Here is a 230686-nt window from a genome sequence, read left to right as displayed (position 1 = left end):
CCCCAGGTGGGCCATTAGGCGGGAAGGATGAAAGACGAAAAAGGGACCCCGGCCGAAGCCGGGGTCCCGCAGAGGCGACCAGGTTGTCGCGGGCGGCCTACTGGCCGGGGGCCTTGGGGGCCGCCGGAGCGCCGGGGGCGCCGGGGGCCTTCGGGGCGCCGGGGGCGCCGGGGGCCGCGGGAGCGCCGGGCGCGCCAGGGGCGCCGGGCATCGCGGGGCCGGCAGGCAGGTCGGCGCCGCACTCCTTGCACTTGGTCTCAGCGGCGCCGTTCTTGGCACCGCAGGCGGGGCAGGTCTTGTCGATCTCGACAGCGGCAGGTCTAAAGCACATGGGAGCGTTCCTTTCCTCATTCGGTTGAGCTTCCGGGATGCACTTTACCGCCCCGCGGGCGGCCGCGGCATCCCCCTAAACCACTTAAAATAGCCGGGAAACTCTAGTACCTTTCGGCTGATTTCGGAGTATACCCCCAGGTAGAAGTGGAATTAGCCCACAGCATGAGACAATGGGGCGCCCCCGTGCACACCTCCTGTACAAATCGGGCGAAGTGTCTCGCGAACGCCCCCTCCAAGAGGCTCTCCCCCTGATCGCGCGCGGCGCGCGCGGGGCGCGCTAGTCCACGCCGAGGAGCTCGTAGAGCTCCTTGCGGGTGTTGATGCCCGTCTTCTCGTAGATGTGGCGGACGTGGGCCTTGACGGTGCCCTCGGCGATGTAGAGGTCGCGGGCGATGGCCGCCATGGTGCGCTTCTGCGCCAGCAGCCGCAGGATCTCGTCCTCGCGCGGGCTCAGGCCGCTTGCCGCCGACACCTCGGCGCAGCGCTCGGCCAGCGCCTCCTCGCGCCGCGACGCCTCCTCGAGGCTGCCGTCGTCCAGGGCGACCGTCCAGTGGGAGTCCCAGCGCCGCTCGGAGAGCAGCAGCAGCGTGATGAGCGCCACCAGCACCGCCACGATCACCGCCGAGGCGGTCGACTGCGCGACGGCCGACATCCCCAGGGCGCCGAGCCCCTCGTCCACGGCGACGCCGGCCATGGTGAGCAGCTGCGCGGCGTAGAGCGGCGCCACCAGCACCGGCGCCGGCACGCCGCTCTTGCGCGCCATGGAGCACAGCAGCACCAGCATGAACACGTGCATGAGCGTGTAGCTGGCCGAGATGAGGTAGCTCGACACGGCGTTGCCCAGCACGCTCTGGGCCGGCACCAGCAGAAAGCCGCAGATCATGAACAGCATCGGCGCGCGCGACACCTTGATGAGCGCCACCCGGTCGGCGAAGAACCACGCCGACAGGAACACCGCGCCGGACACAAGCACGGTGACGTAGGTCGACCCGCGGCCGGCGCCGGCAGTCATCTGCATCTGGCGCAGCCCGTAGGCGAAGGAGTACAGCGCCATGAGCGCGTAGAGCTTCCAGGGGTAGGAGAACCGCGGGAACACCCGGTGGGGCCGCTCGGCCTCGGGGATCGACCGGAAGGCGGCGCGCACGCAGGCGCAGGCGACGGCCGGCAGCACCGCCAGCAGCACCGCCAGCTGGAGGGGCGCCATGCCGTTGCCCAGGAAGGCGAGAAAGCCGCCGAGCACGTAGGCGGCCGAGAAGCACAGGACCACCCGCAGGGTCGACAGCGTCGCGCAGGCCTCCACGTTCAGGAGCGAGAACAGCAGAAAGCCGGCGCCCCCGAGCGCCGAGGCCGCGGCGCCGACGGGCGCCAGCCCCTCCCCCGCCGCGCCCAGGGCGAGCGCCGTGGACGCCAGCATGAGGCCGAGGGCGCCCGCGCCCAGGGCCGGGTGCCCGCCCAGCGGCACGAGGCGCCGGCCCAGGGCCATGGCGACCAGGGCCACGGCCACGTAGGCGGCGTCGAACATCATGTGCGACGACATCCCGACCGAGGGGACCGCCACCACCGGGTTGGCGAACAGGAGCGCCACCCAGGCGCGCGCGAACCCGACGCCCAGGAAGGCGAAGGGGATCGAGCGCAGGGCCGGGTCGGGGGTTGCAGGAAGCTTCAAGTCCATAGGGTGATTATAGCCTTCGCGACGGGGGGAAGCGGGGGAAGCGGGTCTGGGCATGACGAAGGCCCCCGGGAGGGAGCGGGGGCCTTCGAGGGGAGGGCTTAGGCGCTACAGCCCGGCGACGTAGCGGCCGGTGACGTAGCCGGTGGTGATGGCGCGGCCCACCGACAGGCCCTCGATGTCCATCGGGTAGTTGCTGTTGCCGAAGAACGGGCCCGAGGCGTTGCCGACGGCGAACAGGCCGGGGATGGGCCTCATGTCGGCGTCGAGGCACTGGAAGTTGCCGTCGCACCACAGGCCGTCCACCAGCGCGTCGATGTTGTTCGCGCCGCGCGGCACCGCGTAGCAGGGCGCCTCGATGGGCACCATGTACTCGTCGCGCTTGCCGAAGTCGGCGTCGCCCTGGCCGGCGGCCACCAGCTCGTTGTAGCGGTTGATGGACTCCACGATGGCCTCGACGGTGTAGTCGTGGGCCCACTTCTGCTCGTCGGCGTAGGCGATCATGTTGGCGGCCAGCTCCTCCAAGGTGTCGCCCTTGATCCACGCCTCCGGGTCGACGTTGCGGTAGGCGTTGTGGATGGAGATGTCGGAGAATCCCTTCCAGGCCTCGTAGTGCTCCTGCCAGTTGGAGGGCACGATGGAGAAGAACTTGGCGGCGGTGGATTCCTTGAAGTCGACCTCGGCCAGGTACTTGTTGGTGAACTCGTTGAGGTAGCCCATGCGGCAGCAGCCCTCGTCCATGAAGCGCTTGCCGTGGCGGTCGAGGAACAGGTACGGCATCTCGAAGCGCACCTTCGGGCCCTCGCCGTGGACCATCTTGGTGTGGGAGGCCGGGCACATCTGGGCGCCGACCCACATGGCGGCCTTGAGGCCCGTGCCGTTGCGGAAGTCGACGGCCTGGTGCAGGCCGCGGGCGTCAGGGGTGTAGAAGTAGAGCATCTCGGTGTCGCCCACGTAGTCGCCCGCCGCGATGATGACGCCCTTGGACGCCCTCAGCAGCACGTGCTTGTCGTCGGACTTGCGCTTGCCGATGGCGCCGACCACCCGGTCGTCCTCCTTGAGCAGCTGCACGCAAGGGGTCTCGAAGTAGATCTCGGCGCCCTCGGCCTGGACGGCGTCGCCGATGGTGAGCGCGCCCTTCTGGTGGCCCTCGTCGTGGAAGTAGGTGTTGGCGTGGAAGTGGACGTCATGGCCGTTGCAGTTGACCACGTAGTCGTAGGGCTTCGACACGCTGCCGCCGGCGGCCGCGGCCTCCTCCCACCAGGCCAGCGCCTCCTGGGAGTTGCGGGCCCACGCCTCCACCTGCTGGGCGTTGGAACGGTAGTCGCTCTTGTAGCTGATGTAGGACACGGCGGCCTTGATGCCGGCCTCGCTCGTCTGGGTGAGGTCGACCGACGCGCCCATGTTGCCGGCGGTCTGGACGATGGGCAGGCTCTGGAGCACGCCCACGGTGGCGCCAGCGGCCAGGGCGGCGTGGATGGCGGCCAGGCCCGACTCGCCGGCGCCCACCACGACGACGTCGTAGTCGTGGGTCTCGGCGAAGTCGGTGACGGGGTCGGGCGTCAGCAGGAACGACGGCACGCCGTCGGCCGAGCCGGTGCCGGCGAGCGCGGCGCCGGGCTTGGGCACGCCGCCCTCGGGGGCGACGACCTTGGGCGAGCAGCCGGCCAGAGCTGACATGCCGAGGGCGCCGACGGCGGACAGGCCGCCGAACTTGAGCAGGTCGCGGCGCGACAGGTTGGAAGCGGGCTTGGACATGGTGGTTCCTCCTTCGGAAGGGCCGCCTGCGGCGGACGCGGCGGCACAGGTGGTTCGGGTGGTTCGAGCGGGCGGCTTCCCGCGGGCGCCGGGCGCGGCGCGGGGCGGGGACGCCGTCGGCGCGGGCTAGGCGGTGGCCGCCAGCTCCTCGGCGTCGTCCATGGTCAGCCAGCCGGCGGGCAGGTCGGCCTCGGCCTCGTCGTGGCACTTGGTGCAGTAGTACACCGAGGCGCGGTGGCCCTTGTGGCACGTGGTGCAGTCGTACTTGTCATGCTGGGGCACGTGCGGGTTGAAGGCCCGATCGGCCGTCTTCTCGGCCAGCTCCTCGCGGGTCATCGCGTGGCAGGCGTCGTTCAGGCACAGCTCGTCCTTGCTAAGGCCGGCCGCGGCGGTGAGCTCGGTCGCGTCACGCTCGAGCAGCACGCCGTCGTAGGCGTCGTTCAAGACCACCTCGTAGTTGCCCGACACCCAGTTCACGCCCTCGGATATCTGCTGGGACAGCACGGGGGTGTGGCAGTCGAGGCATGCGGAATCGGCCTCGACGCGATGGTAGGCCGCCGTCATGGCCGCGGCATCCGCCACCTCGTTGCCCCACTTGTCCGCGCCGGGCTGGCCCGGCTCGGCCTCGTAGGTCTCCAGGTAGGGATCCATGGGCACGTGGCAGATGGCCCCGCAGAAGCTGGGCTGCTCGTGCCAGACCCACAGGCCGGCCCCCGCGACCACCACGATGGCGGCCACGACGCCGATGACCACCGGCGCCTTCCTGGGGCGCTTGGGCGCCGCCTTCTTCTCCTCCGTCGTCATGGGTACCTCTCTTCCCTCTCGCCCCGGCCCGCGGCGCGCCGCGCCCGGGGCCCTCCTCTCTCGCCCGCGGCACCTGGGCGCGCGGGCCAATGCCCCGATTGTGCGCCCCCGACCCTGGAGCACGCATCAGCCAAAGGGAAGAAAAGGGTGTATATCCCTAAACCCCGCCATAAACCCCACGTTTGAACTGGGAAAATGGAGAATCATGGGGCAGGAGCGCCGGGGCGGCGGAGGGCGGAGCGAGGGCTGCGCAGCTTCCGAGCGCAGCACCAGGCGCGTCCTTCCCCCGCACGAGCGGGGGCACCCCCGACACGCCGAGCGCCCCGGGGGCGGAGGGCGGAGCGAGGGCTGCGCAGCTTCCGAGCGCAGCCCTCCGCCCCCGGGGCGCGGCTCGCGCGACCAGCGGAGCGCCTATTCGTTGCTCTTGAGGGACTCCACCATGTCCACGGCGGAGAGCTTGCGGCGCATGACCAACATGACCAGGAAGGTGAACAGCATGGTCAGCGCGAAGGCGATGAGGAAGCTCGGGGCGTGGATGTCGCGGCCGAACATCACCTGGTCCACCTCGGCCGTCACCACGACGAAGCCCTCGAGCGCCACGCCGAGCGCGAGCCCCGCGAGCGCCCCGATGATCGACAGCAGCACGATCTCGCGGTAGATGTAGCGGTCGACCTCGCCGGCCGTGAAGCCGAGCACCTTGAGGGTGGCTATCTCGCGGGCGCGCTCGGTGATGTTGATGTTGGTGAGGTTGTACAGCACGATGAAGGCGAGCGCCGCCGCGGCCACCACCAGCACGACCACCACCAGGTTCACCGACCGCAGCATGGTGCGGTACGAGTCGATGGTCTCGTCGTTGTAGGCGATGGTCTTGGCCGCGCCCGTGGCCCGCGCCGCGTCGGCGAAGGCGGCGCGCTCGGCGTCGGAGGCGCCCACCGTGCCAAAGGTCGACCGGCCCTCGGGCGCCCGCCCGAAGGCGGCCTCGTAGGCGGCGGGCCCCACGAACACGTAGTTGGACACGTAGTTCTCCATGACGCCGGTCACCATGAGCTCGCGCGTGTCCGACGTGGCGTTGCCCAGGTCGTCCTGGCCGGCCAGCGTGAGCACGTCCCCCGGGCCCACCCCCAGCCGCGTCGCCAGCTTCTCGGTCAGGATCACCCCGTCGTCGCCCAGCTCAAGCGGGCCATGGCCCTCGCGCTCGCGCATCACCCACAGCCCCTGGAACGCGGCCGGGTCGACAGGTGCCACCAGCGTCGCCATCACGTCGGAGGCGCCCGGGCCCGACGCCATCATCGCCTCCTCCTCGGCCAGCGCGCTCTCGCCCATGAGGGCGCCCACCGCGTCGATCGCCTCCGCCGGCGCGTCGTCGTCGGCCGTGACCACCACGTTGTAGCGCACGAGCTCGCCGTACTGCTTGTCGATGATGTCGTTGATCGAGTTCTGCAGCCCCAGGCCCACGAGCAGCAGCCCTGTGCACCCCGCGATGCCGATCACGGTCATGACCAGGCGCTTCTTATAGCGGAAGAGGTTGCGGAAGGTCACCTTCCACGAGAAGCTGAGCCGGCGCCACACCGGGCGGACGCGCTCGAGCAGGATGCGCTTGCCCGCCTTGGGGGCCCGCGGCAGCATGAGGGCGGCCGGGGTCTCGCGCAGGGTGGCCGCGGCGGCGGCCCAGGTGGCGACGAGCGTGACGCCCACGCCGAGCCCCGCGGCCAGGAGCGCCAGCGGCAGGTCCACCGGCAGCGGCCCACGCGGCACGAAGTAGATGATGGAGTAGGCCTCCATGATGACGGCGGGCAGCACCTGGGACAGCACGAGGATGCCCACGACCGCGCCGGAGGCCGAGGCCACGCCGGCGTAGAGCAGGTACTTCGACGTGATGCGCGCCTTGGAGTAGCCGAGCGCCTTGTAGGTGCCGATGAGCACGCGCTCCTCCTCCACCATGCGCGTCATGGTGGTGAGCGCCACCAGGGCCGCCACCAGGAAGAAGATGAAGGGGAACACCGACGCGATGGAGTCGATGCGCTCGGCGTCGGCGGCGAAGCTGGCCACGCCGTAGTTCTTCGTGCGGTCCATGACGAGCCACTCGGCCGCGGGGATGGCGTCGATGTCGTCCTGGGCGTCGGCCAGCTTCCGCTCGGCGTCGGCGAACTGCTCGTCGGCCTCAGCGCGGGCGGCCTCCCAGTCGACCAGGCCCTGCTCGTAGTCGGCGCGGCCGGACTCCAGCTCGGCGCGGCCGCTCGCCAGCTCGGCGGCCGCCGCGTCCAGGCGCGCCTGGGCGGCGTCCAGCTGGGCGCGGGCCTCGCGCTCGCCGGCCTGGGCCTCGGCCCGGCCGGAGGCCAGCCGGGCCTCGCCGTCGCGGAAGGCCGCCACGGCGGCGCGCGCCTGGTCGAGCTGGGCGCGGCCGGACTCCAGCTCGGCGCGGGCCGGCTCGATCTGCTCGGCGCGGGCCCGGTCGAGCTGGGCCAGCGCCTCCTCGGCCTGGGCGAGGCCCGCCCGGGCCTGGTCGAGCCCGGCAGCCACCGGGGCGCGCTGGGCCTCCAGCTGGGCGATGGCGCCGGGCAGGGCGGCCTCGGCCTGCTCGAGCGCGGCGATCTGGGCGCGCAGCGGGGCCGCGGCCTCCTCGTCGGGCGCCGCCGCGAGGGCCGCGCGCAGGGCCGCCAGCTGGCCGGGGATGGCCTGCTGGCGCTCGCGGGCCTCGGCGAGGGCCGCGTCGATGCGCGCCAGGGCGTCCTCGGCCTGGGCGATGGCCGCCTGGGCCCGGTCGCGCCCGGCCGCGGCCTCGTCGTAGCCGGCCTGCCACCGCGCCTCGGCCGCGGCCAGCTCGTCGGCGCCCGCCTGCCACCGCTCCTCGAGCGCCGGCAGGTCGGCCTCGGCCTGCTCCACCGATGCGCGGCTGCCCTCCAGCTCGGCGGCGGACGCGTCCAGCGCCGTCCGGGCGTCGGCCAGGCGCGCCTCGGCCGCCTGCCGCTGGCGCGCGAGCTCGGCCGCGCCGGCGTCGTAGTCGGCCTGGCCCTGGGCCAGCTTCCGCTCGCCGTCGGCCAGCTCGGCGGACGCGTCGTCCAGGCGGGCCCGGGCGTCGGCCAGCTCGCGCTCGGCATCGGCCCGCTCGGCCTCGTAGTCGGCGCGCGCCTCAGCCAGCTCCTCGGTCGCCTCGGCCACGAGCTCGGCGCGGCGCGCCTCCTCGCGCTCGGGCGCCAGGGCCTCGATCCGCGCCATCACCGCGTCCACCTTGGCCTGGTAGGCGTCGGAGCCGGCCTCCTCCCCCGCCGCGCCCGCCACCGTGAGGAAGGCCTCGGTGACGGGGTAGTCCGCGGCGAAGGCGTCGCGCGGGACGTACATGAACTGCTGCACGGTGCCCGAGCCCAGCGTGGTGGGGCCCATGGCCGTCGACGACACGTAGTAGGGCGTGCGCGCGTAGCCGACGATCACGTAGTCGCGCGTGGCGAGCACGTCGTCCACGTCGTCCCCCGTGCCCTCGGTGACGGTGACCGCGTCGCCTACGGCCGTGGGCGCGTTCATCACGCGGTCGACGGACAGCAGGCACTCGCCCGGCGCCTCGGGCCAGCGGCCCTCCACCAGCACGAGCCGGTTCAGGTACGACCCGTCGTCGGACGCCACCGTGGCGCCCCCGTCGCGCACCGCGCCCCCGCGCGCCGCCTCGGGCAGCGAGTGCATGCGCACGGCGTACTGCTCGCCGCCGATGGTGGCCATGACGTCGGTCTCCCAGGCGCCCATGACCGCCTCCACGCCGTCCACAGCGCGCAGGGCGTCCAAATCGGCGTCGGTCAGGCCGAGCGTGGACACGACGCGCACGTCCATGAGGGCGGTGCCGTCGTAGTAGCGGTCGGCCGCCAGGTCCATGTCGGGGCAGGTCATGCGCAGGCCGGCGTAGAAGCCCGTGCCCAGGGCGACGATGGCCGCGATGGCCAGGAAGCGCCCGAGCGAGTGGCGCACCGAGCGCAGGGTGTCTTTCGTGAAGGCGCGGGCCACCGCGGGCTACTCCCCCGCCGCCATGTGGCGCGTGGGCGCGCCGGCGCCCGTCCGGGGCGCCGTCAGGCCGGCTTCCGCAGCCCCGCGCATCCCCGCCTGGCGCGCGGCGGCGCCCCGCGCGGCGCGGCGCGCTACCATTCCAGCACCTCGGCCGACAGCGGCCGGTCGTTCACCTCGACGCCGGCCACGCGCCCCTCGCGGATGTGGATGACGCGGTCGGCGATGGCGGTGAACGCCGAGTTGTGGGTGACCACGGCCACGGTCTTGCCCGTGTCGCGGCAGGTGTCCTGCAGAAGCCCCAGGATGGCCTTGCCCGTCTCGTAGTCGAGCGCGCCGGTGGGCTCGTCGCACAGCAGCAGCTTCGGGTTCTTCGCGAGCGCGCGGGCGATGGCGACGCGCTGCTGCTCGCCGCCCGAGAGCTGCCCGGGGAAGTTGTCGAGGCGGTGCCCCAACCCCACCTGGCGCAGCACGTCGGCCGCGGGCAGCGGGTGGGTGCAGATCTGGCTCGCCAGCTCGACGTTCTCGAGCGCGGTCAGGTTCTGGACGAGGTTGTAGAACTGGAAGACGAAGCCGATGTCGTGGCGGCGGTACAGCGTGAGCTCCTTGGGCGAGGCGTGGGAGATGTCGCGGCCGTCCAGCACGATGGCCCCGGACGTGGGCGAGTCCATGCCGCCGAGCATGTTGAGCAGCGTCGTCTTGCCGGCGCCCGACGGGCCCACGATGACCACGAGCTCGCCGCGCTCGATGGAGAAGTCCATGCCGTCGACGGCGGCCACCTCCACCTCGCCCATCTGGTACACCTTCCGCACCCCGCGAAACTCCACGAACGCCACGCTCCACCCCGCTTCCACGCATCCAGGTAAACACTCTAACTATACCCGAACCAGCCCTTCGAAGGGAGCCCCGCCCCCACCCGTCACCCGCTCGACGCCCCAACCTGCGGGGCACCAGAAGACGTGCGCAGGCGGCCCCATCCGGAGATTCCGTGGTTTCCCTGTTGAACGTAAACGACCGTTTACGTTGTTTTCCCTGATGGGCAGCATCATGTCTTCAATGGGAAGAAGCGGTTTCCTTTTTATTAATTCATTTCCTATTTGTTGTATTTATCGTTAATCGAGTTTATGATAAGGAGAGCCCATGACGAAGCGTCGAGACGTGGTGAGGTTCTTCGAAGAACGCGGCTTCTGGTCGAAGGGCGGCACGAAGCACGAGAAGTTCACCAACGGCCAGGTCACCATCCTCATCAAGCGCCATCGTGAGATAGAGGACGAGGTGTTCGAGAGGCTGAAGAGGGACGCAGGGCTGAAATAGCGGGAAAGGACGGCTGCCATGCAGTACACCTATGAGTTCGAGCTGTGGTGCGGCGAGGCAAGCTGGTGCATCGCGCCGTTCAACCTTCCCGGCGCCACCCAGGGAGACGACGTGGAAGACGCCTGCGAATCTGCCGCCGACCTGCTGCGCGAGACGGTGCGCGACTACCTGATGCGCGGCCAGCAGCCCCCCGCCGCACGCTTCGGAAACGAGCCGGAGCACGGGGGCGTCCGCGTCATCGTGTCCGTCGACGCATCCCTCGCCGACGTGGAGCGGGTCACCGCCTCCCAGGCCGCCGATATCCTGGGCGTGAGCCGGCCCCGCATCACCGCCATGCTGTCATCGGGCCTGCTTGACGGCTGGAAGGAGGGGCGCAACACCTACGTCACCCTTGCGAGCGTGAAGGCCCGGCTCGCCCATCCCCAGCCCGCTGGCCGCCCCCGGGGCACGACGCAGGCCTAGGATCCACCAGCAGCCCTATCCGGAGATTCCGTGGTTTCCCTGCCGAACGTAAACGGCCGTTTACGTTGTTTTCCCTGATGAGGGGCATCATCGGAAGCTAGCTGACCGCTCACGGGGAGGGAGACGGCATGGGGACGCTAGCTGGCATCACGCGAATCGCGGCGGGCATTCTGGGGGCCATCGCGCGACTCGCGAGCACGGCGGACGACACGCGCGCGGGCTGGGACGCGCCTGCGGGCTGGGACGCGCCCACAGGCTGGGACGCGCCTGCCGACGAGGACGACCTGCGCCGCCTGGGGCTCTCGCGCGGCGAGTACCTGCGAGCGGCGGCCGAGGGCGCGCCGTCCCGCGCCGCCGGCGAGCCGCCCGTCTTCGAGGGACGCCTCCTCGAGCTTATCGACGGAAACGTCCCCGCGTTCTCACCTGAGGAGCTGGCCCTGCCGCCGGGATCCGAGCGCTACGCCGAGCTCGACGCGCTCGGACGCTGCGGCCCGGCGATCGCGCTCGTCGGGCGGGAGACGATGCCCGCGCCCGGCACCGCCCGCGGCGACCTGGGCGCTGTGCGGCCGAGCGGCTGGGACGACGCGCGCTACGGCTTCGTCGAGGGCGGCCGCCTCTTCCAGCGCTGCCACCTGATCGGCCATCGCCTCACGGCCGAGGACGCCAACCCGCGCAACCTCTTCACGGGCACCGGCTACCTCAACCACGCGATGCGCGTGTTCGAGGGCCTCGCGGCCGACCACTGCGAGGCCGCGCCGGGCAACCGCGTGCTCTACCGCGCGACGCCGGTGTTCCAGGCCGACGAGCTCGTGGCACGCGCCGTGCGCCTGGAGGCGCTGTCGGCGGGAGACGGCGGCGCGGGCGTGCGCTTCAGCGTGCTGCTCCACAACGTCCAGCCCGGCGTGCGCATCGACTACGCCACCGGCGCCAGCCGCGAGGACGCCGCGGTGCAGGACGCCACGATGCGCCGCTGCGTGGCGAACGAGGCCTCCCGCGTGTTCCACCGCGCCTCGTGCCCGGCCGCCGCCCGCATCGCCAAGGGAGCCCGCCGCCGCTACGAGGGCCCTCGCCAGGCCCTGGAATCCGAGGGTTACGAGCCCTGCAAGCGCTGCCGCCCCTAGGGAGGCGCCTTGCCTATTATTAAACATAGGTTTATAATTATCTGAGAGGAGCATCATGGTAAAGCGAAGAGATGTGGTGCGCTTCTTCAAGAACGAGGGCTTCGTCGTCATGCGCGGCACCAACCATGACAAGCTTGTCCACCCCGACGGGAGGTGGACGACCCTCGGGCGGCACGCGGAGATAGACAACCTGCTGTTCGAGATCATGAAGAGACAGGCAGGGCTCAAGTAGGCCGCACGGCCCCGGAAGGAGGCGGCTATGCTGCACGTATACGAGTTCGAGGTGTTCGAGGGCGAGGACGGCTGGCTCATCGCCGCGCCCTTCGACATGGAGGGCGGCACGCAGGGGGCCAGCATGAGGGAGGTCGCCGAGATGGCCGCCGACTGGCTGCAATCCGAGATGGAGCATCGCGCCCTGCACGACCTGCCGTTCCCCGAGCCCACCTTCCACAACGAGCTGCGCCACGGAGGCGAGCGCCTCATCGTGGCCGTCAACGCCGGCAAGGACACCATCCCCCGCATGACTGCCGCCGCGGCGGCGCGGGAGCTGGGGCTGACGCGCGGCCGCGTGTCCCAGATGGTCAAGGCCGGCCAGCTCGAGACCTTCCGGGACGAGGGACGCATCTGGGTGACGCGCGGCAGCGTCGAGGCGCGCAAGGCCGAGGCGCCGCGGGCGGGACGGCCGCGGAAGACGGCCCAGGCGTAGCCGCCGGGCGCCCACGCCTCGCGCCCGGCGCCCCCGCCCGGCAGCACCCGCGCGCCCGCACTCGCACCGCGCGCCTCGCACGCTTCACCCGCACACGAAAAAAGGGGCGGCCCCTCGCGGGAGCCGCCCCTTCTCGCGTCGTGCGAACCTATCGCTACGCGCTGAAGATCTCGATGGTGTCGCCGTCCTTCAGCGTGACCATGGCCTTCTTCCAGGTGCGGGTCTTGCCGGCCTGGTAGCGCATGCGCTTGGGCTTCGGCTTCACGTTCAGGGTGTTCACCTTGACCACCTTCACGTTGAAGATGGCCTCGACGGCCTGGGCGATCTCGACCTTGTTGGAGTCCTTGGCCACCTCGAAGGTGTACACGTTGTTCTCCATGGCGTCATAGCTGTGCTCCGTGATGACGGGGCGGATGATGACCTCGCGGGGATCCTTGTTCATTTATGCAAGCACCTCCTCGATATGCTTGAGGGCCTGCTCGGTGATGACGAGGGCCTTGTTGTCGATCAGCTCGTAGGTGTTGATGTCGCTGACGGGGACGATGTTCACCTTCTGCAGGTTGCGGAAGGACAGGAACGTCTCGACGTCCTCGTTGCCGATCACCAGCGTGATGCGCTTGTCCTCGAGGCCGAACGCCTTCAGGAACGCCACGGCGTCCTTGGTGCGGGGCTGCTCGAAGGGGAACTCCTTGACGATGACGAGCTCGCCGTCGGCCAGCTTGGCGGACAGCGCCGAGCGCATCGCCAGCTTGACCTCCTTCTTGTTGACCTTCTGGTCGTAGGAGCGGGGATGCGGGCCGAACACGGTGCCGCCGCCGACCCACTGGGGCGCGCGGATCGTGCCCTGGCGGGCGCGGCCGGTGCCCTTCTGGCGCCACGGCTTCTTGCCGCCGCCGCGGACCTCGCCGCGGGTGCGGGTGTCATGCGTGCCCTGGCGCCAGGAGGCGCGCTGCGCCTTGACGACGAGGTGCATGACGTGGATGTTCGGCTCGATGCCGAACACGGAGGGAGCGAGCTCGGCGGTGCCGACGCCCTCGCCCTTCACGTCTTTGATCTCAATGGATGCCATAGTAGTTGGTCTCCTTGTAACGTAACCGGACTTAAGCCATGCGCACGCGGACCATGGCGTTCTTGCCGCCGGGCACCGCGCCCTTCACGAGGATCAGGTTCTGGTCCTCATCGATGCGGACGACCTCGAGGTTGCGCACGGTCACCGTGTCGCAGCCCATGTGGCCGGGAAGGCGCAGGCCCTTGAACACGCGGGAGGGCGTGGCGCACTGGCCCACCGAGCCGGGGGCGCGGTGGAAGTGGGCGCCGTGGCCGCCCGGGCCGCCGGCGAAGCCGTAGCGCTTCATGACGCCCGCGAAGCCCTTGCCCTTGGACGTGCCGGTCACGTCGACCTTCTTCACGTCGGCGAAGGCGGCGACGGTCTGGGTGTCGCCGGCCTTGTACTCGCCGGCGTTGTCCACGCGCACCTCGCGCAGGTAGCGCTTGGGCTCGATGCCCTGCTTCTCGAAGTGGCCCGCCATGGGCTTGTTCACGCGGCGCGGCTTGACGTAGCCGAAGGCCAGCTGCACGGCCTCGTAGCCGTCGGTGTCGACGGTCTTCACCTGGCAGACCGTGTTGGGCTCCGCCTGGATGACGGTCACGGGGATGACCGTGTCGTCCTCGGCGAAGATCTGGGTCATGCCGATCTTCTTGCCGTAGATAGCGTTAATCATCTCTTCTCACACCCCCTACAGCTTGATCTCGATGTCGACGCCGGCGGGGAGGTCGAGGCGCATCAGGGAGTCCACCGTGTTGGGGGTGGGCTCGAGGATGTCGATCAGGCGCTTGTGGGTGCGCATCTCGAACTGCTCGCGGGAGTCCTTGTCCACGTGGGGCGAGCGGATGACGCAGTACAGGTTGCGCTCCGTCGGCAGCGGGATGGGACCGGAAACCTTGGCACCCGTCTTCTGGGCGGTATCGACGATGAGCTTCGTGGACTGGTCCACGATCTCATGATCGTACCCCTTCAGGCGAATGCGAATCTTTTGATTAGCCACTTAGCTTACCTCCAATGAAAGCTTCGATGGGGCGACCTAGGCGTTGCCGCCGGCCTTGCTGATAATCTCCTCTGCGACGCTCTTGGGCACCGGCTCGTAGGAGTCGAACTGCATGGTGTACACCGCGCGGCCCTGGGTGCCGGAGCGCAGGTCGGTGGCGTAGCCGAACATCTGGGACAGCGGGACCTTCGCCTCGATGACGACGGCGTTGCCGCGCTGCTCCTGGCCCTGGATGAGGCCGCGGCGGCTCGGGATGTCGCCCATGACGAAGCCGGTGTACTCCTCGGGGGTCTCCACCTCGACGGCCATGACGGGCTCGAGGATGACCGGGTTGGACTTCTTGAGCGCGTCCTTGATGGCCATGGAGCCGGCCACCTTGAAGGCCGCCTCGGAGGAGTCGACGTCGTGGTAGGAGCCGTCGATCAGTTCGACGCGCACGTCCTCGACCGGGTAGCCGGCCAGCACGCCGGAGTTCAGCGCCTCCTGGATGCCCTTGTCGATGGAGGGGATGTACTCCTTCGGCACGACGCCGCCGACGATCTTGTTCTCGAACTCGTAGCCCTTGCCCGGCTCCTGCGGGTACATGTTGATGACCGCATGGCCGTACTGGCCGCGACCGCCGGTCTGGCGGACGAACTTGCCCTCGGCGTTCATGACCTCGTGGCCCGGACGCTCGCGGTAGGCGACCTGCGGCTTGCCCACGTTCGCCTCGACCTTGAACTCGCGCAGCAGGCGGTCGACGATGATCTCGAGGTGCAGCTCGCCCATGCCGGCGATGATGGTCTGGCCGGTCTCGTGGTTGGTGGACACGCGGAAGGTCGGGTCCTCCTCGGCGAGCTTGGCGAGCGCCACGCCCATCTTGTCCTGCTCGGCCTTGGTCTTGGGCTCGACGGCGATGTCGATGACCGGGTCGGCGAACTCCATGGACTCCAGGATGATGGGGGCGTCCTCGGCGCACAGGGAGTCGCCGGTGGAGGTGTCCTTCAGGCCCACGACGGCGACGATGTCGCCCGCCTGGCAGGAGTCGATGTCGACGCGCTGGTTGGAGTGCATCTGCAGGAGGCGGCCGATGCGCTCCTTCTTGCCCTTGACGGCGTTGACCACGTAGCTGCCGGAGTCGAGCGAGCCGGAGTAGACGCGCAGGTAGGTCAGCTTGCCGACGTAGGGGTCGGTCATGATCTTGAAGGCGAGCGCCGCGAACGGGGCCTTCGGGTCGGCCGGGCGCTCCTCCTCCTCGCCGGTGTCGGGGTTGGTGCCCTTGATGGCGGGGATGTCGACGGGCGACGGCATGTAGTCGACCACGGCGTCGAGCAGCTCCTGCACGCCCTTGTTCTTGTAGGCGGAGCCCACGAACACGGGGTTGATCTTGCAGTCGATGACGCCCTTGCGGATGGCGGCCTTCAGCTCGTCGACCGTCACCTCCTCCTCCATGAGCACCTTCTCCATGAGGTTGTCGTCGCAGTCGGCGGCGGCCTCCAGGAGCTCCTGGTGGTACAGCTCGGCGTCCTCGGCGAACTCGGCCGGGATGGCATCCATGGGCTCGGGGTAGGTCATGCCCTTGTCGTCGGCCTTGAAGTCCCACGCGGTCATGGTCACCAGGTCGATGACGCCCCAGAAGTTGTCCTCGGCGCCCATCGGCAGCTGCGCGGCGACGGCGTTGGCGCCGAGGCGGTCGCGCATGGTCTGGATGGCGTGGAGGAAGTCGGCACCCACGCGGTCATACTTGTTGATGAACGCGATGCGGGGCACGCCGTAGCGCTCGGCCTGGCGCCACACGGTCTCGGACTGCGGCTGGACGCCGGCGACGGCGTCGAACACGGCCACGGTGCCGTCGAGCACGCGCAGCGAGCGCTCCACCTCGGCCGTGAAGTCCACGTGGCCGGGCGTGTCGATGATCTGGAAGCGGTACTCCTTGCCGTTCTCCTTGCCGCCGGGGTACTTCCAGAAGCAAGTGGTGGCAGCGGCGGTGATGGTCACGCCGCGCTCCTGCTCCTGGACCATCCAGTCCATGGTGGCAGCGCCGTCGTGCACCTCGCCGATCTTGTGGGTCTTGCCCGTGTAGTAGAGGATGCGCTCGGTCGTCGTCGTCTTGCCCGCGTCGATGTGGGCCATGATGCCGATGTTGCGCGTATCCTTCAGGTCAATCTTTGCCATATCGTCTTCCACCTGTTCCTAGAAGCGGTAGTGGGAGAAGGCGCGGTTGGCCTCGGCCATCTTGTACATGTCCTCGCGCTTCTTAACGGCGGCGCCGGTGTTCTCGGACGCGTCCATGATCTCGGCGGCCAGGCGCTGCTTCATGGTGTGCTCCTTGCGCTTGCGGGAGAAGTCCACGATCCAGCGGATGGCCAGCGTGGTGGCGCGGCGGGAGTTGACCTCCATGGGCACCTGGTAGGTGGCGCCGCCGACGCGCTTGGGCTTGCACTCGAGCGTGGGGCGGACGTTGTCCATGGCCTTCTTGAAGACGGACAGCGGGTCCTGGCCGGTCTTCTCCTCGACGATGTCGAAGGCGCCGTAGACGATGCCCTCGGCGATGGACTTCTTGCCGTCAAGCAGGACCTTGTTGATGAGCTGCGTGACGAGGCGGTTGTTGTACTTGGCGTCCGGCTGCGTTTCGCGGCGGACGGCTGCTGCACGACGCGGCATGTAGTTCTCCTTCTTGCTCCTGCGCGCTTCCGGGGTCTTTCACTCCCCATTAGGCCCGGGGCCGCCGGCCCTTCCGGCGTGTCCCCTGCGCGGGCCCGCGCGACTTAACGGTTATTTCGGGCGCTTGGCGCCGTAGCGGCTGCGGGCCTGCTTGCGGTTGTCCACCGGCGCGCAGTCGAGCGCGGCGCGGATGACCTTGTAGCGGACGCCGGGGAGGTCCTTGACGCGGCCGCCGCGGATGAGCACCATCGAGTGCTCCTGCAGGTTGTGGCCGATGCCGGGGATGTAGGCCGTGACCTCCATGCCGTTGACCAGGCGCACGCGGCAGACCTTGCGAAGCGCGGAGTTCGGCTTCTTGGGGGTGGTGGTGTACACGCGGGTGCACACGCCACGCTTCTGCGGGTTGCCCTTGAGAGCCGGCGTCTTCTTCTTGTCAGCCGTCTTCTTGCGGCCCTTGCGGACCAGCTGGTTGATTGTAGGCAAGACTCTTCCTTTCTTCTTCCCACTTCCGAGCTTACGTTTTCAGGTACGCTCAGCTGTTGCGCACGCGAAAAAGAGCGCCTCCGAGAGGCGCGAACGAGAATATTATGCCTCCTCCCGCAGCTTGTCAAACGCCACGGTGCCGGGCGTATCCATAGTGAGGCGATGACGTTTCCCCAGGTCAGCAGAAGGCGGGGAAACGAGGGTGGGGAAATCGGGAGGCGACCGCGAAAAACTTGCGCCCCGCCGCGCGGCGGGGCGCGTGCGCGCTGGGGGGGGCGCGTCGGGCGCGCGTACTGGGAAGCCGGCTGCGCGCGGGCGGGACGCCGCGCGCCGGGCGGCGGCCTATCCCGCGTACTCGGCGATGAGGGCCTCGACGAGGCGGGCGGCGCCCTCGAGGTCGCGCACGGCGATGAGCTCGTCGGTCGAGTGGAAGTTCGCCATGCCGATGCCGAGCGTCACCGCCTGGCACCCCTTGGCGCCGAGCACGTTGGCGTCGGCGCCCCCGCCGGTGCGCGCCAGGCGCGGGGCGAGGCCCGCCGCGCGGGCGGCCGCGGCGGCGCGGGCCACCACGGGCGCGTCGTCGTCGAACAGGACGGCCGGGTAGTCGAGCGCCCACGTCACCTCGACGGCGCCGCCGAGCGCCGCGGCGGCCCGCTCGCAGGCGGCGGTCATGGCGTCGCGCTGGGCGAGGGCGCGCCCGGCGTCGAGCGAGCGGCACTCCCCCTCCAAACGGCAGGAGGCGGGCACGACGTTGACGGCCGTGCCGCCGGCGATGACGCCCACGTTGGCCGTGGTGCGCTCGTCCAGCCGGCCGAGCCCCATGGCCGATACCGCGGCCGCGGCCATGGCGATGGCCGACGCGCCGGCCTCCGGCTCGACGCCGGCGTGGGCCGCGCGGCCGCTGAACTCGGCTGCCATCGTCCAGTGGCAGGGCGCGCCCGTGATGATGGTGCCGGGGCGCCCGTCGGCGTCCAGGACGTAGCAGGGCAGCGGCGTGCCGGGGGCGGGGCGCCCACCGGGGGCGCCGTCGAAGCCCGAGGCCAGGCCGGCGGGCCACGCGAGCGCGCCCTCGGCCAGGGCCGACGCGCCGAGCAGGCTCTGCTCCTCGCAGGTGGTCAGGAGCACGGTGAGGTCGGGGCGCGGGGCGCCGGCCTCCATCGCCGAGCGCACGCCCTCCAGGATGGCGGCGATGCCGGCCTTGTCGTCGGCGGACAGGATGGTGGCGCCGGCCGAGCGCAGCACCTCGAGCGCGGGCCCGTCGGGCTCGTAGGCAGGCCCCATCTCAGCGGCGGCCACCTCCTCGCGCACGACCTCGATGCCGGCGCAGGGCATCACCGTGTCCAGGTGCGCCGCCAGGGCGAGCCGCCCCGGCGCGGTGCCCGGCAGCCGCGCGATGAGGTTGCCCGTATCCGACCCGGTCGCCTCCGCCGACCCGTCGACCTCCACGGCAAAACCCAGGTCGGCCAGCAGGCGCGCGCAGAGGGCGGCCATCGGCGCCTCGTGAAACGAGGGGCTCTCGACGGCGACGAGGTCGAGAAAGGAGGACAGGAGGCGATCGGCGTTCATGGGGGGGCCTTTCGGTCGGGAGCGACGGGCGGCTGGCGGCCGGGCCGCCACGCCCGATGATAGCCCTCGGCGCGGCACGCGGGAAGGCGGCGCGGGCCCGGCCGGCCCCTAGCGGACGGGAGCGGGCTTGATGACGACCTCCTCGTCGCGGCGGATGCCGGCGGGGGTGCGGGTGAGGGCCTCGTGCTCCTCGACGATCACGCCGGCGGCGCGCTGGGCGTCAAGACGGCGGTTGCGGAAGTAGACGGCCCAGTTCACGGCCACGCAGGCGACGTTGATGAAGTAGACGGCGAGCACCCAGGTGAAGCTGCCGGAGGCGAACTTGGCGGCGATGCCGGCGAAGTAGCCCAGCGTGATGAGCCCGATGAACTGCCAGCTCGTGCCGGCGGCCGTGCGGGCGCGATAGTTCTTGTAGGCGTTCATCGGCCAGGACAGGCCGAAGCAGACGAGCATGATGGCTTCCAGTATCTCAGCCATGGGGACGGGATCGCTTCCTTCGCGTAGGTCGGGGTCGGGCGCGTTTTCGCACGGCCCCGATTCTAGGCCCGCATCGCCGCCCGTTGCCCAAACGATACGTTATCTTCAAAGATGCGGGATGCCGCGGGAAGGAGCTCGCCCGCCGAGGGCCATCCCGCCCACGCGCGGCGGGCCCTCCCGACGCGCACGCGCCCGGCGACCCTAGGAGCCGAGGATCCTGGCGGCCACCTGCTTCTTGCGGGAGAGGATGCCGGGCATCCAGACGCCGCCCTCCTCGGGGCACTCGATGTTGAAGACGCGGTTGACGATGCGGCGGTTGCCCTCGACGATGAACTGGCTGCCCTCGGCCAGGATGTCGGTCACCATCAGCAGCACGAACTCGTAGCCGTGCAGGGCCTTGAGCTCGGCCATGTGCTGGCGGATCTCGGCCTCGCGCGCCATGACGGCCGGCAGGTCCACCGTCTCGTGCTGGGCGATGAGCACCGTGTGGTCGCCGAACTGGAACTCCTTGGAGTCGGCCTCGACCAGCTTCTCCACCGGCATGTTGTCCTCGCCGCCGCGGGTGCGGAACACCTTCAGGCCGAACTCGGTGGGGTCGACCCCCAGTATCCCGGCGAGGTAGTCCACCTGCTCGCGGTCGACGTCGGTGGCGGTGGGCGACTTCAGGATGACGGTGTCGGTCATGATGGCCGACAGCAGCACGGCCGCGATGTCGGCGGGCACCTCCACCCCGTACTTGCGGAACTCCATGGTGACGATGGTGGCGGTGGAACCCACGGGCAGGTTGAGGAACTTGATGGGGTTGGCGGTCATCACGTCGGCGATGCGGTGGTGGTCGAGGATCTCCACCACGTCGGCCTCCTCGATGCCGTTGGCCGCCTGGCGCGTCTCGTTGTGGTCGACCAGGATGACCTTGCGCTTGGGCCGCGCGGCGATGTCGGAGCGCGTGACGATACCCACGGCGAACCCGTCGTCGTCGACCACGACGCCCTCGCGCAGCTCGCTGGCCATGAGGTCGTCGGCGGCCTCCTTCAGCAGGGCCTCGCGGTCGAGCACGAGCACGTTGGTGTAGGTGAGGTCGTCCACGCGCTGCCCGAGCGACTCGATGAGCGACGAGGCGACGGCCATGGGGTTGGCGTTCTCGCCGTCCAGCGCGTCGGTGGCCGAGATGTAGCGCTCGGCGATGGCGCGGGTGGAGATGAGGCCGCGGAAGGTGCCGTCGTCGTTGGTGACCACGAGCGAGCGCACGTTGAGCTGGCGCAGGCGGCGGCCCGCCTCAAGCATGCTGGCATCGTGGCTGATGGACTCGGGGTCGGGGGTCATCACGTCGCAGACGCGGGCGTGGACGTGGGGCAGCTTGCGCGGCGCGGGGATGCCGTTCTGGTCGAGGATCCACCGGCTCTCCGGCGGCAGGGGGCCCAGGCAGGCGGGGATGTACTCCAGCTTGGAGGCGGTTCCGTCCCGCTTGGCGAGCTCGTTCTTCAGGTACGCGTACCCCACTGCGGCGCAGATGGAGTCGTTGTCGGGGTTGCGGTGCCCCACGACGATGACGGGCGACGCCATGGCCTTCCTCTCCTTGTCGGCAACAATTCCGGGGCAGTATACCCCGGGGCCCGCGGGGCGCGGCCGCGATGTGGTAGCTTCGTCGTCAAACCCCCATGTTTCGGGGGACGGGCGGCGCGGCCGGGCGGTTCGGGCGCGCCCGCGGCGGGCCTTGGGGCCGCGTCGCGATCGAGGCGAGGAGCGACCATGAGGAACTACGGGCTGCGCGACATCATCGGGCCGGTCATGGTGGGGCCCTCGAGCTCGCACACGGCGGGCGCGCTGGCCATCGCGGCCATGGCGCGGCGGCTCTGCGCGGCGCCCCCCGCGGCGGCGTCCTTCACGCTGTACGGGTCGTTCGCCCACACGGGGCGCGGCCATGGCACCGACCGGGCCCTCGTGGCCGGGATGCTGGGGCTTTCCGCCGACGACCTGGCCATCCGCGACTCCTTCGCCCTGGCCGAGGAGGCCGGCCTGGCCGTCGAGATGACCTTCGACACCGACGCCGAGCCCGAGCACCCCAACACCGTCGACATCGCCGTGACCGACGCCGAGGGCGCCCGCCTCACCCTGCGCGGCGTGTCGGTGGGCGGCGGGGCGGCCGTCATCACGCGCATCAACGGCGTGGAGGTCAACGTCACCGGCGAGCACACGAGCGTGGTGGTGCACCAGCGCGACGTGCGCGGGGTGCTCGCCCACATATCCTCGTGCCTGGCGCGCTGCGGCGTGAACATCGCCACGGCCAGCCTCTACCGCACGGCCAAGCACGACGACGCCTACACGGTCATGGAGACCGATGACGCCGTGGACGAGGTGGCGCGCGAGGTCATCCTGGAGCACCCGGCCATCTACGACGTGCGCGTCATCGCGCCGAGCTTCGCCGACTCCGACGGCGACCCGGTGTGCGTGCCGCTGGACGCCGAGGCGGCCTTCGAGCGCTGGAACTACGCCGACGGGGCGGGGCTTCTGGAGACGTGCGCCGCCGAGGGGCTGACCATCGCCGAGGTGTTCTACCGCCGCGAGCAGGCCCTGCGCACCATGCAGGGGGTGACCGCCGAGGTGGGGCCCTACCTGCGCCGCGTGCTCGAGGTCATGCGCGCGGCCGCGACCGGCCCGGTGGAGCGCCCCGTGGCGTCCACCGGCGGCCTCATCGGCGGCGAGGCGCGCAAGATGGCGCTCGCCTGCGGGGACGGCGCGCCGGTGCTCGACCCGCTGGCGGCGCGCGCGGCCGTCTACGCCCTGGCGGTGCTCGAGACCAACGCCGCCATGGGCCGCATCGTCGCGACGCCCACGGCCGGGTCAGCCGGGGTGCTGCCGGCGGTGCTGCTCGCCCTGCAGGACCTGCGCGGCCTGTCGGACGAGACGCTCATGGAGGGGCTCATGACGGCGGCGGCCGTGGGCTACGTCATCGCGCGCAACGCGAGCGTGTCGGGCGCCGAGGGCGGCTGCCAGGCCGAGGTGGGCTCGGCGGCGGCCATGGCGGCGGCCGCGGCGGTGGCCATGGCCGACGGCACGCCCGACCAGGCGCTCGCCGCGGCCGCCAACGTGATGATGTCGATGCTCGGGCTCGTCTGCGACCCGGTGGGGGGACTGGTGGAGGTGCCGTGCCAGAAGCGCAACGCCACGGCGGCGTCCATCGCGCTGGTGAGCGCCCAGATAGCGCTGTCCGGCGTGCAGAATCTCATCAGCTTCGACGAGGCCGTGGCCGTCATGGACGAGGTGGGCCGCGGCCTGCCCTTCGAGCTGCGCGAGAGCGCCCTCGGCGGCATCGCCGCCGCCCCGAGCGCCTGCGCCTGGTGCAACGCCTGCTGCTAGCGCGGGCGCCCCGGCGGGCGCGTCAGCGGGCGCGCCCGCCTAGCCGCCGATCTTCACGATGGGCGCGTAGTCCTTCAGCAGCTTCTTCGTCTGGCCAGTCTTGGCGAACTTGACGTGGAGGGTGTCGCCGTCCACCTTGGTCACCTTGCCGCGGCCGAAGGTCTTGTGGTCCACCACGTCGCCGGCCGCGAAGGTCACCTTCGCGGCGTCCTTCTTGCCGATGTCGCGCGCGCCCGCCCCGGCGCCGGAGCGCCCGGCCCGGCCGCGGTCGCCCCGCCCGGCCGACCCCGACGCGCTCGAGCGGCCGAAGACGCGGCCCTCCCCCGCCTCGGTGCCCGACCCGGCGATGCCCCGGCGGCTCCCGCGCTTCTCCCACCCGGTGCCGGAGAACCCGGCCGACCCGAGACCCGAGGTGCGGCGCAGCTCGGCGGGGATCTCCTGGATGAAGCGGGACGTGGGGTTCGACGAGGTCTGGCCGAAGATCTGGCGCTGCTGGGCGCAGGTGAGGTAGAGGCGCTTGCGGGCGCGGGTGATGGCCACGTAGGCCAACCGCCGCTCCTCCTCGATGCTGGCCGCATCGCCGATGGAGTTCATGTGCGGGAACAGCGACTCCTCCATGCCGCCGACGAACACGCAGTCGAACTCGAGGCCCTTGGCGGAGTGCACCGTCATGAGCGTGACGGCGTGGCCGTCGTCGGTCACCGTGTCCAGGTCGGTGCGCAGGCGCACCCACTCGATGAAGTCGGCCATGGAGTCGCCGCGCAGCACGCGCGCCGGGGCCTCGCCGGCCTCGCCGTCGGCCGTGGGCGCCTCGTAGAGCGCGTCGTCGTCGGCGTGGGTCTGCGAGAACTCCTCGACCACGCCCATGAACTCGCGGATGTTCTCCACGCGCCCGCGCGCCTCGTCGGTGTTCTCGGCTTCGAGCGCCTCGATGAGCCCCGCCTGGTCGACGATCATCTCGATCACGCGGCGCAGCTCGCCCTCGTAGGTGCGCGCCGTCTTGATGAGCGCGGTGAACTCCCCCACCGCCCGCTGGGTGGCCGGGCGCACGTCGGGGTCGACCACGGCCAGCTCGGCGGCGTCCATGAAGGGCAGCCCCAGCTCGCGGGCGAACTGCTCGATGCGCTCGATGGTGGTCTTGCCGATGCCGCGGCGCGGCACGTTGATGACGCGCTTGGCGGCGATGTCATCGGCCGGGTTCACCACCAGCGTGAGGTAGGCCATGACGTCGCGGATCTCGGCGCGGTCGAAGAAGCGCGTGCCGCCCACGATGCGGTAGGGCACGCCGGCGCGCAGCAGCATGTCCTCGAGCATGCGGGACTGGGCGTTGGTGCGGTAGAAGACGGCCATGTCGTCGTAGGACAGGCCCTCGGCGCGCCGCCGCTCGATCTCGCCGGCGATCCAGCGCCCCTCGTCGCGCTCGTCGGCGGCCAGGTACACCTCGATCTTGTCGCCGTCCTCCGACGCGGTGAACAGCCGCTTCGCCTTGCGGTGCTGGTTGTTGGCGATGACGGCGTTGGCCGCGGCCAGGATGTTGCCCACGCTGCGGTAGTTCTGCTCGAGCTTGACGGTGGCCGCCGCGGGGTAGTCGGCCTCGAACTCCAGGATGTTGCGGATGTCGGCGCCGCGCCACGAGTAGATGGACTGGTCGTCGTCGCCCACCACCATGAGGTTCTGGTGCCCCGCGGCCAGAAGGCGCGTGATCTCGTACTGCGCGTGGTTGGTGTCCTGGTACTCGTCGACCATGATGTAGCGGAAGCGCCGCTGGTAGGCCTCGAGCACGTCGGGGTGGTTCTTCAGCAGCAGGAAGGCGTAGACGAGCAGGTCGTCGAAGTCGAAGGCGTTGGCGGCCTTGAGGCGCTCCTGGAGCCGCGCGTACACCCGCGCGGCCACCTTCCCCACCGGGTCGACGGCCTGGCGCTCGAAGTCGCCCGGCACGATGAGCTCGTTCTTCGCCTGGGAGATGCGGCCCATGAGCGCGTTGACGGGGAAGCGCTTGGGGTCGATGTCGAGCTCGGCCATGATCTCCTTGTAGAGGCGCTTCTGGTCGTCGGTGTCGTAGATGGTGAAGCTGCGGGTGAAGCCGAGGCGCTCGGCGTCGTCGCGCAGGATGCGCACGCACATGGAGTGGAAGGTGGACACCCACATGCCGCGGCTGCGCGGGCCCACCAGGCCCATCAGGCGCTCGCGCATCTCGGCGGCCGCCTTGTTGGTGAACGTGATGGCCAGGATCTCCCAGGGCGCCACGCCGAGGTCGTCGATGAGGTGCGCGATGCGGTAGGTGAGCACGCGCGTCTTGCCGGAGCCGGCGCCGGCGAGCACCAGCAGCGGGCCCTCGGTGGTGAGGACGGCCTCGCGCTGCGGGCCGTTCAGGGTGTCGATGTCGATGGGCATGGGGTTCCTTCTGGGTTGGGGGATGCGCGTGAGGGCGGCCGGGAGGGGGCTTCGGTCGCCTCCTCGCTGCGCGGGGCTGTGGTGGGATACCACAGCCCCGCTTGCTGCGGGGGTGCTCCCTCAACTCCCTCCCGGCCGCCCTCACGCGCATCGCGATCAGAATCGGCCCTCCATTCTAGCGCCATCCTCGCGCGGGCGGGGGAAATCTCGGGGAATCCCACAGGGCGCAGGCGGGCGCGCAGCCGCCGGCACGCTCGGGATCGCGCGCCTTCGAAACGGCGGCCGGCTCTGCAAATTCGCTCGGTTCTGCACCCTCAGCAGGCCGGCTTGCGCGCCGATCCTCCGATGTGCCAACGCGCGACCTGGGCAAACGCCGGCGCTCGTCTCCCGGCACGGACTTCACGCCGCCTAGCTGGGGTGCAGAACCGAGCGAATTTGCGGGATCGCGCCCTTTTTCCGAGGTCGGCCCCTCCTTCTCTCGCATGGCGGTAGGCTATTATTCGATAGACACCACTAATCAGGATGGAGGGCGCGGATGGACTCGATGGAGCGCGGGCTGGCCGAGGCGCGGGCCTACCTGGCAGGCAACGCGGCGCTGCGGCAGGCCGTCGGCGCGGCGCCCGGCGCGGTGCTCGAGCCGCGCCCGCTCGGCATGGGCGAGCACAACCTCAACTACGCGTTCGCCGACCCGGCCGACGGGCGGCGCTTCGTGCTGCGCGTCAACGTGACGCGCCAGCCCTTCCACGACAACCAGGTGCGCTACGAGTTCGACGCGCTCACCGCGCTCGCGCCGAGCGGGCGGGTGCCGGCGCCGCTCTACCTGGACGACGGGCCGGACGCGCCGGGGCACGGCGCGCTCGTCATCGGCTTCTGCGAGGGCGACGAGCTCGACTTCGACCGCCTGCGCCCGGGCGACCTGCGCTGCGCGGCCCAGCTGATGGCCGACGTCCACGCCGTGCCCGTGGGGCCCAACTGCCCGCTCCACCGGCCGACCGACCCGCTGCGCGAGCTCTTCGGGGAGTGCCTGGCCCGCTTCGACCTGTACCGGGCCTCCCCCGCCGAGGACCCGCGCATCACCCGCTGGGTCAACGCGCTCACGGCCGCGGCGGCGGCCGTCGCCGACACCCCCGCCGCGCCGGGCGACTGCGCCCACATCGTCAACACCGAGCCGCTGCCGTCGCACTTCCTCATCCCCGCCGCCGCAGCCGCCGAGGCGGCGCGGGCGGGGGCCGATGACGAGGGGGTGGGTAGAGGCGCCGACGTTCCGACGGCGAGCGCTGCGGCAGCCCCGGCGACGCGGGGCGGCGGCGGGGTCAGCCTCGCCGTCGGCGTGGCGCACCCTGCCGGCGGCGCGGGCGCGCGGGGGCGGCTCTGCGCCGCGCCGGGCTCCTTCGTCGACTGGGAGCGGCCGGTCATCGGCGACGTGGCCCAGGACGTGGCCTTCTTCACGGCGCCCACCACCACCTTCTGGGACAGCGACTACCTCATGGGCCCCGACGTCGCCGCGGCCTTCGTCGAGGACTACTGGCGCGCCGTGGACGGCCGCTTCTCGCGGGGCGCCTTCGACGCGCGCTATCGCGCCTTCCGCATGATGGCCGCGCTGCGCGCCGTGGCCTGGTGCTGCCGGGCGCTCGCCCAGTTCGGCGCCGACCCGCGGCTGCACCGCACCGACCGCGCCGTGGCCAAGGTGCCGGCCTACCTGTCCGACGAGTTCCTGGAGATGCTCGCCCGCGACTGCTTCGGCCTGTAGGCCGGGCGCGCGCCCGCCTCGCGCTGGCGAGCCGACGACCGGGGTCGGCGGCGGAGATGCGCCGGTGTGATAAGTCCCGCCTTCTGGCGCTATCTGCCCGAAAAGGCGACTTATCACATCGCGCCGCCGAAAAATGCGACTTATCACACCTGTTTGGGCCGCCGATGGCCAACAGCACGTCGCGCGGCTCAACTTGACCAGGGGAAATGCTGAGAAGCTCCCTTGATCGCCCGGCGAACGAGCCCGAAGACGTGTGATAAGTCGCATTTTCTGGCACGTTCGCGGCGCGGGCGGGGTGGGCGAACGGGCGGCGGGCGTGGCGGCAGCACAGGCGCGCGTCCGCATCCCGCGCAGGCGACGCGGGCGGCGCGGTCGCGACGAAGATGGCGGGTGCGCCGGCGACGCGCGCCGGCATCCCGCACGGGCGCGCCGGCGGCGTGGACGCGCGGGCGAGCAGCAGGCGATCAGAGGGCGAGGGCGGGCTCCCAGTCGGGAACGGCGGCCTCGCGGGCGGAGACGTGGACCGAGGCGGCGTCGGCGGCGGGGCGCGTGAGACGGCGGCGCAGCTCGTCGCGCCGCGCGGGGCCGATGCCCAGCTCGTCGGCGATGAACGCCTCCATGCCGCCGAAGCGCGCGACGACGGCCTCGTGGAAGGCGCGCAGGTTCTCGGGGCGGGCGCGGTGCGCGGTGGTGAGCTGGCGGCCGCGGGCCGCGTCGCCGCCGGCCAGGCGCGTGAAGCGGGCCAGGTTCTCGGCCTCGCGCCGGTCGCGCGCCACGTTGGTGAGCAGGTAGTCCTCGAGCACGGCATCCGGCTCGGCGCCCAGCACGGCCAGGACGAGCAGGGCCGTGATGCCGGCGCGGTCCTTGCCGCCGCTGCAGTGGAAGTAGACGGGCAGCCCGCGCTCGGCGCGCTCGAGCGCCTCCGCCACCACGGCGCGCATCTGCCGCGTGGTGAGCGGGTTGGCGAGCGAGCGGTAGAAGCGGTCGGGGTCGCAGGGCACGTCGCGACCGACGACCTGGCCGGCCTGGGCACCCTCGGTGTACTCGATGCCCACCTTCTCCCTGTCGTAGAAGGGGATGTGCAGGTTGGGCACGGCGGCCGGCCCGCGGTCGGGCGCGGCGTCGCGCTCCCAGCCGCAGCGCAGGTCGATGACGCAGCTCACGCCCAGGCGGCCGAAGAGGACGGCCTCGTCGGCCGCGGTGAGGCCCGCGAGCGACGCGCCGCGGAAGAGCAGGCCGCGCTCGACCTCGCGGCCGCCCCGGACGGGCAGCCCGCCCAGGTCGCGCACGTTGTCGACCCCCTCCAGCTCGATGACGCGATCCACCGGGCCCTCCCCCTCTCGCCGGCCGCGAGGACGCGACCTCATCCGCTATTAGACGCTGTCGATTATACGCTCCCGACGCATCGATGGCGACCGGCCGCCGCGCCGCCGGTCGCGCCGCGGTGACGGACGGGCGGCGGCCGCGTGACAGGAGGCGCGCCGGGCCCCGCCGCGCGGCGTGCCGGAGCACAATAGGGCAAACCATCCGTCGAGAGGAGACGCCATGACGAGGAAAAAGGCCGCCCGGCCGGTGCCCCGCGTCGACGAGGAGGCGCTGCGCGCGTCGGCGCGCGCCCACGGACGCGACGTGCTGGCCAACGACCAGCCGGTGGTGCTGGAGTCGTCGGCCGCCGACCCGGAGCTGCCCGCGATGCAGGAGTTCGAGGTGGACGCGGACGGCCCCAAGGGCTCGACGCGGCGGCACCCCGGGCTCATCTGGGGCGTCATCGCCGTCGTGGCCGTCGCGCTCCTGTGCGCAGCCTTCGCCGCCGCCGGCGACTGGTTCACCCCCGGCCAGGCCGAGCGCGACGCCCAGACCGAGTTCGAGGAGCAGACCGTCCCCGAGGACCTCGGCGCCAACGAGGATCCCGCCGCCGAGCAGGCCGCGTAAGCCGAGGCCCCGCCGGCAGGTGCGGGCGGGGCCTCAGGTGGGCTTCTCGCGGCTTGCGCGGCTCTGCGCGCGGGCGCGGCTTGCGTGGCGGGCGCCAGACGCGGGCGCGCGGGCGCGGCTCGCGCAGTTGGCGCTAGACGATCTTCTTGCCGAACACCGCCGCCACGTCGCGCAGCTCGCCGACGAGCTGCTCGAACTGGGCGGGGGTGAGCTGCTGGGGGCCATCGGACAGGGCCGCCGGCGGATTGGGATGCACCTCGATCATGAGCGAGTCGGCGCCGGCCGCCACGGCCGCGTAGGCCAGGCTCGGCACCAGGTCGCGCTGGCCGGCCGGGTGCGACACGTCGATGCACACCGGGTACAGCGACTGCTTGTGGATGACGGGCACCGCCGCGATGTCGAGCGTGAAGCGCGTCGCCGTCTCGAAGGTGCGGATGCCGCGCTCGCATAGCACCACGTTGTCGTTGCCGCAGTCGGTGATGTAGTCGGTGGCAGCCAGCCACTCGGCGATGGTGCCGGCGAAGCCGCGCTTGTACAGCACCATCTGGTGCGTGTCGGCCGTCACCTGGCCGATCTTCTTCAGTAGGCTGAAGTTCTGGAAGTTGCGGGCGCCCACCTGCAGGCCGTCCACGTAGTCGGCCACCAGCTGGCAGTGGGCCGAGTCCATGACCTCGGTGAGCGTCTTCAGACCGTACTTCTGGCCGGCGTCGCGCATGATGCGCAGCGCCTCCTCGCCGAGGCCCTGGAAGGAGTGCGGGTTGGTGCGCGGCTTGAACGCGCCGCCGCGGATCCAGGAGAGGCCGAGGCCCTTGATGCAGGCGGCCACCTCGTCGAACTGCTCGGGGGACTCCACCGAGCAGGGCCCGGCGTAGATGGTGATCTCGTCCGTGCGCTGGCCGAGATCGGGGATGGGGGCAATCTTCACTTCGCTCATACGGACGGCGTCTCCTTCATGACCTTGAGGATGGTGGCGTAGATCTCGCGCAGGTTCTCGTTGTAGAGGGGACCCTCGTTATAGCCGTCCACCTTGGCGAATATCTCCTCCTCGCGGCGCGCGTCGTAGAGGCCCAGGTGCGCACCGGGCTTCAGACCGCGGATGACCAGCGAATGGCCCGCGCGCTTGTTGAGGAGCGCGACGAGCTCGCGATCGATGGCGTCGATCTGCTCACGATGCTTCTGGATCTCGGCAAGATTGCTGTTCTCTTCAGACATCGCTTTTCCTTTCCTGCTTGGTGCTTTAACGAGCCTGGCCGCGCGGCGCGCCGTGGGCGGGAGCGGGCCCTCGTGTGCCAGCCATGATAGCAAAGGAGCCCGCGCACGCGGGCTCCCGGGGAAAAGCGAGGAAAGATTTAGCCGAGCGGAAACACGGCGGCGGCGCGCGGGGCGTCGCGGGCTGGCGGCGGGCGCGCGGGACGGGGGCGCCTCGCAGAGCGCCGCGCAGGGCGGCCTGCCGGCGCGGCGCCCGGCGGGACGGGACGCGAAGCGTCGGCGCCCCCCCCGCACGCGGACGGCGCGTCGCGGGCTAGCGGCGGGCGCGCAGCTCGCGCTGCTCGCGGCGGGCCGCCAGCTCGATGAGCAGATCGCCCGCGCCGTTGAGCACCATGAGGCCGCCCAGCACGTAGATGAACATGAGCGTGGTCTCGAAGGGGTTGGCGATGATGACGACGCCGCCGATCGCCACGGCGACGCTCACCACCAGGCCGACCACCCAGGTGTAGCCGCCGAGCGGCCGCAGCTCCCAGGACCGCACCGCGCTCACGACGCCGCAGAGCGCCAGCACGATGCCCAGCAGCAGCGAGAAGATGCTGGCGATGGCCTCGGGGAACAGAAACACGATGAGCGCCAGCACCAGCATGAACACGCCGCTGGTGAGCACGGCCGGGCTGTGGTGCGCCGGGGACGCCGCGCGCTGGTAGCTGACGAGCGACGCGATGCCCGAGATGGCGAAGAACGCCCCGAACAGGTAGATGACGGTGGTGATGGTGACCCCCGGCCACAGAAGGACGAACAGCCCCAGCACGATGAACACGACCGCCTGGACGAGCATGTTGGAGCGGATGACGTTGAGAAGCGACTCCATGGCCCCTCCCTTCCTCTCACGCGCCCGGGCCGCGGGCGGGCCCTCCCGGGCGGCCTCACAGGTGGCTCCGGCCCGCCTCCCGCCAGGATACGGGCGGCGCGGGCCGCGCGACGCGGCGGGGCGGCCGTTGGCACGGGGCCGTCACGGCGCCGCAAGCCACGCGTTTCCCCCACGCATACCCCTTTGCGCAGAATTGGCGCGCAAAATGGCCCGAAACGACGGTTTGACGACAAATAGGAGCCGGATTCGGAGGGAAACCGAGGGAATCCGAGGCTCGGCGGTCAGCTTGGCGAAGCGCGACCTGGGGTTTTGGCGGGGCGGCGGCTCGGCTTGGCGCGCGGAGCGTCGTCAAACCGTCGTTTTCGGCCATTTTGCGCGAAAAACCTGCACGCAGGAGGATGGGATGCGGAAAAGGGAGAGAGAGGGGGCACGCGGAGGGGGGGGGGTGCGGAGAAGGGAGAGAGGGGGGCACGCGGAGGGGGGGCTGCGGGGAAGGGAACGCACGCGAATGCCCCGCGCGAAAACGCGACGAGGCCCCCGGTCGGGGGCCTCGCCAGCGAGGGAGGGATGCGCGCGGGCCACAGCCGCGCCGCGCGGACGCGCTAGCCGCGGGGCGTCTTGCGGCCCTGGCGCCACAGGCCCCAGGCCGCCCGCGCGTTGATGAACACGTGGACGAGCAGCAGGGCGAGCAGCACCTTCGCCGACACGGCGTGCAGCGGGTTCCAGAAGTAGTAGCCCTCGGCGTAGAGCCCGAGCGCCGGCAGCACGGCCCCCGACACCATGAGCCCCGACACCATCACGACGGCGAGCGCCACGGCCAGGAGGCACGCGAGCACCGTCCTCCCGGCGCGGGCCGCCCGGGCCGGGCCGGGCGATCCGGCGCGGCGGGCCGAGGAGGCCACCTGGCCCAGGTGCTGGGCGAGGTGAACGGCCAGCACGAGGAACACGGCCAGGCCCAGCCACTCGTGGGGCGCCACGCCCGTGAGCGAGGGCAGGGACACGACGACGTAGGCGATGAGCGCGACGGCGTCGATGACGAGCTTGCGGGACATGGCGTCACCTCACCTTCCGGACGACGAGCACGAGCGCGATGACGACGGCCACGGGCATGAGGATCCACAGGTTGAGGCTCGCGTCGCTCGCCTGGTGGTAGCGGGAGGTGAGCGTGTCCCAGGCGTGGCACTCGACGCTGGCGCAGCCCGCCTCGGGGCAGGTCATCTCGTGGACGCCGTCGGGCTCGGGCACGTCGTCGAAGCCGTGGCACGAGCCGCTGGCGCAGCCGGTGGCCGGGCAGGGCGACGACTCCTCGATGGGCACGGGCAGCGGCGCCTGGCCGGGCCGCGCGAGCGCGCCGGCACCCACCACGAGCGCCCCGAGCGCGAGCATCACGGCCAGTGTGATGGCGAGCTTCTTCACCATGGGCTGAGACCTCCTCCTCAGGGGACGAACGGGAAGCGGCGGCGCGCCGGCGGAGGGATTGCCGGCGCGCCGCGCGGGAGGGAGGACGAGCCTACTCGTCCTCGCCGGGAGCCGGCTTGAGCGGCAGCATCTTGATGCCGAGCAGGAAGATGAGCGCCACGAGCCCCAGCACGCCGAGGGTCACGCCGAACTCGATGGGCGCGGGCCAGTAGACCATGCCCTGGTAGGCCTGCTCGAGGTTGCCCTGCCAGTTGGTGATGGTCGACGGCGTCATGATGGCGGGCCACTCGATGTTGGGCACCTGGAAGCCGCCGACGAGCAGCTGCACGCGCTTGCAGAGGATGGCCAGGATGGCGGCCACGCCGGCGAGCGCCATCAGCGGGTTGGTGCGCAGACTCGGCACGAAGCAGATGACGGCGGCCAGCACCGACAGGACGATCTCGCCCCAGAAGAAGGGCGCGAGCGGGCCGGACGTGAGCATCTCGACGATGGCCACGCCACCCGCAGCCGGGAAGGCCTCGGTGAGCAGGTCGCAGCCGAAGAAGTACAGGTCAACCAAGAGGAAGGCGCCCAGGAGCTTGGCGAGCTTCACCAGGTAGGCCTGGTCGAGCTTGAGGTAGCCGGTCGCGCGCAGCGCCAGGGCCACCACCATGACTAGGCCGGTGCCGCACACGAGCGCCGAGGACACGAACCACGGGCCGAGCAGCGCCGTGTGCCACATCTCGTGGGACTGCTGCAGGCCGAAGATCCAGGCGGTCACGGTGTGGACGAGCACGGCCACCACGAGCGCGATGACGGAGATCACGCGCAGGGCCGTGGCGGACACCTTGCCCCTCTCATGCTGGAGCATGGCCCAGAGGTAGACGCAGGACAGGATCAGGTAGGTGCCCAGCACGATGATGTCCCACATGAGGGGCGAGCCCAGGTTGGAGTACGCGAACAGCTCCCACAGGCGCACCGGCTGGCCGAGGTCGACCACGACGAAGGCGATGGCGCCCACGGTGCAGGCGATCGACGTCATGACGGCGATCTTGGAGATGCCGCCGAAGCCCTTGATCCCGAAGGCCTTGGGCACCGACGAGATGATGAGGCCGCCGGCGGAGAGCCCGACGAAGAACATGAACATCGTGATGTAGAGGCCCCAGCTGTCCAGGTTGCGCATGGCGGTCTGAACCATGCCGCCGGAGAGCTGCACCACCCACAGGATGATGCCGAGCACCGCCAGCACGGCGCACGCGCCGATGGCGATGGTGAGGCCCTTGCCGCCGCCCTTGGCAGCGGGGGCCTTCGCGGCCACGGCCGCAGTGTTATCAGTCATAGCATTCTCCTTCGAAGGAGGCGCGCCGCCTCACGCGGCGCGCGGCGGGACGGTTACACCAGGTAGTACACGGAGGGGCGGGTGCCCTGCTCGGGGAGCAGCTGCATGTACTCGCGCTCGCGGATGAGCTGGCTCACCTCGCTCGAGGGGTCGTCGAAGTCGCCCCAGAAGCGGATGCGCGCCGGGCACGGCTCGATGCAGGCCGGCTTCTCGCCCTGGGCCAGGCGGTGCCAGCACATCGTGCACTTCTCCACCACCTGCTTCTGATGCTGCGGGATGTCGAGCGAGCCCATGGGCTGGCCGATGGCGTACTGGGGCTCCTCCCAGTTGAAGGAGCGAACACCCGTGTAGGGGCAGGCGCTCATGCACATGCGGCAGCCGATGCACTTGTCGTAGTCCTGGCGCACGACGCCGGTCTCCGGATCCTGGTAGGTGGCGCCCACGGGGCACACCTTCACGCAGGCCGGGTTCTCGCAGTGCTGGCATCCCATGGGGATGTTGCGGATGGTGAGGTTGGGGTAGGTGCCCGCCGGGGTGTCCATGTTGGGACCGCCGTCGGTGAGGATGCGGTTCCACCAGATGGAGTCGGGCAGGTTGTTCTCGACCTTGCAGGCCACCGCGCACGAGTGGCACGAGATGCAGGACTTGCTGTCGATGACGAATCCGTAGTGCGTCATTATCTATCCTTTCCGTCCCACGGGCGAATCTCGCAGAGCACGTCCATGAAGTTGTTGTTGACGATCCACACGTCGAACTCCGTGGAGCTCAGGTTGGACCAGCCGCCGCCCTTGTGCTGGCTGAGCTGCCAGCCCTTGGGGTACACGAGCGTGCCGGGGCGGATGGCCTCGGAGTAGATGGCCTTGGCCACGGCGGTGCCGCGGTCGTTGTAGGCCTCGATGTAGCTCTGGTCGGCGATGCCGCGGGCCTTGGCGTCGGCCGGGTTGATCTTCACGATGGGCTCGGGGTCGATCTCGCGCAGCAGCGGGGTCGAGAACCACTGGGAGTGCACGCGGTAGCGCGGGCGCTCGCTCATGAGCACGAGCGGGTACTTCTCGTAGAGCGGGTTCTCCGGCCAGGCCTCCAGCGGCGGCTCGAAGTGGGGCAGCCGCTCGGCCGCCACCTGCTCGGCCGTCGGGGTCTTCGTGGTGGGCGTGCGCGGCACCGGCGTCTCGCGGTAGAACTCGAAGCGGCCGGTGGGCGTGGCGAACGCGCCGTTCTCGTAGGCGATGTAGGGCTTCTTCTCGGCGTCGCCGGGGATGAAGCGCACCTGCTTCTTGTCGCGCAGGTTGTCCATGCTGGCGCCCACGGCCGTGGCGATGGGGCCGCTGAACAGGCTGTCGAGCACCTCGGAGGTGGACTGGGTGAAGAACTCGCCCAGGCCGAGCTTCCCGGCCAGCTCGCGGATGATGTCCGGGTCGGCCTTGGACTCGTAGAGCGGCTCGATGGCCTTCTCGTTGTAGTTGTAGGACGAGCACTGGCCGGCGTTGGCCACCTCCTCCAGCTCGAACCACTGGGCCACGGGCAGCACCATGTCGGAGTACATGGCCGTGTCGGTGAGCGCGGAGTCGGCCGTCACCACGTAGTCCATGGCGGGGATGATGACGTCGGTCCAGGCGTGGGTGTCGGTGTGGGTGTTGAGCGGGTTGGCCGAGTACATCCACAGCATCTTGATGTCGGCGTCCTTGCCCTGGAACTTCTTCTGCTCCACGACGTTCTTGAGGTCGACGCTGGCGATGTTGAAGCCGGTGGACGGGCCCTTAGGGGCCGTGTACTGGGCGGCGGCTATGTTGGTGATGAGGCCGATGCCCCAGAACGCGCCGTAGGAGGCGCCGGGCTTGCCGAGGTTGCCGAGCAGCGCGCACAGGGTGAGGCCGGCCACGGTGGTCTGGCCGCCGTTGTTGTAGGCCTGCGGGCCGTAGCCCTCGTAGTGGTAGACCGGGCCGTCGATGACGATGTCGGCGAGCTCCTCGATGTCGGCGACGGGGATCTCGGTGAGCTCGGAGACCTCCTCGACGGTGTGCTCCATGATGTTGTCGACCAGCAGGTCAAAGGCCGTGCGGCACTCGACGCCCTCGAAGTCGCAGGTGCCCTCGATGGCGGGCGCGGCGGCCTCGGTCTCGGGGACGATGGCGCCGTCGACGAGCACCATCACCGGGTCGAGCATGATCTCCTGGCCGGTGGTGGCGTCCACCTGGCCCGTGGCCGTGGGGGCCACGCCGGTGTCGGAGCGGCGCAGGAACTTGCCGGTATCGGAGCGCACCAGGTAGGGCGCGACGGTGTGCTGCTGGAGGTAGGCCACGTCATGGGCGCCGCGCTCGATGACCAGGCGCATGAGCGCCAGCTTGAGCAGCGTGTCGGTGGCGGGGCGGATGGGGATCCACTTGTCGGCCTGACTGGCGATCTGGGTGAAGATGGGGTCGATGACCACCAGCTTGACGCCGGCCTGCTTCGCCTCCTTGATGAGGTGCCAGTTCTGGATCTGGGCGTCGGTGATGTTGGCGCCCCACACGACGATGGTCTTGGCGTTGACCGCGTCGGTGGGCTCGTTGCCGTTCCACATCATCATGCCCATGAGGGGGCTCACGTAGTTGCCGGCCACCGCGGCCATGCCGTAGTAGCTGCCCATGTCCAGGCACGGGCCGATGTTGCTGGCGTTGAGCAGGGCGATCAGGCGGCTGTAGGCGCTCGTGATGCCGGCGGCCTGGTTGCCCGAGGCCGTCAGGAACGCGACGGCCGACTCGCCGTACTTGCCCTGGATCTCCTTGATCTTGCCCGCGATCTCGTCGAGGGCCTCGTCCCAGGTGACGCGCTCCCACTGCCCGGCCCCGCGCTCGGTGCCCTCGGCACGGCGCATGGGGTACTGCAGGCGCTGGGGATCGTAGATGCGCTGGACGTGGGACAGTCCGCGCTGGCAGATGCGGTCGTAGCAGCTCTCGTTGTACGGCGCGCGGGTGGTCTTCATCACCTTGCCGTCGTGCACGTGCACGTTCAGGTGGCAGAAGCCGAAGCAGTTGGGGCGGCAGACGCCCCGGTAGACCTGCTCCTCGGCGCTGCCGGCAGTCACCGGCGCGGCGCCCTCCGCGAGCGCGACCGTCGGCGCCGCGGCGCCGACCGCCACGGTGGCGGCTCCGGCGACGGCGGTCGTCTTGAGGAAGCTCCGACGCGTGAGCCCGCCGAGCGGGCTAGCAGTTCCCGACATTTACTCCTCCTTTGAGGGACGTGTCGGGATATCCCCCTTGGGCAGCTGGCGGGTTTCCCAGCGCGGCGCCAAGTCCCCCTCGGCGCGCGACGGGCCCTCCCCCACCGGGCCCAAGCCAAAACTCACAGGATATCCCCCTCCTTGCGCGAGCCCCGCCGGCCCGTCCGCGCCCCGCGCGGCCCCGGCCGGTGCGAGGATCGCACCCTGTTAAGAATCGGCCAAATTCTCTACGCGCCACTATACCTTGCTGTCATATGACAATCAAGATAGTCATATGACAATTTTTACTAGAGAAAGGAGGCGCCGGGCCGCGCGGGAGGGGGCGCGGCCCGGCGGGCTGAGGGGCCGGGGCGGCGTCGGACACGTGCGACGCCGCCCGGGCCGGGGCGGAAGGGGCTAGTCCTCGCCGGGGGCCGGCTTGAGCGGCAGCATCTTGATGCCGAGCAGGAAGATGCCGACGGCGAGCGCGATGACGCCGAGGGCCACGCCGAACTCCAGCGGGGTCGGCCAGTACACGAGGCCCGCGTAGGCCTGCTCGAGGTTGCCCTGCCAGTTGGTGATGGTCGACGGCGTCATGATGGCGGGCCACTCGATGTTGGGCACCTGGAAGCCGCCCACCAAGAGCTGCACGCGCTTGCAGAGGATGGCCAGGATGGCGGCCACGCCGGCGAGCGCCATCAGCGGGTTGGTGCGCAGGCTCGGCACGAAGCAGATGACGGCCGCGGCCACCGACAGGACGATCTCGCCCCAGAAGAAGGGCGCGAGCGGGCCGGACGTGAGCATCTCGACGATGGCCACGCCGCCCGCGGCCGGGAAGGCCTCGGTCAGGAGGTCGCAGCCGAAGAAGTACAGGTCGACCATGAGGAAGGCGCCCAGGAGCTTAGCGAGCTTGACCAGGTTGGCGCGCTCGACGGACAGGTAGCCCGCCTTGGAGAGCGCGATGGCGATGACGAGCACGAGCCCGGTGCCGCACACGAGCGCCGAGGACACGAACCACGGGCCGAGCAACGCCGTGTGCCACATCTCGTGGGACTGCTGGAGCCCGAAGATCCAGGCGGTGACGGAGTGCACGAGCACGGCGCAGACGAGCGCCACCACGCTGATGACGCGAAGCGCCGTGTGCGAGACCTTGCCCCGCTCGTTCCGCACCTGGGCCCAGAGGTAGACGCAGGACAGGATGAGGTAGGTCATGAGCACGATGATGTCCCACATCAGCGGCGAGCCCAGGTTGGAGTAGGCGAAGAGCTCCCACATGCGCACCGGCTGGCCGAGGTCGACCACGACGAAGGCGATGGCGGCCACGGTCGCCGCGATGGAGCTCATGACGGCCACCTTCGAGATCCCGCCGAAGCCGCGGATCCCGAAGGCCTTGGGGACGGAGCTGATGATGAGGCCGCCGGCGGAGAGCCCGACGAAGAACATGAACAGGGTGATGTAGAGGCCCCAGGAGTCCAGGTTCCTCATGGCGGTCTGGATCATGCCACCCGAGAGCTGCACCACCCACAGCACGATGCCGAGCACCGCCAGCACGGCACACGCGCCGATGGCGACGTTCAGTCCCCGGCTTCCGCCCTTGGCGGCAGGCGGCTTGGCGGCCACGGCCGCAGCGTTGTCAGTCATAGCGTTCTCCTCCTTCGGAGAAGGCGCGCCGCCTCGCGCGGCGCGCGACGGGACGGTTACACCAGGTAGTAGACGGACGGGCTGGTGCCCTGCTCGGGGAGCAGGTGCTGGTACTCGCGGCCCTTGATGGCCTGGCTCACCTCGGATTCCGGGTCGTCCAGGTCGCCCCAGAAGCGGGCGCGCGCCGGGCACAGGTCCATGCACGCCGGCGTCTCGCCGCGGGCGATGCGCTGGTAGCAGAACGTACACTTCTCCACCACGTGCTTCTGGTGCGGGGCGATGTCCGCGTCGCCGAGGGCGAAGTCCATCGCGTAGCCGGGCTCCTCCCAGTTGAAGGAGCGCACGCCGGTGTAGGGGCACGCCGACATGCACATGCGGCAGCCGATGCACTTGTCGTAGTCCTGGCGCACGATCCCCGTCGCCTCGTCGCGATAGGTGGCGCCGACCGGGCACACCTTGACGCAGGCCGGGTTCTCGCAGTGCTGGCAGCCCAGGGTGTAGTAGCTCATGGAGACGGCGGGGTTCTCGCCCGCGGGCGCGTCGGGGGCGTCCCCTCCCCTCGTCAGGACGCGGGTCCAGAAGACGCCCTCAGGGACGTCGTTGGCCACCTTGCACGCCACCGTGCACGCATTGCAGCCCATGCAGCGCCTGACGTCGATCGCCATGCCGTAGCGCGTCATCGCTACTCACCCCCTTCCCACTTCTCGACTTCGCAGAGGAAGTCGTAGAAGCAGCTGTTCGAGCAGAAGTCGTTCATGTAGCGGTTCGTCAGGTCCTGGGCGTGGCCCTCCACGTACTGCGAGGCGTTCCACCCGTGCGGGATGGAGACGACGCCCTGCTTGATGCCCTCGGTCACCTTCGCCTTGAGCACCACTGACCCGCGGTCGTTGAACGCGCGGACGTAGTCGCCCTGGGCGATGCCGCGCTCGGCGGCGTCCCGGGCGTTCATGCGCAGCAGCGGCTCGGGCTCGATCTCGCGCATGACCGGCGTGGTGGCCAGCTGGGAGTGGACGTGGTAGCGCTCGTGCTGCCCCAGGCCGAAGAGCGGGTACTTCTCGCGCAAGGGGTTCTCCCAGTAGGACTCGTTGGCGCGGGTGTAGTAGGGGTAGCGCTCGTATTCCGCCACCTCCTGGCCGAAGTTGTTGCGCACGAAGGGGCGCTCCAGGTAGTACTCGAGGCGCTGCGTCTTCGTGAGGGCGAACTTGTCGATGAACACCTCGTCGTCGTTGATGGTGTAGTTGCGCACGAGCCTATTGTCCTTGAAGGCGTCGTAGCCGGCGTCGTGGGCGAGGTTGGCCGGGGTGTCCATGATCTCGCGGAGGTACTCCTCGTCGGTCTTCGTGTAGAGGTCGTCCATGCCCAGGCGGCGGGACAGGTCGCGGAGGATCTCCAGGTCGGTGCGGCACTCGTAGAGCGGGTCGACGATCTTGCGCTGGAAGGGCGGGTAGGGCGTGAAGCTCATGGTCATGAAGTCCTCGGACTCGAACACGTGCGGGATGGGCAGCACGAGGTCCGAGTAGCAGGCGGTGTCGGTCATGGTGATGTCGGCCGTCACCACGAAGTCGACCTTCTTCACCGCCTCGATGAGCTCGAGGCGCCCCGACTCGTTGCACAGGGGATTGCCGTTGTTGACCCACAGCACCCGGATGGGCAGGTCCTTGCCGGCCCACTTCCCCGTCTCCATGATGTCGGGCAGGTACATGCCGCAGATGTCGAGGCTCTTCTCCGTGCCCGCCACGAAGGGCAGCGGGTTGGTGGGGAAGGAGCCGAAGCCCAGGGCGGCGTGGCCGAGCGGCGTGCCGCCGGGGACGCCCGCGTTGCCGGTGAGGGCCGCGATGAACATGAGGTTCTTGTAGTTGTGGTGCGAGTTGGCGTGGTGGCCGAGGCCCTGGTTGGTGTGGATGTAGACGGGGCCCTCGGTGGCGTAGGTGCGCGCCAGCCACTCGATGTCGTCGGGCAAGAGGTCGCAGATGTCGGCGGCCTTGTCGACGGTGAACTCGCCGATCTTGCCGCGCACGAGCTGGTAGACCGTCTGCACCGGCTGGCCCATCGCGTCGTAGTCGCCCATGAGCGCCGGATCGGCCGCGGTGGCGGCGTCGGCGAAGGCGCCCGCGGCGGCGTCCCACACCTGGAGCGGGTCGATGACCGTGGGCTGCCCGGTGAGCGGGTTGACCGGGCCCTCCTGGGGCGTGATGCCCAGGTCGCTCGCCCGCAGGTAGGTGCCGTCGCCCTTGACGAGCAGGGGCGACACCGTGCGGGCCTTCATGAACTCCTCGTTCACGAGGTCGTTGTCGATGATGTAGTTGGCCATGGCCAGCATGAGGGCGCCGTCGGTGCCGGGGCGGATGGCGAAGTAGCGGTCGGAGTGCATGGCCGCGGACGTGAACTGCGGGTCGATGGTGATGAGCTTGGCGCCCTTCTCGCGGGCGCGGCAGACGAACTGCCAGTCGGCCGGGTAGGCGTCGGTGGGGTTGGAGCCCCAGACCAGGATGGTGTTGGCGTTGGGCGTGTCGGCGATGTCGTTGCCCATGAACAGGGTGAGCGCGTAGGCGAAGAACATCTGCGCCCAGTCGGCGCCCGGCCCCAAGATGGTGGCGCCGGTGCGGGAGAGGAAGCGGCCGTAGGCCACCGACCCCGCGCCGCTGCCGTTGAGGACGCCGCAGCTGGCGTAGGAGTTCCACAGGGCCACCGACGGCCAGCCGTACTCGTCGACCGCGGCCCGCATCTTGGCAGCGACCTCGTCGAGCGCCTCGTCCCAGCTGACGCGCTCCCACTGGCCGGCGCCGCGCTCGGTGCCCTCGACGCGGCGCATCGGGTACTTCACGCGGTCGGGGTCGTAGAGGCGCTGGGGCTGGGCGTAGCCCTTGACGCAGATGCGCCGGTAGTTCGCGTCGTCGCGCTCCTCCATGCGGGCGGCGGCCACGCGGACCACCTTGCCCTCGCGCACGACCACCTGCTGGGGGCAGCGGCTCCCGCAGTTGCCCTTGCAGGCGCTCAGGTAGCATTCCTCGCCCGCCGTGGCGGCGGGCGCGTCGGCGGCGGCCAGCTCCAGGCCGCTTCCGACGGAGAGCGCGGCTGCGCCGGCTAGGCTAAGAGCTGCCCCCCCCCGGCGGTCTTGAGAAAGGCGCGGCGGGTGAGCCCGCCGTGCGAGCTGGTGGTTCCTGACATCTCTCCTCCTCGGTCAAAGGTGCGTCAGGATATCCCCTCGCTTAGACTCGGATGGCGCGCGCCGCCGCAGGCGGCTCCCGCCTCGGATCCCCAGAACTCCCCCGATCTCCAAATCTACCGGATATCCCCTTTGCGGGAGCGCCCCGATCGGGCCCTCCCCTCGATAGAATTGGCCAAATTCCATTGGCTTCACTATAGCGATCTGTCATAGGACAATCAAGATAGTCATATGACAATTTACGGGAGCGTTCCCGCGGGGCGCGGGGTTGCCGGGCGCGCGGGCGCGCACGGCGGGCGCCCTACCTCCCCAGGGTCTCCCTCAGGGTGTCGGGCAGCACGTCGCCGAAGCCCTCGCTGAAGGAGCTGGGGACGACGATGGTGCCGCCGGTCTCGCGGACCGACTCGTAGAGCAGGTGCATGGCGCGCAGGCGCAGGGCGGCGTCGTTGGCGGCGTAGAAGTCGCCCATCTCCTCCATGAGCTCGGCGATGTCCTGCTCGGCCTCCATGAGGATGATGCGGGCCTTCTTGCGCTGCTCGGCCTGGGCCTCGAGCGACATCACCTCCTGCAGCTCGGGCGGCACGAGGATGTCGCGCACCTCCACCGACAGGATGGTCACGCCCCAGGCGGCCACCTTCTCCTCCAGCACGCGCTTGAGCTCGCGGTCGAGCTGCTCGCGGCGGATGGCCACCTCGGCGGCGCCGGCGCGGCCGATGGCGTCGCGCAGGGCCGTCTGGGCCGCCAGCTCGACGGCGCGCGTGAAGTCGCCCACCTCGGTGCAGGCGGCGCGCGCGTCCCACACGTGCCAGAAGAGCACGGCGTTCACGTCGAGGGGCACGAGGTCGGCGGTGAGCGTCTCCTCGGCGCCGAAGCTGGTCACGCGCGTGCGGGTGTCGACGCGCATGGTGTTCGACTCGATGACCGGCCATGTCCAGAACAGGCCCGGGCCCGACACGCGGTTGAACTTGCCGAGGCGCAGCACCACCACGCGCTCCCACTGCTGGGCGATGTGGCAGGCCGACACGGCCAGCGCCGCCAGCAGCACGGCGAGCGCCACCGTCGCCGGGCCGACGCCGCCCGTCGCGGCCGTGCCCGCCGCCAGCACCGCGGCGAAGGCCAGGGCGAACAGCACGACCGAGAACAGGAGCACGCCGCCGTTGGAGGCGCGCTCGCCGATGACCTCGGTCACCGGGTCGGGCGCCACGCGCAGGCGGCCGCGCCCGCCGCGGGCCTGCGCGGCCGCGGGCGTCGCACCGCCGTCCGCCATCGCCACCTGGGCCTGGGCGGCCCGCCTTCTCCCGAACGCCATCTGCCTCACGCTCCCTGGGCGCCCGCGTCGTCGCGGGTGCGGTCGAAGTCGAGGATGCGGCCGCCGGGCGTCGTGCCCGCGACCTGGGCCTCGTCGTACTTGATTCGCTTGATACGCCGCGACATGGCCTGGTCGATCTCGTCGAGTCCCATGCCCATCTCGCGGCAGGCGACGATGCAGTCGTCCAGCACCCCGCGCACGCGCCCCGCCTGGTCCTCGCCCAGGTCGGCCGCCACATCGCGCACGAACACGCCGCGGCCGCGCGTGGATTCCAGGTAGCCGTCGGACACCAGGCTCAGGTAGGCCTTGTTGACGGTGTTGTAGTTGATGGATATCTCCGAGGCCAGGCCGCGCACGGTGGGCAGCTTCTCGCCCGGCTTGAAGTACCCCGAGTTGATGAGGTACGCGATGCGCTGGCGCAGCTGCACCCACAGGGGCACGTCGCTGGACTCGTCTATCTCGAAGGGGAACATGGGCACGACCTCTCTCTTCAGGCGGTTGGCATCTTACAGGACGGCGCCGATCAGCGGGTGCAAGCCGGCGCCCACGACGAGGACGCGCAGCAGCAGGCCGCCGACGAGCACGCAGGCCGCGGCGGCCATGGCCGTCAGGGCGCGGGCGGATGGGGAAAGCGGGGGCGCCGACGCCGGGGTGCGGGGCACGGCCGCGGGGGCACGGGGCGCGGCGGCGCGGGCGGCCCGCCGGGCGAGGCGGCGGCCGTCGCCGTAGAGGACCAGGTCAAGGGCCAGGGGCGCCGCGAGCCCCGCGAGGCCGAAGCCGCCCCAGAACAGCCAGGCGTCGGGGCCGGCCGTCAGGGTGAGCACCGAGGCGCGGGCCGCGGCGGCCGTGGGCGTGGCGGCGGCGCCGGCGGCATCGGGCAGCACGCCCGCGCCCGCGAGCAGGCCGGCGGCCAGGTCGGCGGCCGGCGCGCCCGATGACGCCCACGCCGACAGCAGGGCCCCCGCGGCGGCGACGGCCTCCAGCGCGATGAGCGCCGCGTCGGCCAGCGCGAGCCGGGCGAGCACCGCGCCGAAGTCGGTCGCCGCGCCCGACACCCACGCCGCGGCCATCACGAGCGCGATGCCGCAGGAGGCCGCCGACAGCGTGAACAGCACCGGCAGCCAGGGGGTGCACCACAGCGGCACCGAGGGCATCGACGCCAGCAGGAGCCCCGTGTAGGCGGCCGTGGCGAGGGCCGCTGCCGCCGTGAGCGCCTCGAGGGCCGCCAGCGCGCCCGCGCGGGCGGCCACGGCGCCGCGCCACACGGCGGCGAGCGCCACGCCCAGCAGCGTGCAGGCGACGAGCGCCCACGCGCCGAACGAGATGTAGGAGGGCGTGGCCGACACCATCAGCAAGAGCAGCCGGTCGGGCCGCCCCAGGTCGGCCGCCAGGCACACGATGCCCAGCACCAGGCACCCGACCGACAGGGTGAGCGCCGGGGCGAGCAGCCGCGTCCAGCGTCGGCCCGCGCCCGTCCGGAAGCGCGCCGCCAGCGCCGGGGCGAGCGCCTCGCGATCGGCCAGCAGCCCCAGCAGGGCGCACGTGAGGCACCCGCCGGCGCCCGCGCCGCCGAGGAACAGGTAGCCCACCACCAGCTCGCCGAACACGCTCCCCTCCCCTCTCGCTCGCGCCGCCACCGTTTCTCGGATTATCATAAGACAATTTCGCGCGTTCGGGTAGGGCGGCCTCGCGATGCGCGCCGTTGTGCGGCGGCGCGGTGCGCGGCGAGGCGTGCCCGGCGAGAGCGCCGGGATGCGACGGGGCCGCGCACCGACGAGGCGGGGAGCGCGGTGAGAGCGCCGGGATGCGGCAGGGGTGCGCGCCGGCGGGGTAGAGCCGCGGGCGCGCGGAGACCAGCAGGAGGCGGAGACGCAGGGGCTCGCGGGGGACGCAGCAGGAGGCGGAGACGCAGGGGCTCGCGGGGGACGCAGCAGGAGGCGGGGACGCGGGCGCCCGCGGGGGGCGCATCGGGAAGAGGGGTCGCAGCTGCCAGGAGGCAGGAGCGCGGGCGTTTGGATCGGGCGCTCGGCGAGGCGCCGCCGCGATGACCGTGGACACTTTTAGCCCGCCTGATGGCAAGATAGCGAGGTTTGGCATAGTCACGGGCGCCGAATCGCGGGTTTTTCGCCCGAACAGCCGCCGGCGCAAAGACTAACCCTCGCCGAGAACAATGTTCACCAGGCCTTTCGCGAATGGCCCTACGGAGGGCCTCACGCCGAAACCCGACACAGTATGCCAAACCTCGCTATCTTGCCATCGTGGTCGGCAAAGGTGTCCGACAGCACCGTCGCGCGGCGGCGCGACGCCAGCCGGCGCATCCCGAATACGCGAGAATTACGATTTGGTGCATAGAAGGCCCCACGGGAGACGACAGGCCGGGCGCGCATGGTCGCATGCGCGGGCGCCTCGCCAGGTCGCGCATCCAAGTCGAAGGCGCCCAGCCGGCCAAGGCGGCCCAGCCCTGCACCAAATCGCACTTTCGGCGCATCCGCGGCGCGATAGGCGGCTGCCGATCCCGCCCCCACCTCCGTGCGGGGCCCGCCGCAACCATGCGCCGCCTGTCGCAGCCGCGCCCTCCCCCACACTCCCCGTTCGCGGCGCCCGCGAACTTCTCGCCCCGCGCCATAGACCGTCGGCGCGGATGCGGCATACCGCCTTGCCGACGCACGGCGCACATATCTCGCCGCGCCGCGGCACGTGCCGCACCGCAGGCTGTCGGCGCAGGCGCGACATGCCGCCGTGCCCGCCAGGACGCCCCGCCGGTCGAACGCCGCGCGCGGCGCCCACGCGCCGCCCCACCCGGCACGCACCGCACCGCCGCTCCCGCGTGCTGCGCCCGACGCCGTTGCGCGGCGGCGCGGCGCATGCTATAGTACGCGGCCGTAGACATAGCCTGCCGCCGGGTAGGCCCCAAGCACTCATTTGATGCGCATCGTTAGGCCTTTGAAGATGCTCATCAGGTGGGTGCTTTTTTGTTGCGCCGCGAAGGCGGAACCGCGCGAGGGCGCGCCAACGCAGCGGGGACGGCGGCCGGCACGCCCGCGCCGTGTCGCCATGCCGGCGCCCGACCGAAGGAGGAGCCATGAAGAGATTCGTGACCGAGGAGTCGTTCTGGGAGCTGTTCCCCGACGCGCGCATCGGCGTCGTCGTCGCGCATGGGATGCGCCCGACCGCCGCGGTGCCCGAGGAGGACGCCCGCGCCCTCGCCCGCCGCCTGGCCGAGGCCAACGCCGCGGCCGATGCGCACCTCACGTCCAACACCATCTCGCAGAACGAGGCGGTAGCCGTCTGGCGCGACGCCTACCAGCGGTTCAAGACGAAGAAGGGGGTGCGCTGCTCGGTGGAGAACCTGCTCAAGCGCGTGCTGAAGGGCAATCCCGTCGGCTCCATCACGCCGTCGGTGGACGCCTACAACGCCGTGTCGCTCGCCTATGCGCTGCCCGTCGGCGGCGAAGACATCGACGCGATGGCCGGCGACATCCGCCTGGGCGTCACCGAGGGCGGCGACGCCTTCCGCCCGCTCGGCGAGGACGAGGACGCCCCCACGCTCGCCGGCGAGCTGTGCTACCGCGACGACGCGGGCGCCATCTGCCGCTGCTGGAACTGGCGCGACGGCGAGCGCACGGCGCTGACCGACGAGACGGCCAAGGCGTTCCTCATCATCGAGTCGGTCGACCCGACGCGCGCCGCCGACCTGGAGGCCGCCGTCGACGAGCTGGCCAGCCTGGTCGAGGGGCACCTGGGCGCCACCATCTTCGCGCGGGAGATCATCACCCGCGACAACCGCGAGATGGTCATCGATGCCTAGCGCCGCAGGCCCGCGGCGCCCGCAAGGCGGGGCGCCTGGCCAGGCAACGGCGGTTTCGCGCACATTTTTTCAACTTTGTCGCTCGATTCAGCCGCTTTTCGCCATCAGATACAGGGCCCATCGCGTCCGCCGAACGCCGGCATCGGCGAAACCCCAGGTGGCGGTATTCCGATTCGCTGCCAACGTGCCCGCCGGCAGCGACAAAGTTGAAAAAATGTGCGCCGCGGGCCCGTTTGCTGGCCAGCGCGCCGTCGAAGGGGGCTGCTGATGGACTGGGCGGTGCTCATCGCGTCGGGGGTGATGGAGTCGGTGTGGGCCGTCGCGCTCGGCAAGTCCGACGGGCTCACGCAGCCGGGGCCGACCGTCGTGTTCCTGGCGGCCATGGCGCTGTCGATGGCGGGGCTCGCCTTCGCCACGAAGACGCTGCCCATGGGCACGGCCTACGCGGTGTGGGTGGGCATCGGCGCGGCGCTGACGGTCGTCTACGGCATGGCGACGGGCAGCGAGCCGGCCACCTTCGCGCGCATCGCGCTCATCGCCGGGCTCGTCGGCTGCGTCATCGGCCTGAAGCTGGTCGGCGGCGAGGGCTAGCGCGCGGCCCGCAGGCGCCGGGCGGACGCGGAGCGCCTGCCGGCGCCGGGCGGCGGGCGGCGGGGCATCCGCGGGTGCCGCGCGCCCGGCCCGCCGATCAGCCGACCTGCAGGGCCAGGAGCGTCCGGGCCAGCGCGAGCAGGAGCGCGTAGTAGCCGCCGGGCGCCGCCTCGGCCACCTGGGCGCGAAGCGCGTCGATCCAGGCGAGCGGGTGCTCGGCGGCGAAGGCGGCCGCCTGGACGTCCAGGCGCGCGGCCTCGTCGGCGCGCCCGTCGGCGGCGGCCTCGGCGGCGCGGCGGCAGAGCTCGCTCAGGTAGAGCAGCTCGATGCCCAGGTGATCCTCGTACTGGCGATTCTCGTTGGAGAGCTCGAGCCCCGCCTCGCGCAGCAGCCGCCGCATCTCGAAGGTGGGGTCGCCGAAGCCCACCGTGACGCCCTCGCCGCGGCCCATGGTCTCCCACGGAGGGGCGGCCGGCTTGGGCGGCCCGATGAACAGGCGGGTGTACTCGACGGAGACGTCGCGGACACGATCGCCGTCCGGGCGGCCGGCGTCCTCGGCCGCCCAGCGTGCCAGCGCATCGGCCGCCGCGGCCACGGCATCCGAGCCGAAGTCGGGGAACGCCGCCCAGAAGGCGGGGTCGAGCCCGACGGCGGGCGTCTGCGACAGCGGCTTAAGCAGCGAGTTGCCCAGAAACGCGTAGGCGTCGGCGAGGGTTCCGTGGTCGGCGGGCTGAAGAGCGCTCATGGCGGTGCCTTTCTCGGAGGTGCGGGAACGCGGGCCCGGGCCGCGGCGGCAGCGGGCCCGCGCAAGGTCGCAAGCAGGGAGGGAGCGTCGCCGCGACCGGGGAGGGATCCGGCCGCGGCGACGTCGCGCGGAGACGCGGCCCTAGGCCGTCTGCGCCTCCAGGTCGAGCTCGGCCGCAGCGGGCGCGGACGCCCGCTCCTCGGCGCCGGCCGGCGCCAGCAGCTTGGAGCCCAGGGCCATGAAGGCCAGCGCGCCCAGGGACGGCACCCCCAGCACGATGAGCACCTCCACCGCGGTGGGCGCGTAGGAGCCCGCCATCATCCAGGCGCCGCTCAGCACGCCCGGCGCGCCGACGATGTTGGGGATGACGAAGGCGGTCAGCAGAAGCCACAGGCGCTTGCACAGCACGCCGGCCACCACCAGCACGCTCGCGCCCACCACGAGCCCCGTGCGCTCGCGATTCTTGGCGAACACGAGGATGAGGAACGGCACGGCCAGGCCGCCGACGACCTCGGCCCAGAAGAAGGGGGCCGTGGGGCCGGACACCATGACGGCCAGCGTCTCGGCGCCCGCGGCGCCGGGGTAGCCCATGGTGAGCGCCTCGCAGAAGATGAGGAAGCCGTCGATGGCGATGCAGGTGGCCAGCAGCCCCGCGAGCGACGCGATGAGCCGCTTGGGCGTCTCGAACACGCCGGCCGCGTTGAGCGCCACCAGCACGATGAGCAGCAGGGCCAGGCCCGAGTCCATGGCGCTCGCCACGAAGATGGGCGCCATGATGGCCGAGAACCAGCCCTCCTTGGCGATCTGCAGGCCGAAGATCCACGCGGTCACCGAGTGCACGAGTACGGCGGTAGGCAGCGCGAAGCGGGAGAGCACCGCCACCGCGTGCTCGGCGCCCCGGTGCATGAAGCGCAGGTACAGCACGTTGATGACCAGGTACAGCGTGATGACGCAGATGTCCCACACGAGCGGGCTCGCCAGGTTGGGGCTGGCGAAGAGGTGCCAGATGCGCTGGATGCCGCCCAGGTCGATGAGGACGAAGGCGCCGGCGCAGCAGATGCACACCGTGGACAGGATGATGGCCGGCATCGCCACCTGCTTGTACTTCTCGATGTGGAACACGCTCGCCGACGAGGCCACGATGAGGCCGCCGGCCGAGAGCCCCACGAAGAACATGAACAGGGCGATGTAGAGGCCCCAGGAGTTGGCGTTGGACATGCCGGTGACGGCCAGGCCGCCCATGAGCTGGTAGATCCACGCCCCCACGCCGGCGACCGACAGCACGGCCAGCACGCCGGTGAGGAGCTTGTTCTTGGTAAGCAGTCGCATGATCGCACGCTCCTAATCGAAGTAGTGGACTTGGGGCTTAGTGCCCTTGTCCTCGAGCAGCACGTAGGCGTGCTTCTCGCGGATGAGCTGGGAGATGGCGCTCTTCGGGTCGTCGAGGTCGCCGAAGGTGCGCGCCTTGGTGGGGCAGCACTTGACGCACATGGGCTCGTCGCCGCGGTCGGTGCGCTCCTTGCACAGCGTGCACTTCTCCGCCACGCCCTTCACGCGGACGGGCACGTCCTTGTCCCCGTAGTTGAAGTCGGGGTCGTGCACCGGGTCCTCCCAGTTGAAGGAGCGCGCGTTGTAGGGGCACGCCGCCATGCACATGCGGCACCCGATGCAGTTGTCGTAGTTGATCTCCACGCGGCCCATCTCGTCCTTGTAGGTGGCGCCGGTCGGGCACACCTTCAGGCAGGCCGGGTTCTCGCAGTGCTGGCACGCGATGGGCAGGTAGGTGCGCGACAGGTCGGGGTAGGTGCCGTGGGCGCCGTCCATGATGTCGCATCCCTCGGTGACCACGCGGTTCCACTGCATGCCCATGGGCACGCTGTTCTGCATCTTGCAGGCATTGGCGCACGTCTGGCAGCCGATGCAGCGATCAAGGCTGATCGCGAGGCCGAGCTTAGTCATCGCCTCTCACCTACGCTTTCTCGATCTCGACGAGGGTGTCGTTATAGGGAATCTGCGGGCCGTAGGTCATCTCATAGCACCGCTCCTGGCGATGGGAGTTGGTGACGTTCTGCAGGAATCCCTCGGGGTAGTAGTGGTTGTACGTGGTCTCCGCCATGAACAGGGTGCCCGGCTGGATGGCGTTGTTCACCAGGGCCGTGCAGACGAACGTGCCGCGGTCGTTGGTAATGCGCACCGCGTCCCCGGTGGCTATGCCGCGCGCCTCGGCGTCGACGGGGCTGATGTTGACCTGCGGGCCGAAGTACTCCTGGAACCACGCCGACGCGCTGTAGTAGGCGTGGATGCGGAAGCAGCTCTTGCCCTGCATGAACACGAGCGGGTACTGCTGACGCTTGGCGTTGTCCTCGTAGGCCTCGTTGGGCGTCTCATAGGTGGGGAATGCCTGGCCGAACTTGATCTGCTTCTCGTAGTAGGGCTCCATGCGGCCGGTGTCGGTGGCGAACTTGAGGGTGCTGCGCACCGGCTCGTCGGAGTCGAGGTAGCGAAGCACGCCCTGGTTGGCCTGGAACTTCTCGATGGTGAATCCCTCGATGTTGCCCTTGGCCTTGGAGAGGCGGTGGCGCGCGTATTCCTCGTGGCTCTTCGGCAGGTACTGGTCGTAGCCCCACTGCGCCGCGATGAGTCGCTCGATCTCCAGGTCGGTCTTCGACTCGAACAGCGGGTCGATGCACTTCTGGCCCAACGACAGGTAGCCCTTGGCGTCGCGCAGGTCGGTGACCTCCTCGTCGCACTCGAACTTGGAGCAGGCCGGCAGCACGATGTCGGCATAATCCACCGCCGAGGAGTGGTAGATGTCGCAGATGGCGAAGAAGTCGAGGCCCTTCACCCACTCGAGCATGCTGTTGGCGTCGGCCGCCTCGAGCGTGAAGGCATCGCCGAACGTGAGGGCCACGTGGACGTTGTTGTCGTTGTAGGGCATGTCGTACATGGGCATCTGCGACTTGCTCGCCTTGAACTCCTCGGGCAGCTTCCACGACTGCAGGGCCGAAGTGGCGTGGAAGGCGCCGCCTCCGCCGTACCATCCCGTGCCGCAGCCCTTCTTGCCGGTGTTGCCCGTGAGCGCCGTCACCAGGACGAGCGCGTGGCCCAGGACGTCGGCGTTGGTGTACTTGTCCGGGCCGCCCAGGCCGAAGCAGAGGAAGGCGGGGCCGCGGTTGGCGTAATCATCGGCCAAGCCGCGGATGACGGCGGGATCGACGCTCGAGACCTCGCCCGCCCATTCCAGGGTATAGGGCTCGTAGGCCTCCCTGAGCGCGCTGAACTCGGTGACGAGCGTGCGGCCGTCGACCTCCCAGGTGCCCTCGAGGGCGGGGTCGACCCCCTCCTCGTCGAAGAGGCGCGCGGTGCCCGTCGCGACGTCCCAGACGTAGGGAGCCTTCTTCCGGGACACCTTCCCCGTCTTCTCGTCGGTGACATCGCGCATGACGCCGTAGACCTCGCCGGTCGCCCGGTCGATGAGGAAGGGATAGCCGGTGTGGGCCTTCATGAACTCCTCGTCATACCAGCCCTCGTCCATGATGGCGCGCACCATGCCGATGACGAGCGCCGCGTCGGTGCCGGGCTTCACCGACACCCACTGGTGCGACTTGGAGGCCGTGGGGCTGAAGCGCGTGTCGACGGTGATGATCTTGGCGCCCGCGTCCTTCGCGTCGAAGAACGCCTTGGTCCAGGCGATGCTGCTCTCCAGGGGGTTGAACCCGAGGAAGATGATGGTCGAGGCCAGGGGCCACTCCGCCAGGGCGTTGTTAGTGGCGCGGAAGGCGCCGACGCCACAGCCGGCGTCCAGGCCGTTCGCCTGGCCGCGGTCGAGGCCCCAGTTGCCGCCCGTCTCGGCATGCAGGAGCGCCGCCAGGTAGCCGGAGCCGTGGGCCGAGCTCGCCTCCGTCGACTTGCGGAAGAAGAACGAGTTGTCGCCGTACTTGGCCTGGGACTCCTTGATGGCGTCGGCGACGGCCTTGATGGCCTCGTCCCAGGTGATGGCCTCGAACTTGCCCTCGCCGCGCTCGCCGACGCGCCGCAGCGGCGTCTGGATGCGGTCGGCGGCGTACACGTGCTGGATCTCGTTGATGCCGCGCAGGCAGATGCGCTGGTCCTCCTCGCGCAGGGCATCGTTCGGCTCGATGAGGGCCAGGCGGCCGTCTCGCACCGTGCACTTGAGGCAGCAGGCGCTCAGGCAGTGGAACTGATGGCACAGGTACGCCACGCGCTCCTCGCCCTCGGCGTGGGCCTTGGCGGGGGCGAGCCAGTCCTGCGCGGTGGTCATGCCGGCCGCGCCGGCCAGGCCGAGCGCGCCGGCTGCGGCGCCGGCGCCCTTCAGGAAGCTGCGTCGAGAGAGCGCTCCCCGTGAAACCGTGGTTTCTCCCATATCTCCTCCCAGGTGATTCTGATGGGCCGCGGCGGTGCGTCGGCCGGCGCTGCAGCGAGCCGGCTGCCGGCGAGGGCGCCCGCGGCGCCTCGCCCACCCCGCCGCCCCCTCTCATGGCTAGGTGATCAGAACTGGCCTGTTCTCATGGGCCACAGTATGCAAAAGTGTCGCAATACAGTCAAGGTGTATTGCGACACTTTTTGAAAAAGTTGGGACACTTCGCGGGAAGGCCCCCTCCACGGGCGCTGCCGCACCCCGGCCGCCGGGCGCGACGCGACGCGGCGCGGCGCGAGGACGCGGGCGATGCCACCGCCGCGCCGCGCGCGGGCGCCCCCTAGCGCGCCGGGGGCTTCTCCTCCAGCCCCGCCGGCTTCTCCGAGAAGCCCTCCGTGTAGGCCGACGGCACCACGAGCGAGCTGTTCTCGTCGCGCATGCCCTCGTGCACGAGGTGCATGCGGCGCAGGTCGTAGGCGATCTCGTCGTTGCGGTAGACCTCGGCGGCCTCGGAGAGCAGCTCGGCCACCATCTTCTCGGACTCCATGAGCGTGAGCCGCGCGCTGCGGCGCCGCTCGGCCTGGGCCTCCTGGGACATGACGTCCTGGAGCGCCCGGGGCAGGATGATGTTGCGCACCTCCACCCCCAGCACGGTGATGCCCCAGTCGCCCACGCGCGCCTCGATGGCGTCCTTGATCTCCTGGTCGAGCTGGTCGCGGCGCATGATGACCTCGCTGGCGTCCGCGCGCCCGATGGCGTCGCGCAGGGCCGTCTGGGCCGTCAGCGCCACCGCGAAGCAGCAGTCCTCCACCTCGGTGCACGCCTTCTCCGGATCCCAGATCACCCAGAACAGCACCGCGTCCACGTCGAGCGGCACCACGTCGGCCGTGAGCGTCTCCTCGGCGCCGAACGGCGTGACCTGGGTGCGCTGGTCGACGCGCAGCGTGCAGTACTCCAGAAGCGGGATGGTGAAGAAGATGCCGGGCCCCGCCAGGCGCTGGAAGCGGCCGCCGCGCAGCACCACGAAGCGCTCCCAGTCGAGGGCCACGTGGATGGACGACAGGCCGAGCAGGCCCACGACGGCGGCCGCGACGAGCGCCAGAAGCGACACGCCGCCCGCCGCCTGCCACGCCGCCGCCAGGACGACGGCGAAGAGCGCCAGGCCGAAGGCCGCCTGGAGCGCCACCGCCCCCAGGCGCGACGAGCGCCGGTCGCGGCCGGATCGGTAGGCGTCGGCGGCGGCGCCGAACTCGACGTCGGTCCGGCCGTTGCCGGACGCGCCCTCGTAGAGCGGGTAGCGCTCCCCCTCGTCGCGGCGGTCGCGGCCGCCGCGCGCGCTATGGCCGAGCATCGCGGTCATCTCCCTCCCCCGCCGCCCTGAGCCGGGCGATGGCCTGGCCCACGAAGCGCGGGATGTCCTCCAGGTCCATGCCGCGCTCCAGGCAGCTTCTGACGTAGTCCTCCGTTATGACGTCGATGTCCGACAGCACTGCCTCGGACACGCCCCCGCGCACGTAGGCCCCGCTGCCGTGGCGGGTGACGATGTAGCCCTCGCGCTCAAGGGCCATGAACGCCTTGCTCACCGTGTTGAGGCTCACGTGGTTCTCGGCGGCGAACTTGCGCACCGAGGGCAGCTGCTCGTCGGGCTCGTAGTAGCCCGAGGATATGAGGAACACGAACCGGTCGCGCAGCTGCACCCACAAAGGCAGGCTGCTCGCCTTGTCCACCTCGAACCTTGGAACCGCCTTGCCCGTCACCGCGTCCGCGACCCTCCCTCGCCTCGTGAGTCCTCCTATGCGCCCATTATCCCACGGACGGGCGCAATGTCATGCGACACTTCGGCGCGCCTAGGCAAAACCCAGGGCGAGGAGGGGCGCCTCCAGGACGGGCGAGCCGGCGTGGATGACGGCCACGCGCAGGCAGGCCGCGCCGATGAGCGTGGCCGCCGCGGCGAGCGGATAGGCCCAGCCCGGCAGGGCGCCCCGCAGCTGCGCCAGGTCGAGGGCGAGCGGCACCGCCATCCCGATCACCGCGAAGCCGCCGACGAACAGGCCGGCCTCGTCGCCGGCGAGGAGCGGAGCGGCGGCGCCCAGGCCGATGGGGCCTGCGCCCGCTGACGCCAGGTAGGCCGCTGCCGCGACGGCCTCCGCCGCGATGAGGGCGACATCGGCGCGGACGGTCAGCCGGCCGGCGAGGGCGCGCACGGCGGGCAGGCGCGGGCTGCCGGCGAGGGCCAGCGCGAGCATCGCCACCGCCAGGCCCGAGGCCAGGGCGGACGCCACGAACAGCACGGGCAGCCACGGGGTCGTGAGCAGGGGCGCCTCGTCGGACGCGCCGAGCAGCAGGCCCGCGTAGACCATGACGCACGCCGCCGCGACGACGGCCGCCACCTGGGCGGCGACGCGGGCCCGGCGCGGGCCGGGCGCCCCCGCGCGACGCGGGGCGCGCAGCTCGAGCGCGATGAGCGCCACCAGGGCCGCCGCCAGCGCGGCCAGGGCGTAGGAGCCCAGGGTCATCATCGTGGGATGGGGGCGCAAAAACAGCTTGAGCGCCAGGTCGGGGCGCCCCAGATCGAACACGAGGCAGAGCATGCCGAAGACGAGGAGCGCGAGCGCGGCGCCGTAGGAGGCGAGGGCCACGCGGGTAAGCTCGGCGCGCACGCGCGGGCTGCCGGGGCCGGCCGCGCGCCGGCCGGCGACCAGGCCGTAGAGCGCCGTCAGGAAGGCGGCGCCGGAGCCCGCGCCCGCGCAGAACAGGTATGCCGCCACCAGGTCGCTCATCGCCGGTCCTCTCCCCTCCCGCCTTATCGCCCTCTCACCGATTCGGCAGCATTATAGGCGCTTGCGCGACCCCGGGGCGACGACGATGACGGCGGCCACCCGAGGCGCTTGCGCGGAGCCGCCCTGGTTTCCGCCAAAAACGCCGCCTGTGAACCCTTCAGGGGAGTTTCCGAGGCGTCCTCGCGGGAGACGCCCAGCCGATGCAGCAGAAACGCTAGGTCACAGTAGCGAACCAGCCGCATTGCCCCTGGCATCGACGCAGGGCGGCGCGCACAACCCCGATTTTTGGCAGAAACAGGCCCACGGGCCGACGCAGCCCGGCGGCCTTCCGCCGCCAGTCCCCTTCCGCGCCGCGCGCCTACAGGATGCTGGCGAGCTTGCAGCCGAAGTAGGCCAGCACCACGACGCCCACGATGATGCGGTAGACGCCGAAGGCGGTGAAGTCGTTCTTCTTGATGTAGCCCATGAGGAACTTGATGGACAGGATCGACACGACGAAGGCGGTCACGATGCCCGTCACCAGCACGGCGATCTCGGTGGTCGTCATGACGAGGCCGCCCATGACGAACTTGAGCGCCTTGAGCAGGCCCCAGCCGAACATCACGGGGATGGCCAGGAAGAACGTGAACTCGGCCGCCGCCGTGCGCGAGCAGCCGCAGAGCATGCCGCCGATGATGGTGGAGCCGGACCGCGACGTGCCGGGGATGATGGCCAGCATCTGGAAGCAGCCGATCTTAAGCGCCGTCTTCCAGTCGATCTCGTCGACGGTGCGCACCTTGAACAGGGCCTGCTCGGCGTCGTCGCCGTCGTCGCCAGGGCCGACGTAGACGTCCACCACGCCGTCGCCCGCGCGCTCGGCCACGGGGCGCTCGTAGTAGTCGCGCGGGACGCGCGCGTGCTTGCCGCGCGGGCGCTCGAAGACCGGCTGCTGGGCGGCGCGGCTGCCCGCGGCGCGCCGGCGCTCGCCGGCGGCGGCCAGGTAGGCGGCCTCGCGGCGCCGGTTGTGGCGCTCGATCACGATGAACACGACGCCGTAGACGATGAGCGCGACGGCCACCGTCCAGGCGTTGTAGAAGTGCTCGCTGAAGAAGTCGTCCAGCGTCAGCCCGATGGCCGCCGCCGGGATGCACCCGACGACCACCATGCCCCACAGCCGCCACGTGCCCCGCTTCTCGGCCGCGGTCTTGCGCGGCGAGAACGGGTTGAGCTTGTGGAAGTACAGCACGAGCACGGCGCAGATGGCGCCGATCTGGATGACCACCAGGAACAGCTCGAGGAAGTCGGGGCTGACGGCCAGGCTCACGAACTCGTCGACCAGGATCATGTGGCCGGTCGAGGAGATGGGCAGCCACTCGGTGATGCCCTCCACAATGCCGATGAGCAGTGCTTTCAGAATCTCGATGATCATATCCACGGTGGACCTCGCACGGGTCGGGGGCAGCTCCGGAGACGCGAACGCGGCCTCACGCCGCGTCAACATCCGTCGCATGGTATCACGGGCCGCCGGAGGGGGCGTATACTTCCGGAAAGGAAACACATTTGCGAAGGCGGGGTGCCGCGGCGGGCGCCGGCGGGCGCCGGCACCCGGGCGTAGCGGGCTCCCAGCGCGAGGCGTGCGACGAGCGCGCGTCCCGGGCGCGCAGGCGACAGGCGCCCCGGGCGGCGGATGCCGGGAGGCGCGCGGACGCGGGCGGTGGGCGCAACCGGCGCGGCCCCGGGCACCGGGCGCTGGGCGCGCGAAACGCGGAACGGAGGCGAGGGGCCATGGCGGACCTCTACGACATGCACTGCCACCTGGGGTTCGCCCCCGACGTCGCCGTGCTCGCCCGCGAGGGGGCAGCCGCAGGGATCGGCGCGCTGGCGTGCACCGTGGCGCCGGGCGAGTTCCCGGCCCTGCGCGAGGCGCTGGCCCCCTACCCCGCCCTGCACGCCGCGCTGGGCCTGCACCCCTGGCAGCTCGCCGACGGCGCGGCCGGCGAGGACGAACTCGCGCTGTTCTGCGAGCTGGCCGGCCAGACGCCCCTCATCGGCGAGGTCGGCCTCGACTTCGGCGGCACCCGGGCCGCGACGCGCGACGCCCAGGTGGCGGCGCTGCGCCGCATGCTGGCCGCCTGCGAGCGGTTCGACGCCAACCTCTACTCCGTCCACGCCGTGCGCGCGGCCGGCGTCGCGCTCGACGTGCTGGAGGAGGCGGGCGCCTTCGCGCCGCACACAGGCAACGACGTCGTCTTCCACTGGTTCTCGGGCACCTCCGCCGAGCTCACGCGCGCCCGCGACCTGGGATGCTGCTTCTCGGTGGGGCCGCGGATGCTGGCCACGCGCCGGGGGCGCGCCTACGCCCGCGACCTGCCGGTAGACCGCCTGCTGCTGGAGACCGACGAGCCCGCCCGCGACGGCGAGGCGCTCGACGGCGCCGCCTGGCGCGCGCGCCTGGAGGAGGCCCTGGACGCCCTGGCCGCGGCCCGCGGCGTCGAGGCCGCCGCCCTCGCCCCCGCGCTGGCCGCCACGAGCGAGCGCCTGCTCGCCCGCTGACAGCCAGATCGCCCTTTCATATCCATTTCGGCGAGTTTCCCGAGGCTTGCGGGCGCTTCTGCGCTCAACGGCGCCGCGTCATTCCGCGTTTCCCCAGGTCGCCATTGTGGCATCGGCGGCAGGGACCGCCTGAGGGGCCGTTTTGCCTCGGGAAACTCGCCGAAATGGATATGAAACGCGGTTTTGCCGACAGATCGCGGCCCTTCCCGCGGCGAAGTCCTACAATAGGCGCCACGCAGGCGCGCGAGCGCCGGGGGCTCCACCGCACGCCACGTGCCGCGCCCGCGCAGCCGTCACGCGGCTCGCGCGCCACGCCCGCGCCGCGCCCGCGCCGCCGCACGGCCCGCGCGCCCAGCCGCACCCGACCGAGAGGACCGCCATGTCACCCGCCATGCGCCGCCGCAAGCAGGAGCTTCCGCCCGAGGACGCCGTCCGCATCATAGAGGAGGGCGAGTGGGGCGTGCTCGGCACCGCCGGCACCGACGGCTTCCCCTACGCCGTGCCGCTCAGCTACGCCTGGATCGACGGCCGCATCGTCTTCCACAGCGCGCCGGCCGGCCACAAGCTGGACGCCCTGCGCGCCGACGCGCGGGTGTCCTTCGCCGTCGTGGGCTCCAACGAGGTGCGGCCCGAGGAGTACACCAACGTGTTCACGTCGGCCATCGCCTTCGGTACCGCGCGCATCGTCGAGGACGAGGCCGAGAAGCGCGCGCTGTGCCGCGCCTTCGCGCTCAGGTACTGCGCCGGTCTCGAGGCCGGCGTGGACGAGGAGATCGACAAGCTCATCGGCCGCACGGCCATCGTCGTCATCGACGTGGAGCGGCTCACGGGCAAGCGGGCCATCGAGCTGGTGCCCGGGAAGGAGGCCTAGCATGGAGGTGCTCACCCCCATCAAGGCGCGCTACGCCGAGACGGACATGATGGGCGTCGTCTACCACGCCAACTACCTGCTGTACTTCGAGGACGCGCGCACCGACTTCCTCGAGAAGGCGGGGTTCCCCTACGCGGACATCGAGGCGGCCGGCTACATGTGCCCCGTCTACTCCGTCGACCTCCAGTACGGCGAGCCGCTGCGCTACGGCGAGGACGCCTTCGTGGCGACGCGCGTGGTGGAGTCGCGGCCGACCAAGACCACCTACCTGCAGCGCGTCTTCCGCGCCGGCGACAACCCGGCCACGGCCAAGCCCCTGGTCAGCGGCCATGTGACCGCATGCATGGTGGAACGTGGGAGCTTCCGCCCCGTCAGCATCAAGCGCGCGCTGCCCGACCTGTACGCCTTCTACGACGGCATCGTCGAGCCGGAGTAGGCGCGGTGGCGGCTCCTCATCGCGACGCGCCCGCGGCGGCGGAACGCCGGACGCCGGCCGAAGCTCGCGGCGCGGGTGCCGACGCAGCCGCCGCGCCCGCGCCCGTCCTCACCCGCCCCGCGTCGCTCGACGACCCGCGCCTGGCGCCGTTCTCGTCGATGACCGACGCCGAGCTGCGCGACCCGCGCCAGCTGGTGGGGCTCGCCCGGGCGCTCGACCCGTCGGCCGACCCCGAGCGCCTGGCAAACGGCCTGTTCGTCGCCGAGTCGGCCAACGTCATCGAGCGCGCCCTGGATGAGGGCGCGGCGCCCCTCGCCCTCATCACCGAGGAGCGCTGGCGCGACGCGGCCGCCCCGCTCGCCGCGCGCATGGCCGCCGCCGACCCCGCGGCGCCCGCCTTCGTCCTGACGGCCGCCGAGCGCCGCGTCGTCACCGGCTACCGCGAGACCCGCGGGCCCCTGGCCGCCTTCCTGCGCCCCGCGCCGGCCGACCCGGTCGCGCTCGTCGCGGGCGCGCGCCGCGTGGCCGTGCTCGAGGACGTGACCAACGCCACCAACCTGGGTGCGCTGTTCCGCAGCGCCGCGGCGCTCGGCATCGACGCGCTGCTGCTCACCGCGCGCTGCCACGACCCGCTCTACCGGCGGGCGTCGCGCGTATCCATGGGGACGGTGTTCCAGGTGCCCTGGGCGCGCGTAGGCGAGGGCTGGCCGGAGCTCCTGCGCGCGGCCGGGTTCGCCACCTGCGCACTCGCGCTCACCGACGACGCGCTGCCCGTCGACGACGCGCGCCTGGCTGCCTGCGAGCGGCTCGCGCTCGTGCTCGGCACCGAGGGCGACGGCCTGGCGCCGGCCACCATCGCGGCCTGCGACTGGGTGGCGCGCATCCCCATGGCCCACGGCGTCGACTCGCTCAACGTGGCCGCCGCGAGCGCCGTCGCCTTCTGGGAGACCCGCGTACGCGCCTGACCTCTGGCCGGCAATCGGTGCCTCAGCGCACATTTTTTCAACTTTGTCGCTAAATCAGCGCTGAATCTGACGCGTATGCCCCCTCTGGGGCCACTCGGGCCCCAAAAGGAGGGCAGAACGCCCTCCCAAGGCCCCCTCGATGCCGAAAGATAGCGACAAAGTTGAAAAAATGTGCGCAATCAAGCCGAATGCTGGCCACGGCGCCCGACGCGCTAGCCGATGCCGCCGAAGAAGATGCCGAGCACGATGACGGCGGCCGTCACGCCCACGAACACGTAGCGCGTCAGCACGTCGAACCACGGCCCGATGGGGCCGTGCCCCAGCTCGGCCTGGCGCCGCGCGAACCCGCGCGGGCACACCCAGAAGAACATGACCGCGGCCAGAAACGCGCCCACCGGGATGACGTAGATGGAGATCACGTCCATCCACAGCGACACCGCGTCCCCGCTCTCGAGCGGCAGCCCCACGGCCACGGCGATGACGGCCACCACGGCCACGGCCGCCCAGCGCGGCAGGCGGAACTGGTCCTGCAGCGCCTCGACCGGCGACTCGAACAGGTTCATCAGGCTCGTCACCGCGGCGAACACCACCGCCAGGAAGAACACGATCATGAAGAGATTGCCGAGCGGCATCTCCTGGAACACGCCGGGCAGCGTGATGAACAGCAGCGGCGGGCCGCTCGACACGTCCAGCCCGAAGGCGAACAGCGCCGGCACCACGGTGAACGCCGCCACCAGCGCCGCCAGCGTGTCGAAGATGGCCACGTCGCGGGCCGAGCGCACCACGTCAACGTCCTGCTTGAGGTAGCTGCCGTACACGAGCGTGCCGCCGCCGGCCAGAGACAGGCTGAAGAACGCCTGGCCGAGCGCGTAGACCCAGGTGGTCGGGTTGGCGAGCGCCTCCCAGCGCGGCACCAGCAGGTACTCGTAGCCGTCGAGCGCCCCCGGCATCATCAGCACGCGGACGCCCACGATGACGAACAGCACGAAGAACGCCGGCATGAGCACCTTGTTGATGCGCTCGATGCCGCGCGAGATGCCCAGGATCATGATGGCGAAGGTGAGCGCCAGGCCCAGCAGGTGGAACACGACGTTGCCCATGTCCGACGCCACGGCGCCGAAGAACGCCCCCACCTGCTCGGTCGCGATGAGCTGCCCGTCGAGCGAGGCCACCAGGTAGTTGAACGCCCAGCCGAGCACCACCGCGTAGCCCACGGCCAGGGCCAGCTGCCCGATGGTGGGCACCAGCCCGATGACGCGGCCGATCACGCGCCCGTGGGCGATGCCGCGCAGCTCCATGGCCTTGCCGAAGGCGCCGAGCGGGCCGGCGCCCATGGCGCGCCCGAAGGCCATCTCGCCGATGACGCCGGTGAACCCGAGCAGGGCCACGAACAGCAGGTACGGGATGAGGAAGGCCGCGCCGCCCAGGTCGGCCACGCGGTAGGGGAACAGCCAGATGTTGGCCATGCCCACGGCGCTGCCCACGCAGGCCAGGATGAACCCGGTGCGCGACGCCCAGGCGTCCCGCCCCCTCGCGCCGGCGGCCGCGGCCGCGCCGTCGGCGGCCAGCGCCTCGTCTTCAACGATATTGTCGCGGTTTTCCCTCACGGTCTTCCCTTCCCTCGCGCGGAGCCTATCATGATACCCCTCAAGCACGCACATCCCCCGAGAAAGGACGCCCATGGGACGAGTCAACGATCGGAAGGTGGCCGTCATCGGATGCGGCTTCGTGGGAGCCGCCTCGGCCTTCGCCCTGCTGGAGTCGGGGCTGTTCTCGGAGATGGTGCTCATCGACGTGGACGCCGAGCGCGCCGAGGGCGAGGCCCTCGACATCAGCCACGGCATGGCCTTCGCCAGCCCCATGAGCATCTACGCCGGCACCTACGACGACATCGCCGACGCCGGCGTGATCGTGGTGACGGCGGGCGTCGGGCAGAAGCCGGGCGAGACGCGCATCGATCTGGTGCACCGCAACGTCGAGGTGTTCCGCGGCATCATGGGCGAGATCCGCGCGCGGGACTGCGGCGGCATCCTGCTGGTGGTGTCCAACCCCGTCGACGTGCTCACCTACGCGGCCATCCGCCTGTCGGGGATGCCCGAGAGCCGCGTCATCGGCTCGGGCACCGTGCTCGACACCGCGCGCCTCAAGCAGATCATCGGCGAGCGGCTCGAGGTCGACCCGCGCAACGTGCACGCCCGCATCCTCGGCGAGCACGGCGACAGCGAGATCATCGCCTGGTCGAGCGCGCACGTGGCCGGCATCCCGCTCGAGGACTTCTACAACATGCGCGCTGACGGGTCCTACGACGACTTCCGCCGCGAGATGACCGACCTGGTGCGCAACGCGGCCTACGAGATCATCCGCCGGAAGAAGGCCACCTACTACGGCATCGCGCTGACGGTCAAGCGCATCTGCGAGGCCATCGTGCGCGACGAGAAGTCGGTGCTGTCGGTGTCCAACGTGCTCCACGGCGAGTTCGGCATCGAGGACGTGGCGCTGTCCACCCCGTGCATCGTCGGGCGCGGCGGCATCGAGGGCCGGCTGCCCCCGTCGCTCAACTACGCCGAGCAGCAGAGCCTGAAGGCGTCGGCCGCCCTCCTGCGCGAGGTGATCGACGGCATCGACTTCGGCGACGCCGCGCCCGCGCCCGCCGAGTAGCGCCCGCGGCGGGGCGAAACGCGCTACGCGAGAGCGGCGTTGAGGGCCATCATGAGCGCATATAGCCCGAATCCGACGCTCGTCAAGACGAGGGCCGTGCGGCCGGCACGCGGCATCGGCCGGCGCAGGATGCGCGCGAGCTGGCCCCTGCCCGCCAGCGGATAGAGCAGCGCCGTGAAGATGAGCTGGATGGAGATGACGCCGATCCAGCGCACCGACGGCGCGTAGGCTCCCAGGCTGTCGCCCGGCTTCGGGTCAACCCCTATCGAGATGCCGGAGAGCAGAAGCCTGACCCATAGGAAGCCGGCGATGGCGATGCGGGCGAAGCCCAGCACGCGCCGGCCAGGCGTCTCAAACGCGGCGGGCGGGGGCGCAGACGCCGCCGCAGGCGAAACGGGCCCGCCTGGCACAGGCACGACCGCGGCAGGCACCCCCGGCATGGCGGGGGCCTCCGGCGGCGCGAGCTCGGGCGCGGCGTGCGCGATCGCCACGGCCGGGGCAGCGACCGCCGTCGGCGTGACCCGCGCGTCCTCGGCCTCGCCGCCGCTCGCGCGCCCTTCCGCCGCGTCCACTTGCGCGCAGGCCGCCTCGAAGGCCGCGCGCAGATCGCGCGCCGACTGATAGCGGGCGGCGGGGTCGAAGGCCGTCGCGCGGGACAGCACCGCCCGCAGGGGCACCGGAACGGCCGGCGCGGCGAAGCCCTCCCCCACCAGGCGCGGCGAGGGCACCTCCTCGGTGAGCAGGTAGTACAGCAGCATCCCCAGGGCGTAGACGTCGCTGCGCACGTCGGTCTGGCCGTAGCCGAACTGCTCGGGCGGGGCGTAGGCGCGCGTCCCGAAGCTGGCGGTGTCGGCCTCGGCGCCCTCGCGCCAGGCCCGCGCGATGCCGAAGTCGATGAGCGTGAGGCACCCCCTCGACAAGATGACGTTGCCGGGCTTGAGGTCGCGGTGGATGATCGGCGGGTCGAAGCCCTCGTGCAGCTCGGCGACGGCGTCGCACAGCTGCGGGAACACCTCGCGCGCCAGGTCGAGCGAGGGATCGCGGCGATAGACCACCTCGTGCAGCGTCTCGCCCCGCACGAACTCCATGATGACCACCAGCTCGTCGTCGCGCTCGTAGCAGTCCTCGATGCGCGGCAGGTGCCGGAAGCGCGCCCCGGCCCGCTGGGCCGCCAGCAGCTCGGCGTAGGCGGCCCCCATGCAGGCCTCGCGCTTGATGCGCTTGCGCACGAAGGGGCCCAGCTCGGCGTCGTTGGCGCCCGCGAAGTAGACGACCTCCGTCGTCTCGTGGGGAGCCTCCTTCAGCACGCGCGCGACGCGGTAGCACTCATCGCGCTTGAGGGCGTCCAGGTATGAGGTGATGTCGTCTTCCATGAAGGTGATGGTAGCAAACCGCGGGCAGCCAGGTAAGCGGGACGCGGCACCGGCGGCGCAGCGGGACGCCTCGAGCCGGCGTCAGCCGATGGTGTCCTCCCGGAAGCGGTAGAGCTCCTCGTCGGCGCGCTGGAGCGAGTAGCCGTGGGTGAGCGCGAAGATGATGATGGCGTCGCGGCGGCTCTTGCAGTACAGCTCGTTGGCGCCCCCGGCCTTGAGCAGGCGATTCGCCTCGGTGAGGCTAAGGTTCAGCGCGAAGGCGAGCGCCAGCAGCTTGTCGCGCGAGGCGCCGCGGGCGCCGGTGAATATCTGGTAGCCGAACGTCTCGTTGAGCCCGGCCGCACGCACCACATCGGCACGCTTGAGCCCCTTCTCGGCAAGCAGCTGCTGGAGGTAGCCGGCCAGGTCGCGCTCGCCCACCCGATGCTCGCGGATGAACCGCTCCGGGCTCGGCGCCGCCAGCAGCTCGGCCAGCAAGTCCTCGGTCAGCGGCTCCTCCACCCGTCTCTTCCTCCTTCGCGCCATCGGACGGCTTCCATTGTAGCGGCTCGCATCGCGTCCGGCCGCCCTAGTAGGCCGACGCCTCCACGATCTCGAAGGTGGCGCCGCGCATGGCCTCAAGCTTGTCCGACGTAACGAGGGTGAACAGCTCGAAATCCTGGCTTTGGCCGGGGCGCAGGTCACTGGCCAGCGCATAGCCGTCGTCGAGGCGGCTGCCGTCAGGCGCGATGGCCTCGATGTGAACGTTGAAGGTGGCCGTCTCATCGGACTTGTTCGTCAGCCTGACGGGCAGGGCGGCGTCGATCATTCCGTACTTGCCCTCCTCCGCGGTGAAGGCCCCTATCTGCACGTCCACCTCGTCGGCGAGCACCTTGTCGGTGGCATCGCCCGTCATGCGGTCGAGGCTCGCATCCGCCTCCGCCCGCGCCTGGTCGAGCGCCGCGTCAGCTTCCGCCGCGGCCTTGTCGATGGCCGCGGAGTACATCGCCTGGGTGCCGAGCACCACCGCGCCGGCCACGACGGCCACCACGATGCCGGCGATGGCGAGCCCTCGCCCCGAGCGCTTGCCGCGACCGATGCCGACCAGGCCCACGATGCCGAAGATGACGGCGAGGATGACCAGGATGAACGACAGGTTGTTGATGAACGGCAGGAACGACGTGGCCGCGGCGATGATGGCCAGCACCAGCGAGGTGATGGCCATGCCGGATTTGGGCAGCGTCGGTGCGGGCGCTGGCTGCGCCGGGACGCTAGCAGGCGAAACAGGCTGGTCGGTATGACGATTGGTCATTGCGAATCCCCTTCTCTCCTTGGCGCCGCCCGCGGGCGGCGTTGGTTGCAGGAATGCAGGGTATTCGTTCCGCGGGGACGATTTCATTAGCTGGCAGCTAAGATCGGGCGTCTTTTTCAGGGCCGGATGCCCATGGGCGACGAGGGGCGGAAGCGGCGCCCGGGCGGGGTGGCGGGAGGACGAGCGCGGCGGGGACAGCGCGAGCAGGCGCGGGGCGGACAGCCGCAGCAGACGGACGCGGCACTCCGGCGGCGCCTGGCGGGCGTGGCGGCGCGGCGGGCCTGGGCGGCTGCGGTGCGGGGTGCGCGGCGATGTGATAAGTCGCCGACTTTGGCAGAATCTGCCCGAAACGGCGACTTATCACATCTGGCTGCCAGAAAATGCGACTTATCACACCGATTCCGCCGCCAGATAGGGGAATGGGCGCTCACCGCGAAACCTGACCTGGGGAAATGCGGAAGCTTGCGCGTCGAAGGAGCGCTTTCGCGTGTGATAAGTCGCATTTTCTGGCAGCGAGGCAGGGCAGGCGCGGAGGGGACGGCATACGTTGGCGCAGGCGGACGAGCGCGACAGGAGCGGCGCGGGGCGGACAGCCGCGGCAGCCGCGGCGGCGCGTAGCGAGCTCGACGCGGCACGCTTGGCGCCCGCAAGGCGAGCGCGCCGGCCAGCTAGCGGGCTGGCGGCCTCGGCGGCCCGCCGGCGTGTCCCTAGCGAGCGCGACGGGAACGGGACGTGCCGGCGCTGGCGGCCTCGGCGGCACGGCCGTCCCGGCGGCGCGGCCCTAGCGGGCGTGGCGGGCTTGGGTGGCTATGGCACGGGCCACCTGGCGGCGCTGGACGGCGTGCTTGAGCAGCTCGAGGGCGCCGATGACGGCGCCGCCCAGCAGGAAGCCGGCCACGCTGAAGGTGTCGGCGGTGAGCGGCGGCTGGGGCACGTCCAGCGTGACCGGCCCGAGCGCGATGGCCACGAGCGAGCCCACCATGAACCCGAGCAGGCAATAGACCGTCTGCGAGCGGAAGTCGGCCAGCGCCCGCTTCACCAGCTTCACCACGGTGAGCAGGCCCACGACGGCGCCCACGGCGAACAGCGCGATGGCCGGCAGCACCGCGAGATCGCCGCCGATCAGCGCCTTTATCGCGTCCATCACCGGCAGGTACAGCCCGAAGATGAGCAGGAACGTCGACCCGGACACGCCCGGCAGGATCATGGCCGACACGGCGATCATGGCCGCGAAGACCAGGTAAGCCGCCCCGCCCAGGTCGAGCGCGGCCAGGTCGATCCCGCCCGCGTCGGCGCCGAGCGCCCCCTCGGCGACGGCGGAGGCCGCGTCGAGCCCCGCGCCGTGGGCGAGCGCGCCCGGGTCGATGACGCCCGCGCCCGCCGCCAGCGCGCCGACGGCCGACACCTCGGAGGCGTCGCCGCCGATGGCCGCGGCGTTGGCCAGGGTGACGCCCACCACCACGGCGATGCCCGCGAGCGTCCACACCAGGTTGCCGTAGCGGCCGCGCACATAGGCGTGCTCGTCGCGCACGATCAGCGGCACCGAGAACACGATGAAGCCCATGAACACCGAGCTCACCAGGTAGATCTCGCTCTCGAAGAGGCCGGTGAGCACCACGACGGCCAGCCCGAAGCCCACCACCCAGCCCGCGCCGAGCCGCGCGAGGAAGCCCAGGGCGCGGCGGCGCTCGGCGGCCGTGCCGGACACGAGCCGGTCGAGCGACCAGAGCAGCTGGTCGTAGATGCCGACGATGAAGGCGATGGTGCCGCCCGAGACGCCGGGGACGCTGTCGGCCAGCGCCATGAGGAAACCGCCGAAGGTGCCCACGGGCGCTCCTTCCAAGCCGGGGATAACGGTCGCGCCAGGGTAGCACGCGCCGCGACGGCCTCCCCCGCCGCCCCCGCGCGCCCACAGGATGCGCACGCCGCGACCACAGGCGCCCCACACCGCGCCCCGCCGCGCCCCGGCGGACACTTCTCGCGGACGGCATGGCAATCGAAGGAGGTTTGGCATAGGTTTCTGCCACGGCAATGCGCGTCTCGGCAGGCCAGGCGACACGCGACAACGCGTTTTCCCAGGTCACGGAAACCGCGTCCCACGCAAGCGCGGCCCTGAGCGGGCCGAGAGTATGCCAAACCTCCCTCGATTGCCATCAGGGGGCGAAAAAGCGTCCGCGCCGCGCCCCGGGCAGGCGCCCGGACGCACGAGGGCCCCGGGCGGCTGGCGCCTCGGGGCCCTCGGGGTCGCGCTGGGCGTGGCGACGCGGCTACAGCATGGTCGCGCGCAGCTCGGCATCGTCGGTGGCGCTCAGGTACGCGGGCGGGATGTCGAAGACGGTCTTGGCGCCCACCATGCCCTCGCCGGCCATGCGCCACGCGGCGCGGGCGCAGGCCACCAGCACGCTGCCGGTGAACTCGGGGTTGGAGTCGAGCTTGAGCGAGTACTCGATCACGTGGGTGTTCCGCCCCTCGGCGCCGGTGGAGCCGGTGCGGATGACCGAGCCGCCGTGCGGGATGCCGGCGTGGTCGCGGTCGAGCTCGGCCTGGCTGATGAAGGTGACCGTGGTGTCGTAGTCGGCGAAGTAGTTGGGCATCTCGACGATGGCCTTCTCGATGGCGGCGAGGTCGGCGCCCTCCTCGGCCACGACGAAGCACTCGCGCGTGTGCTTCTGGCGGGTGGTGAGCTGGGGGTTCTCGCCGGCGCGCACGGCCTCCATCGCGGCGGGGACGGGCACCGTGTACTGGCGCGCGTCCACGACGCCGGGCACGCGGCGGATGGCGTCGGAGTGGCCCTGGGACACGCCGCGGCCCCAGAAGGTGTAGTCGGCGCCGTTGGGCAGCACGGCGTTGGCGTAGAGGCGCGCGACCGAGAACATGCCGGGATCCCAGCCGGCCGAGATGACGGCGACGTGGCCCGTCTCGCGCGCGGCGGCGTCCACGGCGGCGAAGTGGGCGGGGATGTTGGCGTGGGTGTCGAAGGAGTCGACGACGTTGAACAGGCGCGCGCAGGCCGGCGTCTGCTCGGGCAGGTCGGTGGCCGAGCCGCCGCCGAGCACCAGCACGTCGATGCCACCCTGATGGGCGGCCAAATCGTCGGCCGGGTAGACGGCCACGCCGTCGGTGAGCGGGGTGACCGTGGACGGGTCGCGGCGGGTGAAGACGGCCACGAGCTCGGTATCGGCGTTGTCGCGGCAGGCCAGCTCGACCCCGCGGCCGAGGTTTCCGTAGCCCAGGATGCCGATGCGGATTGCAGACATGGTTCCTCCTTGGAGACAGGCGTAAGCGTTGGTGGGGCCATTATGGCGCACGCCATGTTACAAGGGTGTGAAGGGAAGGGGGTCTTCGCGAAACAACCTGGGAACGGGCGGAGGGGGCGGCAACGGGTCGGCCGAGGGGCGCGGAAAGGGCGGCGGCGGGTCCCTGGGGAGGGGGCCCGCCGCCTGAAGAAAGAAAGCATCGCATACGGCAAACTAGGGATAAGCCGCGATGCATCTCGCAAGGGTTGGGAAGCCCGACGCCGACAGCCTCGGACGAGGGGGCCACCGGCCCCGGGGGCGTTGCCTGCCTCCCGCGCCCTCGCCGCGGCGGGGCCGCAGGGCCGCGCCGCCATCGGACGCCAGGAGGGTTAATCGCGGCGCCGACCCCCGTATCTTAGCGCTTCCGGGCACGCCCGCGCCTAGGGCGATCCGGCGGATTCGCGGTGAGCGGCGTCATGCCGGGGGTATCATTCCCGCGGTGCGCGCCCGCCGCGCCGTGGCGCGCGCGGCCCCGCGCGCCCGGGGCCGGCGCGGGCGCCTCCTCCCACGTCGGCGCGACGGCGCCCGCGTCGGCGGCGGCCCGCTTCCGGCGGCCGCCCGCGTCCTCGCCGCCCGACCGGACGCGCCCCGGCGCCGCGCCCGCGCCCGGCGCGCCCGGGGCGCCGTCGGCCAGCGAGCGCGCGAAGGACACCTCGCGCGGCACCCGCAGCGTGAACACGGTCACGCCGTCGCGGCTGGCGGCCGTGATGTCGCCGCCGTGGGCCCCCACGATCTCCTTGGCGATGGCCAGGCCCAGGCCCGCCCCGCCGCTGCCGCTCGTGCGCGAGCCGTCCTCGCGGTAGAACTTCTCGAAGATGGCCTCAAGGTGGGCCTCGGATATCTCGCGGCCGCGGTTGCGCACGGCGATGGACACCCACGGCCCGTCGCAGGCGGCGGCCAGGTCGATGGACGTGCCGTCCTCGGCGTAGGCCACGGCGTTGCGCATGACGTTGCCGAGCGCGCGGGCCAGCTTGTCGGGATCGACGAAGAACCGCACGTCGGCCGGGGCGCCCACCCGCAGCCCGATGCCGCGCGCCGCCGTCTCGGGGAAGAACGACTCAGCCACCTGCTGGCAGAACAGCCGCACGTCCACGTTCTCGCGCTCGATGGGGATGGCCTGCAGGTTGTAGCGCGTGATCTCGAAGAACTCGCCGATGAGCCCCTCGAGCCGCTCCGCCTTCGCGTAGGCCGTCTCGGCGTACTTGCGCTGGGTGTCGGGCGGCAGGGCCGCGCCGTCGCGCAGGAGGTCGAGGTAGCCGAGCACCGAGGTGAGCGGCGTGCGGATGTCGTGGGCCAGGTAGGCCACCAGCTCGTTCTTGCGGCGCTCGGCGGCCTTGGCGGCCCGCTCGTCGGCCAGCGACTGGGATCGGATGACGGCCAGCTCGTTCTGGGCGATGGACAGCCCCGGCGGCAGCTCGATGGGCGCGTCGCGGTCGGCGAGCAGGCGCGCGACGCCCTCGGACAGGTCGTCGAAGTAGCGCAGCGACCGGTTGAGCGCCATCACCACGATGACGATCCAGCCGGTGACCAGCACGGCGGCGGCCAGCGGCAGCTTGAGCGACTTCACGAAGGCGTAGGTGCCCACCTCGCGGATCTGCCAGTAGCCGTCGGGGCTGAACGACGCCTGCCACACGGGGTCGGCCGCCGCGACGCCCAGCCGGAGGGCCTGGTCCTCGGGCGTGAGCCCCTTCCACTCCTCGTAGGCGTCGTCCTGCGACTGGCGGAACGCACGCGCGACGATCGCGTCCAGCTCCTGCTGGGACAGTCCGCGCCAGGACGCGGCGCGCAGGATGCCATCGACGTCCGCATCGTTGATGGCGGCGGGCGTGAAGAGCACGAGGCCGCCGACCTGGACGGAGCGCAGAAGGACGGCCATGGCCGCCACCTGGGCGGCGCTCGCATCGTCGGCTCGCTTGACGGCGCCGCTCGCCACGAGGGCGTCGAGGGCCGTCTGGTAGGCGTCGAGCATCGGGTCGGCCGCCGCACCATCGACGGCGACGGCCCCCGACGCCGAGGCGTTCGCGCCGGCGCCCTGGGCCGCGGTCTCCCCGTCCTCTGTCCCGTCCTCTGTCCCGTCGTCGACCAGGTAGTCGGGCTCGAAGACGTCCAGGCCCACCTTCTCGGCCCAGCTCAGGGCCTTGGGCGCGCTGCCCGGGGTGGCCGGCAACCCCTCGTCGACCATCATCTGCGTCAGGTCGTCCAGGTAGAGCGAACCGCTCAGCCCCTCGTCCGCCATGAGCTCGTCGAAGCGCGCAGACGAGTCGAGCAGACGCCACCGGGAGGTGCTGTCGGCCACGAAGTCGGCCAGGGGAGGCATGACGAACGCCTCCAGCAGCACGCAGGCCAGGGCGAAGGCGGCGGTGAAGGCGGCCAGGTCGCGCCCGAGGCGCCCGAGCAGGCTGCGGCGCAGGACGCGCGCCTGCTCGCTCCTAAGCGCCATGGCCCCCGGGCGCGCCGGCGCCCAGGCCGTCGCGCAGCTTGTAGCCGACGCCCCAGGCCGTCTCGATGAACTGGGCCGACGAGTCGATGGCCGCCATCTTCTGGCGCAGGTGGCGGATGTGCACCATCACGGTGTTGGCCGCCGCATCGTCGTAGCGCTCGCCCCAGGCGCCCTCGAACAGGTCGCGCGCGGACACGGGAGACCCGGCCGACGCGGCCAGGATCGACAGGATGGCGAACTCCTTCGGCGTGAGCTGGAGCGGCTCGCCCAGCAGCGTCGCCTTGTGGGCGCGCAGGTCCACCTCCACGGCACCGGCGTGCAGCACGTCGGAGGAGGGCGCCGCCGCGTCCGCCCGCGCCCGGCGCAGGCGCGCCTTCACGCGGGCCACCAGCTCGCGGGGCTTGAAGGGCTTGGTGACGTAGTCGTCGGCGCCCAGGGTGAAGCCCACCACCTGGTCGGCCTCCTCGTCCTTGGCCGACAGGAACACGATGGGGATGTCGGAGGCGGCGCGCACGCGCGTGCACAGCTCGAAGCCGTCCATCCCCGGCATCATGATGTCGAAGATGCCCAGGTCGAAGCGCTCGCGCCCGAGCAGCTGGAGGGCCTCGGCGGCGCCGTAGCAGGCCCGCACCTCCATGCCCTCGGCCGTGAGGAGGCTGGCCACCAGATCGGCGATGGCCCGCTCGTCGTCTACCACCAGTATGCGCGCTGCTCTCTCCATGGATCCTATTGTAGGCCAAGCGCGCCGCGGCGGCGGGCGCGCGGGGCGGCGGCGCGGCGGGTTAAGGAAAAAATAAGATGGGTTAAGGAAGTCCTCAGCATTCGCTATGGGAAGGTTAAGCGCGCACCCTCGTAAGGTGGGGATGAGAAACGAGGAGACCACCGAGGAGGAACCCGCCATGGACGAGACGCCCGTCCCCCACGCCCTGAGCCGCGACCAGTGGAGCCGCCCCCGCCGGACGGCGGACGGCAGCCGCCGGCGCAGCGCGGCGCGGGCCGGCGGGACGGTGGGCGACGCGGGCGGCGGGCTGGTCGAGCGGCTGCGCATGGTGCCCGTGGTGGGCGCGCTCGCCCTGGCCGGGCTGCTGCTGGCCGGCGCGATGGGGCTCGCGACGCTGGCCGGCGAGGGGCCGGCGGCCCGCGGCGCCGGGGCGGGCACCTTCCTCGGCCAGGCCGCGGCCGCGGGAACCGGCGCGGCGGCCGACGCGACCGAGCCGCCGACGAGCACGCCCCGCGACCAGTGGGGCAAAGGCGCCGTCCCCCACCTCTACCAGATCGACCCCGCCTGGGCCGACGCGCCCTACGCCGGCGACACCGTCGGCACGAGCGGCTGCGGGCCCACGAGCCTGGCCATGGTCTACGTCGCCCTCACCGGCAAGACCGACCGCGACCCGGCCGCCATGGCGGCCTTCAGCGAGCAGAACGGCTACGTCGAGGGCGGCCTGACCGCCTGGCGCCTCATGAGCGACGGCGCCCGCCAGCTGGGCCTCAGGTCGCGCGAGGTGAGCGCGTCGGCCGCGGCCGTGCGCGCCGAGCTGGCCGCCGGCCGGCCCGTCATCTGCAGCGTGGGGCCCGGCGACTTCACCACCGAGGGCCACTTCATCGTGCTCACCGCCGTGGACGAGAACGGCGGCATCGTCGTCCACGACCCCAACAGCGAGCCCCGCAGCCGCCAATCCTGGGACGCCGACCACATCATCAGCCAGTGCCGCAACCTCTGGTCCTTCGAGCGCGCCTGACGCGGACGCGGGGGGCGCCCACTCGGGGCAACTCGGTACCGCGCGGACGGCCGCCACGGCACGCACGCACCCGGCGTGCGCACGCCCATCCCCGCGTTCGCGCGCCCTTTCGTGCGCGCCCTCCCTCCCCCGCTCTTGACGAAATGGCGGCGTGCAGGGCGTCGCGGCCCTCGGACGGGGCGGTCTCTGGTACGCTCGGGGGGTCATCCCGAGCGAACCGGAGGCTGCCATGGGAATCCTCGCCGCGTACGTCGTGCCGCATCCGCCCCTCATCGTGCCCGCCGTGGGCCGGGGCGAGGAGCGGCGCATCCAGTCCACCATCGACGCCTACCGCGAGGTGGCGCGCCGGGCCGCGGCGCTCACGCCCGACACCGTCGTGCTCGTCTCGCCCCACGCGCCGCTCTTCCGCGACGGGTTCTTCGTCTCGGACGCCGCGGAGGAGGCCGGCTCGATGGATCGCTTCGGCGCGCCGCACGAGGCGCTGGCCACCACGGGCGACGTCGCCTTCGCCCGCGACCTGGCGCGGCGGCTGGCCGAGCGCGGCATCCCCGTCGCCGACGGCCGCGCGGGACGCGGGGAGCTCGACCACGGGTCCTTCGTGCCGCTGCACTTCCTGGCCGCCGAGCTCGACCTGGACGACGTGCGCGTGGTGCGCCTGGGGCTGTCGGGCCTGCCGGCGGCCGACCACCGCCAGGTGGGCCGCGCCATCGCCGCCACCGCCGCCGACCTGGGCCGCCGCGTCGTGCTGGTGGCCAGCGGCGACTGGTCGCACCACCTGGCCGAGGACGGGCCCTACGGCTTTCGCCCCGAGGGGCCGGCCTTCGACGCCGAGCTGCGCGCCATCCTTGCCGCCGGCGACCTGACGCGCCTGTTCTCCCTGGACGAGGCCCTGTGCGAGGCAGCCGGCGAGTGCGGCCTGAGGTCGTTCCAGATCATGGCCGGCGCGCTGGAGGGCCTGCCCTTCACAGGCGAGCTGCTCAGCTACGAGGGGCCCTTCGGCGTCGGCTACGGCGTGGCCGCCTTCGCCGTGGAGGACGCGGACGAGCCGGGGGAGGCGACCGCGGGGGCAGCGGCCGGCCCCACGCCGGTGGACGGCGCCGACCCCCTCGTGGCCCTCGCGCGCCAGGCGGTCGAGGCGTTCACGCGCACGGGCGAGATCATCCGCCGCCCCGCCGACCTGCCGCCCGAGCTGGGCGAGAGGCGCGCCGGCGCCTTCGTGAGCCTGCACGAGCGCGGGCAGCTGCGCGGCTGCATCGGCACCATCGAGCCGGTGCGCCGCTGCCTGGCCGACGAGGTCATCCGCAACGCCGTGTCAGCCTGCTCCCGCGACCCGCGGTTCCCGCCCGTCGAGCCCGACGAGCTGGACTTCCTGGAGTACTCGGTGGACGTGCTCGGCGAGCCGGAGCCCGTCTTCTCGCTCGAGCAGCTCGACCCGGCGCGCTACGGCGTCATCGTGAGCCACCGCGGGCGGCGCGGCCTGCTGCTCCCCGACCTGGAGGGGGTCGACACGGTGGCCGACCAGCTGTCCATCGCCAAGGCGAAGGCGGGCATCCGGCCCGATGAGGATGCGGAGGTGGAGCGCTTCGAGGTGGTGCGCCACACCGCCGGCGGGAAGGCGCGCCGTGGCTGAGCGGGCGGCCGCGCCCGAATGCGGCGGTCCCGACGGCCCGGCGGCCGCGCCCGCGCCCGGCGGGACGCCCGCGGCGGGCGGCGGCGGGGCGCAGGTCACCTGCCCCGTGTGCCCGCGGGCCTGCTCGCTCGCCGAGGGGCAGCGGGGAGCCTGCCGGGCGCGCGTGGCCCGCGGCGGCGCCGTCGTCGACGAGAACTACGGCCGCGTGACCGCGCTCGCCCTCGACCCCATCGAGAAGAAGCCGCTCGCCCGGTTCCGGCCCGGCACGCGCATTCTCTCCGTCGGCTCCTACGGGTGCAACCTGCGCTGCCCGTTCTGCCAGAACGCCTCCATCGCCTGCGCGGGCCCCGACGACGTCGAGTGGCGCGCCTACGCGCCCGAGGAGCTGGTGGCGATGGCCGACGAGCTGCGCAGCCGCGGCAACACCGGACTGGCCTTCACCTACAACGAGCCGCTCGTGGGCTACGAGTTCGTGCGCGACTGCGCGGCGCTGGCCCATGAGCGGGGGCTCGCCAGCGTGCTCGTGTCCAACGGCATGGTGAGCCCCGGCCCGCTCGCCGAGCTGGCGGGGCTCATCGACGCCGCCAACATCGACCTCAAGGGCTTCACACGGGAATTCTACGACCAGGTGGGCGGCGATCTGGCCGCCGTCAAGCGAACCATCGCCACGCTGGCGGCCGACCCCGGCTGCCACCTGGAGGTGACCACGCTCATCGTCCCGGGGATGAACGACGACGCCGCCCAGGTGGACGCCATGGCCGCGTGGCTGGCCTCGCTCGACCCGGACATCCCCTACCACGTGACGCGCTTCTTCCCCTGCCACCGCATGGCCGACGCCGCCCCCACGTCCGTGGCCGACGTGCGCGCCCTCGCCGCCGTGGCGCGCCGCCACCTGCGCCACGTGGTGGTGGGCAACTGCTAGGGAGGCACCTCGTTCGCACGCACTCCCCCCACCTCGCTTACGCGTCGTCGACGTGCGCGCTGGGAGAGCCGTCCGCGCGGTACCTGGGGACTCCCGGTAGGAGGAATCCCCCTAGGTGAGCAGGAGGAAGACGAGCACCGCCAGCAGGACGATGATGATCGGGACGGTCACCTTGAAGAACAGGGGGATGCCTGCGAGGAAGCCGCCGCCCGAGCCGGTGCCGGCGTAGTCGCCGCGGCCGCTGACGACGCCGCCGGAGAAGCCGACCCCCGAGGTCGGCCGGTGGGCGCCCATGTTCGAGCGCACGCGCCCGGGGATGGTGCCCATGGCGCCGGCGTCGGGCACCGCGTCGAACCCCTGGCCGGCGCGGGAGTGCCAGCGCGTCTGGGTCATGGAGGCGTCGATGGCCGCGCGCGGGCGGTCGCGGTCGTCGTGGGACAGCGAGGATATCTGGTGGCTCTCGTTGAAGGTGCGCGAGTCGATGGAGCCGCGCCCGTCGATGACCTCGCGGTCGCCGGCGGCGCGGCGCGCCTCGTCCAGGGCGTCGCGGCTGGCCCGGGCGCGCTCGTAGGAAGCGCGGCTGCGGCGCATGCTGTCGTAGCTCTCCTGGGATGAGAGGGGCTCGGCGATGCGCTGGCGCGGGCGGCGCTGCGGGGTTCTCTGGGCGGCGGGGCGGCCGCGACCCTCGCCGCGGGGCGCGCGGCTGCGGGAATCACGACCTCGGCGTTCGTCGGAATAGCTTCCCATGGGCGATAACCTCGTGTTCGTTTTGCGTGGGTTCGTTATCAGCGCCATTATGGCGCAAAACGCCCCGCCCGTGGGTCAACTTAAGGAAAAGGACAAGTTTACGTCACGCCAGGGCGCCCCCGGCCGCGCCGACCGCCGCCGGCGTGGGCTCGCGCGCCCTCCGCGCCGCCTCCCGCGCGCGAACGCGCCGCCCGCCTTCCGCAGCCTGCGTGCGCCCTCCCCTATCCGCGCGCGGCCGCCTTCTCGGCGATGGCGTCGGTCGAGCGCTGGATCTTCGCGTCGATGCGCGCCTTCTCGTCGCCCTCGGCCGGCGTAGGCTGGTAGTTGTTGCGCGAGCTCGACGACGACACCGAGCACGCGATGAACTCCACGTCGTCGTCTTTTGCCACCTCGTCGCCCGTGACGGTGAACGTCTGCTGGAAGATCATGCAGTCCTTGTCGGCGGGGTTGGAGTTGCCGCCGAAGCAGAAGTTGCCGAGCGAGTAGACGATGTAGCGGCCCTCGTAGACCTCCCAGCCCTGGATGACGTGGGGATGCGAGCCCACCACCAGGTCGGCGCCGGCGTCGATGGCCGCGCGGCCGAGCATCATCTGCGTGTCGTTGGGCACCGTCTCGCGCTCGATCCCCCAGTGGATGTAGACGAGCACGAGCTGAGCCCCGTTGTCGCGCGCCTCCTGGATGCGCGCCACCATGTCGTCTCTCATCCCCTCGTGCTCGGCCAGCTCGTAGGCGCCCACCAGGCCCACCTTCACGCCCTTGACGTCGACGTAGCCGATGCGCTCGTAGCCGAACGACGGCACGCCCTCGGCGTCGAGCGCGGCGATGGTGTCCTGGTAGCTCTGCTCGCCGTAGTCGCGCGAGTGGTTGTTGGCGAGCGAGGCGGCCTCGACGCTGGACGAGGAGAGGATCTTGGCGAACTCGGCCGGACCCTTGAAGGCGAAGGTCTTGTCGGCGCGGGCGCTGGACGTGGTGAGGGTGCCCTCCATGTTGACGATGGTGAGGTCGTCGGCGGAGAAGATGGGCTGGACGTTCTTGAGGAAGTACTCGGGGCCGTCGACGGCCTCGTACAGCGCGTTGAGGCTGGTGGCGTAGTCGAAGGCCTCGTCGGTGCCGAGGGTGCAGTCACCGGCGAAGGTGACGGTGACCTGGGTGGGCTCGGGCGCGGGCTGGGGCTGGTCGGAGGCGTCCAGCGCGCCCGGCCCGGCCCCGGCGCCGGCGTCGGGCGAGCCGCCCGCGCGGCCGGCCAGCTGGAAGCCGATGGCGATCAGCAGCACGACGATGATGCCGATGGTGACGGCGCGCACGCCGAGGGAGGGCCCCGCGGGCGCCGCCCCGTATCCGTATCCGCCTCGCGCCATGCGCCCTCCCCTCCCGCGGGCCCCTCGCCCGCCGAGCCTCCTCGCGTCGCGACCATTATGCCCCATCGCGGCCGCGGGCGCAGCCGGCGCGCGGGGCAGGCGGCGGACGACCTGCGAAGGGCGGGCGCGGCGGGGCGGGACAGGGAATGCGCGCGGGGAACGCGGAGCGCTCGGCGGGGTGGGCGTGGGGCATGCAGCCGGCGCGCGGGGCAGGCGGCGCGTTCGTGACGGGGCGCTGACGTTGGTGACGGGCGCGCAAGAGGGGGATGACGCGCGCGCCACGGTCGGGCGGGCGCGCAGGCCGACCGGAGAGGCGCGCCTAGAATGGGGTCACCCGATGAGAGAGGCCGGGTTCCGCATGAGGCGCGCGCCGGGGAGGCGCCGCCGCAGCGGAAAGGTTGGACGCCATGAGAAGCGGTGTCGAGAAGATCACCCCCGCGAGGACGCGCCGTCCCCGCCTATCCCCCCGCACCTCCGCCCGGGCCGCGCGCCCGACCCGCCGCGCCGCGCGTCCGGCGACCCGCACCGCGCGCCCGACCCGTCGCGCCGCCGACGTGACGGCCGAGGACGCCGTCGCCGAGCCCCGCGTGGAGACGCGTCACCCGTGGTTCGCGTTCCTCGTGGCGGCCGGCGTGGCCCTCGGGCTGCTCGTGCCCTGCGCGGCCTGGGCCGACGAGGCGGACGGCAGCGGCGACGGCGATGCGGCGGCCCTCGCGGCCGAGCTGGTCGAGGCGGTGACGGGCGGCGGCGCGTCCGACCCGGCCGGGCTGATCGAGGCGCCGGCCGCCCAGGTGGCCGACGAGGCGCTGGCCGAGGGCCTCGCCGCAGGCGAGGAGGCCGTGGACGCCGTGGCGCCCGTGGCGGCGCTCGACGACAACGGGCTGCGGGCCGAGGCCGTCCAGCGCGAGGCCGAGGCCGCGGCCGCCGCGGCGGCGCAGGCGCGGCCGGCCACCGCGGGCGGCACGGCGGCGACGGGCGGCGCGGGCCAGGCGGCGCGCACCGTCAACGTGGCGGGCACCGTCGTGGGCTACGCCGACGCCTACCGGGCCTCCACGGCGCCGGCCTCGGGCGCGGGGCTGTGGATGGGGTCGGACAGCACCACCGACGGCAGCTGGGCCTACTTCATCGGGCACAACCCCGGGCCGTTCCACTGCGTGATGGGGCTGGGGCAGGGCGCCGCGGTCACCGTCTGCGATGGCAGCGGCAACGCGCGCACCTACCACGTGGTGGATGTGTTCACCGTGCCGGACACCACCTACTGGGAGGAGATCCAGGGCCGCGTGACCTCCCACGGCGAGTCGGTCATCCTCCAGACCTGCGTCGGCGACAACGCCAGCTACCGCATCGTGGTGGCCGCGTAGGAGCGCCCGCCTTCCCCGCCTTCCCCTAGAAGAAGGTGGCATTGAGCCAGGGGCCGTACTCGCCGGTCCACATGGCGCCGAGCTCGTCGAAGACGCGAGGCCAGTCGATCTCCTCGCCGAGCAGCACCTCCAGGTAGTGGCGGCCGGCGATGGGCGGCTCGGGCATCCCCAGCAGCGCCTGGGCGATGGTGTAGGTGCAGGTGGGGCACATGGTGATGAGGGTGCCGGCGCCGGTCTTGGCGCCCTCGGCGATGACGCGCTCGACGCGGCGCTGGGTCACGTCCGGGTCGTAGGCGGCCACCGCGCCGCCGGCCCCGCAGCACAGCGTCCCCTTCATCCGGTGGTCGATCTCCCGCCGCTCGGCGCCGGGGACGTAGCGCTCGAGCAGGCCGCGGATGGCGTGGCCGTGGCGCCCCTCGGCCCGGTCGTGGCACGAGTCGAACACGGCGAACGACCCCAGCGGCGCCGGCGAGAACCCGGCCGGGCGCCCCTCGGCCTCCAGGGCGGCGGCGCGCTCGAGCATGAGCTCGGGCAGCGGCACGATGTCCACCACGCCCTCCAGCAGCTCGGCGAACTCCTCGCCGCAGCCGGGGCACACCGTCACCATGCGCGTGATGCCCGCGGCCAGCATCTGGTCGAGCACGCGCTGGCGCAGGGCGGCCGCGCGGTCGAAGAGCCCCGCGCTCATGAGCGGGCTGCCGCAGCAGTCGTCCGACAGCGCCCACGACACGCCGGCGGCCGTCAGCCACTCCCCCGCCCTGCGCACCACCTCAGGCGCGTAGCTCACCAGCGAGCAGCCGGGGAAGAACAGCGTGTCGACCAGCCCCGGGCCGTGCTCGGCGGCCTGGGCCAGCGACGTGAACTCGGGGTAGCCGATGCCGTAGATGGCCCGGTAGGCGCTGAAGATGTGCCACTCCTCGTCCACCATCACCAGCTTCTCCTGGGGCAGGAGGCCGGCCTCGCTGAACAGCGCGCGCCACGCGCGCATGCGCTCGGGGGCCAGCACGTGGTGGCGGCACGACGCGGTGCAGTAGCCGCAGAAGCAGCAGCGGCGCAGGGCGTGGTAGAGCTCGGGGCGCTCCTGCACGAGGGCGATGACGGCGGCGGGGCGCTCCTCGGCCGGCAGCGCCATGAGCGCGGCGTAGGCCTCCTCGACGGCGCCCACGTCCAGGCCCGGCTCGCGCAGGACCTCGCAGCGCAGGGTGCAGCGGCGGCAGTGCGAGCAGGTCAGCTGCCTGTTGGCCCAGGCGGCCAGGATGTCCAGCTTGGGGGATCCGAGCCCGGCCAGGGCGTCTTGCTCGGCGGGGGCGATCTTCTGCGCTCTCAGCATGGCGTGTCCTCTCTCCTCACCTGCGCAGTCTAACGCAAGCCGGCCGCGGCGTCAGGCCGCGGCCGGCAGGTCCAGCACAGGTTTTCGGCCACGCCGCCGCAGCGAACCGCTGCGGCGCGCGGGCGCGGAGGACGTTGGGGCGGGCGCCGCCGGACGCAGGCCGGGGCGCGAACGCGTGCGTCGGGCGCACGGGCCGCGGGCGTCGGGCGCGGCGGGCGCACGGGCCGCGGTCGTCGGGCGCGCGGGCCGCGGGCGTCGGGCGCGGCAGACGCCCTACAGCGGGTCGTAGGCGTTGGGCGTGGCCAGGCCCTCGTCCATCTCGAAGAGCTCCTGCACCAGCTCGCGGTAGGCCGCGAAGTGGCTGCGGTCGCGCTCGGTGAACAGGTCGCCGTAGAGGCGCAGCGCGTCGGCGAGGGCCACGTAGTCGCCGAGCGTCGCGTCGCCGGCGGCCACCACATCGCGCGCCCGCGCGAGCTCGTCGGGCAGCCCCTCGCCCGCCGCGCGCTCGTCGAGCACGGGCATGATCTTATCCTCGTATCTCTCCATCTTCTCGATGACGCGGCGATGGTCGGCGTTATCGTGCAGGTCAACGTTGGTATCCACGGCTACCTCCCTGGTCGATTGGCAGGCGGCCCCACGCGGGGCCCTCGCCCATGGTATCGCCGCCGCCGGCGCACCCGGGCCCGCCGGCCCAAGCGCTGCCGTGCCGTTGCCCGCCCGTCGCCCGGTCGCGGGGGCCGCTAGCGCAGGGCCGCGCGGATGGCGGCCAGCAGGTCGTCGTAGTCGTCGTAGGCGGGGATGTCGGGGTTCTCGGCCTTGATCTCGTCGGTGCTGCGGAACAGGAAGCCGGCCTTCGAGTCGCGGATCATGCCCAGGTCGTTGTGGGAGTCGCCGGCGGCCACCGTCTGGAAGCCGCAGTCGTGCAGCGCGCGCACCGTGGTGAGCTTGGTCTGCGGGCAGCGCATCCTGAAGCCGGTGATGGCGCCGTCGTCGGCCACCTCCAGCTCGTTGCAGAAGATGGTCGGCCAGCCGAGCTTCTCCATGAGGGGCTGCGCGAACTGGGTGAACGTGTCGGAGATGATGATGACCTGGCCCTCGGCGCGCAGGGCGTCCAGGAAGTCCTTGGCGCCGGGCATCGGGTCGATGGTGGCGATGGTCTGCTGGATCTCCTTGAGGCCCAGGCCGTGGTCGCGCAGGATGCCGAGGCGGTAGTCCATCAGCTTGTCGTAGTCGGGCTCGTCGCGGGTGGTGCGCGTGAGCTCGGGGATGCCCGAGGCCTCGGCGAACGCGATCCAGATCTCCGGGACCAGCACGCCTTCCAAATCCAAGCAGGTGATGTACATGGGGTTCCTTCCGTCGGCCGAGGTGGCGGGGCCGGGCGTCCGCCGGCGCGGCGGCCCGCGGGCGGCCGGCGCGCGGCGGGCGCGGGCCCTCCGATGGGGCCATTCTAGCGCGCAGGCGCCGCGGGGCCGCCCGATCGCCGGCGGACGGCCGCGGGGCCGGGCGCGCCGGGCGGCGGGGGCGGGCGGTGGAGTGCGTCGGACAGGGCGCCAGGGCGCGCAACGGAGCCCGCGGCGGGGCCGGATGCACGGGCGATGGAGTTTTCTAGCCAAAAAGGCGAGTTTCCCGAGGCTCGAGGGCCCCATTCGGGCCAAAAAGGGCCCCGGAAGCCCTGCCCGAGAAGGTTGCCGACGCGTTTCCCCAGGTCACGATTTTCGCGGCGCGGACGCAGCCTCGGGAAACGCGCCTTTTTGGCTAGAATTCCCGTTTTTCCGTGCTAGGCGGGCGGCAGGGGCAGGGCGCCGGGCAGGTCGACGGCGACGTCGGCGGCGGCCAGCAGGTAGTTGTCCTGGGCGGCGAAGCCCTCGTCGGCGCAGGGGATGACCGCCACGTGGGCGAAGGCGGCCTCGAGCGCGCGACCGGCGGCAAGGAGGGCGGCGGCGCCCTCGGGCGCGTCGGGGACGACGACGTTGGCCAGGTAGACGCCGCCGGGCGCCAGGGCGGCGCGCACGAGGGCGAGGGCGTCCGGGGCGAGCAGCCCCTCGTCGGGGTCGGCCCCGCAAAAGACGTCGGCCATGATGACGTCATAGGGCCCGGCGGCGGGCACGGCGGGGGCCGGGTCGGCGGCGCCGTCGGCCGGCATCGCGACGGGGCCCGGATCGGCGGGCGCGGCGGAACCCGGATCGGCGGCGCCGGCGGAGTCGGCGGGCGCGACCGGCATCGCGGCGGGGCCCGGATCGACCGCGGCGGCCGCGCGCAGGCAGTCCCGGGCGTCGGCGACGATGACGCGCAGGCCGGGGTGGACGCGCTCGGCGTCGGCCAGGAAGAAGCGCTCGCGGGCCAGCGCGACGACGGCGGGGTCGACCTCCGCCACATCGAGCGCCAGCCCCGGGTGGAGCGCCAGCAGGTGGCGCGGGCCGGCGAAGGCGCCCCCGCCCAGCATGAGGGCGCGACGCGCGGGCACGCCGGCGGCGAAGGCCGCGTCGAAGGCGCGCAGGTAGGCGAAGGGGGCCTCGGGGCGGCCGTCCGCGTAGGCGGCCGACTGGAAGGCGCCGCCCACCTCCAGCACGCGGATGGCCTCGCCGTCGGGGCCGGCCGTCTCGTAGACGCGGGCCGGGCCGAACATCGTCGGCACCACCCTCGCGCGGTCGTGCGCGCGACACCACGGCCACCTCATCGCGCGCCTCTCGCCCCAGGCGCGGCCACCGCGTGACCGCCCGGCGCTCCCGCCGACGGCACGGCGCCGCGCCCGGCACAACCGCCTGTCGCTCCCGCCGCCCGCATGTCGGCGTCCCCGGCGCAGCCGTCCACCGTGGGTTGCGGCTGCGCGGCGGCCGGGCGATCGGGCGCGCCCTCCCCCGCGGCGGCCAGGTCGCGGCGCTGGTAGAGGCCCGCGTCGCGAAAGCCCAGGCCGCGGTAGTAGGCGCGCGTGCCCACGGCGCTGATGACGAGGACGGCGCGGCAGCCGGCCTCCGCGGCCAGGACGCAGGCCTCCTCGACGAGGCGCCGGCCGAGCCCGCGGTGCTGCACGCCCGCCGCCACCCGCGCGATGGGCGACGTGCGCCCGTAGACGTGCAGCTCGCGGATCATGGCCTCGCCCGGGCCGACGGGCACGCCCGGGTGCGCCGCGAGCGCCTCGGGCCGGGGCAGCGACAGCCGCAGGAAGCCGGCGATGCGGCCCTCCGGCGTCACCCACTGGAGGAAGCGCTCGTCGCTCGCGGCCGTCGCGTACGCGATGACTTCCAGGCGCAGGGCGGCCTCGTCCACCTCGTCGCCGGCTATCTCGCGGCTGCGGATCTCGCGTACGAGGGGCGCGTCCGCCGCGGCTCGCCCGCGCGCCGCCGCGGCGCCCGCCTGCGCGCCGGCGGGTCGGCCGCAGACGCCCCCGCCTCCCGCGCCCGCCTGCGCGCCGGCGGGGCGATCGGAGGCGCCCCCGCCTTCCGCGGCGGCATCGCCCGGCCGCCCCGCGGCCTCCTCGGCGATGCGGCGCTCGACCAGCTGGCGCAGGTTCGTCTTGCGGTTGCCGGCCACGATGTCGTGCGACGAGATGTCGCGGATCATGCGCGAGACGCGCGTCCACGGCGGCGTGGCGCGCAGGTCGGCGGCGAGGAGCCGCACCAGCACGTCCTCGTCGTAGGGCGCCCACTCCCCCGCCGCGTGCAGGGCCGCGAGCGGCGTGCCGGCCGTGAGCACGCAGGGGTAGAGCTTGACCTCGTCGGGCAGGAAGCGCGGGTCGGAGACGAGGCGGCGGTAGTCGCCGGCGTCGGCCGCGGGCGTGGCGCCGGGCAGGTTGGCCATGAAGTGGGCGTGCACCTTGAAGCCGAACAGGCGCAGCAGGGCGAAGGCGCGGGCGACGGCATCGACCGTCGAGGCGTCGCCGCGGCCGCTGGCGGCCAGGACGGCCGGGTCGAGCGACTGGACGCCCACCTGCGCCTTCGTGCAGCCGAGGCGGCGCAGGTCGGCCAGCGCCGGCGCGTCCACCAGCTCGGGGCGCGTCTCGACGACGAGGCCGACGCAGCGGCACGCGGCCTGCTCGTTGGCGCGCTGGGCGGCCTCCACGTCATCCCACGTGGCCGCCTGGAACGCGGCGGCGCGCGCCCACCGCGCGGCGAGCTCGCCCGCGGACGGCGCGCCCGCGCCCGCATCCGCTCGCGGCGCGTCCACCGCGGAGCAGGCGCCGGCCGTCGCCCCACCCGGCGCGCCGTCCGCATCGCCCGGCGCGCCCGCGCCCGCCCCGTAGAGCGCGCGGACGGCCTGGTTGTAGGACAGGCGCCCCTCGGCGACGGCACGCTGGGCGCCGGCCGCGGCTGCGGCGCAGGCGTCGCGCTCGGCGGGGATCCCCAGCTCCTCGTAGCGGGCGCGCCGCTCGGCGGCCCGCGCGTCAGCGGCCGGCCCCACGCCGTCGTCGAGCGCGCGGAAGAGCTCGGCCGCGAACCAGAGGCGGTAGCCCTCGGGGTAGTCCGACCACGTGCCGCCCAGCACGATGAGCTCCACCTTGTCCGTGGGGTGCCCCATCTGCGCCAGCGTGCGCAGCCGCGCATGGACCTGCAGGTAGGGGTCGAAGAAGGCGCGCTCGGCCCGCTGGCAGGCGGGCTCGTCGGCCAGATAGCTCTTGGGCATGCGCACGTCGTTGGGGCAGTAGAGGCACCTGCCGGCGCAGGGCCACGGCTTGGTGATGACCGTCACGGTGGCCACGCCCGACGCCGTGCGCCGCGGCTTCATCCGCAGAAGCGCGAGCAGGCGCTCCTCGAGCGCCGCATCCACGTCCCAGGCGCGCCAGCGGTCGGGCTCCTCGTCGCGCACCCGCAGGTAGAACGGCAGCAGCGCCTTCTTCACGTAGCGCCGCCCGGGGCCGCCCGCGCGCCGGTTGTGCTCGTCGAGCAGCCGCGCCAGCCCGCGCCCGTCGAGCGCCGGGGCCTCCCCCGCCGCCTCGGCCCGCAGCCGCGCCAGTATGTCGGCGATCACCTCTTCCATGGCACGGGATTGTACCGGAAGACGCCCTCCGCCGGGCCGCGGGGCACCGGGGCCGCGCGCCCGCCGCGTCACACGCGCGCCCGCGCCGCGCGCCGGCCGCCCGCGCGCCTCCCGCGGCCGCCCGCACACCCGCTCCGCGCGCCGCGCGCCGGCCGCCCGCGCCCCCGATCGCCCGCGCGCCGCCGCGGCCCCGCGCTAGGCGATGCGCTCGCCGGCCTGGTCGCCGGGCGTGAGCGAGTAGACCTCCTCGACGTGCAGCCAGCACACGCCCTTCGAGTAGAAGTCGTAGCCCATCGAGCTCAGGATGGCGTGCACCTGCGCGGCGATGGCCTCGTAGCGCTCGCCCTCGTCCTCGTAGGTGACGGTGCCCTTCACCTGGTAGCCGTGCTCGTCGTCCCACACCGACACGGCCATGCGCGGGTTCTCGCGCAGGTTGGCCAGGGTCTTGCGCAGGTACTGGTCGGATACCATCACCGTCTCGTCGTCGTAGGCCTGCTTCATCGACGAGCACACCACGTTGGGCACGCCGTCGGCCGAGCAGGTGGCGACGGCGGCCGCGTAGGCGTTGTTGATGAGGTCCATGCAGTCCTGGGGCATCTTCGCCATGGCTTTCCTCCTCCCGCGCCGCGCGCGGCGGCGCCTCATGGGGAAGGGGCCGCGCCGACGCCGGCGCGGCCCCGCATCCCGCCCATTCTACCGCGGCCGCTAGGCCACCGCGTAGATGCGGACGTCGGGGTCGGCGGCCCAGGTGGGAGCGAGCGCCGGCGCCACCTTCTGGGTGAACAGCTCGCTTTGGAGGTAGGCGGCGGCGTGCTCAACGCTGTCGAAGCCGTGGATGACCTGCACGTCCTCGTCGCGGACGAGCAGCTCCTTGGTGAGCGCGCCCTCGATGTCGTCGAGGAACGGCTGGCGGTAGGCGGCGTACACCTCGGCCGCCGCCGGGCGGTTCTCCGGGTCGATGGTCATAATCGCCTCCAGGTAGGCCTTGACTTCCATGGTGGTTCCCTTCTCTCGCGGCGCCGCGGCGCCTCGTTGGCTGACGCCGCCCACTCTAGGCGCGCTGCGCGGGGAAATCGAGATAGCGGGCAAAACATGAGTCACTCATTTTCCCCCTAGTAACTGGCATTCGGCGGGGCGCGGCCCCATACTGCCAGCAGAGGACGAGACGAGGAGGAGCGATGCCGCACAAGCGCAAGCTGGAGAAGGACATCCGCTGCCCGCTGGAATACGGGCTGGACGTGTTCGGCGGGAGATGGAAGTCGCGCATCATCTGCGTGCTGGCGGCCAAGGGGACGCTGCGCTACAGCGAGCTGCGCGACCAGCTGGCCAACATATCCGACGCCGTGCTGTCGAGCGAGGTGAAGGACCTCATCGGCAGCGGCACGCTGGCGCGGCGCAGCTACGACGAGGTGCCGCCGCGCGTGGAGTACTCGCTGACCGAGAAGGGGGCGTCGGCGGTGCCGCTGCTCCAGGGCATCTGCCAGTGGGCGGGGCTGTTCACCCGCGAGGTGTCCGAGGACGCGCCGGCCCACTGCCGCCACTGCGACTTCCACCGGCGATAGGACGCGCGGGGCGCGGGGCGCCGGAGGCGCGGCGCGAGCGCGCGGGGCGCCGGGGGCGCGGGCGTGCGGAACACCGGGGGCAGGGCGCGCAAGGCGGTTTTCGGCGAGATTCACCCGTATCATGTGACACGGGGCGACGCGAGGACGGGCATAATGGCGCCCGGCGCGTCGCCTGGCGGCCGCCCTCCGACGGAAGGGGCCCCGCTGCCCGAGGACGAACGGGCCGCGGGGCGCTCTGCGCCCGTGCATGGAGGACGCAGGCGCAGACGGCCTGCGGCGCGCCCCCTCCCGCCGGGGGCAGGTGTCTCCTTTCGCCTGCCCCTCCCTCTTCCTCCTTTCCTCCGCCTTTCCGTCCCTCCCTCCTCCCGCCCCGAAAGGAACCCGCCATGGCCGCCGTCCCGCTGCCCGACGACCTGCGCTCCGCCGTCTCCTTCGCCGGCGAGGCCCTGGGGGTGCTCTTCAGCGAGAGCCCCCTCACGGGCGGCGCCGTGGCGACGCTCGCGGCGCTGGAGGCGTTCGGGGCCGAGGGCTCCCGCCCGTGGCCCCTGGCCGACCCCGCGCGGGCGCGCGAGGCGCTCGCCCTGATGGCGGCGGAGACCGGCGGGGTCGGCGGGGACGACGGCACCGGCCTGGACGGGGCGGCGCGCGAGTACCGCCGCCTGCTCACGGGTGCCGGCCCGCGGGCCGTGCCGCCCTGGGGCTCGGCCTACGCCGGGAACGGGGACGGCGGGGGCGCCCTGGCGCTGCGCCGGTGGATGGGTGAGCGCGGCCTGCGGTCCCGCGGCGCCTACGGCGAGTCCGAGGACCACATCGGGGCGATGCTGCTGCTCATGGCGTGGATCGCCCGCCACCGCCCCGGGATGCTGCCCGACTACCTGGGCCTGCACCTGCTCCCTTGGGCGCCGCGCTTCCTGGACGAGCTGGCCGCCGAGGCGCGCCACCCCCTCTACGTGGGGCTCGCCCGCCTCACCGCCGCCACCCTCGAGGGCCTGCGCCGCCGGCTGGCGCCGACGCTGCCGCCGCGGCTTTCCGAGTAGGCGTGCGGGGGCGCGGACGGGCGCGTGGGGCGCGCAGACGGCAGATGGCGCGGAAGACGGGGCGGCGGGTCCCCGCGTCCCGCAGCGCGGGGGCGGGCGGGGGCGCGCCGCGTGACGTGGGCCGGCGGCGAGCACGCGGGCCGACGCGGTACAATGACGCCATGGATGACGTCACCGCCCGCATGCTCTGCGACCTGAACACGCGCTTCTACCGCGCGCAGGCCGCGTCGTTCTCGGCCACGCGCCAGGTGCCGTGGGAGGGCTGGCGCCGCTGCCTCGCCGTGGCGTTGGAGGCGCTGGCCGCCGCGCCGGACGGCGGGTGCGCGACGGGCGGCGCGCGCAGCGGGGGCGCGACGGGCGCGGGCGCCCCGGACGGCACGCGCGGCAGGCGCGCCTGCGAGCCGTCAGCGCCGGCGGCGCGGGGCGGCGGGCGCGGGGCGGATGCGGGCGGCGCGCGCAGCGGGCGCACCCGCACGCCGGCGGCGCTCTCGGTGCTGGACGTGGCCTGCGGCAACCTGCGCTTCGAGCGCTTCCTCGGCGAGGCGCTGCCCGGCGCCGCGCTGCGCGTGGACGCCGTCGACAACTGCGCGCCCCTCGCCGCCGAAGCGGCCGCGCCGGACGGCGTGCGCTTCCGCAACCAGGACGTGGCGTCCGCACTGCTGGCCGGCGGCGACGTCCTGGCGGCCCTCGCGTCCGCGCCCTGCGACCTGGCCGTCAGCTTCGGGTTCCTCCACCACATCCCCGGGTTCGAGGCACGTGCCGGCCTGCTCGCGGCCCTGCTCGGCGCCGTGCGCCCCGGCGGCGTGGCGGCCGTGTCGCTGTGGCGCTTCCTCGACGACGGGCGCCTGGCGCGCAAGGCCGCGGCCGACCACGCCCGCGCGCTGGCCGAGCTGGGGATCGACGCCGCCGCGCTCGACGCGGGCGACCGCATCCTCGGCTGGCAGGGCGCGCCGAGCGCCTGGCGCTACTGCCACCACTTCGACGAGGCCGAGGTCGATGCCCTGGCGGCGGCCGCGCTGGCCGCGCGCCCCGGCTCCCGCGAGCTGGCGCGCCTCGACGCCGACGGCGCCTCAGGCCGCCTCAACCGCTACCTCATCCTCCAGGCCCCGGCCTAGCGCCCCCGCGACGCCCCTTGGCCAGCGATCCCCTCCCCCGCGCACATTTTTTCAACTTTGTCGCTAGAAAAGACGCGCCTCCGCCCCTTTACGCCGCAAAAAGGGAGCCCTCGGAAGCGAAAACGGGCGTTTCCCCTGGAAAAATCGCAGTTCCGCGCCCGGCAGTAGCGACAAAGTTGAAAAAATGTGCGCTGCCGCGGCATTCCCTGGCCACGGCAGCACCCCCCGCCCAGAATGCGCGCCTTTCGCGCTCCCCGCGCCGGCCGGGCGGCGGGCGGCCGCGGCGCACCCTACGGTTCGGATGAGGCCGCCCGCTCGCCGGGCGCGCGGGCGGCGCGCACCGCTATACTGGGCCCGACCGCGCGGAAGAACCCGAGACGAAAGGCGCGCCCATGAGAAACGAGGACATCGTCCGCAGCCGAGACGGCCTGGTGGGCCTCCTCGACATCCGCATCGCCGAGGCCACGCCCGAGCGCTGCGAGGCCGTCATGCCCATCACCGACGCCATCCGGCAGCCCTTCGGCTTCGTGCACGGCGGCGCCACCCTCGCCCTGCTCGAGACGGCAGCCAGCCGCGCCGCCGAGCTGCGCGCCGACCTGGATGCCGAGCGCCCCTTCGGCACGCGCATGGACGTGCGCCACCTCAAGCCCGGGCGCGCGGGCAGCGTCCGCGGCGTGGCCGAGCTCGACCGCGTCGAGGGCGTCAAGCAGATCTGGCGCGTCACCGCCTACGACGACGCGGGCGACGTCATGTCCACGGGCACCTTCGAGACGCGCATCGTCACCCTGGAGTACCTGGCCCAGAAGGACGCGGCCCGCGCCGCCCAGGCGGCCGCCGCGCGCGCGGACGCGTAGGCCGCCCGAGCCCGTCGCACCTCGCGCCCCGGCGCCACGCCCCACCGCCCGCGCCCCGCGCCGGCATCCCGCCGCCGCGCGCCGCGCTCCCCCACCCCACCCGAAAGGAACGCCGATGAAGGTCCTCACGCTCAACGCCGGCAGCTCGTCGCTCAAGTACCAGCTCATCGACCTGGCCGACGGCACCGTGCTCATCCGCGGCCTGTGCGAGCGCGTAGGCGGCCCCGACGCCGTCCACAAGTTCGACCGCGGCCTGGGCGAGCTCAAGCGCGCCGAGCCCATGCGCGACCACCACGACGCCCTGCAGCTCGTGCTCGCCGTGCTCACCGAGGCCGAGCGCGGCCCCATCCGCGACCTGGCCGACATCGACGCCATCGGCCACCGCATCGTGTCGGGCGGCGAGTTCTTCAGCGAGTCCACCCTCATCGACGACGACGTGCTCGACAAGATCGCCGTCTGCTCGGAGCTCGCGCCGCTGCACAACCCACCGGCGCTCCACGTCATCCGCGCCTGCCGCGAGCTCATGCCCGGCATCCCGGAGGTAGCCGTCTTCGACACCGCCTTCTTCCAGACACTGCCGCCGCGCGCCTACGTCTACCCCCTGCCCTACGAGTACTACACCGACTACCAGATCCGCAAGTACGGCGCCCACGGCACGTCGCACCGCTACGTCGCGCGCCACGCCGCCAAGATGATCGGCGCCGACGTGTACGACCTGCGGCTCATCACGTGCCACCTGGGCAACGGCGCCTCCATCGCGGCCGTCGACCACGGCGTAGCCGTTGACACCACCATGGGCCTCACGCCACTCGACGGGCTCATGATGGGCACGCGCTGCGGCACCATCGACCCGGCCGTGGTCACCCACATCCAGACGCGGCTCGGCTACACGCCCGAGCAGATGAACGAGATCATGAACAAGCGCAGCGGCCTTCTGGGCGTGTCCGGCGTGTCGAGCGACCTGCGCGCGGTGGAGGAGGCGGCGCTGGCGGGCAACGAGCGCGCGGTGCTGGCGCTCGAGCTGTACGCGTACTTCATCAAGCGCTACATCGGGCAGTACTTCGCCGTGCTCGGCGGCGCCGACGCCATCGTGTTCACGGCCGGCGTGGGCGAGAACTCCGAGTACATGCGCGAGAAGTGCCTGGCCGGGCTGGAGCCGCTGGGGATCGTGCTCGACGCGCGCAGAAACCGCCTGCGCACCGGCGAGCGCATCATATCCGAGGACCGCTCGCGCGTGAAGATCATGGTGATCCCCACCAACGAGGAGCTGATGATCGCCCGCGACGTCGAGAAGATCGTCGACGAGCTGCGCCTGGCCGAGGTCCTCGCCGCCGGCGCCGACGACGAGGTGGAGCAGACGCTGGTGTAGCGCGGCTGCAATCGAGAAGGGGGCCTCCCATGCGGGAGGCCCCCTTCTCGTCTCGCGGCGCCAGCCGCCCCCCCGCGGCGCTAGTCGCGGGTCAGCTTGCGGTGGAGGCGGTGCGGCTTGGCGGCCTCCTTGCCGAGGCGCGCCTCGCGGTCGGCCTGGTAGCTCTCGAAGTTGCCCTCGAAGAAGTGCCAGCGGCCGGGGTTGTCGTCGTCGCCCTCCCACGCCAGGATGTGCGTGGCGATGCGGTCGAGGAACATACGGTCGTGGCTCACGACCACCGAGCAGCCGGGGAAGTCGAGCAGCGCCGCCTCCAGACTGGACAGCGTCTCGACGTCCAGGTCGTTGGTGGGCTCGTCGAGCAGCAGGAGGTTGCCGCCCTCCTTCAGCGTGAGCGCCAGGTTCAGGCGGTTGCGCTCGCCGCCCGACAGCACGCCCGCGGGCTTCTGCTGGTCGGCGCCCTTGAAGCCGAAGGCCGCCACGTAGGCGCGGGAGGGGATCTCCTGCTCGCCCACCATCATGTAGTCGGTGCCGCCGGAGACGACCTCCCACAGGCGCGTGTCCGGGTCGATGCCGGCGCGGTTCTGGTCGACGTAGGATATCTTCACCGTCTCGCCCAGCTCGAGCGTGCCGCCGTCGAGCGGCTCCAGGCCGACGATGGCCTTGAACAGGGTGGTCTTGCCCACGCCGTTGGGGCCGATCACGCCCACGATGCCGTTGCGCGGCAGCTCGAAGGACAGATCGTCGATGAGCACGCGGCCATCGAACTCTTTATGCAGGTGCTCGGCCACGAGCACCTTGGCGCCCAGGCGCGGCCCGACGGGGATGGTGATGTCGGCGAAGTCGAGCTTCTTCGCGGCGCTGGCCTCGGCCACCATCTGCTCGTAGCGCTCGAGGCGCGCCTTCGACTTGGCCTGGCGCGCCTTCGGGCTGGAGCGCACCCACTCGAGCTCCTTCTCCATGCGCTTGGCCAGCTTCGCCTGGGCCTGGCCCTGGGCGGCGATGCGCGCGGCCTTCGTCTCCAGGTAGGTGGAGTAGTTGCCCTTGTAGGGGAACAGCTGCCCGCGGTCGACCTCGCAGATCCACTCGGCCACGTTGTCGAGGAAGTAGCGGTCGTGGGTGACGGCCAGCACCGCGCCCGGGTAGCCCTTCAGGAACTGCTCGAGCCACAGCACCGACTCGGCGTCGAGGTGGTTGGTGGGCTCGTCGAGCAACAGCAGGTCGGGCGCCTCCAGAAGCAGGCGGCACAGCGCCACCCGGCGCCGCTCGCCGCCGGAGAGGATGGACACCGGCGCGTCGGGGTCGGGGCACTGCAGCGCGTCCATGGCCTGGGAGAGCTGCGAGTCGATGTCCCAGCCGTTGGCGGCGTCGATCTCGTCCTGCAGCCTGCCCATCTCGTCCATGAGCTTGTCGAAGTCGGCGTCGGGCTCGGCCATCTCGTTGCCGATCTCGTTGAAGCGCGCGACCTTGGCGAGCACGTCGCCGAACGCCTGGCGGATGTTCTCGATGACCGTGGCGTCCTCGTCGAGCGCCGGCTCCTGCATGAGGATGCCCACCGAGTAGCCGGGCGTCAGCCGCGCGTCGCCGTTGGACACCTCCTCGAGGCCGGCCATGACCTTGAGCAGCGTCGACTTGCCCATGCCGTTGGGGCCCACGACGCCGATCTTCGCGCCGGGGTAGAACGACAGCGTCACGTCATCGAGGATGACCTTGTCGCCCACGGCCTTGCGCGCCTTGTGCATTTGGTAGATGAACTCTGCCACGGTGCTTGCTCTCGCTTTCCTGATGGGGGTACGAACCTGCGTATTGTCGCATGGGCGCGGGGAGTTTGCCAGCCGCCGGCCGCGCCGCGCACGGGAAGAGCAGGAAAACGCGCTACGGGCGGGCCGGGCGGGCGCCGAGGGCGGCGAGGAGGCGGGCACGGGCCGCGCGGCCGACGGCGTCGGGCAGGGCGGCGGGCGCGCCAGGCGGGCGAAGCGCCCTGCTGGACGCGGAAAGGCGGTTTCATATCCATTTCGTCGAGTTTCCCGAGGCTTGACGGGGGCGCGGCGGGCGCGTCGGCGACGTTTGCCCAGGTCGCGAAAAACGGCGGACGCCCCGACGGGCGATTTCGGGCGATTCGGGGCCGCCGAGCCTCGGGAAACTCGCGAAAATGGATATGAAACCGGAAATGGCGTGCTACGGGCGGGCCGGACGGGCGCCGAGGGCGGCGAGGAGGCGGGCACGGGCCGCGCGGCCGGCGGCGTCGGGCTTGAAGACGGCGGTGGCCTGGAGCACCTGGTGGAAGACCTGGGCGACCTCGTCGCGCAGGACGGGGGCGAGGAGGTCGGCGGCGGGCGCGTCCGACGCAGCGGCCTCGGCAGGCGCGGAGGCTGCGACGCCGGTCGACGCAGAGGCGCCCGGAGCGACGGCCTCGGCGCGCAGGTCGGCGCGGCGGCGGGCGAGGACGTCGGCGGCCCAGGGGGCGTGGGGTGCGGCAAGCGGGTCGGCGGCGAGGCGCGCCCGCAGGGCGTCCGGCGCCTCCCCCGCCGCCGCGGCGTCCCAGAGCGCGCGCTGGACGACGGGCAGCTCGCGCGCCAGGCGGCCCGGCAGGATGGCACGCCCCATGACCTCGATGAGGCCGATGTTCTCCTTCTTTATATGGAAGAGCGACTCGTCGGGGTGGAACAGGCCGAAGGGGCGCCCGGGCGTCGCGCGGTTGTTGCGCAGCACCAGGTCGAGGACGTAGATCGGCGCGTCGACGGCGTCGGCGGCGGCATCGGCGGCTCCGGAGGCGCCGGGCTCCGCGGGAAAGCCGGCGCCGGCCCAGCCCGCGCTCGGGGCGAGGCGGCGCAGGATGGGGCTCACGGCGTTGTGGGGCGCGTCGGTGCGGGCGAGGATGCCGGCGGCCTCGTCGTCGAAGCGCTCCCAGGCGGCCATCACCCGGGCCGCGGCAGCCAGCAGCGGCGCGCGATCGGACGCGGCCAGGCGCAGCACGCTCGCCGGCCAGCGGACGACGCCGGCCCGGACGCCCGGCAGGCCGTCGAGCGCGAGCTCCTGCTCAACCGGCGCCTTCATCAGGGGAAACACATGACGGCCGCCCTGGTAGTGGTCGTGGCAGAGGATGGAGCCGCCCACCACGGGCAGCCCCGCGTTCGACCCGACGAAGTAGAACGGGAAGCGGTCGGCGAAGTCGAGCAGGCGCGCGACGGCCGCCGCGTCCACCCGCATGGTACGGTGCTCGGCCGCCAGCACGATGCAGTGCTCGGGGAAGTAGGCGTAGGGCGAGAACTGGAGGCCCCAGGGCTCGCCGCCCAGCTCGACCGGCACGATGCGCAGCCCCGGCTTGGCGGGGTGCGCAGAACTGCCCGGCCAGCCCTCGTTCTCCCAGCACAGGTCGCAGCGCGGCTCGCGCGCGGCGGGCGCGGGGCCGGGGGCGGCCGCGCGCTCGGCCTCGTAGGCGGCGGCGATGGCGCGGGGATCCTTCTCGGGCTTGGCGCGGTTGATCGTCAGCTCGAGCATGCCGCAGGGCGCCGCCGACTCCCAGCAGACGTTGCGGGCGACGGCCTCCTCCCGGATATAGCCGCAGGCGCGCTCGGCCTCGTAGAGCCAGCGGACGGCCGCCTCGGCGCCCTCTGCGGCCTCGAGGGCCGCGAACCGGGCGCGCACCCGCGCCGGCGGCGGGATGGCGGCGTCGTCCGCGACGCGCCCGCCCGCGGACGCCGGCGCGCCCGCGGCGGACTCGGCGGGCCCGGCCGCGCTCGCGGGCACCACGCGCGACGCCGACGCGTCCGGCGCGTCCGCGGCTCGCCCGGCGGGGCCCCGCCCCCTCGCGGCCCGCTCCATCAGAGCTCGCGCGCCCAGACGCCGGGGGCGCCGGCCTCCACCACCGAGCAGGCCGCGTAGCCGAGCATCTCGTCGATGGCGGCCGTGAAGCCGTCCAGCTCGCCTGTGGGCACGAAGGCCAGCACGCTGCCGCCGAAGCCGCCGCCGTGGATGCGCCACGCGCCGCGCTCGCCGAGCAGGTGCGAGCACAGCCCCAGGATGGCCATGGCCGGCTGGTGGGCGCGGCCGCCCTCGCCGTGGCTCGAGACGCTCTGCAGGAACTGGGCCGACGACGCGCCGGACACGCGCGCCGCGGCGAGGAACGCGCGGAAGTCGCCCAGGTCCAGGGCGAGGCGCTGGTCGGCCACGCGCGCCACCTCGTCGTAGTAGTGCAGCGCGCGCAGGGCCCGCAGGTCCCCCAGCTCGTGGCGCACCTGGCGCAGGCTGGCGAAGAAGCGCTCGGGCGGCACGTCGCCCAGGCGCGCGGCGCCCAGCAGGTTGGCCACGGCGCGCATGTCGGCGGGGATGGCGCAGAACTCGTCGGTGTGGAACGAGTGGTCGTGGCGGCTGTCCACCAGCACGAGCGCGTAGCCGTGGGCGGCCGCGTCGAAGGGGACGGGGCTCACCTGGGGCCGCTCGCCGGCGAAGTCGAGCAGCAGCACGCCGCCGCAGGCGCTCGCCAGCTGATCCTGGGCGCCGCTTCCCTTGCCGAAGTAGGCGCCCTCGGCGCGGCAGCCGGCCAGGGCGAGGGCCACCGGGTCGGCCGGCACCGCGGAGGCGCCGCCTGCGCCCAGGAGGGCCTCGATGGCGGCGCCGACCATCATCTCGAAGGCGGCCGAGGAGGAGAGCCCGGCGCCGGCGGGCACGTTGGCGGCCGTGGCCAGGTCGAAGCCGCGCACGTGGCCGCCGGCGGCGGCGAAGGCGGCGGCCATGCCACGCACGAGGGCGGCCGAGGTGCCGCGCTCCGCGGGGCGCGGGGCGTCCCAGGAGGGGTCGGACAGGTCAATGGCGGCCTCGCCGAAGCCCTCCATGGACACGCGGATGACGTCGAGGCCGTTGCGCGCGCCGAGGCCCCACAGGCGCTCGTCGATGGCGGCGGATATGACCTGGCCGCCCTGGTGGTCGACGTGGTTGCCGGCCAGCTCCAGGCGCCCCGGGGCCGAGGCCAGCACCCGCGGGCCGTGGGAGGCGCGCCGGGCGAAGGCGGCGTCGCGCGGGACGGCGTCGGGGCGCGCCGAGCCGAGCGCGCCGCCGAAGGCCGCCGCGAAGCGCTCCTCCAGGCGCGCCTGCATCGCCGCCACCACGACGTCCGACGCCTCGGCGCGCGCGTTGGCGGCCGGCTCCCACTCCCAGGGCTCGCTCATCATGGCCTCTGCTCCCTTCCCCGCGGCACCCGCACCTCGGGCTCGCGCAGCGAATCGATCGTCTCGCGGATCCAGTCCGCCCGCTCCCGCGCCCACGACCGCGTCGCCTCGGCGCGGGCCGTCCACGCATCCCCCGCGCGGGAGCGCGCCGCCGCGGCACGAGGAGCCCACGTACCCGCGACGCGAGAGCCCGCCGCCGCCAGGCTTGCCGCGAGGCGCGGCGCGGACGCCGGGGCATCCGGGTCGTCCGCGGGCGCGGGGGCGGGCGCGTCGCCCTCGGCAGCGTCCCCCACCGCGGCGGGCGCATCCGGTGCGGGCGCCTCGCGGCGAGCATGGGCCGGCGCTGCGTGGGCGCGCTCGCCATCGGCGGGCACATCCGCGAGCGCGGGCGTGCCCACGGCATCCCCGGGTTCAGCGTCCCCCACCGCGGCGGGCGCGGACGCTCCCGCCCCGTCGCCGCCCGCGTCCGCCGCCGCGCGGGCGCGCGCCTCCCGGTCGGCCAGCGCCAGCTTGTTCACGCGCCTATCATAGGTGAGGATGCCGTTGGCCTCCTCCTCCACGTCCGACAGCTGCGTGTACACCCAGCCGGCCAGCCCCCGCGCCTCCAGCGCGTCGGCCGCGGCCAGCACATCGCGCACGCCAGCGGCCCACGCCGTGGCGCCGTCGAAGGTATCATAGCCGTAGATTCCCTGGTAGGCCACATGATCTTGCACCCCGAGGGCAAGGCCGCCGAACTCCGATATCACGAAGGCGCGGCCCCCGCGAGCCGCCGCGGCGCCCACTAGGCGCGCCGGGTCGTCCGGGTACACCGCCAGCGGGCGGAAGTAGTCGTGCACGCTCAGGAAGTCGCCGCAGTGCTGGTCGTACCAGCCGCTCACGGCGTCCACCGGGCGCGTCGGGTCGAGCGCGCGCACCTCGGCCGTCGCCACGGCGGCGTCGAACTGCCCCCAGCCCTCGTTGAACAGCACCCAGGTCACCACGCAGGGGTGGTCGGCCAGGTAGGCCACCGTCTCGCGGCACGCCGCGCGCCACTGGTCGCGGTAGGCCTCGTCCCCCGCCGAGAGCCGCTGGCGGTGGCGCGGCGTGTCGTCGGCGTAGGATCCCCATGACCGGCGCAGCAGCGTCGGCTTGTAGCTGGTCTCCCACGCATTGAGCGGCCCGCCGCCGCTCACCATGTCCTGCCACACGAGCATGCCCAGGCGGTCGCAGTGGTAGTACCAGCGGTCGGCCTCCACCTTCAGGTGCTTGCGCAGCAGGTTGAACCCGGCGTCGCGCATGGCTTGCACGTCGAAGGCCAGCGCCTCGTCCGACGGGGCCGTCATCAGGCCGTCGGGCCAGTAGCCCTGGTCGAGCACGCCGCGCAGGAACAGCGGCTCGCCGTTGAGCAGGAAGCGGAAGGCCCCCTGGTCGTCGCGGGCCACCTCCACGGTGCGGAAGGCGGCGTAGCTGTGCACCACGTCATGGCCGTAGCGCAGGGTCACGCCGTAGAGGTACGGGTCACCCGGGCTCCAGAGCCGCAGGTCGGGAATGGGAAGTTGCACCTCGGGGGCAATGCCCTCGGCTTCCACGCGCACCGTCTCGCGCGCGACGAGCGTCCCGTCCGCCGCGGCCACGTCCACGTGGAGGAGCCGGCCCGCGCCGTGGATGCCCACCGTGAGGTTCAGCATCCCGGCCACCGCGTCGGGCCGCAGCGCGAGCGCCTGCACCCGGCAGGCGGGCACCACCTCCAGCCATACCGGCTGCCAGATGCCGCTCTGGGCGGTGTACCAGATGCCGCCGTGGTCGATGCGCTGCTTGCCGCGCGGCTGCGTGCCCGCCTCGCTCGGATCCCACACGCACAGCTCCACCTCGTTCTCCTCGATGATGCCGTGGGCAGGCAGGTGGTCGGGCCGCTCGTGCAGGAGGTCGGTCACGTCGAAGGAGAACGGCAGGTAGCCGCCCTCGTGGCACCCGGCCAGCTCGCCGTTCACGTAGCAGGCGCAGGCGTAGTCGACGGCCTCGAAGTGCAGCACGCAGCGCGCGCCCTCGTCCAGGGCGGGCGTGGCGAAGGCGCGGCGGTACCACAGCAGATCGTCCGGACGCACCGTGCGGCCCACGCCCGACAGCGGGGCCTCGGGCGAGAACGGCACGAGGATGCGCCCGTCGTAGCGTGCCGGCGGGCGCACCTTCGCCCACGACCGCGCCGCGTCCAACGTGGGCACGATGGCGTACTGCCACCAGCCGTTGAGCAGGCGGAAGTCCTCGCGCGCGAACTGGGGATGGGGATGCTCGGCGCGCACACGGGCGGGGTCGAGCGCCTCGCCCCACGGGGTGGTGAGGGGCGCGGGCTCTCCCACGTCGTGCTTGCGCGGGGCGCTAGCCAGGATGCGTTTGATGTCCATGCGGCGTCGCCTCGACTCTCGTCGCGAATTGTCAGCCGGCCGGTCGGCCGATCGCGAAAAATGATACCGCCCCGCCCCGAGCCGGCCGCAAACGTAACCGTTCCGTGTCCCAGCCCGACCCGATGGCGCCAAGCCGTCACCAGGCGGTCTATGATCGCCAGAAGGGCTTGGCCGCGCGCAACCTGCCGCGTGTCGCCCGCCCCGCGAGCCGCTGCGCGCCGCCGCGCCCGCGCGCACGCCACGCCATCGGGAAGGAGCATGCATGGGAAAGCGCATCGCCGTCATCACGGGGGCCTCGTCGGGCATGGGGCGCGAGTTCGCCCGCCAGATCGACCTGCTCCAGCAGTCCGACGAGCTGTGGCTCATCGCCCGCAACGCCGACGCCCTGGCCGCGGTGGCGGCCTCGCTCACCACGCCGGCGCGCTGCCTGCCCGCCGACCTGACCGACGCCGACGACCGCCGGCGCGTCGCCGCCACGATAGACGCCGAGGCGCCGCTCATCACCTACCTGGTGAACGCGGCCGGCTTCGGCAAGTTCGGCGACTGGCGCGCCATCGACGAGGCCGACGCCGAGGCCATGATCGAGCTCAACTGCCGCGCCCTCGTGGCCATGACCCGCGCCTGCCTGCCGCACATGGCCCGCGGCTCGCGCGTCATCCAGCTGTGCTCGGCCAGCGCCTTCACGCCGCTGCCGCACCTCAACGTCTACGCGTCCACCAAAGCCTTCGTCCTCAGCTACACGCGCGCCCTGCGCTGGGAGCTCCACGGCACCGGCATCACCGCCACCGCCGTGTGCCCCACCTGGGTGAGAACCGGGTTCGAGAAGGTGGCGCGCGACTCGGGCGCCGGCCAGGACGTGCGGCACCTGCTAGGCGCCCAGCAGGCCTCCACGGTCGTCTCCCGCGCGCTGGCCGCCAACCGCGCCCACCTGGCCGTGGCCACGTGCAGCCCCCAGGCCCTCGGCCTGCGCGTGCTGGGCAAGGTGCTCCCCCACTGCGTGACGATGGCCGGCTGGGAGGCGGTGCGCCGCCTCTAGCGCCCGGCCGCCGGGCGGGAGCCGCGCGCGTCGGACATCGCGCCGTCGCACGCGCCCGCGCGCGTTCCGCGCCTCGCGGCCCCACGGCCGCGCGCCCGCCTTCCCCGCCTTCCCGCGTCAGGCCAGCTCCAGGCCCACCTCCATGAGTGCGCTCGTGCCGCCCTCGCCCGGCTCCATCAGGTTGACCGACCGCGCGAGCGTGACCTCCGTCCCCGCGAGCGCCCCCGCCCAGGCCAGCGGGAACAGGAGCGCCTCGTCGTCGGCGTCCTCCAGAAAGTCGCGGCAGCCCGCGGCCGCAAGCGCCGCGCGCGCCGGCGCCCGATCGGCGCCGAACACCTTGCCCGCCTTCAGCATGAAGTCGCCCCCGTCCAGCGAGAAGCAGGGGTGCAGCCCGGCGGCGCGCTCGTTGCGCTGGCGCATCTCGCTGCGGTGCTTGTTCTCCAGCGAGCAGTAGTGCATCCCGAAGGAGAACCCCTGGTCGATCCCGTACTCCATCAGCTCGAGCGCCAGCTCCTCGCTGCCGGCGATGGGCAGGCCGCCCGAGTAGCCGTAGTCGTACATCACCGCAAACGGCGGGTTGCGCACCACCAGCCCGCGGCGCGCGAACTCATCCCAGCCGTGGAAGGGGAAGCAGAACTCCAGCAGGTTGATCCCGCGGATGCCGATGGCGTCGAAGCGGGCCAGGAGCTCGCGCATGCGCGCGCCCGTGCCCGGGACGACGGGCATCTCCACCATCACGTCGGGGATGCGGCGGCGCGCCACCGCCATGGCGGCCAGCACCCGCTCCTGCAAAGGCTCGGGGTCGAAGTCCTTCACCGAGAAGCGGATCTCGCGCAGCCCGACGGCGGCCAGGCGGCGCGCGGCGTCCTCGTCGAGCAGGTCGCCCGAGGTGTAGAGACGCTTGTGGGCGGCGGGGAACAGCTCGCCGGCGCGCTCGAGGAAGCGCACCGCGTCGTCGAGCGCCAGCAGCGGCTCGCCCCCGGTGAGGCCCACGGCCACGATCCCCGGCCGCTCCCGCGCCGCCGTCGCGAGGCCCTCCTCCCACGGGCAGCCCTCGCGGACGAAGCGCTCGTAGTCGGGCTGGTTGTGGTTGAAGCAGAAGTAGCAGTCGCGATGGCAGCGGAAGGTGGTCGAGAACGTCTCGCTGCCCTCGGGCCCCGTGCACGCGACGCACGCCGGCGACAGCCACCCGACGCTCAGGCTGGCGCCGGCGTTGCGCGACGCCACGCCGCGGGCGGCCAGCCGCGCCCGGGCCTCGGCGATGCGCGCCTCCAATGACCCTGGCGCCTCGTCGGCCCCGGCCGCGCCGGGCGCCGCGAAGCGCACCCCCTTCGCCTCGAGCGCCGCGATGTAGCGGTCGCGCACGTCGTCATAGCCGCGCAGCGCGCGGGCCAGTGCCTCGTCCATATGAATCACTCCCCAGTGACCCCGCGCCCTGTCGTCCCGCGCGGGCCTTCGATTAACCCTGGGGGCATTATAGGCGAACCGCCCGCGAAGGGCCGCGTCCTCCTCCGCCGCCCGGGCGGCCGGGGCACGCGCCGGCCGGGACACCGGCGCAAGCCGGACGCCGCGCGACAGACCGACTGCGGGGCGCCCCGCCAACGCCCGTCCCGCCGGGGCGCTGCTCGAACGCCGCGGCAGGACGCGCCGTGCTATGCTGGGGCGACCATCACCCCCGAGGCAGGAGGCACGCCATGCTTTCCAATCCCGTCATCGAGAACATCCTGGCGCGGCGGTCGACGCGGTCGTTCACGGACGAGCCGGTCGGGCGCGAGCAGCTGGAGGCAATCGTCACCTGCGGGCAGTGGGCGCCGTCGGGCATGAACCGCCAGGAGCTCACCTTCACCGTGCTGTCCGCGGGCGATGAGGTGGCGCGCCTGGCCGCCGTCCTCGAGCCCCTGCTCGGTCGCGGCGCCTACGATATGTACGCCGCGCAGGCCGCCGTGCTGGTGGCCGTGCCGCGCGACTACCCCTACGCGCGGCAGGACGACTCGTGCGCGCTCGAGAACATGTTCCTGGCCGCCACGAGCCTGGGCCTGGGCAGCTGCTGGATCAACCAGCTGGAGGGCCTGTGCGACCACCCCGCCGTCCGCGCGCTCCTCGACGGGTACGGCATCCCCGCCGACTACGAGGTCCACGGCATCTGCGCCCTCGGCCACATCGCGAGGGAGACCCCCGCCAAGGAGCGGAAGTCGCGGGTCATCTGGGTGTAGGGTTACCCCAGCGCCAGGGCGGACGCAGCCAGCAGCACAGCCAGGAAGGCGAAGCCCAGCGCGGTGAACCACCCCAGGAAGACGCGGGTGCGGGGCAGGGCCGCCGGGCCGCTGCGGGCGAACAGGGCGCGCACCGACCGGTAGTGGCTGAAGGTGATGAGGCCCGCGAGCGACGCGACGAGTGTCCCCGCGCCGCCGACGTTGACGCCCACGAGCAGCGGCGCCCAGTCGCTGGTGAAGTGCGACAGCAGCACGGCCGCCGGCACGTTGCTGATGACCTGGCTCGCCCCCGCGCTCACCCACAGGCCGCAGCCGGCCATGAGCGGCGCGAGCGCGTCCACCACCGCGGGGATGCGCGCCATGTTGCCCGCGAAGACGAAGAAGCACGTGAAGGTGAGCAGCAGCCCGTAGTCGACCTGGGCGAGCGCCCGGCGGTCGAGCACGGCCAGCACGGCGACGACCGCCGCCACGGCCGCCGGCCACGGCACCAGGCGCAGCACGGAGGCGACCATCAGCGCCAAAAGCCCCAGGCAGACGAGTGCGCGGGCGCGCCGCGAGGGCAGGATCGCCGGCACCGCCTGGCCGCCGGGAGCGGGCGGCGCGGGCCGGGCATCCGCGGTGCGCGCGTCGCCGACGGCCTTCCGAGAGGAGGGTTCGGGCGGCGCGGCGGCGCAGGCGGGTACAGCAGCGCCTTCCGCAGGCCGGGCGGCGCCTGCGGCAGCGGCAGCGCCTTCCGCTTCCGAGACCGTCCCCTCCGCTTCCGCAGCCGTGGCATCGCCTTCCGCGACCGCCCCCTCCGCTTCCGCGACCTCACCCTCCGCAACCGTTCCCTCCTTCCGCGTGGCGGGCACCAGCAGGGCGCAGCAGGCCGCTATCAGCGCGACCGACACGGCGAAGGGCAGCGCCATCGTCGCCAGGAAGTCGCCCAACGGGATGGCGAAGCGCTCGTAGAGGTAGAGGTTCTGCGGGTTGCCGAAGGGCAGGATCATGCCGCCGAGGTTGGCCGCCAGGTTCTGCAGCACGAACGTCACGGGCAGGGCGCGCGCCCAGCCGGCCTCGAGCAGGGTGGCCGCGGCCAGAGGCAGCATCATGAGCAGCGCCATGTCGTTGGTGGCCACCATCGACAGCAGGAGCGTCGCCCCCACCAGCGCGGCGACGGCGCCCCGGCACGTGGCGAAGCGGTCGACCACCTCGCGGGCGGCACGCTCGAAGACGCCCAGGTGGCGCAGGGCGGCCACCACGGCCAGGATGCCGAAGAGGCACCCGAGGGTGCGCAGGTCGAGGTAGCCCAGGTAGGCGCCGTCGGGCGGCACAGCCGCCATGGTGGCGAGGGCCGCCGCGGCCGCCACCAGCAGTACGGCGTGGCGCGCCGCCAGGTAGCGCAGCCGCCGCAGCACGCCCCGCGCGCCCTGCGCGCGCCGCCCGCCCGCCGCAGCGCGCGGCGCGCCCTTCGCGTCCTCCACGCCTTCCCTTCCCTCCGTCGTCTCCCGCGCCGCCGCTAGCGGGCGATCAGCATGTCCGCAGCCACCCCGTCGGCCACGGCGTCGCCGGCGAGGGCGCGCAGGCAGGCCACGCCGAAGTCGAGCGCCGTGCCCGGCCCCGTGGCAGTGACGAGGTTGCCGTCGACGCACACATCGACGCCCTCCTGGTAGGCGCCGGCCGGGAACCCGTCCTGGCAGCCGGGGTAGCACACGGCCCTGCGACACTCGAGCAGGCCCAGGTCGGCCAGGATGGTCGGTCCCGCGCAGATGGAGGCGACCAGGCGGCTATCGGCCATGCGGGCGCGCAGCTCGTCGACCAGCGCGGCACACGCCGCCAGGTTCTCGACGCCCAGCGACCCGCCAGGCACCACCAGAAGGTCGAAGCCGCCCAGGTCTACGTCGCCCTCGAGCGCGTCGGCCCGCACCCCGACGCCCTGGGCGGCCCGCACCTCGAGCTGGCCCATCACCGAGACGAGCGTCACCTCCACGCCGCCGCGCCGCAGCACGTCGGCCGGCCCGACGGCCTCCACGGGCTCGAAGCCCTCGCCCAGCATGATCGCCGCTGTCTTCATCGCTCTTCCTTTCGTCGCCTTGGCACGATCGGCCCCCATGATACCGCGCCGCCTTGCGCCCGCCGGCTGCCATGGCGTCGCCGGCACCGATCCGTACCTTGGAATTCCGGGGCGCTACTGCAAATTCGCTCGGTTCTGCACCCTCGGATGCGGCGCGTACGCCGCATCCGAGGCTCCTCGTCGCGAGCGACCTGGGCTTTCGTCGGCAAGAGTGCGCGAGCCGGCCCGGGATCCCGCAAAGAGGGGTGCAAAACCGCTCGAATTTGCAACCGAACGCTTGATATCCGAGGATGCTCGCGTCGAACACGGCACCCGCGTTCGACGCGGCGCCCTTTTTCGCCAGAAATCAGACTTGTGAACCCGCGCCGCGGCCTCAGGCGCGCCCGCCAGAAGTTAGCCGTGACTTTTTGCAGGGGCAACGCGACGCGGAACATGACGGCGGCGGGCCATCCGCGAAAAACGGGTTCACAAGTCCGATTTTTGGCGGAAATCCCCCGCCGCGCCGCTAGAGCTGGTCGGTGTCCAGCACGATGGTGAAGGGGCCGCGGTTGACCAGGGCCACGTCCATCATAGCGCCGAAGACGCCCGTGCCCACCTGCGCCACGTCTGCGCGCACGAGGCCGGTGAAGTACTCGTAGAGCCGCTCGGCGATGTCGGGCGGCGCGGCCTCGGTGAACGACGGCCGGTTGCCCTTGCGGCAGTTGGCGTACAGCGTGAACTGGCTCACCACCAGCACGCCGCCGCCGATGTCGGCCAGGCTGAGGTTGGTCTTGCCGTCGGCGTCGTCGAACACGCGCAGGCGCGACACCTTGCGCCAGAGGCGGTCGGCCTCGGCCTCGGTGTCGCCGTGCCCGACGCCCAGCAGGATGAGGAACCCGGGCCCGATCTCGCCGGTGACGCGCCCGTCGACGGTCACGCGCGCCTCGCTGACGCACTGGATGACGGCCCTCATCGCGCGTCCTTCGCGGGGCGGTGCGCGGCGACGAAGGCCTTGAGCTCGGCCTTGCGCTCGGGGCTGAGGCGCGCCTTGGGGATGCCGAGGACGGCGCCCTCGAGCGCCTGGAGCTGGTGGAGGCACACGCCGGGATCGACGGCCTGCATGCGCAGCCACGCCTCCTTGGCGCCGATCGCCACCAGCTGATCAGGCGCGTCGATGCCGACGGCGCGCAGCTGATCGGTGGCATGGGGACCGATGTTGGGAAGGTCGGTGAGAGCTGCCATGGGGGGATCCTTTTGCGAGGGGCCGGGATGGCGCCCATTGTCCCCCACCGGCGCCGCGAAGGCAAATGGGGCGCGCTCCTGCGCCCGCGCCCCCCCTATTTCGGCGCGGACGGGAAGGGCGAGGCGCGCGGCCCCGGCAGCGCCCGATACCCCCGACTCGAAAAACCCGAAACTCCCCCTTGACCCTCACGTAACGTGAGGGTCTATGCTTGTCCCCGGCAAGAGGAAAGGAGCCCCATGGCACAGACGACCCCGCGCGGCACCGCCGCCCCCGCATCCCGCGCCGCCGCCCGCCCCGCGGCCCCCGGCGACGCGCCCGCCTCCGCCGCCCCGGCGGGCGGCTACACGGCCGGGGCGCTGGCGGATCTGGCCGGCGTGACGGTACGCGCCCTGCACCACTACGAGGCCGAGGGCCTGCTGGCGCCGGCGCGGGACGCGAGCGGGTACCGCCGCTACGGCCCCGACCAGGTGGAGCGGCTGCAGCACATCCTGCTGTTCCGCGCCTGCGGGCTGGCGCTCGGCGACATCCGCCGCAGCCTGGACGACCCGGGCTTCGACCGCGCCGCGGCGCTCCGCGCCCGCCTTGCCACCCTGCGCGCGCAGCAAGAGCAACTGAACACCCTGATGGGCACGGTGGAGAAGACCATCGCCGCCCTGGAAGGAGAAACCATCATGACCGATCACGAGCGATTCGAGGGCCTGAAGCGCCAGGCCGTCGAGGACAACGAGAAGGCCTACGGCGCCGAGGCCCGCGAGCGCTGGGGCGACGCGGCCGTCGACGCCGCCAACGAGAGGACGCTCGCCCTGGACGAGGACGCCTGGAACGACCGCGAGGCCCTGGGCGAGGCGGTGCTCGACCAGCTGCGCGCCGCCTTCGCCGACGGCGCCGGCGACCCGGCCGGCCCCGAGGCCCGCGCCCTGGCCGAGATGCACGGCCGCTGGCTCGCCCTCCACTGGGGCGAGGGCGCCTACACGCGGGAGGCCCATGCGGCGCTCGCCGACGGCTACGTGGCCGACGCGCGCTTCACCCGCTACTACGACGACGCCGCGGGCCCCGGCGCCACCGCCTTCCTGCGCGACGCCATCGCCGCCTGGTGCGCCGCCTAGCCCCGCCCGCCTTGCCGGCCCCAAATCCTGACCGCGACCCTCAGCGCATCGCCCCGCGCGCATGATGGCCCCGTCACGCCATCATGCGGAAGGAGATGCCATGAAGCTGCAGGATTCCCAGTCGTGGAAGAACATCGAGACCGCCCTCAACGCCGAGGCCCTGGCCTACGTCGAGTACGTGTTCTACGGCCAGCAGGCCAAGAAGGACGGCTACGTCCAGATATCCAACCTCTTCCAGGAGACCGCCGACAACGAGCTGCACCACGCGAAGCTCCTGTTCAAGAAGCTGCACGACGGCGGCACCCCGCCCACGCCCGAGTGCCTCAAGCTGGCGCACGACTCCGAGCACTACGAGTGGGACGTCCAGTACAAGGAGTTCGCGAAGGTGGCGCGCGACGAGGGCTTCGCCGAGCTCGGCGACTTCTTCGACGGCCTGGCCGCCATCGAGAAGAGCCACCAGGAGCGCTTCGACGTGCTGGCCGAGCGCATCGCCAACGACGAGGTGTTCAAGCGCGAGCAGGTGCAGGTGTGGTACTGCACCGTCTGCGGCCACCTGCACATCGGCACCGAGGCTCCCGAGGAGTGCCCCGTCTGCGCCCACCCGCAGGCCTACTTCCAGATCCGCGCCACCAACTACTAGGCGCCGGGCGGGCCGCCCCACGCAAAGCCATGCCGCCGGGGGCGGGGCCACGTCGCCCCGCCCCCTCTTTGCGCCCCCATCCCCACGTCCCCGCACCGCCCGCGTTTCCGCGCTTGTCCCACTCGCCCCACCCCGCGCTGGGCGCGGGCTCGCGTTCGCGTGTCTCGCGCACCCCGTGTGCGCTTGGGGCGATAGCCGGCGCGCGGGAACGCGCATGGCGGCGCGGGCCGGGCCCGGGCGGCGGTGGTGTAAGATAGGCGGCTGTACGCTTATCACCGACGGACGGGGCGAAGATGGAAAAGGGAAGAGTTCGGGCGCTGCTGCCCATCGGCGTGTTCCTGGTGCTGTACCTGGGGCTTGGCATTCTGTTCGAGTACGGCATGGGCATCCCCATGGGGTTCTACAACATCCCCATCGTGGTGATCTTCCTCATCGCGCTTCTGGTGGCGTGCTTCCAGAACCGCGCGCTGCCCTTCGACGACAAGCTCGCCATCATGGGCCGCGGCATCGGTGACAAGACCATCGTCACCATGATCCTCATCTTCATGGCCGCCGGCGTGTTCGTCGGCACGGTCGGCCGCGACTCGGCCGAGTCGGTCGCCTACCTCATGCTCTCCATCATCCCGGCCGAGTACTCGGTGGCGGTGCTGTTCGTGGTGAGCTGCTTCGTGTCACTGTCCATGGGCACGTCGGTGGGCACCATCACGCTCATCACCCCCATCGCCGTGGCCGTGTCGGCCGCGTCGGGCTTCAGCCTGCCTCTGTGCGTGGCGTCGGTCATGGGCGGCGCGATGTTCGGCGACAACCTGTCGTTCATATCCGACACCACCATCGCCGCCTGCCAGGGCCAGGGCTGCCAGATGAAGGACAAGTTCCGCGAGAACTTCAAGATAGCCCTGCCGGCCGCCCTCGTGACGCTCGTCATCATCCTGGCGCTGTCGCTCAACACCGACCTGGCCGGCACCGTGACCCACGACTACGAGCTGGTCGAGCTCATCCCCTACCTCATCGTGCTGGTGGGCGGCATCATCGGCATCAACGTGTTCATCGTGCTTCTGCTGGGCATCGTGTCGGGCTCGATCATCGTGGTGGCCACCGGCGTCACGGCGCCCACCGACCTTTTGGGCAACATGGGCACCGGCGCCGCGGGCATGTTCGAGACCACCATGGTGGCCGTGCTGGTGAGCGCCATCTGCGCGCTCATCCGCGAGTACGGCGGCTTCACCGCGCTGCTCAACGGCATCAAGCGCCTGTTCAAGGGGCGTAAGGGCGGCCAGCTGGGCATGGGGCTGCTCGTGGGCGCCATGGATATCGCCACGGCCAACAACACCGTGGCCATCGTCATGGCCAACCCCATCGCCCGCGACATGGCCGAGACCTACGGCATCTCGCGGCGCAAGACGGCGTCGATCCTCGACACGTTCTCCTGCGTCTTCCAGGGCGTCATCCCCTACGGCGCCCAGATGCTCGTGGCCATCAGCGCCTGCACCGAGCTCGGCTTCGCGGTGACGGCGTTCCAGATCATCCCGTTCCTGTTCTACCCGTTCCTGCTGCTGGTCAGCTCGCTCGTGTTCATCTTCCTGATCCCCGAGCGCCGCGGAGGGGACGGGGAAGAGGGGAAGCCGGCCGCCGGCGACCCCGCGACGGCCGCGTAGCGGCGGGACCTTACCACTCCTCAAGCGGGAAGCAGCGGCGCAGGGCGATGGATTCGGGCGTGACCTCGAAGTCGGCCTGCCACAGCTCCACGCCGGCGGCGCGGCAGGCGTCGACGGTGGCCAGCACCTCGTCGTAGGTGGTGCCGTGGTAGAAGCGGAAGCCGTCGTTGCGGTAGTACAGGCAGTAGAGGATGACGGCGCGCTCGTGGTCGGAGAGCGACGCGGCCAGCTCGCGCAGGTGGCGCAGCGAGCGCTCGGTGGACGAGAAGGGCGCCTCGGGCAGGCGCGGCACGTAGTCGGGCACGGCGGTCTGGATCTGCACGAGCGGCGTCTTGACCTCCAGGTACAGGCGGTCGTCCACGAGGAAGTCGAGGCGCGACGACCCGAGCGGCACCTCGCGGCGCACCTCGCGCGGGCGCCCGGCGATGGGCTCGAGGGCGCCGGCGCGCAGGAAGTGCTCGACGTAGCGGTTGGACGCGTTCTGGTTGATGCCGATCCAGCGCTTGGCGGGCGCGGCGGGCTCGTCGAGGGAGAACGCCTCCACGGTGAGCGGCAGCTTGCGCTTGGGGTTGTGGCTGTCGGAGACGAGGCACGGGCGCCCCGCCAGGTCGAGCCCGCCGATGCGCGACACCGCCGGGCAGTGGCACCGCACGACGCGGGCGCCGGGCGCGGCGGCGCCGGGCGCGCCAGGCGCAAGGTCGCCGGGCGGCGGCGAGCCGGGGGTGCCCGCTGCGTCCTCCCCCGTCAGCGCCGCGTTCCGCGCGTCCTCCGCGCCCTCCCCCGTCAGCGCCGCGTTCCGCGCGTCCTCCGCGCCCTCCTCCGCCAGCGCCACGTCCATGATGAAGCGGTTGGGGCGCGCGAGGATGACCCCCTCGCGCAGGGGCTCGGGAAACATCAGCGGCGCGGCGGCCGGATCATGGGAATCACGGGCATCCATGGGCCCATGGTACGCCTGCGCCAGCCGGAAGAGGAAACGGGCGCGTTACGGGCCGCCGCAAGTTGAAAACAAAGACGGAGCGCCAGGGGCCTCAGGCCGGGGAGCGCCCTAGGGTAGGAGGACGGCTCGGCACCGGCCCGCGCCGCCAGCCGCCCGTCCGGGGGCGCTCCCCGCATCCGGCGCCGCGGCGCCACAACCGCAAACGTAAGGAGATCTGCCATGGTAGAGGAATTGGACAAGCTCGCATTCCAGCAGAAGGTCATCGACGGCGGCGGCAGAACGCTCGTGGAGTTCTTCGCCACCTGGTGCCCGCACTGCCAGGCCGAGGCGCCCGTCGTCGACGAGGTAGCCGCCGAGCTCGAGGGCGTCGTCCCGGTGTACCGCGTCGACATCGACCGGTCGCCCGAGGTGGCCGACCGCTTCGCCCCCGACGGCGTGCCCACCTTCGCGCTGTTCGACGGCGGCCAGCTGGTCGAGCGCAAGGTCGGAGAGCAGCCCAAGGAAGAGCTGCTGCGGATGGCCTCCTAACCGGCACGAAGGATCGGGGCGCCTGCGGAGCTGGGCCCGCGAGCGCCGGAACCGAGCCATCCGACCCCCTCGCGCAGAATCCGCGCGCAAAATGGCCAGAAACGACGGTTTGACGACAGCCGACGGCCCGATTCGCGGAAAATACCGGCTATGGCACCGCACACTGGAGAGACCCGAGAAGCGCGACCTGGGGTTTTAGCACCGCATGGCCCGCCAGGGCGCGCTCGCGCGTCGTCAAACCGTCGTTTCTGGCCATTTTGCCGACGCGCGCGACCGCTTCCCTATAATTGAAGCCCACCCGCCCGCGCCTGCCCGAGGAGCCGCCATGACCGCCATCGCCGAAGAGCCCGCCTACGAGCTGCCCGAGGACGCCCCCGCGCCCGACGCCGGAGCCGGCGCCCATGCGCCCGACGACCCCTTCGCGCCCGGGTCGCTCGGCTGGCTGCTGCCCTGGGCCGAGACGGGCGAGGGCGACGTGCTCGACCCCTCCGAGGCGCTCGAGGTGTTCCTCGGCTGGGTGGAGTCGCGCGGCATGGAGCTGTGGCCCCACCAGGAGGACGCCCTCATGGACCTGGCCGTCGGCGACTCGGTGATCCTGGGCACGCCCACCGGCTCGGGCAAGTCGATGGTGGCGCTCGGCCTGTGCTTCATGGCCGTCGCCACGGGCCGCACCGCCTACTACACCGCGCCCATCAAGGCGCTCGTCAACGAGAAGTTCTTCGCCATGGTCGACATCCTCGGCCGCGAGAACGTCGGCATGATCACCGGCGACACCACCATCAACACCGACGCGCCCGTCATCTGCTGCACGGCGGAGATCCTGGCGAACCAGGCCCTGCGCGAGGGCGAGGCGTCGAAGGTGGGCTGCGTCGCCATGGACGAGTTCCACTTCTACGCCGACCCCGACCGCGGCTGGGCGTGGCAGGTGCCGCTTCTCACGCTCCCCCGCGCGCAGTTCCTGCTGATGAGCGCCACGCTCGGCGACGTCAGCTCCATCGCCGCCGACCTCGAGGAGCGCACGGGCCGCCCCGTCGACGTCATCGCCGACGCGCCGCGCCCGGTGCCGCTCGCCTACGAGTACTCTCTCGAGCCGCTCGAGGCCACGGTCGAGCTGGCCCTGCGCAAGGGCGAGGCGCCGCTGTACCTGGTGCACTTCTCGCAGGACGCCGCGCTGGCGTCGGCCCAGTCGCTTGCCAGCTACGGCGTGGCCACCAGAGAGCAGCGCGAGGCCGTGAAGCAGGCGATGAGGGGCACGCGCTTCACCACCGCCTTCGGCAAGATCCTCCAGCGGCTGCTCTCCGCCGGCGTGGGCGTGCACCACGCGGGGATGCTGCCGCGCTACCGCCTGCTGGTGGAGAAGCTGGCCCAGCAGGGGCTCTTGCCCGTCATCTGCGGCACTGACACGCTCGGCGTGGGCATCAACGTGCCCATCCACACCGTGGTGCTCACCCAGCTGACCAAGTTCGACGGCCACCACATGCGCCGGCTGCGCGCCCGCGAGTTCCATCAGATAGCCGGCCGCGCCGGGCGATCCGGCTTCGATACCGAGGGCCTGGTCATCGCGCTGGCCCCCGAGCACGAGATCGAGAACCACCGCGCCCAGGTCAAGGCCGCGGGCGACCCCAAGAAGCTGCGCAAGATCAAGAAGAAGCAGCCGCCCGAGGGCTTCGTGAGCTGGGACGAGAAGACGTTCACCCACCTGGTGGAGAAGGCGCCGGAGAAGCTGACCCCGCGCATGCGCATCACGCATTCCATGGTGCTGGCCGTCGTCGCGCGCGGCGGGGACGCGCGGGCGGCCGTGCGCCAGCTCATCGCCGACTCGGCCCAGGAGCCGCAGGAGAAGGCGGCGCTCGCGGCCCGCGCCGACGAGATATTCGCCACGCTCATCGAGGCGGGCGTGGTGGAGCGGCGCGCGGGCGCGGGGCCGGATGGCGCCGACGAGTACCTGCTCACCGTCGACCTTCCCGAAGACTTCACGCTCGACCAGCCGCTGTCCCCCTTCCTGCTGGCGTCCCTCGACCTGCTCGACCGGGACGACCCCGCCTACGCGCTGGACGTGATATCGATCGTCGAGGCCACGCTGGAGAACCCGCGCCAGGTGCTGCGCGCCCAGGAGCGCAAGGCGAAGGACGCCGCCATGGCCGAGATGAAGGCCGACGGCGTGGAATACGAGGAGCGCCTGGAGCGGCTAGCCGACGTCACCTACCCCCGCCCGCTCGAGGACCTGCTTGACCATGCCTTCGGGCTGTACTGCCAGGCGGTGCCATGGGCACGCGACTACGAGCTCGAGCCCAAGAGCGTGCTGCGCGACATGGTGGAGACGGTGAGCGACTTCAAGACCTACGTGGGCCGCTACGGCATCGCGAAGTCGGAGGGGACGCTTCTGCGCTACCTCTCCGACGCCTACCGGGTGCTCGACCGCACCATTCCGCCCGCCGCCCGCGACGAGCGGCTCCAGGACGTGGTGGCGTGGCTCGGGTTCCTGGTGCGCACGACCGACTCGAGCCTGGTGGACGAGTGGGCGGCCGCGGGCGAGCTGCCCGACGCGGCGCCTCCGGCGGCGGACGGCGCCGTGGTGTCCGACCGCCGCGGCCTGCGCGTGCTCGTGCGCAACGCGCTGTTCGCCCGCGTGCGCCTGGCCTCCCAGGGCCGCGCCGCCGAGCTCGGCCGGCTGGACGGGGAATGGGGCTTCGGCGAGCGCCGCTGGCAGGACGCGCTCGACGCCTACTTCGAGGCGCACGAGAGCATCGGCATCGACGCCGACGCGCGCTCGGCCGCCTACCTGGAGATCGACGAGGCGCCCGAGCGCGCCGAGCACGCCTGGCGGGTGCGCCAGGTCTTCGCCGACGAGGCCGGCGACCACGACTTCCAGATCACCGCGACGGTCGACCTCGACGCCACCCAGGAATCCGGCGAGGCCGTCTTCCGCGACTACCGGGCCGGCTTCATCGAGGACCTGCTGCCCTAGCGCCCCGCCCGCGGCCACGCGGGCACGGGCACGCGGCGGACGCGCTACTCCCCCACGAGCCACTCCCCCACCTCCTGGACGCGGATGCCCGTGGGGGTGCCCCTCCCACCCTAGGCCGGGTCGCCCAGGTCCACGTCGTGGTGCAGGACGCGGGTGGTGACCAGGTAGTAGATCACGCCGAGGACGATCCAGATGATGCCCACGATGTGTGCGACGTTGCTCAGCGACGCCAGCACGGCCAGGGTCACCGCCATGCCCAGGACCGGGCACACGAGCAGCCGCCACGGGTTGGAGTGGTCCTTCTGCCTCACCCAGTAGTACCAGATGACGGTGAAGTTGAGGATGAGGTAGGTGGACAGCGCGCCGAAGTTGCTCACCTTGGCCACCTCGTCCATCCCCAGGTACAGCAGGGCCGGCAGGATGGCCAGCGACAGGCACGACACGAACAGGGTGGCCACCACGGGCACGCCCGTCTTCTCGTCCATCTTCCCCAGCACGCGCGGCAGCGACCCGCCGCGGCCCATGACGTAGATGACGCGCACGATGGACACCTCGAACACCATGCCGGTGAACACGCCCTGGGCCAGCGCCACGGCCACGGCGCACACGATGCCGAGCCAGGGCCCGGCCACCATCTGGGCCACCAGGTAGAAGCCGTTGTCCTCGTTGCCGGCGAACACCTTGCCCGACGGGTCGACCCAGGTGGCCACGAGACAGGTCAACACGAACATGGCGCCCAGCAGAAGGATCATGATCATCATGGCGCGCGACGGGCCGGTCTTGCCGTCCTTGGCCTCCTGGGTGAGCGTGGCCACGCAGCCGAAGCCCACGTAGGAGAACGCGGCTAGCGACACGGCGCCCATGGTGTCGCCGAAGTTGAACGCGGAGGGGTTGAAGAAGGCGGTGGCCGAGAATCCCGAGGTGGCGGGATGTCCGATGATGTAGGCGATGCCGAGCACCAGGAACAGCCCCAGCACCAGAAGCTCGCCCACCAGCGCCACGCGGTTGACGGCGATGGTCGTCTTCATGCCGCGCAGGGCCACGAAGGCGGTAAAGGCCATGAACATCAGGCACCAGCCCCACACGGGCACCGCCGGCACGTACTGGTTGAGGGCCAGGCCCGCCATGATGTAGCACAGCGTCGGCCCCACCAGGTACTGCAGCAGCATGAGCCAGCCGGCCACGAAGCCCACCAGCTTGCCGATGCCCTTGGTGGCGTAGGTGTAGATGGACCCCGACGACGGGAAGCGGTTGATCATCACGCCGAAGGACAGCACGGTGAACAGCATAGCGCCCAGCGCGATGAGGTAGGTGAGCGCCGGCATGCCGTGGGAGGCGTTGAAGACGCTCGCGTAGATGCTGAACGGCGCGATGGGCACCATGGAGATGAGGCCGTAGATGACCAGGTCGAAGACGGAGAGCGTGCGCTTGAAGCCGCCGTTGGCGGCGCCGGTGGGCGGCGCGGCGGCCAGGTTGTCGTCGACGGGCGCCGCGGCCTCCATGGCGCCGGGGGACGCGACGGGCGCAGGCGTCGCGGAGGCCGCCGGGACAGACGGCGCGGGGGCGCTGGCGGCTGAGGGTGCGGCGGGGTGCTTCTTCATGGTTCCTCCCAACGGGTGCTCGCGTAGGCGTGGGCGTGCGTGTCGCCCACGGCTCCACGATGCCACGCCGACGCCCCCGCGCCGACCCGGGCGCCCAACCGTAACGCCCCGAGGAAAAAGCAGTTCCCGCCCCGTTACCGACCGCCGCCCCCGCTACCCCAGGTACGCGCCCGTCTGGCGGCTCCACAGGCCCGCGTACTCGCCGTTGCGCTCCACCAGCTCGGCGTGGGGGCCGTCCTCCACGATGCGCCCGTGGTCGAGCACGACGATGCGGTCGAGGCTCGCCACGGTGGACAGCCGGTGCGCCACCACGATGGAGGTGCGCCCTGCCATGAGGCGCCCGAGCGCCTCCTGCACGGCGGCCTCGCTCTCGGAGTCAAGCGCGCTCGTCGCCTCGTCGAGCACCAGGATGGGCGCGTCGGCCAGCATCGCCCGGGCGATGGCGATGCGCTGGCGCTGGCCGCCCGAGAGCTTCACGCCGCGCTCGCCGGTGACGGTGGCGAAGCCCTGGGGCAGCGCCTCGATGAACTCGAGCGCGTTGGCCTGCCGCGCCGCCTCGCGGATCTCGCCCTCGGTGGCGTCGGGCCGCCCGTAGGCGATGTTCTCGGCGATGGTGCGGTGGAACAGCAGCGCCTCCTGCGGCACGTAGGCGATCTGGCGGCGCAGCGACTGCTGGGTGATGTCGGCCACGTTCTGCCCGTCCACCAGTATCTCGCCCTCCTGGATGTCGGCCAGGCGCAGCAGGAGCTTGGTGAGCGTGGTCTTGCCCGCGCCGCTCATCCCCACCAGGCCCACGCGCTGGCCCGCGGGGATGCGCAGGTTGAAGTCGTCGAACACCTGGGTGCGGGCCCCGCCGTCGGAATACCAGAAGCTCAGGCCCTTGAACTCGATGTCGCCGCACTCCACCACGAGCGGGCGGGCGCCCGGCGCGTCGGCCACCAGCCGCGGCTCGTCGAGCACGGCCGTCATGCCGCTCGCCTCGCCGAAGGCCTGGTTGAAGCGCTGGAGCCCCTGGTTGATGAAGTTGAACTGGTTCGTCACCGTGTAGGTGTAGGTGAACATGATGACCACGGTGCCCGGCGTTATCCCGAACCATGCGTTGCCGCCGGCGATGAACACGGTGACCACGCTCATGATGACCAGCGTGATGGCCGCCGTGATGATGCCGCGGGCCAGCGAGGCGCGCATGCGCTGGGAGTCGCGGGCGACCACCTCGCGGTTGGCGCGGTCGAACAGCCCCCGCTCGTAGTCCTCGCGCCCGTAGGTCTTCACCGCCAGGATGTTGGTCACCGCGTCGGACAGCTCGCCGGAGAGCTGGTTCTGCGCGCCGGCCGCCTTCTCGTTGAGGTGCAGGATGCGCTTGTACATCACGTACGAGATGACGCCGTACACGGCCAAGAGCGCCATGAGCACCGCCGTGTAGAGCGGCACCACGGGCGCCAGCAGCGCGCAGGTGAACACGACCGAGCAGATGACCGGCAGAAACGGGAACGTGAGGTTGTTGATCATCTGCGTGTAGCCGTTGATGAACTTGGTCGTCTGGCTGACGAGCGTGCCGCCGAAGCGATTGGAGTGGAACGTCATCGACTGGTTCGACAGCGCGTCGAAGGCCATGGTGGCAAGGTCGTAGTTGACGGCTATCTGGAGCTTCCAGAACGCGTAGTCCTGGAGCTTGGAGCACGCCAGGCCCCCGGCGTTGATGGCGATGAGGGCCGCGATGGAGGGCCCGAAGGCGGCCAGCACCTCGTCGGCGGCCACGGGCTCGGCGCTCACGCGGTCGACGATGAGGCTCATCACGTAGGGATTGCCGTAGGACAGAAGCCCACAGAAGCCCACCGTCGTGGCGATGAGCAGCACGAACAGCCCCAGGTGGCGGCGGGTCGCCTGCCAGTAGTAGTGGATGGTGCGCCGCGTGAGCGACGGGCGGCGGCCGGCCGCGCCGGCCCCGGCGGCCCCGGATGCCACGGCGCTCACGCCCCCGCCTCGGCCAGGAGCGGCGTGAGCGCGCCCTCGGCCAGGATGGTCAGCCGGCGCGTGGCGCGCGACACCGTGGTGTAGAGGCGGCGGCGCCCCAGGTCGTCGGCGGGGAAGGCGCGCTCGGACGCATCCGGCACGATGACGGCGTCGAACTCGAGCCCCTTGGCGTAGCGCAGCGGCACCATCACCACGCCCGCGTCCGGCAGCCCCTCGCGGCCGTCCACGACGGGCGGCGCGTCGTCGCCCAGGACGCGCGCCAGGCGCTTGGCCTCGCTCTTCCACGGCACCACCACGGCGGTGAGCCCGCCGGCGTCCCGCGCGTCGGCGATGACGCGGGCGAGCGCGGCGATATGGGCGTCCCCGTCGGCACACACCTCCACCACCGGCGCCACGTCGTCGCGCAGCACCGAGGACACCTCGCCGCGCACCTCGGGCGGCAGCAGCCCCGCGAACAGCGCGGTGATGGCCGGAGACGACCGGTAGCTCGTCATGAGGCGGCACTCGTCCACGCTGCCGCAGGCGCGCTCGAACACGGCGCGCACCTCGTCCAGGCCGGCCGTCCCCTCGGTGATGGCCTGGTTCGGGTCGCCGAGCAGAAGGAAGCGGGCGCGGCGGAAGTAGCGTGCCATCACCGCCAGCTGGCCGGCGGAGTAGTCCTGCACCTCGTCCACGAAGACGTAGCGCGCGCCCGGCTCGGAAAGGCCGGTCACCGCCATCTTGAGGTAGGCCCACGGGACGGAGGCCAGCCCGGCCTCGCCCAAAAGGCGCAGGGCCAGGTGGTCGACGTCGAGCCACTCGTCGCGCTCGACCACGTCGAAGGCGCCGGCGTGGCGGTCGCGCAGGTAGCGCAAGGCCAGCGCGCGCTCCTCGGCCTCGTCGACGGGATCGACCGTCTCGCCGAACAGCCGCAGCTGCTCCTCGATGGGCAGCGCCGCCACCTCCGCCTGCACGCCGTCGGTCGCGGCCATCTGGGCGAGCCGCGCCTCCAGGCGACGGCCCAGCTCCTCGCGCATGAGGCTCACGCGGTGCGGGCCGGCAGGCGCGGTGCGGAACTTCTGGCACGCCTTCCACGCCGCGTCGGCGCCCAGGAGCACGACGCCCCCGCACGCCACGGGCAGAAAGTCGCGCGGCTCGAACTCCATCCCCGCCACGGCCGCGTCGATGCGCGCCAGGTCGTCCAGCGTGGCCGCGCCGTCGCCCACGCCGCGTCCCTCAGGCAGCAGCGGCGCCAGGAACTCGTCCCAGGTGAGGGTGTGGGGATTGCGCTCGCCCAGGTCGGGCAGGACGCCGGATATGTAGCTGCGGAACAACGGGTTGGGCGTCAGCAGGTAGACGTCCTCGGGCCGCAGGGTGTCGCGGTTGCGGTAGAAGAGGTAGGCGATGCGCTGGAGCAGCACCGAGGTCTTGCCCGAGCCGGCGATGCCGGTCACCAGCAGCGCCGGCACGTCCTCGTGGCGGATGACGACGTTCTGCTCCTTCTGGATGGTGGCCGTGATGGCCTGCATCTGGGCCGAGCGCTGGCGCGCGAGCGACGCCAGCAGAAGCGAGTCCTGGATGGCCACGTCGCTGTCGAAGTAGCCGTTGAGCCGGTCGGCCTCGATGTCGAACTGGCGGCGCAGCAGAAGGTCGACCTTGATCGTGCGCCCGTCGGCCTCGTACGAGGTGGGGCCCAGGTCCTGGTTGTAGTACACCTCGGCCACCGGGCTGCGCCAGTCCACCACCATGCGGCGGTAGCTCTCGTCCGAGATGCCGGCGGTGCCCAGGTACAGGTCCTTGGGCGCGTCGCCCGCGCGGAACCGCAGCGACACCTTGGCGAAGTAGGGCTGGCGCAGAAGCGTCTCGACGGCGGCCAGGCGCTCGGCCTGCACGCCGTGGGACAGGTTGTAGCCGTCGATGATGCGGTTCAGGGCCATGAAGTCGGCGTGGGTCTCCATGGCGTCGTCCCAGGTGGCGTAGTTGGTCGCCAGCTCCTCGGCCATCGACTCCTTGTCGGCCGCGGCATCAGCCGCGAGCTCGGCCATGGCCCGGGCCGCCGCGCGGCCCAGCTCCAGCAGCTTGGCGTAGGTGGCGGAGAGGTGCTCCTGCTCGGCGGCGAACACGGGGTCGGCCGCACGCTCGGCTGCCTCGGCCGCACGCTCGGCCGCCTGGGCGTCGCGGGCCGCGGCGTCAGCGGCGGCCACGGCGTCGGCCGGCGCGCGCCCCTCGCTGGCGTCGGCCATCCCTACACCAGCTCGCCGTTGCAGTGGTCCACCATGTGCTGGACGAGCTGGGCCTGCCAGCCCTCCATCTTCTTCTTGCGGGACATGAGCTCGCCGTTGAGCAACACGTCGTAGGACACGCGGATCCACTTGTAGCGGGTGACGCCCGCGGCCTCCTCGCGCGACAGGCACGCCTCCACGGCCGGGAACGGCTTGAGCGCCTGGGTGATCTGCGGGTTGTACATCACCACCGGGCGGTCCTTGTCGTTGAGGTAGGCGATGATGGCCTTGGTCACGCCGATCTGGTTGGCGGCCAGCGCCGCCGCCTCCTCGTTGGCCAGAAGCGTGTCGACCAGGTCCTGGGCCACCTCGGCGTCAGCCGCGGTGGCCGGCTCGCAGGGCTGCGAGAGCACGGCCTCGTCGGTGATGATGTCCTTGATCATGGGAATGCCTCCGCTCGCTATCGAAAAACGCACCGAAGCATTCTACCGCAAGCGCCTCCCCCAGGCGAACCCGCGCGCCGCCCTCCCCTACGCGAACCCGAACAGGGCGCAGAGCGCGGGGAGGAGCGTCGCAGTCAGGGCGGTCAGCACCACGGTGGGGATCCAGCCGACGCGGGCCATGTCGGCCATGGAGTAGTAGCCGGTGGAGTACGTGAGGATGGGCACGCAGTCGAGCGGCAGGACGTAGGCCAGCGATGCCTGCCAGGCCACCACCATGAGCATGCAGTACAGGCTGATGCCGAAGTCGCCGGCCAGCACGCCGAAGGGGTAGGCCAGGATGCCGGCCACCGCCGGGCCCACGGGCACCACGTTGTGCGTGACGGCGCCCACGGCCGACAGCGCCAGCAGCACGAGGAAGGGCGTCTTCCACCCGTCGGGCATGACGGCCATGATGGCGCCCACCATCCAGTCGCCGGCGCCCGTGGCCACCACGAAGTGGGCCACCGACAGGATGCACATGATCATCACGAGCACGCCCCAGTTCATGCGCGACACGAGCTCCTTGAACTCAAGCGTCGACCCGCCCGGCAGCGACAGCAGCACCACGGCCACGATGGCGATCATGGCGGTGTTGAGCGCCGGCACCCAGGAACTCGCGATCCAGGCCACCATGGCCGCGGCGATGATGCCCATGGTGGCCTTCTCCGGCCCCGCCAGGGGGCCGAGCGCCGCCGCCTCGGCGCGCGTGGCGTCGATGGAGGGCTGCCCGATGGCCTCGGGCCTGAACACGCCCACGATGACCGCCCAGGCCACCAGCAGCATGGCCAGGCAGAACGGCACGCCCAGCATCGACCACTCGATGAAGGTCATCTGCACGCCGAACAGCTCGGCGAACAGCCCCACGGTCACCACGTTGCAGCCGTTGCCCGTCATCACCGCCAGGCCGCCGGCGTAGGACGCCCAGGGGATGGCGATCATCATCGCCTTGCCCAGGGCCGAGCGCCCCCGCTCGGCGCCGCTGCGCTCCAGCAGGCGCTTGCCCACGGATATGAACACGCCGCAGGCCGCCACGTCGGACATGAAGAACGACAGGAACGCCGTGGCCGCCATGAAGCCCAGCAGCATCTTCGGCGAGCTCGTCCCCGACCAGGCCAGCACCCGCGCCGCGATGCGCGTGGGCACCGTGGTGGCGTCGAGCGCCACGGTGAAGGCGAACGTCCCCATCAGGAAGAACACCGTCGAGCCCATGGCGTTGGCGTAGGCCGCCTCGAACGAGCACACGCCCGTCACGGGCATCAGCACCAAGATGAGCAGAGCCGTCGCCGGCAGCGGCATCGACTCGGTCACCCACAGGAGGATGCCCGCCGCCAGGATGGCCAGCACCATGCGGCCCTCGAAGGCCAGCCCCGCCGTGGCGGGCGCCCACGCCGCCGCGGCCACGATGGCGGCGGCCAGCGCCATGAACAGGATGCTGCGCGGGCGCAGGCGCGCGGCGCCCGCCGCCACAGGTTGCAGGATTCTCTCGACCACGATCGCTCCCCTAGAATCGATCAGGCCCCGCAGGGCCGCGTGGACGCGCGGCGGGGCGCTCGTGGCGGGCACCCCGCCCGCCGCGAGCCCCCGGCGGGGCCGCCCCGCCGCGCACGGACTATCCTAGGCCGCCCCCACCAGCGGGCAGACGATGAGCAGGAAAGCGCTGAAGAACACCATCGTCGCCACGGTGATGGGCAGGCCGCCCTTCCACATCTCGTTGAACTTGTAGTACCCGCCGGCGTAGGACACCAGCAGCACCGAGTCGAGCGGCACGAGGAAGCACAGCGCGCACCACAGGGCGATCATGAGGATGGTGGCGGTGTAGTTGCCGGTCACCGCCCCCACCAGGCCCAGCACCGGCGCGGTCACGAGCGCCGCCAGGCCAGGCCCCGACGGGAAGAAGTTGTGGACGATGGCCAGCACCACGCTGATCACCATGAACAGCATGAAGAAGCTCATGCCGTTGGTCACGCCCAGAAGCAGGTTGACCATCCACGCCACCGAGCCGGCGGCCGACATGGCGGCCACGATGCCGTTGATGGAGGCCATCATCAGCAGGATGTCCCAGGGGCTGTCGGAGCGGTACTGGCGCATGGTGATCATGGACGTGCCGGGCAGGAACAGCAGGCCCAGCGCCACCAGGGCCACCAGCGTCGTGTTGAGCACGGGCACCCACGAGCTCGCGATCCAGCAGACGAGCGCCAGCAGCAGCACGCCGATGTTGAACTTCTCCTTGAAGTCCATGGGCGGCAGGGCCGACACCTCGCCGAGGAACCGCTCGACGGTCTCCTTGCTCAGCGGCTCGGGCTTGTAGATCTTCACCAGGATGATCCAGCTGGCGATGAGGCTCAGCACCACCGGCACCACCATGAAGGCGAACCAGCCGGCGAACGAGATGGTCACGCCGCAGGCGCTCTCGGCCAGGCCGAGCACCACCACGTTGATGGGCGTGCCGGAGGGCAGCAGGCACCCGCCGAACATGACGGCGAACGGGATGGCCAAGGCCAGGCAGCGGCCGAGGTTGGACTTGCCGGGCTCGGCGCCGGCGGCGCGCAGGAGCGTCTCGGCGAAGCCCATCATGATGGCGGTCAGCGCGATGTTGGACATGACCACTGAGATGACGCAGCAGATGATCATGAAGCCCAGGATCACCTTGTTGACGTCGCCCTTCACCAGGGCCACCATCTTGGCGATGAGGCGCTGGGGGAACGTGGACTGGGCGAGGAACGTCGTGAAGCCGAAGATGCCGACGAACATCCAGAGCGCGCCGGTGAACGTGGCGGCCCAGATGGCGTTGTACGACGCGATGCCGAGCGCCCCGCACGCCGCCACCATCACGAGCGACGTGATGGGCAGCGGCAGCGCCTCGGTGGCCCACATCACCACGGCGGCGACGAGCACCATGATGGCCGACTGCCCCTCGCGCGACAGATCCGGCGCCCACAGCGGGCCCACCTGCCCGATGAGGATCAGCACGATGGCCACGGCGATCCATATCCACTTGAACAGGACCTTGTTGTCCTTGGCTTGCTCAGCCATAGGGTATCCCCTTCCTTCGTTGCGTGCGGCAGGCCCCGCGTTCGCGGCCGCGCGGGCGCGCGGGCGCGGGGCCTTCCTCCTGACGGGGCCCGTCCCGGCGCCGTGGCGCGGGCGCGGGCCCTCCCCTCCTCGCGGCTAGGCGACGGCCTTGAGGAAGATGTCGCCGAGCACCACGTCGGCGTCGGTGGTGTCGGCGGCCAGGGCCACGTCCTCGTAGCCCGCCACCGACGCGCGCACCGTGTGGGGCGCGCTCGCCAGCTCCTTGAAGCGGAACTCGCCGAAGTCGTCGGTCTCGACGGCGGCCACCTCGTTGCCCGCGGCGTCCATCAGGCGCACCGTGGCGCCGATGACCACCTCGTTGGCCACGCGGTCGACCAGCACGCCGTACACCCAGCGGCGCGGGATGTGGCGGTAGTACACGTGCGGGTGGTTGTCGGCCAGCACGGGCATCGGCTCGGCGTCGTCGGGGATGTCGGCCTCGTCCACGTAGGTGAGCGCGCCGGTGGCGCACACGTCCACACAGCGGGGCGCCTCCCAGCCGTCGTCCATCAGGTGCGCGCAGCCGGTGCACTTCTGGGGGATCTCCAGCTCCTCGTTCCAGAAGATCACATGGGCCGGGCACGCGTCGACGATCTGGCGCTGGCCCTTGGACTTGAGCGGGTCGATGATGACCAGGCCGTCCTCGCGGCGGTACACCGCGCCGTCCTCCGCGGCCTCCATGCAGCTGGCGTGCTCGCAGTGGGCGCACAGCACAGGCGTGTACTGCACCTTCACCTCGGGGGTCTTGCCGCGGGTCTCCTGGTCCACCCGGCACCAGAACTGGCCGGTCAGGGGCTGCTCGGCCGCGATGGGCAGCCAGCTGTTGCCGCAGTGCTCGTCCTTGCAGGCCATCTGGCAGCCGTAGCAGCCGTTGCAGAGGCTCGCGTCGAAAAGGATTGCCTTCATGGTTAGTCCTCCTGCAGGTAGTCGTAGACGTTGGTGCCCGTCTCAACGGTGTAGTGCTCGGCCTGGAAGGCCTCGGGGTAGCGCTCCATGAGCGCGTCGATGTCGCACTTGCGCACGCCCACGAGGAACCCGCCGGTCACCTCGCCGGCCGCGTTCTTCGACGACGTGGCCGAGGGGGCGATGAGGTTGTTCGCGCCGCCGCGGTCGATGCCGCCCACGCCCGGGACGATGGGGTCGGTCTCGGCGCCGTGATCCTGCAGCACCGCGCCGGGGACGATGCGCTCGGTGACGTAGGCGCCGCCGAGCACCGTGCCGCGCTCGTTGAACACCTCGACGATGTCGCCGTCGACGATGCCCAGCCGCTCGGCGTCCACCGGGTTGAGCCACACCGGCTCGTAGGCGTAGCCGTCCTTGCCGATGACCTTGCAGGTCTCGATCTCGCGGGTCCACGGGCAGTCGTCGAAGTTGGCGTGGATGCGCCAGCGCGGGTGGTTGGACACGAGCAGGAACGGGTAGTCCTTGGCGCGCTCGCAGCTGCGGCGCTCGTGGTGCGTCTCGGACTCCTCGATCCACTTGGCCACGGGCTGGCGCTCCGGGTCGTCGGGGAAGAAGTTCGCCAGGCCGGTGGAGTAGAACTCGATCTTGCCCGTGGGGGTCTCCATGGGGTTGGCATCCGGGTCCTCGTAGAACTCGATCATGCCGGCGGGCTCTTCGTCCCAGCCCTCGCGGGTGGGCAGCATCTGGTAGCCGCGCTCGCGGATCATCTCGATGTCCTGCTCGTCCTCGGGCAGGCCGCAGCCCTGGTAGCCGACCTCCTGCCACTCCTCGACGGTCATGTCGCCGGACAGGTGGCTCGCGCAGTCCTCGTAGATGCCGCCGTACTTCTCCAGCTTCTTGGCCACCTCGAGCACGGCCTCGTAGTCGGACAGCGACTCATGCTGGCGGTCGCACGCATGGCGCTCCCAGATGATGGAGTTGAACTGGCCGGAGTAGGTGTCCACGCCGAAGTCGTCCAGCTCGAGGGTGGTGGAGATGGGCAGGATCATGTCGGCGAACAGGGTGTCGTTCTCCATCCAGGGGTGCTCCACCAGGAAGAACTCCAGGTTGGGGTTGGTCAGCGCGTCCTGGAACTCGTTGCCGCCGTTCCAGCAGGTGGACCAGCAGGGGCTGTCCGACCAGATCATCTTGATGCCGTGGTCGCCGTCCTGGGGGAACTGGAACTTCTTGAACTGGTCGGTGCGGTGATGGCGGCTCGTGGTGTGGCCGTACCACTCCACCTTCTCGCCCTCCTTCACGGTGATGCACTGGGGCACGAGCGTCTTGGGGATGAACGACGCCGGCAGCTCGCCGAGCACCGAGCCGTGGTAGCAGGCGCGCACCTCGGGCAGGAAGTGCCCCGGGGGCAGCGGGTTGAACGAGTCCATGCCGATGAGGGCCCACTCGATGAACTTCACCTGGTTGCGGCCCGGCTTGCCCACGGCCTGCATGGCCAGCAGGTACACCTCCAGGCGCGCCGGCTCGTGCGAGTAGCAGCTGCGGATGTAGGAGCCGCCGTTGCAGTGGCCGATGGACACGTTGTGCTTGGCCCAGTAGCGCGCGAGCGCCTTGATGCGGTAGGCCGGCACGCCGCACTTCTCCTCGGCCCACTCCGGGGTCTTGGGCACGCCGTCCTCATGGCCGAGCACGTAGTACTCGAACCAGTCGAAGCCGTCGGTGTGGGTGGCCACGTAGTCCTTGTCGTAGGTGCCCTCGGTCATCCACATATACGCGATGGCCAGCTGCATGGCGGCGTCGGTATTGGGCAGGATGGGGATCCACAGGTCCGAGTGCACGGCGTTGGCGTAGTTCACGTCGGGCGCGATGTGGATCTGCTTGACGCCGATCTCGGTGAACCAGAAGCACAGGCGGCTCGCCTGCTGGCCCGACCAGCCCCACGGCGTGGTCTCGGGGTCGCAGCCCCAGAACAGCACGGCGTCGGAGTTCTCGGAGATGTCCTTGAACAGGTTGTGCTGGTGGGTGTTCTGGCCCAGGGGCTCGTTGCCCCAGGCGTGCTTGGCGCCCCAGTACCAGCCCTCCCAGCTGTCAGGCTGGCGCGCCTGCATGGTGAGGCCGCCGGTCATGTCGAGCAGGTTGGCCATGGTGCCGTGGGGGCCGTGGATCGAGCCCGTCTCGCCGTGGCCGTCGCCCTGGCAGAAGATGGAGTTGCGGCCGTAGGTCTCGTCGATGCGGACGATCTCGCGGGCGATGATGTCGGTGGCCTCGTCCCAGCTGATGCGCTCGAACTTCGACTTGCCGCGGTTCTGCGGGTTGCGCTCGCCGTCCGGGCCCCAGTCCACGCGCTTGAGCGGGAAGGGGATGCGGTTGGGCGAGTAGGTGCGCGTCTTGTAGATGAAGGTGAAGGGCGAGTTCAGGGTCTTCATGCCCGGCTCGAACGTGTGGCCGCGCGCCTCGATGGTCCAGTAGTTCAGGTCTTCCTTGGTGTAGTGCTCGTCGAAGTGCACCGGGCGCATGCGCACCACGCGGCCGTCCATGGAATCGACAGCGGTCAGGTTGGCCCCGTTGCCGAAAGAGCACAGCGACATGTTCTTGTACACCGTCTTGTCGGATGTTTTCATGCTCCTCCTACTTTCGCTTGCCTCTCATCGCCCGGCCGCGCCGCGCCTTCGCGCCGGCGGCCCGGGCCGCGGATCCGACCCGGGACGCCCGCCTCGCGCGCAGCGGCCGCCCCGGCTCTCTGCCTCGATTATGGGAACCGCGGCGGCCGGCGAAAACAAACGCCCCGTTGCGCTGCCCCCCGTTTTCGTTGGGGCCGAGCGCGGCGATGCGGGAGGAGACGCGGGGCGGGCCGCCGGATCAGGGCGATCGCGTGAGGGGCCGCCGAATCAGGGCGGGGGCACGCAGGAAGGGGCGCGGGCAGGAAAAGGGGCGAAAACGCGCCCGGGCGCCCCAACGATTCGTGGGGGCGGCGCCAGGGGACGTTGCGGCGGGCGGGGTGCGGGCGGCCCGGCGGCCTTTCCGCGCGACGGGCCCGCGAGTACAATGGGGCTGCGCCGGATGCGGCGCCGAGGGGACGCGAGGCGCGAAGGGGGCTGCCCGTGAACATCGAGTACCTGCACTACTTCCTGGACGTGGCCAAGACCAAGTCCATCGCCCAGGCCGCCAAGCTCAACTTCATCTCGTCCCAGGGCATGAGCCGCGCCATGGGCGAGCTCGAGAAGGAGCTGGGCTGCCAGCTGTTCATCCGCTACTCCAACAAGCTCGCGCTCTCCCCCGCCGGCGAGGAGCTCACCGACGCGGCGGCGCGCGTCGTCGACGACTACAACGCGCTGCTCGACCTGGCCGCGGCCAAGGCGCAGCCCGACCACGCGCCCTGCGGGTCGCTCCTGCTCGACTGCCAGAACGTGGCCACGCTGGCGTTCTTCCCCCAGAAGGCCAAGGACTACCTGCTGGGCGCCCGCGAGATCATCTTCCGCGAGTCGCAGAACTCGCAGATCCGCCAGAGCCTGCTGGCCTCCTGCGCCGAGCGCGACGGCGACGCGCTGCCGGCCGTCGGGCTGTTCTGCTTCTTCAACCAGGAGAGGCATTCCGAGGACGAGGGCCTGGCCGCCCTCGAGGAGCACGGCTTTCGCTACCGGCCCTACCTGCGCACCTTCGACAAGGCGATGGTGTGCGCCGCCTCGCCGCTCGCGCAGAAGGACGTGCTGACGGACGCCGACATCGCCACGCGCCCCATCGTGGCCACCAACAGCCACCTCTACACCGTGCTCTCCAAGCGCTTCGGACGCGACGCCATCGCACTGTCGAGCGCCAACTTCGCCCTGCGCCGCCAGATGGTGGAGGCCGACTCGGCCGTGTCGTTCCTGCCGGCCATCGCCGAGCTGACCACGCCCGAGGACGGCGGCTACGTGCTGCGCCCCATGGAGCGCCCCTACGAGGTGGAGATCGGCTTCGCCGGCCGCGAGCGCGACCTGGAGGCGCCGGCCTTCCGCGCGCTGATCGACATCCTCGACGGCTTCTACGGCGCCCACCAGGACGCGGGCCTCTACACGCTCTGCGGGTAGCGCGCCGCGCCCAGACGCAGGAGGGGCGCCCCGCCGGGTCATCGGCGGGGCGCCCCCGAGGAGAGAGGACGGGCCTTCCGGGGAGCCTATGGGCGCGGCGCGCCCGGGGCCTTGGGAGCGCCGGGGGCCTTCGGGGCGCCCGGGGCCTTAGGAGCACCGGGGGCGCCGGGGGCCTTGGGGGCCGCGCCGGGGGCGCCGGCCGCGAAGCCGCACTCCTCGCAGGTGGTCGCGGTGATGGGGTTCTCGTGGCCGCACATGGGGCAGGCGATCTTGTCGGCGCTCACGGCTGCTGGTCTGAAGCACATGGGGGATCCTCCTCACGGGTCGGGATTCGATGGCCCCAGCTTAGGGCGCCGCGGCGGCGCGCGACAGCAGCGCGCCGTTGGAGCCTGCGCAACGAAAACTTGATGCTGCGACGTATTACCTGTTCAGCGGCTTGTTTTGGGCTTCTTCGGGGCGCCCGCGCAGGCGGCTCCGCGTTTCGTTGGGGCGGCGCCCGCTTTCGTTGGCGCCGCGCCGTCCCACCCGGGGCGCGCGGCGGCTACCATACGGGCCACAAGGCAAACCCCAGAAAGAAGGAGGGCATCATGCTCGGACCGCTCGGCGGAGACCGCCTCTGGAACCCCAAGGAGCTCGACAAGTGCAAGGCCGCTGCCCAGGAGCTGGCCGACGCCCAGGACAAGGGCGCCGACGAGGGCGGCATCATCTACGGCTACATGTACACCATGAACAACAGCAACTACGGCTACAAGGGCGACGACCTGGAGTTCAAGACCGCCGAGGAGATAGCCGCCTTCGACGCCAACGGCCAGGTAAAGCAGACCTACGTGGCCTACAAGCAGGCCTAAGCCCCACCCGCGAACCCCACGCGTAGGGGGAACGGCGTCGCATTCTTCCGGCGCGCCTCACCCCTACTCTCGGAAGCGCGCCGGGTGCATGCGTGCCGGGCGGGTCGTCGCGCGCACATGGGGGATCCGCGGTGGGCGGAAACGCCGGCCGAAACACACGGGGGCGCCCATCGGGCGCCCCCCTGCTGCTATTCCTCGGCGGCCTTGCGGCGGGCCCTTATGAGGATGACGGCCACCACGGCGGCCAGGACGGCGGCCGCGGCGAGGAACGGGGCGGCGGGCCAGGGGCGGGCGCCCTGCTCCCCCGCGTTGGCGCCAGCGACGTCGGACGGAAGCGCCGCCAGGGGCACCGGCGCGTCATCCAGGCTCTCCTCGCGCGGGGCGACCAGCGGGGTCTCGTTCTCGTCGATCACCTCGGTGCCCGCATCGGTGACGAGCGGCGCGGGCGTGGCCGGCGCCGCGCCCTGCGCGCCCGCGCCCGCGGCCGGGGCCGTCGGGGCGGCCGGCGTCGCGGCGGGATCCGCGGCCGGCGCCGCCTCGCCTTCCCGCTCCTGGCCGTCAGCCGTCGCAGCCTGCTCCTCGGCGACCGGGCCGGCATCCCCCGGATCGGCCGCGTCCCCCGCGCCGAAGGCGGGGGAGCCGAGCAGCGCCTGGGCCAGGGCCAGGGCGGCCACGACGGCCACCGCCTTCCTGGCCGGCGACCAGGCAGCCGCCTGCGCGCTCATGCTCGCTTCGTTGTGCTTGCCCATGGGCTTCACCATCCCCTGCTTCTTACTGCCTTCGCGGGGCGGCGGACGGACTGGATGGCCCCCTTGCCACGGAGCCCGCACTGCCCCCGCAGAGGCCGTCCGTGCCTCGCAGATGCTTCGGTGCTATCACGGAAGTAACGGCTTGGTTACGCTTTCCCGCAAATAGTTTGTAGCTGCCTCCAACTTATGATCCCCATCTCCGCCTTTGAGGTAACGACCTCGCGTCGACCCAGGTGGGGGGCGAACACGCCCGCACGAGCCCTGCCGGCGGCGCGGGGAGGGGCAGACGCGACGGCCGGCCGCATCCGCAGGCGCAATCGCATCGGGCGCAGCCGGGCCCGTCCCCGTCCCCTCCCGCCGAAATGGCAACCGCGCGCCGGCGCCCGGGGCCGCGCGCCGGCGCTTCGCCTATCATGGACCGATCATCCCCCGGCCCCGCGCCTACGCAGCCCGCGCCGGGACCGCCTCGGAAAGGAGCGCCCATGACCGCCGACTCCGCCCTCGACCTCGACGCCCTGCGCAGCCGCGTCGCCCGCGCCGTCGACGACGTGCGGGCCTCAGCCCCGCTCGCGCCCGCCATCACCAACGCCATCACCATGGACTTCGTGGCCAATGCCCAGCTGGCCGTCGGCGGGTCGGCCGCCATGGTGTACCTGCCCGAGGAGGCCGTCGCGCTCGCCCAGGCCGGCGGCGCGTTCTACGTGAACATGGGGGCGCTTCTGCCCACGCACCGCGAGAGCATCCCCGCCGCCGCCCGCGCCTGCCGCGACCTGGGGCGCCCCTGGGTGCTCGACCCGGTGGGCATCGGCATCGGCGGCCTGCGCGGCGCCGTGCTCGACGAGCTGGCGGCCTGCGGCCCCGCCATCGTCCGCGCCAACGCGTCGGAGGTCATCGCGCTCGCCCAGGCCTGGGGCGCGGCCGACGCCGTCGCCGGCACGGGACGGGTGCGCGGCGTGGACAGCGCCGACGCCGTCGATGACGCGGCCCGGGCCGCCGCGGCGCTCGCCCGCCGCACGGACGGCGCCGTCGCCGTGTCGGGCGAGGACGACCTGGTGACCGACGGCCGCGTGGCCGTGCGCGTGGCCGGGGGCAGCCCGCTCATGGCCCGCGTGACCGGCTTCGGCTGCTCGCTCGGCGGGGTGGCCGCCGTCTACGCCGCCGTGGCCGACCCGCTCACCGCCGCCGTGGCCGCCTCGGCCCACTACGCCGCGGCCGGCACCGCCGCCGAGGCGCGTGCCGCGGGGCCCGCCAGCTTCAAGGTCGCCTTCATCGACGCCCTGTTCAACCTGACGGCGGCCGAGATCGCCGCCAACCCCCTGACCATCGAGGAGGTCCGCTCATGAACACCCTGGTAGCCGTGGCCATCGCCCCCTTCGGCGTGGGCGACGAGCTGGCCGAGCACGTGGCCGAGGTCGTCCGCGTCATCCGCGCATCGGGCCTGCCCTGCCGCACCAATTCCATGTTCACCGAGATCGAGGGCGACTGGGATGAGGTGATGGACGTGGTCAAGCGCGCCACCTTCGTCCTGGCCGAGCAGGGCATCCGCACCGAGGTCATCCTCAAGGCCGACCTGCGCCCCGGTCACACGGGCACCATGGAATCCAAGGTGCGCAAGGTGGACGACATCCTGGGCTAGCGCCCAACGCCGGGGAAACGGCCCGCACCCGGCCCCCCTACAGTTGCGCCCCGCGCCGTCGCCGCGCCCGCGCCCGCGCCTACCCTTAAGGCTCGAAGGCCCAGCGGGAAGAGGCGAAGGCGAGGCGATGACGGCATGAAGACCGGCGAGAAGAGGGGCGGACGCCCCACGAGAAGGCCCCACGACGCGCGCTACGCCCAGAGGCGGCGGATCGGGGCGCTGCTCGGCGCCTGCGCGATGGCCCTCGCCCTGGCCGTGATGACCGCCCCGGACGCCCCCTCGTTCGCCGGGGCGGCCGAAGGTGGCGCCCCCGCCGCGTCCGCGCCTGCCGCAGGCGCCCGCGCATCGGCCACCGCATCCGCCTCCGAGACCCCCGCGCCCGGCCCGGCCGCCGCCCCCGCAGCCGCCGAGGACGCCGCCGACCGTCCCCCGGCGCTCGCCGTGCCCGAGGCCGTCCCCACCCCCGCCGCTCCCACGCCCGCCCCGCAGGCCCGCCCCGCCGCGACTGGCGACGCCGCCACGCCCGCCTCTGGCGCCGAGGAGCCCGACCCCGCCGCGCCCGAGGCCCCGGACGGTGCCGCCCCCGAGCCGGAGCCGGCGCCCGAGAGCTTCGTCACCATCCTCTACCGCACCTCCCCCGGCACGGCCGGCAACGTCCGCCCCGGCGAGGAGCTGGTGCGCGCCTCCGACGGCGCGGGGCTCGGCGGCAGCGTCGCCACGCCGCTCAAGGGCTACGTGTGCATCGGCTGGTACAACGGCGCTAACCAGGTGAGCGCCGACGCGGTGCTCACCCGCGACGAGGCCCTGGCGGGTGCCGACCGCAACGCCGACGGCACCCTGGCCGCCACCACCTTCATCGCCCGCTTCGCCCGCCCCTCCGCGTCCCTGCGGCTGACCGAGGAGCTGGTCTCCGCGCCCGCCAACGGCCGCTGCTTCACCGAGGGCGAGGCCGTCACCTTCCGCGCCACCGTCACCAACACGGGCAACGTGGACCTGGCGACCGTCACCTTCGCGGGCGACATCGCCTCGTTCGCCCCCGTGGGCCCGCTGGCCCCCGGCCAGACGCGGTCGTCCGAGTGGACCCACGTCGTCACGGCCGATGACGTGCAAAGAGACGCCCTGATGAGCACCGTGACCGCCCACGGGGAGGCGCCCGCCTACGGCCTGGCCGCCGACGCCGGCCCCGAGAGCGCCACCGCCCAGACCGGCGAGCTGCCCGCCGGCGACACTTACGTGCTCTACGGCGCCTACCCTGCCGAGGGCGGGCAGGTGAGCCGCAGCATCCTCATCGTCGAGTCGCGCACCGGCGCGGGCCTCGAGGCCGTCACGGCCGAGCCGGCCGCCGGCTACGTGTTCGAGGGCTGGTACGAGGACGACGAGCGCGTCTCCACCGAGGCCGAGCTCGGCGCCGAGACGGCGCTCGGGTTCCTGAACCACGGCCGCTCGTCCTTCTCCCCCACGCTGTTCCTGGCCCACTTCGTCAAGGAGGAGCCGAAGCCCGACGTGCCCGACACCCCCGGCGGCGGCGAGCCCGTCGACCCGGATGACCCGGACGACCCGAGCCAGCCGGACAACCCCGACGAGCCCGGCAACCCGGACGAGCCGGCCAACCCGGACGACCCCGGCCAGCCCGACGTGCCCGGCGGCGCCCCCGACGAGCCCGCCACGCCCGGCGCCCCCGACGCAGGCGCGCCCGACGCGGGCGGCGCCTCCGGCAACACGGCGCCCGCCGCGCCCGGCGCCCCCGATAACGCGAAGGCCGCCGGCACCCGCGCCCCCGACATCCCGCAGACCGGCGACAACGCCCCCGCCCTGGCCGCCCTCCTCCTCATAACCGCCGCCGCCAGCGCCGTCCTCCTCCGCAAGGCCCGCACCCACCTCGCCTAGCGCGCCGCGGCCTCGAAAACCTCATATTTAACCGAGCACCCCGCAGGCCCTCAAAACTTCGGATAGAACATCGCATACCTCGGGATAGGAGATACTTTCAGCATAGGCATATCGCCTGGCGTAGTTCTCCCAGGTTACTCGAAGGGCTTCACTGCGGCGTATTTCATCGATTGTCCCTTCCGCCCTGTCCAATGCCCCCGTGCTTCCCCTCCTTTCGCAAGTCGCCACCAGCGCCGGGCGAAGCCCTCGAGCATCGCAACCCCTCAGCTTCCACAGTTCATAGACGTCATAGAAGTCTCGCGGGCGAGTCGAAGCGATGCCCCTTGCCAGAATCGTCTCCAACTTCTCGGCAAGAACAGTCTCCATTGGATAGGCCATGATGCGAACGAACCCCTCGTCGAAAATGAGGGGGAAGTCATAGGACATAGCCGAGGGGGTTATTCTGTCTCCCGTTGTCACATCAACCGCCAGGGGAACATCCAGGGGCTCATATCGTGCTTGAAGCGAAACCCTAACGCCGGGATATTCATCCCCTTCCCTGATTCTCGCCACCTTGACAATCTCAAACGTCAAATCGTCATCCACTTCTGTCGAGCATATATCCTCAAACACGCGGGAAATGGTCTCCTCGGAGAGGCAGAAGCCCGTTGCGGTAGTGTCGAGATCCTTCGTCGTCCGCCTGTCGAGGCCGATGAGAGACCCGACTAGCACACCGCCTTTCACAATCAGGCAGTCTCCCCATGGAGAATGGGCCACCCTCACTATGAGCCTTTCGAGCATATAATCCTGAAGCATCGCCTGCGGAGAGACGCCCATCTCCCGAGCCTTTCGCTTGATGAGAGCCTTAAGCTGCATCGCGTTCTTTGTTCTCATAGCAAAACCTCCACATGCATCCGCACCCTTTTTTCCACGCCGAGCATTCGGGCATACTCAAGAAGCTTGGGAATGTTCCTTCCTTTTCGAAACAGGTAGCTCTTCATAGCAGGATTAAGTATCTGCACGTCAGGGAAAGCGCAGCCCCTGAACAGATCACACAGGGAACGCTCCACATCGTAGGCAATCACCTCGTTGCCATAGGGCGTCTTGAGACGCGTCTTCCCCAAATCGAGAAGCTCTCCGGCGACGGTTCTCGGAATCAGGTCTTCTGCAGACACTCCCGAGGTGTTATATCCTTGGGGAAACGTCATGGTCAGCCTCTCCGGCATGCGATCGGAGAGGTCGAGCAGATAGAGCGCCGTCTCGTGAGAGAACACGCCTCGGGAGAAGCGGTGCTGAGCGATGACGTACTCATCTTCCCATGTCTCAGGAAGGCAGTAGATACCGCGGCCAATCCGAAGGATCAGACCTTCGCTAACCGCCCTTGCGAGTTCGCGACGCTGAATCCCAGCCGCCGTCACATCGGCCGTCGTCACAAACCCCTTGTTTGATTCCGCTATATCTAGAATATCCTGCACGTTTCTCTTTTCTCTCGCATGAACTTATATGCTATAAATATTAATTTTTTTAGCATAGAAGTTCAAATTACGTCCTGTTGATCCTCCAAAACGTAATCCCGCATTTACGTTTTGCCTTCGAAAGCAGGAAACGGCGCCCCGCGGGGCACCGTTTCGTTTTTCCCATAGCATAGCTTCAGAAAGCAAGCGGGGCGCCGATCCAAGGGAAATTACATCCCCATACCAGCACCCTCGCCACAGATAATAATAGTTTCGTCACGCAGGCAAGTCAAAGCCCCCCCCTGCAGTAAGGCGTCGGCCCGGCACTACAACGCGCGCTGGCTCCCCACCTCCATCATGTTCCAGGACGGCGAGATCAGGGACTACTGCGTCGGCGAGGACTACGCCGACCAGCTCATGGCCCGCTTCCCCGGCTTCTTCTAGGCGCGCTAGCCGGCGAAACCGGGCGGTGGCGCGTCGGTGGCGGGGCGCTTACAGGTCGGGGTGCCGGGCGGTCGCGCGAGGAGGCGCGCCTATGCTGGTCGGAGGAGCACCGACGAGCGGAGGGAGGCCCCCATGGGCGCCAGCACGCAGAAAGACCCGAAAGCCGGCGGGAAGGCCGCGCCCGCGCGTCCCGTCACGCCTGCCGGCGCCGGCGGCGCGCCCCCGCTGACGCGCCGCCAGGCCAACGCCATGACGGCGGTCATCATCGCCACCATGTTCTGCAACGGCTTCATGATCACGCTCATGTCGGTGGCGCTGCCCGGCGTGGCGCGCGAGTTCCACGTCACCGTCGCCCAGGCCAACTGGGTCATCCTCGTCTTCACCATCGTGGGCGCCACGCTCATCGCCATGGGCGCGCGGCTGCTGCACCGTTGGGGCATCCGCGTCATCATGGGCCTGGCCACGGGCCTCATGGCAGCCGGCGGCCTGGTCGGCCTGCTCGCCCAGGACTACGGGATGGTCATGGCCGCCCGCGTGCTGCAGGCGAGCGCCGCGGGGCTGCTCTTCCCCACCGCCAGCACCTGCCTCATCAAGATCGCCCCGCCCGGCCGCCGCGCGTTCAACCTGTCGCTGTTCACGGCCTGCGGCGGCGTCGGCTTCGCCATCAGCCCCTTCGTGTCGGGCCTGCTGCTGACGCGCTTCGGCGTGAACGCCGTGTTCGCGCCCACCGTCGTCGCCGGCGCCGCGTGCTGCGTCGCCAGCCTCCTCGTCATGCGCCCCATCGGCGAGCGCCGCCCCGACGCCGCCTCGGTCGACCTGCCCAGCATCCCGCTCATTTTCGCGGGGATGGGCGCGCTCATGTTCGGCATATCCGAGATCAACCACCAGCTGCCCGTGGCCCTGGCGCTCATCGCCGCCGGCGTGGCCGTCACCGGGCTGTTCGCCTGGCGCCAGCGCCGGCTGGCCGTGCCGCTGCTCAGCCTGCGCCCGCTGGCCGACCGCGCCTTCGTCATCGGCATCATGCTGCTGATGTTCGGCTCGCTCGCTGAGCACGCCGTGCGCCTCACCCTGCCGCTGTACCTGGAGGGCGCCGCCGGCTTCACCGCGTCCGACGCCGGCCTGTTCATGCTGCTGCCGCAGCTGGCCTACTCCGCGGTGGCCCTGCTCGGCGGGAAGCTGACCGACAAGCACGGCATCTGGCCCGTCGTGCCCATCGGGTTCGCCGTCATCACCGCCGGGTTCGCCGTGGTGCTGGGCGCGTCCGGCCCGCTGCTGCTCGTGCCGCTCATGATCGCCGTCGTCTTCATCCTGGGCGGCGTGGGGGTGGAGAACTCATCCAACCGCGCCGCCGCGCTCGAGTCGCTCGACGCCGAGCACCTGGCCGCCGGCGCCTCCATCGCGTCGGTGTCCATCCAGCTGGCCTCATCGCTGTCCTCGGCGCTCCTGGTGGGCACGATGTCCAACGAGGTGGCGGCGAACGTGCACGCGGGCATGGCCGAGGCGGCCGCCTACGCGGGCGCCTTCGGGCACACCGTCGTCATCATGATCGTGATCGAGGCCGTCATGCTGGCCGTGTCGCTCGCCTACGCCTGGCGCCGCCGCGACGCCAGCCGCCCGCACCCGGCCCCCGCGAAGGCCTAGGCGCCCGCGCCCGCGGCACGGCAGGCACCCTTCCACCCGCCACGCCCCGACCACGCCGGGCGCCTGCCGGGACGCGCTACAGGTGCTCCCCCAGGAGCGCCAGCAGCTCGGCGGTCTTGAAGGGCTTGGTCACGTGCGCGGTCATGCCGGCCTCGCGGCTGCGGCGCCGCCCCTCCTCGAAGGCGTCGGCGGTGAGCGCGATGATGGGGATGCGCTCCAGGTCGGCGCGACCCGAGGCGCGGATGGCGCGGGCCGCCTCGTCGCCGGTCATGCGGGGCATCCGCATGTCCATGATAATGCCGTCGAGCCAGCCCGGCGCGGACGCCCGGGCCGCCGCGACGGCCGCCTCGCCGTCTGCGGCCTCCTCCACGGCGAAGCCGGCGCCGCCGAGCACCTCCTTCATGATCTCGCGCGAGAGCTCGTCGTCGTCCACCACCAGCAACCGGCGCCCCGCGAACCGCGCGCCCGCGCCGCCGCCCCCCGGCGCGCCGTCCACGTCCTCGCCGACACCCGGCTCCGCTCCCGCGACCCCGGCCGCGACGTCCTCGCCGGCCCCCGGCGCGGCGTACGCCCCGGCATCGCCCGCCTCGGCGCCGCCCGCGCCCTCCGCCAGGCGCAGCGGCAGCGTCACGGTGAACTCGCTCCCCTTCCCCACCTCGCTCTTCACCTCGATGGTGCCGCCCAGGAGCTCCACCAGGTTCTTCGTGATGGGCATGCCCAGGCCCGTCCCCTCGGTGGGGTTGACCTCGCCCAGGCCGTTGCGCTCGAAGGGCACGAACAGCAGGTCGAGGAACTCCGGCACCATGCCGCAGCCCGTGTCGGACACGGTCACCTCGAAGCGGCCGTAGCCCGCCGGCACGTGCGCGCCGTAGCCCGACTGCCCGTCGGCGAACTCGGCGAATCGCACGTCCACGCGCCCGCCGGGCCCCGTGAACTTGAACGCGTTGCCGATGAGGTTGACCAGGATCTGCCCCAGGTGCTGCCGGTCGGCGAGCACGTGGGGGTGGCGCAGCCCCGCGGCGTCCACCGAGAAGCCCAGGCTCTTGCGCTGCGCCTCGCCCGAGAACAGAAGCTCCATGTCAGAGGCCAGGTCGGCCAAATCGAGGGGCTCCTCGTCCACCTCCACCACGCCGCTCTCGATGCGGCTCACGTCCAGCACGTCGTTGATGAGCCGGAGCAGGTGGTCGCTCGAGCGCTGGATCTTCTCGAGGCACTCGGCCATGCGGTCGGGGTCGTCGCGATGCTCCAGCGCGATGCCCGCGAAGCCGACGATGGCGTTCATGGGCGTGCGGAAGTCATGGGACATGTTGGTGAGGAACGTGGACTTGGCGGCGCTGGCGTGCTGGGCCAGCTCGAGCGCCTTCTGGAGCGCCCGCTTCTGGCGCAGCTGCTCCTCCATCTCGGAGTGGATGTTGCGCACGGCGATCACGGCCGTGCGCTCGCAGCCGGCCAGCCGGATGATGCGCGCCTCGATGTACTGCTCCTCGCCGTCGATCAGGCGCTGGTAGGTCACGGCCATCTCGTCCTGGGCCGACGCGAAGAAGGCGTCCAGGGCCGGGCGGCTGATGGCGGCGTCGACGCGGTCGCGGTCGTCGGGGGCCACCACGTCGCGCAGGTAGGCCTCGCGCGCGGGGAGGCTGGCGTCGTCGACGATGGCGCGCACGAAGCCGGCGCCGGACAGGTCGTCGGGCTGGCCGTAGACCTCGACCGCCTCGCTGGCCAGGTCGACGACGTAGAGCGCGAAGTTCTCGCGGGTGAGGCTCTCGATGACGTCCATGCGCCGCAGGCTGCGCTCCTCGGCCTCGTGGGCGCGCGTCGTGTCCTCCACCTGGCCGAACACGAAGCGGTCGGACTGCGCGATGCGCCCGGTGCTCAGGCGCAGCCAGCGGCCGTCGGCCGAGCGCCCCTCGTAGAAGACGCCGTGGCCGCCGGCGCGCATCGTCGCCACCTGCTCGTCCACCGCCGCGGCCGCGTCGGGGCCGAACAGCTCGTCGGCGAAGGCGGCGGCCGGCAGGTAGCCCTTCGAGAACCCGTAGCGCTCCTGGGTGGCGGCCGTCAGCATGAGGTTGAGGGTGCGCAGGTCGAGGAAGAACAGCCCCACGGTCAAGTCGTCGGCCCAGTAGGGCTCCTGGTCGACCCAGTCGGTGACATCCTGGATGAAGAAGGTGCACCGCCCCTCGCCCAAAGGCGTCACCGTCACGTGGAGGAAGCGCTCGAGCATGACCGAGACGGTCTCGAACTCGCAGGGCACCCCGTCGAAGGCGGCGTCGGCGAAGTGCTCGAGCCAGCCCATGTCGTCGTGGCCCCACTCCTCGTAGGCGTGGATGCCCACCAGGTCCTCCACCTGCGATCCGGTGAAGGCCGCCATGGCCGCGTTGAGGTAGACGTAGGCGAAGTCGTAGGGCTCCCCCGCCTCGTCGGTCAGCACCTGGGCGACGCCGACGGCCTGGGGGCTCTCGTCGAAAATGGCCTTGCAGGCGGCCAGCAGCTTCTCCATCAAACCATCCTTTCGCAGATGGAAGAATGATATCGCGAAGCGCCCCGCCCCACCAGCACCTTTCCCGAGAACCCACGCCCCGGCCGGGCGCGTCCGGGCGCGCCGGCAGCCGCCCCGGGCGCCCCCCGCTGCCCGACCGCGCGCGGGAGGGGCGCCCCGTCGGCGCCCCCGCCCTCGCGGCGGCGCGGCTAGTCGACGACGATCAGCTCGTAGTCCTTGGTGCCGTAGCCCAGGCGCGCGGCGTCGTCGATGGTCTTGGTGCCATGCTTGGAGTTGATGCGCTCCAGCAAATGGTCGCGGCCCGGGTCGTCGGAGGCCAGCACCGCGTCGATGCACGCCTGGTCGATGGCCACTGGGTCGAGCGACGCGAAGATGCCGATGTCGGCCATGCACGGATCCTCGGCCACCGCGCAGCAGTCGCAGTCCACCGACAGGTTGCAGGCGATGCTGACGAAGGCCAGGTTGCTGCCGAAGTGGTTGACGACGGTCTCGGCCGACTCGGCCATGGCCTCCAGGAAGTCGTCCTGCTCGGCGTGCTTGTCCCAGAACTCGGCCTGGTCGAGCGACGCGCCGCCCGTGTGGATGGCCACCTTGCCCTGGTTGGACGCGCAGCCGATGGACAGCTGCTTGAGCGCCCCGCCGAAGCCGCCCATCGGGTGGCCCTTGAAGTGCGACAGCACCAGCATGCTCGCGTAGTTCGCCAGGTTCTTCCCCACGCGGTTCTCCTTGAGCACGCGGCCGTTCTCGATGGGGAGGACGAGGTCGGGGCCCTCGGCGTCCATGATGTCCACGGCAAAGCAGTCGGTCCAGCCGTGGGCCGCCATCAGCCTCTCGTGCTTTTCGGTGGTATCGCGCGCGCCCTCGTAGGCGGTGTTGCACTCGACGATGGTGCCGTCGACAGCCTCCACCATGGGGCGCATGAACTCCGGATGCAGGTAGTTCTGGTTGCCCTCCTCGCCGGAGTGGACCTTGACGGCCACCTTCCCCGGCAGCTCGACGCCGAGCATCCCGTAGAGCCGGACGACGTTGTCCGGCGTGATGTCCCTCGTGAAGTAGACCTTGGCCTTGCCCATGGAGGCTCCTCTCGCCAACGATGACACATGGGCTCACTCTATATCTTCGAGCTAGCTACAAGTCAAGGGGAATTTCAAGGCGGGAGAGCCGCGCGCGAGGAAGGGGCGGAAGGGGGCGCGCGAGCTCGCCCTACACCCCCAAGCCAGCGGTCATGTGGACCATGTAGAACGCGAAGCGCATAACGAAGACGCCTGCCAGCACGCACACCGGCGACGCGACGAGGGCCCAGCGGGGCGCCCGCCGCGCAGGGGACGCGGCCCACGCGCCCAGGGCCACGCCCGCGCAGGCCAGCAGCGCGAACAGCCCCACCATGGGGCCGAAGGCCGGCGCCAGGTCGCGCGCCGCGGCGAGCGCGTTCTCCATCCCGGCCAGCTCGGCGCCCCATGCCGCGTAGACGGCGCTGTAGGCGAGCGAGATGGCGCCGAGGAACACGACGCCCAGGCACGACACCGCCGCGGCGGCGACGCGGCGCAGCGTCACGTTGCCGCCCGACTCCGAGAAGGACGTCAGCCAGAACACGCCGGCCGCGCCGAGGAAGGCCACGCCGCACACCACCTCGTTGGACAGCGGGCTGCGGCCGAGGCCGGCGACGATATAGAGCGCGTTGGCCGGGTTCCCCAGGTGGGTGGCGGACGCCACCAGGCCCACCATGGCCACCACCACCGGCATGCCGAGGGAGGCGTCGAGGCGCCGGCGCGCGTCGCGCCCGAGCCCGTCGCCGCGGACGACGAGGGGCAGCGCCATGATGACGTAGGCGACGATGCCCGCCGGGGCCAGAGTGGTGAACAGCACGAGCGTTATCTCGCCGAACGCGCTCGCGAACCCGTTGATCGGATGCATGGCGTGCCCCCCGGCGCCTACCGGTAGAAGCGCGGCGTCTCCACCGCCAGCCCGCGCGCGGACGCGACGCCCGCAAGCGAGGCGCGCGTGAGCGCCGCGAGCCCCTCGAAGAAGGGGCTCGCGGCCGCCGCCTCCATCTCCTCCAGGAAATGGGGCGCCCAGGTCAGCAGGTGCGCGGCCGCGTAGTCGTCCAGCAGGTCGGCGCGGTTGCGCGCGACCCACGCCAGCAGAAGCAGCATGAGGCCGATGTGGTCCTCGGGCTCGGTGCCGTCGCCGGGGCGCGAGATGCCGTTCTCGCGCATCCACTGGCGCAGCGCCAGGGTCGCCTCGCCGAACACGACGCACTCGCGGTCGGTGTAGACCGATCCCCACGGCGGCGCGGCCTTCGGCCCGGGGCCGACGAAGAGGCGCCGGTACTCCCACACCACGTCGTCGCCCACCCCCTCGGCGATCCCGCCCGTCATCAGCGCGAGCGCCTCGCGCGCGACGTCGTCGTCGACCAGGGGCCACTCCTGCGCGGCCTCGCCCACGTCGAGCGCCGCCAGCATCTCGTAGGTGGGCGCGATGGCCGCGTCCGTCGGGTCGTAGAGGAACAGCGGCCCGAGCACCTCCCCGATGAACGCGACGGCCTCGAGCTCGTCCTCGCGCGTGTCGACCATGTCTCTCCTCCTCCGTATCCGTGTTGCGTCCATGATAGCGAAAAGCCCCGGGGCCCGGGCCCGTCACCGCGCCCCTGCGCGACCGGGATCACCGGCGCGTGGGACGGGGCGGCGGGCCCCGGGCATCCGGGGCCCTTCGCAAGCGCCGCCCGGCAGTCCCGTCAGCGGGGCCGCCGGGCGGCGGGCGCTTAGAGCAGCATGCTCAGGCCGACCGACACCTGCATGGCGTAGAAGGCCAGGCGCATGAGCAGGATGCCCGCGACGGCCAGCACCGCCGCGCCGACGCCCATGCCGACCACCGCGCTCGCGCCGCCGCCGCGCACGGCGAACACGTCGCACACGCCGGAGGCCACCAGGCACACCACGCCGGCCACGATGACCATCAGGGCGCTCGACACCATGTCGGCGCCGCTGTAGAGCGCGTTCTCCAGGCCGTTGGCCGCCATGGCCTGGGCCGCCAGGCCGCCGATGCCGCACACGAGGCCCACGACGAGCACCGCCAGCACGGCCGTCTTGAGCGAGCCGGCCTTCAGCTCATCGGCGCAGCCGGCCAGGGCCAGCACCAGCACGCCCAGGGCGGCGCCGCCCACCAGCGCGTAGCCGAGAATCTGGACGGGTCCTGCCAGCGTGTTCCACGAGGCGATGGTGTCGATCATGTACGCCATGCCCGTGAACAGGGCGAACACCAGGGCCAGGACGGCCAGCACCACCGCGAGGCCCTTGCGGACGCCCTCGGGCATCTTGCCGGTGAGGGCCCAGGCCCAGTACACGACCATGACCACGCAGAACACCACGCCCGCGGCGATCTCGTTGGACAGCGGGGACGACCCCAGCCCGGCGAACACGCCGAAGGCGTTGGCGGGGCTGGCCAGGTGGAAGAATGCGGCGATGAAGCCGACGATCACGAACGCCACGGGGATGGCGGTGAGCCGGTCGATGCGCCCCAGGGCCTCGGCGTCGAGCTTGGCCGTGAGGAACGCGGCGGCCAGGATGACGAAGGCGCCGGCGCCCATCGGGGCCAACGTGCTGAACAGGGCAAGGGGCATCTCGGCGAAGGCGGCCTCCATGCTACATCACCTCCAGGGGGTTCACGACCTTCGCGGAGGCGTCGCCGGCCGGCTTCGCGTCCTTGGAAGGCTTGACGTACAGGTTGGGGGACGTGTAGGACTTAGCCGGCAGCGGGGCGATGTCGGCCTGCTCGCCGAGCTTGCTCATCGCGTCCACCGGGCCGAAGTCGAGGGCGCGCGCCGGGCACGCCTCCACGCAGACGGGCTTCTCGCCCGCCGCCACGCGCTCCTTGCAGCCGTCGCACTTGACGGAGTGGCCCTTCTCGCGATCCACCTTGGGGGCGTTGTAGGGGCACGCCATGTGGCAGTAGCCGCAGCCGATGCACTTGTCGGCGTCGACCGACACCAGGCCCGTGTCGGCGTCCTGGTGCATGGCGCCGGTCGGGCACACCTTCACGCAGGCCGGGTTCTCGCAGTGGTTGCACGCCAGGGACAGCGGATAGCTCACGCAGGTGCTGGCGAAGGTGCCGTCGTCGGCCTTCTTCGTCTCGCCGAGCGTGACCTCGTACACCTTGCGGTACGCGACGCCGAGCCCGAGGTCCTTGTAGTCCTTGCAGGCCATCTCGCAGGTCTTGCAGCCCGTGCAGCGAGTGCCGTCGAAATGAAATGCGTAGTGAGTCATCTATCTCTCCTCCTCTCGCCGCTAGGCCTTCTTGACTTCGCAGATGTTGGTGTGCTGCGGGTTGCCCTTGGAAAGGGGCGAGGGCCGCTGCGTGGTGAGCGTGTTGATGGAACCGCCCTTGTCGACGCCGTCCTTGCCGGCATGGACGTCGCCGTCCCACCAGGCGCCCTGGGACACGGCGACCGTGCCGGGCACGACGCGCGGGGTCACCTTGGCGTACAGCTCGATGGTGCCGCGGTCGTTGGTGACGTGGACGGTGTCGCCGTGCTTGATGCCGCGCGGCTCGGCGTCGGCCGGGTTGATCCAGGCCTCCATGGGGTTGACCTCCTTGAGCTCCGGGATGAAGCCCCACGAGGAGTGGATGCGCCCGCGGTAGTGGAAGCCGGAGAGCACGAGCGGATGCTCCTCGGTCGTGGTCTCGACGCCCTCCCACTCAGGGATGTAGACGGGCAGCGGCGGCAGGGTGTCCATGCCCTTGAGGGTGTCGCCGTCCTGAAGCTCCCAGCCCTCGGTGTCCTTCAGCAGCTTCTCGGAGAAGATCTCGATCTTGCCCGACGGGGTGGTCAGCGCGTTGGCGGCGGGATCCTCGCGGAACTTCTGCATCGAGACGATGTGGGGGTACTCGCGCGTGTACACGCCCATCTCCTGCATCTCCTCGTAGGGAGGCAGCTTGGCGTCCTTCTCGCGGGACTTGTCGTAGAGCTCGCGGATCCACTCCTGCTCGGTCTTGCCCTCGGTGAACTGGTCCTTCACGCCGAACTTGTCCGCCAGCATCGCGGCCATCTCGTAGGCCGACTTGCGCTCGAACTTCGGAGAGGTCGCCGGCGTGCCGGTGATGATGTAGCCCCAGTCAGAGCCCGTGGCGATCTGGGAGTCGTTCTCGAAGCGGAACAGGTCGGGCAACACGACGTCGGAGTAGTTCATGGAGTCGCACATCACCGTGTCGATGCCCAGGATGAACTCGCACTTGCTCTCGTCGGCCAGGATCTCGTGGGCCTTGTTGATGTCGCTGTGCTGGTTGGTCAGGCAGTTGCCCGCGTAGTTGATCATGTACTTGATGCCCGTCTTGAGCGCGTCGGCGTTCTTGACGCCGGCGTTCTTGGCGGTCATCTCCGGGCCGTGGTCGATGGCGTCGGTGAACAGGAAGCACGGGATGGACGCCTTCACCGGGTTGGTGCCGGCCGGCAGCGAGGAGAGCGACGGGCTGTTGCGCGCCTCGCGCGTGCCGTTGCTCGTGCCGGGCAGGCCCACCTGGCCGATGAGGCAGGGCAGCGCCATGATGGCCCAGGCGGTCCACTCGCCGTTGGAGCGGCGCTGCGGGCCCCAGCCCTGCACCACGTAGACCGGCTTGGTCGTGGCGATCTCGTCGGCCAGCGCGCGGATGCGCTCGGCCGGGATGCCCGTGATGGGGGCGGCCCACTCGGGCGTCTTCTCCACCTTGTCGTAGCCGGTGCCCATGATGTAGTCCTTGTAGGACATGTTCTTGCCCTGGTAGGCCTCGGGCATGGTCTCCTCGTCGTAGCCGACGCAGTAGGTGTGCAGGAACTCCTCGTCGGTCTGGCCGTTCTTGATGAGCTCGTGGCCCAGCGCCGCCACCAGCGCCGCGTCGGTGCCGGGGTTGATGGGCAGCCACTCCTCGGAATGGCCGAAGTTGGAGTCGTTGAAGCGCGGCTCGATCATATAGATCTTGGCGCCCGTGCGCTCGCGCATGTGGACCCAGTCGTAGTGGGTGGTCAGGCCGCCCTGGCGCGTCTCGGTCGGGCTCGAGCCGAAGCACAGGATCAGCTTGGCGTCCTCGCCGGAGGACAGCGAGCTGCCGCCGTTGTTCTTGGAGCCGTACATGTAGGGCGTGATGCAGGAGATCTGCGCTGTGGAATAGCTGTTGTAGAAGTTCAGGTAGCCGCCCACCAGGTTCAGGAAGCGGTTGAACGGGCGCGAGGTGGTCGCCGACACGCCGGTGGCGTAGGGCACGTAGACCGCCTCGTTGCCGTGCTTCTCGATGACCTCCTTGAGCTTGGACGCAGCCAGGTCGATGGCCTCGTCCCAGCTGATGCGCTCGTACTTGCCCTCGCCGCGCTTGGTTCCCTCGACGCGCTTCATGGGGTAGCTGATGCGGTCGGGGCTGTTGGCCCAGCGGCGGTAGGTGCGGCCGCGCAGGCAGGCGCGAGCCTGGGGCGTGTCGAACGTCGCGTCAGGGCTCGTGTGGGTGTCGACCCAGGCGATCTCGTCGTCCTTCACGTGCATCTTGAGCGCGCAGCGCCCGGGGCAGTTGATCGCGCAGTGGCCCCAGGTGACCTTCTCCTCGGGCGCGGCGACCGCGTCGGCGACGCCGGATCCGAAGAGGGAGTCCGCCGCCACGGCGCCTCCCCCGGCCACGGCGAGCGCGCCGAGCGCCCCACCCGTCTTGAGGAATGTGCGACGACTCACATTCGTATCGATCATGCAGATCCTCCTTCTCTCTGACACCGGGCGGCGAAACCGCTCCCACCTCCGACGCGCGCCCCGCCTGCATGCGCGGCCCGCGTCCCCTCGAGGTGGCGGCCCTCCCCGCCGCCCAATGAGCCGCCGACCCCCTTAGCCGACGGCTGTCGTGGGCAAGACTATAGGTCGCGGCTCGGGGGGACTTGTCACATAAATTATGTGATTTTTCATGAAGCACCAGGTCAGACCCATAATGACCCTTCTCACCCACCCGATTGGCCCACCAGCCCCGACGCCTTTTCGCGCTGCGTTGTCTATACTTCCCCCATGCAGCGCGAGCGCAGACAGAGCATCTTCACCCTCCTGAGGCCCGACTTGGAGTCGATCGGCTACGCCCTCTTCCTCGCCATCAACGCGGCGGGCGTGTGGGGCGGCGTGTTCCCCTTCCTGCCGCTGGCGTTCCAGACCCCGAAGATCCTCTTCTGGTTCTTCCTGTCGCAGTCGCTGGCCTTCTCGGCGAGCTTCGCCCTGAGCTGCGTCGGCGCCTACTTCCTCCCCGGCCCCACGCGGCGCTTCTCGGTCAAGCTGGCGAGCGCCCCCTACTTCCTGGGCTGGTGCTGTCTGATAGCCGCCATCTACCTGGACGGCGCCGCGCTGGCGCTCGTGGTGGCGGGCGGCGTGCTGCTCGGGCTGGGGTCGGCCGGCTTCTACATGCTCTGGCAGCGCCTGTTCGCCAGCCAGGACGCCGACGGCGGCAGCCGGGGGCTCCTGGTGGGGACGGCCTGGGGCGCGGTGCTCTACTACGCGCTGCATCTGATCCCCCAGGCGGTGACGGCCTACCTGATCCCCGCGGCGTTCCTGCCCCTCTTCGGGCTCGTCGTCACCCTGCGCAGCCGCACCATCAACCTCGACCAGCCGATGTTCGAGGATGTCCCCCAAGACCATCCCGCCGTCTACGCCCACGCGGTGCGGGGATACTGGCGCAGCGCGCTGTGCGTGGGGGCCCTCGGGTTCTGCGCGGGCATCATGCGCTCCGTCGCCGTGGCGGAGCCCTCCATCGGCATCTACGTGAACAACCTGTCGATGGCCGGGATGCTGGTGGCGGCGCTCGTGACCATCTGGCTGTGACGGCTCAAGGGCATCCGGCTGTCCATCACCGACGCCTACCGGGTGGTGTTCCCCTTCCTCATCACGTCGTTTCTGGGGCTGCCGCTGCTCTCCGACGAGTACGCGCGCTGGCTCGCGGCCATCCTCTACGCGGTGTACAGCGCCGCCATCATGCTCATGATGATGCAGTGCGCCCAGGTCTCGCGCGACCGCGGCGTCAACCCCGTGTTCATCTACGGGTTCTTCGGGGCGGTCGTGTTCGCCCTGCACAGCGTCGGGTTCCTCGGCGGCACGTTTGCCGAGGACATCCGCGTCATGGGGCTGTCGCCCCTGGCCATCGTGGCGATGGTCGCCGTGTGGGCCCTCGGGCTCATGCACTTCGTCGGCTCGGGCGGCTTCACGTCCACCCTCGCCGCCCGCGGCCGCGACGAGGCCATCGAGCTGGCCTCCCTGCGCACGATCGCCCCCGGGAGGAGGGCCGGCGGGAGCGCCGCGGGCGCGGGTGCGGACGGCGGGAAGAAGGCGGAGGCCGGGGGCGGCGGGGACGCGCCGGCGGGAGCCGGGGGCGGTGCAGGTGGCAAGAGCGGCGTGGGCAGCGGGAGCGCGGACGGCACGCTCGGCATGGGCGCCGAGGGCGCGGACGGCACGCTCGGCGCGGGCGGCGCGGGCGCGCCGGCGGGAGCCGGCGAGACGGGGCCGGCCGCCGGAGGCGGTGCGAGGGGCGCGGGCGGCGTGAGCGCGGCGGGGCCCCTGCTGCCGGCCGAGGCGACGGAGGCCGCAGACCTCCTCGCCGCGCAGGCGCAGCGCGCCCGCGAGCGCTACCGCCTCTCGGCGCGCGAGGCCGAGGTCATGGAGCTCATCGCCCGCGGCCACTCCGTCGCGCGCATCGCCGAGATGCTCGTGGTGTCCGAGAACACCATCCGCACCCACTCCAAGCGCATCTACACCAAGCTCGACATCCACAAGAAGCAGGAGCTCCTCGATCTCCTGGAGACCCTCTAGCCCCTGCGCTCACTCCCCTTCCGTAGTAGAATCGCCCCAGGAGAGAGGAGCCCCATGCCCGCCAAGATGCTCGCAAGCTTCACCGCCCGGGACGGATCGGGCCTCTGGGAGGTCACGACCGCCGGTATCCGCGTCGGCGGGGTGCTGTGGCGCTTCACCGACGAGTCGTTCGTGATCTGCGCGGTCACGCAGGGCCGCGTCGAGGAGGGCACGCGCGTCGTCGAGGACGCCGACGACGGCCTGGGCGCCTGGGCCGGCCTGGCCGTGCTGCAGGAGACCGGCAGCCTGCGTGACGCCGCGCTGGCCGCCTGGGCCCTCGGCGGCCCCGACACCCGCGTGGAGGCCACCCGCGCCGAGCTCCCCGGCACCGCCCAGCTGACCATCGGCAACCTCCGCGGCGTCCGCGACCTGCACCACGACCTCCGCTACCGCGAGGATTCCCTCCACGTGCAGGAAGCCAAGCTGCGCCGCTTCGCCGCCACCGCCAAGCAAGCCATAAACGCCCACAAGCGCCGCTGGGAATAGCAAGAAGCACAGCGCCGCCCGCGCCCGCGCGCGGGGGCAACGGCGCGGACAACGGGGACGGGGCAACGGGGACGTAGCCTGTTGTCCTTAGACTCCCCTCCAGCTAACCCACACCCCCCTCAGATGGACAAAAACCCGCGATCTCGCATCTGGATGGACAAAAAAGCGAAATATCACCGTCCCTAGGAGGAAAAAAGCGAGCAGAGTTTTTGCCCACAACGCCATGACCAGGGGAAACGCGCCAAAGGGGCGGGAACGAACTAACAGATTCGCGCACAAGTTCCGCGATATCGCCGATTTTTGTCCAGCGAACCTACCGAGGACAGCGCCCAACACCCCCCCCATCGTCCCGCCGAGAGCATCCTCTACGAGACGGCGCCCCACTCCGCCGACGCCCACAGAGCCAACCCGCAGCCCAACGGACTAGCTTCAATCCGCCCCACCCTCACAAGCAGCGCCGCCCATACGCTTCGCGCCCGACCCAGCCACACACCTGTTTCAATCCACACCGCTCTTGCGAGCGACGACATCAACGCTGGAGTTGAGTATCTGGCCGAAGTCGCCATTTCAATCCACGCCGCTCTTGCGAGCGACGACGTCCATCCAGTATGCCACCATCACCGCCAAGCTGTTTCAATCCACGCCGCTCTTGCGAGCGACGACAGGAGCGGGGCACCATCTCACCGTCCACGAGCTCGTTTCAATCCACGCCGCTCTTGCGAGCGGTGACGTCCCTGCTGCTCATGCCGGAGACGCCCGCGAAGTTCCAATCCACACCGCTCTTGCGAGCGGTGACACATTTTCCATGTTTTTGCTAAAGTAGCTACAGCGTTTCAATCCACACCGCTCTTGCGAGCGGTGACGAAGAACCTGCCGGTCTTTACGAGCTGAGATTGAGTTTCAATCCACACCGCTCTTGCGAGCGGCGACTAGAAGCAAGATTGTCAACCGCGTTATGCGACCAGTTTCAATCCGCACCGCTCTTGCGAGCGGTGACGACCGCCATGACGCCGTCCCAAAGTCCCGTCCAGTTTCAATCCGCACCGCTCTTGCGAGCGGTGACCGCAATATATTGTACGCCACTGAGATGTGTGCGCCACGGCTCGATATCAAAGCCACCTGCCGCAACGACGAAAGCCCCGTATGCGCCCCAAAACCCATAAAAGGCGGTGCGAACCTGCCGGCGTTTCCTTGTCGGCCCCCGCTTCGCACCGCCTGCCCCCTCCGGGCGGCGCATTCGACTGACTACCCGCCCCAAACACACCCACACAGTAAGAAACGCCGCCAAATCACACCGCTCGAATGCTCGCATCGCTAAGCCAAAGGCTCGCAGGCACGCCCACTGGATACTTTAAAACGAGACTCTGGGATGGAGGTCGCCAAGTACCGGGGCGCCTTCTTGGGTTCCGCTGCCACAAGGAGCCAGCGCTCCTCGGCCGCAGCCTCTCTGCGACATGCCTAGACAGCGAGGCCCTGAGCGGGGCAACAGGGGCATCGCCTGTTGTCCCTCAACCTCCTCTAACCAAATCTCAGCCCCTCACTCCCTTAGATGGACAAAAACCCGCGATCTCGCATCTGGATGGACAAAAAAGCGAGATATCACCGTCCCTCGGAGGAAAAAAGCTAAAAGGGTTTTTACCCGCAAGGCCTTGAACAGGGAAAACGCGTCAAAGAAGTAAGAGTGAGTCGGAAGATCCACGCATAAGTTCCGCGATATCGGCGTTTTTTGTCCAACAGATTTGGTGAGAGAGACACCCAGCATTCCCATCGTCCCGCCGAGAGCGCCCTCTACGCGACGATGCTCGCTCTCCGTCGACGCCCACGGAGGCAATCTGTAAGCCGACGAGCCAACTTCATCCGCCCCGCCCTCATGAGCAGCGCCGTCCATACGCTTCGCGCCTGACTCAGACACGCACCTGCTTCAATCCACACCACCCTTGCGAGCGGCGACCTGCGCCTGGGAACGCCCGCCACGCCTGCTGGGACGCGTTTCAATCCACACCGCCCATGCGCGCCTAGCGCCCCACACAACCTCAGCCCAGCAGCTTCTTCAGCTTGAGCACGTCGTTCATCGTCTCGCCCAGGCCGCGGGCGGCCAAAGCCTCTCGCATCTCCGCGCGCAGGCGCGCGAGGCAGGCCGCCCGCGCCTCGACGACGCCCTCGTTGGCGATGAGGTCGACGTCCGCGACGAGCCCCTCCACCGAGTCGAACCCGGTGAGCCACAGCCAGAACGCGTCACCGGCCAGGTAGCGGTACTCGAAGCCGTCGATGTCGCGGTTCGGCAGGTCGCGCGGGTCGGCGCGGTAGACGCGCACCTCGTCGACGGGCCGGGGGTTGCGCAGCACGCAGAAGGCGGGGCGCACCGGCTGGCCGCTCGCCCGACGGAAGCGCTCCTGCGCCGCGCACTTGTCCTTCAGCTCGCGCAGCTCCTGCGGAAACGACGACGAGTTCACCGTGTTGGCCTGCGACTTCAGCTCGCACACCCACAGCGCGCCGTCGCGCACGGTCATCATGTCGCCCGTGTCCAGCGTGTCCGACGATATGGCTGCGATGACCGCCTGCCATGTGTTGCCGATGACCGTCTCCTCGCTCGAGCTCTCGCAGGCGCGGAACGCCTCGGCTACGAACTCGTCGGCCGACGCCACGCCGCGCGCCGCGAACATGATCACGTCCTTGGCCAGCAGCTTGCGCAGGTTGACCTTGGACGCGTCGCCGTACCAGGCGATCCGCTTCTGCGCGAACTCTCCCAGCAGCTCGTAAGCCACGTCCCGCTGCCGCTGGATGGACTCCTCCGCAACAGCCGCGTCCAACCGATCCTCGAACCCGCTCGCCATCTCCCCGCCTCTCGTCGCCTTCCCTCAACCCCCAGGATACCGGAAAACGAAGCTGCGGCCCTGCCACGCCTATTCTCGATAGCGCAGATCTCCCAAAGCCCCGCGAATCCCCGTCAGGTTACAAGCATGAAATAGCGCCCCCTGCAGATCGCTTTCCATGACGGGCATGCCCGTGTTTACGACATGACTGACATGTATCGTCGCAAATCCGCCGCCCCTCTCAACCGGCCGCCCGAACGCCTCGCTGTTCGGCATGCCGCATCGCTCGCATCCTGTAGCCTGACCAGCCTGGGGATTCCATCCGATCATGACAGCCCTCCCTTCACTCGGCGAGACCTTCTTTCTCTTGCAGACACACCATAGCAAGAAGAATCCCCCATCCCTGTCCCGCACGTAGTACACCGAGCCGCCTTTCTCGCTTCCTCGCGAAAAACTCCCCCGCCTTGCCCTCCTCGCCATCCCCTACCCGCTATCATGGGTCTGCGAAATTTTCCGAACAGAAAGCGACGCCATGCAGCAGCCGAACATCCCCGCCGCCAATACCGCTGAGACCCGCGACGACCTCCTCTCCGCCGACGATGCCGCGCGCATCCTCGGCGTCACCAAGCAGACCGTCTCTCGCCTCATTCGCACCGGCCAGCTGCCGGCCGAGAAGGTGGGCAGCCGCTGGGTCATCTTCGCCGGCAAGCTGGACGACTACCTGGTCGAGAACAACCTCGTGCCCGAGCCACCCGACCATCCGCGCCGCGCAGGCGTCGGCATCCCGACGCCCGCCGGCGGCTCCCCCGCCATCAACGCGCTCAGCTTCTTCTCGGGCGCCCTCGGGCTTGACCTGGGGATGGAGCGCGCCGGCATCTACCCGGCACTCTACTGCGAGAACGACCGCAAGTGCCGCATGACCATCCAGGCCATGCGCCCCGACGCCGCCCTCATCGGCGACATCAACCGCTACGACGCCGCCCAGGTGCTGGAGATGGCCGGCCTTGAGCCCGGCACCGTCGACGTCATGTTCGGCGGCCCGCCGTGCCAGGCGTTCAGCACCGCCGGCGCCCAGCGCGCCTTCGACGACGAGCGCGGCAACGTCTTCCTCAAGTACCTGGCCCTCGCCGCCGACATCCAGCCGGCCTACCTCGTCATCGAGAACGTGCGCGGCCTGCTCTCGACGCCGTTTCCCCTGGTAGAGGGCGGCCAGCCCCAGCGCGGCGGCGCCTTCCGCCTCATCCTGCGCCACCTGGAGGAAGCCGGCTACGAGGCCAGCTTCAACCTCTACAACGCCGCCAACTTCGGCGCCCCGCAGATCCGCGAGCGCGTCGTGCTCATCGCGAAGCGCGGCGGCGGGCGCGTGCCCTACCTCGAGCCCACCCACGCCCCGGCCGGCGAGTGCGGCCTGCCGCCGTGGCGCACCTTCCGCGAGGCCGTCGAGGGCCTCGACCCCGCCACCCTGCGCCACACCGACTTCCCCGAGAAGCGCCTGCGTTACTTCCGTATGCTCAAGGGAGGCGAGTACTGGAAGAACCTGCCCGACGACATGCAGCGCGAGGCGATGGGCAAGGCCTACGCGCTCTCCGGCGGCAAGACCGGCTTCTACCGGCGCATCAGCTTCGACCGGCCGTGCCCCACGCTCGTCACGTCGCCGACCATGCCCGCGACCGACCTGTGCCATCCCACGGAGGACCGCCCGCTGGCCGTCGAGGAGTACCGGCGCGTCCAGGGCTTCCCCGACGACTGGCGCATCTGCGGCGACGTCATGGACGCCTACCGCCAGATCGGCAACGCCGTCCCCGTTGCCCTCGGCGAGGCCATCGGACGCGCCATCCGCGCCGACATGGCTGGTAGGGTGGCCGATCCCCGGTTCGAGGGATTCCCCTACTCAAGGTACAAGCGCACGAGCGATCAGACGTGGGGGTAGGGAATCCGCCGCAGCGACCAGCCTTGAGCCGGGGGTGAACCTGCTGCTCAAGTTTCAGCCCACGTTGCCCCGTGAGGGACAGCGACCCAGCCTCGCCGATGCCGATGACGGAGGGGCCGTTGTTTCAACCCACGCTGTCCCGCGAGGGGCAGCGACACGTACTACTTCGGCGTGACGGTGGTTGGAGTTGTTTCAACCCACGCCGCCCCGCGAGGGGCAGCGACAAGCACTCGGGATCGTCCTCCAAGAGGAAGTCCGGTTTCAACCCACGCCGCCCCGCGAGGGGCAGCGACGGCCATTCATCGGCCATGATGGCGATATCGCCCAGTTTCAACCCACGCCGCCCCGCGAGGGGCAGCGACAATGCTGGGCCATGCACCTTCGCCTTCCTCATAGAAGTTTCAACCCACGCCGCCCCGCGAGGGGCAGCGACATCGCCAAGGCGGTGCTCGATGCTTAGCTACACGGTTTCAACCCACGCCGCCCCGCGAGGGGCAGCGACCGCAATATCTTGCGATTTCCTCCTCCAAGCATACCATCGCATGACGCTAAATCACCCAAGCATCGCGCCAGACGCCCCAAGGCGCAGAAAAAGCGGCGCGATCACAGTGCGAACCTCCCCGCGGATCCATGCTTGCCCCCAACTCGCACCAACGCGCAATCCACGCGAAAAGCCCACCCACCAGCACTCAGGCAAAGAACCTTCGCAAATACCCCCGCAGCACCGGATTCGCGACGTAGACATGCGTCCCCATAACCCCACGGGTCATCAGCACGTAGTAGATGTTCTTGATGAAGCGCGTGAGCTCCTCATCGGTAGCCGTTGCATAGCCATTGCGGTCGTAGTAGCCGGCCCTGTTCGCCCGCAGACGACCCGACTCCTCATCCAGAACAAGGTCGTCGCCGATGATCACATACGCATAGCTCAGGTCATACCCCTGGATGGAGTGGATGCAGCCCACCTCATGGGCGATCGCCGGATTATCCGCCCCCTTCCCGACCCAGTTCTCGGAAGTGCAGTTCCAGCGAAGGCCGACTCCCTCTATCTCGATGTCGAAAGGCGCCGCCGAAACCCTCGACCCCTTCTTCGGCTTGGTCAGCCAGGGCCACGCATACCCCGCGATCATGCGACTCAGGTCATGGGCAGCGTACGTGCGTTCAAAGGACTCGACGAAATCCCGAAAGTCCTCGTGCAGCACGAATTCATACCCCTCAAACGGCCGAGGAAGAGGGTCTCCCCCATTGAGGATCCCGAAGACATAGTCAAGGTAATCGTCGCCACCCCTCACCCGCATCTGCGTCTCCAGCCTGATGGGATTGCCGACGGCCTCGCCGAGGGCACTTTCCACATCCTCCCTCGTAACGCAGGAGGGCCCGACGAACTGGCGCGGGTCATAGAAGAAGATCGGGAACCTCGCCTGCTCCAGCACCCACTGCATCTGGCTGGCGCCCTTGGGAAGGCCGAGTTTCTCGTTCACCTTGTCGAAGTGCCGGTATTGGGAGCCCAGGTTCACGCGGCGCTTGAGCTTGTGCGCCTCGTCGACAAGCAGGATGTCGAAGCCGCGCTCCCCGTTCGCCCGATAGCCGAACTCCGGCTTCACCAAGTCAGCCGGGCCGATGATGTCCGCCGGGCTCAGGCCGCGTACGCCGGCAAGCGCCTTGCGGAGCGTCTCGCGCAGAGAGGTGACCGGCTCCAGTATCCTAATGTTCATGCCGGCGAACCGGGGATCATCCCGAAGCGTCTTGAGCAGGTAGATGGCCAGGATGGTCTTCCCCGTACCCGGGACGCCCTCAACCACCAGGGGCGCAGCATCCCCGATGCCTCTGCCTATAACCGCCAGAATCTTATCGAGCGCGACCCTCTGGTCAACCGTCAGCCCCTTGTAGGGCGAGTACTTGAACACCTCTGACTCTTCTATCTCGTCAATGGTGTGGTCGACGAGCTCGAGGCTTCTCAGCTCATCCCAAAGGCTCTCGAACATGGCCGAGTACTGCTCCTTGGAAAAGTAGTTCGTATCGGTCATCCCGTCGTTCTTGTTGGTGAGCTGATAGCGCCCATCGGCATGCATGAGCCCGATGAGGCGATGCTCGTAATCCGTGACGACCGAGGAGTTGAACTCCTCGTTGAAGATGATGTTCGCCATCGTGAAGTCGCGTTTCTCAACGCTTGCCCCGTGCTGGGTCATTCTGGTAGCCACGCTGGTGGTCTGTCCCACATAGGCGGAATCCTCGTTGGCCAGGATGTACACCATGGGCCAGTTGAGAACCTTGTCTTCCTCGAGATCGAGAACCTCAAGGTTGATCTGCTCGCCATAGCGGAAGGGGCACCGATCGACAATGAACGACGCGCCCGCCGGCTCCTCAGCCCGCACCTCTGTGGTTATCTCGATCAAAGCCGTCCTCTTTTTGTCATCTGGCGTTTTCCGAACGCAACTCACCCCTCGCAAAGAGCCCTAGCGAGGAATCTTTTTTTATTATGCTCCGCAACATCATTCGTGGCAATCAAAGCTAGCGCTCACGCCTCTCGGCAACGCGCGCTTTAAGACCGTTTCATTTCTTGGCAAGACAGGCTTCTACCGGCGCATCGGCTTCGACCGGCCGTGCCCCATGCTCGTCACGTCGCCGACCATGCCCGCGACCGACCTGTGCCATCCCACGGAGGACCGCCCGCCGGCCGTCGAGGAGTACCGGCGCGTCCAGGGCTTCCCCGACGACTGGCGCATCTGCGGCGACGTCATGGACGCCTACCGCCAGATCGGCAACGCCGTCCCCGTGGCCCTCGGCGAGGCCATCGGCCGCGCCATCCGAGCCGACATGGCCGGCAGGGCGGCCGATCTGAGGTTCGAGGACTTCCCCTACTCAAGGTACAAGCGCACAAGCGACCAGACGTGGGGGTAGGGAATCCCTCAATCAAAGGAAGCCTCGCTGCACCTGCGCTCTTACGACAATTTCTACAATTCCTAAGCGAGCTCTCACAGCTCGTTAGTGCTTCGGTCGCTTGCTCTATCAGCTCCCACCTCACCGTCGTCGGACAACTGCTCCGCCAAAGCATCAATGACATCTTCTATCGACTCGTTATTTCTCGGCGGCTCTTCAATACGAATCGTGTCGATAAAGCTGATCCCCTTGCGTTTGATTGCGCGCCACGCGCCAGACAGATACTCTTTGGGTATCTGATCGATCGGCAACGCCTCATAAACAAACAACCAATTGCGCTGAAAGTCTCCTTCGGTTTTCGCCAATTCCTTTGCATAGCTAATAAGCTTGTTGCGCAAAGCTTTGTTCTGCCGTCTTCTTGAATACACCAACGCACAGGTACACAGAACGCAATCTCGTGTCTCCTCTAAAACAGAGGCCGCCTCCGCACTCTCCAAAAGAGCAAGCGCAAAACCATATCGCATTGCATAATAGATTGCATAAGATGCCGAAAGGTAATCCCTCTCCTCAATGGACTTATCTAGCAGTAAATTCGAAAAAATTTCAATGCGTTTGCTTGGTATCTTTGCCGCCATGATAACTCGCTCTTCAACGAAAGGGAGGAGATACGGCTGAGTGTAAGCGAGGTGGAGGGCAATATCGCCGTAGTATTTTCGGGCCCAGTGGTTCATGCGACTTTTTGATAGCATCCCAAAAGCATAAGCCAGCGCAGACCCACTTCCAGACTCTTTTGCAGCCACTATGGCGGTGTCTAGAAACCTCTCCACATCACCCTTATCAAGGAGGGGTTTGTGCGGAAAAGCATTTTTCAGTATTCTCACCCAATCATCGAGAGAAGCACTCGGCTGATCCCAAACCCTCGTTTTTTTCTGATTTACGGAGAGCCCATACAGATCGAGCTCAGTCTCAAGATCCAGGATGAACGACCTCGCTCGCTCCTTACTGTCTACGTAACAGCGATAGTCGTCGATATGTCGCAAAAATCGATATCCCTTTTCGAATAATGCTGCGTCAATACGCGTTAAGATTAATTCGGCAAGAAGATTTGAGGTATGAGGGCCAATGAGCAAACCATGAGTCTCGCCATTTGTTGTGTTCATCGTGCGCTGGTCTAGCTCATGCGACCATCTACACTCTGTACCATTCGTATTTCTCTTTGCCTTTTCCTTTCCTAAAATAGCCCAATCTAGAGCATGCGTATAAATACTGGGGAAGCACCTCGATATATCACAATCGACGGCCATCCGATTTCCTATCAACAAGGCAGGCAACGGGTTTTCTTCAATTTGCCAACAACGATAATTCATACTAAAAAGCGAGTCCGAGTCTTTGCGCTTTCGAATGTGAATGCGGCTAATTCGATAGGGATGGCCTTGTGTGTTGTTACGAAAGATTTCTTTGATTTCTTTCCAGTGTTCGACCAAATGACGCACTAGACTCTCATAAGCAAAGGGAGACGGGATGCCAAAAACGCGTTTTGTTCCGATATTTCTAATGTAAGAAAAAACAACCCAATCGCTCTTCTCGTGACCAACTCTGCACTCTTTACTATTAACGCAGTCCGCCGCGAAGGATTTACTAGTAAACATCGGCGGCAGTTTATCGGCGAACAAACCGTACCCAAGAAGTCCCGTATAAAGATCATCACTAGAGATTTCATCCATAAAATCACAGTAATTTCTAGGAAAAGGAGTCAACAGATAATCTTGCGGCACCTCTCGTACTATCGTTCTAAACACAATACACACTCCAAAGAAACATTCATGAATACGCTTCGAGTATTTGTCATCGTATCATAGGGTCGCTCGGTAGATGCGAAGCACCCCAGAGCACCTGGAAGCGACCGCGGCCCCCTGCCTCCGAAAGTGGCTGAGCGAAAGCAGGATAAATTATTAATCATTGTGTCATCTTCTGTTGCTTCGTCTCGTAGTCATTGCGCGGCTGCGCCATGCCGAAAACGAGGGTGCCGAGCGGCTTGGTAAGTTCTGCGATAAACATTGTTCTTTCCTTTCAATAGCGAACCTACGGGCGGGAAACGCCTTCGGTGCGTTTCCTTGTAAGGAAGTCTATGGGGATTCGGAACAATGAAGAGATCTATCGGATTTCTCCGACATGACATGAAGAAATAGCCCCGAACTGGGGAAATGCGGTTTAGTTTCTTTTCAGGAAAGCAGAAAAGGTCTTTGCTATTTTTCGGCTGGAGCGGAGGACTTTCGGAGGACGATTACGCAAAATCTACCTGCGGGGCTATGGAGCGATTGCCAATATCCGCAGGTAGATGGCTATAAACGACTTTAGGCGTATACCGGATTACCCCAGCACGTTATTCCCACTCGATTGTAGTTTTTGCCGTCAGGCGTACAATACGTATCAAATCATGTTATATCGTCCAACCTGTATCATGACGTCCACCTAGTTAAGCAAATCAACAGTATCGTTTTGTACTCACCTTAAATCCCCGTTTTACACACCTCGGAAAGGGAATAAATACGGCGTTACAATAAAGCACCTGTGAACAGGTGTTTTCTCCTATTTCGAAAATGCTGAGTACAAAAATGCCGAGATCCCGATCGTTTACTCCGCAAATTTATTACCAGGAATAACTCAGGAATAAATTCAGCATAGGGGTGTAAAGGCCTGAACAGGCAGAACGTGAAACGCTGAGTACAAAGTGAGTTCCAAGTGAGTACAGGGTCTTTATGAGCCGGTTCGCAGAGCAAAATCGCCCCAAACCGCTTGGCAGCATGCATCGACCGCCCATTTGCCGCCCAGATCCAGCATGCGGCGAAGAAGGGGCCCGCCAACTTACCTCTGCTCAACCGATAAAGGCACGACCTCGTTGATGGGGACATGCTTGTGAAGCGTGCCGTCATCGGCTCTCACATCGCAGCTGGGGCAAATACCGAAACAAACGCCGCCGCCCCTAGGATCGACGACGAATACGGTGCCGGAGACGAGGTTTCCGTCGAATTCGAATCGAACCCTGTCGCCCGCTTCTGGCAGGACCCTGGGTGACTCCATGGTAATTCTCCTATCTCAAGCACTCGTTTGCGAAGACGCGCGCTCCGGGTGGAGCTGCGGCGGTAATGTCACGAGGGGCTCGGTTCACCCGGTGAGCTAGCTCTTGGGAAACTCCAGTCCCTTCAGCGTCTTCAGGAACACTTTGCTGAGCCTTCGCCTGCTCTCGAAGAAGATGAGCTCGGACTTGCTCATGCCCGCGCCATTTTCAGATTTCTCCCGCATGAGCTCCAGCGTGCAGACCATGTCCGCCGCCTGGCTAAGCCTGTATTCGTAGGGAGCTATCTTGCGGACATCCACATTCGTCAGATAGGCGCAAAGCACGGTGTTGATGAGGTCCGTGACGAGCGCCTGCCCGTTGTCGTAGTACACGATGACCGACTCGAAGCCCTGGAAGAAAGCGAGGTTGTCCCTCAGGAAAGAGCCCAGCTCGTTTGCGAGCCGCCCCCTCAGCGCGAACCGATCGGCGCATTCCCTCTTCCTGACAGAAAACGTCTTGTAGCTGATAGGGCAGAGCCTCACGAACGAGAACATCTTGAAGAAGACCTTGCGGCGCTTTTCGAGGTCGATGTCCTTCCATTCGTCCTCTTTGCGGACTATGGGACCGGAGTGGACTGCTTCTTCAGGATGCGCATCCAGAAGATCGAGCTCGTAGCAAAGCTTTTGTTCCTGCTGTTCGATGCTCGATGCTTGGTCATGGAGTATCATCGTGATCAGATAGAACTCGGAGTTCGACCCCACGTCTCCAGATTCGTCGATGAATATCCCAAGGTCAGACAAGGTATTGCTCCTAGATATAGAAATGGCGGGGAATATCCCCGCCGCAGGGTGGACCAAGATCTATTCGACCAGTCCGTTGCTGAACATTATAAGGCCTGCGAGCTCCTGCGACAACAGGCAATTCCGCCCTACACGAAATCGCGACCTCTCGTGGCTATACGCAGGCGTAGACCATGTCCCAGGTGATGATCTTTCGAATCGCCCCGCATGCTCGGCGATAATCTCCGGCACCAACAGCAGCCTCATATGCAATCTTCACGGTAAGCTCGTCTATACCGACAGCCTCGGCGATCCAGAGGAGCGAGGCAGCGTTCATCAGGCTGTTGTAGCATCGTCTCGCGCTGGAGTTCGGAGTCTGCCTGCTGTACGAGCCGCCTCCCTTGGTCTCGTTCGCACGGAACCATTCGACCATGTGCTCGCGCTCGGTCCTTCCCGTCTTGGTGGACGAGTCGTGAACCTCGCTTATGTACCTGTCTGAATATGGGTAGTGATCCTCTTTGGTTCTGAGAATGTCCGAGAATCTCCTGCATCTGATGTCGGCCAAGCTGTTTCCCTCGTTTATGGTTCCTTCACATGTAATTATAACGGCAGGCACGGAGAGCCACTTTTGCACACCCTATGGCCTATCGCCTCTTTCCGAAGATCGCATCTATGATGCCGTTGACGATCGAAGACCCGAGCCATAGAGGAACAATCAGTATCGAGGCGATGAACAGGCCATAGAGTAGCGGGTGGAGGACGGTCTCTCCAACCAATCCGGCTATCGCCAGACCGATGACAAGTATCGCTATTATCCAACCCATAAAATGACCTCCCTGCATCACTGCGACAAATTGTCACAGCGGCTCTGAGCAGGCGACACTTCTCGAAAACTAGAACAGGCAGCCATCGATGACCTCTTTGCCGCGAAGCTGCTCTATCCACTCCGAGGGAATGCTATCGAGGCCGTACATCGCCCCCGCAAGGGCTCCGGCGACGCAGGCGGTGGTGTCCGAGTCGTCCCCGAGGTTCACTGCTTCCAGAACGCATTCCCCATAGCTGTCGGTATTGCAGGCGCACCAGAGCGCCGCACCCAAAGTGTCTAGGACATAGCCGGTCGACCGGATGTCGTCGCGAGACGCGCCCTGTATGCCCTTAAGGAACGAGAAGCGCCCGTCGCTGGGGATATTCTTCTCGATCGCCTCCTCAATCCATTCGTCCTCAAGAAGATCCCTCAGGACGTGCACGAAGAAGACGCATGCCTCCATGGACACGGGGTGGGCGTGCGTAATGGATGAGACCGCCCGTATCTCGTCGTCGGTGGCGTCCGTGAGGGCCAGAGGCGCGATGCGCATGAGCGACCCGTTGCCGTTCGACCTCTCGCCGTCGCAGCCGAAGCCCTGCCGAAGCGCCGTGGCGGTGGCGTTCCCCACGTCGAAGGCGCGGCCGTCGGTTGTGTACGCGCCCTCGTAGAGCCACGCCCGGAAGCGCTCCCGCATGTCCTCGACGTCGATGCCGCCGCGCTCCCTGATGCTGTCGCAGGTGGCGAGCAGAAGCGACGTGTCGTCCGAGAACGTTCCGGCGGGCATCCCGTGCGCCCCTCCGCCGACCATGCCGTCGCACTCGAAGGTGCCGCGCGCCATGAACTCGTAGGGAACCCCGAGCGCGTCGCCGATGGCGGCCCCGTAGACGACGCCCTTCAGGCTCTTGGATGGACGGTGCTCCGCGCTCGGCAGCTCGACGGTGCCCACGAAGAGCGGGAGTCCGTCGGGAGAGGTGACCGCTACGGCGAAGGGCCTGTCGAGGACGATCTCGCGAGGCTCGGGCGCATCCTCGGGAAGCGCCCCGGCGCACACGCACATGATTACGTACGACGCGCCCTCCAGCCCCTCCTCGTCGATCTTTAGCATGGTGTTCTGGATGACGTCATCGACCATGAGGTCGTCGGGGCTGATGGGGCTGAAGTCGGCCCCGGGCTCGAACAGACGGGTCACGCCTGCCTCCATGAGAAAACGCTTGAGGTTCACGCCGTTGGATGTCAGCTCGAAGCGGGGCAGGTACAGCTTGCACTCACGATAGGGCTCGGTGCTCTTTCCGGCGATATTCGAGGAGATGTTCCTCCAGGCGGATCCGCTCGCAACGTAGTCTCTCAGGGAGCAGCCCGTCGGTGGCAGCGTCATGTACATTCTGCAACCCGATGTAAGATCCTTCGATAAAGTGACCGCCCCCTCGGAGTCGAGGACGTCGTAGTTGTCCCATCCCAGCATGAAGTCTGCCATCACGGCATCCCCAAAATCCGGTTGGAACATACGTGGCGTGTCTTCTTCGAACCCGTCGCTCCAAGAATCCCTCAGGTGCATCGCCCCCATGAGGGCAGCGAGCGTATCCGGGCTCATGTCGGGAGCCTCGGAGTAAAGCCCGCCCGTGCAGCCGGAGAGCCATTCGCTCATTCGGGTCTTGGCGTCCTCGCTGTCCATCGCGACGCGCTCGACGTCACATGCGATGGGAAATCCCTTTTCCGCCAACCCCGGGTCGTTGGCTTCAAGGCTCTCGTCCAGCCATATCGATGCCCCGGTCGAGTAATGGAAGTTCTTGCACCCGTACTCCGGCTCCCCGATTTCTGAAACGGAGGAGAGCTCGGATCGCATCGGATCCTCGCCGCCGAGGGCATCGACGATCTGCGCCCGCGTGTCTCCGTCAGTGACCGCTGCGGCCAGCGACAACGTTTGGAAGAGGCAGGAAGGCGAAACGACCGCGTTGCCGGGTATGTCTGCAATCGTTTTGAAGAGTCTCCCGGCGAGCCTGTTCAGGCCGCCGCTGCTTTCGTTCCTTTCGACTTCGGCGTTATGCATGACTATCCTCCTAATCGTTCCACCAGTCAGGGCCATCGGCGGTGACGACTGCGAGAGGCCGCCACCTTATCTGGTCGCATACGGCCAAGAACCCGGAATCGACTCTCTCGGGATGGGCGCGCTCCTCGTCCGTGAACGGAACGCCGTCATCATCGAAGAAGGCCCATCCCCGATTCGTCTCCTCGATACGCCCGTGCCAGATCGGATCCGGATCCTTGAAGTTCGCGAATCTGAAGACGAGCAGACCGCTGAACTCAAGCTGGACTTCCGGCCATTCTCCACCTCTGCTCTTGCAGTCCCATCTGAAGGTCACAGTCAGGGAATCCACGTCGATCTTGAACCTCCCCAGATTCAAGTCTCCGCCTTCTGCGCGCGCAAGGGGATCGTAGGAGAAGCCAGCGACGTACCAGTCGTGGAACTGCTCTACCCTCTCCAGCAAAGCATCGACATCCTTCTTGGTCTCTATATCGATCCATTCCATCTCGTTCTCCATCCTTGCGAGTGCCGGGGATTGGACGCACCGCTTTCGGCTAATCTCGTTTCCCATAATTCTATCGGCACGTGCAATGGGTTGCTGTTCCATAATGGGACATAGGGTGAATGAGCCGAGAAGGCGAAGCACAGCCCAGGTTGCGATTCCCGCAACCTGGGCTGAGTAAATCAGACTATGTCGATATAGGCCACGGGCTCGACATGTAGTGAAAGCTCCTCGTTCTCGCCGGAGGCTCTGAACTCGATATCGTCCCAGGTCTCCCCGACGCGGCAGAACTCGTGGGGAATCTCCTGTTTGGCGAGCTCGGCCAGCGCTTCGACGACATTGGTGACATCGACGAGCATGCCGTCGTACCACTTGATGTTGTCCCAGCCGAATACCACGCATCCGTCTTCCTCGCCGAAGAACTCGGGCTCGCGCTCGGTCCCCATCAGAGGGTAGCTGTCGAGGCCCTCGCTCAGGGAGTCGACCTTCTCGCACATGAGGTCGTAGCCCTCGCGGGTGGTGGCGATCCTCACTTCGCTTCTGTATCCCATTTCCATGCACCTCTCTCTCGCCATAGGGTTTGACTGTGGAGAGCCGCCAGCCGCAACGGGCTGGCGGCGAATTCGGGGCTATTCGCGCGGGGCGATGCGGCAGGTGTCAGCGTCGATGTAGTTGTTGCCGTTCCAGGAGTAGTCGCCCTCGTGATCGTAGCGGTTGACGAAGGGGATGCCCTTGAAGCCCCTGGGCGCATCGTCGGCGCCGAATCCAACGACCTCGAAGAGCTCGGGGGTGGACTCGTACCCGCTCATCCAAACCTTGTCGCCCAGGCGGACATCGGACACTGGCACCTCTTCGGCATCTAGGAAGGCACCGAGCCTCAGGTTCTCGGGCATCGCCTCGTCGAAGGCGTGCAGCATCTCGTCGAAGTCGTATCCGCTCTGCTCGGCGGAAGGGTCGATGTGCCTGAGGCCGACCGCGTTCCAATCCTTGTCGTACTCCGTCGTGTAGCGATCGACTATCTTCCAGCCGTCGATGACGTATACGCCGTTGTCGCCCTGGTCGCCGAGGCTGCGGTACCTGTCTATGCCCACCGAGAGCGATCCGCCAAAGAAGTTCCCGACCACCTGGGCCATCCGCGCCCATCCGTAGCAGTCCTGGCTCGGGGGGCGGTAGCCCTGGAGCTCGCAGTACTTGAGCAGGGGCTCGACGGAGTCGCGGCCGCCGTTCCAGTGGAGGTAGAGCGCCAGGTTCTTGTCCGGCGTGGTGATGACTGCTCGATTTCCCATTTTGAAGACCTCCTTGTCTTTCGGCGGTCGCCCTGTGCCACCGCCTCGTGATCCGGGGCCGTGCGCGGGTTCCGCCTGCGAAGCAAGGAAGAAAGCGGGCTTCTTCGCAAAGGGCGCATGCCCGCAACCTGCACAAGCGGCAGTCCGAGACCGCAAGTGCGGCTTGTGCGGGTTTTGCGCAGGAAGGGCGCGCCTTGCGGCGTACATGGCGGGTTCCGTGCGATAGTGCCTGGATTAGAGGCGGGGCAGGGCGCGCTAAGCGTGACGGAGGTCATGGGAACGAGCGGCTCAGCGCATCGGATGGAAGCGGCGCGCTCACCGCGACAAATTGTCACAGTGCCTCCAACCTGGCGTTTTGCTCAAGAAATGCGAGTTTTAGGCGGACATGTCGCCCTTGACTACCTCTTCCACGAACCAGCGCGGATCCTCGTAGAACAGGTAGGTAACGTTGTTGCCGATCCGGACGGTGTAGCAGATGCCGTCTCCGCCGACCTTGCGCGACGAGGCGCGGCGCACGTCCTTGACCTCATCGATTGGATAGGTCCTGCCGTCGTACCACTGGATGGATAGCGGCCGCACGCGACCGTCCTCGTCCATGCGCGCCGTGACGCTGACGTACCGCTTGGCCCTTCCCGAGATGCCTTCGACCATGATGCCCGCCTACCTGAGGAACCCTACGGGGTGGACGGTGTTGTCGCGCTTGATGTCGAGGCCGGACATGACCTCGTCGGTGAGCTCGACCGCGCGCTTGACGCAGGTGTTGCCGAAGCGCCCCCTCAGCGCGTCGATCGCGAGATCCAGCCTTTCAAGGCGCTCCGTCTCCTCGGCGTCTCCGAAGAGCTCACACTGCACGGGCACGTCCATAGGGACGAGGTTGGTCACGCGCACGTGCACGGCCCTGAGGGCATGCTCCTTGTCGAGCGGCTGGTTCGAGCGCAGAAGCCCCATGGCGACGTTCGCGACGTCCCTTGTGAGGCAGGTCGGAGTCCTCAGCGTCCTCTGCCTCGAATAGCCGGAAAGATCGCGTGCGAACCGCGCCCCCACCGACACCGTCCGGCAGCGCATTCGGGACTCTCGCAGCCTCTGCGCCACGGATTCGGAGAGGAGCCAGACGAGCGCCTTCACGTCGGAATCGCATTCGAGGTCGTGCGGGGCGGTGAGTCCGTTGCCGATTCCCTTCACGACGTAGTCCACATCGGCCTTCGAGGGATCCATGACCTTCACGGGGCTCGCGTCCTCGCCCCTTGCGAACGCGCGCAGCATGATGCCGATCTTGCCGAAGCGCCTCTTCAGGAAGTAGTCCCCGGCATGGGCGAGATCCCCTATGGTCTCGTATCCGGCTGAGCGGAGCTTGCGCATGGTGGCCGGGCCGACGTAGATCATCTCGGATGCGGCCATGGGCCATGCGACGTCGCGGAAGTTGCCCCGCGTTATGGAGACGATGCCGTCGCCCGGATCGGTGTCGCTCCCGAGCTTGGCGAAGACCTTGTTCCACGAGACACCGATGGACACGGTGAGCCCGAGCTCGGACTTCACGCGCTCGGAGATCTCCCTCGCCACGAGCATGGCATCGCCTCCGAGCAGCTGAAGCGATCCGGTGACGTCGATCCACGACTCGTCGAGGCCGAATGGCTCGACGAGATCTGTGTAGCCGTAGTAGATCATGCGCGCCAGTCGCGAGTAGCGCTTGTAGGCTGCATAATCGGGCGGCACAACGATGAGCTCGGGGCACTTCTGCTTGGCCTGCCAGATCGCCTCGGCCGTCTTCACGCCGCAGGCCTTAGCCTCCCGGGACTTCGCGAGGATGATCCCGCTCCTGCGCTCAGGGTCGCCCGCCACCGCCACGGCCTTGCCCCTCAGCCCCGGGTCGAGGTGCTGGGCGACGCTCGCGTAGAAGGCGTTCATGTCGATATGCATGATGACCCTGTCGCCCATGGCACCACCTCGCTATCAAAAGGGAACATGTGTTCGATTATCGTGAATCCCTATGATGCACCCGATCGCTTATTCAGTCAATCGAACAGATTGTGGATTTTTCGGAACGGCGAAGCTATAAAGCTCCTGGATCACATGCGAAAGTTTCACTGTGACAATTTGTCACAGTTGCCCTGAACAGGGCATATATCATGAAAACCGAGTTTGTGACAACATGGGCGGATCAGATTATCTAAGACGCTAGACCTAACCGGTGTCCCAAAACGGAACAACGCTGTCGATGCAGGTATGAGAGTATTAGGGAGAGGTTAGGAGCGACGATGGCGAAACATGCGCAAAGCATATTCAAATTCAGCTGCGGTGGCTTCTTCGGCGGCTGCTGGGAGCTTGAGATACTCAAGTCAAGCGACGGATATCTTGCAACATACTCGCGCTCCTTCTACCCTGAGCCCGAATGCAGGGATTTTCATGTGACCGATGCCCAGATGGAGAAGTTGGAGCGCCAGCTGGATGCCTCCGGCGTGGAGGATTGGTACTGCCATTACTTCAGCCCGGTCCTGGACGGAACGCAATGGGATGTCTGCGCTCGTGGAGAAAGCTACGGCGGATCGAACGCGTTTCCCAAGGGATTCGATGCTCTGACGGCGTTCCTGGCAGAGGAATTCGGTTGTAAGGAGCTCATGGTCGAGGGTGGATACGAATCCTCTTTCCCCGACGAAATGCACGGAATCGACCACGTTGCGGCTTACGCCGATGTGTTGGTGAACGTCGATGAGCTCCGCCGTAAGCACCGATCGGGGCTCTTGGACGAGGACGAGGTCAAGGATGGAGAAGAGGAGGCAGAAGTTGCCGCAAGCGAACTTCTGCACGACCTCTATGTACTCGCAGAGGAGAATCCCCGATACAAGGACTACGGGAAGATCCTCGAAAGCCATGGAATTCCCCTCGATGTCCGGAGGATAGCCGAGCAGGACATGGATGGCGCGGACGATCTGCTCATCATAGCCTCCATGATCGCCATCTCAAGATCGGACAGGTTCTGCGGATATAGCGACAACTTCGGCAAATGCGCCAAGAACGGTACTTTCGCGCGCTGGCTTTCCCGACTTTGACAGGACTCTGCGCTTCTCAGCGGCAGCTTCTGATGCGCGCCATAGCGGCGTTGATGCGATATCGCTGGGCGAAAGCTTGTGCTTGATCGAGATCTGACTTCCTTCCAGAAACTATCTGCTCGCATGGGGGCTCCGAGACGAAATATCCGGCGTTGATCTCGATGACAGAATCGTCCGAGGCCTCAATGATCTCGCATTTCGTAGGTCCATCGTTGGAATAGCGAACCGCAAGTGCGGATGATAGCGGAAGCGTAAGGTCATCGATGTGGTACTTTCCGTCCTTCTGAAGCGTAGAGTTGAAATGCGGGGGCAGGGAGGAGGTGATGAAGCGGGCTTCCCCTTGCGGTCTGATGAAGCAGCAGCGAAGCCTTTCAAGATCGTTCTTGGCGAAATACGTGGGGCTCCCCTTGCATCGCCAAAGCGCGAGCACCATCTGGTTCGCGCCCTTTGCCAGAACCTCGATCTCCTCAGCCATTCCCGCTTGGGCCAGAACTTCGCAGCCCCATCTCACTTCGGGATCGTTGTACATCGCATCGTAATCCGGCTCGTAGTCTGCAAGCATTGCAGGGTGCCTCGCGATAAGGTGTCCGACCAGCCACAAGAGCGCCCTTCGCTCCTTTTCGTGGATGCGCCCGGCATCTATCTGGACATCTATCTTGCGTAGGAGAGCCGATTGCTCTCCCTCTATCTGGGAAAGCTTCTTCTCGATCTTCCCGGGGAGGAGGTGACGCCCATGCCAGCTCCTCTGGCATCTCGCTTCCATCTCATAATGGTAGTTGCGCTCGCACACGTCTTCCGATCTGCTCTTATAGGTCTTACCCGCCCTGCGGTTGTAAACCCAGAGACTGTCGCCATCATCCGAAAAACGCCTCAGGTAGTACTGGGGCACATAGTGCTGCTTTTTCGGGGTGTTTTCCTCTGCCAACCTGCTCATCTCGCTTTCGCAAACGCCACCCAACCGCCCGGATGATGACATCGAATTGTTACAGCATATCAACATCGCATACTAAATCATCGCAATCAAGATGGGTGTCCCATTTCGGAACAACTACCCCTTGCCACAGGGTCTATTATGAACACACGAAATGCTTCAAACGGGCGATAGCCCGAAGCGGGTTCCAAGCATCCGGCGCAACAGCGCCGACAAGACCGGGAAGGAGGACTGGCATGGGAACCGAGAGATACACGATCATGGCCAGTTCGCCGTCGGACGCGAGGAAGCCAGACATGTCACCAAGAACCTCGCACTGATTCAAGGTGCCGCAATAAGCCCCGACAAACGTCGGGGCTTTTTTCCGAAAGAACAGACAGATGGGCCACCTCGAACAAGGCAGCTGTGTGGGTTTAGCGAATTTGTGACTATGCGGGACTGTGCGGGACTGTGCGCAAAAATCACGAAGCACCAGCCCGGAAAACCTGCAATCATCGCCGCCATCAAGAAGAGTCGAGAGCATTCGACAGAAGTTGAAGAAACGAGCAAGAAGAAGGCGGAATGCAAATGCCGAAAGATATCAGGGAAATGAAGCGCGAAGAGCCGGTGTCCAACCAGACCAACGACATGAAGTCTCCACGGCTCCTGAGCGTGGGAGAAGTCGCCGAGAGCCTCGGCGTCTCGACAGCGAAAGTCTACCAGCTGATCCGAAAGGGCGAGCTTGAGGCCGTGAACCTCGGGCGCCTCTACAGAGTGACGCCGTCGGCGATCGAGCGGATGCTCGATCGCCTATCGGGCTCAGGCCGGCAAGGGTCTTGAGAGCCTCGGGCTGTCTGTTCGAACGAAGAACAGGAGAGTATATGCCCGAGATCTTTGACGATTCATCGAAGCAGCCGGTGCCCGTGCAGGACATCTACAACGCCTACAAGGTAGCCCGGCTCTTAGGCATAAGCAAGAACAAGGTATGGGAGCTCTCGAAGAGGGGCAACGACCCCCTGCCGCTCAGGCGCATGGAAGGCCAGAAGAAGGGTTCGATCGCGTTCAGGGTAGAGCTACTCGACTGGGCCATGCGCAACTTCTCGAAAATCGGCGTCGGGTAGGCGGCAGCAATGCATGCGAAGAGAGAACCCGCGCGCCCGCGCGACGGCGACGCCTTTTTGATCCTGCACCCCTTCATGTGGAAGGAGCTCGGGCTCAAGGGCACGTCGCTGCTCGTGTTCGCGCGCATCTACGGATTCTGCAAGGACGGCGGGACATTCTACGAGAGCCGCAAGAGGACCTCAGCCTACCTCGGCGTGTCCGAGCGCTCTGTCATCAGGGCAGTGTCCGAGCTGGAGCAGAGAGGGCTCATCACCGAGACCGGAGGCGAATGGGCAAGGGACGGGATGACCACGAGGAGCTACGTGCTCGGCCGTCGCGCGATGAGGACGTCCTGCGTACCTGGCAAGTTGTCACCCCCTGACAAATCGTCCGCTTCCAAGCATGGAGGAGATGACGGGATGTCGCCTAAGGGGGTGCCAGATTGGCACCTTAAAAGCAAAGAAGAATACAAAGAAGAAGGATAGGAAAGGAGCTGCGGGATGGCAGACGAGGAGAGCCGCATCATCACCTTGGCATCGGCCAAGGAGCGCGGCCTGGAATACGAGGAGCCCGCAGAGCGCAGATGCGAATGGTGCGGGGACGTCCTCGACCCCATCGGACTCATCGGCTTCAACGGCAAGGTCATCTGGATCGGGGCCAAGGAGTGCGAGTGCGACGGAGCCTGCGAGGAGCGGGCGCGCGCCGAGGAGGCCGAGAGGAAGCGAAGGGCCAAAGCCGAGGCCGAGGCGCTCAGGCGGTGCGGCGTGAAGCCCCGCTTCGCCCATGCCAAGGTCGACAGGCGCGAGATCGCCGAGTACCTGAACGCCTTCGATATGAAATCAGGCGTGGGGCTCTACATCACGGGCCCCTCCCGCGCGGGCAAGTCCCATTGCGCCACCGCGCTCGCCAAGGCGTTCTTCGCGAGCGGGTACAGCGTGCTCATGACGTCGTCCTTCTCCATGCTCGACGAGATCAAGGCGAGCTACGACGCCCCCTCCAAGCAGGGAGTCGAGCGCTATGCGGGATACGACGTGCTCATCATCGACGACTTCGGCAAGGAGAACGCGAACTCCTGGGTCATGGGCACGCTCTTCCAGATCATCAACGACCGCTACGAGAACATGAAGCCGACCGTGGTCACATCTCAATATGCGCCCGACGCCCTCAAGTCGCGCATGGGGCGCAGCGGGGAGCGCGAGAGCGCCGAGGCGATAGTCGAGAGGCTCAAGGAGACGTGCCGACTGGTCGTGCTCCCGCCGAGGAAAAATGTGGGTTTGATGGATAAGTGACTGTCCGTGACCATGCGGGACTGTGAGAAAAATCCCCGTCCCATCAGGGAATCGACCACGCTATAACCGTTGCAGGGCGGCGAGGAGAAGCGGGTCAGCCGAAACACTCTCACAAACGCAACCGGGCGAGGACGACTTACAGCGCCTCGCCGCCGAACCACCGAACCGAGGGGAGCCGATGCGAGTCGGCTCCCGAGGAGGAGACGGAAATGTACAACATGGTGCCGGTCACGGCGGAGGAACAGGAAAGCCTGGAGGCGATCTGCCAGAAGAACGGCTGGCTCAAGCGCAGCGGATACGACTGGCAGGACGACCCCTATCTGGAGGAGTACCCCTACGAGTTCGACCGCTGCTTCTCGCTGGAGGACCTCTCCGACTTCTTCAAGGCCGGGAACTGGGCCATCAGGCAGGGAGTCGTCTACGGCGACCTCGCGTTCATCCAACAGGTGGACGGGGGCGACGAGTGGTGGACGCTCAAGCAGGACGGAGAGACATGGGTCCCCTTCGAGTCCATCGGCTTCAAGAGGATCGCGGGAGACATCTCGGAATTAACCCGCCACGTCGCGGGAATGCGCCTCGCCACCATAGATGAATGCAAGCACCTGGACTACCTTCCGCCTAAATCAGACATGCAATGGGTAGGCAACGCCTTCCCCTATCTCGACGACGGCTGGGTGGCGGCAAGGAACTGCGACTTCAGGATCCACGTGGCGCTCAACCGCATGGGCAAGCTCCTCACCGTCAACGCCCCGTCAGAGGAATACATGGCCGACCAGGCGCAGGAGGGCATGTCCCTTCTCGACGCGATCAAGTCCCAGGTCGAGAGGGCCGTTCAGTACAAGGCCGAGAGGATGACGGAGAGCCTCGCCGACCGCACGCAGGCGGCGCTGCGCGCATCCGAGAACCAGCAGCGCGCCGACCGCGCAAGCGAGTCGCGCGAGACGGCCAGATAGATTAGAAGGAGGAGGACGACATGGCAAGCGATTTCGGAGACGAGAGCGGAGAGAAGCTCTTCGACTGGATGCTCAGGATGGGCCAGGACGCGAGCCAGGACGCTATCCTGGCGAGCGCCGAGAGGCTCAAGAGCGCCATCAGGAACCTGAGGGGCCAGATCGAGGAGCCCGCAGTTGAAGCGGAGCGCGAGGACGTGCGCGAGTACGCACGGCTCAACCTCTCGGAGTTCGAGGAGCTCCCCGACTACGCGACCCTGAAGGAGGTCATCGACGAGCGGCTCGCCGAAGCCGCGATCGAGCACGACTTCGTAGAGGTCGAGGGGCACGACCACCTTGTCTTCAAGGTGGCGGACGCCCCCGAGGTCGACGAGGCGTTCGGAAACCTTGAGCACGACGTCGATGCAGCGGCGGAGCGCGCCTGCGAGACGCGCGGGCGCGAGCTCACCGAGGAGCGCGACCAGGAGCCGCTGGAGAAGAAGGCCGAGGCAGCGAAGGCCGCATCCAGGGCGGCGCACGAGGCCAAGGAGGCGACGAGGCAGATCGAGAAGGTCGAGGTGAAGACCCGATGAAGTCGGAGCTCATCCTCATCGCGGCGCTATCGGGCGCGGCCCTCCTTTTCGGCAACGTCGCCACGGCCGCCGTCATGGCCGCAGGAAGCTCCGGGGCCGACCTCGTCTCCACGGCGATGGGCCTCGCGGCGCAAGGTGCGATCCCGTCAATGGACCCGCTGCCGCTCGCTATCGGGTGCGCCTGCGCGTGCGCCGTCTGGCTCGCATGGGTCAGATGGTGGGAGCGCAGGGGGCGCTACCGCAAGGGCGAGGAACACGGGAGCGCACGCTGGGCGACGGCGAAGGAGATCGAGGCGTACTCGGATCGGAAGGACGCCGACAACAACATCATCCTCACCAAGCAGGCGAGCATCCGCCTGATCGACACCGCCCACGACCAGAAGACCGAGACGAACGACAACGTGCTCGTCATCGGCGGACCCGGCACGGGCAAGACGCGCTACTTCGTGAAGCCGAACCTCATGCAGGGAAACGCCAACTACTTCATCACCGACCCCAAGGGCACGCTCATCCACGACATGGGCCACGTCCTCGAAGGGCTCGGATACGAGATCAAGACGTTCGACACCATAGACTTCGCAAGCTCCATGCACTTCAACCCCATCGCATACATCGACGGCGAGGCGGCGACGCTGCGCTTCGTGGAGTGCCTCATCAAGAACACCACCGGCGACAAGGACCATGCAGGGGACCCGTTCTGGGAGAACGCCGAGAAGCTCCTCTACACGGCCCTCGTCTCCTACCTCCTCTTGCACTGCCCTGAGGAGGACAGGAACGTGCCGGGGCTCCTGTCGCTGCTCTCGCTCGCGGACGCCCGCGAGGACGACGAGGACTACCTGAGCCCGCTCGACATGCTCTTCAACGAGCTTGAGACCGGAGAGAGGCTCGTGAGGAAGCCCTCGGCCAAGAAGTACGACCGCGCGTCCCGCGCGTTCGACAACGGCGCCGGAGGCTTCGAATGGGTGAAGGTGGCCGCGCCCGTGCGCCCCGAGGACGACTTCTCGCTCTCAAGCTACAAGCAGTTCAAGGTGGCGGCGGGAAAGACGCTCAAGTCCATCATGGTCTCCTGCAACGTGCGGATGAAGCCGTTCGACATCGCCGAGATGAGGGAGCTTCTGCGCTACGACGAGATGGAGCTCGACCGCATGGGCGACGCGCACAGGAAGGTGGCGCTCTTCTGCTCGATGTCGGACACCGACTCGACCTTCGACTTCGTGTTCGCGCTGCTCATGCAGCAGGCGCTCGACTCGCTCTGCGAGACGGCGCTCTCGCGCTTCTCGGGACGCCTGCCCAGATGCGTCCACTTCATGTTCGACGAGTTCGCCAACATCGGCACCATCCCGGACTTCGAGCGCATGATCACGGTCACGCGAAGCCGCAACATCGCGGTCTCGATGATCCTGCAGTCCCTCTCCCAGCTTGAGGAGTCATACGGGGAGAACAACGCCAAGACCATCATGAACGCCTGCGACACGCTGCTGTTCCTCGGGGGCAAGTCGACAGACACCAACCAGAAGATCGCCGACATGATCGGCAAGCAGACCGTCGCCAACATCACCGTGAACGACTCGCGGGGCGCGAACCCCACCTACACGCACAACTACGGCCTCATAGAGCGAGAGCTCATGCAGGCCTCCGAGGTGGCGAGGCTCCCGCGCGACGAGGCGCTCGTGCTCATAAACGGCGCGCAGGCGTTCAAGGACAAGAAGTACCCGCTTGAGACGCACCCGAGGCACGGGGCGCTCAAGGCCGCAGAGGATGCGGGGGCGTTCGACTTCAGGGCGTACCGGGCGAGAAGGGAGGGGGCGCTTATGGAAGCGTGAGTAATGGCTGCGACAGGTGCCTAGACCCAAGGGCCGGGGCAGAACCTCCAAGTACCGCGACCGGCCGTCGCAGCCGAGATGCAAGGGAGCACGCACGTGCCCCTCGATCCGAAATTCTACCATCAGCCCGCCGCCTGGAACCTCCAAGTACCGCAGGCGCGGGCGAATCGAGATGCAAAGGAACACCCACATGCTCGCAAACATCATCAGCCTCGTATCGGGCTGCGTGACCTTCCTCGGCGGCTTTCTGGTCGTCTGGGGCGCGGTCTCGCTCGGCCTCGCCATACGAGAGCAGCAGGGAGGCTCGCAAATTGCCTCCGCCATATCCACCATCGCTGGCGGCGCGATCATCATCGCCGCAGCGGTCTACTTCGGGATGCTCGACACGTCCTGGCTGCCCGCCTAAGGGAGGTGCCAGGCCATGTCGCTTCAGATCCCCATTCAGAAGGACATCGGCGAGTACGAGGAGAAGATCGTCGGGAAGCTCTCGTTCCGCACGCTCGCGTGCGTGGCGGGCGGCTTCGGGTCGGCGATCCTCGTGGCAGCGATATGCCACTTCTGGGTCGGCATAGAGGTCGCCGACGCGGCGTTTCCCGTCATGTGCGCCTCCATTCCCTTCTGGCTCGCCGGGTTCTGGCGGCCGTTCGGGATGCGCGCCGAGAAGTTCGCGCCCCTTCTGATCAACCACCACCTGAAAGACCAGAGGCTCCTCTACGAAAGCCCGCAGGACAAGTCGCTCCCGCGCATCGAGGCGGGAAGGCCCTCGCGCAGGGCGAAGAGGATAGCCAGACGAAAAGGAGCAGAGGCCAATGAGCCAACGAGAGAATGCGAAAAGTGCAAGGAAAGAGAGAACGAGCGACAAGGAGAAGCTCAAGGCTGAGAAGAGGCTCGCGAAGGCGCGCATCAGATCCGAACGCGCAGCGAGGGCCAAGGCCAGGCGCGAGAGGTCGGGCTCGGCGAGCTTCATAAAGCAGCTGATGGGCTCTGCCAGCAAGTCGGATAGATCCAAGAAGGCCCACGAGGAGAAGCTCAAGCGACAGAAGAAGGCGCGCGCCCAGGCGGGCGAGATCACCTCCTACATCGGCTACGACGCCATCTACAAGGACGGCATAGCCCAGGTAGAGGAAGGCCTCTTCTCGCAGACGATCGAGTTCTCGGACATCTCCTACCAGTCGGCGCGCCGCGAGAGCCAGCAGAACATCTTCACGGTGCTCTCCTCGCTCTACAACTACTTCGGGGCGGACTCCTGCGTCCAGCTCACGATCGCCAACGTCCCCATCCCCGACGAGGAGATCGGCAAGAAGCGATTCTTCAAGGCGTCCGATCCCGACACGGAGAAGTACGCCAAGGAGTACAACCAGATCTTGAACGACAAGATGCGCGAGGGGGTCTCGAACCTCACGCGCCACCGCTACCTCACCTACATGGTGGGCGCGGACGACGTCTGGGAGGCGGTGCCGAAGCTATCGCGCATCAAGGGCGACGTCATCGACACGCTCTCGCGCATCCGCTGCGAGGCGCACGCCCTGAACGGCACGGAGCGCATCGAGGCGATCCAGTCGCAGCTGCGCCCGAAATCCCCCTTCACCTTCACCTGGGACAAGGTGAGCCCCGTGTCGAGCACGAGGACGAAGGACCTCATAGCGCCAGCGCTCATCGACTTCAAGCCGCACGGCAGGGCCGACATCTTCCGGGTGGACGACACCTACGGCTGCGTGGTCTCCATCCGCACGTTCGGCTCGATGCTCGAAGACGACTACCTCGCCAAGATCATCGACCTTCCCATGCCGTTGTCGGTGAACCTGCATGTCCAGCCCATCGCGCAGTCCGACGCGCTCGCGCTCGTGAAGCGCCAGCTCGACTGGATGGACAAGGAGATCATCGACGAGCAGATGAGCGCGATGAAGAAGGGCTACGACTACACGATCCTTCCGCCGGAGCTCAGGTACTCGAAGGAAGAGGCCGAGGAGCTCCTGGACTTCCTTCGCAACAAGAACGAGCGCCTCTTCACCTACACCGGCCTCATCTACACCTACGCAGACACCGTGGATGCGCTTGAGCGGCAAGTTGACCAGATCGTGTCTATCGGGCAGGGCAACTCGCTCGGGATAGAGCCGCTCTACTATCGGCAGCGCCAGGCCCTGAACTCGGTGCTCCCCCTAGGCATGAACCACATCAACGTCACCCGCTACCTCACCACGGGCCAGATAGCCATGCAGATGCCCTTCGCATCGCTTGAGCTCAACCAGGAGGGCGGGGGCTACTACGGGCAGTCCAAGCAGTCCGGAAACCTCGTCATCTGCAACCGCAAGAAGCTCGCCTCCCCCATGGGGTTCGTCTGCGGCAAGCCCGGCTCCGGGAAGTCCTTCTCCGTGAAGCGCGAGATCACCAACACCGTGCTCGCCTACCCGGAGGACGAGATCATCATCTTCGACCCCGCCGGAGAGTACGGAAACCTCATCGAGGCGCTCGGCGGCGTGAACGTCCGGCTCGCCCCCGACGCCGACACCGCGCTCAACCCCTTCGACCTCTCAGACGTGGAAGGTCGCGCGGACGCCGCCCAGCTCGCGTTCAAGATCGACGCGTTCCTCGCGCTCTCAAGCGCGATGATGGCGGAGTCCTCAGAAGGCCTTCCCGAAGCCGACAAGTCGATCATCACGAGATGCGTGGAGGCGGCATATTCAAGATGCGCCGACGGGCGGGGCATGCCGACGCTGTCTGACTTCCACGAGATACTGAGCGGCCAGCCCGAGGCCGAGGCGCGAGACATTGCCCTTCGCTACGAGCGCTACGTCACAGGCGCGCTCTCCTTCTTCAACCGCCAGTCCAACGTGAGCTTCGACAACCGAACCACAAACATCGACCTGCACGACCTGTCCACCAACATGCGCGTGTTCGGCATGCTCACCGCGCTTGAGGCGGTGCGCAACAGGATGTACGCGAACTTCGAGCGGGGCATAACCACCTGGCTCTACATCGACGAGGTCCAGTCGCTCTTCGGGCACCCCACCATCATCGACTACTTCGCGAAGTTCTGGGCGGAGGGACGCAAGTTCAACCTCATCTGCACCGGCATCTCGCAGAACACCTCCCACATGCTCACCCACGAGCGCGCCCGCACCATGGTGCTGAACTCGGACTTCATGCTGCTGCACAAGCAGGCGAGCCAAGACCTCGCCGCATGGGCCGACATGCTCTCCCTCTCGGCAGCGGAAAAGGAGTACATCGACGAGTCAATCAAGGCCGGAGAGGGGCTGCTCGTCGCAGGAGGCGCGCGCGTGCCCATCCGGGACGACTTCCCTAAAGGCGCGCTCTACGACCTATGGAACACCAAGCCCGAGGAGATCGCGCAGCTAAAGCGCGCGCACCTCTTCGAGAACAACGCGAAGAGGGGCAGAGGGTAGATGGATCCGAGAGAACTCGACAAGGACCACTGCTCCATCGCCGACATCGTCACTGCGGATAAGGTCGACGCCGTGAGCTCGGGAATAGTGAAAGACGGCGAGAGCCAGAGCCTCTCCGCGCTCGCGGGCAGGGAGGACGCCCTCGGCATGCGAAGCCCCAAGATGGGCTCAAAGGGAAACACCCGCAAGGCAAGGTCGTCCGCCACCGCAGGCGCAGGCTCGAAGGCAGGCGAAGAGCAAGCTGCGGCACAGGAGCCTCCAGAGGAGGCGGCGCACGCGGCGGACGAGACCAACGGACGGCTCAAGGTGCGACAGGTCCTGGAGCGACAGGCGGTATCCGAGCTCGACGACACCGACGAGTTCGAGGGCGCGCAGGGCGCATACGACGCCGGAAAGGGTGCAAAGCGCGGCATCGCAGAGGTGCGGGAGCGCAAGGCAAAGGGAGCTGCGCGCGCATATAGGAGCGGCAAGGGCGCAGGGGCCGCGAAGGGCAAGAGCGCCGGTGCCGCAGGAGCGGGCAAGGCATCCCCGACTGCGACGGCCCCGGAGCGCGCTCGCGCGGCGCAAACGGTAACCCAGGCAGCAGGAGGTGCCGCAAAGACGGCGGCATCCGCATCGGGCAACACAGCCATCGCCGGTGCCGTCGGCGGAAGCGGGCTCGCGACCGCCGGAGGCGTGCTCGCCGGGATCATCGCCTTCGTGCTCGTCGCTCTCCTCGTCGGACAGATCGTGTCGGCGCTTTTCGGGTTCTGGGACGCCGAGGACAAGAAGCGCTCCATGGAGGGGCTTCCGCCCTACATCACCTACGAGATGGTCGAGGAGGCCATCCGCTGCCAGGAGGAATACGGGCACCCCGCCGGGTGCACGATCGCGCAGATCATCTGCGAGTCGGGTCAGGGAGAGACCATGAGCCAGCTCGCGACGCGCGACCACAACCTCTTCGGGATGAAATGGGCGTCGTCTTTCGCCTCAGCACCGGAAGTGGCGGGCAAGGCCGGGTGGACAACGCATGAGGAGTACACGCCCGGGCAGGTATCCACGATCACCGCCTACTTCACGGTCTTCAAAGGGGACGTCGAGTGCATACGCTTCAGGAGCCGGGTGTTCCTCCAGGCCGCCCACTACAAGAACAACGCCCTCATAAGGCAGGCCATCGCCGAGCACTCCTCCGACAAGATGGCTGAGGGACTCAAGGACGCGGGATGGGCGACGTCGTCGTCCTACGTCGAGTCGCTCAAGGCGGCGCTCGACGCGTACAACCTGCGCAGGTTCGACTCGATGACGGTCGAGGACCTTGAGAGCGGCGCGCTCTCGGCCGACGCCATCATCGCCGCCGCCTACAGCCAGCTCGGCGTGCCCTACGTGTGGGGCGGCACAACGCCGGGCGTGGGCCTCGACTGCTCGGGGCTCACGCAGTACTGCTACCGGCAGGCGGGCATCATGATCCCGCGAAACTCCGAGGACCAGGCGGCGTTCGGCCGCAAGGTCCCGGTGTCTCAGGCAACGCCAGGCGACATCCTGTGGAGGCCTGGGCACGTGGGCATCTACATCGGGGACGACCGCTACATCCACGAGCCGCATTCGGGCGCGGTCTGCACGATTACAAGCGGCGCGTCGTATTTCACGAGCGCCATAAAGATCAGATAGGAAGGAAGAGGAAATGTCGAAGAAGAGCAAGCTCATGCTCGCAGCCGCCGTCATCGCCGTGCTGCTTTTGGTCGGGTCGGGCGTGGCGCGCTGCTCGCTCGCCCGCGAGGACGTCGAGGGCACGAATTCTGCCATCGAGGCCGTCGAGAAGGAAGAATCATCTGCGTCCCACCAAGGCGCTCCGGCAGAAGAGCACGCGGATATGACGACAGGCCTGGAGGCGCTCGTCGGCACCTCCTGGACGGGCATAGAAGACCCGACCTACACGCTCTCCATCGTCAAGGGCGCGTTCGTCGAGGCGAAGGACGGCCAGACGAGCGTCACCTACTGGACGCTCGATACGGAGGAGGCGACCGACACGACCGTAACGGCGACCGTGCTCGCCTCGAAGTCGCTGACCGAGGCCGCGAGTCCCTCTCTCGTAACCGTGGCCATCGAAGGCGCTGACACCGTTTTGAGAACTGACGCGCTCGCATGCTCGTACAAGAAGGTGCTCCTCGGCGAGAGGACGCTCTCGTTCACGGGCGTGACCTCCAAGCTGGAGGAGGCCATGGGGGTAGAGGCCGCCAAGATCGAGGCGGCCGTGTCCGCGCGGGCTGCGGCGGTATCGCCCAACGCCAGCCGTGCCATCTGGGACGCCGAGGCGTGGATAGACTACGCGAACGGGGCTGCGACCACGACCTTCACGCTCGACGACGGCGCATCGACCATGATCTCGGTCACGCGCGCATCCGACGGCACCATCGAGGCGCTCTGATCCGCATGCAGAGGATAGGAAACCTCGTCTCAAGCAGGCGGTTCATACTGGCCTTCGCGGCCACCCTCGCGCTGCTCTCGGCGCTCCTCATCCCGACGCACTTCGCATGGGGCTCGATCGCGGACGACATCAACGCATGGCTCTGCGGGGTGCTGCGCGACTGGTGCAACTGGATCTTCGCGGCGCAGACCGACGTCATGCGATCGCTCGGCGCGAACGGCGTGCTCTCGGCCCCCTTCGAGACGATGCTCACGAGCGCTGGCGACGTCTCCATGTACGACATCGCGCGCGGCGTCTGGCAGGTCGCGGTGCTGCCGATAGGATGCGGGGTGCTCGGGCTCGTGTTCACCTTGAAGCTCATAGAGATCTCGCAGCGCATGGACGGCAACCAATCCTTCCCGGGCGTGAAGGAGGTCGTGTTCCTCCTCGTGTTCTTCGCGGTGTTCCTGTTCCTGATCCAGCACTCCTTCGACCTCATGGCGGCGATCTACGAGGTGATAGGTCTCGCGATCGACCGCGTGGAGGGCCTCTTCGGGACGGGCGGCGCCCTCGACATGACGGCGGTGTCCATCGTGACCGGCGACGACGACCTATCGGCGCTCTTGGCTCTCCTGATAGTCGCGGTCATCAGCTGGCTCGTCGTCCTCATCGCCTACATCGTTGCGCTCGTCGTCTGCTGGGCGCGAGCGATACAGCTCTACATCATGGCGGCCTTCTCGCCGATACCGCTGGCGTTCCTGGGCTTCGACCAGACGCGCCAGATCGGGCTCGGGTACCTGAAGAGCTTCGGGGCGGTCTGCATAGCAGGCCTCATCATCCTGATCCTGCTCATCAGCTTCCCCGTGATCCTGGGCGGCATCGTCGCCGTGAACCCGGGGACGGGAACGCCCATCGACGCCATCGCTAACGGGCTCACCTACGCGCTCCAGTACCTGGCCATGTGCATCCTGCTCGTGCTCTCGCTCGTGAAGAGCGGTGCCTGGGCGCGCGACATCGTGAGCGGCTTCTGATGGAGGAGACGACCTGAGAGGAGGTGGTGCCTATGGAATCGGGCGGAAAACGGTAAGGCAGTAGGGCGCGGTGAACCTCCAAGCAACGCCGCACCCAGAGATCGACAAGAGATGCAAAGGAGCACTCACATGGAAGACAACAAGAAGAACGTCTACATCACGGTCCACAAGAACTTCGTGAGGGAGAACATCGAGTACCCCGACCGCAAGACCGGCGAGACCAAGACGTTCAACTCGGTGACGCTGCCGAAGGGCACCATCATCGACGGAGTGGACGTCAGCTACTACCAGTTCACGCCCCTGTTCGTGAACCCCTCACGCTTCAAGGGCGAGAACTTCCGCGACATCCCGCTTCTGGCGGACAAGGAGGTCTGGCTCAAGAAGGACGCGCTCGACGCCGACGGGAACCCCGTCCTCGACGAGGACGGGAAGCAGGTCAAGGACATCGTCAAGGTCATGCCAGCGCAGCTCAAGGAGGCGATCAACAAGGGCCGCGAGGCCTACCTCGCCTCGCTCGACGACAAGGCGAAGGACGCCCGCGAGGCATCGGCCAACCAGGACCGCGAAGCTCGCCACGCCGAGCCCGTCGCGCGCTAAGGAGGTGGAAGATGAAAGAGTTCACAGAAGCAGCGATCGCCTCGAAGGTAGTGCGCTGCATGCTCGCCGCGCTCATCGCCCTGACATCGGCGCTCGGGGCGCTCGGCGTGCAGGGCGAAAGCGCCTATGCCGCCGAGAGCGCGAACCTGACGACTGGCGGCAAGATCCCATACGGCGGCTACTCCACCACCTGGATGGAGGCCGACGGCGAGATGGCCTATTGCGCCGACCCCCAATCGGCGACGCCCTCGCCGGGCAACTATGCCAAGAGCCCCATCAGCGCCCCCTCCGGGCGCAGCGCCGAGGTGGTGGCGGACCTCTGGTTCGCCTACGGCAGCCCCGGGTTCGATGCGAGCCTCTGGCCGGACAAGTGGTACGACGGCACCGAGATGACCTCTGCCCGCTACGCGGCCTGCGCCCACATCCTCGTGTCCGACACGTACACCTCCGACGGCTCGTACGCGCTCTACGGCTGCAACGCCGACTTCAAGAGCTGGGCTAGGAAGAACGTCATCGGGTTCGGCACCGACGGAAGCATGATCAACTCGAACGCATCGGGACGCCTCATCGCCGCGAGGACGGCAGAGGTTCCCTCGAACTTCGAGGCGTTCCAGCTCTACACCGGTGCTGGCACCCAGATCATCCTCTCGTTCAAGTACACCCCCTACGGCAACATCGACCTTGTGAAGGTCACGGCCAACGAGGAGATGTGCGAGGGCAACCCGCTCTACTCCGTTGAGGGCGCGGTCTACACCGTGTACCGCAACTCGGGCCTCACGGACATTGCGGGCTCCATCACGACCGACAAGGACGGATGGGGCATCCTGGAGGAGCTTGAGCCGGGCGACTATTGGGTGAAGGAGACCAAGCAGGCACCGGGGCATGCGATCGATCCGACCGTGTACCCGGTGAAGGTGGCCTCGGACGAGACGACTCGCGTGAACGGTCAGACCGTCTCCGACATCCCGCAGTCAGACCCCGTCGGCATGCTCGTCGGCAAGGTCGACGTCGATACGGGAGAGAGCCGCCCGCAGGGCGACGCCACGCTCGCGGGAGCCCTCTTCACCGTCCGCTACTACGCGGGCGACTACGCCGATGCCGATGCGGCAGAGGCATCCGGCGCACCCGCGCGCACCTGGGTGTTCGAGACCGACGGGGACGGCTTCGCCTACCTCGCCGACGAGTACAAGCACTCGGGAGACGCGCTCTACTACCAGACCAACGGAGACGCCTCCATCCCGCTCGGCACCGTTCTCATCCAGGAGACGAGAGCCCCGCAGGGCTACAACCTCGATGACGGGCACGGCGGGGAACCCAAGGTGTTCTGCGTGCGCATAACCCCCGACGGCGCTCAGGGGGAGTCCGTCTACACCTACAACTCTCCCAAGGTGCCCGACACCATAAAGCGCGGCGACTTCCGCCTCGTGAAGGAAGTGCCAGTAGAGATCTACGACTCTCCTAACGGCGACATGCCGCAGGAGGTCAAGCGCGTACTCGTGCCCGGGGTGAAGTTCGAGCTCTACAACGACTCCGAGGAGGCCGTTCTCTCGCCCGAGACCGGCAAGCTCGTCGAGCCCGGCAACCGCGTGTGCACCATCACGGTGGATGAGAACGGACTCGCCACTACCAAGGATGACAACGCCGACGTGAACGGCTGGTCCAAGCCCTCCGACTGGACGGGAGCGCTCGCATACGGAACCTACCGTGTCCACGAGGTGATCCCGCAAGACGTGGCGGATGCCTTCAAGGCGAAGTGGGGAAAGACGCTCCTTCCCGTGGAGGACTGGAAGACCACGATCCGCGAGGAGGGCCAGTACGACCCGCCGCAGCTCGTGAGCGACCGCATCCCGCAGACCCCCCTCAAGGTCGTGAAGGTCGACGCCGAGACTGGCAAGCAGGTTCCGCTTCCCGTGAGCTTCCAGCTTGAGGACGCGAGCGGCAACCTCGTCACCTACACCTCCCATTACCCCGTGGCCGAGACCATCGACACCTGGACGGCCAACGAGCGCGGCGAGCTGACGTTGCCGATGCTGCTCGAAGAGGGCGATTACACGCTCAGAGAGGTCCAGGCACCCCACGGCTACGTGAAGGAGCTTGAGGGCAAGGCGTTCCATGTCGGCGAGGCCTACAACGGCTGGGAGAACCCGCTCGTCATCGAGTTTGCGAACGCTCCCCAGAAGGCGACCATCACGGTCGCCAAGACCGACTCCTGGACGGGAGGGGCCGTGGACGAGTCCGTCTACATCGTGAAGGCGGCGGAGACCATCCAGACGCCCGAAGGCACCATCCGCGCGCACGAGGGCGAGATCGCGGCCACCCTCACGACCGGCGATGACGGAAAGGCGACCACGCCCGAGCTCTACCTCGGCACCTACACGATCTACGAGGCCAAAGCCAAGGACGGCTACGCGCTCGACATCGTCGAGAAGACCGTGGCTCTCGAATATGCGGGCCAGGAGGTGGCCGTCTACGACCACGAGGAGGCCGTGACCGACACGCCCACCGACCCCGAGATCAAGAAGGTCGACGCGCTCGATCCCGACAAGCCCGTAGCGGGAGCCGTGTTCCATGTCTGGAACGACGAGGGAAACTTCGACGAGGAGACGACTACCGATGAGAACGGGGCCATATCGCTCGCCTACGCGAAGCACGGAAGCTACCACATCCAGGAGGTTGCGGCGCCCGAAGGCTACGTGATCGCCGACCTTGACGAGGAGGGAAACCCGACCGTCACCGACTTCGCGGTGAACGACCAGGGCATGATCGAGTGGGACGAGAGCGGTGCCATGGCGCAGACGCACGAGTTCACGCTTGAGAACATGCCCAAGACCATGAAGACGACCGCCACGGATTCCGAGAGCGGAACCCACGAGGGGCAAGCCCGCGAAGAGCTCACCATCGTGGACACCATCGCATACACGGGCCTCTTCCCCGGAAACGAGTACACCGTGAGCGGAACCCTCATGGACAAGGCAACGGGAGAGCCCGCGCTCGACGATGAGGGCAATAAGATCACGGCGTCCACCACGTTCACGGCAGAGGAATCCTGCGGCACTGTAGACGTAATCTTCACCTTCGCGGGCATGGGCCTCGCAGGCAAGTCGCTCGTCGCGTTCGAGACGATGGAGTTCGAGGGGTACGAGTACATGGTCCATGCCGACATCGACGACGTGGAGCAGACGGTCGCCATAGTGGACATCGCCACCCAGGCGCGCGACGCCGAGACCGGCACCAACGTCGGCACCATCGGCGAGCACGTGAAGCTCATCGACACGGTTGCCTACACCGGGCTCGCGCCTGGCAGCACCTACAAGCTCTTCACCATGCTCATGGACAAGGCGACCGGAAACCCGCTCACGGGCGATGACGGCCTCCCTGTCGTGGGAACGACCGAGTTCGTGCCCGAGACCCCGGACGGCACCATCGACGTCGAGGTCGAGATCGACACGCGCGAGCTCGCAGGCCACGACATCGTGTTCTTCGAGAAGCTCGCGGACGCACAGGAGAACATCGTCGCCACCCACGAGGACATCGACGACGACGGCCAGACCGTGAGCTTCCCCGAGCCGGAGCCCGTGCCTGAGCCCGAGAATCCTGGAAAGGGATACCCGAAGACCGGAGCGTTCGCGGAGGTCGATCCCGTCACGGCCAGCGTCGCGGTGATCCTGCTCTGCGGCATCGCCGGTGCGACCTATGCCTACGTCCGTCGCTCCCGCAAGCAGACCGACGCCATCGAAAAGATAGAAGAGGAAGCGCTGACGGCAGCCGACGAGGATTAAACCGACCCTTCGCGCAAGCGACAGGAATCTTAGACGGGAGCTAAGACAGGCAGGGTGGGGCGCTCGATGGGCGTCCCACCCTTTTTCGAAACAAGGAGCAAAAGATGAAGAGAATCAGAAAGGCGGCAAGGGTCACGAGCGTGATCGTAGCTGCCATCCTCACGGCACTCGCCGTCACCGTCTTCTGCGCGCCGGAAGAGGACCGCGTAGCGCTGATCGATGCGTTGGAAAGCGTGAGCGACCGGGAGGAACCCGGAAGGCAGATCGATTGGGACAGCCTCCCTGCAGAGATCATCGCATGGGTGGAAGTGCCCGGCACGGGAATAGACGAGCCGATCGTGCAGGCCACGCCCGATTCCCCGAACGCATACCTCCACAGAGACGTGTTCGACCAAGGGGCGTACGGGACGCCCTACATAGACTGTGATTGCACGATAGATTCCAGATTCGTCGTGGTCTACGGCCACCATATGTCCGACGGAACTACGTTCGCAGAGTTCGCCGACTTCGTCGACGAGGGGTTCGCCCCGGAACACAGTCGCATCATCGTCTACAAGCGAAGCGGCGAGACGCTTGAGCTTGAGGTCTGCGCGGTAGACATCGTGAACGCCAGCAATGAGAGATTAGTGATCGATCAGGAGGAGGGCTTTGAGGAGATTGTCGGAACGCCGGATTTGCAGCTAACAGATACATACGACGCAAGCCAGCTCTTCGCTTTTACCACCTGCTCCTATCAAACATGGAATTCTCGGACGATCGTCTACGCGCAAATAGCCAATTAACGATGCTGAAACCCGAAAACCGTATGTACCATTATCGCCCAGCTCAACATCAAAACCACTGATACCATTGAAATGCCAATACATTAAGGAGGGCTTATGAAAAGCAAAATTGTGGCTTGCGGTCTAATGGCTGCTTTGGCGTGTTTTGCGCTTACTGGGTGCGACAACACGCCTCCAGAAATAGTTGGGCTTGACGAGGAAAACGTAGAGGTGATGTGCGGGACAGAGTTCAACCTCAACGACTACATTAGAGACAACATCGAAGGCGTCACCGACGAAACGGATGACGGGACTAAGGAATATGGTCTTGACGAACTAGATTACAGCATCACCTGCGATGGCGATATCTACGATAGCGAGACCGGCGCAATCGATACTGGGGAATTCGGCGATTACAATGTGACCTTGTCGGTTAAAGACGAAGCCGACAACGAGGCAAGCAAGTCGTTCACGTTGACGCTCAATCCAATAGAGGTTCAAAAAGGATTCTATGTATACAAGCAAGAGTTCAGCGACAACTTCGATTTGATGGGCTATGCGAGCTTTGAAAACAAATCGAGAGTCCCCATCGATATCGATGAGGTTGAATTCCAGTACTTCGACAAAGACGGCGTGACGATCACAGGAACGGATATGGTCGACTTGGCACCCAAGTACTTAGCAGGGTCGCAAACCGGATACGCCATGGATACGTTTTCGGGCACAAATGCGACTCTGACAGCCGAGGACGAAGTTCAGGAAATCCAAGTCAACATCGATTACAGCAGAGCTGCGTCTGAGGACGAAACCACTTTGGAGGTTGGCGAGATTACTCGTATCGACAACTATCAATACGACACTACCCATTTCGCTGCAGAAGCCGTTTTGACAAATCCGCATAACAGGGATGCCGAATACTACACATTCCTCGTAGGCATGTATGATGCTGAAGATAAACTGATCGCTGTCACGAACAGCTTCGATACCACCCCCATCAACGCTGGCGGGAAGGCCAGAGTGACAGCCGGATGGCTTCCAGATTCACGACTCAAGCCAGATGCTACTGTCCGAATGCAAGGAGCGGCCTGCGTTACAAAGTTCGCAGACTAAGGCACGAAAGTCGGTATAACGATCTAAGAGCCGGGAGATTTCCTCTCGGCTCTTTTGCGTTAGTGAGAGTCGATATAGCCTACCTTGCCGAATCCGATAACGCCTCGTTTCGGAAAGCTAATTCGGTAAGTATCGACAGACGTCGGATCGAGGCGCAAGACATCTGGAGAAAACTTATCGATAGAGGCTGAATCTGGCATGAACCTCTCATACTCGAAAACCTCGATGCCTAAAGACTCAAGTGTGGATTCCGGTAGTTCGTAATCTTGGTCGACGATTCCAAAAAAGGTAATACCCTTTTCGACAGCGAACGACATGAGCAAGCTTTGCCCAGCGTTGTATGTAATGCCCCCCACTGCGGAGCCGACGAAGCTGCCCAGCAAGTATCCGATCATCGGGACCATCGGAAGAGCAGCTTGGCCAACAGCGCCTCCCGCCAACGCGACGGCAGAGACGAAAGTATCCCTGACGACGGCATCGGCGAACTCGCGATTGCCCATCTCTCCTTTGGCCACCTTCACGCCGTTTCTGATTGCGTTCACAGCGACCACGGTGGCGCTGGCGACGATGGAGGGATTAAGGTCTTTTGCGGATTCGCCAAGAAGGCCCGAATGCATCGCCTCTACGATCGCGGAGCTGATGCTTCCTGTTACAAAAGCCGCACCGCTATTCGTCGCCAAATCCGTTCCTGAATCTTGAAGCCGATCCAGGTCTACCTCGCCAGTTGCGACCAATTCCTCCACACAGGAGACAAGGAGCGGCCCCGCCTTCAGAACCGCCGCTATCATCGCGGCAGACATGCCCGCCTTAATAGAAGACGCCAGAATGTGCCTTGCCTTTATCATCTGGTCCATGGAGATACCATAGTCTTCGAGATTGAGATTGCCTTCTTTGGCTTCCCGTGCAATTTGTTTTGATTCCTCGCGAGCGAATGATTTCGAGGCGACGCCCCTCCGATCCTCAACGACCTCGGTGAGGTTCTCCTTGGTCTCCACATATCGCCGTGCATTCGACTTTCTCGTTACGGATTCCTTCGCAGCTTTCCTATCCAGAAAAAGCTCAGCATCCGCTGTCTGGTCTTTCGGTATGACGCGCCCCATGCCCTTGTATATCGGGCTGTTGGGGTCTACGTCACCCTGGGCGATGACATGTGCGGCACCTGCTTTCGTGGATGGATTATTAGAGGCCTCCCGATAGGTCACCGACTGAGCTCTTGCGCTCTTCGCCCCGTCGGCATAGAACTTGACTTGGAATTCCTCTCCCGTGTTCAGCACGATATCCGGAGAAGCGAAAGAGGTGACCCTCGGGACAGTCGCACGGTTTTCGGACTCGGACAAAATCGCATCGATGTTGAATGTATGCGCGAGCAGATATTCGGCAATATCGCCGCTAAGAAAATCCACCGATTTGTTGGTGCCTAGCACCTCTATCGCCTCGGCTAGGGCAGCGATCTCCTCCTCGGCCAACACGATGCGCTCTGCGGAGCCGTTAGCCGCAATCTGAGCACCAGCGTTCTGCGCAAAGTATTCAAATCCCTCGACGAATCCCGCATCCATCTTACTCGCCCAAGAACTCCGTCAGCCCATCCATATACAATATCAGGGTCAAAAGCGAGTACTGCTGATCCTTCGCTTCGGCGGCCTGAAGCATATCGCCCGCTTTCGCCAGAGCCTGACCGGCCATGTTCACCGCAGCTTGTCCATGGATTGCGGCAGCGGACGCAACCCCGAGAACAGGCGAAAGGAAGGCCAAGGGGACAGGAAGCAGGGCGATGGCGTCATCTGGCTTCGCTTGCTGGTTTTGCTGCTCGGCTTCAGACGGGCTGAAGTGAAGATCGAGCTCCTTCTTGAAGGTCTTGCCGTATTTCTCGCAGAGCTCCTTGAATTCGCCGTAGTTGTCCTTGTTGAGGCTCCCGTCATCTACGAGCATATATGCCTGCGAGCCCAGCCAACCGTAGCTCATTCCGACGGCATAGAACTTGACGTTCATATTACTACGGGCTTCTCTGGCGCTCTCGTTGTCGCCGATGAAGAGAATATGGTTAGTTGATTTCAGGCAATTGAAATTGTCCCTGTAGTGCTTTTCGTCCCAAACGACGGCATCGACCGAGCCGTCCTTCGTTCCAATCTGCTTGTCATCAGAATCGTCGAATGCGCTTATCAGTTGCTGCAGGTAGGTTGCATATTTCCTGTCAGACTCATTGCTGACGATAATCAAAGTCTTCTTCATCTAATCCTCCAGTTTTATCATAGAGACAATTGTATTCCAGATATCAGCGGAAGACCGATGCAGCTCGGTATAATGCATGGCAACCATATCAGTCACTATGCTATCGGATCTTACATCGTGACGCTGTCCCATAAAGGGACATGGCCTACAAGAGAACGCTGGGCAAGTGGCAGGACATGAGCGAAGAAGACACAAGAAAAGCTCAGATAGAGCAAGAGGCCATCGAATTCAGCGAGAGATTGGCTATCGAGAACCCTGGTATGTACGAGATTGACGAGATGAAAGAACTGATAGAGCGCCATGACAAGGCAAAAGAGACTACGGACAAAGCGATCAGGGAAGACTTCGCATCAATGCCACTAGCTCTGCAGGAGAAAATGAGAGAGATGCTCAAAGCCTCGGATATCTCTAACGAAGTGTGGCGGGATATTTTCGGTGAGGACTTCTGATCTACCGTCCCGAAGATTAGCTAGCAGTTAATGAAATCGAACTGGTTGTTGGCTATTCTTTGGATCAAGGGAGCCGGATGTGCGACTGGCCAGACTACCGGCTCCCGGCTCTATGCTAGATCCCCGGGTAGGAAATTTCCCATTCTTCCGGGCATTTAGACACAATACTTTCGATATCGCCTTTCAGCACGTTCGCAAGCATCTGGCACATACAGTAATCGTTGGATTCGGTGCCCACGTGCGAGAGCGCTTCGGCCACCCCAGAGATGCTTGACAGCGAGTTCCGAAGCTGATCCTGGAAACATAGCAATTCCGCATCGGTCATAAATGTACCTTTCCTTTGCGTAAATAATGCAGCTTTACATTTGAGCAATGTTAGCCCTTGGGGTCTATTCCCAGTGCCCTCCTACGACCTTTGTTTCCCAATGTCCTTCTTCCGGATGGCTCACAGTTTCGTATCCGGTGATCTCGCGGCGCATCTCGCTATGGTGCCCCGACCCCTCGCCAGCCTTCATATGGGCCTTCGCATGAGCTGAGACGTTGCCCGTGACGTCCTGGCCGCAAATGTTGCAGATCGAGACCTCGACTGTGGAATAGACGGGGACGCTCTCGGTCCATGCGGCCTTGTCCACGACCCAAATCTGCTCGGTGTCCTCGACCCACTTCCTCTGCGATGCGCTCTGTGCAGGGGCGGAGCCATCTGGCTTGCTCCTGCTCTTAGATTCGGTGCGCGAAGAGTCGGAGACTGGTTGCTCCGATGCCGCAACAGCCAGATCGGCAGAGTCATCATCTTCATTCGAGGTCGTCTCATCTTCTGAAGCCTCGATGGCCTCTGCTTGTTGTGCGAAAGAGCCCTCTTCAGCCTCACTGCCCTCGACAACCTCCGGAGCTTCGATGCCCTCGATGGCTCCGTCTGTAGCGTCTGCGACGGCGCGGTTTGCACCGATTTCCCCTGCGCTTACGTCTCCCGAGCAGGACACGAGCGCGATGCACAGAGCCAGCATCACAGCCAGGATGGCGCAGGCTGCCGCTAGCTTTCCCTTGTCGCTTCTGGTCAACTCGCTGAACTTCATCTATCTCACCTTCCTACATGAAGCGGAACACCGCTTTGATAAGCCAACGCACGAAACTACCAACCAGCTTCATCCATATCGCCCCATTCCTCAGCCAACTCGTCCTCTTGCTTCTCCCGCACCGAGCTCTCCGCTTCGACCGAGGAGATGACGGCGTCCACCACATCTGCCGGGATTCCCGGCACTTTCGGGCTCGGCTCGCTCGTCATCCTCTTGAGATACCCGTAGAGCTCTGCGATCCTTGCGTGCAGCCCCTTCGACGAGCTCCCGATGCACTCGTAGGCCGCCTCGTCGAACGCTTGCAGATCCACGAGCTCTCCGAACACGCGCTTCATGATCGCCTCGCCGTCCACCACGACGAGCTCCACGTGCCCGAGCTCATCGGCATCGGCAAGGAGGAACTCCCATCCGCGCCTGCGCCTGGCTGCTGGCACCTGGTCGTCGTCACTTTCCATCTTCTCCGCCTGGTAGCTGTGGGCGGCCATCCAGAGGCCGCCATCTCCTAAGGTGTCGAAGCGCACCTCGAAGTTGGTGAGCATGTTCGACTTGCCTAGAGGCGTTGCCGAGGTGAACGTCGCCGTGTCGAAGACGTCGAGCCTCTGGTCGTCGTATGTGACCTTCACTATCATCTGTCGCTCCTCTCTCGGTTGCGCCTCTGTTCGGCCTCCTGCGTCCTTGGCGCGTGCTGGTGCTGGTTTCCGCGCCGTCTCGTCGATGCCGGGGCGGATTCGCTTCTGCTCCTGTGCGTCATGAGGTTGTTCTCGGCTACGTAGATGCGCGCCTCGGCCAGACGCCTGAAGCCCTCGCTGCCCAGCTGATCCCTGCGGGCGAGGGTGGCCGCCCTCGCATCGAAGTCCTCCAGGTATCGGATATCGAACTTAGCGCACGTCTCAAGGACGGCAGAGAGGCTTGAGAGGTCCTGAAGGTCGTTCAGCTCCACGGCGCTCACCGCGCGGCGGCGTATCTCGCCCTCGGTCCTGCGCTCGGGGTGGTAGGCCGACTGCCTCTCGAACCGACTCCTCAGCATCTGTTTGCCGAAAGTGAAGCCGAGCCTCTCGCCGGACACCTTCTTCGTCGACTCGTCGGCGAAAGAGAAGATCCAGTCGTCGCGCCGTGCCTTCGACGAGTTGTCGGCCACGTCGATGCCGAGGCGGCGCAAGGCTTCCATGAAGTCGGCCTCGCTACGGGAGGTGTTCTTCGCGAGCGCCACGCGCGCCCTGATGTCGCCCACCCAGGAGTAGTTGCCGGACCGCATGATCTCCTTCTCTGCGCGCCCGAAGTAGATGCCCTGGCGCGTACGGGACGTTTTGGGCTCTGCGCTCTTCTGCGACCTCTCGGGCATCACGTTCGAGAATCCCGTGAGCCCCCGGTCGCGCGCCATGTCCTGGAGCGCCCGGTTCAGATCCTCGGGATGCTCGGTCTGCATGCGGTAGCCGGTCTTCAGGTTCACGTTGTTCACGACAACGTGCGCGTGGGGGATGCGCCCCTCGTTGTCCTCGTGGTAGACGATCGCTACCTCGTGATCCGGGAAGTACACACCTACCCATGCCTGCGAGAGCTCGCGCAGGGACGCGAGGTCGATGCGGTCCTCCGGGTCGGGCGAGATGACGAAGTGCTTGAAGGTGCGCGCCTTGAGCCCGCGCCACTCGGAGTTGGTGCCGTAGGCCTCCCTCGTGGCGTCCATCTCCGCGTCCCAGTCGACGAAGATCGCGCTCTGGCCGCGGTCTTCGCACACCCACTCTCCGTCGAGCGGGAGGTTCAGGACGTCGCGGCCGATGGCGCGGTTCTTCTTCTCCAGGTAGCGCCTGATGCCCGCCACCGAACCGTGTCCCGATATCGGCTTCAGGATCGGCATCGCTCACGCCTCCATGATGGTCGCGCACTGGATGCGCGCCAGCTCGTAGACGATCCGCTCTGCGTTCTCGTTCACCGCCGCGAGCTCCGTCTCGATGGTCTCGGCCTTGGGCGCGATGAGCTCGGTTGTGGCCTTGCCGTGGACGATGTAGTAGTTGATCGAGTTCATGGCATGCACGGCCTGGTTGTAGTGGTAGCCCCAGCGCGTGAGCTCCCGCGACATCTGGCGCATCGTCTTCCTGTCGATGACGACGCCGTCGGGGATCTCTCCCTTGGCTGCCTCGGCGAGCATGGGGATGCGGATAAGGTAGCGCAGGTACTTCGACTGCGTGAGCTCCGACTCACGGCAGCGCTCTACGAGCTTCTGGTAGTCGTCCTCTGCGAGGCGGAAGCTCAAGGTCCTGGTCTTGTTCATGGGGTTCATAGGAATACCTCCTAGTTGTTGTTCCGAAAGTTCGTATCAGGGGCGCGGGGGATCCCCCGCCAAGCGGAGGCGATGGTCGAAAGGCCGATTCTCTCCGCTTGCCCGACCCCCGGGAGCTGGCGGAGCGGAGCCCTCACGAGGCTCAAGCGACATGGCCGCTCCATCGCCTCCCGGGGCAAGTGCTATGGCGTCATCGAAGATGTAATACGCCATAGGCTACTTGCTGGATTCGGCGTCTAAGCGCCGATAAGTCCCAGGGTGGTCACTTAGTGCACATCTTCGAGATTCGGGCGCTTATCCGCCGTATCTCGGCGACGGCCTCGCAATCGGCCTTCGAGGGCTTTCCCTCCATCGAGGACATGTACGAGCGGAGGTCGTCGAGGATGCGGACGAGCCTCTTGTCGCACGGGCTCTCAAGTTCGAGCTTGCGCTTGAGGTACTCGGTCGTCTCCTTCTTGGAGAGGCCTGCTGGGCGGCTCACGTAAAGTCGCGTCTGCTTCTCCCTCGGAAGGCCTTTGAGGATATCGACGCTCGAAGCGGAGAGCCGCCCCTCGTTGGCCTCGATTGCCCAGTTCCTGGAGAGGTCGCTCTGGATGGTCTTGGCAAGCTTCTCGTCGCGCAGGATCGTCCTTCCGGAGACGGCCTTGCCGGTCTGCTTCTCGATCATCTCGGCCTTGATGTCCTCGGTGCGCCTCCCCTTAAGCGACGGGTCCTCGGCGCGGAGCCGCTCCGCCTCGATGCCGAGGGCCTCCGTAGCGAATGCCCTCTCTGTCACCGTGAGCGAGCGCACGAAGTAGTTCGCCGTGTGGAGCAGCGTTATCGCCTGGGCGTCCGTGATCCCCTCGACGATCCGGCAGGGAATGCGTGAGAACGCGTCGTCGTCTTTTGCGAGGAGGCGGAACGCCTCAAGGCGGCGGTGCCCCGAGATCATCTGGTAGCCGCCGTCGGCAAGCCTCCTCACGAGCGGGAGGTCGGTGAGGCCGTCGCGCTTGATGGAGCTCGCGAGCTGTTTTATGGCGGAGGCGTCCATCGAGTAGGCGACGTTCGCGGGATGCGCGGAGATTTCTCCGACATCGATCTCAAGGACGGGGAAGCGCTCGCGCGTCTTGGACCTCTCGTCGAGGAGCCCCGAGATCGAGAACGCCTTTGCGACGTCGCTAGCCGAGCTCATTGAGAACCTCCTCAGCCAGAGCCGCGTAGTCGCGCGCAGGTCTGCTGCCGGGCTCGAATGACGCCACTGGCGTCCACTGCCAGCTTCCCTCGCATACCTTGGCCGAGGCATGGATCACGCTTTGAAACTGCGTATCGGGGAAGAAGCGGTCGAGCACCTCTGCTCCCGTCCTCTCGGCCTTGGTCATGCGCCCGGGGACGCAGGTGCGCAGGATCCGGTACTTGGGGCAGGGCATGCGGAGCGCCTCGGCGATGGATTTGGTGGCCTCTACCGTGAGCGCCGTGCCCCGCATGACAGTTGAGTCGAGCTTCACCGGGATGACGACGATGCCACCGTCCGCAGCTGCGAGATAGGCGTTGAATGCCAGGCGCTTGAGCACAGGCGAGCAGTCGATGATGGCGATGTCGTAGGTGTCGGCCGCATCGTCGAGCGCGAACTTGAGCCTCTGCTCGCGGAGCAAAAGCTCGTTCTGGTCGACGAGCTCGATGGTGGAGGGGATCACGGATAGGTTCTCCGTTTCGGTCTCGAAGGCGAGGTCGGCCACGGAAGCCTGTCCGTACAGCAGCTCAATGGAGCTTCTGCCCTCCGCCTTCGCCCTGTCGTAGAGTCCGTAGTAGTCGGTCGCGGAGGCCTGGGGGTCGAGGTCGATCAGGAGCACCCGTCTGCCCGCATCGGCGTAGATGCTTGCGAGGTTCACGGCGCTCGTCGTCTTGCCCACACCTCCCTTGTAGTTGGAGATGGCTATGGTGCGCATGCTTGTCCTTTCTCCCTTGCATCTCGCGCCCGCAGGTTGGAGGTTGGGCGCTTCAGGTGGATTTGTATTACATTCGGTATTGTACCCTAAAACAGTTCATTTGTGAACTGTTTTAGGGTACTTTGCGGTCGCTACCACCAGGCGTGGTAGAAGAGCTCGTCATCTTCGCCGGTCTCCTTAAGCACGCGCTCCAGCATGCTGACCGTCTCGTCTATGCACTGCGTGTAGTAGTCGTCTTCGTAGCCGAATGCCCCGAAGAAGAAACCTTCTTGCACCGGGAGGAGCTCGGGTGCCAGGAAGCGGTCGTCTTCGACGAGCCTGCAGTCGTCCATGAGGCAGACCAGATCCTGCCTGCAGACCGGATAGTACTCGCAGTTCTCGATGAATCCGTCGGAAGTGTTGCGCTCGAACCAGCCGTGGATGTGGTTCGCCTTGCGCCAGTAGGCCAGAAGCTCGTGTTCGGCGTTTTCGCCCTTTGCCCTGCGGGTGAGGTACATGTCGAGTCCCATTTTCGTGCGTCCTTTCAATCGTTGCCGGATGCCCCCTGGCTCCCGCCCGGGCCTTGCGGCCCGGACGGGGCGGGGTTCCTCGTCCGGAGGAACGGAGGTCGTTTATTCCTCCGAGAGGCTGTGGCTCATCGCGTTGATGTGGTGGCGGATCATCGCCCTAGCCTCGCCGACTACCGTGATGGCGACGACGTCGAAGCGGACCGCGCAGTCGCAGATGTCCGGGTTCTCGGCGAGGTAGCTCATCGACATGCGCTCGAAGTCCTCGCGCTCCATGGTCGCCTCGTCGAAGCCGAATCCATCGACCCTTCCGTCGCGCCCCTTCACCTGGACGAATGCGATGGAGTCCTCGTCCTGGGCGATGATGTCGAACTTCCCGTCGCCGTCCGGGCACTCCCAGTTCGCATCGAGGATTTCGTAGCCCCGGCGCTTGAGGAACATCTCCGCCGCGTCCTGAACGTGCTTGCTGAATTCCTTCATTCGAATCGACCTCCAATTCGTCTTCGGCTCGGCCCCTTTGGCCTGCCTTGTGAGGCGCATGGCGCATAGCGTCGCGGCCGTGCAAGGGAGGAAGCGAAACGGCGTATCGAGGAAGCATCTTCGCCGTGCTGGTTTTCCCATTTGTTTTCTGGGACATGCGAAGCGAAGACCTCCCTGAAAAGAAATCGGAAAAGCATCGCGGCCCTTGCGCGGCAACGAGCGGCGCTGTGCGAGGGTGCGACGTTCAAGGAAGGCGAAGGGGCATGCGCGAGATTCGGAGAGCACGTGGGTGGAGGAATTCGTACGTTCGCGTGGGCAGATGCTCCGCCCGGGAGGAGAAGTTATGCGAAAAAGGGACACCCAAAGCGGTGATTCGGCTTCATCGCTTAGAATGAGTAATCAACGTATGTAATACAGATGGGGCGCGAGAGAAGGGCAGGGATCATGGCGAACAACAGCAAGTCGAAGCTGAAGCTGCTGTACCTGAAGCGCATCCTCGAAGAGGAGACCGACGAGAGCCACGGGCTGTCCATGACGCAGCTCATCGACCGGCTGCACGCCTACGAGATACCGGCGGAGCGCAAGGGCGTCTACCGCGACCTTGAGACGCTCAAGGAATTCGGCCTCGACATCCGCACCTACCAGAGGAACCCCGTCCAGTACGCCGTCGTCAGGCGGGACTTCACGCTGTCCGAGCTTATGCTCCTGGTAGACGCCGTGGAATCGTGCAAGTTCCTCACCCGCAGGCAGTCAAACGCTCTCACTACGAACCTGAAGCTCCTCGCGAGCGATTACGAACGGGCTCTTCTGGATCGACGGATACACGTGCCTGGGCGCATAACGTCCAAGAAGGACGGAGTGTTCGAGTGCATCGATATCCTTCACGATGCGATGCGACAGCACAAGAAGGTCTCCTTCATGTACTACAAGTTCAACCTCAAGGGAGAGCGCAAGGCAACCCATGACGGCAAACCGCACGAGGTGACGCCCGTGGGCATCACCTACTGGGACGGCTACTACTACCTGACCGCGTGGAACGACGACCATGAGTGCATGACCGAGTTCAGGATCGACCGCATGGAGAAGCTGCGGGTGTCCCAAAACGCGGCAACCCGCAACGAGGAGATAACGCATCATACATTCGACGGCGACGGACACGAGAGCTTCGGCCGCTTCGGCGGCGAGCCAGTCACAGCGACGCTCCTCGTCGACGGGGACAAGGTGGAGATCATCATGGACCGTTTCGGCGACGCCGCCGAGATGTACGAGCACGACGACGAGACCGCGAAGGCCATCGTGAAGATCCGCAAGTCCGAGCCGTTCTTCGGCTGGATTGCGGGACTCGGAGGCACTGTGAGGATACACGGGCCGAAGAGCTTGAGGGATGAATACGCAGATTATTTGGATAGATTGGCCGCCGAGGCAAGAAAGTAGAATGAGGCGAAATGACCCAGCAGCGATTACAGCTAACTTGGTATAACAAGGACAAAGCACTCATACCGACCGAAACAGGCAAGTATGGCTATCGGTGGGTTGAACCTTCGGATCCCAGGTATTGCGAGACGCACACGCTCGTAATGGATGAATACATTCAGGGCGAACAATCGCCTAAATCAGATGAATACCAGTATTCCGAATATGCCGATCTTGAACCCCAAACTGACAATCTGCTCGTCCATGGCGAATCTGGCGACGTTCTTGAGGCGCTGACGCGTGTGCCCGAGCTTGCCGAAAAATACGTGGGCAATGTGAAGCTGGTCTATATCGACCCGCCTTTCAATACGGCCCAGACTTTCGATTCCTATGAGGATAACCTGGAGCACTCCATCTGGCTTACGATGATGAGGGACAGGCTGCTCCATTTGAAGCGCCTCCTGTCAGACGACGGATCGATCTGGGTGCATCTCGACGACAAAGAAGACCACAGGATGCGCGTGCTTCTGGACGAGATTTTCGGAGCTGGGAATTTCGTGACCGAGGTCATCTGGCAAAAGGCGGATTCGCCTAGAAATGATGCTAAATACTTTTCGTCAGACCATGACATCATCGTGGTCTATGCAAAGTCAGAGGCGTTCAAAGTGAACGGTCTGCCAAGAACGGTCGCAGACAATGCGCGTTTCTCCAATCCCGACAATGATCCAAAAGGCCCATGGTGGGACGGAGATCCAACCGCAAACGATGCGCGATTCCATCAAGGAATGGTATACGCAATCCAACAGCCGATAACTGGTGAGTTGATATACCCTGCTCGCGCAAGGCATTGGGCTTTTGATCAAAGCAAGATTTTAGAAATCGTGAATGGTTGGGCACCATACAAACTAGAGATACTTGACGATACTGATGCGAGAGCTGAATTATGTGGCATCTCTCCCGAAGAAGTTAGACGTGATGTCCCAGCTCTCGTACTTGCCGTACCTCTAAATGAAGCAAAGGAGCAAGCTGAAGAAATATACGAGGGAGGGAATTGGCCAGTCTTTATCCTGCGTTCAGGAGGTGAAGGACGATTCGGGAAGAAGTCATATATTCCTAATCGCCTGAACGTCCCACGCACGTTGTGGCCGAATGCCGAGGTAGGGCACAACAGAACGTCCAAGTCGGAGATCAAGGCCTTGTTCCCTGGCAAGACCCCTTTCTCAACGCCCAAGCCCGAGGCGCTCCTGAAGAGGATAATCCACATCGGCTCCAAGCCAGGCGACATCGTGCTCGACTGCTTTGCGGGATCTGGCACAACTGCGGCCGTCGCCCAGAAGATGGGAAGGCGCTGGGTCACCTGCGAGCTTCTCGATTCGACGTTCCGAGACTTCACTTTGCCACGATTGGAGAAAGTCGTGTACGGAACCGACGAGGGCGGCGTAAGCCGCTCTGAAGGCGAGCGCTTTGACGACAGTCCCGAAGGACTACCTGACAAGATGACTCCGGAGGATGCCAACCAGTTCACATCTTGGCTGAACAAGCTGATATCGAATGATGATGCACTGAAAACAAGCAGCGATGTCAAGAAGTTGAAGCAGCTCGCAAAGACGAAGAAGTCAAAGATGCTCGTCAATTGGCGCGGCGGAGGCGGTTTCCAGGTCGCCCATCTCTCGAAGGAATGCTTTGACTATGACGACTCTCTTGGCAGAGTGATGCTTACGGAAGCCGCAACGGGCGATACGCTGGTGAAATCGATTGCCGCAAATCTAGGGTTCAGGACGATCCCCGATAGCTGCACGAGCCCATTCGACGCCCATCGCGGCGATACGTACCTTAAAGTCGTGGAAGGCATTATCGATGCCGACACGGTTGACTCGATCGTCGGAAAGCTTGGAGAAGGAGAAAAGATCGTCATAGCCGGAACCATGGTCATGGATGGAGCACGCGAGCATCTGAGAAAGATCAGCAAGGGGTCGCGGGTGATTGCCGTACCGGACGACGTCTTCCGCTATACGAAGGGAGGCGCAAGATAATGGCAAAACGACTCAACATCAACTTCGATTCAGATCTTATCGAGTCCATCAGCTCGGAGTTCGACTTGCGCACTCCGAACAAGGAAGCACTTCGCAAGCTCATATTCACACTCGATGGCGATTACGATCCAGAGGTCATCCAAGTCATGAACCTTGCCACCGGCGTCGGAAAGACCTATCTTATGGCCGCATTCATGGAGTACCTTCGCAGGCAGGGCGTGGGCAATGTCGTGATCGTCACCCCCGGTAAGACTGTTCAGGCGAAGACGGTCAAGAACTTCACCCCCGGAAGCGGCCGCTACATCGAGGGCGCACAGATCCCTCCGGATGTGGTCACGCCGCAAGACTACTCGCCTTGGATCGCGAGGCAGAACGGAGCAGCACAGCTCTCGTTTGGAAGAGAGACTCCACTGCTCGCATTCATCTTCAACATCCAGCAGCTCATCGCCCCTAAGAAGGAGGAAGGCGGGACAAGCGACGGAAGCCAGGACGCCATGAGGCGGAAGCCGCGCCGCTTCGACGAAAACGCTGGCGTGCTTTTCGACTACCTGAAGAGCCAGGACGATCTCGTGCTCATCGCGGACGAGTCCCATCTCTATTCGACCAGCGCGGCGGCATTCCATTCGGCGATCCGCGAGCTCGAACCTGCTGCGACCATCGGGCTGACCGCCTCCATCCTCGAAGGCGACCACGTCATCTACAAGTACCCTCTCTACCGCGCCATCGCAGACGAGTACGTGAAAACGCCCGTCCTCGCTTTCCGAAAAGGCGGGTACGGCGAAGACGAGGCATCCGAGGAGCAGCAGCTGAGGGACGCGCTCCAGCTTCGGGACATCAAGCAGTCGGCATACGATGCCTATATAGCGCAGAACGAGCTGCCCGAGTTGAACGCCGTGCTTTTCGTGGTCTGCTCGGACGTGTCCCATGCGACCGAGATAACAAATCTGTTGCGGGGACCTGAGTTCTTCGGACGCGAGCTTGCCGTTCTGCAGGTGGACTCCGAGCATGACGACGACCTCACGCAAAGGATGCTCGAAGATCTGGACGATCCCAACTCGCCCGTCAAGGCGGTCGTCAGCGTGAATAAGCTTAAGGAAGGGTGGGATGTCAAGAATATCGCCGTGATCGTGACGCTGAGAGCCATGGCCTCAGAGGTCTTGACACAGCAGACCATGGGGCGCGGGCTCCGCCTGCCTTTCGGGAAATACACCGGCATCAGGCAGGTCGATCAGCTGGACATCATCTCGCACCAATCCTTCAAGGAGCTTCTCGAACAGGAAAACGTGCTCAGGCAGTTCGGTCTCGAAGAAGCGGTTAGCTCAAATGATCGGTCTCGCTTCGAGTATGAGATTGCGCATATCGGCCAAGGCGACGAAACCACAGGTGCTGCCTTCGGATCAGATTCTGCGACTGAAGGCTATCAGGAGGCTTCTAATGCACCAGCTCCTTACACGCGAACCTCATTTGGTGACGATACAAATACCGACGCTGCGTCAAACAAGCCGACCGTCCTAGTCCAGTCGGTCAACGATCCTAGCCTCACAGATGAGCCTGATCTGACTTACATCACGATTGATCCCAATCCGGCATTCCTTGGAACCTCATACGACTTCCCGGTGACGATCATAGAGGCGAAGCAGCCCGAGATAGACCTCTCCGGTATCTCCGATGACACACTCGCTGCCGCTGCACGAAGGGTCACCTCAACCGGTGATGTGCTCTACCGCAAGGAGATAGTTGCCGTACTGGGCAAGTCCCTACGCGCAGTGGACACCGAAAGCGCCGAGGTAGACTCCGTTCATGTGAGCGACGAGGACGCACGGGACGCCCTTGTCAAGCTGGTGCTGAACATGTCGATGGTTCCGAAAACCGAGGGGACGGCGCGATATATCGCGCAATACCTTATCCCGAGGTTCATGAGCGCATCGAACTTAGACACATGGACAGTCAAATCGTTGTCTTCTGCCCAAGAGCAGCTGAGGCAGACCATCAAGGATTTCATAGTCGAGACACTGAGATCAACGCAGGAAGTGCCCGTCATCAAAGCCAAGGCTATCGAATGCACCGGCTACTCTCTCCCGATTGGCGAGAAGGTCTACGACCAGATCGATACCCGGGATGAATTCGTGAGAGGTCGCGTCTATTCCGGCTGGTTCAAATCACTCTATGCGGAGGAATCGTTTGATTCGTACACTGGCGAGTACATGCTCGCACGCTTGCTCAACACATCCCCTCGCATAGTCTGGTGGAACAGGCTGCATCCTTTCATGGGTGCTTACATCTACTACACGCCCAAAGACCGCTACTTCCCAGATTTCGTCGCCTTAGACGATGAGGGAACGTATTGGATCATCGAGGGCAAAGACGCGCGAGGCCGAGATGATGAGAAGGTGCAGGCGAAGCGGAAGGCAGCAGAACAGCTCGTGAGGAAGCTCGCCATCGACGATGTGTTCTCCAACAGTCACTGGGGATACCTGATCGCCTATGAGGACGATATCGCAAAGTCCGATTCCTGGAACGATTTGCTGGCACTCGCTCAGCCTGTCACGAATAAGATTTAGGAACACAGCATGGGAAACTCTATATACACACCTGTAACGCTCGAAGTGGGCAATATCTTAAAAGATGTGAGAAGCGGAAAGATCGGCCTGCCTGACCTCCAGCGTCCGTTCGTCTGGAAGAACGACAAGGTTAGAGATCTGCTCGATTCGATGCTTCGTGGATACCCTATCGGATACATCATGCTTTGGGAGTCACCAGTAGAAGAGGCCGGTAAAACGGAGGCCATTGGAGCCAATGAGAAGTCTTACAGCTCCCCGAAGGAGCTCGTCATCGATGGGCAGCAGAGGCTGACCGCACTTCTCGCCTCCTTCTACGGAATACCAGTCAAGGACAAGAGCTTTAGCGAGCGCATCATCAGGGTGGCCTACGATCCCATCGAAAGGCAGTTCAAGAACGCCGACGCATCGACAGACAGGGATCCCAGGTACATATCGGCCGTATCAGAGGTCTTTGAGGCGAACCGTCTGAACAAGTTGAGCAAGTTCAGGAGAGAGTTCATCAAGGACTTGAACGATTCGAGCCTGAAGAAGGGCTTAGCTGAGCTGACAGACGAGGAGGAAGACAGGATCGAGAACGGGCTCAATGCGCTGCTTGGGCTTGAGCGGTACTACCTGCCAACACTGAACATCACAGCCAACGCCGATGAGGAGATGGTCTCTGACATCTTCGTCAGGGTTAACTCCCAGGGACAGGCGTTGAAACAGGACGACTTCATCATGACGCTGCTTTCAGTGTACGAGCCCGAGATGCGAGAGAGGATAGAACTCTTCTGCGAGGAGAGCCATATACCTGCGCAGAACACATCATACAATCCATTGATAAAGGTGTCGCCCACGCACTTGATCAGAACAACCGTCGGCGTCGGCTTCAAGAGGGGTCGCCTGCGCTACGCCTACCAGATACTCAGAGGCCGCGATCTGAAGACCAAAGAGACGAGCGCTCAAACGCGCGAGGAGAACTTCGAAAAGTTCGGAAAAGCCCTTGATCACGTACTTGACCTCAACAACTGGCACGCCTTCATCAACACGCTCAGCGAAGCTGGCTACATAAACGCGGATCAGATCTCCTCGTCAAATGCGCTCTTCTTCAATTACGCTTTCTACATTATCGGCAAGTACGAGTTCAAGATGGAACCCTTAAGGATCAAGAGACTTGTCCGCAGATGGTATTTCGCTTCTGCTCTCACTGCCTATTACGTGGGCTCTTTCGAATCCGATTTCGAGCAGCAGCTGAACGATATCTCAAAGCTGAGCAACTCGGACGAGTTCGAGGCCTATTTCGATAGAAGCATCGAGGCGCTCCTTACCGACGATTACTTCAGAATCACACTACCAGCCGATCTCGATGCGAACGAGGCAACAGGTCCCACTTGGTACGGCTTCGTAGCTTCTCAGATTGTTCTTGGCGCTAAGGCCCTGTTTAGCACCGTGCCATTATCTCAGTTGGTGGGTCCTTATTCTTCCGGAACGAAGAAGGCCGTGGACAAGCACCATCTATTCCCGGACAACTACCTAAAAGAGGTTGGGCACATAGCAGACCGAAGCAATCGAGCAAACTTCACCTATGTCGACTACCAGAACAACATCTACATCTCCGATGATCCGCCATCAGAATATGTGAGCAAATACAGGAAGGATCTAGGGGAAGACGCGTACTTGAAGGCATGTGAAGAACATGCGCTACCCGTTGACTTCGAGACGATGGATTACGAAACATTCTTGCAGAAGAGACGTGGTTTGATGTCACAACTTGTAAAGGAAGCTTACGAGAAACTCTAAAACGACAGTCTGCTCATGGCCTGTAGAAGATCATGGGTAATTGTGGTGAAACCAATGAAATCGCTGTAAGAATCATCTGGCAGCCAACAGAGGCAAGCATCTATGTCGATGCTTGCCTCTACTTTTTCAGGAATAGAGCTTCTTGAGGTCGTGGCATCAACAGTGCCTTTTTTGCATTTCAGTGCATTCATTTCTCGCCAGAGTAAGATATCGTCACTTTCGAACCTGAAGATCATCACTGCAGGATCATGCCAATCCCTGAGATCGCAATCCCAGAGCCTGAGCACGTCTGCAAGATAGTCATCCTGAAACGCTAGGAAGGCAGCGCGCACATCATCGGGAAAGGTTATCGAGTTTTCTCCAGTCATCATCACCTAGCAATCTCTCGTTTTCGGTAAGCATACAGTGCCTGCAGAAGTATGGGTGTCCTCAAATGGGACACCCGACGATTTCATCCGACTTTCTTAGTTCCCTTGGCTTCGTTAAGCGCGTTGGCCATCACTCCTTGAGAGTTGGGGAGCAGGTGAGCATAACGGAACGTGATGTCCGTTGTCTCGTGTCCCATGCGCTCGGCTATCGCAACAACGCTGAAGCCCATATGGATGAGCATGGAAACGTGACTATGTCTCAGATCGTGCACCCTGATGCGCTTCACACCTGAGATCCTGCAGCCGCGATCCATCTCATTGCAGAGGAACGATTTCGTCATCCCCTCGAATATCCTCTCGTCTGGCCCTATCTTCAGGATCAATTCGATGTACTCCCGGATCTCTTCGCATAAGAACTCGGATAATGCGATTTTCCTGTATGACTTCTTCGTCTTCGGTGGGCCTACAATCGCTCCACCGTCCTTTCTTGCGAGGCTTTTGTCTATGGTGAGGATGCGGTTTTCAAAATCGAAGTCGGTGGGCGTGAGAGCTAGAAGCTCGCCTTCGCGTATGCCCGTCCAGAACAGGAGATCGAAAGCATAGTAGCTTTTAGCCTTGTCGCAGATCGCGTCCTGGAACCGATTGAACTCTTCCTTGCTCCATATCTGCATCTCGCCCGATCTCGTTTTGCCTGTCTTGGAGATCTTCTTCATCGGGTTCGGCTTGAGTCCGTAGTTCCGTTCGGCATGGTTAAACAGAGATGCCAGATCGCTGTTGAGTTTCCTGACATAGGTCGGTGACAAGGGATTGCCGTTCTTGAGTCTCTGCTCGTCTAGCCATCCCTGCCAATGCAGGATATCAATGGGCTTTATGTCTCCCATCAGCTTCTCCCCGAAGTAGGGCTTGATCCATTTCCCGATGGACAGCCTTTTGGTATCGTAGGTCGTCCAGCGAATGCGCGGCTTCATGTCTGCCAGGTAAACGTCCACGAAGGCCGAGAATGGGAAGCTGCACGGGTTCTCGGCGCGCGCCCTGAACTCGTTCTCATAACGGAGCGCATCGTCCTCCGTCTCGAAGCTGCGCTTGTACTTTTGTTTGAGCGAGCCATCGGGCAGGCGGTAATAGAATGATGCGCACCATTTTCCATTATCCAACTTGTATGCGGGCATTGGCTAACACCTCCCCATATTCTTGAGAATCTCGTCCTCGTCCTCGATCTCAGATCTGGTCTCGTCTCCTCGCAGCCCGAGCATGACATCTGCTAGGAGGTCACATGTCTCCAGCAGATGCTCGCTGGGGCTGTCGCCCTTTCGGAGCCGGTTGAGCTGCTTGCAGACCTCGCGCATCTCGTCACGTAGCGCTTTCAGCGCCCTGGGCGAGGGCACAACGGTGATCTCCATGTCGCATAGCTTGGACATTATGTAGTCTTGCTTGGTCAACCCGCTCATTGCGACCATTAGGTTTAGCCGTTCGTTCATCTCCTTGGTGACTCTGAACGCGATGGTCATGGGGCGCGCCCGGTCCTCGTTTTTGCAAGTCATATCAATCCTCCCTATACGATTGCAAGGCATCGGCCATCTTCTCCTGTGAGCCAGGGAACATGTGGCCATAGCGGAACGTGATTTCTGCAGACTCGTGTCCCGTCCTGTCGCCGATCGCCACGGCCGAGAACCCCATCTCTATCAGAAGGGAAACGTGACTGTGCCGAAGATCGTGAACCCTGATGACGGGAACGCCCGTCATGGCGCTTCCCTTAGCAATGGCAGCCTTCAGCTTCGCCGAGCTGAGGTCAGCGAATATGCGCTCGTCGTGAGCCGTCGGGGACACGTTGTAGACGAAGTCCCGAAGCTCGTCGCGCAAAAACTCCGGAAGGGCTATCTGGCGAATCGACTTCTCCGTCTTAGGATCGGTGATGAGGTCTTTTCGCTTGAGGCGCCTGTAGGAATGCCTGACATGCAGTGTCGATCCCACGAAGTCGATGTCGGCGGGAGTGAGCGCGAGGAGCTCTCCTGTTCGCACACCCGTCCAATAGAGGACCTCGAAGGCGGTGTAGAGCAGCTTGTCGTCGATTTGCGACTCGGAGAACCTCAGGTACTGCTCCTTGGACCAGATGTTTATGCCGCGAGCGTTCTTGGAGCCGATGCGCGGCGCTTTCTTGACCGGGTTGGGTCGGAGCCCGTAGTACCGCTCGGCGTGGTTCATGATCGAGGCGAATGCGCTGTTGACCGTTCGCACATACGTCTCCGAGTAGGGCTCGCCGTTTTCCTTCCTGAAGGCGAGGATCTCGTTCTGCCAGTCGATGACGTCGAGCACGGTTATGTCCCTCATGCGCTTGGTGCCGAACTTTGGGATGATCTTGTCGTTGATGATGTACTCACGGGTAGCCCAGGTATACTCTCGGATGGTCGGTTTCACATCTTCGGCGTAGACGTCTACGAAGTCGGAAAGCCTCATATCCATGGAGCCACGCGCCCTGTTCGTGTAGTCAAGCTCGAACGCCTCGGCATCGGCCTTCGTCTCAAACCCGCGCTTGCATTTGTGCTTGCGCTTCCCGTAGATATCCTTGTACCAGAACTGGCTCGTCCAGCTCCCGTTCTCCTCTCTCACCGCTGTCATCGGATACCGTCCTTCCAGCCGAAATAGCGCTGCTCGAAGTAGTCCTTGCTCACCTTTCCCGTGACCGTCATGTAGCCTTTCTCGGCAAGCTCACGGTTCAGTTCCTTGATGACCGAGTAGGCGGAGGTTCGTGAGATTCCCAGCCTCTCCGCCACCTCATCGGCTCTGATCATCTCTGGCTTGTTATCTACCATGTATGCTCCTTTCGGACAGTTCACTATTGAACTGTTTCATTCAGGGCATACTAACAGTTCAGTTTCGTACGGTCAATACGTTGCGTTCATTTGTGAACTGTTTTAGAATTCGTAGGACAACGCGCTAAGGAGCCTTATGAACACTGGAGAACTGATTCGCTTCTACAGGAAGCGCAAACATATGACACAGGCCGGATTGGGCGAGGCCGCAGGCTTCTCCGAACCAGCCATCAGAAACTACGAGCTGGGCAACAGGACTCCCGACAGAGGCCAGCTGGAGAAGATATCGAAGGCTCTAGGAGTAACGCCCGACTCCCTTGTCAGACACGAGATAACAAGCGCAAAGGACGCGCTTGGAGTCTTGTTCCAGCTGGAAGACGAGTTCGGACTAGTTCCCCAGGAGGATGGATCGCTCATGATCGATCCCAAGGCCGACAATGCACAGAAGCTCGATGCAGCCATCAAGGCTTGGGTGAATGCGCGCGGTGAGCTCACGCGTGGCGACATGACGGAGGAGGACTACAGAGCCTGGCGCGCAGGCCTCCAGGTCTGATATAAGCATCAACTTGCATCGTTCACGGGCGCTCAAAGAGCGCCTTTTTCTTTTCCTCTTGCACATGCCTTTCGCAAAATATGCCATCTACCTCGTAGTATCGGCAATCGAATTTACTCCCGCATACATTTGCCCCATTTTTCTCGTAGTTGCTGAGGCGATTTGAACACTCACCGATACTGTAAATCGTAGGAAGATCTGGTCTTGAAATGTGCCCGAAAAGCCCTGATTCGTAGTATCGGACGCATTTTTTACACCCCTATCTTTCCTGGGGAAACGTCCATTTTGAAGCTCGATTTCGGGGGTGAGTACAAAACGATACTGTTCTCCACAATTGCCCACTTTTCTCATTACCAGCAACAGTTTCGAGTGGCTTGATTCAGGCTATTTCTTTCCACTTCTTAGGAAGACTTAACAAAGCTTTCGAACTCCCTTGGCGGCGATACTCCAGAAGTCGCTAATAAACAGTATCGGAGCAGGGAAAAGTAAGACCCGCCAAGGCATTGACGGGTCGTTTTCATTCAAAGCGAAAGCGAGAGGATAATCGAGTGGCTTGCAAAATCCTTATGGAGAATTACACAGTTTTACAAAGAATTAGAAAGTAATAATGAAGCGAAATAGTGCCTCTTAACTGGTAAAACTCACTCCCATTCCACCGTAGCAGGCGGCTTGCTCGTCACGTCGTAGACCACGCGGTTCACCCCCGGGACCTCGGCCACCACGCGGCTGCTCACGCGGGCTATCAGCTCGTAGGGCAGCCTCGCCCAGTCGGCGGTCATGGCGTCCTGGCTCTCCACGGCGCGCAGGATGATCGGGCGGGCGTAGGTGCGCTCGTCGCCCATCACGCCGACGCTCCTGATGTCGGGGAGCACCGCGAAGTACTGCCACACGCTGCGCTCGCTGTCGCGCACGCCGGTCTCCTGGAACAGGCGCTCGTTGTAGGCGTCCAGCTCCTCGCGGACGATGGCGTCGGCGCTCTTCAGCACCTCCAGCTTCTCGGCGTCCACGTCGCCGATGATGCGGATGGCCAGGCCGGGACCGGGGAACGGCTGGCGGTGCACGATGTGGTCCGGCAGCCCGAGCGCGGTGCCCAGCGCCCGCACCTCGTCCTTGAAGAAGTGGTCGAGCGGCTCGATGAGCTCGAAGGACACCCCCTCGGGGAACGGGATCAGGTTGTGGTGGCTCTTGATGGTGGACGCCTTTCCGCCCGTCTTGCGCGCGCCGCTCTCGATGATGTCGGGGTAGATGGTGCCCTGGGCCAGGTACTTCACGCCGTCGAGCTGCTGCGCCACGGCGAAGAACTCCTTCCAGAACTGCGTGCCGATGATGCGGCGCTTCTCCTCCGGGTCGCTCACGCCGGCGAGCAGCTCCAGGTAGCGCTCGCGCGCGTCCACGCGGATGAAGTCCACGTCGAACTGCTCGGTGAAGACGGCCTCCACCTCCTCGGGCTCGCCCTTGCGCAGCAGCCCGTGATCCACGAACACGCACACCAGCTGCCGTCCGATGGCTCGCGCGCCCAGAGCCGCCACCACCGACGAGTCCACGCCGCCGGAAAGCCCCAGGATGACGCGATCCTCCCCCACCTTCTCGCGGATGGCCGCCACCGAGTCCTCGATGATCGAGTCCATGGTCCAGTCGGGCACAAGCCCGCAGATGCCGAAGAGGAAGTTCGCCAGCAGCTCGTTGCCGAACGCGGTGTGGCGCACCTCGGGATGGAACTGCGTCGCGTACAGGCGCCGCTCGGCGCACTCCATCGACGCCACGGGGCACACGTCGGTGCTTGACGTCACCGTGAAGCCCTCGGGCACGCGGCTCACCGCGTCACGATGGCTCATCCACACCGTCTGCTCACCGGGTGTGTCCGCGAACAGCGCGCTCTCGCCGCAGCGGGTGAGCGGCGCCGGGCCGTACTCCCCCTTCTCGGTGTGCCCCACCTCGCCGCCAAGCGTCACGGCCATGATCTGCTGGCCGTAGCAGAACCCGAGCACGGGGATGCCCAGCTCCAGGATCTCCGGGTCGATGGAGGGCGCGTCATCGGCGTAGACGCTCGCCGGGCCGCCGGAGAAGATGATGGCCGCCGGGGCCATCGCCCGCACCTCGTCAGCGGTGATGTCGCAGGGGACGATCTCGGAGTACACGTGCAAATCGCGTACGCGCCGCGCGATGAGCTGCCCGTACTGGGCGCCGAAGTCGACGACGATGACACGCTGATCGGGAAGGGCGGACTGGCTCACGATGGCTCCTCAGATGCGAAGGGCGCGCCGGGCGCGCGCCGGTTGCAGAAACGCCGCCCATCATACACGGCGCAGGTTACGCCCGTGTTACCGCATGCCGCGGAATCCACGGCACATCCGCAGCGCGCCGCCATCCTGGCTCGCCTGCTATTCCAGGTAGAGACCCCTCAGCTCGGCTACCGCGTCCGGCCCGACGCCCAACCCGTCGCGCAGGTAGCCCTCCACGCCGCCGAACTCCTTGCGCACGGCGTCGAAGGCGGCGTCGTAGTACTCCATCTGCGCGTAGAACAGCGCGTCCACGTCGGCATCCGCCCCCTCCAGCACATGATGGCGCGCTAGGGCGTCGAGCATCTTCTCCGCCCACGTGCGCACGAACAGGTTGGTGGCCAGGTAGTCCGCCTGAATGGCCTCCGGCGGCACTCCCAGCGCGTATTCCACCAGGATGGCGCCCAGCCCCGCGCGATCCTTGCCCTCCGTGCAGTGCCAGAGCGTCGCGCCAGCCCGCGCTCCCAGGAGCACCTGGAAGAAGCTGCCGTAGGCGCGCATTCCGGCCTCCCCCAGCAGGCACTCCGGATACAGCTGGCGAATCATCTCGAAGGGGTTCCCGTCGAACTTCCGCAGCGCCCGGGCGTCCTCGGCCAGGTCGCCCTCATGGGTGATGCCCAGCGCCGCCTCCTCGAACACGGGCAGGTCGTAGAACACGACGCCCGCGAGCTTGTCCTTGGGATCAGGCTCCTTCTGGCGCTCCATGTCCGTGCGGAAGTCGACGACCCGCTCCATCCCGTGCATCAACTCCAGTTGCCGCAGGTCGGTTTCGGTGGCGTGACGGAGCGCGCCCGACCGGATGAGCCGACGCCGCGCGATGCGCCGCCCGTCAGCCGCAGGAAGCCCGCCCAGGTCGCGGGTGTTGGGCAACCCCTGGAGCGCCACATGCCCGAAGTCGGGGAAGCCGGGAACAGGCTGCGGAAGCTCCGCGCCGCCCGTCAGGTCATTGTTAGCCATGGGAATCTTCTTTCGCTCGACCACGTTTCCCCCGATCATAGCGGGCTGCGCGCCGGCCTTCCACCTCCTTCGCCAATCGTTTCCCGGCGGTCGCCAACAATAACTCCGGGAAATCCCGAGAACCCGTTGACAAACCTCGCCGGATTCCTATACTTATGAACAGTTGCTCATATGTTTAAGTGAATGAGGGAACATATGATACAGTATCGATACGAGACCATGGATCTCCCGCCAGAGACGGCAGAGGCTCCAGAGACGGCAGAGGCTCCAGAGACGGAAGAGGCTCCAGAGCCGGCGAAAACCCCGGGGACGACGGAAGCCCCAGAGATAGCGGAGGCCCTGGAGGCAACGGAGGTCCCGGAGATGGCCGCTACCCCAGAGTGCATGCCGGATGAGGAGCTGCTCTACGACCTCGCAGACCTGTTCAAGGCCTTCGCGGATACCACGCGCATCCGCATCCTCTACGCGCTGATGGGCCAGGACCGCTGCGTCGCCGACATCGCCGACATCATCGGCGTGTCCCAAAGCGCCGTCTCCCACCAGCTGCGCACGCTCAAGCAGGCGCGCCTGGTGAAGTTCCAGCGCGACGGCAAGAACATCATCTACTCGCTCTCCGACGACCACGTCTACACCATGCTCGCCCAGGGCATGACCCACATCTGCGAGTAGCGCGCCCGCACCCCCGTACGACAAGCACCGCCCGCACGACCCGAGCGACCAGCACGACCCGCAAAGCCCTCGCAACCCAAGCGACCAGCACGAACCAGGCGACCCATGCGACCAGCACCCCCCCGAGCGACGAACAAAATGTTTCACGTGAAACATTAGTTCGTGGAAAGCGCGGCCATCGCTCGCCAAGTGACCAGCAAGATGCCCGACCGAATGTTTCACGTGAAACATTCGTACCCTCCCTGAGGGATCGAGAGAAAGGAGCCCCGATGCGCAAGGCCCTCAAGCTTCAGAACCTCGACTGCGCGAACTGCGCCGCGAAGATGGAAGGCGACATCAGCGCCCTCGAGGGCGTCAACAAGGCCTCCATCAGCTTCATGACCCAGAAGCTGATGATCGACGTCGACGGAGACGCCCAGGCCCTCGACACCGTCCTCGACAAGGCCCAGGCCATCTGCGCCAAGTACGAGCCCGACTGTGTCATCCTCCGCTAGTCGCCGCACGCCCGCGCGCCACGGAGGGGGCGCATCGCAGTTGCCGCTCCCGCACGCCACGGGACTCATCGCGGAGCGCTGCACGGTGCCGCCCGCGTAGCGCGCTGCACGGTGCCGCCCGCGTAGCGCGCTGCACACGGCGCACGGCGCAACGAGTTCGTCGTCTCTACACGGCGCGAGACGCAGTCAGCGTAAAAGCTGGCTCCAGCTCTAAGAATTTAAGAGCCTCACCCACCCTGCCCGCTTCCTCACAGAATGGCCCTCATCATGACCACCCTCACCGATAAGCAGATCCGCTGGCGCAACCGCATCATCGTGGCCCTCGTGCTCTTCGTCATCGCCTTCGCCATCGAGAAGGCGGGCCTCCTCGAGGCCTGGTTCGACACGCCGAGCGACCTCTACGCCGAGCTCGTGCTGTTCCTCGTCCCCTACCTCGTGGCCGGCTACGACGTGCTGCTCAAGGCAGCGCGCAACATCGGGCGCGGGCAGGTCTTCGACGAGAACTTCCTCATGTCCGTGGCCACCATCGGCGCGTTCGCCCTGGTGCTGTTCCCCGATACCGAGCCCCACATGGCCGAAGGCGCCGCCGTCATGCTGTTCTACCAGGTGGGCGAGCTGTTCCAGAGCTACGCCGTGGGCAAGTCGCGCAAGTCCATCTCGGACATGATGGACATCGCGCCCGAGTTCGCCAACATCATGCGCGACGGGCAGCTCGTGCAGGTCGACCCCTACGAGGTGTCCCCCGGCGATGAGATCGTCGTCAAGCCGGGCGAGCGCATCCCCCTGGACGGCGTCGTCGTCGACGGCCGGTCCCAGGTGGACACGGCCGCCCTCACCGGCGAGTCGATCCCGCGCGGCGCCAACCCGGGCGACGAGGTCATCTCCGGCTGCGTCAACCTCACCGGCGCCCTCACCGTGCGCGTCACCAAGCCCTTCGAGGACTCCACGGTCAGCCGCATCCTGGAGCTGGTGGAGAACGCGGCCGACAAGAAGGCGCGCACCGAGAGCTTCATCACCCGCTTCGCCCGCTACTACACCCCCGCCGTGGTCGGCGTGGCCGCGGCCCTCGCCATCCTGCCGCCGCTCCTGTTCGGTCAGGAGTGGGCCGACTGGATCCTGCGCGGCCTCACCTTCCTGGTGGTGTCGTGCCCCTGCGCGCTGGTCATCTCGGTGCCCCTATCGTTCTTCGGCGGCATCGGCGGCGCCTCGCGCATCGGTATCCTCGTCAAGGGCAGCAACTACCTGGAGGCCCTCGCCCACGCCGAGACCGTCGTCTTCGACAAGACCGGCACGCTCACCAACGGCACCTTCACCGTCACGGCCATCCACGCGGAAGGCGACACCACCGAGGACGAGCTGCTCGCCCTGGCCGCCCACGCCGAGTCGCTCTCGAACCACCCCATCGCCGCCTCCGTGCGCCAGGCCTACGCCGGCCCCCTCGACCCCGCCCGCATCCAGCAGGCGGAAGAGGTCAGCGGCCAGGGCATCCGCGCCGTCGTCGACGAGCGCGAGGTGCTGGTGGGCAACGGGCGCCTCATGGACGCCGCCGGCGCAGCCTGGCACGACTACGAGCTGGTGGGCACCATCCTCCACGTGGCCGTCGACGGCGTCTACGCGGGCCACATCGTCATCGCCGACCAGGTGAAGGACGACGCCGCGGCCGCCATCGCCGCGCTGCGCAAAGCCGGCGCGCGCAAGACGGTCATGCTCACCGGCGACCGCGCCGACGTGGCCGAGGCCGTCGCCGCCAGCCTCGGCATCGACGAGGTGCGCGCCGAGCTTCTGCCCCAGGACAAGGTGGCCCAGGTGGAGGCCCTGCTCGAAGCCCAGGCCCAGGCCAACCCCAAGGGCAGGCTCGCCTTCGTCGGCGACGGCATCAACGACGCCCCCGTCCTCACCCGCGCCGACATCGGCATCGCCATGGGCGCCATGGGCTCGGACGCCGCCATCGAGGCCGCGGACGTGGTGCTCATGGACGACCGCCCCTCGCAGATAGCCCGCGCCATCTCGGTGGCCCGCAAGACCATGGCCATCGTCTGGGAGAACATCGTCTTCGCCCTGGGCGTCAAGCTGGCCGTGCTGGCGCTCGCCGCCGTCGGCATCGCCAACATGTGGATGGCCGTCTTCGCCGACGTGGGCGTGGCCGTCATCGCCATCCTCAACGCCATGCGCGCCATGAACGTCCGCAAGTAGCGCCCTCCTGGGTGGCGACGCGGATAGCGACGCGGGTAGCCGCCCGCTCCTACCCCGCCCCTCCGCGTCGCCACCCGACCGCCCCGCCGTCGCCCGCGCCACTCGCCTGCCCCGCCCGCCGCCCCTCCGCCCACGCGTCGGCCGCCGCTCGCGCGTTCCGCCCCCGCCCGCACGCCACCCCTCCGCCCCCGCACCACCCACCGCACCACCCCGCACGCCACCCACATGCCGTCCGCACGCCACCCTCCCTGAAACCCCTCGGCACAGGATCGGCAACCGGACGACAACAGGTTCTCCCGGCAATCCCCCGCCTTCCGCCCCGGGCCTATCCTGAATGGTGAGCGCACGTGCCCGCAGGCTCTCGCATCGCCTGCCGTCAGCACCAACGCGCCCATCACAACCAGTAACCGACGGCGTATTTGGAGGTTTCCCATGAAGGACGCTATGAAGGAGCTGCAGGACAGCATCCACGTGCTCGACAACTTCGATCCCCGGGCCTACGAGCAGGCGGAGCCGCCCCTGGTATCCATCTACCTCCCCATCCACCGCGACCAGCGTGAGGAGCCGCGCCGCGACGAGTGGGACGGCATCGAGCTCAAGGACCTCAAGGAGGAGGCCGAGCGCACCCTGCGCGAGAAGCTTCCCAACGAGAAGGACTGGGCCGGCATCGCCGAGCGCCTCGACTACCTCTTGGCCCACCCCGACCTGCCCCTTTGGGAGAACGCGCCCGAGGGCGTCGCGCTGCTCATCAGCAACACCGACGTCTACGCCTTCAACCTGGACTTTGCCGTCGACCCCTGCGTGGTGGTGGGCCCCGCCTACTACACCAAGCCGCTCCTGCGCAACTTCCAGTACGGCACGCGCTACTACCTGCTGGCCCTCGGCACCGACCGCTTCGGCTGGATCAAGGGCGACCAGCACAGCGTCAAGCGCATGGCGCTCCCGCCCGAGGTGAAGGACTACTTCTCCGAGCTCTTCGCCAACTCCGACGACACGGTGGCCGACGAGCGCAAGCACGAGGAAGGCGCCCTCGACTTCATCACCCTCGAGGGCCATCTGTCCCCCTACCATGACTTCCAGTCGCGCAAGAACGTGGCGAAGGAGGAGGCCGAGAAGTTCTTCCGCTACGTGAACAAGGCCGTCGACGACCACCTCGTGCGCGATGACGCCACGTCCATCATCCTGGTGACGCTGCCCGAGCACGTGGCCGCCTTCCGCAAGGTATCCACCCTGCGCCACCTCATGCCCACCGCCATCGAGAAGGATCCCGCCAGCCTCACCGGCGAGCAGCTGCGCGACGACGCCCTGGCCATCATGGAGGCCGACCGCGACGCCAAGGTGCAGAAGGCGCTCGACGAATTCGCCTACGACCTGTCCAAGGGCAAGGCGACGGATGACTACAACGAGCTGGCGATGGCCCTGGTTGAGCGCAAGGTGGCCGCCCTCTTCGTCCAGGAAGGGAAGGACATCCCCGGCACCTTCGACCCCAAGACCGGAGAGATCTTCTTCGACACCGACACCAACCCCACCGACGACAAGATCCTCGACCCGGCCAGCCCCGACCTGGTAGACGCCTTCGCCCAGGCCGCCCTGGCCCAGGACGCCCACATCTACGTCCTCCCGGCCGACAAGATGCCCGGAAACAAGGGCATAGCCGCCCTCTACCGCTACTAGCCGCCTAAGAGGAAAGCAGAGGAGGGGCAGTCCAAGGACTGCCCCTCCTCGCATCCGGCCCCTTTTCATCGAGCCACGCTGAGGTCACACACCCGGCACCGAGCCCCCGCGGCGAGCCACCGGAACCGCGAAACGCATCCCGGCAGCACGAAAGTCGCGAACCACCGAGCAGCCGCCCCACTCCCCCACACGCTGAGCCGCGCCGGGGAGCGTGCCCAACACCAAGCCCCCGCGGCGCACCACCAGAACCGCGCTACCGCCCCAGCAGCGAGCAGATCACCCGCCCGGCAAGCATCTGCCCCATGATGGGCGGAATGTACGACATCGTCCCCAGCTCCGCGCGCTCGCTGCGCGGCGTGCCCTCAGGCACCTCAACCGGCAGCGGCGGCTCGTCGGAGTAGAGCACCTCCAGCCGCTCGATACCCGCCGCGCGCGCCCGCTTGCGCACCGCACGGCTGAGCGCGTCCCCATGGGTCTCGTAGAGGTCGGCGAACCGCAGCCGCGTGGGATCGGCCTTGTTGGCCCCGCCCATGGAGGCCACCAGCGGCACGCCCTCCCGCTGCGCGTAGAGCGCGAGGGCCAGCTTGGAGGCCACGGTGTCGATGGCGTCCACCACGTAGCCAGGCCGGCGCGGCAGCCCCGCGAACAGCGCCTCCACGCCCTCGGGCAGCACGAACTCGTCACGCGTCTCCACGCGCACGTCGGGGTTGATGGCCCGTGCCATGGCCGCCATCACCTCCACCTTGCGCCGCCCCACGGTTTCCGTGAAGGCGATGGCCTGGCGGTTGATGTTGGAGGCCTGCACCGCATCGCCGTCGACGAAGACAAGCGACCCCACGCCGCCGCGTACCAGCGCCTCGGCGCAGTTCGACCCCACGCCGCCGACGCCCACCACCATCACGCAGGCCGCATCCAGCCGAGCCAGGCCCTCATCGCCCAGCACCCGCCGCAACCGGCTCTTAGCATCCTCCACAGCATCATCCCCCAATCAACAACGTACAGGCCGCCGGGCAGGGAGCGGTCGCAGCGAGGTTAAGCCAAAGCCCCGGCGAGACCCTGGCTCGCCGGGGCGACGCGTCGAGCGAAGGCCGCTCCCTGCCCGGCGGCCGTCCCGCAGGTTGAACGGCGAGCACCCGCGCGAGCCCAGCAGCCGCCCCCTCACATCTGGAGCCGCGTCGCCGGGGCCGTGCCGAGCGGAGCGAGGTCAAGCCGAAGGCTCCGTGAGACCTTGGCTCACGGAGCCGACGCGTCGAGCGCAGCCCGGCGCGGCCTCGGCGCCCCCCCCTCAGCCCAGCGCGGCCCCGGCGCCCCCCCAGGTCGAGCGCAAGCCCCGCCCCCAAACAAAAAGGAGCGCGCACCCGAAGGCACGCGCTCCCCGAACGTCCAAGTAAGGCGAAGTTACTTGAGGGTGACGGCGGCACCGGCCTCCTCGAGCTTGGCCTTGACCTCCTCGGCCTTCTCCTTGTTGGCGCCCTCGACGACAGCCTTGGGGGCACCCTCGACGACCTCCTTGGCCTCCTTCAGGCCCAGGCCGGTGATCTCGCGGACAACCTTGATGACGGCGATCTTGTTGTCGCCGAAGCCCTCGAGCACGACGTCGAAGTCGGACTTCTCCTCGGCAGCGGCGCCGCCCTCAGCCGGGGCAGCGGCAGCCACGGCCACGGGGGCAGCGGCGGACACGCCGAAGGTCTCCTCGATGTCCTTCACGAGCTCGGAAGCCTCGAGCAGGGACATCTCCTTCAGAGCCTCAATGATCTCCTCACGGGTAACAGCCATGTTAGTTTCCTTTCAAAGGCGGCCGGAACACGCGTTCCGACCAGTTTGTCTTCTTGTCATGCGGCGCATCTCACGCCGCGCGGGCTGCTAGGCAGCCTTCTGGTCGGCCACGGCCTTGACCACCTGGGCCAGGCCACGCGGCACGCCGTTGACGGTCGTGGCAAGGCCACGGGCCACGCCGGAGATGGCACCGGCGATCTGGGCGATGAGCTCCTCGCGGGACGGCAGAGAGGCGATGGCCTCCACCTCGGCGGCGGTGACCGCCTTACCCTCCATGAGACCACCCTTGATCTCCAGGTTCTGGTTGTCCTTGGCGAAGTTCTTCACGGCCTTCGCGGCGGCGGCAACGTCGTCGCCGGCGAAGACGAACGCGCTGGGGCCTTCCAGCAGGTCATCCAGGGTGGGCAGCTCGGACTGCTCCAGGGCGATGCGCATGAGGGTGTTCTTGTACACCTTCATGTTGGCGCCCGCCTCGCGGATGCTGTGGCGCAGGTTCTGGATCTCCTTCACGGTCAGGCCGCGGTAGTCGACCACCCACACCGCGCTCACGCCATCGAGGTCGGCCTTGATGGCCTCGAGCATCTCCTTGTTCTGTGCGTTGGGCATATTCTTCGTACACCTCCTTCTTCTCAAGATCGCGTTCCGCCCTCACGGGGGTGGGATCGCTGCCTCAAGAAAGAAAGCGACCCCTGCCGCTCAGAGCACGCAGGGGTCGCACAGCAACGCATCGTTGACGACCACCTCGGCGGGCCGCGTTTCCGCGATTAAACCCTTGCGGGTACCTGCTGTCTTAAGCAGCGGAACTATTCTTCTAGGACGCCGTCGCCGAAGCGACAGCTTTTCCAGTATAGCGGCCCCGCTGCCCTTGTCAACGGAAAAGCCGCGATGATCACGATCCCAGCAGCGCCATCGTCCGCTCCAGGCAGTCGAGGGCCACGTCGATCTCCTCGAAGGTGTTGTAGAAGGCCGGCGACATCCGCACCACCCGGTCCACCGCGTAGGCCTCGGTCAGCAGCGGCTGCGCGCACTGCCGACCCGCGCGCACGGCCACGCCCCTCTTGTCCATGAGCACCGCCACGTCAAGCGGATGGGCGTTCTCCACGGTGAAGGAGATCACGCCCTCACGCCGTCGCGGCGCTCCCAGCACGCGGACGCGGCCCAGCGCGCGCAAGCCCTCCTCCAGCCTCATCAGCAGGCGGCGCTCCCGCTCCGCCACGGCCTCCCGGCCGACGCCTTCCAGAAAGTCGATGGCCGCCGCAAGCGCCAGGGCCCCCACGTAGTTCGGCGTGCCCGCCTCGTGGCGCAGGGGCGCACGCTCGAACAGCGAGCGCTCCCCCGACACCTCCTCCACCATCTCGCCGCCGAAGGCCGTCGGAGGCAGCTCGTCGAGAAGCCCTCGACGGCCGTAGAGAACGCCGATCCCCGTAGGACCCAGCATCTTGTGGCCCGAGAAGCAGAGGAAGTCACAGCCCATCGCCTGCACGTCAACCGTCCCGTGGCGCATACCCTGGGCGGCATCGACGAGCACGAGCCAGCCCCGCTCATGAGCGAGCTGCGTCAGGCGCGCCACGGGGCTCACCGTGCCCAAGACGTTCGAGACAAGCGCCAGGGCCACAATGCCGCGCGGCCGAGACTCCAAGAGGGAGACGAGGGCCACCTCGTCGAGGTCGCCCCCCTCCGTCAGCGGCGCCACGGCGAACGATCCCCCGGCACGCAGGGCCTGCTGCTGCCAGGGAACGAAGTTCGAATGATGCTCCAAGGCCGACGCGACGGCCGAGAATCCGGCCCCGTGCCAGGCTGCCAGGCCCGCCGCCACCAGGTTCACGGACTCCGTCGTCCCCCGCGTGAACACCACCTCCTCGGCCGACTCCGCGTTGATGAAGCGCCTAACGGTCGCGCGCGCCTGCTCAAGGGACGCGGTCGAGCGGGCGCTCAGCGTATGGGTCGAGCGATGCACGTTGGCGTTGTCCCGCCGGTAGTGCTCGGCAATCGCCCCCACCACGCATTCGGGCACCTGGGTGGTGGCCGCGTTGTCCAGGTAGACGAGCGGACGGCCGCTCACCTCCTGATCCAGGATGGGAAAGCACCGCCGCACGTCCCCCCAGTCAACCGGGCGCTCCTGGGCACCCTCGCTTCCTCCGGTCATTGCCCCTCCTATCCTCTCCCGCCTCGAACCATGAGGTCGTATTCGATCAGGAACGCCTGGCGAAAGGCACATGAGTCGAGATCGAGCTCGTAGCGCCGCTGGAGCGCGTCAATGCGATATAGCAGCGAGTTTCTATGCAGGTACAGGGCCTTCGCGGCCTGGGTAGCGCGCCGCTCGTAGGAGAGGTACGTCACGATAACCTCCAGGTTGCCGCTCCCCTCCGCCTCGTCGTCCCGGGCGATGCGAGCCACCGGCCCGCGCATACGACAGAATAGGTCGAGGTCGCGATTCTCCTCCCGTCCGAACAGCAGGAAGTCGAGGTAGCATGCGTCGAACGGCAGGACGAGCGGCACCGCGCCCTCGGCAGGCATCCGCGGAGGAACGGCGCTCCGCGACAGGGCGAAGCAGGCCTGCTGGTAGGCGAAGCGCAGGTCGAAAGCCGAATCGACGATGTCAGAGCAGCCGCAGGCGCCGCGGTGAAGGTTGAGGAACAGCGATGTCCGGGACAGCAGGTCGGCCCGCGCCTCCCCGGGCGAGGCACCTCCGTCCCCCGTCGGCACCCCCTGGTGCACGAGCACCAGGGTGGATCCATACTCGATGATCTTCTCGTCGGGAAACTCCCCCTCAAGCCGGCTCATGAAGTAGTGACGCTCGCTTGCCGCCGCCCGACCCGAGGAGTCTCCCGGGGAGAACACCAGCACGGTGAAGGAGGCCTCGCGTCTGATGCCCGCCACGGCCAGCTCCTCGCCGATAGCCGTCGACTCAGTCAGCTTCCCGGACAGAAGCCCCGCCAGCGTACGCGTGTAGACCGGGCCGCCGCCTCGCCGCTCCCGCCAATCCCTCCGCACCAACGTCTCCAGATGCGCGATGAAGATGTCGAAGGTGTCCATGAGGGCCGCCGTGCGCGCCCGGCGGTTGAAGCGCATGATGACATGCACGAAGTAGGTACCCTGCATGCGGAAGATGTACGAGGCGCTTTCCGTCTGGGCCGTCAGCGACTCCTCGTAGACGGTAAGGCCGCCCTGCCGCTCCCAGATATCGAAGAGGCGGTGCTCCCGAAACACCTCGATGGTCTCGGCGTCATGATAGCCCTTCTCCACCAAACGCCGCGACACCTCATCGTCGGGCATGATGCCGCGCGTCCAGCCCAGAAGCCGGAACGACAGGTCGGTGAGGGAGATGAAGTTTCCCAGGATGTCCTCGCTGCAGTCGATGAGGTGCTGGTAGCTTCCGTTTTGCAGCATCGAGGACTTCATCCGATCCTGCCAAAGCTGAATGCGCCCGCACGCCTCCTGCATGAAGAGGGCAAGGGCCCCCGGGTCATCGACGCGCACCACGAAGCAGCGATCAGGAGGGAGGCCCGAAGCGTCACCCTTCTCCCCCTCGGCGACGAGAACGCAGGCGAAGGCGCCGGGATGGCTCCGGAGAAACCGGAGCGCCTGCTCCTCGCCCCCGACGAAGAGAGCGCACGGCTCACGCGCCCCTCCCGGGAAGCCCGCCGTCGCCTGTCCTTGATCCCCGTCATCCCGGCATCCATCCTCGTCACCCGCCCCCTGCTGCGGCAGCGGGGAGCACCCCAGGCCGACAAGGAGCGAATCAAACATCACGCGGTTTCTCGGCCTCGCGAGCACCGTGCACGGCTCGTAGTCATGAATCAACATGGTAAGGGTGAACATCGGCGATTCCTTCTTCAGATCCTCCAAAATACTATCGTTTTATTGGTCATTTTACCGGATATCTTCATTGCATGACGCCCGTATAATCGCCCCACCGACCCACCTTCAAGCAGAGGAGGCGCCGTGGAGTTCGCAGAGAGACTCAGGGACAACCTTCGCCGTGCCGACGATCTGGTTCCCCCCATGCGCGAGCAGGCCGACAGCCTGGAGGCGTTCACGAACCTCCTCATCCGCTACATTCGGCTGCGCTACCTCATAGACGACACGAGCTTCTGGACCGACGACCTCAGGGAGCTCTCCCGCTTCAGCATGGAGCACCAGCGGGCAGCAGCCGGCAACGGAGAGGGGACGCTCCAAGACACCTCGCTCAACTGCGCCGGTGCCACCTCGGCCGAGACCAAGCAGATACTCCTGCTCATGAAGCTCCGTAAGGATCTCGGCATCACGCTCTCGCCCGACTACCTCGGCACCGCCCGAAGCGTCAAGGACGTCGCCCAGAAGGCGTTCTCGCAGCTCTCGTCCGAGACTGCGTGACGGATAGCACGGTACGAAGAGAGAAGGAGACACCCGCCATGGAACCAATCAGCAAGACCCAGGACATCAAGCTCAACATCAAGCCCGTCATCTTCGGGCTTATCCACGAGTACGTCTTCGAGGGCCCGTGCCGCTTCGGTCGCGGCGATGAGCTGACGAGCGACTTCGACGAGGCCCGCACGGCCCAGATAGCAGCCGGCTGGGACGAGGCCCTCCGGGCCGAGCTGGGCAGCCTCGACTTCGTCAACGTCATGGCCCCGTACGTGAGCAAGCGCGATGAGACCTTCCCCCTCACCGATGACCTCATCGCCGATCTCTGCGCCGACAAGGAGGAGGTGGATCTCTACGCCGTCACCTACTACCCCTTCGGCATCGACTTCGCCCTCCAGCTCGCTCTTGCCACCAAGAAGCCCGTCGCGGTCATGCTCACGGGATCGGCCACGGGGACGGCTACCGTGGCAACCCTGCGCGCCCATGGCTGCGAGTGCCTCGGCTGGGTCAGCTGGGACGAGGCCCGCGACGACGTGAGGGCGCTCCTCGCCCGCAAAGTCATGGAGAACCTGCGCATCCTCGCCCTCGTGCGCCACAACTCGACGACTTCCATCAGCGCGCCCGACTCCTTCATCGACCACGGCGCCGTCACCGACAAGATGGGCATCCGCTTCACCTACCTAAACATGCACGAGTTCCTCGACCAGACCCGCGAGAACGATCCCACCGCCAATCCGACGCTTCCCGGACGCCGCGAGGGCAACATCACCGCCGAGGAGGCCCGCGAGATCCAGGAGATGACCGACGAGCTCGTGCAAGGCGCCCTGGAGGCGGACATGCCCGCCGAGAACGTCTACAAGTCCCTGCGCGCCCACTACCTGACCCGTAAGCTCCTCGCCGCCACGGGCTGCAACGGCTTCACGGCCCCCTGCCCCGACATGTGCGCCACCCGCCGCCTCAACCAAGAGCAGTTCACCATGTGCCTCAACCATTCGCTCAACAACGAGGAGGGCATCTGCTCCGCCTGCGAGTACGACGTGAGCGCCCTCGTCTCGATGCAGCTGCTGAGCGCCCTTTCTCGCACCGCCCCCTACATGGGCAACACCATGATCATCAAGTATGACTCCGACTCGCCGGTGTCGGCGCCCAAGTCCCTCGCCAAGCACGAGGAGGCCTTCGCCGCCTTCACCCGGGCCATCGAGGGCCGCGGCGGCATCGTGTGCACCTACCACTCTACCCCCAACCGCAAGATGAGGGGCATCGCCGGCGAGGCCACGGACTACGCCTTGCGCCCCTTCGCCATGGACGGCCGCTGGGGCGCCACCATCCGCCACGACTTCGCCCAAGACGCGGGCCAGGTGGTGACCGTCGCCCGGTTCGACCCCACATGCCGCAAGCTGTTCGTTGCCCGCGGCACCATCGTCTCGGGCGCCGGCTATCACGACGAGAACTGCTCCGAGGGCGTCTACTACGCCGTCAACGACATCGCCGCCTTCAACCAGGGGAGCATCACCACCGGCAATCATCAGGCCCTCGTCTACGGCGACGTGTTCGACGCCGCCGTGCGCTACGGCGAGCTGGCCGGCTTCGAGGTGCTCACGTGCGCCTAGGCGCCGGCAGCGCGGCCTCCCAGCCACAGGAGCCTCCTGCGGTGCGTGGCCAGGAGGCAGTGCTCCAGGCCCAGCGAGACATCGTAGAGCGATTCACCCTGCTGGACGACCCGCTCTACGCCTACGAGCTCCTGCTCGACGTCGCGCGGCGCTCTCCCCCGCTGCCCGATAGCGAGCGCACCGTGGCGCGGCGGGTGCGCGGGTGCCAGAGCAACGCCTGGCTCAAGCTCGAGGCGCGGGAGGGTGTCTTCTTCCTGGAGGGCGACAGCGACACCTTGGTCATCCGCGGCATCCTCGCCCTGGTGGCCGAGGTCCTCAACGGGGCGCCTTGCGCGCTGGTGGCAGAGACGCCCCTGGACTTTCTCCAGGAGGCCGGCGTCACCGACACGTTCGACGCCGCCCGGCGCACCGGGCTGGCCGCCGTGGCCGAGACCATCCGAAGCTTCGCCGCCCACCCCAACCCCTCGCGCTGAGGAGGAAGCAAGAGACGCCCGCATGCCTCGAAGAGCATGCGGGCGTCTGGCTCTGGCGCCAAGGCGCATCCGTTCGCGCCAAGGAACGCGGCCCCGCGCTCAGAGCCGGTTCCGCAGCCTCGCGCCTCCTACGCCGTCTTGGTCGGCTCCTCGACCGGCTGGGTCACCTCACCGGCCGTCGCGGGCGTGGCCGACACGGCGTCCCGGTCGTCCGGCAGGCCGCCGGCTGTCTCGTCGGCGCCCGCCTTCTTGATCTCGTAGGCCGCGCTCATGCCCGTGCCCTCCAGATACGAGAAGGTGATGGTGTCGCCCTCCTTGTATCCGACGATGTCGATCAGCCCCGGCAGCGCGAAGTCGTAGATCGCGCCGTCCTGGCCCACGATGGTCACGTAGAAGTGCGAGTTGCCCTCGATCACCGCCTGGGACAGCGACCGGATGGTGCCGGTCATCGTCTGCACGTCGGGCGTGCCGGCGGCGTCGGTGTTGACCCCGTTGGTGGCCAGCAGCGCCTCGTAGGACTTCTGCGTGTCGGCCACGGTGTCGCCCACGGCCACGTTCTGGTAGCGCTGGATGTCCACCATCGCGAACTTCTTCACCAGGCCCGCGCCGTCCTTGAGCGCCATGAAGTAGGTGGGCTGGTTGGACACGTTGATGAGCAGCGGGAACGTGGCGGTGTAGCGCAGATTCTGCACCTGGCCCTCAGCCGACGACATGGCCGAGTCCTCGGTGGCGCCCGACACGCTGTAGAAGTGCGATTCCTGGGTGCGCTGGTTCACCAGCACGAAGCCGATGATGGAGTTGTCCGCCGTGGCCGAGGTCACGCCGGTGTACACCCACACGTCATCGTCCTTGGCCAGGTAGTTGTAGCCCAGCGTCCCGTTGGTGCCGGGGGTCGTGCGCACCACGCCCTCCTGGCCCAGGAACGAGTTGAGCCAGCCGTTGTGGTACGAGCCCCACCAGTTGTACTGCTGGATCAGCAGCTCGGCCGGGAACACGCGGTCGACCCACTGCGGGCACTCCTCCACCGTCAGGTCCTGGGTCTCGCCCGTGGTGGCGTCACACAGCACCACGCGGCTCACCGTCTCGCCGCCGAACAGGCCGATGGTGTAGTCCTTGACGGGGCAGATCCACCAGGGGTGGCCGTCCTCGTCGATCTCGAAGGACTTCTCGCCGAAGATGTAGAAGGGGTACTTGAGCTGCACGTGGCGGTCGATGTTACGCGCCAGCGGCTCGGACTGGGAATAGTAGATGGGGCTGTCGCCCAGGCGCACGATCTCGGCGTCCTGGGTGGTCATGTCCACCAGCGCGTAGGCGGGGATGCCGGCCTCGCGGTTCGTGAACCACTTGAACAGGTCGGCGTAGCCCAGCGGGCTCACGCGCACCGGGGCACCCTTGTAGTTGATCTGGCTGTAGAGGCTGGACACCTCGAACTGGCTGACGTACTCGGGGATGGAGCCCATCTCGCGGTTGCCCAGCAGGATGGCCGAGTCACGGTCGATGATGGGAATCTCCGAGTAGTTGACCTCCTGGATGTCCTGGGCGAACTCCAGCGTGTCGGTCTTGAGCACGTTGGAGTAGCGCTCGGCGTTGCCCGGGATGATCGAAAGCGACAGCACCGCGCCCAGCACGCCCACCAGCAGCACGGCCACGGGCACGAAGGACAGGCCCTTGAACGTCTTGGCCTTGCCGGCGTTGGCCGTCACTTTGTCGGTGCCCGCCTTGTAGGCGCGCGACTTGGCCGTGAAGAACAGGAACAGCGGCAGCAGGATGAACACGGCCACGAAGGTCCAGGTGTCCACCGAGTGGATGTTGATGGGCGGGTGGAACCACCAGTAGGCCGCCGCCAGCACCAGGATGAGCACGATGGCCAGCACCACCAGCATCTTCTTGCTGATGCCCTTGAGGTTGTCGAGGAACGACAGGTCGATGTGCGGCTCCTGGCCGCCCGAGCCCCCGCGGCCGCCCGCGCCACCGAAGCCCCCGAAGCCGTTGCCGAACCCGCCGACGCCGCCGCGCGACCCCGAGGCGCCCGCGCCCCGCTCGCTCGACGCGTCCTCCGCGTCCACCGTGAAGGGCGAGCTGCCGCCCGCGCCCTGCGCACTGCCGGCGTCGAAGCCCGACTGCCTCAGCGCCTCCAGCAGCGCGTCAATGCCAGATGATTTCGCCATGATCCCCTTTTCCCTTGCGTCGGCGGGGGCACGCGCCCCCGACGTGTACTCGAAAAGGCCATTATACGGGAAGGGGACGGGCCCCAAGAGAGCCCGCCCCCGTAACCACGCTTTCGCCGCATCTGCCGCCTATCCGCGCGCCACCAGGTCGCGCAGGACGAAGGGGAGGATGCCGCCGTTCTCGTAGTAGCGCCCCTCAGTGGGCGTGTCGATGCGCACCCGCGCCTCGAACGCCGTCTCCGTGCCGTCGGGCCGCGTCGCGCGCACCTCCACGACAGCCGGCTCGGGCAGCCCGGCCGAGAAGTCGATGCCCCCCACCGTGTAGCCCTCGGTGCCGTCGAGCCCCAGGCCCTCGGCGCTCTGGCCCTCCAGGAACTGCAGCGGCAGGATGCCCATGCCGATGAGGTTTGACCGGTGGATGCGCTCGAAGCTCTCGGCGATGACGGCGCGCACGCCCAAGAGGCTCGGCCCCTTGGCCGCCCAGTCGCGGGACGACCCGCTGCCGTACATCTTGCCCGCCAGGATGATCGAGGGCACGTCGTGGTCGGCGTAGTGCTCGGCAGCGTCGAACACCGTGGCCAGCCCGCCGCGCAGCACGTCGCGCGTCCAGCCGCCCCGGCGCCCCTCGGCCAGCTTGTTCATCAGCTTCACGTTGGCGAAGGTGCCGCGCATCATCACCTCGTGGTTGCCGCGGCGACTGCCGTAGGTGTTGAAGGCGGCCGGCTCCACCCCATGGCCCTCCAGGTAGCGGGCCGCCGGCGAGTCGGACGCGATGGCCCCGGCCGGCGAGATGTGGTCGGTGGTGATGAAGTCGCCGAAGTACCCGAGCACCGCCGCGTCGGCCACGGGGGCCGGCGGCGTCACGGCGCGCGTCATGCCGTCGAAGTACGGGGGGCAGCGCACGTAGGTGGAGTCGTCGTCCCAGGCGAACGTGGCGCTCGGCTCGGCGCCGAGGGCCTGCCAGGCCGCGTCGCCCTCGTACATCCCGCGCGTGCCCTCCTCGTACAGGTCGGCGGTCACGAAGCGCTCGGCCAGGGCGGCCACCTCAGCCGGGTCGGGCGCGATGTCGGCCAGGTACACCGGGTTGCCCGTCGCGTCCACACCCAAGGGATCACGCTCCAGGTCGACGGCCATGGTGCCCGCCAGCGCGTAGGCGATCACGTTGGCCGGCGCGGTCAGGTAGTTCTGCGCCACGTCAGGCGAGATGCGCCCCTCGAAGTTGCGGTTACCCGACAGCACGCTCGCCAGCTCGATGTCATCGGCCACGTCGTGGAGCGCCCCCATCACGGGGCCCGAGTTGCCGATGCAACTCATGCAGCCGAAGCCGCAGGTGTAGAAGCCCAGCGCCTGCAGGCCCTCCAGCAGCCCCGCGCGCTCCAGCAGAAGCTCGGTGGCGCGGCTGCCCGGCGCGAGGATCGTCTTCACCCAGGGGGCGGGGCGCAGGCCACGGGCGGCGGCGTTGCGCGCCAGGACACCGGCCGCCAGCATCATGGCCGGGTCGGTGGCGGTGGTGCAGCTGGTGACGGCGGCGATGGCCAGGGCGCCGTGGGTCAGCTCGTGGGGCTCGCCCAGGATGTCGACGGTCACGGTCCGATCGTCCAGGCCGCGCTCGGCGCAGATGGCCGCGAAGCGCTCGGCAGCCTCGGCGCGGGCGATCAGGTCGTGCGGACGCGACGGCCCCGCCACCGAGGGCGTCACCGTCCCCAGGTCGAGCCGCAGCACGTCGGCGTAGACGCGCGGCACGGCGTCCGGGTCGCCCCACAGCCCCTGGGCCTTGGCGTAGGCCTCCACCAGCGCCACCTGCTCGGCGCTGCGGCCGGTCAGCCGCAGGTAGTCCAGGGTGCGCCCGTCCACGGGGAACAGCGTGCAGGTGCAGCCGTACTCCGGCGTCATGTTGGCGATGCAGGCGCGCTGCGTGGCCGAGAGCGCCGCCACACCCTCGCCGAAGCACTCGACGAAGCAGCCCACCACGCCGCGCTCGCGCAGCATCTTGGCGAAGGTGAGTGCCACGTCCATGGCCGTCACCCCCGGTGCGAGCGCGCCCGTGAGCTCCACGCCGACCACCGGCGGCACCAACGTCGTGATCGACTGTCCCAGCGCCGCAGCCTCGGCCTCGATGCCGCCGACGCCCCAGCCCAGCACGCCCAGGCCGTTGGCCGTCGGCGTGTGGGAGTCGGTGCCCACCAGCGTGTCGAAGTACACGACCGGCGTGCCGTCGGCGCCCACGGCGCCCGCGGGCGAGGCCATGACCACGCTCGCGAACTCCTCGATGTTCAGCTGATGGCAGATGCCCATCCCCGGCGGCACGATGCGCACGTTGCGGAAGGACTCCTGCGCCCACTTCAGAAACTCGTAGCGCTCGCGGTTGCGCTCGAACTCCAGGCCCATGTTGGCCGCGAGCGAGCCGGCGCAGCCGGCCTCGTCGGCGATGACCGAATGGTCGATGACCAGGTCACACGGCACCTGCGGATTGATGACCGCCGGGTCGCCCCCCAGCGCCGCGCAGGCCTCGCGCATCACGGCGAAGTCCACGAACACGGGCACGCCCGTGAAGTCCTGCAGGAGCACGCGCGCCGGCATGAACTCCACCTCGGCCCCCTGCTCGCCGGCCAGCCCGGCCGCCGCCACGCGGTCGGCCAGGATGCGCGCCTCCGCGGGCGTGGCGCCGTTGCGCAGCACGTTCTCCAGCAGCACGGTCAGCGCGTAGGGCAGCCGCTCGGCGCCCTCCACGGCAGACACGGGGTAGTAGGTGTAGCCGGCCTCGCCGACCTGAAGCGTCGCCTCGAACTCGCGATTCGCCATGACCATCCTCTCACGGCCGCCGCCGGAACCCTCCGGGGCGCCTCTCTCGGCAGGGCCCGCGCCCCGCCTCCCTACATCTCCTCGAGCACGCGCACGAGCTCGGCGGTGAACTCGCTGCAGCGAGCCGGCTCCCCGCCAAGCCCCGTCGCGCGGCGGATGTCACCGGTCAGGCAGCGGCCCTCGGCGTACACCCGGGCCACGGCGGCGCGGATGCGCGCAGCGGCCTCCAGCTCGCCCAGGTGATCGAGCATCATGGCCGCCGACAGGATCTCCGCCGTCGGGTTGGCGATGTCCTTGCCGGCGATGTCCGGCGCCGACCCGTGCACGGCCTCGAACACGGCGTAGTCCTTGCCGATGTTCGCGCCCGGCGCGATGCCCAGGCCGCCCACCAGGCCGGCCGCCAGATCGCTCGCGATGTCGCCGTACAGGTTGGGGAACACCACCACGTCGAACTGGGACGGATCCATCACCAGGCTCATGCAGAAGGCATCGACGATCTTGGCCTCGAAGGCCACGCGGCCGGCGTACTCCTCGGCCACCTCGCGCGCCACGCGCAGAAACAGGCCGTCGGAGTGCTTCATGATGTTCGCCTTGTGGACGGCCGTCACCTTCTCGCGGCCGTGCTTGAGCGCGTACTCGAAAGCGTACTCCACGATGCGCCGCGTCCCCGTGACGGAGATAGGCTTGATCGAGATGCCGGAATCGGGCCGGATCGACCCCGCGCCGCTCTCATCGACGAACTCGATGAGCCTTCGGGCCCCCTCGCTCCCCTCCTCGAACTCGATGCCGGCGTAGAGGTCCTCGGAGTTCTCACGGACGATGACGAGGTCGACGTCGTCGTAGCGGCCGCCCGCGCCGGGCAGCGAGATCACGGGACGCAGGCACACGTACAGGTCGAGCGTCTTGCGCAGGGCGACGTTCACGCTGCGGAAGCCGGTGCCCACCGGCGTGGTGATGGGGCCCTTGATGGCCACCTTGTTGCGCTTGACCGCCTCGATGGTGGAATCCGGCAGCGGCGTGCCGTGGATGTCCATGCACGCGGCGCCCGCCTCGGCCACCTCCCAGTCGATCTGCGCGCCGCTGGCGGCGACTACCTGCTGCATGGCAGCCGAGGTCTCGACGCCGATGCCGTCGCCGGGGATGAGGGTCACGCTATGCCGTGCCATGAGGATACCTCCTGAGATGCGTTTCGGGGATGCGAGTGCCCGCCCGCGCGTTCGCGGACAGCAAGAGAAAGGCGCCCCGCGAGGCGTCTTTCTGAGGGTGGCGGCTACTTGGAGACGTTCTCCACGATCGTCGACGCTCTCTTCTTGAGCGCGCCCTTGCCGTTGGAGGCGTCGAAGGCCATGCGGTCGCCCAGCTCCTTCTTCACCGTCGGCGACAGCTTGCCCGCCGAGAAGTCGATGACCGCCAGCAGCATGTCCTGGAACTCGAGGTCGCCATGATAGCACTGGATGCCCTCGTCGATGAGGGGCCACACCTTCTCGGAGCGATTCTCGGTGGTGGCGCCCAGCTTGCACAGGAAGCGCATCGCGGCCAGGCGCACCGGGCCGCTGTCCTCGTCGAACAGGGCCGTCTCGGCGCCGACGACGCCCTTGTCGCAGGTGCGGGACTCGTAGGGGACGAGCTCGGTCAGGGCGTCGAGCACCTCCCAGCGCGTCTGCGCCTCCGGGCGGTTCAGGGCGTCCACGAGCGCGTTCGCATGGGGAACGAGCGCCTCGGCGTTCAGCTTGGCCGCCTGCGAGATGGCCGCGGCCGCCTGCTGCCGCTCGCGACGCGATCCCTCGGCCAGCACGCCGACCAGATCAGCGAGGGCCTTCTCGTCTGCGACGAGCGCCTCTGCCTGCTCCTTTGCATCCTGTGCTTTGACTGCCAACGCGTTACCCCTTTCATCATGCCTGAACGGGCGACTAATAGTCCATTTCTATTATACGCGTTGAAAAGTCAGCGAAGCCGAACGCTCCGCGCAATTAACTCCCCGGAAACCCGAGCGGCGCCAGAAAACAAAGAAGCCGCCCATCGGGCGGCAGGAGCGGGGCGGCCAGGCGCGGGCGGCTGGGCCCGAAGGCAAAAAGGCCGCCCGTCGGGCGGCATGCACGCGGGAGCACCCCCCATGAGCGGAACGCCCTACCCTCCCACGGGCTACCCCGCAGTACTCTCGGCGATGGGGGGCTTAACTTCCGGGTTCGGAATGGGACCGGGTGATCCCCCCCTCCATGGTTCCGCTCAT

General features: G+C 68.1%; 199 protein-coding genes, 1 rRNA gene, 1 pseudogene and 2 CRISPR repeat arrays. Of the genes and pseudogenes, 74 read left to right on the top strand and 127 right to left on the bottom strand.

The window, feature by feature from the left end:
- Nucleotides 1-97: 97 nt before the first annotated feature.
- From LPT13_RS08910 to LPT13_RS08885, 6 genes are all read right to left on the bottom strand, one after another.
- Entirely contained in the window at nucleotides 98-331 is a 234-nt protein-coding gene (locus LPT13_RS08910; protein ID WP_242165770.1) for a hypothetical protein, read from the bottom strand.
- 279 nt (nucleotides 332-610) lie between these two features.
- Nucleotides 611-2005, bottom strand: coding sequence for a helix-turn-helix transcriptional regulator (locus LPT13_RS08905; RefSeq protein ID WP_242165768.1), 1395 nt, complete (start codon nucleotides 2003-2005; stop codon nucleotides 611-613).
- A 105-nt stretch (nucleotides 2006-2110) separates the two neighbouring features.
- Complete coding sequence (locus tag LPT13_RS08900) at nucleotides 2111-3760, bottom strand: FAD-binding protein (RefSeq protein WP_242165766.1); 1650 nt, start codon at nucleotides 3758-3760, stop codon at nucleotides 2111-2113.
- A 126-nt stretch (nucleotides 3761-3886) separates the two neighbouring features.
- Entirely contained in the window at nucleotides 3887-4564 is a 678-nt protein-coding gene (locus LPT13_RS08895; protein ID WP_242165764.1) for a cytochrome c3 family protein, read from the bottom strand.
- Between the two features lie 411 nt (nucleotides 4565-4975).
- On the bottom strand, nucleotides 4976-8554 hold the full coding sequence (locus LPT13_RS08890) for an FtsX-like permease family protein (RefSeq protein WP_242165762.1): 3579 nt from the start codon (nucleotides 8552-8554) through the stop codon (nucleotides 4976-4978).
- 131 nt (nucleotides 8555-8685) lie between these two features.
- On the bottom strand, nucleotides 8686-9387 hold the full coding sequence (locus tag LPT13_RS08885) for an ABC transporter ATP-binding protein (RefSeq protein WP_242165760.1): 702 nt from the start codon (nucleotides 9385-9387) through the stop codon (nucleotides 8686-8688).
- A 304-nt stretch (nucleotides 9388-9691) separates the two neighbouring features.
- Here LPT13_RS08885 and LPT13_RS08880 point away from each other — a divergent pair, with 304 nt between their 5' ends.
- The 5 genes from LPT13_RS08880 (at nucleotide 9692) to LPT13_RS08860 (ending at nucleotide 12154) form a co-directional block, all read left to right on the top strand.
- Nucleotides 9692-9865, top strand: a complete 174-nt coding sequence (locus tag LPT13_RS08880; protein WP_242165758.1) for a type II toxin-antitoxin system HicA family toxin — start codon at nucleotides 9692-9694, stop codon at nucleotides 9863-9865.
- Between the two features lie 18 nt (nucleotides 9866-9883).
- Nucleotides 9884-10327, top strand: a complete 444-nt coding sequence (locus LPT13_RS08875; protein WP_242165756.1) for a helix-turn-helix domain-containing protein — start codon at nucleotides 9884-9886, stop codon at nucleotides 10325-10327.
- A 128-nt stretch (nucleotides 10328-10455) separates the two neighbouring features.
- The gene (locus LPT13_RS08870) at nucleotides 10456-11448 is read left to right on the top strand and encodes a DNA/RNA non-specific endonuclease (protein WP_242165754.1); all 993 of its coding nucleotides are present in this window, start codon (nucleotides 10456-10458) and stop codon (nucleotides 11446-11448) included.
- 55 nt (nucleotides 11449-11503) lie between these two features.
- A complete protein-coding gene (locus tag LPT13_RS08865; RefSeq protein WP_242165752.1) occupies nucleotides 11504-11680 on the top strand; it encodes a type II toxin-antitoxin system HicA family toxin in 177 nt (58 codons plus the stop codon).
- Between the two features lie 27 nt (nucleotides 11681-11707).
- Nucleotides 11708-12154, top strand: coding sequence for a DNA-binding protein (locus tag LPT13_RS08860; RefSeq protein WP_242165750.1), 447 nt, complete (start codon nucleotides 11708-11710; stop codon nucleotides 12152-12154).
- A 154-nt stretch (nucleotides 12155-12308) separates the two neighbouring features.
- On the opposite strand, the gene rplW is transcribed toward LPT13_RS08860, so the two are convergent.
- The 10 genes from rplW to LPT13_RS08810 form a co-directional block, all read right to left on the bottom strand.
- Entirely contained in the window at nucleotides 12309-12596 is a 288-nt protein-coding gene (rplW, locus tag LPT13_RS08855) for a 50S ribosomal protein L23 (protein WP_242165748.1), read from the bottom strand.
- On the bottom strand, nucleotides 12597-13223 hold the full coding sequence (gene rplD, locus LPT13_RS08850) for a 50S ribosomal protein L4 (protein ID WP_242165745.1): 627 nt from the start codon (nucleotides 13221-13223) through the stop codon (nucleotides 12597-12599).
- A gap of 31 nt (nucleotides 13224-13254) precedes the next feature.
- Nucleotides 13255-13875, bottom strand: coding sequence for a 50S ribosomal protein L3 (rplC, locus tag LPT13_RS08845; protein ID WP_242165743.1), 621 nt, complete (start codon nucleotides 13873-13875; stop codon nucleotides 13255-13257).
- 15 nt (nucleotides 13876-13890) lie between these two features.
- Complete coding sequence (rpsJ, locus tag LPT13_RS08840; RefSeq protein ID WP_160709011.1) at nucleotides 13891-14199, bottom strand: 30S ribosomal protein S10; 309 nt, start codon at nucleotides 14197-14199, stop codon at nucleotides 13891-13893.
- A gap of 36 nt (nucleotides 14200-14235) precedes the next feature.
- On the bottom strand, nucleotides 14236-16353 hold the full coding sequence (fusA, locus tag LPT13_RS08835) for an elongation factor G (protein ID WP_242165741.1): 2118 nt from the start codon (nucleotides 16351-16353) through the stop codon (nucleotides 14236-14238).
- 18 nt (nucleotides 16354-16371) lie between these two features.
- Nucleotides 16372-16842, bottom strand: coding sequence for a 30S ribosomal protein S7 (rpsG, locus tag LPT13_RS08830; RefSeq protein ID WP_242165739.1), 471 nt, complete (start codon nucleotides 16840-16842; stop codon nucleotides 16372-16374).
- 111 nt (nucleotides 16843-16953) lie between these two features.
- Nucleotides 16954-17325: a 30S ribosomal protein S12 gene (gene rpsL / locus LPT13_RS08825; RefSeq protein WP_242165737.1), complete on the bottom strand. Its 372-nt coding sequence runs from the start codon at nucleotides 17323-17325 to the stop codon at nucleotides 16954-16956.
- A 342-nt stretch (nucleotides 17326-17667) separates the two neighbouring features.
- A complete protein-coding gene (locus LPT13_RS08820) occupies nucleotides 17668-18891 on the bottom strand; it encodes a M20/M25/M40 family metallo-hydrolase (RefSeq protein WP_242165735.1) in 1224 nt (407 codons plus the stop codon).
- A gap of 108 nt (nucleotides 18892-18999) precedes the next feature.
- Entirely contained in the window at nucleotides 19000-19368 is a 369-nt protein-coding gene (locus LPT13_RS08815) for a hypothetical protein (RefSeq protein WP_242165733.1), read from the bottom strand.
- A gap of 201 nt (nucleotides 19369-19569) precedes the next feature.
- Nucleotides 19570-20931: a putative manganese-dependent inorganic diphosphatase gene (locus LPT13_RS08810; RefSeq protein WP_242165731.1), complete on the bottom strand. Its 1362-nt coding sequence runs from the start codon at nucleotides 20929-20931 to the stop codon at nucleotides 19570-19572.
- 186 nt (nucleotides 20932-21117) lie between these two features.
- Between LPT13_RS08810 and sdaAA the strand changes: the two genes are divergently transcribed.
- Complete coding sequence (gene sdaAA, locus LPT13_RS08805; protein ID WP_242165729.1) at nucleotides 21118-22725, top strand: L-serine ammonia-lyase, iron-sulfur-dependent, subunit alpha; 1608 nt, start codon at nucleotides 21118-21120, stop codon at nucleotides 22723-22725.
- Between the two features lie 39 nt (nucleotides 22726-22764).
- On the opposite strand, the gene LPT13_RS08800 is transcribed toward sdaAA, so the two are convergent.
- Nucleotides 22765-25119, bottom strand: coding sequence for an ATP-dependent helicase (locus LPT13_RS08800; RefSeq protein ID WP_242165727.1), 2355 nt, complete (start codon nucleotides 25117-25119; stop codon nucleotides 22765-22767).
- Nucleotides 25120-25654: 535 nt separating this feature from the next.
- Here LPT13_RS08800 and LPT13_RS08795 point away from each other — a divergent pair.
- Nucleotides 25655-26869: a phosphotransferase gene (locus tag LPT13_RS08795; protein ID WP_242165724.1), complete on the top strand. Its 1215-nt coding sequence runs from the start codon at nucleotides 25655-25657 to the stop codon at nucleotides 26867-26869.
- A 464-nt stretch (nucleotides 26870-27333) separates the two neighbouring features.
- Here LPT13_RS08795 and LPT13_RS08790 read toward each other — a convergent pair whose 3' ends face one another.
- Nucleotides 27334-28194, bottom strand: a complete 861-nt coding sequence (locus LPT13_RS08790; RefSeq protein WP_242165723.1) for a tyrosine-protein phosphatase — start codon at nucleotides 28192-28194, stop codon at nucleotides 27334-27336.
- Nucleotides 28195-28414: 220 nt separating this feature from the next.
- Here LPT13_RS08790 and LPT13_RS08785 point away from each other — a divergent pair, with 220 nt between their 5' ends.
- Nucleotides 28415-28801 carry a hypothetical protein gene (locus LPT13_RS08785; protein ID WP_242165721.1) on the top strand — a complete coding sequence of 129 codons (387 nt, stop codon included), beginning with the start codon at nucleotides 28415-28417 and terminating at the stop codon, nucleotides 28799-28801.
- Between the two features lie 133 nt (nucleotides 28802-28934).
- On the opposite strand, the gene aroF is transcribed toward LPT13_RS08785, so the two are convergent.
- The 14 genes from aroF to nrfD (LPT13_RS08715) all read right to left on the bottom strand — a co-directional run bounded on the left by aroF (nucleotide 28935) and on the right by nrfD (LPT13_RS08715) (nucleotide 44519).
- Complete coding sequence (gene aroF / locus LPT13_RS08780) at nucleotides 28935-29735, bottom strand: 3-deoxy-7-phosphoheptulonate synthase (protein ID WP_242165719.1); 801 nt, start codon at nucleotides 29733-29735, stop codon at nucleotides 28935-28937.
- Nucleotides 29732-30013 (bottom strand): chorismate mutase, encoded by a 282-nt coding sequence (locus LPT13_RS08775; protein WP_242165716.1) that lies wholly within the window; start codon nucleotides 30011-30013, stop codon nucleotides 29732-29734. The genes aroF and LPT13_RS08775 overlap by 4 nt, the downstream gene beginning before the upstream one ends.
- Nucleotides 30014-30323: 310 nt before the next feature.
- A complete protein-coding gene (locus LPT13_RS08770; protein ID WP_242165714.1) occupies nucleotides 30324-30881 on the bottom strand; it encodes an HdeD family acid-resistance protein in 558 nt (185 codons plus the stop codon).
- Nucleotides 30882-31483: 602 nt separating this feature from the next.
- Nucleotides 31484-31933 carry a DUF4405 domain-containing protein gene (locus tag LPT13_RS08765; RefSeq protein ID WP_242165712.1) on the bottom strand — a complete coding sequence of 150 codons (450 nt, stop codon included), beginning with the start codon at nucleotides 31931-31933 and terminating at the stop codon, nucleotides 31484-31486.
- Nucleotides 31934-31937: 4 nt separating this feature from the next.
- On the bottom strand, nucleotides 31938-32300 hold the full coding sequence (locus LPT13_RS08760) for a hypothetical protein (protein WP_242165711.1): 363 nt from the start codon (nucleotides 32298-32300) through the stop codon (nucleotides 31938-31940).
- Between the two features lie 91 nt (nucleotides 32301-32391).
- Complete coding sequence (gene nrfD / locus LPT13_RS08755; RefSeq protein ID WP_242165709.1) at nucleotides 32392-33618, bottom strand: NrfD/PsrC family molybdoenzyme membrane anchor subunit; 1227 nt, start codon at nucleotides 33616-33618, stop codon at nucleotides 32392-32394.
- Nucleotides 33619-33671: 53 nt separating this feature from the next.
- A complete protein-coding gene (locus LPT13_RS08750) occupies nucleotides 33672-34295 on the bottom strand; it encodes a 4Fe-4S dicluster domain-containing protein (protein WP_242165707.1) in 624 nt (207 codons plus the stop codon).
- Entirely contained in the window at nucleotides 34295-36817 is a 2523-nt protein-coding gene (locus LPT13_RS08745) for a molybdopterin-containing oxidoreductase family protein (RefSeq protein WP_242165705.1), read from the bottom strand. The genes LPT13_RS08750 and LPT13_RS08745 overlap by 1 nt, the downstream gene beginning before the upstream one ends.
- Nucleotides 36818-37213: 396 nt before the next feature.
- The gene (gene nrfD, locus LPT13_RS08740; RefSeq protein WP_242165703.1) at nucleotides 37214-38437 is read right to left on the bottom strand and encodes an NrfD/PsrC family molybdoenzyme membrane anchor subunit; all 1224 of its coding nucleotides are present in this window, start codon (nucleotides 38435-38437) and stop codon (nucleotides 37214-37216) included.
- Nucleotides 38438-38493: 56 nt separating this feature from the next.
- A complete protein-coding gene (locus LPT13_RS08735) occupies nucleotides 38494-39117 on the bottom strand; it encodes a 4Fe-4S dicluster domain-containing protein (protein ID WP_242165701.1) in 624 nt (207 codons plus the stop codon).
- A gap of 2 nt (nucleotides 39118-39119) precedes the next feature.
- The gene (locus tag LPT13_RS08730) at nucleotides 39120-41384 is read right to left on the bottom strand and encodes a molybdopterin-containing oxidoreductase family protein (protein ID WP_242165699.1); all 2265 of its coding nucleotides are present in this window, start codon (nucleotides 41382-41384) and stop codon (nucleotides 39120-39122) included.
- Between the two features lie 520 nt (nucleotides 41385-41904).
- Complete coding sequence (locus tag LPT13_RS08725) at nucleotides 41905-42912, bottom strand: slipin family protein (RefSeq protein WP_242165698.1); 1008 nt, start codon at nucleotides 42910-42912, stop codon at nucleotides 41905-41907.
- Between the two features lie 5 nt (nucleotides 42913-42917).
- Nucleotides 42918-43385 (bottom strand): GntR family transcriptional regulator, encoded by a 468-nt coding sequence (locus LPT13_RS08720; protein WP_242166214.1) that lies wholly within the window; start codon nucleotides 43383-43385, stop codon nucleotides 42918-42920.
- A gap of 33 nt (nucleotides 43386-43418) precedes the next feature.
- Nucleotides 43419-44519 carry an NrfD/PsrC family molybdoenzyme membrane anchor subunit gene (gene nrfD / locus LPT13_RS08715; protein ID WP_242165695.1) on the bottom strand — a complete coding sequence of 367 codons (1101 nt, stop codon included), beginning with the start codon at nucleotides 44517-44519 and terminating at the stop codon, nucleotides 43419-43421.
- Between the two features lie 1475 nt (nucleotides 44520-45994).
- Between nrfD (LPT13_RS08715) and LPT13_RS08710 the strand changes: the two genes are divergently transcribed.
- Entirely contained in the window at nucleotides 45995-46720 is a 726-nt protein-coding gene (locus tag LPT13_RS08710; RefSeq protein WP_242165693.1) for a B3/B4 domain-containing protein, read from the top strand.
- A 267-nt stretch (nucleotides 46721-46987) separates the two neighbouring features.
- Complete coding sequence (locus LPT13_RS08705) at nucleotides 46988-47311, top strand: DMT family transporter (RefSeq protein ID WP_242165691.1); 324 nt, start codon at nucleotides 46988-46990, stop codon at nucleotides 47309-47311.
- Between the two features lie 97 nt (nucleotides 47312-47408).
- On the opposite strand, the gene LPT13_RS08700 is transcribed toward LPT13_RS08705, so the two are convergent.
- The 8 genes from LPT13_RS08700 to LPT13_RS08665 form a co-directional block, all read right to left on the bottom strand.
- Nucleotides 47409-48056 carry a TorD/DmsD family molecular chaperone gene (locus LPT13_RS08700; protein ID WP_242165689.1) on the bottom strand — a complete coding sequence of 216 codons (648 nt, stop codon included), beginning with the start codon at nucleotides 48054-48056 and terminating at the stop codon, nucleotides 47409-47411.
- Between the two features lie 141 nt (nucleotides 48057-48197).
- Complete coding sequence (gene nrfD, locus LPT13_RS08695; RefSeq protein ID WP_242165687.1) at nucleotides 48198-49385, bottom strand: NrfD/PsrC family molybdoenzyme membrane anchor subunit; 1188 nt, start codon at nucleotides 49383-49385, stop codon at nucleotides 48198-48200.
- Nucleotides 49386-49397: 12 nt separating this feature from the next.
- Nucleotides 49398-50015, bottom strand: a complete 618-nt coding sequence (locus LPT13_RS08690) for a 4Fe-4S dicluster domain-containing protein (RefSeq protein WP_242165684.1) — start codon at nucleotides 50013-50015, stop codon at nucleotides 49398-49400.
- A 10-nt stretch (nucleotides 50016-50025) separates the two neighbouring features.
- The gene (locus LPT13_RS08685) at nucleotides 50026-52440 is read right to left on the bottom strand and encodes a molybdopterin-dependent oxidoreductase (protein ID WP_242165681.1); all 2415 of its coding nucleotides are present in this window, start codon (nucleotides 52438-52440) and stop codon (nucleotides 50026-50028) included.
- Between the two features lie 334 nt (nucleotides 52441-52774).
- Nucleotides 52775-53794: a slipin family protein gene (locus LPT13_RS08680; RefSeq protein WP_242165679.1), complete on the bottom strand. Its 1020-nt coding sequence runs from the start codon at nucleotides 53792-53794 to the stop codon at nucleotides 52775-52777.
- A complete protein-coding gene (locus LPT13_RS08675) occupies nucleotides 53772-54191 on the bottom strand; it encodes a GntR family transcriptional regulator (RefSeq protein WP_242165677.1) in 420 nt (139 codons plus the stop codon). Before LPT13_RS08675 ends, LPT13_RS08680 begins: the two co-directional genes overlap by 23 nt.
- Before the next feature lie 90 nt (nucleotides 54192-54281).
- A complete protein-coding gene (gene nrfD / locus LPT13_RS08670) occupies nucleotides 54282-55214 on the bottom strand; it encodes an NrfD/PsrC family molybdoenzyme membrane anchor subunit (protein ID WP_242165675.1) in 933 nt (310 codons plus the stop codon).
- A 358-nt stretch (nucleotides 55215-55572) separates the two neighbouring features.
- Complete coding sequence (locus LPT13_RS08665; RefSeq protein WP_242165672.1) at nucleotides 55573-56622, bottom strand: undecaprenyl-diphosphate phosphatase; 1050 nt, start codon at nucleotides 56620-56622, stop codon at nucleotides 55573-55575.
- A 356-nt stretch (nucleotides 56623-56978) separates the two neighbouring features.
- Here LPT13_RS08665 and LPT13_RS08660 point away from each other — a divergent pair, with 356 nt between their 5' ends.
- From LPT13_RS08660 to LPT13_RS08645, 4 genes are all read left to right on the top strand, one after another.
- A complete protein-coding gene (locus tag LPT13_RS08660; RefSeq protein ID WP_242165670.1) occupies nucleotides 56979-57746 on the top strand; it encodes a TatD family hydrolase in 768 nt (255 codons plus the stop codon).
- Between the two features lie 379 nt (nucleotides 57747-58125).
- Nucleotides 58126-58617 carry a pyridoxamine 5'-phosphate oxidase family protein gene (locus tag LPT13_RS08655; RefSeq protein ID WP_242165668.1) on the top strand — a complete coding sequence of 164 codons (492 nt, stop codon included), beginning with the start codon at nucleotides 58126-58128 and terminating at the stop codon, nucleotides 58615-58617.
- A gap of 1 nt (nucleotide 58618) precedes the next feature.
- Nucleotides 58619-59053 (top strand): acyl-CoA thioesterase, encoded by a 435-nt coding sequence (locus tag LPT13_RS08650; RefSeq protein ID WP_242165666.1) that lies wholly within the window; start codon nucleotides 58619-58621, stop codon nucleotides 59051-59053.
- 158 nt (nucleotides 59054-59211) lie between these two features.
- Nucleotides 59212-60018, top strand: a complete 807-nt coding sequence (locus LPT13_RS08645; RefSeq protein WP_242166212.1) for a TrmH family RNA methyltransferase — start codon at nucleotides 59212-59214, stop codon at nucleotides 60016-60018.
- 212 nt (nucleotides 60019-60230) lie between these two features.
- Here the strand turns inward: LPT13_RS08645 and LPT13_RS08640 are convergent, their stop codons facing one another.
- Entirely contained in the window at nucleotides 60231-61625 is a 1395-nt protein-coding gene (locus LPT13_RS08640) for a sodium-dependent transporter (RefSeq protein ID WP_242165664.1), read from the bottom strand.
- Between the two features lie 73 nt (nucleotides 61626-61698).
- On the opposite strand from LPT13_RS08640, the gene LPT13_RS08635 reads away from it, so the two are divergent.
- Entirely contained in the window at nucleotides 61699-62676 is a 978-nt protein-coding gene (locus tag LPT13_RS08635; RefSeq protein ID WP_242165661.1) for an L-lactate dehydrogenase, read from the top strand.
- A gap of 23 nt (nucleotides 62677-62699) precedes the next feature.
- Here LPT13_RS08635 and LPT13_RS08630 read toward each other — a convergent pair whose 3' ends face one another.
- The 7 genes from LPT13_RS08630 to LPT13_RS08600 all read right to left on the bottom strand — a co-directional run bounded on the left by LPT13_RS08630 (nucleotide 62700) and on the right by LPT13_RS08600 (nucleotide 71797).
- A complete protein-coding gene (locus tag LPT13_RS08630) occupies nucleotides 62700-64049 on the bottom strand; it encodes a serine/threonine protein kinase (RefSeq protein WP_242165659.1) in 1350 nt (449 codons plus the stop codon).
- 81 nt (nucleotides 64050-64130) lie between these two features.
- Nucleotides 64131-64550, bottom strand: a complete 420-nt coding sequence (locus tag LPT13_RS08625; RefSeq protein WP_242165657.1) for a helix-turn-helix domain-containing protein — start codon at nucleotides 64548-64550, stop codon at nucleotides 64131-64133.
- 67 nt (nucleotides 64551-64617) lie between these two features.
- Nucleotides 64618-65340 (bottom strand): DUF4190 domain-containing protein, encoded by a 723-nt coding sequence (locus tag LPT13_RS08620; RefSeq protein WP_242165655.1) that lies wholly within the window; start codon nucleotides 65338-65340, stop codon nucleotides 64618-64620.
- A 781-nt stretch (nucleotides 65341-66121) separates the two neighbouring features.
- Complete coding sequence (locus tag LPT13_RS08615) at nucleotides 66122-67168, bottom strand: DUF368 domain-containing protein (protein WP_242165652.1); 1047 nt, start codon at nucleotides 67166-67168, stop codon at nucleotides 66122-66124.
- Nucleotides 67169-67607: 439 nt separating this feature from the next.
- Entirely contained in the window at nucleotides 67608-68597 is a 990-nt protein-coding gene (locus tag LPT13_RS08610; protein WP_242165650.1) for a diaminopimelate dehydrogenase, read from the bottom strand.
- Between the two features lie 394 nt (nucleotides 68598-68991).
- Nucleotides 68992-71076: a sensor histidine kinase gene (locus LPT13_RS08605; RefSeq protein WP_242165648.1), complete on the bottom strand. Its 2085-nt coding sequence runs from the start codon at nucleotides 71074-71076 to the stop codon at nucleotides 68992-68994.
- Nucleotides 71066-71797 carry a response regulator transcription factor gene (locus LPT13_RS08600; protein WP_242165646.1) on the bottom strand — a complete coding sequence of 244 codons (732 nt, stop codon included), beginning with the start codon at nucleotides 71795-71797 and terminating at the stop codon, nucleotides 71066-71068. Before LPT13_RS08600 ends, LPT13_RS08605 begins: the two co-directional genes overlap by 11 nt.
- A gap of 142 nt (nucleotides 71798-71939) precedes the next feature.
- Here LPT13_RS08600 and LPT13_RS08595 point away from each other — a divergent pair, with 142 nt between their 5' ends.
- From LPT13_RS08595 to amrS, 3 genes are all read left to right on the top strand, one after another.
- Entirely contained in the window at nucleotides 71940-72815 is an 876-nt protein-coding gene (locus LPT13_RS08595) for a C39 family peptidase (protein ID WP_242165644.1), read from the top strand.
- Nucleotides 72816-73044: 229 nt separating this feature from the next.
- The gene (gene amrA / locus LPT13_RS08590) at nucleotides 73045-74445 is read left to right on the top strand and encodes an AmmeMemoRadiSam system protein A (protein ID WP_242165642.1); all 1401 of its coding nucleotides are present in this window, start codon (nucleotides 73045-73047) and stop codon (nucleotides 74443-74445) included.
- Nucleotides 74438-75367: an AmmeMemoRadiSam system radical SAM enzyme gene (gene amrS, locus LPT13_RS08585; RefSeq protein ID WP_242165640.1), complete on the top strand. Its 930-nt coding sequence runs from the start codon at nucleotides 74438-74440 to the stop codon at nucleotides 75365-75367. Before amrA ends, amrS begins: the two co-directional genes overlap by 8 nt.
- Before the next feature lie 111 nt (nucleotides 75368-75478).
- Here the strand turns inward: amrS and LPT13_RS08580 are convergent, their stop codons facing one another.
- Nucleotides 75479-76114, bottom strand: coding sequence for a hypothetical protein (locus LPT13_RS08580; protein ID WP_242165638.1), 636 nt, complete (start codon nucleotides 76112-76114; stop codon nucleotides 75479-75481).
- A gap of 221 nt (nucleotides 76115-76335) precedes the next feature.
- Complete coding sequence (locus LPT13_RS08575) at nucleotides 76336-77472, bottom strand: CapA family protein (RefSeq protein ID WP_242165636.1); 1137 nt, start codon at nucleotides 77470-77472, stop codon at nucleotides 76336-76338.
- Nucleotides 77473-77879: 407 nt separating this feature from the next.
- On the opposite strand from LPT13_RS08575, the gene LPT13_RS08570 reads away from it, so the two are divergent.
- Nucleotides 77880-78833: a sortase domain-containing protein gene (locus tag LPT13_RS08570; RefSeq protein ID WP_242165634.1), complete on the top strand. Its 954-nt coding sequence runs from the start codon at nucleotides 77880-77882 to the stop codon at nucleotides 78831-78833.
- Between the two features lie 25 nt (nucleotides 78834-78858).
- On the opposite strand, the gene LPT13_RS08565 is transcribed toward LPT13_RS08570, so the two are convergent.
- The 7 genes from LPT13_RS08565 to LPT13_RS08535 all read right to left on the bottom strand — a co-directional run bounded on the left by LPT13_RS08565 (nucleotide 78859) and on the right by LPT13_RS08535 (nucleotide 86133).
- Nucleotides 78859-80163, bottom strand: coding sequence for a (Fe-S)-binding protein (locus tag LPT13_RS08565; RefSeq protein WP_242165632.1), 1305 nt, complete (start codon nucleotides 80161-80163; stop codon nucleotides 78859-78861).
- Between the two features lie 273 nt (nucleotides 80164-80436).
- A complete protein-coding gene (locus LPT13_RS08560; RefSeq protein ID WP_242165630.1) occupies nucleotides 80437-80766 on the bottom strand; it encodes a hypothetical protein in 330 nt (109 codons plus the stop codon).
- A 137-nt stretch (nucleotides 80767-80903) separates the two neighbouring features.
- Nucleotides 80904-81506 carry a bifunctional phosphoserine phosphatase/homoserine phosphotransferase ThrH gene (thrH, locus tag LPT13_RS08555; protein ID WP_242165628.1) on the bottom strand — a complete coding sequence of 201 codons (603 nt, stop codon included), beginning with the start codon at nucleotides 81504-81506 and terminating at the stop codon, nucleotides 80904-80906.
- 434 nt (nucleotides 81507-81940) lie between these two features.
- A complete protein-coding gene (locus LPT13_RS08550; protein WP_242165626.1) occupies nucleotides 81941-82798 on the bottom strand; it encodes a spermidine synthase in 858 nt (285 codons plus the stop codon).
- Between the two features lie 38 nt (nucleotides 82799-82836).
- Entirely contained in the window at nucleotides 82837-85128 is a 2292-nt protein-coding gene (locus LPT13_RS08545; protein WP_430622577.1) for an elongator complex protein 3, read from the bottom strand.
- Nucleotides 85129-85332: 204 nt separating this feature from the next.
- Nucleotides 85333-85743 (bottom strand): pyridoxamine 5'-phosphate oxidase family protein, encoded by a 411-nt coding sequence (locus LPT13_RS08540; protein ID WP_242165621.1) that lies wholly within the window; start codon nucleotides 85741-85743, stop codon nucleotides 85333-85335.
- Between the two features lie 99 nt (nucleotides 85744-85842).
- Nucleotides 85843-86133 carry a hypothetical protein gene (locus LPT13_RS08535; RefSeq protein WP_242165619.1) on the bottom strand — a complete coding sequence of 97 codons (291 nt, stop codon included), beginning with the start codon at nucleotides 86131-86133 and terminating at the stop codon, nucleotides 85843-85845.
- A gap of 182 nt (nucleotides 86134-86315) precedes the next feature.
- Between LPT13_RS08535 and LPT13_RS08530 the strand changes: the two genes are divergently transcribed.
- From LPT13_RS08530 to LPT13_RS08510, 5 genes are all read left to right on the top strand, one after another.
- Nucleotides 86316-86699: a winged helix-turn-helix transcriptional regulator gene (locus LPT13_RS08530; RefSeq protein ID WP_242165616.1), complete on the top strand. Its 384-nt coding sequence runs from the start codon at nucleotides 86316-86318 to the stop codon at nucleotides 86697-86699.
- 386 nt (nucleotides 86700-87085) lie between these two features.
- Nucleotides 87086-87736 carry a molecular chaperone TorD family protein gene (locus tag LPT13_RS08525; RefSeq protein WP_242165614.1) on the top strand — a complete coding sequence of 217 codons (651 nt, stop codon included), beginning with the start codon at nucleotides 87086-87088 and terminating at the stop codon, nucleotides 87734-87736.
- A 161-nt stretch (nucleotides 87737-87897) separates the two neighbouring features.
- Nucleotides 87898-88851, top strand: coding sequence for a methyltransferase domain-containing protein (locus LPT13_RS08520; RefSeq protein ID WP_242165612.1), 954 nt, complete (start codon nucleotides 87898-87900; stop codon nucleotides 88849-88851).
- A gap of 392 nt (nucleotides 88852-89243) precedes the next feature.
- Nucleotides 89244-89705 carry a PaaI family thioesterase gene (locus LPT13_RS08515; RefSeq protein ID WP_242165610.1) on the top strand — a complete coding sequence of 154 codons (462 nt, stop codon included), beginning with the start codon at nucleotides 89244-89246 and terminating at the stop codon, nucleotides 89703-89705.
- 115 nt (nucleotides 89706-89820) lie between these two features.
- Entirely contained in the window at nucleotides 89821-91074 is a 1254-nt protein-coding gene (locus tag LPT13_RS08510) for an acetate/propionate family kinase (protein WP_242165608.1), read from the top strand.
- A gap of 80 nt (nucleotides 91075-91154) precedes the next feature.
- On the opposite strand, the gene ettA is transcribed toward LPT13_RS08510, so the two are convergent.
- The 4 genes from ettA to LPT13_RS08490 form a co-directional block, all read right to left on the bottom strand.
- Nucleotides 91155-92834 carry an energy-dependent translational throttle protein EttA gene (gene ettA, locus LPT13_RS08505; protein WP_242165606.1) on the bottom strand — a complete coding sequence of 560 codons (1680 nt, stop codon included), beginning with the start codon at nucleotides 92832-92834 and terminating at the stop codon, nucleotides 91155-91157.
- A 415-nt stretch (nucleotides 92835-93249) separates the two neighbouring features.
- A complete protein-coding gene (locus LPT13_RS08500) occupies nucleotides 93250-94824 on the bottom strand; it encodes a galactose-1-phosphate uridylyltransferase (protein WP_242165604.1) in 1575 nt (524 codons plus the stop codon).
- Between the two features lie 71 nt (nucleotides 94825-94895).
- Nucleotides 94896-96242, bottom strand: coding sequence for a galactokinase (locus LPT13_RS08495; RefSeq protein ID WP_242165602.1), 1347 nt, complete (start codon nucleotides 96240-96242; stop codon nucleotides 94896-94898).
- Nucleotides 96239-98620, bottom strand: a complete 2382-nt coding sequence (locus LPT13_RS08490) for a glycoside hydrolase family 2 protein (protein ID WP_242165600.1) — start codon at nucleotides 98618-98620, stop codon at nucleotides 96239-96241. The genes LPT13_RS08495 and LPT13_RS08490 overlap by 4 nt, the downstream gene beginning before the upstream one ends.
- Nucleotides 98621-98882: 262 nt before the next feature.
- Here LPT13_RS08490 and LPT13_RS08485 point away from each other — a divergent pair, with 262 nt between their 5' ends.
- Nucleotides 98883-99656, top strand: coding sequence for an SDR family NAD(P)-dependent oxidoreductase (locus LPT13_RS08485; RefSeq protein WP_242165598.1), 774 nt, complete (start codon nucleotides 98883-98885; stop codon nucleotides 99654-99656).
- Nucleotides 99657-99773: 117 nt separating this feature from the next.
- Here the strand turns inward: LPT13_RS08485 and LPT13_RS08480 are convergent, their stop codons facing one another.
- The gene (locus LPT13_RS08480) at nucleotides 99774-101063 is read right to left on the bottom strand and encodes a radical SAM protein (RefSeq protein WP_242165596.1); all 1290 of its coding nucleotides are present in this window, start codon (nucleotides 101061-101063) and stop codon (nucleotides 99774-99776) included.
- A 287-nt stretch (nucleotides 101064-101350) separates the two neighbouring features.
- Between LPT13_RS08480 and LPT13_RS08475 the strand changes: the two genes are divergently transcribed.
- Nucleotides 101351-101869: a nitroreductase family protein gene (locus LPT13_RS08475; RefSeq protein WP_242165593.1), complete on the top strand. Its 519-nt coding sequence runs from the start codon at nucleotides 101351-101353 to the stop codon at nucleotides 101867-101869.
- Nucleotides 101870-101871: 2 nt separating this feature from the next.
- On the opposite strand, the gene LPT13_RS08470 is transcribed toward LPT13_RS08475, so the two are convergent.
- The 4 genes from LPT13_RS08470 to LPT13_RS08455 form a co-directional block, all read right to left on the bottom strand.
- A complete protein-coding gene (locus LPT13_RS08470; protein WP_242165591.1) occupies nucleotides 101872-103332 on the bottom strand; it encodes an SLC13 family permease in 1461 nt (486 codons plus the stop codon).
- A 35-nt stretch (nucleotides 103333-103367) separates the two neighbouring features.
- Nucleotides 103368-103922 carry a DJ-1 family glyoxalase III gene (locus tag LPT13_RS08465; protein ID WP_242165589.1) on the bottom strand — a complete coding sequence of 185 codons (555 nt, stop codon included), beginning with the start codon at nucleotides 103920-103922 and terminating at the stop codon, nucleotides 103368-103370.
- Nucleotides 103923-104427: 505 nt separating this feature from the next.
- Nucleotides 104428-104874 carry a D-aminoacyl-tRNA deacylase gene (gene dtd, locus LPT13_RS08460; protein WP_242165587.1) on the bottom strand — a complete coding sequence of 149 codons (447 nt, stop codon included), beginning with the start codon at nucleotides 104872-104874 and terminating at the stop codon, nucleotides 104428-104430.
- Nucleotides 104871-105143 carry a TfoX/Sxy family protein gene (locus LPT13_RS08455; protein ID WP_242165585.1) on the bottom strand — a complete coding sequence of 91 codons (273 nt, stop codon included), beginning with the start codon at nucleotides 105141-105143 and terminating at the stop codon, nucleotides 104871-104873. Before LPT13_RS08455 ends, dtd begins: the two co-directional genes overlap by 4 nt.
- 237 nt (nucleotides 105144-105380) lie before the next feature.
- On the opposite strand from LPT13_RS08455, the gene LPT13_RS08450 reads away from it, so the two are divergent.
- From LPT13_RS08450 to LPT13_RS08440, 3 genes are all read left to right on the top strand, one after another.
- Nucleotides 105381-106250: a MerR family transcriptional regulator gene (locus LPT13_RS08450; RefSeq protein ID WP_242165584.1), complete on the top strand. Its 870-nt coding sequence runs from the start codon at nucleotides 105381-105383 to the stop codon at nucleotides 106248-106250.
- 100 nt (nucleotides 106251-106350) lie between these two features.
- Nucleotides 106351-106890 carry a rubrerythrin family protein gene (locus LPT13_RS08445; protein ID WP_242165582.1) on the top strand — a complete coding sequence of 180 codons (540 nt, stop codon included), beginning with the start codon at nucleotides 106351-106353 and terminating at the stop codon, nucleotides 106888-106890.
- 293 nt (nucleotides 106891-107183) lie between these two features.
- On the top strand, nucleotides 107184-108545 hold the full coding sequence (locus LPT13_RS08440; RefSeq protein WP_242165580.1) for a Na+/H+ antiporter NhaC family protein: 1362 nt from the start codon (nucleotides 107184-107186) through the stop codon (nucleotides 108543-108545).
- Between the two features lie 10 nt (nucleotides 108546-108555).
- On the opposite strand, the gene LPT13_RS08435 is transcribed toward LPT13_RS08440, so the two are convergent.
- Nucleotides 108556-109482 carry a DNA/RNA nuclease SfsA gene (locus tag LPT13_RS08435; protein ID WP_277927021.1) on the bottom strand — a complete coding sequence of 309 codons (927 nt, stop codon included), beginning with the start codon at nucleotides 109480-109482 and terminating at the stop codon, nucleotides 108556-108558.
- 219 nt (nucleotides 109483-109701) lie between these two features.
- On the opposite strand from LPT13_RS08435, the gene LPT13_RS08430 reads away from it, so the two are divergent.
- Together LPT13_RS08430 and LPT13_RS08425 are read left to right on the top strand one after the other, a co-directional pair.
- Complete coding sequence (locus tag LPT13_RS08430; RefSeq protein WP_242165575.1) at nucleotides 109702-110010, top strand: thioredoxin family protein; 309 nt, start codon at nucleotides 109702-109704, stop codon at nucleotides 110008-110010.
- 325 nt (nucleotides 110011-110335) lie between these two features.
- On the top strand, nucleotides 110336-112978 hold the full coding sequence (locus tag LPT13_RS08425; RefSeq protein WP_242165572.1) for a DEAD/DEAH box helicase: 2643 nt from the start codon (nucleotides 110336-110338) through the stop codon (nucleotides 112976-112978).
- 110 nt (nucleotides 112979-113088) lie between these two features.
- On the opposite strand, the gene LPT13_RS08420 is transcribed toward LPT13_RS08425, so the two are convergent.
- The 8 genes from LPT13_RS08420 to LPT13_RS08385 form a co-directional block, all read right to left on the bottom strand.
- A complete protein-coding gene (locus tag LPT13_RS08420; protein ID WP_242165570.1) occupies nucleotides 113089-114579 on the bottom strand; it encodes an APC family permease in 1491 nt (496 codons plus the stop codon).
- A 153-nt stretch (nucleotides 114580-114732) separates the two neighbouring features.
- A complete protein-coding gene (locus LPT13_RS08415; RefSeq protein ID WP_242165568.1) occupies nucleotides 114733-116553 on the bottom strand; it encodes an ABC transporter ATP-binding protein in 1821 nt (606 codons plus the stop codon).
- Entirely contained in the window at nucleotides 116550-118775 is a 2226-nt protein-coding gene (locus tag LPT13_RS08410; protein WP_242165567.1) for a HelD family protein, read from the bottom strand. The genes LPT13_RS08415 and LPT13_RS08410 overlap by 4 nt, the downstream gene beginning before the upstream one ends.
- A 2-nt stretch (nucleotides 118776-118777) precedes the next feature.
- Entirely contained in the window at nucleotides 118778-119197 is a 420-nt protein-coding gene (locus LPT13_RS08405) for a peptide deformylase (protein WP_242165565.1), read from the bottom strand.
- Between the two features lie 87 nt (nucleotides 119198-119284).
- Entirely contained in the window at nucleotides 119285-120727 is a 1443-nt protein-coding gene (locus LPT13_RS08400) for an SLC13 family permease (protein ID WP_242165563.1), read from the bottom strand.
- A 123-nt stretch (nucleotides 120728-120850) separates the two neighbouring features.
- Nucleotides 120851-122269 carry an SLC13 family permease gene (locus tag LPT13_RS08395; RefSeq protein ID WP_242165561.1) on the bottom strand — a complete coding sequence of 473 codons (1419 nt, stop codon included), beginning with the start codon at nucleotides 122267-122269 and terminating at the stop codon, nucleotides 120851-120853.
- A gap of 135 nt (nucleotides 122270-122404) precedes the next feature.
- Nucleotides 122405-123214: a 4Fe-4S dicluster domain-containing protein gene (locus tag LPT13_RS08390; protein WP_242165559.1), complete on the bottom strand. Its 810-nt coding sequence runs from the start codon at nucleotides 123212-123214 to the stop codon at nucleotides 122405-122407.
- A 2-nt stretch (nucleotides 123215-123216) separates the two neighbouring features.
- The gene (locus LPT13_RS08385) at nucleotides 123217-125829 is read right to left on the bottom strand and encodes a molybdopterin-dependent oxidoreductase (protein WP_242165557.1); all 2613 of its coding nucleotides are present in this window, start codon (nucleotides 125827-125829) and stop codon (nucleotides 123217-123219) included.
- 480 nt (nucleotides 125830-126309) lie between these two features.
- Here LPT13_RS08385 and LPT13_RS08380 point away from each other — a divergent pair, with 480 nt between their 5' ends.
- Nucleotides 126310-127275 carry a LysR family transcriptional regulator gene (locus LPT13_RS08380; RefSeq protein ID WP_242165555.1) on the top strand — a complete coding sequence of 322 codons (966 nt, stop codon included), beginning with the start codon at nucleotides 126310-126312 and terminating at the stop codon, nucleotides 127273-127275.
- An 86-nt stretch (nucleotides 127276-127361) separates the two neighbouring features.
- On the opposite strand, the gene LPT13_RS08375 is transcribed toward LPT13_RS08380, so the two are convergent.
- Nucleotides 127362-127580 (bottom strand): hypothetical protein, encoded by a 219-nt coding sequence (locus LPT13_RS08375; RefSeq protein ID WP_242165553.1) that lies wholly within the window; start codon nucleotides 127578-127580, stop codon nucleotides 127362-127364.
- Nucleotides 127581-127862: 282 nt separating this feature from the next.
- Between LPT13_RS08375 and LPT13_RS08370 the strand changes: the two genes are divergently transcribed.
- The gene (locus LPT13_RS08370) at nucleotides 127863-128123 is read left to right on the top strand and encodes a hypothetical protein (protein ID WP_242165551.1); all 261 of its coding nucleotides are present in this window, start codon (nucleotides 127863-127865) and stop codon (nucleotides 128121-128123) included.
- A 188-nt stretch (nucleotides 128124-128311) separates the two neighbouring features.
- Here the strand turns inward: LPT13_RS08370 and LPT13_RS08365 are convergent, their stop codons facing one another.
- On the bottom strand, nucleotides 128312-128884 hold the full coding sequence (locus LPT13_RS08365; protein ID WP_242165549.1) for a hypothetical protein: 573 nt from the start codon (nucleotides 128882-128884) through the stop codon (nucleotides 128312-128314).
- A 470-nt stretch (nucleotides 128885-129354) separates the two neighbouring features.
- On the opposite strand from LPT13_RS08365, the gene thiM reads away from it, so the two are divergent.
- The 3 genes from thiM (at nucleotide 129355) to LPT13_RS08350 (ending at nucleotide 132395) form a co-directional block, all read left to right on the top strand.
- Nucleotides 129355-130215, top strand: coding sequence for a hydroxyethylthiazole kinase (gene thiM / locus LPT13_RS08360; RefSeq protein WP_242165547.1), 861 nt, complete (start codon nucleotides 129355-129357; stop codon nucleotides 130213-130215).
- The gene (locus LPT13_RS08355; protein WP_242165544.1) at nucleotides 130212-130508 is read left to right on the top strand and encodes an MTH1187 family thiamine-binding protein; all 297 of its coding nucleotides are present in this window, start codon (nucleotides 130212-130214) and stop codon (nucleotides 130506-130508) included. The genes thiM and LPT13_RS08355 overlap by 4 nt, the downstream gene beginning before the upstream one ends.
- Before the next feature lie 135 nt (nucleotides 130509-130643).
- Nucleotides 130644-132395 (top strand): DUF7507 domain-containing protein, encoded by a 1752-nt coding sequence (locus LPT13_RS08350; protein ID WP_242166224.1) that lies wholly within the window; start codon nucleotides 130644-130646, stop codon nucleotides 132393-132395.
- Between the two features lie 27 nt (nucleotides 132396-132422).
- On the opposite strand, the gene LPT13_RS08345 is transcribed toward LPT13_RS08350, so the two are convergent.
- On the bottom strand, nucleotides 132423-133268 hold the full coding sequence (locus tag LPT13_RS08345) for a nucleotidyl transferase AbiEii/AbiGii toxin family protein (protein WP_242165542.1): 846 nt from the start codon (nucleotides 133266-133268) through the stop codon (nucleotides 132423-132425).
- Entirely contained in the window at nucleotides 133265-133849 is a 585-nt protein-coding gene (locus LPT13_RS08340) for a type IV toxin-antitoxin system AbiEi family antitoxin domain-containing protein (protein WP_242165540.1), read from the bottom strand. The genes LPT13_RS08345 and LPT13_RS08340 overlap by 4 nt, the downstream gene beginning before the upstream one ends.
- Before the next feature lie 555 nt (nucleotides 133850-134404).
- On the opposite strand from LPT13_RS08340, the gene LPT13_RS08335 reads away from it, so the two are divergent.
- Nucleotides 134405-135913, top strand: a complete 1509-nt coding sequence (locus tag LPT13_RS08335; RefSeq protein WP_242165537.1) for an MFS transporter — start codon at nucleotides 134405-134407, stop codon at nucleotides 135911-135913.
- A gap of 76 nt (nucleotides 135914-135989) precedes the next feature.
- Here LPT13_RS08335 and LPT13_RS08330 read toward each other — a convergent pair whose 3' ends face one another.
- The 7 genes from LPT13_RS08330 to LPT13_RS08300 form a co-directional block, all read right to left on the bottom strand.
- A complete protein-coding gene (locus LPT13_RS08330; protein WP_242165535.1) occupies nucleotides 135990-138410 on the bottom strand; it encodes a PAS domain-containing hybrid sensor histidine kinase/response regulator in 2421 nt (806 codons plus the stop codon).
- Nucleotides 138411-138598: 188 nt separating this feature from the next.
- Nucleotides 138599-139483: a DUF362 domain-containing protein gene (locus tag LPT13_RS08325; protein ID WP_242165533.1), complete on the bottom strand. Its 885-nt coding sequence runs from the start codon at nucleotides 139481-139483 to the stop codon at nucleotides 138599-138601.
- A 130-nt stretch (nucleotides 139484-139613) separates the two neighbouring features.
- Nucleotides 139614-140324, bottom strand: a complete 711-nt coding sequence (locus LPT13_RS08320) for a dimethyl sulfoxide reductase anchor subunit family protein (protein ID WP_242165531.1) — start codon at nucleotides 140322-140324, stop codon at nucleotides 139614-139616.
- Between the two features lie 17 nt (nucleotides 140325-140341).
- On the bottom strand, nucleotides 140342-140983 hold the full coding sequence (dmsD, locus tag LPT13_RS08315) for a Tat proofreading chaperone DmsD (RefSeq protein ID WP_242165529.1): 642 nt from the start codon (nucleotides 140981-140983) through the stop codon (nucleotides 140342-140344).
- 188 nt (nucleotides 140984-141171) lie between these two features.
- Nucleotides 141172-142050, bottom strand: a complete 879-nt coding sequence (locus LPT13_RS08310) for a dimethyl sulfoxide reductase anchor subunit family protein (protein WP_242165527.1) — start codon at nucleotides 142048-142050, stop codon at nucleotides 141172-141174.
- 1 nt (nucleotide 142051) lies between these two features.
- Nucleotides 142052-142672 carry a 4Fe-4S dicluster domain-containing protein gene (locus LPT13_RS08305; protein WP_242165526.1) on the bottom strand — a complete coding sequence of 207 codons (621 nt, stop codon included), beginning with the start codon at nucleotides 142670-142672 and terminating at the stop codon, nucleotides 142052-142054.
- A 21-nt stretch (nucleotides 142673-142693) separates the two neighbouring features.
- Complete coding sequence (locus LPT13_RS08300) at nucleotides 142694-145114, bottom strand: DMSO/selenate family reductase complex A subunit (RefSeq protein ID WP_242165525.1); 2421 nt, start codon at nucleotides 145112-145114, stop codon at nucleotides 142694-142696.
- 306 nt (nucleotides 145115-145420) lie between these two features.
- Between LPT13_RS08300 and LPT13_RS08295 the strand changes: the two genes are divergently transcribed.
- The 3 genes and pseudogenes from LPT13_RS08295 to LPT13_RS08285 all read left to right on the top strand — a co-directional run bounded on the left by LPT13_RS08295 (nucleotide 145421) and on the right by LPT13_RS08285 (nucleotide 147727).
- Nucleotides 145421-146221, top strand: coding sequence for a hypothetical protein (locus tag LPT13_RS08295; protein ID WP_242165523.1), 801 nt, complete (start codon nucleotides 145421-145423; stop codon nucleotides 146219-146221).
- A gap of 798 nt (nucleotides 146222-147019) precedes the next feature.
- Nucleotides 147020-147202 (top strand): annotated as a pseudogene (locus tag LPT13_RS08290) (response regulator transcription factor); the annotation flags it as partial.
- Between the two features lie 54 nt (nucleotides 147203-147256).
- Entirely contained in the window at nucleotides 147257-147727 is a 471-nt protein-coding gene (locus LPT13_RS08285) for a hypothetical protein (protein WP_242165520.1), read from the top strand.
- A 495-nt stretch (nucleotides 147728-148222) separates the two neighbouring features.
- A CRISPR array of direct repeats spans nucleotides 148223-148786; the repeat unit is 29 nt; unit sequence GTTTCAATCCACACCGCTCTTGCGAGCGG.
- A gap of 974 nt (nucleotides 148787-149760) precedes the next feature.
- Here the strand turns inward: LPT13_RS08285 and LPT13_RS08280 are convergent.
- Nucleotides 149761-150561 (bottom strand): PmeII family type II restriction endonuclease, encoded by an 801-nt coding sequence (locus LPT13_RS08280; RefSeq protein WP_242165518.1) that lies wholly within the window; start codon nucleotides 150559-150561, stop codon nucleotides 149761-149763.
- A gap of 511 nt (nucleotides 150562-151072) precedes the next feature.
- Here LPT13_RS08280 and LPT13_RS08275 point away from each other — a divergent pair.
- Complete coding sequence (locus LPT13_RS08275) at nucleotides 151073-152470, top strand: DNA cytosine methyltransferase (protein WP_242165516.1); 1398 nt, start codon at nucleotides 151073-151075, stop codon at nucleotides 152468-152470.
- A 51-nt stretch (nucleotides 152471-152521) separates the two neighbouring features.
- Nucleotides 152522-152972: direct repeats of the CRISPR family, unit length 35 nt; unit sequence GTTTCAACCCACGCCGCCCCGCGAGGGGCAGCGAC.
- 187 nt (nucleotides 152973-153159) lie between these two features.
- Here the strand turns inward: LPT13_RS08275 and LPT13_RS08270 are convergent.
- Nucleotides 153160-154863, bottom strand: a complete 1704-nt coding sequence (locus LPT13_RS08270; protein ID WP_242165515.1) for a DUF2075 domain-containing protein — start codon at nucleotides 154861-154863, stop codon at nucleotides 153160-153162.
- A gap of 70 nt (nucleotides 154864-154933) precedes the next feature.
- Here LPT13_RS08270 and LPT13_RS11855 point away from each other — a divergent pair, with 70 nt between their 5' ends.
- The gene (locus LPT13_RS11855) at nucleotides 154934-155368 is read left to right on the top strand and encodes a DNA cytosine methyltransferase (protein ID WP_347264276.1); all 435 of its coding nucleotides are present in this window, start codon (nucleotides 154934-154936) and stop codon (nucleotides 155366-155368) included.
- Between the two features lie 74 nt (nucleotides 155369-155442).
- Here LPT13_RS11855 and LPT13_RS08260 read toward each other — a convergent pair whose 3' ends face one another.
- From LPT13_RS08260 to LPT13_RS08215, 10 genes are all read right to left on the bottom strand, one after another.
- Nucleotides 155443-157071, bottom strand: coding sequence for an RNA-directed DNA polymerase (locus LPT13_RS08260; RefSeq protein ID WP_242165511.1), 1629 nt, complete (start codon nucleotides 157069-157071; stop codon nucleotides 155443-155445).
- 1453 nt (nucleotides 157072-158524) lie between these two features.
- Nucleotides 158525-159205: a DUF3800 domain-containing protein gene (locus LPT13_RS08255; RefSeq protein WP_242165509.1), complete on the bottom strand. Its 681-nt coding sequence runs from the start codon at nucleotides 159203-159205 to the stop codon at nucleotides 158525-158527.
- Between the two features lie 154 nt (nucleotides 159206-159359).
- Nucleotides 159360-159749: a hypothetical protein gene (locus LPT13_RS08250; RefSeq protein ID WP_242165507.1), complete on the bottom strand. Its 390-nt coding sequence runs from the start codon at nucleotides 159747-159749 to the stop codon at nucleotides 159360-159362.
- A 79-nt stretch (nucleotides 159750-159828) separates the two neighbouring features.
- Nucleotides 159829-160008 (bottom strand): hypothetical protein, encoded by a 180-nt coding sequence (locus LPT13_RS08245; RefSeq protein WP_242165505.1) that lies wholly within the window; start codon nucleotides 160006-160008, stop codon nucleotides 159829-159831.
- A gap of 69 nt (nucleotides 160009-160077) precedes the next feature.
- Nucleotides 160078-162036, bottom strand: a complete 1959-nt coding sequence (locus LPT13_RS08240; protein WP_242165503.1) for an ADP-ribosylglycohydrolase family protein — start codon at nucleotides 162034-162036, stop codon at nucleotides 160078-160080.
- Nucleotides 162037-162046: 10 nt separating this feature from the next.
- Nucleotides 162047-162517 (bottom strand): hypothetical protein, encoded by a 471-nt coding sequence (locus LPT13_RS08235; RefSeq protein ID WP_242165501.1) that lies wholly within the window; start codon nucleotides 162515-162517, stop codon nucleotides 162047-162049.
- A gap of 179 nt (nucleotides 162518-162696) precedes the next feature.
- Nucleotides 162697-163071 carry a hypothetical protein gene (locus tag LPT13_RS08230; RefSeq protein ID WP_242165499.1) on the bottom strand — a complete coding sequence of 125 codons (375 nt, stop codon included), beginning with the start codon at nucleotides 163069-163071 and terminating at the stop codon, nucleotides 162697-162699.
- Nucleotides 163072-163143: 72 nt separating this feature from the next.
- Nucleotides 163144-163800 carry a hypothetical protein gene (locus tag LPT13_RS08225; protein ID WP_242165497.1) on the bottom strand — a complete coding sequence of 219 codons (657 nt, stop codon included), beginning with the start codon at nucleotides 163798-163800 and terminating at the stop codon, nucleotides 163144-163146.
- Between the two features lie 375 nt (nucleotides 163801-164175).
- The gene (locus LPT13_RS08220; RefSeq protein WP_242165495.1) at nucleotides 164176-164451 is read right to left on the bottom strand and encodes a hypothetical protein; all 276 of its coding nucleotides are present in this window, start codon (nucleotides 164449-164451) and stop codon (nucleotides 164176-164178) included.
- A gap of 9 nt (nucleotides 164452-164460) precedes the next feature.
- Nucleotides 164461-165735 (bottom strand): Y-family DNA polymerase, encoded by a 1275-nt coding sequence (locus LPT13_RS08215; protein WP_242165493.1) that lies wholly within the window; start codon nucleotides 165733-165735, stop codon nucleotides 164461-164463.
- A 320-nt stretch (nucleotides 165736-166055) separates the two neighbouring features.
- Here LPT13_RS08215 and LPT13_RS08210 point away from each other — a divergent pair, with 320 nt between their 5' ends.
- Complete coding sequence (locus LPT13_RS08210) at nucleotides 166056-166847, top strand: hypothetical protein (RefSeq protein WP_242165491.1); 792 nt, start codon at nucleotides 166056-166058, stop codon at nucleotides 166845-166847.
- Nucleotides 166848-166863: 16 nt separating this feature from the next.
- Here the strand turns inward: LPT13_RS08210 and LPT13_RS08205 are convergent, their stop codons facing one another.
- Entirely contained in the window at nucleotides 166864-167736 is an 873-nt protein-coding gene (locus LPT13_RS08205) for a DUF4238 domain-containing protein (protein WP_242165488.1), read from the bottom strand.
- A 609-nt stretch (nucleotides 167737-168345) separates the two neighbouring features.
- Here LPT13_RS08205 and LPT13_RS08200 point away from each other — a divergent pair.
- The 17 genes from LPT13_RS08200 to LPT13_RS08120 all read left to right on the top strand — a co-directional run bounded on the left by LPT13_RS08200 (nucleotide 168346) and on the right by LPT13_RS08120 (nucleotide 186557).
- Nucleotides 168346-168597 (top strand): helix-turn-helix domain-containing protein, encoded by a 252-nt coding sequence (locus tag LPT13_RS08200; protein WP_242165486.1) that lies wholly within the window; start codon nucleotides 168346-168348, stop codon nucleotides 168595-168597.
- 41 nt (nucleotides 168598-168638) lie between these two features.
- On the top strand, nucleotides 168639-168878 hold the full coding sequence (locus LPT13_RS08195) for a helix-turn-helix domain-containing protein (RefSeq protein WP_242165484.1): 240 nt from the start codon (nucleotides 168639-168641) through the stop codon (nucleotides 168876-168878).
- Nucleotides 168879-168887: 9 nt separating this feature from the next.
- Entirely contained in the window at nucleotides 168888-169343 is a 456-nt protein-coding gene (locus tag LPT13_RS08190; protein WP_242165481.1) for a helix-turn-helix domain-containing protein, read from the top strand.
- A 15-nt stretch (nucleotides 169344-169358) separates the two neighbouring features.
- Nucleotides 169359-170147, top strand: a complete 789-nt coding sequence (locus tag LPT13_RS08185) for an ATP-binding protein (protein WP_242165479.1) — start codon at nucleotides 169359-169361, stop codon at nucleotides 170145-170147.
- Between the two features lie 209 nt (nucleotides 170148-170356).
- Nucleotides 170357-171100, top strand: a complete 744-nt coding sequence (locus LPT13_RS08180; protein ID WP_242165477.1) for a hypothetical protein — start codon at nucleotides 170357-170359, stop codon at nucleotides 171098-171100.
- Between the two features lie 20 nt (nucleotides 171101-171120).
- Nucleotides 171121-171669: a hypothetical protein gene (locus LPT13_RS08175; RefSeq protein ID WP_242165475.1), complete on the top strand. Its 549-nt coding sequence runs from the start codon at nucleotides 171121-171123 to the stop codon at nucleotides 171667-171669.
- The gene (locus tag LPT13_RS08170; RefSeq protein ID WP_242165472.1) at nucleotides 171666-173492 is read left to right on the top strand and encodes a VirD4-like conjugal transfer protein, CD1115 family; all 1827 of its coding nucleotides are present in this window, start codon (nucleotides 171666-171668) and stop codon (nucleotides 173490-173492) included. Before LPT13_RS08175 ends, LPT13_RS08170 begins: the two co-directional genes overlap by 4 nt.
- A gap of 190 nt (nucleotides 173493-173682) precedes the next feature.
- Entirely contained in the window at nucleotides 173683-173898 is a 216-nt protein-coding gene (locus LPT13_RS08165) for a hypothetical protein (RefSeq protein WP_079535874.1), read from the top strand.
- A 15-nt stretch (nucleotides 173899-173913) separates the two neighbouring features.
- Nucleotides 173914-174372, top strand: coding sequence for a PrgI family protein (locus tag LPT13_RS08160; RefSeq protein WP_242165470.1), 459 nt, complete (start codon nucleotides 173914-173916; stop codon nucleotides 174370-174372).
- Between the two features lie 97 nt (nucleotides 174373-174469).
- Nucleotides 174470-176896, top strand: a complete 2427-nt coding sequence (locus LPT13_RS08155; RefSeq protein WP_242165468.1) for a VirB4-like conjugal transfer ATPase, CD1110 family — start codon at nucleotides 174470-174472, stop codon at nucleotides 176894-176896.
- Complete coding sequence (locus LPT13_RS08150; RefSeq protein ID WP_242165466.1) at nucleotides 176897-178543, top strand: NlpC/P60 family protein; 1647 nt, start codon at nucleotides 176897-176899, stop codon at nucleotides 178541-178543.
- Nucleotides 178544-178556: 13 nt separating this feature from the next.
- A complete protein-coding gene (locus LPT13_RS08145; protein ID WP_242165464.1) occupies nucleotides 178557-179300 on the top strand; it encodes a hypothetical protein in 744 nt (247 codons plus the stop codon).
- Between the two features lie 5 nt (nucleotides 179301-179305).
- Nucleotides 179306-180310, top strand: a complete 1005-nt coding sequence (locus LPT13_RS08140) for a VirB6/TrbL-like conjugal transfer protein, CD1112 family (RefSeq protein ID WP_242165462.1) — start codon at nucleotides 179306-179308, stop codon at nucleotides 180308-180310.
- 129 nt (nucleotides 180311-180439) lie between these two features.
- On the top strand, nucleotides 180440-180907 hold the full coding sequence (locus LPT13_RS08135) for a DNA gyrase (protein WP_242165460.1): 468 nt from the start codon (nucleotides 180440-180442) through the stop codon (nucleotides 180905-180907).
- Nucleotides 180908-180918: 11 nt separating this feature from the next.
- Nucleotides 180919-184686 (top strand): VaFE repeat-containing surface-anchored protein, encoded by a 3768-nt coding sequence (locus LPT13_RS08130; RefSeq protein WP_242165458.1) that lies wholly within the window; start codon nucleotides 180919-180921, stop codon nucleotides 184684-184686.
- A gap of 104 nt (nucleotides 184687-184790) precedes the next feature.
- Complete coding sequence (locus LPT13_RS08125; RefSeq protein WP_242165456.1) at nucleotides 184791-185468, top strand: class B sortase; 678 nt, start codon at nucleotides 184791-184793, stop codon at nucleotides 185466-185468.
- A 96-nt stretch (nucleotides 185469-185564) separates the two neighbouring features.
- A complete protein-coding gene (locus LPT13_RS08120) occupies nucleotides 185565-186557 on the top strand; it encodes a hypothetical protein (RefSeq protein WP_242165454.1) in 993 nt (330 codons plus the stop codon).
- A 59-nt stretch (nucleotides 186558-186616) separates the two neighbouring features.
- Here LPT13_RS08120 and LPT13_RS08115 read toward each other — a convergent pair whose 3' ends face one another.
- Nucleotides 186617-188113 carry a hypothetical protein gene (locus tag LPT13_RS08115; RefSeq protein ID WP_242165452.1) on the bottom strand — a complete coding sequence of 499 codons (1497 nt, stop codon included), beginning with the start codon at nucleotides 188111-188113 and terminating at the stop codon, nucleotides 186617-186619.
- 1 nt (nucleotide 188114) lies between these two features.
- Nucleotides 188115-188786, bottom strand: a complete 672-nt coding sequence (locus LPT13_RS08110; protein ID WP_242165450.1) for a hypothetical protein — start codon at nucleotides 188784-188786, stop codon at nucleotides 188115-188117.
- A gap of 140 nt (nucleotides 188787-188926) precedes the next feature.
- On the opposite strand from LPT13_RS08110, the gene LPT13_RS08105 reads away from it, so the two are divergent.
- Nucleotides 188927-189235, top strand: a complete 309-nt coding sequence (locus LPT13_RS08105; RefSeq protein WP_242165448.1) for a hypothetical protein — start codon at nucleotides 188927-188929, stop codon at nucleotides 189233-189235.
- A 115-nt stretch (nucleotides 189236-189350) separates the two neighbouring features.
- Here the strand turns inward: LPT13_RS08105 and LPT13_RS08100 are convergent, their stop codons facing one another.
- The 9 genes from LPT13_RS08100 to LPT13_RS08060 form a co-directional block, all read right to left on the bottom strand.
- Nucleotides 189351-189560: a hypothetical protein gene (locus LPT13_RS08100; protein WP_242165445.1), complete on the bottom strand. Its 210-nt coding sequence runs from the start codon at nucleotides 189558-189560 to the stop codon at nucleotides 189351-189353.
- 64 nt (nucleotides 189561-189624) lie between these two features.
- Entirely contained in the window at nucleotides 189625-190308 is a 684-nt protein-coding gene (locus tag LPT13_RS08095) for a hypothetical protein (protein WP_242165443.1), read from the bottom strand.
- 56 nt (nucleotides 190309-190364) lie between these two features.
- The gene (locus LPT13_RS08090; RefSeq protein ID WP_242165441.1) at nucleotides 190365-190937 is read right to left on the bottom strand and encodes a hypothetical protein; all 573 of its coding nucleotides are present in this window, start codon (nucleotides 190935-190937) and stop codon (nucleotides 190365-190367) included.
- Nucleotides 190934-192163, bottom strand: a complete 1230-nt coding sequence (locus LPT13_RS08085; RefSeq protein ID WP_242165439.1) for a relaxase/mobilization nuclease domain-containing protein — start codon at nucleotides 192161-192163, stop codon at nucleotides 190934-190936. Before LPT13_RS08085 ends, LPT13_RS08090 begins: the two co-directional genes overlap by 4 nt.
- Nucleotides 192164-192166: 3 nt before the next feature.
- A complete protein-coding gene (locus tag LPT13_RS08080; RefSeq protein ID WP_242165437.1) occupies nucleotides 192167-192577 on the bottom strand; it encodes a CopG family transcriptional regulator in 411 nt (136 codons plus the stop codon).
- A gap of 271 nt (nucleotides 192578-192848) precedes the next feature.
- Nucleotides 192849-193757 carry a ParB/RepB/Spo0J family partition protein gene (locus LPT13_RS08075; protein ID WP_242165435.1) on the bottom strand — a complete coding sequence of 303 codons (909 nt, stop codon included), beginning with the start codon at nucleotides 193755-193757 and terminating at the stop codon, nucleotides 192849-192851.
- Nucleotides 193744-194511, bottom strand: a complete 768-nt coding sequence (locus tag LPT13_RS08070) for a ParA family protein (RefSeq protein WP_242165433.1) — start codon at nucleotides 194509-194511, stop codon at nucleotides 193744-193746. Before LPT13_RS08070 ends, LPT13_RS08075 begins: the two co-directional genes overlap by 14 nt.
- 131 nt (nucleotides 194512-194642) lie before the next feature.
- Nucleotides 194643-195020, bottom strand: a complete 378-nt coding sequence (locus LPT13_RS08065) for a hypothetical protein (RefSeq protein WP_242165431.1) — start codon at nucleotides 195018-195020, stop codon at nucleotides 194643-194645.
- Between the two features lie 102 nt (nucleotides 195021-195122).
- Nucleotides 195123-195497: a YraN family protein gene (locus LPT13_RS08060; protein ID WP_242165429.1), complete on the bottom strand. Its 375-nt coding sequence runs from the start codon at nucleotides 195495-195497 to the stop codon at nucleotides 195123-195125.
- Between the two features lie 444 nt (nucleotides 195498-195941).
- Between LPT13_RS08060 and LPT13_RS08055 the strand changes: the two genes are divergently transcribed.
- The 4 genes from LPT13_RS08055 to LPT13_RS08040 are packed head-to-tail and all read left to right on the top strand — an operon-like array spanning nucleotide 195942 to nucleotide 203283.
- Complete coding sequence (locus LPT13_RS08055; protein ID WP_242165427.1) at nucleotides 195942-196931, top strand: helix-turn-helix transcriptional regulator; 990 nt, start codon at nucleotides 195942-195944, stop codon at nucleotides 196929-196931.
- An 11-nt stretch (nucleotides 196932-196942) separates the two neighbouring features.
- Nucleotides 196943-198943, top strand: coding sequence for a site-specific DNA-methyltransferase (locus LPT13_RS08050; RefSeq protein ID WP_242165424.1), 2001 nt, complete (start codon nucleotides 196943-196945; stop codon nucleotides 198941-198943).
- A complete protein-coding gene (locus LPT13_RS08045) occupies nucleotides 198943-201504 on the top strand; it encodes a DEAD/DEAH box helicase (protein ID WP_242165423.1) in 2562 nt (853 codons plus the stop codon). The genes LPT13_RS08050 and LPT13_RS08045 overlap by 1 nt, the downstream gene beginning before the upstream one ends.
- A gap of 9 nt (nucleotides 201505-201513) precedes the next feature.
- Nucleotides 201514-203283, top strand: coding sequence for a GmrSD restriction endonuclease domain-containing protein (locus LPT13_RS08040; protein ID WP_242165421.1), 1770 nt, complete (start codon nucleotides 201514-201516; stop codon nucleotides 203281-203283).
- Here LPT13_RS08040 and LPT13_RS08035 read toward each other — a convergent pair.
- From LPT13_RS08035 to LPT13_RS08015, 5 genes are all read right to left on the bottom strand, one after another.
- Nucleotides 203280-203657 carry a hypothetical protein gene (locus tag LPT13_RS08035; protein WP_242165418.1) on the bottom strand — a complete coding sequence of 126 codons (378 nt, stop codon included), beginning with the start codon at nucleotides 203655-203657 and terminating at the stop codon, nucleotides 203280-203282. The genes LPT13_RS08040 and LPT13_RS08035 overlap by 4 nt on opposite strands.
- Nucleotides 203658-203734: 77 nt before the next feature.
- On the bottom strand, nucleotides 203735-204820 hold the full coding sequence (locus tag LPT13_RS08030) for a site-specific integrase (protein ID WP_242165416.1): 1086 nt from the start codon (nucleotides 204818-204820) through the stop codon (nucleotides 203735-203737).
- Nucleotides 204821-204823: 3 nt separating this feature from the next.
- Complete coding sequence (locus LPT13_RS08025; RefSeq protein WP_242165413.1) at nucleotides 204824-205159, bottom strand: plasmid mobilization protein; 336 nt, start codon at nucleotides 205157-205159, stop codon at nucleotides 204824-204826.
- 34 nt (nucleotides 205160-205193) lie between these two features.
- Entirely contained in the window at nucleotides 205194-206267 is a 1074-nt protein-coding gene (locus tag LPT13_RS08020) for a site-specific integrase (protein ID WP_242165411.1), read from the bottom strand.
- Nucleotides 206264-206461 (bottom strand): HTH domain-containing protein, encoded by a 198-nt coding sequence (locus LPT13_RS08015; RefSeq protein WP_242165408.1) that lies wholly within the window; start codon nucleotides 206459-206461, stop codon nucleotides 206264-206266. The genes LPT13_RS08020 and LPT13_RS08015 overlap by 4 nt, the downstream gene beginning before the upstream one ends.
- A 136-nt stretch (nucleotides 206462-206597) precedes the next feature.
- Between LPT13_RS08015 and LPT13_RS08010 the strand changes: the two genes are divergently transcribed.
- The gene (locus tag LPT13_RS08010; RefSeq protein ID WP_242165406.1) at nucleotides 206598-207014 is read left to right on the top strand and encodes a helix-turn-helix domain-containing protein; all 417 of its coding nucleotides are present in this window, start codon (nucleotides 206598-206600) and stop codon (nucleotides 207012-207014) included.
- A gap of 641 nt (nucleotides 207015-207655) precedes the next feature.
- Here the strand turns inward: LPT13_RS08010 and guaA are convergent.
- Nucleotides 207656-209248, bottom strand: coding sequence for a glutamine-hydrolyzing GMP synthase (gene guaA / locus LPT13_RS08005; protein ID WP_347264151.1), 1593 nt, complete (start codon nucleotides 209246-209248; stop codon nucleotides 207656-207658).
- Between the two features lie 147 nt (nucleotides 209249-209395).
- Nucleotides 209396-210250: a tyrosine-protein phosphatase gene (locus tag LPT13_RS08000; RefSeq protein ID WP_242165404.1), complete on the bottom strand. Its 855-nt coding sequence runs from the start codon at nucleotides 210248-210250 to the stop codon at nucleotides 209396-209398.
- 363 nt (nucleotides 210251-210613) lie between these two features.
- Between LPT13_RS08000 and LPT13_RS07995 the strand changes: the two genes are divergently transcribed.
- The 4 genes from LPT13_RS07995 to LPT13_RS07980 all read left to right on the top strand — a co-directional run bounded on the left by LPT13_RS07995 (nucleotide 210614) and on the right by LPT13_RS07980 (nucleotide 215280).
- On the top strand, nucleotides 210614-210919 hold the full coding sequence (locus LPT13_RS07995; RefSeq protein ID WP_242165402.1) for an ArsR/SmtB family transcription factor: 306 nt from the start codon (nucleotides 210614-210616) through the stop codon (nucleotides 210917-210919).
- A gap of 269 nt (nucleotides 210920-211188) precedes the next feature.
- The gene (locus LPT13_RS07990; RefSeq protein WP_242165399.1) at nucleotides 211189-211413 is read left to right on the top strand and encodes a cation transporter; all 225 of its coding nucleotides are present in this window, start codon (nucleotides 211189-211191) and stop codon (nucleotides 211411-211413) included.
- 267 nt (nucleotides 211414-211680) lie between these two features.
- Nucleotides 211681-213606 (top strand): heavy metal translocating P-type ATPase, encoded by a 1926-nt coding sequence (locus tag LPT13_RS07985; RefSeq protein WP_242165396.1) that lies wholly within the window; start codon nucleotides 211681-211683, stop codon nucleotides 213604-213606.
- A gap of 432 nt (nucleotides 213607-214038) precedes the next feature.
- Nucleotides 214039-215280, top strand: coding sequence for a baeRF3 domain-containing protein (locus tag LPT13_RS07980; protein WP_242165393.1), 1242 nt, complete (start codon nucleotides 214039-214041; stop codon nucleotides 215278-215280).
- 253 nt (nucleotides 215281-215533) lie between these two features.
- Here LPT13_RS07980 and LPT13_RS07975 read toward each other — a convergent pair whose 3' ends face one another.
- From LPT13_RS07975 to LPT13_RS07955, 5 genes are all read right to left on the bottom strand, one after another.
- Nucleotides 215534-216253: a tRNA threonylcarbamoyladenosine dehydratase gene (locus LPT13_RS07975; RefSeq protein ID WP_242165390.1), complete on the bottom strand. Its 720-nt coding sequence runs from the start codon at nucleotides 216251-216253 to the stop codon at nucleotides 215534-215536.
- A 425-nt stretch (nucleotides 216254-216678) separates the two neighbouring features.
- Nucleotides 216679-217056 (bottom strand): 50S ribosomal protein L7/L12, encoded by a 378-nt coding sequence (rplL, locus tag LPT13_RS07970; RefSeq protein ID WP_242165386.1) that lies wholly within the window; start codon nucleotides 217054-217056, stop codon nucleotides 216679-216681.
- Nucleotides 217057-217143: 87 nt separating this feature from the next.
- Nucleotides 217144-217662, bottom strand: a complete 519-nt coding sequence (gene rplJ, locus LPT13_RS07965) for a 50S ribosomal protein L10 (protein WP_242165384.1) — start codon at nucleotides 217660-217662, stop codon at nucleotides 217144-217146.
- Nucleotides 217663-217945: 283 nt separating this feature from the next.
- Entirely contained in the window at nucleotides 217946-219202 is a 1257-nt protein-coding gene (locus LPT13_RS07960) for an aminotransferase class V-fold PLP-dependent enzyme (RefSeq protein ID WP_242165382.1), read from the bottom strand.
- An 8-nt stretch (nucleotides 219203-219210) separates the two neighbouring features.
- Nucleotides 219211-220446 (bottom strand): PucR family transcriptional regulator, encoded by a 1236-nt coding sequence (locus LPT13_RS07955; RefSeq protein WP_242165380.1) that lies wholly within the window; start codon nucleotides 220444-220446, stop codon nucleotides 219211-219213.
- Here LPT13_RS07955 and LPT13_RS07950 point away from each other — a divergent pair.
- From LPT13_RS07950 to LPT13_RS07935, 4 genes are read left to right on the top strand one after another with little or no spacing between them, the layout of a single operon-like run.
- Complete coding sequence (locus LPT13_RS07950; RefSeq protein ID WP_242165378.1) at nucleotides 220420-220953, top strand: hypothetical protein; 534 nt, start codon at nucleotides 220420-220422, stop codon at nucleotides 220951-220953. The two genes, LPT13_RS07955 and LPT13_RS07950, sit on opposite strands and share 27 nt — an antisense overlap.
- A 48-nt stretch (nucleotides 220954-221001) precedes the next feature.
- On the top strand, nucleotides 221002-221412 hold the full coding sequence (locus LPT13_RS07945) for a hypothetical protein (RefSeq protein WP_242165376.1): 411 nt from the start codon (nucleotides 221002-221004) through the stop codon (nucleotides 221410-221412).
- 38 nt (nucleotides 221413-221450) lie between these two features.
- Nucleotides 221451-223013 (top strand): hypothetical protein, encoded by a 1563-nt coding sequence (locus LPT13_RS07940; protein ID WP_242165374.1) that lies wholly within the window; start codon nucleotides 221451-221453, stop codon nucleotides 223011-223013.
- A 41-nt stretch (nucleotides 223014-223054) separates the two neighbouring features.
- Nucleotides 223055-223486 (top strand): SufE family protein, encoded by a 432-nt coding sequence (locus LPT13_RS07935; protein ID WP_242165371.1) that lies wholly within the window; start codon nucleotides 223055-223057, stop codon nucleotides 223484-223486.
- A 128-nt stretch (nucleotides 223487-223614) separates the two neighbouring features.
- On the opposite strand, the gene LPT13_RS07930 is transcribed toward LPT13_RS07935, so the two are convergent.
- From LPT13_RS07930 to rrf, 5 genes are all read right to left on the bottom strand, one after another.
- Nucleotides 223615-225654 (bottom strand): Tat pathway signal sequence, encoded by a 2040-nt coding sequence (locus tag LPT13_RS07930; RefSeq protein WP_242165370.1) that lies wholly within the window; start codon nucleotides 225652-225654, stop codon nucleotides 223615-223617.
- Nucleotides 225655-225783: 129 nt separating this feature from the next.
- Entirely contained in the window at nucleotides 225784-228456 is a 2673-nt protein-coding gene (gene acnA, locus LPT13_RS07925; protein WP_242165368.1) for an aconitate hydratase AcnA, read from the bottom strand.
- A 71-nt stretch (nucleotides 228457-228527) separates the two neighbouring features.
- Nucleotides 228528-229622, bottom strand: coding sequence for an isocitrate/isopropylmalate dehydrogenase family protein (locus LPT13_RS07920; protein WP_242165367.1), 1095 nt, complete (start codon nucleotides 229620-229622; stop codon nucleotides 228528-228530).
- A 104-nt stretch (nucleotides 229623-229726) separates the two neighbouring features.
- On the bottom strand, nucleotides 229727-230332 hold the full coding sequence (locus tag LPT13_RS07915; RefSeq protein WP_242165366.1) for a hypothetical protein: 606 nt from the start codon (nucleotides 230330-230332) through the stop codon (nucleotides 229727-229729).
- Nucleotides 230333-230570: 238 nt separating this feature from the next.
- Nucleotides 230571-230684 (bottom strand): 5S ribosomal RNA (rrf, locus tag LPT13_RS07910).
- Nucleotides 230685-230686: the final 2 nt, after the last annotated feature.

Origin of the sequence: Adlercreutzia faecimuris (genome assembly GCF_022669055.1) — a bacterium.
Lineage (GTDB): Bacteria > Actinomycetota > Coriobacteriia > Coriobacteriales > Eggerthellaceae > Enterorhabdus > Enterorhabdus faecimuris.
This window is presented reverse-complemented; position numbering and strand designations above follow the sequence as displayed.

Coding starts and splice junctions, on each gene's coding strand:
- LPT13_RS08910 (WP_242165770.1), bottom strand. CDS start 331: ATGTGCTTTAGACCTGCCGCTGTCGAGATCGACAAGACCTGCCCCGCC.
- LPT13_RS08905 (WP_242165768.1), bottom strand. CDS start 2,005: ATGGACTTGAAGCTTCCTGCAACCCCCGACCCGGCCCTGCGCTCGATC.
- LPT13_RS08900 (WP_242165766.1), bottom strand. CDS start 3,760: ATGTCCAAGCCCGCTTCCAACCTGTCGCGCCGCGACCTGCTCAAGTTC.
- LPT13_RS08895 (WP_242165764.1), bottom strand. CDS start 4,564: ATGACGACGGAGGAGAAGAAGGCGGCGCCCAAGCGCCCCAGGAAGGCG.
- LPT13_RS08880 (WP_242165758.1), top strand. CDS start 9,692: ATGACGAAGCGTCGAGACGTGGTGAGGTTCTTCGAAGAACGCGGCTTC.
- LPT13_RS08875 (WP_242165756.1), top strand. CDS start 9,884: ATGCAGTACACCTATGAGTTCGAGCTGTGGTGCGGCGAGGCAAGCTGG.
- LPT13_RS08870 (WP_242165754.1), top strand. CDS start 10,456: ATGGGGACGCTAGCTGGCATCACGCGAATCGCGGCGGGCATTCTGGGG.
- LPT13_RS08865 (WP_242165752.1), top strand. CDS start 11,504: ATGGTAAAGCGAAGAGATGTGGTGCGCTTCTTCAAGAACGAGGGCTTC.
- LPT13_RS08860 (WP_242165750.1), top strand. CDS start 11,708: ATGCTGCACGTATACGAGTTCGAGGTGTTCGAGGGCGAGGACGGCTGG.
- rplW (WP_242165748.1), bottom strand. CDS start 12,596: ATGAACAAGGATCCCCGCGAGGTCATCATCCGCCCCGTCATCACGGAG.
- rplD (WP_242165745.1), bottom strand. CDS start 13,223: ATGGCATCCATTGAGATCAAAGACGTGAAGGGCGAGGGCGTCGGCACC.
- rplC (WP_242165743.1), bottom strand. CDS start 13,875: ATGATTAACGCTATCTACGGCAAGAAGATCGGCATGACCCAGATCTTC.
- fusA (WP_242165741.1), bottom strand. CDS start 16,353: ATGGCAAAGATTGACCTGAAGGATACGCGCAACATCGGCATCATGGCC.
- rpsG (WP_242165739.1), bottom strand. CDS start 16,842: ATGCCGCGTCGTGCAGCAGCCGTCCGCCGCGAAACGCAGCCGGACGCC.
- LPT13_RS08820 (WP_242165735.1), bottom strand. CDS start 18,891: ATGAACGCCGATCGCCTCCTGTCCTCCTTTCTCGACCTCGTCGCCGTC.
- LPT13_RS08815 (WP_242165733.1), bottom strand. CDS start 19,368: ATGGCTGAGATACTGGAAGCCATCATGCTCGTCTGCTTCGGCCTGTCC.
- LPT13_RS08810 (WP_242165731.1), bottom strand. CDS start 20,931: ATGGCGTCGCCCGTCATCGTCGTGGGGCACCGCAACCCCGACAACGAC.
- sdaAA (WP_242165729.1), top strand. CDS start 21,118: ATGAGGAACTACGGGCTGCGCGACATCATCGGGCCGGTCATGGTGGGG.
- LPT13_RS08800 (WP_242165727.1), bottom strand. CDS start 25,119: ATGCCCATCGACATCGACACCCTGAACGGCCCGCAGCGCGAGGCCGTC.
- LPT13_RS08795 (WP_242165724.1), top strand. CDS start 25,655: ATGGACTCGATGGAGCGCGGGCTGGCCGAGGCGCGGGCCTACCTGGCA.
- LPT13_RS08785 (WP_242165721.1), top strand. CDS start 28,415: ATGACGAGGAAAAAGGCCGCCCGGCCGGTGCCCCGCGTCGACGAGGAG.
- aroF (WP_242165719.1), bottom strand. CDS start 29,735: ATGAGCGAAGTGAAGATTGCCCCCATCCCCGATCTCGGCCAGCGCACG.
- LPT13_RS08775 (WP_242165716.1), bottom strand. CDS start 30,013: ATGTCTGAAGAGAACAGCAATCTTGCCGAGATCCAGAAGCATCGTGAG.
- LPT13_RS08770 (WP_242165714.1), bottom strand. CDS start 30,881: ATGGAGTCGCTTCTCAACGTCATCCGCTCCAACATGCTCGTCCAGGCG.
- LPT13_RS08765 (WP_242165712.1), bottom strand. CDS start 31,933: ATGTCCCGCAAGCTCGTCATCGACGCCGTCGCGCTCATCGCCTACGTC.
- LPT13_RS08760 (WP_242165711.1), bottom strand. CDS start 32,300: ATGGTGAAGAAGCTCGCCATCACACTGGCCGTGATGCTCGCGCTCGGG.
- nrfD (WP_242165709.1), bottom strand. CDS start 33,618: ATGACTGATAACACTGCGGCCGTGGCCGCGAAGGCCCCCGCTGCCAAG.
- LPT13_RS08750 (WP_242165707.1), bottom strand. CDS start 34,295: ATGACGCACTACGGATTCGTCATCGACAGCAAGTCCTGCATCTCGTGC.
- LPT13_RS08745 (WP_242165705.1), bottom strand. CDS start 36,817: ATGTCGGGAACTGCTAGCCCGCTCGGCGGGCTCACGCGTCGGAGCTTC.
- nrfD (WP_242165703.1), bottom strand. CDS start 38,437: ATGACTGACAACGCTGCGGCCGTGGCCGCCAAGCCGCCTGCCGCCAAG.
- LPT13_RS08735 (WP_242165701.1), bottom strand. CDS start 39,117: ATGACGCGCTACGGCATGGCGATCGACGTCAGGCGCTGCATGGGCTGC.
- LPT13_RS08725 (WP_242165698.1), bottom strand. CDS start 42,912: ATGGCGTTCGGGAGAAGGCGGGCCGCCCAGGCCCAGGTGGCGATGGCG.
- LPT13_RS08720 (WP_242166214.1), bottom strand. CDS start 43,385: ATGTTCCCCTTCGAGATAGACGAGTCCAGCGACGTGCCCCTGTGGGTG.
- LPT13_RS08710 (WP_242165693.1), top strand. CDS start 45,995: ATGAAGAGATTCGTGACCGAGGAGTCGTTCTGGGAGCTGTTCCCCGAC.
- LPT13_RS08705 (WP_242165691.1), top strand. CDS start 46,988: ATGGACTGGGCGGTGCTCATCGCGTCGGGGGTGATGGAGTCGGTGTGG.
- LPT13_RS08700 (WP_242165689.1), bottom strand. CDS start 48,056: ATGAGCGCTCTTCAGCCCGCCGACCACGGAACCCTCGCCGACGCCTAC.
- nrfD (WP_242165687.1), bottom strand. CDS start 49,385: ATGCGACTGCTTACCAAGAACAAGCTCCTCACCGGCGTGCTGGCCGTG.
- LPT13_RS08690 (WP_242165684.1), bottom strand. CDS start 50,015: ATGACTAAGCTCGGCCTCGCGATCAGCCTTGATCGCTGCATCGGCTGC.
- LPT13_RS08685 (WP_242165681.1), bottom strand. CDS start 52,440: ATGGGAGAAACCACGGTTTCACGGGGAGCGCTCTCTCGACGCAGCTTC.
- LPT13_RS08680 (WP_242165679.1), bottom strand. CDS start 53,794: ATGACCGCGATGCTCGGCCATAGCGCGCGCGGCGGCCGCGACCGCCGC.
- nrfD (WP_242165675.1), bottom strand. CDS start 55,214: ATGAGCGACCTGGTGGCGGCATACCTGTTCTGCGCGGGCGCGGGCTCC.
- LPT13_RS08665 (WP_242165672.1), bottom strand. CDS start 56,622: ATGATCATCGAGATTCTGAAAGCACTGCTCATCGGCATTGTGGAGGGC.
- LPT13_RS08660 (WP_242165670.1), top strand. CDS start 56,979: ATGGCGGACCTCTACGACATGCACTGCCACCTGGGGTTCGCCCCCGAC.
- LPT13_RS08655 (WP_242165668.1), top strand. CDS start 58,126: ATGTCACCCGCCATGCGCCGCCGCAAGCAGGAGCTTCCGCCCGAGGAC.
- LPT13_RS08650 (WP_242165666.1), top strand. CDS start 58,619: ATGGAGGTGCTCACCCCCATCAAGGCGCGCTACGCCGAGACGGACATG.
- LPT13_RS08645 (WP_242166212.1), top strand. CDS start 59,212: ATGACCGACGCCGAGCTGCGCGACCCGCGCCAGCTGGTGGGGCTCGCC.
- LPT13_RS08635 (WP_242165661.1), top strand. CDS start 61,699: ATGGGACGAGTCAACGATCGGAAGGTGGCCGTCATCGGATGCGGCTTC.
- LPT13_RS08630 (WP_242165659.1), bottom strand. CDS start 64,049: ATGGAAGACGACATCACCTCATACCTGGACGCCCTCAAGCGCGATGAG.
- LPT13_RS08620 (WP_242165655.1), bottom strand. CDS start 65,340: ATGACCAATCGTCATACCGACCAGCCTGTTTCGCCTGCTAGCGTCCCG.
- LPT13_RS08610 (WP_242165650.1), bottom strand. CDS start 68,597: ATGTCTGCAATCCGCATCGGCATCCTGGGCTACGGAAACCTCGGCCGC.
- LPT13_RS08605 (WP_242165648.1), bottom strand. CDS start 71,076: ATGGCGCTTAGGAGCGAGCAGGCGCGCGTCCTGCGCCGCAGCCTGCTC.
- LPT13_RS08600 (WP_242165646.1), bottom strand. CDS start 71,797: ATGGAGAGAGCAGCGCGCATACTGGTGGTAGACGACGAGCGGGCCATC.
- LPT13_RS08595 (WP_242165644.1), top strand. CDS start 71,940: ATGAGAAACGAGGAGACCACCGAGGAGGAACCCGCCATGGACGAGACG.
- amrA (WP_242165642.1), top strand. CDS start 73,045: ATGGGAATCCTCGCCGCGTACGTCGTGCCGCATCCGCCCCTCATCGTG.
- LPT13_RS08580 (WP_242165638.1), bottom strand. CDS start 76,114: ATGGGAAGCTATTCCGACGAACGCCGAGGTCGTGATTCCCGCAGCCGC.
- LPT13_RS08575 (WP_242165636.1), bottom strand. CDS start 77,472: ATGGCGCGAGGCGGATACGGATACGGGGCGGCGCCCGCGGGGCCCTCC.
- LPT13_RS08570 (WP_242165634.1), top strand. CDS start 77,880: ATGAGAAGCGGTGTCGAGAAGATCACCCCCGCGAGGACGCGCCGTCCC.
- LPT13_RS08565 (WP_242165632.1), bottom strand. CDS start 80,163: ATGCTGAGAGCGCAGAAGATCGCCCCCGCCGAGCAAGACGCCCTGGCC.
- thrH (WP_242165628.1), bottom strand. CDS start 81,506: ATGTACATCACCTGCTTGGATTTGGAAGGCGTGCTGGTCCCGGAGATC.
- LPT13_RS08540 (WP_242165621.1), bottom strand. CDS start 85,743: ATGGCGAAGATGCCCCAGGACTGCATGGACCTCATCAACAACGCCTAC.
- LPT13_RS08535 (WP_242165619.1), bottom strand. CDS start 86,133: ATGGAAGTCAAGGCCTACCTGGAGGCGATTATGACCATCGACCCGGAG.
- LPT13_RS08530 (WP_242165616.1), top strand. CDS start 86,316: ATGCCGCACAAGCGCAAGCTGGAGAAGGACATCCGCTGCCCGCTGGAA.
- LPT13_RS08525 (WP_242165614.1), top strand. CDS start 87,086: ATGGCCGCCGTCCCGCTGCCCGACGACCTGCGCTCCGCCGTCTCCTTC.
- LPT13_RS08520 (WP_242165612.1), top strand. CDS start 87,898: ATGGATGACGTCACCGCCCGCATGCTCTGCGACCTGAACACGCGCTTC.
- LPT13_RS08515 (WP_242165610.1), top strand. CDS start 89,244: ATGAGAAACGAGGACATCGTCCGCAGCCGAGACGGCCTGGTGGGCCTC.
- LPT13_RS08510 (WP_242165608.1), top strand. CDS start 89,821: ATGAAGGTCCTCACGCTCAACGCCGGCAGCTCGTCGCTCAAGTACCAG.
- LPT13_RS08495 (WP_242165602.1), bottom strand. CDS start 96,242: ATGATGAGCGAGCCCTGGGAGTGGGAGCCGGCCGCCAACGCGCGCGCC.
- LPT13_RS08490 (WP_242165600.1), bottom strand. CDS start 98,620: ATGGACATCAAACGCATCCTGGCTAGCGCCCCGCGCAAGCACGACGTG.
- LPT13_RS08485 (WP_242165598.1), top strand. CDS start 98,883: ATGGGAAAGCGCATCGCCGTCATCACGGGGGCCTCGTCGGGCATGGGG.
- LPT13_RS08480 (WP_242165596.1), bottom strand. CDS start 101,063: ATGGACGAGGCACTGGCCCGCGCGCTGCGCGGCTATGACGACGTGCGC.
- LPT13_RS08475 (WP_242165593.1), top strand. CDS start 101,351: ATGCTTTCCAATCCCGTCATCGAGAACATCCTGGCGCGGCGGTCGACG.
- LPT13_RS08465 (WP_242165589.1), bottom strand. CDS start 103,922: ATGAAGACAGCGGCGATCATGCTGGGCGAGGGCTTCGAGCCCGTGGAG.
- dtd (WP_242165587.1), bottom strand. CDS start 104,874: ATGAGGGCCGTCATCCAGTGCGTCAGCGAGGCGCGCGTGACCGTCGAC.
- LPT13_RS08455 (WP_242165585.1), bottom strand. CDS start 105,143: ATGGCAGCTCTCACCGACCTTCCCAACATCGGTCCCCATGCCACCGAT.
- LPT13_RS08450 (WP_242165584.1), top strand. CDS start 105,381: ATGGCACAGACGACCCCGCGCGGCACCGCCGCCCCCGCATCCCGCGCC.
- LPT13_RS08445 (WP_242165582.1), top strand. CDS start 106,351: ATGAAGCTGCAGGATTCCCAGTCGTGGAAGAACATCGAGACCGCCCTC.
- LPT13_RS08440 (WP_242165580.1), top strand. CDS start 107,184: ATGGAAAAGGGAAGAGTTCGGGCGCTGCTGCCCATCGGCGTGTTCCTG.
- LPT13_RS08435 (WP_277927021.1), bottom strand. CDS start 109,482: ATGGATGCCCGTGATTCCCATGATCCGGCCGCCGCGCCGCTGATGTTT.
- LPT13_RS08430 (WP_242165575.1), top strand. CDS start 109,702: ATGGTAGAGGAATTGGACAAGCTCGCATTCCAGCAGAAGGTCATCGAC.
- LPT13_RS08425 (WP_242165572.1), top strand. CDS start 110,336: ATGACCGCCATCGCCGAAGAGCCCGCCTACGAGCTGCCCGAGGACGCC.
- LPT13_RS08420 (WP_242165570.1), bottom strand. CDS start 114,579: ATGAAGAAGCACCCCGCCGCACCCTCAGCCGCCAGCGCCCCCGCGCCG.
- LPT13_RS08410 (WP_242165567.1), bottom strand. CDS start 118,775: ATGGCCGACGCCAGCGAGGGGCGCGCGCCGGCCGACGCCGTGGCCGCC.
- LPT13_RS08405 (WP_242165565.1), bottom strand. CDS start 119,197: ATGATCAAGGACATCATCACCGACGAGGCCGTGCTCTCGCAGCCCTGC.
- LPT13_RS08395 (WP_242165561.1), bottom strand. CDS start 122,269: ATGGCTGAGCAAGCCAAGGACAACAAGGTCCTGTTCAAGTGGATATGG.
- LPT13_RS08390 (WP_242165559.1), bottom strand. CDS start 123,214: ATGAAGGCAATCCTTTTCGACGCGAGCCTCTGCAACGGCTGCTACGGC.
- LPT13_RS08385 (WP_242165557.1), bottom strand. CDS start 125,829: ATGAAAACATCCGACAAGACGGTGTACAAGAACATGTCGCTGTGCTCT.
- LPT13_RS08375 (WP_242165553.1), bottom strand. CDS start 127,580: ATGTGCTTCAGACCAGCAGCCGTGAGCGCCGACAAGATCGCCTGCCCC.
- LPT13_RS08370 (WP_242165551.1), top strand. CDS start 127,863: ATGCTCGGACCGCTCGGCGGAGACCGCCTCTGGAACCCCAAGGAGCTC.
- LPT13_RS08365 (WP_242165549.1), bottom strand. CDS start 128,884: ATGGTGAAGCCCATGGGCAAGCACAACGAAGCGAGCATGAGCGCGCAG.
- thiM (WP_242165547.1), top strand. CDS start 129,355: ATGACCGCCGACTCCGCCCTCGACCTCGACGCCCTGCGCAGCCGCGTC.
- LPT13_RS08355 (WP_242165544.1), top strand. CDS start 130,212: ATGAACACCCTGGTAGCCGTGGCCATCGCCCCCTTCGGCGTGGGCGAC.
- LPT13_RS08350 (WP_242166224.1), top strand. CDS start 130,644: ATGAAGACCGGCGAGAAGAGGGGCGGACGCCCCACGAGAAGGCCCCAC.
- LPT13_RS08345 (WP_242165542.1), bottom strand. CDS start 133,268: ATGAGAACAAAGAACGCGATGCAGCTTAAGGCTCTCATCAAGCGAAAG.
- LPT13_RS08335 (WP_242165537.1), top strand. CDS start 134,405: ATGGGCGCCAGCACGCAGAAAGACCCGAAAGCCGGCGGGAAGGCCGCG.
- LPT13_RS08330 (WP_242165535.1), bottom strand. CDS start 138,410: ATGGAGAAGCTGCTGGCCGCCTGCAAGGCCATTTTCGACGAGAGCCCC.
- LPT13_RS08325 (WP_242165533.1), bottom strand. CDS start 139,483: ATGGGCAAGGCCAAGGTCTACTTCACGAGGGACATCACGCCGGACAAC.
- LPT13_RS08320 (WP_242165531.1), bottom strand. CDS start 140,324: ATGCATCCGATCAACGGGTTCGCGAGCGCGTTCGGCGAGATAACGCTC.
- dmsD (WP_242165529.1), bottom strand. CDS start 140,983: ATGGTCGACACGCGCGAGGACGAGCTCGAGGCCGTCGCGTTCATCGGG.
- LPT13_RS08310 (WP_242165527.1), bottom strand. CDS start 142,050: ATGGAGGCCGCCTTCGCCGAGATGCCCCTTGCCCTGTTCAGCACGTTG.
- LPT13_RS08305 (WP_242165526.1), bottom strand. CDS start 142,672: ATGACTCACTACGCATTTCATTTCGACGGCACTCGCTGCACGGGCTGC.
- LPT13_RS08300 (WP_242165525.1), bottom strand. CDS start 145,114: ATGATCGATACGAATGTGAGTCGTCGCACATTCCTCAAGACGGGTGGG.
- LPT13_RS08295 (WP_242165523.1), top strand. CDS start 145,421: ATGCAGCGCGAGCGCAGACAGAGCATCTTCACCCTCCTGAGGCCCGAC.
- LPT13_RS08285 (WP_242165520.1), top strand. CDS start 147,257: ATGCCCGCCAAGATGCTCGCAAGCTTCACCGCCCGGGACGGATCGGGC.
- LPT13_RS08280 (WP_242165518.1), bottom strand. CDS start 150,561: ATGGCGAGCGGGTTCGAGGATCGGTTGGACGCGGCTGTTGCGGAGGAG.
- LPT13_RS08275 (WP_242165516.1), top strand. CDS start 151,073: ATGCAGCAGCCGAACATCCCCGCCGCCAATACCGCTGAGACCCGCGAC.
- LPT13_RS08260 (WP_242165511.1), bottom strand. CDS start 157,071: ATGGATGAAATCTCTAGTGATGATCTTTATACGGGACTTCTTGGGTAC.
- LPT13_RS08245 (WP_242165505.1), bottom strand. CDS start 160,008: ATGGGTTGGATAATAGCGATACTTGTCATCGGTCTGGCGATAGCCGGA.
- LPT13_RS08240 (WP_242165503.1), bottom strand. CDS start 162,036: ATGCATAACGCCGAAGTCGAAAGGAACGAAAGCAGCGGCGGCCTGAAC.
- LPT13_RS08235 (WP_242165501.1), bottom strand. CDS start 162,517: ATGGAATGGATCGATATAGAGACCAAGAAGGATGTCGATGCTTTGCTG.
- LPT13_RS08230 (WP_242165499.1), bottom strand. CDS start 163,071: ATGGAAATGGGATACAGAAGCGAAGTGAGGATCGCCACCACCCGCGAG.
- LPT13_RS08225 (WP_242165497.1), bottom strand. CDS start 163,800: ATGGGAAATCGAGCAGTCATCACCACGCCGGACAAGAACCTGGCGCTC.
- LPT13_RS08220 (WP_242165495.1), bottom strand. CDS start 164,451: ATGGTCGAAGGCATCTCGGGAAGGGCCAAGCGGTACGTCAGCGTCACG.
- LPT13_RS08215 (WP_242165493.1), bottom strand. CDS start 165,735: ATGGGCGACAGGGTCATCATGCATATCGACATGAACGCCTTCTACGCG.
- LPT13_RS08210 (WP_242165491.1), top strand. CDS start 166,056: ATGGCGAAACATGCGCAAAGCATATTCAAATTCAGCTGCGGTGGCTTC.
- LPT13_RS08200 (WP_242165486.1), top strand. CDS start 168,346: ATGCCGAAAGATATCAGGGAAATGAAGCGCGAAGAGCCGGTGTCCAAC.
- LPT13_RS08195 (WP_242165484.1), top strand. CDS start 168,639: ATGCCCGAGATCTTTGACGATTCATCGAAGCAGCCGGTGCCCGTGCAG.
- LPT13_RS08190 (WP_242165481.1), top strand. CDS start 168,888: ATGCATGCGAAGAGAGAACCCGCGCGCCCGCGCGACGGCGACGCCTTT.
- LPT13_RS08185 (WP_242165479.1), top strand. CDS start 169,359: ATGGCAGACGAGGAGAGCCGCATCATCACCTTGGCATCGGCCAAGGAG.
- LPT13_RS08180 (WP_242165477.1), top strand. CDS start 170,357: ATGTACAACATGGTGCCGGTCACGGCGGAGGAACAGGAAAGCCTGGAG.
- LPT13_RS08175 (WP_242165475.1), top strand. CDS start 171,121: ATGGCAAGCGATTTCGGAGACGAGAGCGGAGAGAAGCTCTTCGACTGG.
- LPT13_RS08170 (WP_242165472.1), top strand. CDS start 171,666: ATGAAGTCGGAGCTCATCCTCATCGCGGCGCTATCGGGCGCGGCCCTC.
- LPT13_RS08165 (WP_079535874.1), top strand. CDS start 173,683: ATGCTCGCAAACATCATCAGCCTCGTATCGGGCTGCGTGACCTTCCTC.
- LPT13_RS08160 (WP_242165470.1), top strand. CDS start 173,914: ATGTCGCTTCAGATCCCCATTCAGAAGGACATCGGCGAGTACGAGGAG.
- LPT13_RS08155 (WP_242165468.1), top strand. CDS start 174,470: ATGGGCTCTGCCAGCAAGTCGGATAGATCCAAGAAGGCCCACGAGGAG.
- LPT13_RS08150 (WP_242165466.1), top strand. CDS start 176,897: ATGGATCCGAGAGAACTCGACAAGGACCACTGCTCCATCGCCGACATC.
- LPT13_RS08145 (WP_242165464.1), top strand. CDS start 178,557: ATGTCGAAGAAGAGCAAGCTCATGCTCGCAGCCGCCGTCATCGCCGTG.
- LPT13_RS08140 (WP_242165462.1), top strand. CDS start 179,306: ATGCAGAGGATAGGAAACCTCGTCTCAAGCAGGCGGTTCATACTGGCC.
- LPT13_RS08135 (WP_242165460.1), top strand. CDS start 180,440: ATGGAAGACAACAAGAAGAACGTCTACATCACGGTCCACAAGAACTTC.
- LPT13_RS08130 (WP_242165458.1), top strand. CDS start 180,919: ATGAAAGAGTTCACAGAAGCAGCGATCGCCTCGAAGGTAGTGCGCTGC.
- LPT13_RS08125 (WP_242165456.1), top strand. CDS start 184,791: ATGAAGAGAATCAGAAAGGCGGCAAGGGTCACGAGCGTGATCGTAGCT.
- LPT13_RS08120 (WP_242165454.1), top strand. CDS start 185,565: ATGAAAAGCAAAATTGTGGCTTGCGGTCTAATGGCTGCTTTGGCGTGT.
- LPT13_RS08115 (WP_242165452.1), bottom strand. CDS start 188,113: ATGGATGCGGGATTCGTCGAGGGATTTGAATACTTTGCGCAGAACGCT.
- LPT13_RS08110 (WP_242165450.1), bottom strand. CDS start 188,786: ATGAAGAAGACTTTGATTATCGTCAGCAATGAGTCTGACAGGAAATAT.
- LPT13_RS08105 (WP_242165448.1), top strand. CDS start 188,927: ATGGCCTACAAGAGAACGCTGGGCAAGTGGCAGGACATGAGCGAAGAA.
- LPT13_RS08100 (WP_242165445.1), bottom strand. CDS start 189,560: ATGACCGATGCGGAATTGCTATGTTTCCAGGATCAGCTTCGGAACTCG.
- LPT13_RS08095 (WP_242165443.1), bottom strand. CDS start 190,308: ATGAAGTTCAGCGAGTTGACCAGAAGCGACAAGGGAAAGCTAGCGGCA.
- LPT13_RS08090 (WP_242165441.1), bottom strand. CDS start 190,937: ATGATAGTGAAGGTCACATACGACGACCAGAGGCTCGACGTCTTCGAC.
- LPT13_RS08085 (WP_242165439.1), bottom strand. CDS start 192,163: ATGCCGATCCTGAAGCCGATATCGGGACACGGTTCGGTGGCGGGCATC.
- LPT13_RS08080 (WP_242165437.1), bottom strand. CDS start 192,577: ATGAACAAGACCAGGACCTTGAGCTTCCGCCTCGCAGAGGACGACTAC.
- LPT13_RS08075 (WP_242165435.1), bottom strand. CDS start 193,757: ATGAGCTCGGCTAGCGACGTCGCAAAGGCGTTCTCGATCTCGGGGCTC.
- LPT13_RS08070 (WP_242165433.1), bottom strand. CDS start 194,511: ATGCGCACCATAGCCATCTCCAACTACAAGGGAGGTGTGGGCAAGACG.
- LPT13_RS08065 (WP_242165431.1), bottom strand. CDS start 195,020: ATGGGACTCGACATGTACCTCACCCGCAGGGCAAAGGGCGAAAACGCC.
- LPT13_RS08060 (WP_242165429.1), bottom strand. CDS start 195,497: ATGAAGGAATTCAGCAAGCACGTTCAGGACGCGGCGGAGATGTTCCTC.
- LPT13_RS08055 (WP_242165427.1), top strand. CDS start 195,942: ATGGCGAACAACAGCAAGTCGAAGCTGAAGCTGCTGTACCTGAAGCGC.
- LPT13_RS08050 (WP_242165424.1), top strand. CDS start 196,943: ATGACCCAGCAGCGATTACAGCTAACTTGGTATAACAAGGACAAAGCA.
- LPT13_RS08045 (WP_242165423.1), top strand. CDS start 198,943: ATGGCAAAACGACTCAACATCAACTTCGATTCAGATCTTATCGAGTCC.
- LPT13_RS08040 (WP_242165421.1), top strand. CDS start 201,514: ATGGGAAACTCTATATACACACCTGTAACGCTCGAAGTGGGCAATATC.
- LPT13_RS08030 (WP_242165416.1), bottom strand. CDS start 204,820: ATGCCCGCATACAAGTTGGATAATGGAAAATGGTGCGCATCATTCTAT.
- LPT13_RS08025 (WP_242165413.1), bottom strand. CDS start 205,159: ATGACCATCGCGTTCAGAGTCACCAAGGAGATGAACGAACGGCTAAAC.
- LPT13_RS08020 (WP_242165411.1), bottom strand. CDS start 206,267: ATGACAGCGGTGAGAGAGGAGAACGGGAGCTGGACGAGCCAGTTCTGG.
- LPT13_RS08015 (WP_242165408.1), bottom strand. CDS start 206,461: ATGGTAGATAACAAGCCAGAGATGATCAGAGCCGATGAGGTGGCGGAG.
- LPT13_RS08010 (WP_242165406.1), top strand. CDS start 206,598: ATGAACACTGGAGAACTGATTCGCTTCTACAGGAAGCGCAAACATATG.
- LPT13_RS08000 (WP_242165404.1), bottom strand. CDS start 210,250: ATGGCTAACAATGACCTGACGGGCGGCGCGGAGCTTCCGCAGCCTGTT.
- LPT13_RS07995 (WP_242165402.1), top strand. CDS start 210,614: ATGGCCGCTACCCCAGAGTGCATGCCGGATGAGGAGCTGCTCTACGAC.
- LPT13_RS07990 (WP_242165399.1), top strand. CDS start 211,189: ATGCGCAAGGCCCTCAAGCTTCAGAACCTCGACTGCGCGAACTGCGCC.
- LPT13_RS07985 (WP_242165396.1), top strand. CDS start 211,681: ATGACCACCCTCACCGATAAGCAGATCCGCTGGCGCAACCGCATCATC.
- LPT13_RS07980 (WP_242165393.1), top strand. CDS start 214,039: ATGAAGGACGCTATGAAGGAGCTGCAGGACAGCATCCACGTGCTCGAC.
- rplL (WP_242165386.1), bottom strand. CDS start 217,056: ATGGCTGTTACCCGTGAGGAGATCATTGAGGCTCTGAAGGAGATGTCC.
- rplJ (WP_242165384.1), bottom strand. CDS start 217,662: ATGCCCAACGCACAGAACAAGGAGATGCTCGAGGCCATCAAGGCCGAC.
- LPT13_RS07960 (WP_242165382.1), bottom strand. CDS start 219,202: ATGACCGGAGGAAGCGAGGGTGCCCAGGAGCGCCCGGTTGACTGGGGG.
- LPT13_RS07955 (WP_242165380.1), bottom strand. CDS start 220,446: ATGCTGCAAAACGGAAGCTACCAGCACCTCATCGACTGCAGCGAGGAC.
- LPT13_RS07940 (WP_242165374.1), top strand. CDS start 221,451: ATGGAACCAATCAGCAAGACCCAGGACATCAAGCTCAACATCAAGCCC.
- LPT13_RS07930 (WP_242165370.1), bottom strand. CDS start 225,654: ATGGCGAAATCATCTGGCATTGACGCGCTGCTGGAGGCGCTGAGGCAG.
- acnA (WP_242165368.1), bottom strand. CDS start 228,456: ATGGCGAATCGCGAGTTCGAGGCGACGCTTCAGGTCGGCGAGGCCGGC.
- LPT13_RS07920 (WP_242165367.1), bottom strand. CDS start 229,622: ATGGCACGGCATAGCGTGACCCTCATCCCCGGCGACGGCATCGGCGTC.